We start from the raw sequence: 230,686 nt of genomic DNA on the forward strand, positions 1-230,686 counted from the left end.
ATAGCCTGTCGGGTCGCGCTCGGCCAGTTGCTTTGCCAGTACCGTGGCCGCCGCCTCGTCGCCGCGCGCATCGGCCACGCGCACCGCGCTGGCCAGGGCAATGCCGCTGACCTCATCGTCTTCGCTGGCACTGACCAGCAGCCGCTCGGCGCGCTGCCATTGGCCATGATCGGCAGCGCGCAGGCCTTCGATCAAACGCGCACGGCCCTTGTTGCGGCGGTACTTGCCCCACACGCGGAACGGCAGGCTGATCAACGTCCAGAGCAGCCACAGCACCAGCAATGCGATCAGCAGGATCAGCAGCGCCTGCGGCATCGCGGCGTGATAGTCGTTGCCCCCCACACTGACAACGACGTTGCCCAGGTCGTAACTGTTCTGATGCGACAGCCACTGTGCGCCAAGCACGCCCAGCGCCACGGCAATCAGCAGGATCAAGACGGTACGCAACACTTTCATTGGGTGGATCTCCCTTCACGCATGGCCTGCAGTTGCAGCAGGGTGGTGCCCAGTTCCGGCAGGCGCGGACGCAGTGGCGCTTGTTGCAGGCTGCGCAAGCGTGCACGCAGCTGACGACGTTGCGGCGAATCCGGCCAGAGCCGGGTGGTCCAGGTCTCCACGCGGCGCAGCGATTGCGCAAAACCGGCGGCATCGCCACGTTCCGCGGCGGCGCGGGCCAGGCTGATTTCGATCTGCACTGCATCGCGCGCAGCACGCCGGTCGCCGCCGGTCAGCAAGGCGTCGCCGCGGCTGGGGCGGATGTCCACCAGCGGCGCCAGCGCTTTTTGCCACCACGGTTGCGCCGCGGCGCTGGCCTGTGCGGTCTGTTCCGGCAGGCGCTGCAACTCGGCGGCCAAGGTGTCCAGATTCTTGCCCGCCTCCGCCTGCGGGCCGGCCCCCAGACGCTCCAGCGCATCGCGTTCCTGCACCAATGCCTGACGCAGATTGAGGTAACCGGGGTCGTCGATGCCGTTGAGTGCGCCGTTGGCCAGCGCATAGGCGCGCCGCGCGCCATCGGCATCGCCGGCGATACTCAGGCGCTGCTGGCCAAGCCGCAGCAGCAGCTCCACTTCATCCAGGCGCAGCGCCTGTGCGCCATGACGATTGGGGTCGGCCAGCTTTTGCACGGTGTCTTCGAGCAACGCGCTGCGCTGACTCAAGCCCAGCATCTCGTCGCGCAGGACGCGGTTGGTGGCCGCCGCGTCCTGCAGACGCTCGTTGGCCAGGCGCTGATCGCGGCGCAGCGTCTCCAGCATCTGCTGGGTGCCGTCCCAGCGTTGCTGCTGCGCCTGCGCGGCCTGCAGCTGCGTTGCCTGATAGTTCTGCCACGCGCGCCAGCCCAGGAACAGCGCCACGCCCACGGCCGCCACGGCGACGACAAGCAGCAGCCATGCCAAGGGAAAGCGTCGCGCAGGAGCGGGAATTTCGGTCATTCGGACATCCTCGGGCAGTCACGACCGGCGCAGGCGCCGCAGCCATCGCACACAGCATGGCGTGCAGCGCCGGACGGCGGCAAGCTGTGCTTGAGTTCGCAGTTCAGCAAGGTCGTGGTGGTGTCATGATCGCCGCCGCCGCCGCCGCCGCCGCCGCCGCCGCCTCAGCAGCAGCAGCGGCGAGCTGCTGCGGCAACGGGCCTGCTGCGCGCATGCCATGCACGAAACCGGCTGCATGTGCGGCGTCGAGCATGCGATCGCTGGATGCCACTACCGGACGCTGTTGCCACGCAGCGATCAGTTCGGCAGGCAGCTGTTGCAGAACCAGCGTCAGCGCTTCGGCGCTACTGAGCGCCAGCACGCTGCGCGGCAGTGCAAGCGACAACGCCTGGATGGACAAGGCGCGCAAGCGCAGCGGGACGCGTCGATAGACATCGGCACGCACGATGCGTGCACCGCGCTGCTGCAACGTTGGCGCCAGCATGCCGCGCCCGCCGGGGGCAGTGATCAGCCCGACGGCCTGTAGCGGTGCCTGCAGCAGCGGCAGCGCAAGCAGGCCTTCGCTGTCCATGCGCGCCGGCCGCACCACGCTGTCGATGCCGCAGGCGTGCAATGCGCGCGCAGTGCCTTCGCCCACGCTGACCCAGTGCGCCTGCGCCGGGCGCTGCAGCGGCGCCAGACGATGCGCTGCCTGCACCGCGGCCGGGCTGGTGAAAATCGCAATCGGCGCTGCCAGCGCCTGCCGCAGCGCGTCTCGTGCCTGTGCGGTGTCATGGGTCTGCAGGCGCCATGGCGACAGCGCAAGTACCCGTCCGCCATGCCGCGCAACTGCCCGCCGCAACGGCGCATGTTCACCGCTGGGGCGCAGCGAGATCAGGGTCCAGGCAGCATCGGGATGGGCAAGGCCGGTCATGAGGCGATTATGCGAGAGCGTGGGCCACCTGCGGCCCACTGTCGCCGCATCCGGGGATGCCAGTACGAATCGATGGCGCAATGCCGGCAGCCGGAGCGATGATTCGGCTGCCTGACTGGCGCCCTTCGACTCGATCCGGAACCTATTGCAACCGCCGGGAATCCGGTCACGATCCTGGCCGACAACCGTGCTGGAGCGGCGAAGTGATCAAGTCCTACCTTATCAACATGCAGCGCAGCGGCGACCGGTTGCAGGCCATGTCGGCGCGCTTCGACGCGCTGGGCCTGCCGTTCGAGCGCATTGCTGCCATCGATGGCGCCACGTTGACGGACGAGCAGATCGCCGACTTCGTACGCGAGCGCCCTTTGGAAGGATCGGGCGATGCCTTCAGCACCGGCCCGCGCAAGTGGACGGCGTCCAACATCGGCTGCTTTCTCAGTCACCAGGCAGCGTGGCGCATTGCGGCCGCTTCCGACGACGCCTACACGGCGATTTTCGAAGACGACATGCATCTGTCCGATGCGCTGCCGGCGTTGCTGGGCAGCACCGATTGGCTACCGGGTGGCCGCAGCATCGTGCGGCTGGAGCCGTCCTACAACCGCATCAAACTCGATGCCAAGGTGGCGGATGTCGCCGGGCGCCAACTGCGCCTGGTGCGGCCATCGACGTATCAGCATTGCTGGCCGGTATGCGCCGGCGCGCTGATCATCAGCAGGGATGCGGCGCGATTGCTGCTGGCTGCGAAGGCGCGCTGGCACACCATGGCCGATATCTTTTTGTTCGGCTGGAACGAGTCGCCGGTGGCGCACCAGTTGTCCACCTATCAGCTCTCGCCGGCTGCGTGCATCCAGGACAAATTCTTCCATGCAGCTGCGGAAAACATCGTGTTTACCAGCACGATCGATGCGCCGCTGACGCACGCACAGAGGCAGCGCAGCACGCATTGGAAAGCCAAGGCCACCGCGCTGTTGCGGGTGGCGCAGGGCTATCGCAAGGTGGTCTTTGCACCTTAGCGTGGCAAACAAGCACTCGCGCGCAGGCGTCGGTCGTGCCGGGCGGTTGCGCGGTCGTTGGCGGGCGGTTTGATGCATGGCGCGCTATCTGCAACGCCACCGGCAGGCATCGTGGCGGATACCGCGTGCTGACCGAGCGCATGATCCGGGCTGGGCCAAGGTGTCGAAAAAGTTGTTGCATGCGGCCAGCGCGATGCCGGCCCACACACCGCACGTGGCGATGACTGCATTCACCATGCGGTACCGCATGTCATACAGGTGCACAAGACGCTCGCAGAACATTGCGGCATGATGCCGCCCTTCGCCGTCTTTCAGTCTTTGCCGATGACTCCTTCGTGCACGCTCGCATCCGCCCTGCAGTCGCTGCAGCAGCAGTTCATCGCCATGCCGCCAGTCCTGTCGATGGGCATTGCCGTGGACGGTCTGCACGATGGCGCGTTGCGCCTGCGGGCGCCGCTGCAGGCCAACGTCAACGACAAGGCCAATGCGTTCGGCGGCAGCCTCGCCTCGCTGATGACGCTGGCCAGCTGGGGGTGGCTGACCCTGCAGCTGCAATTGGCCGGGCACCACGCCGATGTCTACGTTGCAGACAGCCAGCTGCGCTATGTCGCGCCGGTGTACGAAGACCTGGTCGCCAATGCCGAGCCGTCCGAGCTGGGGAGCTGGGAGGCCTTTCTGGCGACGTTCCGGCAACGTGGCAAGGCGCGCATCGGCATGCGCGCGCAGATCGCGCTGGGCTCCGGTGCCGCCGCGGCCACGTTGAGCGGGCGCTTCGTGGCGTTTCCAAAACGGTAGGATGCCGGCTGGATCCGGGGGAATACGCATGCGTGCAGTCACTACAACGATCGTGCTGCTTGGGCTGGCACTGCTGAGCGGGGTGGCCAATGCCGGCAGCCGTGCCCAGGCGCGGGCGCTGGAAACCATCCAGGCCGCCTACACGGCCGCCGTGCGCTGGAACGATTTCGATGCCGCGCAGGGCTTCGTCGAGCCGGCCTATGCCCAGGCGCATCCGCTCAGCGACCTGGAACGTTCGCGCTACGAGCAGGTGCAGATTTCCGGCTACCGCGAGGTGCGCGTGGGCCAAGACCCCAATGGCGACCTGCGGCGCGAGGTCGAGTTGCGGGTGATCAACCGCAATACCCAGGCCGAACGGCTGGTGCGCAGCATCGAGATCTGGCGCTGGAATCCCGAGCAGAAGCGCTGGTGGCTGGCCAGCGGCCTGCCCGACCTGTGGAAGGGCCAGTAGCCTGGCCCCTGCGCGCCGGGCGTCGCGTGCGCCAGCTGTGCGACAATTCCCGCCCGCTCGACTGACCCTGACCCCGTGAATTTCGAAGAGCTGCAGGCCTTTGTCGGCCGCAACCCCATGTTGTCGCTGGCCCTGGTGGGCCTGACCATCGCCCTGATCGTCACCGAGGTCGCGCGCCTGTTCCGCGGCTATCGCGCGCTCAAGCCGGCCGAGCTGACCCGTCTGATCAACAGCGAAAATGCGCTGGTGATCGACCTGTCGCCCACTGCCGACTTCGAAAAAGGCCACATCGCCGGCAGCCGGAACGTGGCGCTGGCCAAGTTCGACCCGGCCGGCAAGCTATTGGCCAACGCCAAGGCCTCGCCGGTGGTGGTGGTGTGCCGCAGCGGCACCACCTCCGCCGGTGCAGCCAAGACGCTGAAGAAAGCTGGTTTCGAACAGGTGTACTGGCTCGAAGGCGGCGTCGCCGCCTGGCAGATGGCCGAGATGCCACTGATCAAGGGCCGCTGATCCGCCTTGTGCGGCAACCGGCACGCCCCCATTGCTGGCGTGAGAGACTTGCGCTTTCACGTTTGCATCACTCAACGCTGCATCCACCGAACCGTTTCTGGAGTTAGGAATGTCCGACGAAATCCTCAACGGCGCCGCTGCGCCGGCCGACGCCGCTGCTGGTCCCGCCTTCACCATCGAAAAGATTTACGTCAAGGACGTGTCCTTCGAATCTCCGAACGCACCGGCCGTCTTCAATGACGCCAACCAGCCCGAGCTGCAGCTGAACCTCAACCAGAAGGTGCAGCGCCTCAACGACAACGCCTTCGAAGTGGTGTTGGCCGTGACCCTGACCTGCACCGCCGGTGGCAAGACGGCCTATGTGGCCGAAGTGCAGCAGGCCGGTGTGTTCGGCCTGGTCGGCCTGGACCCGCAGGCGATCGACGTGCTGCTCGGCACCCAGTGCCCGAACATCCTGTTCCCGTACGTGCGCACCCTGGTCAGCGACCTGATCCAGGCCGGCGGCTTCCCGCCGTTCTACCTGCAGCCGATCAATTTCGAAGCCCTGTACGCAGAAACCCTGCGTCAGCGTCAGAACGAAGGCACTTCGCTGGCCGATTCCGAGCCGGCTGGCAACGCCTAAGCGTTGATTGCGCCGATGAGCGATTGGACCCACAAGATCGCCGTTCTCGGCGCCGGTTCCTGGGGCACGGCCCTGGCCGCGCTGCTCGCCAGGCATGGTCATCCGACCGTGCTCTGGGGGCGCGATGCGGCGATGGTGGATACCATCGACCGCACCCACGAGAATGCGCGCTATCTGCCGGGCATTGCGCTGCCCGACAGTCTGCGTGCCACCACCGACCTGCAGGCGGCGGTGGCTGACGCCACCTGGATCCTGGTGGTGGTGCCCTCGCATGCGTTCACCGAGACCATCCGGCTGATCGCACCGCTGCGTCCGGCCGGTGCCGGCGTTGCCTGGGCGACCAAGGGCTTCGAACCCGGTTCCGGGCGGTTCCTGCATGAAGTGGCACGCGACATCCTCGGCCCCAGCGTTCCGCTGGCCGTGGTGACCGGGCCCTCCTTCGCCAAGGAAGTCACGCTCGGCCTGCCGACCGCCATCACCGTGCACGGCGACGATGCGGCGTTCGCACAAGTGGTGGCCGATGCGATGCACGGCCCCACCTTCCGCGCCTACACCGGCGACGACATGGTGGGCGCCGAGCTGGGCGGGGCGATGAAGAACGTGCTGGCGGTGGCCACCGGCGTGGCCGACGGCATGCAGCTTGGTCTCAATGCACGGGCCGGTCTGATCACGCGTGGCTTGAACGAGATGCTGCGTCTGGCGGCGGTGATCGGCGCACGTCCGGAGACCCTGATGGGCCTGGCCGGATTGGGCGATCTGGTGCTTACCTGCACCGGCGATCTGTCGCGCAACCGGCGCCTGGGTCTGGCCCTGGGGCGCGGGCAGAGCTTGGACGATGCGATCCGCGAGATCGGCCAGGTTGTCGAATCGGTGCAGACGGCCGATGAGGTCATGCGTCAGGCCGAACACCACGGCATCGAACTGCCGATCTCCAATGCCGTGCGCGCGGTATTGCACGGTGAAATCACTCCGGAAGCAGGCCTGAAGGAACTGCTGGCACGCGAGCGCAAGCCAGAGTACCCGCAGACCTTGTTTACCTGAGAACAGCCGACAAACCGCTGCGCTTACTGCCAGTCGTGCGTGGGCCGGTGCTTAGAATCCTCGTGCGCCACCCTTGCATGACGGTTCCGCGCGCTGTCCACGCCACCGGATGATTGCTCGCTCCGTCTTGTTCGCCGCGCCAAGACCGGTAGCGCCTCGGCATCCAATGCGAAAATGCACAACACAACGCCCGGCGTACCGGGCGCGTTTGTTTGGCCGCTTGCCGCGCGGCGCAAGCACGGCTTTGGCGGATCGGGCGCCAGGTCGTTGGGGCACCCAACGCGAGCGCGTGGCCCACCCTCGTGACGCAGATGCATCGTTGGCGAGGTTCCCTGTGCGAAGTGACGCGCATCGTGACGTGCATGTCCAAACCGCCAACCGATCGCCCAAAAGAAAGAAGCCCGGTCGGGGGACCGGGCTTCCAGTGCAACGCGGGAGAGAGAGCGCGCTGCAGTCAAACGTGCGGCTTACCAGCTGAAGCGCGGGCCGACCGACCATTCCTTGTTGCCGTCGCCATCCATACGGATGTCGCCGTTGATGCCCCAGTTCTGGTTCAACTTCACCTGGGCGCCAAGGCGGCCGTAGAAGTTGTCGCCGATGTCGATGCCACGCTTCTTGGAGAAGTCTTCGTAGCCAGCCAGGGCATAGACTTCGAAGTGCTCGCCGAAGGCGTTACGCAGACCGGCTTCAACGCTGTAGCCGTCGAAATTGATGTTCGGGGTGTCCAGGTCCAGCTTGCGGTAGGCAACGCGCGCAACGAAGTCGGTGCTCGTGGCGATTTCGTGGTTGAAGCCCACCCCGACGCCCCACTGCTGGAAGTCCGAGTCGGTGTTCTCGAACACGTTGTTGTTGTCGTCAGCATTCTGCTTGCTGTAATCGCCGAACACGTGGAAGTTCGGAGCGATGGCGTAAGAGGCCTTCACGCCCCAGCCGTCCGCATCGCGACCTTCGGTCGGCGTGCGCACGTAGTCGCCTTCGACGAAGTTGTATGAGAGGTTTTCAGCAGCCGAAGCCGCAAACGGCAGAGCTGCGAGAAGGCCGAGGGCCAGCAAAGAAGTCTTCATGATCGGGATACCTGTACTTATTTGATTGGACCGGCGCTGAGGCGGATGCCGTTCGCTGCCGAGATGTAAATTCTCCGTTATTCGATGGAACGCGACATGAATTTTGGACTGACCCGTTGATGAATCATCGCGCCAGATTCAGCTGCGCTTTCTTGTGTCGCGTGCAGATGCGCGTACAGCACGTGCAAAACGTGATGCTCTAGCGCTTACGTGGCGCCGACGTGGGCATGTGTACACAAACACGGCAGATCGCCGGGTTTCCAACGTTTTACGCGCGCTCGCTCCACCAGCACATTGCACTGACACCGCCGCTGGGAGCATTGCACTCCTGTTGAACACACCTGTGGAGCTGCATCGTGGCGAAGAAAAAAACGTTGGCGCGTTTTCTGGCCGAGACGCTGCAGAGCGCCGGGGTCGAGCGGATCTGGGGCGTGACCGGCGACAGCCTCAACGGCTTGACCGATGCCTTGCGCGAGATGCAGACCATCGCGTGGATGCATGTGCGGCACGAAGAAGTGGCCGCGTTCGCCGCAGGTGCCGAGGCGGCGGTGACCGGCCAGCTGGCGGTGTGTGCGGGCAGTTGCGGGCCGGGCAATCTGCACCTGATCAACGGGCTGTTCGATTGCCATCGCAGCCGCCAGCCGGTACTGGCGATTGCCGCGCATATTCCGTCGTCCGAGATCGGGCTGAGCTATTTTCAGGAGACCCACCCGCAGGAGCTGTTTCGCGAGTGCAGTCACTTCGTGGAGTTGGTGACCAACCCGGCGCAATTGCCGGAAGTGCTGCATCGGGCGATGCGCTCGGCCATCCTGCAGCAAGGCGTGGCGGTGGTGGTGATTCCCGGCGATATCGCGTTGCTGGAGGTGGACAAGCATGTCTCCAGTGCGTGGCCGTCGCTGCGTCAGCCGCGGGTGCTGCCTGCCGCCGAGGACGTGCGGCAATTGGCCGAGCTGCTGCAGCAGAGCAAGGCGGTGACGCTGTTGTGCGGCAGTGGCTGTGCCGGCGCGCATGACGCAGTCGTGGCGTTGGCCGACACGTTAGGTGCGCCGGTGGTGCATGCGCTGCGCGGCAAGGAATACGTGGAGTGGGACAACCCGTTCGATGTCGGCATGACCGGCCTGATCGGTTTCAGTTCCGGTTATCACGCCATGCTTAATTGCGACACCTTGCTCATGCTGGGCACGGATTTTCCGTACCGGCAGTTCTACCCGAAGGACGCGACCATCGTGCAGGTGGATCGCGACCCGAGCGCGCTCGGTCGGCGCACGCCGTTGCAGCTGGGCATTGCCGCCGATGTGGGCGAAACCATTGCAGCATTGCTGCCACAGCTGCAGCGCCGCGAAGAACGTGGCTTTCTGGAAAAGTCGCTTGCGTACTACCGCAAGGCGCGCGAAGGGTTGGACGATCTGGCGGTACCGGCAGATCCTGGGCAGCCGCTGCACCCGCAGTTCGTGACCCGGCTGATCAGCCAGATTGCCGATCAGGATGCAGTGTTCACCTGCGATGTCGGCACGCCCACGGTGTGGGCCGCCCGCTACCTGCGCATGAACGGCAAGCGTCGCTTGCTGGGGTCGTTCAATCACGGTTCGATGGCCAACGCAATGCCGCAGGCGCTTGGTGCGCAAGCAGCATTTCCCGGTCGGCAAGTCATTTCGCTATCGGGCGATGGTGGCTTTGCGATGCTGATGGGCGATTTCATCTCGCTGGCGCAATTGAATCTGCCGGTGAAGGTGGTGGTGTTCAACAACGCTTCGCTGGGATTTGTGGCGATGGAGATGAAGGCTGCCGGTTACCTGGATACCGGTACCGAGCTGCGCAATCCGGATTTCGCGGCGATGAGCAACGCGATGGGCATCCTCGGCATCCGTGTGGACGAATCATCGCAACTGGAGCGTGCATTGCGCCAAGCCTTCGCGCATTCGGGTCCGGCGCTGGTGGATGTGCGCATCGCCACGCAGGAGCTGGCGGTGCCGCCGGCGATCAAGCTCGAACAGGCCAAGGGTATGGGCCTGTATCTGCTCAAGGCAGTGATGAGCGGGCGTGGCGATGAGGTCATCGAGTTGGTGAAGACCAACCTGCGTTAATTCAGTTGCACTCACGCACACTGGCTGTCCTCTTCAGGCCGCTTCGTCCATGCCCCGTTCGCTGCTCCGGCAACTGTTGCTGATCTGGATGGTGATCGTGGCCGCCTGTGTGGGCGTGGCCACGATGTTGTACGGCCTGTATCGGCAGACCGAGGGTGTGCGGCTGGAAGAGGCGCGCCAGCAATTGGGGGGGCAATGCGCGCGCATCGTGCAACGCTATGCCGGGGCAAGCGAGGCGGCGCGTCGCGGCGACGATGGCGCAGGCCTGGCAGCGGTGGTGGTGCAGTTGGTGCTGGCCGATGCGCCAGGCGTCGAAGGCGGTGTCTGGGACCTGCACAAGGGCTTTGTTGCCTATGCGTACCCGACCTACGACGGCAGCGATCACAAGACCGATATTCCCGCCGCGGAGTGGGCCAACATCGTCAACACGGCGCAGCAGAGCGTGACGACAAGGCAGGCGGCGCAATACCGTCGCGACGGTCGCCGCGAGGTGCTGCTGATCAGCGCCTGTCCGTTGGCATCCGGCAGCGCGGCATGGACGATGACGCGGGTGCCGGCCAGCAAGGCCGACGCATGGCGGCCGTTGGTCGTTGGCATGCTGCTGATCTTCGCGATGGTGGCGATATCGGCCATTGCGCTGGGCGTGCTGGTGCGGCGCTGGAGCCAGCGCCTGCAGCGGATCCAGCAGGCGCTGGCCGCCGACACCCAGACGCCGCACATTCCGCCGACCGGTGCGCCGGAACTGGACCGCCTGGGCGCGGCAGTCAACGACTATGCGCAGCGCAACGCGCAGGCGCTGGCGCAGACGCGCCGGCTGGCCGACGAGCTGTCGCGGCACGAACGGCTTGCCGCACTGGGGCGCATGACGGCCACGGTGGCGCATGAGATCCGCAACCCGATCGCCACGATGCGGTTGGCGCTGGAAAACGAGATCGCGCGCCGCGATGCGACGCCGGACGATGCGGCGCATGGCGAGTTGATGCTGGGGCAGATTCGTCGCCTGGATGGCGTGGTCGAGAGCCTGCTCGGCATGGTGCAGCCGATTCGTCTGCACCTGGAGACGGTGGTGGTGCAGGACTGGCTGGCGACGCTGCTGGAACACAGCCCGTTACCGCCGGGCACGCCGCCGCCCCGCCTGCTGCTGCCGGCCGCGCCGTTGCGCTGGACCCTGGATCCGCAGCAGCTGGGGCGCGCCGTGCACAACCTGCTGCGCAATGCTGCGCAGCACGCCGATCCAGGCAGCGAGGTCACGCTGCAGGCGGCAGCAGTGGAGGGCATGTTGCAGCTGCAGGTCTGCAACCGTGGCGCGCCGATCGCAGAACCGATCGCTGCGCACCTGTTCGAACCGTTCGTCAGTGGCCGCGCCGACGGCAATGGCCTGGGGCTGGCGCTGGTGCGCGAGATCGCGCGTGCGCATGACGGGCACGCGCGCTACGCACATGCCGACGGGCTGACCCATTTCATCCTGGAGTTGCCATGGCGCGCATCCTGATCATCGACGACGACGCGGCGTTTCGCACCACCTTGCAGGCCACCTTGCGCTCGCTCGGGCATACGGTGGTCGCCGCCGAGAACGGGCCGGACGGGCTGGCGCGGCTGAGCGAAGGCGGCATCGACATGGCGTTCGTGGATTTCCGCATGCCGGGCATGGATGGCATCGCGGTGCTGCGTGCGCGCCTGGACGATGCGCAGGCGCGTCAGGTGCCGCTGGTGATGCTGACCGCCCATGTGTCCAGCGGCAACACGATCGAGGCGATGACGCTGGGCGCCTTCGATCATCTGGTCAAGCCGGTCGGCCGTGCCGATATCGTGGAGGTGGTGGAGCGCGCGCTGCTCAGTCGTGCCGATGCGCAGGCTGCAGCGACAGACAGCTCGCCTGCGCCGGTCGAAGATGAGGATGCACTGGTCGGCCACAGCCCGGCGATGCGCACCGTGCACAAGCGCATCGGGCTGGCAGCGGCGTCCGATCTGCCGGTGCTGATCACCGGGGAAACCGGCACCGGCAAGGAATTGGCCGCACGCGCGCTGCATCGCGCCAGCCCGCGCGCCAATGCACCATTTGTCGCAGTCAACTGCGCGGCCATTCCGCTGGACTTGATGGAGAGCGAGCTGTTCGGCCATCGCAAGGGGGCGTTTTCCGGCGCCAGCAGCGACCGACGCGGGCTGATTCGCGAAGCCGATGGCGGCACGTTGTTTCTGGACGAAATCGGCGACATGCCATTGCCGATGCAGGCCAAGCTGCTGCGTTTCCTGCAGGAAGGCGAGGTGACGCCACTGGGTGGCAGCGGCCCGCAGAAGGTGGATGTGCGGGTGCTGGCCGCCACCCATCGCGACCTGGCGGCCTGCGTGGCCGACGGACGCTTTCGGAGCGACCTGCGTTACCGCCTCAATGTGGTGCCGATCGAACTGCCGCCATTGCGCGAGCGTGGCCAGGACATCCTGCTGCTGGCCCAGCACTTCCTGAGCGCCGATGCAGCGCGTGCGCAGAGCCTGTCGCCGGCCGCGCAGGAGCGCCTGCTCGCGCACCGCTGGCCCGGCAACGTGCGCGAATTGCGCAACGTCATGCAGCGCAGCCAGGTCTTGGTGCGTGGCGCCAGCATCGATGCGGCGGATCTGGATGAAGCGCTGGGCGAGGCGGGCGAAGTGTCGCCGCAGGAGCCATCGGTGGTGACCGGGACCCTGCCCGAGGCCGTGGCGCGGCTGGAAACGCAGATGATCCGGTCGGCGCTGGAACACAGCCGGGGCAATCGCGCCGAGGCCGCGCGCCGGCTGGGGATCCACCGGCAGCTGCTCTATCGCAAGCTGGAGGAATACGGCCTGTGACACTTGTGCGCACATCGATCGCAGGCTGCGGGACAGGTGTCCCCAAACCGGACAGGGTGGATGAAATGCAGACGTCACCGTCCGGCAGCACAGCAAACAAAGCTCTTTCAAAACAATCAGTTATTGGTTGGCACGATTGCTGCTTTGTCTCTGGTACGCGGCCCCTTCCCGCCGCGCAGGAGACATCCCCATGATGCGTCAGACTGTTCTTGCAATTGCCCTGGCCTGCACCATCGGCGCCGCCGCCGCACAGGTGGCCGCCCCGCCGCCGCCGCCGGCGCCCAACGGCCCGATCGGCGGTCCGCCAGCCCCGCCGACCCCGGTCGCCGCCACACCGGTGAGCGTGAGCGGTACCGTCGAGCGCTTCCTGCTCAACCCCAATGGCGAGGTCGACGGACTGTGGCTGCGCGACGGCACCCAGGTCGGGTTTCCACCGCATCTGTCCAGCGAGGTGAAGGCAGCCGTACGGGCCGGCGACAATGTCGTCGTCAAGGGCTTCCGCCTGGGCAATCTGCCGGTGCTGCAGGTCAGTTCGATCCGCTCCGGCCGTAGCGGCCGCGAGGTGGTCGACCGTCCGCCCACCTTCGGCGCCGCCCCGCCGCCGCCGCCGACCCCCGGCCAGCTGACCCCGTTGCAGTCCGATGGCACGATCCAGCGCCTGGTCTATGGGCCTGCCGGCGAGGTCAATGGTGCGCTGGTCAGCGATGGCACGGTGGTGCGGATGCCACCGCATCTGGCGCTGCAGTTTGCCGATCTGCTGCGCGTGGGTGAGCCGCTGAGCGCCAGCGGCTTCGGTGTGGCCACCCCGGACGGCCGTGCGATCGAGGCGACCCAGCTGGGGCGTGATCGCTCCTCGCTGCGTGCGCTGTTCACCGCGCCGCGTCCGGACGGCCCGCTGCCGCCACCGCCGCCGGGCGCGCCGGTTCCGCCGGCCGGCCGTTGAGTCGTACCGCTCCTGTTTTGTTCGTTGGTTTCCTCCGCTGGTCACGCAGCCGCGTGGCCAGCGGCTTGACCGGCAATGCCGGTCCTTTTTCGGAGTAACACCATGCATTGGGTCGACCCTGATTTCCTCCCCGCCACCCGCGGCACCCTGGCGCGTTTCCTGCTCAACCCCAAGGCCGATATCGACGGCCTGCTGCTCACCGATGGCACCGAAGTGCACACCCCGCCGCATCTGTCCGAGGCGCTGCTGAAGGCGCTCAAGCCTGGTAGCGCGCTCACCGTACGTGGCCTCAAGCCGCGCGACGTGGAGATGCTGGTGGCGCTGGCAATCGATCCGGAAGGCGGCAAGCGCATCCTCGATGAAGGCCCGCATGGGCCGCATGCCAAGCCCAAACCCAAACCGCCCGGCAAACCGCCCAAGCCGGAAGTGGCCCAGCACAGCGGCACCATCACCCGGTTGCTGCACGGTCCGCATGGGCAGGTGCATGGCGTGCTGCTGGACGATGCGGTCACGGTGCGGTTTCCGCCGCATGCCGGTGGCGACTTCGCCAAGCAGCTAGTGGTCGGCAAGCCACTGGTGGCCGAAGGCGAGACCAAGGCCACGCCGCACGGCGTGCTGATCCATGCCCATGCCTTGGGTGGCAAGGCGGCGACGCTGAAGCAGATCGAGCATCCACCGCACGGCCCTGCGCATAAACCCAAGCCCAAGCCCAAACACTAGGAGCCTAACATGCGGCCACCGCGCGCCACTGAGATGCCCGCCCCGTCGTCTGCCACGTGCGCCTTCGTGCGCGCTCGCAGCGGAGCGGTGCCATGTCGATGACCAAGGCCAGGCCCCGTGGGACACGCGCGTTGGAAGCACTGCATTTCAGCGTGGCCGATGTGCAGGACGGGCTGGGGCCGTTCCTCAGCGTGTTTTTGCAATCCAAAGGCTGGTCGGTGGCGGCGATCGGCACGGTGATGAGCGTGGGCGGCATTGCCGGCATGCTCGCCACCACACCGGCCGGCGCGCTGGTCGATGCCACCCGGCGCAAACGCGCCGTGGTGGTCATCGGTTGCCTGGCGATCCTGCTTGCCACCGCCTTGATCTGGCTGCAGCCCACCTCTTCGGGCGTGGTCGCCGCCCAGATCGCCTCGGCGTTGGCAGCGGCCGGCATTGGCCCGGCATTGACGGGCATTACGTTGGGGCTGGTGCACGCGCACGGTTTCGACCATCAGCTGGCGCGCAACCAGGTGGCCAACCATGCCGGCAACGTGCTGGCCGCGGTGCTGGCCGGCTGGTTGGGATGGCGCTATGGCTTCGCCGCCGTGTTCCTGCTGACCGCCTTTTTCGGCGCCCTGGCGCTGGTGGCGGTGCTGACGATTCCGGCTGCGGCCATCGACCACCGCGCAGCACGCGGTCTGGCAAGCAACAACGGTGGGGATGCGTTGAGCGGTTGGCGTGTGCTGCTGACCTGCCGCCCGCTGGCACTGCTGGCGGTGACGCTGGGGCTGTTCCATCTGGGCAATGCGGCGATGCTGCCGCTGTACGGCATGGCGATCGTGGCGGCGCACGCCGGCGACCCGAGTGCATTGACGGCCACCACCATCGTGGTGGCACAGGCCACGATGGTGGTGGTCGCGTTGCTGGCGATGCGCTGGATACGCGTGCATGGGCACTGGTGGGTGCTGCTGGTGGCGTTCATGGCCCTGCCGTTGCGCGCCTTGGTGGCGGCATCGGTGATTCACGGCTGGGGCGTGTTTCCGGTGCAGATCCTCGATGGGCTCGGCGCCGGCTTGCAAAGCGTGGTGGTGCCGGCACTGGTCGCGCGGTTGTTGCAAGGCACCGGGCGCGTGAATGTCGGCCAGGGCGCGGTGATGACCGTGCAGGGCGTCGGTGCGGCACTGAGTCCGGCGTTTGGTGGCTGGTTGGCGCATGCCTTCGGCTACCGCATCGCGTTTCTGACCTTGGGTGCGATCGCGCTGCTGGCAGTGGCGTTATGGGCCGGCTGTCGCGGCATGTTGCAGGCAGCGGCTTCCATGCAGGCCGAGACAGTGCTGTGACCGGTGCGCAGGGCGCGCGCAAGCGGAACGACCGATCGCTGTCCGTCGCGACTTGCGCGCTATCGATCGCACTGCGTTGGTAGGGACGAGCAAGTGCGCTCTGACCAGGGGCGTGTCCTGTCGGCCGGCAGGCCTGGCAGTCGCGCAGATGACGCGGCGCACATCATCGCCTCGTTGGTCCGGATCGATGCAGTGTCTGTCGCTGTCCAACGATAGCTACCACCACAGATGCCGCGTCCTGGTGAGAGATCAGGTGCGGTAGCCACCATCTCATCGCGCGTCCGTCGATGCGGTCTTGCCAGCAGGCACGCAGGCGCATGCCGTTGCGTACAGTCCCGGCTATCGCCTGGTTACTGGCCGCCAGCGAAATTCCATTGCCGCCAGGCTTCGAACACCATCACCGCAACGGTGTTGGACAGATTGAGGCTGCGGTTGTCCGGGCGCATCGGCAAACGGAGCCGGTGCTGCGGCGGAATTGACTCCAGCACCTCGGCCGGCAGGCCGCGGGTTTCCGGACCAAATAAAAAGGCATCGCCATCGGCGAACTGCGGTGTGTCGTAGCGCACCGTACTGCGGGTGCTCAGTGCGAAGACGCGCTTGGGCGCGATCGCGGCCAGTGCGCTGGGCAGGTCGGTGTGCACCTGCAACGGCGCGTATTCGTGGTAGTCCAGGCCGGCGCGCTTGAGCTGCTTGTCGCTGAGGTCGAAGCCGAGCGGCTCGATCAGGTGCAGGCGCGCGCCGGTATTGGCGCACAAGCGAATCACATTGCCCGTATTGGGCGGAATTTCAGGCTGAAACAGGATGACGTCGAGGACAGGTGCTGGCATGCGCGCAAGTGTAGCTGCGCGCGTGCTTAAAGGCTGATGGCGGCGTTGACCAGCGCTTCCAGTTCGGCCGGCGAGGGCTGCAGCTGCGGCGTCGGCAGGTTCACGATGACCTGGCCCATCAGTGCACCGATGGCGCCAGCTGCCTGGCTGGAGGCGCTCTGCGCGCTGGCGGCGGCGCTGCGCACCACCAGGTCAGCACGCTGTTCAGCCGAAGGGCGCACCTGCACCGCCGCCAAGGTGACGATGCGCGGGCCGGCCTGTTCGGCGGCCAGCGCGGCCACTTGCTCGGCCGAGGGACGCACTTGCACGGCGGTCAGGGTGCGAATGGCGCTGTTGCGCTCCAGTGTCTGCTGGGCGATCTGGTCGGCGGCCGGGCGAACCTGGACGGTGTCCAGGGTGGTCAGGCTCGCGGCCTGGGCAAACCCGGCCAGGGTGGCGCCAGCGAACAGGGCGGTGGAGAGGGCGATGCGCAGGGTCTGGGTCTTCATGGCGGGGTCTCTTGGTGTTGTTAATCAGTGGTGTGGTAGTAAGGTAGTACACCGTTTCGGTACGCACAAGAACTTTCGCGTGGCTTTTTGTTTTGTTCAGCGAAAAGTCAGTTTCAGCGGCTGTCGGCGGTTGCGAGATACAGGGGAGCAAACGGTGTGCCAACAAAAGGCCATTGTTTTTAAAGGGTTTTCAGCCGCGTAAGAGTGTCCGTGTCCGGACACCCGGACGCGCTGCAGGACGGCGGACACCGCGGCCAAACGGGTATGCACGCTCAAGGCACAGCGGTTCGGTGCGCTGAATGGGTGGATGGCGGGTGCCACCGCGCGCCGGATCGCCAGCAGGCAACTGCGGCACAATCCGGCTTTCCCCACAGGTGTGATGACTTATGCGCGTGCTGATGCTGTCTGTTCTGGTTGCCACCACCACTGCGGCGTGCACCTGGGTGCCGATCGAACAAAGCGGCAAAAGTGTGCGGGTGCTGCCCGCAGGCCCTGTGCCAGCGGGGTGTCAGCAGCAGGGCGAAGTGGTGGTGACGGTCAAGAGCAAGGTCGGCTTCTACAACCGCAACCCGCTGCGCGTGCAGGAAGAGCTGGAAACGCTGGCGCGCAACGAGGCCCCCGGCGCCAACGCCAATGCGGTGCAGGCGCAAGGCCAGCCGGCCGACGGCAGCCAGCGTTTCAACGCCTTCCGCTGCCCCCCGCGCTGAACCGTTGGGCTGGGGCGCAGGCGATTCAATTGTAAAGATGCGGTAAAACCAGCCAGCGGCTAGACTAGCGCCCCCTCGCCTGACGCCATGGCGCTACTTCGATGCTCTTCCAGAATGTCTCCATCGCGGGACTGGCGCATGTTGATGCGCCGCACACGCTGACTTCCAAGGAAATCAACGAACGCCTGCAACCGACCTACGACCGCCTCGGAATCAAGACCGACGTGTTGGGCGACGTTGCCGGTATCCATGCACGGCGCTTGTGGGACCAGGATGTCCAGGCATCGGACGCCGCCACCCAGGCCGCGCGCAAGGCGCTGATCGATGCCGGTATCGGCATCGAGAAGATCGGCTTGCTGGTCAACACCTCGGTGAGCCGCGATTACCTGGAGCCGTCCACGGCGTCCATCGTGTCCGGCAACCTGGGCGTGGGCGACCACTGCGTCACCTTCGACGTGGCCAACGCCTGCCTGGCCTTCATCAATGGCATGGACATCGCCGCACGCATGCTCGAGCGCGGCGAGATCGACTATGCGTTGGTGGTGGATGGCGAGACTGCCAACCTGGTGTACGAAAAGACCCTTGAGCGCATGACCTCGCCGGATGTCACCGAGGAGGAGTTCCGCAACGAACTTGCCGCGCTGACCCTGGGCTGCGGTGCAGCAGCCATGGTGATGGCGCGCACCGAGTTGGTGCCCGACGCGCCGCGCTACAAGGGCGGCGTGACCCGTTCGGCCACCGAGTGGAACAAGCTGTGCCGGGGCAACCTGGACCGCATGGTCACCGACACCCGCTTGTTGCTGATCGAAGGGATCAAGCTGGCCCAGAAGACCTTCATGGCCGCCAGGCAGGTGCTGGGCTGGGCGGTGGAGGAGCTGGACCAGTTCGTCATCCACCAGGTCAGCCGCCCGCACACCGCCGCCTTCGTGAAGTCGTTCGGCATCGACCCGGCCAAGGTCATGACCATCTTCGGCGAGCACGGCAACATCGGCCCGGCCTCGGTGCCGATCGTGCTGAGCAAGCTCAAGGAGCTGGGCCGCCTGAAGAAGGGCGACCGCATCGCGCTGCTGGGCATTGGCTCGGGCTTGAATTGCTCGATGGCGGAAGTGGTTTGGTGATGCACGGAAAGACGCGTTAAAAAAAATGGATTTTTAGAACGCGTTCTTGCATCATGTTCGTTCTCGCAACATGAGCAGGTGCCATGGATGAACCACCCGCTTTCGACCCGGGTCAACCCCACAATGCTCTCCCGCCGCTACCGCCGGCGGGAGATATAGAAACCCGCAGCCTGCTCAAGGCTTGCATCGTCGCACGCACCGCCCTGGCCGAACTGAAACAGGCCACCGCGTTGTTACCCAACCCGGCCGTGTTGATCAATACGATTCCGGTCCTGGAGGCGCAGGCCAGCTCGGAGATCGAAAACATCGTCACGACCACTGACGATTTATTTCGCTACGCAGACGACCAAGAGCGCGCCCAAAACCCCGCGACCAAAGAAGCCCTGCGTTACCGCAGTGCGCTGTACGAAGGCTTTCAATCGCTCAGACAGCGGCCGCTGTGTACCGAAACCGCAATTGTCGTGTGCAGTCGTATCAAAGCGGTGCAGATGCAGATTCGTCGCGTGCCTGGTACTGCGCTGACTAACGATCAGATCCAGCAGATCATTTATACCCCGCCAGTGGGTGAAACGCTGCTACGCGAAAAACTCGCGAACTGGGAGCGCTTTATCCACGAACACACCGATGTCGATCCATTGATCCGGATGGCGGTTGCGCATTATCAATTCGAAGCGATCCACCCATTTACCGATGGTAACGGTCGCACAGGGCGGGTGTTGAATCTGCTGATGCTGATCGAACAAGGATTACTCGATGTACCGGTGCTGTATCTGTCGCGCTACATCATTCGACATCGCAGCGACTACTACCGCTTGCTGCTGGACGTGACGCGGCATGGACACTGGGCCGAGTGGATTCATTACATGCTCGCTGCCGTCGCTGAGACTGCTGCATGGACAACAGCCAAAATCCAGGCGATTCGCGGCTTGGAGGCACAGGCGCAAGATCACGTCCGCAGCCTCGCACCGAAGGCCTACAGCCGCGAGCTTGTCGATGTGATCTTCAACCAGCCGTATTGCCGCATCCAAAATGTTGTAGAGGTGCTAGGCGTGACCAGGCAAACCGCTGCACGTCACCTCAAGGAACTGGTAGATATCGGTGTCTTGAAAGAGCAGCGTTTAGGCAAAGAAAAACTGTTCCTACATCCGGCATTTCTACAGCTGCTGTCCAGCGACGAGCATCAACTGCCGCCGTATCGGGGGCATGCCAGGCAAGCCGAGTGACGCTTGGGATCTACTCGAATCTCCGCTACGGTTGGCGTGCCTTGGCCCGGACGCATCGTGACAATCAACGTAATCTGCACTTGTGTGCGGTACAGGGCAGCACCTGCACCGCGCGAAATTACTCGAACTGAATCGGACGCGTTTTTGCATGAATTACCCCGGCTACCCCTTTACCCCCAAGCGCCTTGAAGTGCGCCCCGGCGTTGCGATGTCGTATCTGGACGAAGGCCCGCGCGATGGCGAGGTGGTTGTCATGCTGCACGGCAATCCGTCGTGGAGTTATTTGTGGCGGCATCTGGTGAGCGGCCTGTCCGATCGCTACCGCTGCATCGTGCCCGATCACATCGGCATGGGGCTGTCCGACAAGCCGGACGATGCGCCCGACGCGCAGCCGCGTTATGACTACACGCTGCAATCGCGCGTGGACGATCTGGATACGTTGTTGCGGCATCTGGGCATCACCGGGCCGGTGACGCTGGCGGTGCACGATTGGGGCGGCATGATCGGGTTCGGCTGGGCGTTGTCGCATCACGCCCAGGTCAAGCGGCTGGTCATCACCAACACCGCAGCGTTCCCGCTGCCGGCGGAAAAGCCGATGCCGTGGCAGATTGCGATGGGCCGGCACTGGCGGCTGGGCGAGTGGTTCATCCGCACGTTCAATGCGTTCTCGTCCGGCGCTTCATGGTTGGGCGTGTCGCGGCCGATGCCGTCGGATGTACGCCGTGCGTATGTGGCGCCGTACAACAACTGGCGCAATCGCATCTCCACCATCCGCTTCATGCAGGATATTCCGCTGTCGCCGGCCGACAAGGGGTGGTCGCTGCTGGAGCGCTCGGCGCAGGCGCTGCCTGCGTTCGCCGATCGTCCGGTCTTCATTGCCTGGGGCCTGCGCGACATTTGCTTCGACAAACACTTCCTGGCCGGCTTTCGCAAGGCACTGCCGCAGGCCGAAGTGACAGCATTCGACGATGCCAATCACTATGTGCTGGAAGACAAGCATGAGGTGTTGGTGCCGGCGATTCGCGCGTTTCTGGAGCGCAATCCGCTCTAGCGCATTGCGCCGGCAGCAGCGTGCGGCTACGCGTCAGCTCACTGCACGCAATGACTGGAATGACTGCATCCAAATCCGATGCAGCGCATCGGTCATCCCGGCCAGATGCCTGCCGACGCGATTGCGAGCACGACACCAGGTGCTGCGCTACGGCATTACACCGGCGGCAGCGGGTTGCGTTGTGCGTCGTCCACGCCAACCCAATCGGCATCGGTCAGTGCGTGCAGGCCGTGCGCCAAACGCGATTTATCGCATTGCGCACTGCGCTGCCCGAATTCCAGCGAGGCCGGCACGGCCGCGCAGGACGAGGGGCGGCGGTCGTGGATGCTGCAGCGGCTGTAGCGCCCGATGTCCGCGTCCAGCGCGATGCAGCGCGGCTGCGACTGCGAGGTGCCGCGCATCACCCGCTCATGCGTGCGTAGGGCGTCGGTCAGCTCGATCGGCACCCTGCCGCCCAATGCAGGATCGGCTTCGCTCCAATGGAAACTGACGCGGAAATAGGCGCAGCAGGCGCCGCAGGTAAGGCAGGGGTGTGCCATGGAATGCCGAGCCTGGCGCGGCGAAATCGCGTGGGAAGCGCGGCATTTTGACCGAACCGCGCCGCGATACAAGTAGCGTGCCGCGGTGACCGGTTAGCGATTCAGATGCGCGCCGCCATGCCTGGGTGGGCGGCGCTCCACGCGTGCCGCGCACCCAGGCATGCGCTGCGAACGCGTTGCGGCGATTGGGTCGGGTACTGTCGCGCAGCGATGCGTCATGGCGTCAGGTGATGATGAGCCGCGCTTGCGCCCGCGCCGCGCGTCGCCTTCAGGCAGCCTGCAGCGGCCGGCGTCATTGGCGCATGGGTGATAATGCGCAGATGACGACCCTCTGCAATATCGCGGCCACCCTTCCGCAACTGGCGCGCGAGCGCCCCGACCAGATCGCCATCCGTTGCCCGGGCGCTCGCGGTGCCAACGGGTTTGCCGCCTACGATCTGACCTTGAGCTATGCCGAGCTGGATGCGCGCAGCGATGCGATCGCCGCCGGGCTGGCACGCCACGGCATCGGGCGCGGCGCGCGTGCGGTGGTGATGGTGCGGCCGTCGCCGGAATTCTTCCTGCTGATGTTCGCCTTGTTCAAGGCTGGCGCGGTGCCGGTGCTGGTGGACCCCGGCATCGACAAACGTGCGCTCAAGCAGTGCCTGGACGAAGCGCAGCCGCAGGCATTTATCGGCATTGCGCTGGCGCAGCTGGCGCGCCGTTTGCTGCGCTGGGCGCGCTCTGCCAAACAGATCGTTACCGTCGGCGGACGTTATGGCTGGGGCGGGGTGACGCTGGCGCGCGTGGAGCGCGATGGTGCCGGCGCAGGCAGCCAGCTGGCCCACACCGGGCCGGACGATGTGGCGGCGATCCTGTTCACCAGCGGCTCGACCGGCGTGCCTAAGGGCGTGGTGTATCGCCACCGGCACTTTGTTGGGCAGATCGAATTGCTGCGCAATGCGTTCGGCATGCAGCCGGGCGGGGTGGATCTGCCGACGTTTCCGCCGTTCGCCTTGTTCGATCCGGCGCTGGGGCTGACCTCGGTGATTCCGGACATGGATCCGACCCGCCCGGGCAGTGCCGACCCGCGCAAGTTGCATGATGCGATCGCGCGCTTCGGTATCACCCAGTTGTTCGGTTCGCCGGCCCTGATGCGCGTGCTGGCCGACTATGGGCAGCCGCTTCCCAACGTGCGCCTGGCCACGTCGGCCGGTGCACCGGTGCCACCGGATGTGGTGGCGAAGATCCGCGCGCTGCTGCCGGCCGATGCACAGTTCTGGACCCCGTACGGCGCCACCGAATGCCTGCCGGTGGCCGCGATCGAAGGGCGCACCCTGGATGCCACGCGCGCCGCCACCGAGGCTGGTGCCGGCACCTGTGTGGGCCAGGTGGTCGCGCCGAATGAGGTGCGCATTATTGCGATTGACGATGCGGCCATTGCCGATTGGAGTGGCGTGCGCGTGCTGGCGACCGGTGAGGTCGGCGAGATCACCGTTGCCGGCCCTACCGCCACCGACACCTATTTCAACCGCGATGCGGCCACGCGCATCGCCAAGATCCGCGAACGCCGCAGCGATGGCAGCGAGCGCGTCGTGCACCGCATGGGCGATGTCGGATATTTCGACGCCGAAGGACGCTTGTGGTTCTGTGGGCGCAAGACCCAGCGCGTGGAAACCGCCAGCGGCCCGCTGTACACCGAACAGGTGGAGCCGGTGTTCAACGTGCATCCGCAGGTGCGGCGCACCGCGCTGGTGGGCGTGGGTGCGCCCGGACAGCAGCAACCGGTGCTGTGCGTGGAGTTGCAGCCGGGGGTGTCTGCGACGGCGTTCGCACAGGTGGAAAGCGACCTACGCGCGCTGGGCGCTGCCCGCCCGCACACCGCAGGTATCGCGCGTTTCCTGCGCCACTCCGGTTTTCCGGTCGACATCCGCCACAACGCCAAGATCGGCCGCGAAACGCTGGCGGTGTGGGCAGCGCAGCAGCTGCATAAGAACGGATGACAACAGGCAGCGCCTAGTAGTCAGGCGGGTATGGATGGCGCACTCGTAAATTGCAGCGCGCAAGCGGTCGATTCCGATCACCGCACCCACCCGCCCGCCAGGGATTAGGCGCAGTGTCTGTTGGTCGCTGCGGCCCTCGACGGCAGCCTGCACGGCCGCGCGTCGACGCAAGATCGCCAAGTCGGGTGTGGCCGGCTATGGTGTCGTCCCTCAGAGGCGAGGTGTGGTGCGATGAAGGTATTGGTGACCGGTGGTGGCGGCTTTCTTGGCCAGGCGTTGTGCCGCGGCCTGCGCGCGCGTGGGCACGAGGTGGTGAGCTTCCAGCGCGGCGATTACCCGGTGCTGCAACGCCTGGGCGTGGGCCAGATCCGCGGCGACCTGGCCGACCCGCAGGCGGTGCGGCATGCCTTCGCCGGTATCGATGCGGTGTTCCACAATGCCGCCAAGGCCGGCGCATGGGGCAGTTACGACAGCTATCACCAGGCCAATGTGGTGGGCACGCAGAACGTGATCGAGGCCTGTCGCGCCAACGGCGTGCCGCGGTTGATCTATACCTCCACGCCCAGCGTCACCCATCGCGCCACCAATCCGGTGGAAGGACTCGGTGCCGATGAAGTGCCGTATGGCGAGAATCTGCGCGCCGCCTACGCGGCGACCAAGGCCATTGCCGAGCGTGCAGTGCTGGCGGCCAATGATGCCCAGTTGGCGACAGTGGCGCTGCGACCGCGCCTGATCTGGGGGCCGGGCGACAATCACTTGTTGCCGCGCCTGGCCGCGCGTGCGCGTGCCGGGCGGCTGCGCATGGTCGGCGATGGCAGCAACCTGGTCGACAGCACGTACATCGACAACGCCGCGCAGGCGCATTTCGATGCGTTCGAGCACCTTGCCGTGGGCGCTGCCTGCGCAGGCAAGGCGTACTTCATTTCCAATGGCGAACCGCTGCCGATGCGCGAGTTGCTCAATCGTTTGCTGGCTGCGGTGGATGCGCCGGCAGTCACGCGCTCGCTGTCGTTCAACACCGCCTACCGCATCGGCGCCGTGTGCGAAACGCTATGGCCACTGTTGCGTCTGCCAGGCGAGGTGCCGTTGACGCGTTTTCTGGTGGAACAGCTGTGTACGCCGCATTGGTACAGCATGGAGCCGGCACGTCGCGACTTCGGCTATGTACCGCGCATCAGCATCGAAGAAGGCCTGCAACGGCTGCGATCCTCATCTTCCAACGACATCGCCATCACCGGATAAAGACCGGCATATCCACAAGATACGTCTGCGCCGATTCGGCACGACAACTTCTGGATACCTTGCCATGCTGCATTACGCCATCATCTTTTTCGTCATCGCCATCATCGCTGCTGTGCTGGGCTTTAGCGGTATCGCCGGTGCGGCGACCAACATCGCCTGGATCCTGTTCGTGGTGTTCCTGATCCTGGCAGTGATCTCGATGTTCCGTCGCGGCAAGGTATAACGCTTAGCTGCGATACGTCACGGCAGCGGCGCTGCCGGTTGGCGCTCACAGGGCCCGCTTCCGCAAGGATGCGGGCCCTGTGCGTTGTGGCCGGAGATGCGCGCATTTTGAATGTGCAATGGTGGTTACAAGCGCGGCGTCGTGGTCGTGGTCGCGCGCTTGTATGCGATGTAACGGCGGCAGCGCTATCAAGGCAATTGGACCGCACTGCGCAGTAATTGGTCGCCGGCATGCCGTTCTAGTGCAAGCTCGATCAACCGCGTGATCAGGCTGCGATAGTCCAGCCCGCTTGCCTGCCACAATTTCGGATACATGCTGATGCGGGTGAAGCCCGGCAGCGTGTTGACCTCGTTGATCACGATGCGTCCATCGGCGCACAGGAAGACATCCACCCGCGCCAGGCCTGCACAGTCCAGCGCCTGGTAAGCCTGCACCGCGATTTGCTGGATGCGCTGCTGGGTCCGCGCATCAATGTCGGCCGGAATCACGATCTCCGCGCCGTGTTCGCTGATGTATTTGGTCTGGTACGAATAGAACGCGTCGTGCACCACCACCTCGCCGCAGACGCTGGCCTGGGGTGTGGCATTGCCCAGCACGGCACATTCGATTTCGCGCCCGGCAATGGCCGCTTCCACCAACACCTTGTGGTCGTAGGCCAAGGCCAAGGCGAGTGCAGCGGCGAACTGATCGGCGCTGCGCACCTGGCTGACGCCGACCGACGAGCCCTGGTTGGCCGGTTTGACGAACAGCGGCAAGCCAAACTGCGCGATCAACGCCTCTACATCGGCCATCGCGGCGGTGTGGCGGTTGAAGCAGACGAACGGCGCCACCGCCAGCCCGGCATCGCGCAACACGCGCTTGGCCATGTCCTTGTCCATCGCGACCGCCGAGCCCAGTACGCCGGAGCCCACGAAGGGCAGGTTGGCCATGCGCAGCAGCCCCTGCAGCGAGCCGTCCTCGCCCAGGGTGCCGTGCACGATAGGGAACACCACATCGATCTGCGCCAGCGCCTGCTCCGGCTGGATCGGCCGCACCTGCTGCTGTTGCGCGCCCGGCAGCAGCGCTACGCCGCGCCCGCTACGATGCAGCGCAATGCGCGCCGGGTCGTCGGCATGCAGCAGGAAGCTGTCGGGGTCGTTGACGTGCCACTGGCCTTGCTTGTCGATACCGATCAGCACCGGCTCGAAGCGTTGCGGGTCTAGTGCATCCAGGATATTGCGCGCCGATTGCAACGAGACCTCGTGCTCGGCCGATTTGCCACCGAAGATGAGGCCGACCCGAATCATGCGCATTGCCTGCTCCTGCCATTGGAAGTGGACAGGATGCCTGTGGCGTATGCGCTGAAGGAAGTCGTGCTGCAGCCAACCATGGCGAACAACGCCGGCGTGCCCGATGCGCCTGACCATGCGCCGCGGTGCCCGGCAACCTGCCGTCGCAACGACCGCACGACCGCCGTACCGACAGCCGGCGCACGTGCCACACCGCCGTCGGGCAGCTGCGACATGCAGGGGCGGTAGAATGCGGGCATGCCCGGATCACTCTTCAATTCCCTCAAGCCGCTCGCCGGCCAGGCCCTGCAGGCAGCGCTCAACCGTGCGCTGGCGCTGGACCCGGATACCCGCGACGCCCTGCTGCCGCTGGAAGGCCAGCGCATCGCGCTGACCCTGGAGGCGCCCGCGCTGGCCCTGCAGATCCGCGTGCACGAGCGCCGGTTGCTGGTCGGCCCGGTCGATCAGGCACAGGAACCTGACCTGGCGGTGCGCAGCAGCCTGGCCGGCTTGCTCGGGCAACTGCCGCTGCTGGCCAACGCACGTCGCACCGGCGCGCCGGCCGGTCGGCTCAAGGTTTCCGGCGACGCCGAACTGGCGCGCCAGCTGCAGCAACTGGCCGGCCGCTTCGACCCGGATTGGCAGTTGCCGTTCGTTACGGTGTTCGGCGACATCCTGGGCGTGCAGATCGCCGGCGCGGTGCGCGCAGCGCTGCAGCAGGCACGTCGCAGTGCGGTGAATCTGGCGCAGAGCGCGGCCGAATTCGTCACCGAAGAATCGCGCGATGTGGTGCCACGCGCCGAGCTCGAGGCTTTCCATGACGACGTGGACGAGCTACGCGATGACGTCGAACGGCTGGCCGCGCGCGTGCGCCGCCTGCGTGCGAGCGGAGGCACGGCATGAAGGCGATCCTGCGGGCAAGCCGCATCGGCCGGGTGATCCTGCGCTATCGCCTGGATGCCTTGCTGGAAGGCACCCCGGCCGAGCGCTGGTTGCGTTTGGCCAAGCCCTTCGTGCCGCGTGCCAGCGCCGAAATCGCCGCGCAATCGCGCGGTGCGCGGCTGCGCCTGGCGCTACAGGAGCTGGGGCCGATCTTCGTCAAGTTCGGGCAGATTCTGTCCACCCGGCGCGATCTGATTCCGGCCGACGTGGCCGAAGAACTCACCTTGCTGCAGGACCGGGTCAAGCCGTTCGATGGCCAGGCCGCGCGCCTGATCGTCGAAGCCGCACTCGGCCTGCCGGTCAGCGTGGCGTTTGCCAGCTTCGATACCGTGCCGCTGGCCTCGGCGTCGATCGCGCAGGTGCATGCGGCCACGTTGCCGCCCGATGCCAACGGCGTGCGCCGCGAAGTGGTGGTCAAGGTGCTGCGTCCGGACATCGAACGCCAGATCGATGCCGATATCGCGTTGCTGCACTCGCTGGCCACTTTGGTCGAGCGCACCCACCCGCGTGCCGACAAGATCCGTCCGCGTGAAGTGGTGGCCGAGATCGAAGGCACGCTGGCCGCCGAACTGGACCTGCAGCGCGAAGGCGCCAACGCCAGCGTATTGCGCCGGTTCTGGGAAGGCTCGGACGATCTGTACGTGCCGGAAGTGATCTGGTCGCACACCGCCGAGCGCGCGCTCACGCTGGAGCGCGTGTACGGCATTCCATCCGACGACATCGCCAAGCTCGATGCGGCGGGCATCGATCGCAAGGCGCTCGCGGCCAAGGGCGTACGCGTGTTCTACACCCAGGTATTTCGCGACAACTTCTTCCATGCCGATGCGCACGCCGGCAACATCTGGGTCGATTCGGACCCGGAACGCCGGCTCAATCCGCGCTTCATTGCGCTGGATTTCGGCATCATGGGCCAGCTCTCGCAGGAAGATCAGTACTACCTGGCCGAGAACTTCATGGCGATCTTCCACAAGGATTACCGCCGCATGGCCGAGTTGCACGTGGAGGCCGGCTGGATGCCCAGCAACGTGCGCATCGACGAACTGGAAGCGGCCGCGCGCTCGGTATGCGAGCCGTATTTCACCCGGCCGTTGTCGGAGATTTCGCTGGCGCAGGTGCTGATCAAATTGTTCCGCGTGGCGCAGCGCTATGAGTTGACCCTGCAGCCGCAGCTGATCTTGCTGCAAAAAACGCTGCTCAATATCGAAGGCGTGGGCCGGCAGCTGGACCCCAAGCTGGATATCTGGGCGGTGGCGCGACCGGTGCTCGAACGCATCCTGCGCGAGCGTTACAGCCCGCGCCGCGTGCTGCGCGAACTGGGCAAGCGGTTGCCGGAGATCATGACCCATGCGCCGGACATGCCGCGCCTGGTGCACAGCTGGCTGAAGCAGCAGGTGGAAGGCCGCCATCAGATCGACATCCGCTCGCCCGAACTGCTCGCCCTGGACCTGAGCCTGCGCAAGCTGCAGACCCGCGTGGTGACCGCCATCACCGGCAGCGGGTTACTGGTGGTCGCGGCCGTGCTCTATGGACTGCATCCGGATGGTTGGTACCTGGGTACGGTGCCGGTGTGGAGCTGGATCAGCGGCGGCGCCGGTTCAGCCGCGCTGCTGGTCGCCTGGTTGCGGCGATAGGGGACGACGATGCCCGACGCAACCGATACCTTGGACGCAAGCACACCCGTAGCGGCGATTGCTGCGCTGGATGCGCCACCGCGCACGCAAGAATCCAGCTATCCGCCGGTGTTCGCCGCGCAGATGGGCGGCCGCCAGAAGCGTGCACTGGGCGAGGTGTTCGGGCTGCGCAACTTCGGCGTCAACCTGACCACGCTGGCGCCGGGTGCACGTTCGGCGCTGCGGCACGGGCATTCGCAACAGGACGAGTTCGTCTACATCGTCAGCGGCGCGCCCAGCCTGATCACCAACGCCGGCGAGCAGTTGCTGCAGCCGGGCATGTGCGTTGGCTTCCGCGCCGGCGACGGCGATGCGCATTGCCTGATCAATCGCAGCCAGGCGATGGTGACGTACCTGGAAGTGGGCGACCGCAGTGCCGGCGATTGCGTGACCTATCCGGACGATGACCTGATGCTGGTCCCCGTGGCGGACGGGCAGCGCGCGTACCGGCACAAGGACGGCACGCCCTACTGAGCGCGCCGGTGGTGGTCCATCTGTTGGCGTTGCACGATGGCGCAACACACCGCAATACGCGCATCCTTCTGCTGCCCTGACGCTGGCGTGGTTGGGGCAAGTGAGACGTGAAGCAACCACCCATGCAGCGGGCAGGCATCAGTTGCGTGTGGAGCGCGCAGCAGTTGCACCGTGCGAGCGGTCCAGGCCGCAGCCATTGCCGTGCGCGTGGCCTGGTGACAGAACAGTTGCGGTGTTCGCCGCTCGGCAGCGGCGATGCAGTGGCATGCGGTGTCGGCGATGCGGATAATCCGCCGGTGAGCATATCCCCCAAGCATCTGCAGATTCTCTACCAGGACGATGTCCTGGCCGTCGTCGACAAACCTGCCGGCCTGATGGTCCATGACAGCAAGCTGGCGCGTGGGGAGGACGACTTCCTGGCCGACCGTCTGCGCGAGCAGCTGGGCAAGCCGATCTTTCTGGTGCACCGGCTCGACCGCGCCACCAGCGGCTGCCTGCTGCTGGCCTTCGATCGCGACAGCGCCAGTGCGCTGGGCAAGGCCTTGATGGCGGGCGAGGTGGAGAAAGATTATCTCACCGTCTGTCGCGGCTGGCCGGCCGAGGAGCGCTTCATCGTCGACCATGACCTGGACGGCGGGCCGGGCAAGCCGGTCAAGAAGCCGGCCGTGACGCATTTCCAGCGTCTGGCCACCGGCGAGCTGGAGATTCCTTCCACCGGGTTCACCACCTCGCGCTACGCACTGCTGCGCTGTCAGCCGCAGACCGGCCGCTTCCGGCAGATTCGCCGGCATATGAAGCACCTGTCCCATCACATGATCGGCGACACCAGCCACGGCGACGGCCGCCACAACCGCAGTTTCCGCATGCTCGGCATCCACCGCATGTTGCTGCACGCCGAACGCCTGGGATTTCCGCATCCGGGCGGTGGCCGGCGCATCAGCATCACCGCGCCGCTGGATGCGGAGTTCACCAAGGCGTGTGCGTTGTTTGGTTGGGACGTGGCGCAGTTGTAGGTGGCGCCACCGCTGTCGCGCGGGAGCGCCCTGATCGTCCTACGGGGGGGAGGGGCGCCGCAGAGGCGGATGAGGGCGCGCGCTCAGCCCGCCTGGTCAACGCGCGTGCCACTCTCCGCTAACTCAAGGCCCCAGCAAAGCAAGCTCTGACGATTCCCCATTCCCCATTCCCCGCCTTTCAGGGCTTCTTGGCCGGCGCAGGTTCGTTGACGATCTTCTCCAGGTCCTTCTGCAGGTCGGCAAACAGCGGCAGCATCCTTTGCTGGATGGCGCCCATCAGGTTCTGGGTCAGGGCGGGGGTCTTGTCGAGCAGGCTCTGGCCGGCCGAGCTCTCGTAGAACTCGGCCATGGCCAGCACGTCCTCGCGCGAGAACGAGCGCTTGTAGATATCCACATACATCGGGCGCAGTTCCGACCACGACAGCGCCTTGCGCACGGTCTGGCGGGTGCGTTCCTGGATGCGTTGCAGCTGCGCCTGTTGGTCGGGGTCGAGCTGACGCTGTGCGGTGAGCTGGGCGAATTGCTGCTGCTGCAGTGCTTCGATCTGCGGCAGCATCGTATCCAGCATGGTCTGCGCGCGCGAGGCGGCCAGCAGGCGGTTGATGTCGGCATCGCTGGGCGCCTGCGCCAATGCCGCCGGGGCAGCCACGGCCAGCAGGGCCGACAGCAGCAGCCGGCACGCAAGGTGGCGCGTGGCAGTGAGCGAATGGGTAGGTGTCATCGGAGCATCCTGCAAACGGGGGACCGGCCGCAGCATACGGGAGCCGGCGTTCGCGCGCGCGTCCACGCCGCTGCCGATACAATCGGCGAACATGGCCAGCGACCCGATCCAGATCACCCCCAGCCTGACGATTCCGCCCAGCGAACTCGTCGAACGCTTCGTGCGTGCCAGCGGCGCCGGCGGGCAGAACGTCAACAAGGTCTCCACCGCGGTGGAGCTGCGTTTCGACGTGGCTGGGTCGCCGTCGCTGCCCGAGCCGCTGCGGGCGCGGCTGCTGTCGCGGCGCGACCGCCGCATGACGGCCGACGGCGTGCTGGTGATCGACGCGCAGCGCTTCCGCACCCAGGACCGCAACCGCGACGATGCGCGCGAGCGGCTGGTCGAAATCATCAGTGCGTGCCTGTCGGTGCCCAAGCGCCGGGTCGCCACCAAACCGAGTCATGGTGCCAAGCTGCGGCGGCTGGATGCCAAGCGGGAACGCAGCCAAATCAAGCGTGGACGCTCTGCGTCCCACTGGGAGTAAGCGTGAGTCAACCCGACCCGTCGTTGCCACCGGTAACACAGGCCAACATCCTGCTGCAGCCATCTCCGCCCCGGATGCCGCGTGCCCATGGCCGCTTCATCCGTTGGCTGGGCCGTACCGCCTTGCGCGTGACCGGCTGGCGCCTGCTCGGGCGGCTGCCCGACGAGCCCAAGCTGGTCATGATCGTGGCCCCGCATTCGTCCAACTGGGACGGCTTTTTGGGCTTTGCGGCCAAGTTCGCGCTGGGTTTTGAAGTGCGCGTGCTGGGCAAGGCGCAGCTGTTCTGGTGGCCGCTGGGCCCGCTGCTGCGCAAGCTCGGCGGCATTCCGCTGGACCGCAGCTCGCCACAGGGCACCATCGGCCAGGCGGTGCGGCTGATCCGTAACTCCGAGCAGATGTGGTACGTGATCACCCCCGAAGGCACGCGCAAGCGGGTGGAACAGTGGAAGGCCGGCTTCTGGAAGATCGCCTCCGATGCCAAGGTGCCGATCCTGCCGGTGTATTTCGACTACCCCAGCAAGACCGTTGGCATCGGCGAGCCGTTCTGGACCGGTAACGACATGGCCGCCGATATCGCCGCCATCCGCACCTGGTACCGGCCGTGGCGCGGCAAGCATCGCGATACGTTGTGAGTGGCGTGGCGCGCGGTTGAAGGATCGTCGGCGTTGGTTGGTGAACCGGTGCGCCTGTCGTCGAATATGCATTCCATCGAGGCACTTCATGATCGCTAGGTGCGCACGCGCGTTGTGTCTGTCGCTTTCTCTGCTGCTCATCGCCGGCCCGGCGCTCGCAGCCACGCCGATGCTGGTGATCCATGGTGGTGCGGGCGTGGAGAAATCCAGCCTTTCCAAGGACGAGCAGGCGCAGGCGCGCGAGGCGATGCAACGCGCACTGCGCGCCGGGCACGCGGTGTTGAACCGCGGTGGCAGTGCGGTGGATGCAGTGGCCGCCACCATCACCGTGCTGGAGGACGCACCGCAGTTCAATGCGGGGCGTGGTGCGGTGTTTACCCACGACGGCAGGAACGAACTGGACGCGGCCATCATGGACGGCGCCAGCGGCAAGGCCGGCGCGATTGCCGGCGTGCACACGGTCAAGAACCCGATCCAGCTGGCGCGCAGCGTGATGGACCACTCCAGGCACGTCATGCTGGTCGGCAACGGCGCCGAGCAATTCGCGCGCGAGCAAGGCGTCGCCCTGGTCGACCCCAGCTATTTCCGCACCGACAAGCGCTGGAAGCAGCTGCAGAAGGCGCTCAAGGCCGAGGCTGGCGATCGGCAGGCGCAGGCGCAGCTGGACCTGGAAACCGCCAAGCATTTCGGCACGGTCGGTGCGCTGGCGCTGGACCGCGACGGCCATCTGGCCGCTGGCACCTCCACCGGCGGCATGACCAACAAGCGCTACGGCCGCGTGGGCGATGCGCCCATCATCGGCGCCGGCACCTATGCCAACAGCCAATGCGCGGTGTCGGGCACCGGTTGGGGCGAGTTCTACATCCGCGCTGTGGCGGCCTACGACATCTGCGCGCGCATGAAATACGCCGGACAATCGCTGCAGCAGGCGGCCGAGACCGTGATCGACCAGCAGATCCCAAAGGCCGGCGGCGACGGCGGCGCCATCGCGCTGGATGCACAGGGCAACCTGGCGTTTCCCTTCAATACCGAGGGCATGTACCGCGGCTGGATCGGTGCCGACGGCACCCCGCATGTGGCGATTTTCAAGGACGAGACGCTGTAGCGCCGCCATCCCCAACCGCGTCCGTCGACCCAATCCAACGGCACATGCCAGCGGGCGCGAAACCCGCTAGCGTGGCCGGCTGCACTACCCACTCAGGAATCACACGCCATGTCGCGTACCGTCGTTCTGGCCGCTGCCATCACCTTGGCACTGGCTGCTTGTTCTGGAAAAGAGTCGTCCGGCCAGGAGTCCACCACCGTGCCCGAGAAAACCGCCCCGGCCCCGGCCGCGGATGCTGCATCCAACCCCTTGCTGACTGCCAGCACGCTGCCGTTCCAGGCGCCGCCGTTCGACAAGATCAAGGACGCCGATTACCTGCCGGCGTTCGAAGAAGGCATGCGCCAGCATCTGGCCGACATCCGCAAGATCGCCGATAACCCGGAAGCGCCCACCTTCGACAACACCATCGAAGCGATGGAGCGTGGTGGCGAAACGCTTACGCGCGTGTCGCGCATCTTCTTCGGGCTGGTGCAGGCCGATACCAGCGACGCACGCCAGAAAATCCAGGAAGAGATCGCGCCCAAGCTGGCCGCGCATCAGGACGAGATCAATCTGGACCCCAAACTCTTCGCACGCGTCAAAACCATTTACGACCAGCGCGACACGCTGAATCTGGACCCGGAGCAGAAGCGTCTGGTCGAGCGCGACTACGAAGAGCTGGTACGCGCCGGCGCGCAGTTGTCCGATGCCGACAAGGACAGCCTGCGCAAGCTCAACGTGGAAGAAACCACCCTCTCCACGCAGTTCCATACCCGCCTGGTCGCCGCCTCGGCCGCCGGCGCGGTGGTGGTGGACGACAAGGCCAAGCTCGATGGCCTGAGCGAAGGCGATATCGCCGCCGCGGCCGATGCCGCCAAGGCCCGCAAGCTCGATGGCAAGTATCTGCTCACCCTGCAGAACACCACCCAGCAGCCGGTGCTGGCCTCGCTGAAGGATCGCCAGCTGCGTGCCGAGGTGTTGAAGGCCTCTGAAACGCGCGCAGAAAAGGGCGATGCCAACGACACCCGCCAGACCATCCAGCGCCTGGCGCAGCTGCGCGCGCAAAAGGCCAAGTTGCTCGGCTTCGACAACTACGCCGCCTACAGCCTGGGCGACCAGATGGCCAAGACGCCGGATGCTGCGCTCAAGCTGCTGACCGACACCGTGCCGGCCGCCACCGCCAAGGCGCGCCGCGAAGTGGCCGAGATGCAGAAGGTGATCGACACGCAGAGTGCTGATGCAAAGACCGGCGATTTCAAGCTCGCCGCGTCCGATTGGGACTTCTACGCCGAGCAGGTGCGCAAGGCCAAGTACGACCTGGACGAGGCGCAGATCAAGCCGTATTTCGAGCTGGACAACGTGCTGCAGAACGGCGTCTTCTACGCGGCCACGCAGTTGTACGGCATCACCTTCAAGCAGCGCACCGACATCCCGACCTATCACGCGGACATGAAGGTGTATGAGGTGTTCGATGCCGACGGCACTTCCATGGCGCTGTTCTACACCGACTACTTCAAGCGCGACAGCAAGTCCGGTGGCGCGTGGATGGACGTGTTCGTCGAGCAGGACGGCCTTACCGGTGCCAAGCCGGTGGTCTACAACGTGTGCAACTTCACCAAGCCGGCCGCCGGCCAGCCGGCGTTGCTGAGCTTTGACGACGTCACCACCTTGTTCCATGAGTTCGGCCATGCGCTGCACGGCATGTTCTCCAAGGTGAAGTATCCCTCGATTGCCGGCACCAGCACCTCGCGCGACTTCGTGGAATTCCCCTCGCAGTTCAACGAGCACTGGGCCTCCGATCCGAAGGTCTTCGCCCACTACGCCAAGCACTACCAGACCGGCGCGCCGATGCCGGCCGAGCTGGTGGAAAAGATCAAGAAGGCCAAGACCTTCAACAGCGGCTACGCCACCACCGAATACCTGTCGGCGGCGCTGCTGGATCTGGCCTGGCACACCCAGCCGGCCGACGCGCCGCTGCAGGACGTGAGCAAGTTCGAAGCCGACGCCTTGAAGCGCTTCAAGGTGGATCTGGCCGAAGTGCCGCCGCGTTATCGCAGCAGCTACTTCGACCACATCTGGGGCGGCGGTTATTCGGCCGGGTACTACGCGTACTTCTGGTCGGAAGTGCTCGACGACGATGCGTTCGAATGGTTCAAGGAAAACGGCGGCCTGACCCGCAAGAACGGCGACACCTTCCGCGCCAAGATCCTCTCGCGCGGCAACACCGTCGATCTGGCCACGCTGTATCGCGATTTCCGCGGCAAGGACCCCAGCGTCAAGGCGCTGCTGGAAAACCGTGGATTGACCGAGTAAGCGTGTGCTGCGTAGGCGATGTTTGCATGCGAAGGCATGCATGCCTGGCCAGTGCTGAGCAATCAAGACGGGATGGCCACGTGCCATCCCGTTTTTTGTTTGTGCGCATGTACGCGCTACATGACGGTATTGCCGCTTTCAGGATCAGCATTCAGTTTTTAACGCACCGTGCCCGGGTACGTGCCACGTCATGCCGGTCGTATCCGCATGCCTGCCGCTGCAGTGCGAGACGCGCAGATCGAGACACGTGGCAGTGGCACTCGCGATGTCGAAGAGACCGACCTTGCCGATCTTTGCGTCACGCTGTGCACGCGGTCACCAGGGCGTCGACAAGCATCACGCGCACCATGGCGTAGCCACACCCGCCACCCACGCCGGCCCCGCAGCCGGCCATTTACGGCGTTGCCACCACTCCATCCGACGCAGTAGCCGCAGCGTCCTGCCGCCACCAACGCACGCGGTTGCCGGGGGCATTCAAGTCCACGCGCTCGCCCATGCACGGGGTGATCAGTGCGACACCAGCAGCGTCGGCCAGCGCCACGATCCGGTCCAGCGGCTCCTGCCACGCGTGCATGGCCAGGTCGAAGGTGCCGTTGTGGATCGGCAGCAGGCTACGGCCGCCGACGTCGATGAACGCCTGCAGGCTCTGCTCCGGCTGCATGTGCACGTGCGGCCACATGTGGTCGTAGGCGCCGTTTTCGATCAATGCCACATCGAACGGCCCGAGCTGCTCGCCGATGGTCTTGAAGTGCGGGCCATAGCCGCCGTCGCCGCTGAAGAACAAACGCAGGTCACCTGCCTGGATCACCCAGGAACACCACAGCGTGCGTCCATTGTCGAACAGCCCGCGGCCGGAAAAATGTTGCGACGGGGTGGCGGTGAGCTGCAGGCCGGCAACGCTGATCGACTCCCACCAATCCAGCTGCCGCACCTTGGCCGGGTCTACGCCCCAGCGCACCAGCAGGTCGCCCACGCCCAACGGGGCGACAAACACGCCGACACGGTCGGCCAGCGCACCGATGGTGGCGCGGTCGAGATGGTCGTAGTGGTCATGCGACAGGATCACCCCAGCCAGCGGCGGCAGCGCGTCCAGCGCAATCGGCGGGGCGTGGAAGCGCTTGGGTCCGGCGAACGGCACCGGCGAGGCGCGTTTGGAAAACACCGGGTCGGTCAGCCACAGCCCGCCCGCCAGCTTCATCAGCAGGGTGGAATGGCCTAGCCGGTACAGGCTGCGATCCGGTGCGGCCAGCAGTTGCGCGCGTGTCAGCGGCTGCACCGGCAAGGGCGCGGAGGGCACCGTGGTGCGGGGCTTGCCGAATACCATGGCCCACATCAGGCCGAGCTGCTCGCGCAGGGTCATGACGGTGGTCGGCAACGGCATCGCATTACGGAAGCGGCCAGCGCGAAACTGCGGCGAATCGACATACGGGGAAGGGCGTGGGGAAGCCATAGGAAGTCCGGGCAAGACGTGGGAGAGCAGAAGGACGAGCGATCAGGCAACGGCGATGCAGCAAGCACTGGGTGGACCTGGCGTCAGGATCGGCATGGACGGGCGTACAGGCAGCTTCCTACAGACCAACGGCGGCGGGGTGACAACCGCACAGCGCACCAGCACTGATTACACTACACAGTGTAGTTTTATTTTCGTGAAAGTAAACTGCCGGGTGTAAAATCGCCCCATGTCGACCGCATCTTCCCCTCCGGCCACGCCCCAGCGCCTGACCGACCGCAAGCGCAACGCCATCGTGGAGGCCGCCATTGCCCAATTCCGGCAGCACGGCTTCGAAGCGACCAGCATGGACCGCGTGGCCGCCACCGCCGGCGTTTCCAAACGCACGGTCTACAACCACTTCCCCAGCAAGGACGCCTTGTTTGGCGAGATCTTGCGCGGACTGTGGCAACGCAGCGCCGAGGCGGTGAACCTGGCCTATCGGCCCGACCAACCGCTGCACCTGCAGTTGATCGCCCTGCTGCAACAGAAACTGCGGCTGTTGGACGACCCGGCGTTCATCGATCTGTCGCGCGTGGCCATCGCCGAAGGCATCCACTCGCCGGCGCGTGCGCGCGAATTGTTGTCGCAGCTGGGCAGCAAGGAAGAGGGCACCACCACCTGGCTGCGTGCCGCACTGGCCGATGGCCGGCTGGCAGGCGTGGAGCCTGAATTCGCCGCGCAGCAGTTGCAGGCGCTGGTGAAGGGCTTTGCGTTCTGGCCGCAGATCACCATGGGCCAGCCGCCGCTGTCGCCGCAGCAACAGACGCAGGTGGCCGAATCGGCGGTGGCGATGTTCCTGGGGCTGTACGCGCGCAAATGAGCGCGGGCAGTCCGTTCATTTGCGCTCCTGGAGTAACAAAGCGTAGCGAGTATTCGTCAGGTGAGCGCAGCCGGCGCACGCACAGACGCAGCGGACGAGTGGGACGTGCCCCGATTTCGCGCACCGGCCGCGCCGCCTGGCGGCGCGCGCAGCCGTTTTGGCAGCTGCGCTTAGTCTTTCGACCACACTGCCAAGGGATAGCCGTGCGGGTCGGCAAAGTGAAAACGGCGCCCGCCCGGGAACGCGAACACCGGTTGGGTGATGCGTCCACCTGCCGCTTCGATACGCGCCTGGCTGCGCGCCAGATCATCGGAGGCGAGCACCACCAGCGCGCCACCCGGTTGCGGCGTGCCGTGGAAGAAACCGCCGCTCAGGCGGCCGTCGCGGAATTCGCAGTAGTCAGGGCCGTAGTCCTGAAATGTCCAGCCGAAGGCCTGCCCATAAAAAGCTTTGGCGACGGCGATCGAGTCGACGGCAAATTCCAGATAATCGATGCGGTGCTGCGTGGTGTCGATCATGGCGTGCTCCTGAGCGAGTGCACAGCATGCAGATGGCGCACGCCGGTGGCTTGGCGAAAACGGCCAACTCAGCGTGCATGCTGCTGCACCAGTGCGCGCGGACTCAGCCCTGTGAGTTGACGTGCATCGCGCACCAGATGCGGCGCATCGCCGTAGCCTGCATGCAGCGCGGCCTCGGTCAAGTTGCGGTGCCTTCGCACGATCCGAAGGAAGCGCTGCAGGCGCAAGACGCGCTCCAGCGTCTTGCTGCCATAGCCGAACGCGTCCTGACAGCGGCGGCGCAGCGAGCGCTCGCTGATTCCCAACGCGTCGGTCAACGCGCTTAGCCGGGTCGGCGCGCCGACGGTCAGTTGTTCGAACAGCCAAGCCATCTGCGGATCGCGCGCTGCGGCGTGCTGTTGGCACAGTGCCTGCAAGGTCTGTAACGGGTCGGCGCCGTCTTCCAGGCGATGCTGCCATGTGCGGCCCCGCTCGCCCCACAGCGTTTCCAGCGCAACGCGTTGGTCGGCAATGGCGTGTAACGGCAGCTGCAGCAGACCGGCTGCCACGCCCGCTGCCAGACGGACACCGGTCAACGTCGTGCCTGCCGCCACCGATGCGGGATTGGCAATGCGATCCGGCCCGGCGACGAATACTTCGCTGCCATTCCAGATCAGATCGACGCTGCCATCGGGCAACACCAGCACCGGTTGCGGCGCGTGACTGCCCTGGCGAAATTGCCAGCTGCACTGCAGCTGCGCGCGTAACGCAGGCGGTGCCGCGCTTTCGGCATAACACGGCTCAGCTGGGTCGGACATGACGGCACTCTGCGTGAGAGCGGATGCGGGCGTGTGCAGTGCCGCAACGTGGAGCGCGCCATGATTCAATGGCATGCACTGCACGGCAGCCCAGTTGCATGCACGGTATCGGGCCTGACGCGGCACCGCAGCACCATCGCGCCCTCATCCGTGAGGTGAATTGCTTGCGGCCAGCGCATCGGCTGCTGCGTGCCGTTTGCGCTGGAACCAGGCCACCATCGGCGAGGCCATGACCGTGGTCACCAGCGTCATGCCGAACAACAGCGTAAACAGATCCGGCCCGATCACGCCGCTATCCAGGCCGATCTTGATCACCACCAACTCCATCAGCCCGCGTGCGTTCATCAGCGAGCCCACGGTAAGACTGTCGCGCCAGTGATGGCCGCTCAGGCGCGCACCCAGCGTGCAGCCGAGCAACTTGCCGCCCACCGCCACCCCGATCACCAGCACAAGTCCGCTCAGGCCGGCGCCGGCGAATGCGCCAGGGCTGGTGGCTTGACCGGCAACCGCAAACAGCACCGGCATCAGCAGGGTGATGGCCAGCGGCTCGATACGCCCGGCCAGATGTTCCAGCAGGCGGTCATCGCGCGGCAGGCAAATGCCGAACAGGAATGCACCGAAGATCGCATGCAGCCCGATCCACTCCGCCAGCGCGGCGCACGCCAGCAGACCGATCAAGACCCATACCAGCGCGCTCGGTGCATACCGGCCGTCATGCGCGCGTGCGCGCAGCACGCGCGCATAGGCAGGCTTGAGCACACCGAACACGGCGGCGATCAAGACCAACGCACCGATGGCCGTGAACGCCACGCCGCCATGCGCGTTGTTGCCGGTCAAGGTCAGCACGATCGCCAGGAAGATCCATACCGTGGCGTCGTCGATCACGGCCGCGCCCAGCGCCAGGCGGCCGGCGGGCGTCCGCGTCATGTTGCGGTCCTTGAGGATGCGCGCCAGCACCGGAAATGCCGTTACCGACATCGCCGCGGCAATGAACAGCGCGAATGGCCAGAAGCTGACGCCTTGCGGTGCGAAGCGCGGGAACAGCCACGGCGCGGCAGCCAGTCCGAGCAGCAGCGGCAACACGATGCCGGACACGCCCACCAGGATCGAGGCGCGCACTTGCGCCTTGGTGCCTTCCGGCGCACGCAATTCGACACCGACCACGAACATGAAAAGCACCACGCCCATCGTGGCCAGGCCGGACAGCGGCGGCAGGCTTCTGGCGGCGAACAACGCCATGTGCAGGTCGGGCAGCCAGGCACCGAATGCGATCGGACCGAGCAACAACCCGGCCGCCATTTCGCCGATGACCGGCGGCTGCCCAATGCGTTGCAACAACGCACCGCACAGGCGCGCAGCGCCCAGGATCACTGCCAACTGCACCAGCAACAACGTGGTCGGATTCATCGCGTGAGCATTCCAGTGGTTGAGTCGGCTCAGCCGCGCGTCCTGCAGGGCATCGGCAAGTTCCCCCCCCAACCGACGACACGGCGATGCGCGGCATGCCGGCGCTTAGTGTATGCATGGCGACGCGCTGCGATCAGGTTGGCGATCAACGCGCGCAGGCAATGCGTCCTGACGTGAGGGATAGATGGTCCGATGTAGGTCACGGCATCTTGTCGCGTTCGCTCGCATTGCTGCATGGCACACACGTTTGGCGCGCTTGATCCAGCGTCTTCCGGCGGATGTGCGTGATGGATGGCGCGACGCGTGCTCGCATGGCCGCGATGCCAGACGATGACGCCGGGCCATCGCGAACGACTCAACGCTCCGAATCGCCGCTCTCGTCATAGCCACGCGGCGTGAACAGATCCGGCTGAATCAGCTCGATAAACGCGCGTGCTTGCGGCGACAGATACTTGCCCTTGCGCACCACCACGCCGTAGCTGCGGGTCGGGAAAAAATCCTTCAGCGAGCGCGTGGCCAGCTTGTCGCGGTCGGCATCGGTGAGGCAGATCGCGGTGACGATGGAAATACCCATGCCCATCGCCACGTATTGCTTGATCACCTCCCAGCCGCCCACCTCCAGTGCCACGGTGTAGGGCACGCGCGCCTGCTGAAAGACCAGATCGACCAGGCGGTAGGTCACCTGCCGGCGCGGCGGCAGGATCAATGGATATGGCGACAGATCCTGCAGCGAGACCTCGGCCTTGCCGGCCAATGGATGATCGGGCGGGGTGATGAGCAATTGCTCGAAACGGTAGACCGGCGCGTAGTTGAGGTCGGCCGGCACATCCAGCATCGAGCCAACCGCCAGATCCACTTCATCTTCGCGCAGCAGGTCGGTGCCATCGGCGCTGATGGCGTTGTGCAGGGTCAGCCGCACGTCCGGGTGGCGCGCGCGGAAGTTGGCCACGATGCGCGGCAGCAGGTACAGGATGGTGGAACTGTTGGCGGCGATATTGAGCTCGCCGGCATCCAGCCCGCGCACCTTTTCGCGAAAGCTCGCTTCCAGCCCATCCAGGCTTTCCACCAGCGGTTGCGCCATGTCGTACAGCAACTGGCCTTCGCGGCTGGGTGCCATGCGTCGCCCGGAGCGTTCGAACAACGGCACGCCCAGATCACGCTCCAGTGCCTGCAGCTGCAGGGTCACGGCCGGCTGGCTGACATAGAGCGCCTCAGCGGCCCGTGAGACAGAGCCCAGCCGCACTGTCTGGCAGAATGCGCGCAGAGGCTTGAGGCGATCAGATTTGTAGGAAAATCGCGGGGTTGGCGCCATGAGCGTGCGTTGCGCTGGTCTAATATAAGTCGAGCTTATTTACAGCATTGATAAAACTGCTTTGTCAAATAATTGTATCGGGCGCACGGTGCAGGTCCGGATGCACAAGGACCCCCACATGGCTGCCACCGCGTTTGCTCCCCGTCCCACCGACCACGCCACGCCCGGCATTGCGCTGACCACCCAGATCGCCGGCCAGGCAGAGCTGCTGCCGGCCGCCGCGCTGGCCCTGCTGGTTTCGCTGCACCGGGCGATCGAGCCCGGCCGCCAGCAGCGTCTGGCCCAGCGGCGCCAGCGCCAGGCCGCTTTCGATGCCGGTCAGCTGCCGGACTTCCGTACCGATACCCAGGCCATCCGTGCCGGCGATTGGCGTGTGGCTCCCCTGCCGGCGGCACTGCAGGACCGCCGTGTCGAAATCACCGGCCCGACCGACCCGAAGATGGTCATCAATGCGCTGAACTCCGGCGCCAAGGTGTTCATGGCCGACTTCGAAGATTCCACCGCGCCGACCTGGCGCAACCTGCTGGCCGGCCAGCGCACCCTGGCTGCGGCGGTGCGCGGTGACCTCAGCTTCGATGCGCCCAACGGCAAGCACTACGCCCTGCGCCCGGAGGCCGAACGTGCAGTGCTGATCGTGCGCCCGCGCGGCTGGCACCTGGACGAAAAGCACGTGTTGATCGACGGCCAGCCGTTGGCCGGCGGCCTGTTCGATGCGGCGCTGTTTGCCTTCCACAATGGCCGTGCGTTGCTGGCCAAGGACCGCGGCCCGTACCTGTACCTGCCCAAGCTGCAGAGCATGGAAGAAGCCGCACTGTGGGACACCGCGCTGGCGCATATCGAAGCGATGCTGGGCCTGCCGCATGGGCAGATCAAGGTCACCGTGCTGATCGAAACGCTGCCGGCGGTGTTCGAGATGGACGAAATTCTCCACGCGCTGCGCGAGCGCATCGTGGGCCTGAACTGCGGGCGTTGGGACTATATCTTTTCCTACCTGAAAACCTTTCGTGCGCACCGCGACCGCGTGCTGCCCGAACGCGGCCAGGTCACCATGACCCAGCCATTTTTGAAGGCCTATTCGGAGCTGTTGATCAAGACCTGCCATCGCCGCGGTGCGCATGCGATGGGCGGCATGGCCGCGCAGATTCCGATCAATCACGATGAAGCCGCCAACGAACAGGCCATGGCCCGCGTGCGTGCCGACAAGTTGCGCGAAGTGACCGCCGGCCACGATGGCACCTGGGTGGCGCATCCGGCGCTGATTCCGGTGGCGATGAAACTGTTCGACGAACACATGCCCACCGCGCATCAGCAGCATGTAGTGCGCAATGACGTGCAGGTGACGCGCGACATGTTGATCGCGCCCTCGCCGGGCAATGTCACCCGCGCCGGGTTCGAAGGCAATGTCGAAGTGTGCGTGCGCTATCTGGCGGCCTGGCTGGACGGCAATGGCTGCGTGCCGATCCACCACCTGATGGAAGACGCCGCCACGGCCGAAATCAGCCGCGCGCAGCTGTGGCAGTGGTTGCATCACGGCCAGCACCTGGATGATGGCACCGCCATCGATCAACACTTGCTGCAGGCCACCTTGCGCGCACTGCCTGCACGGCTGGGAACCGCCACCGCGCTGCCCGGCGCTGCACGGATCGATGAAGCGATCGCCTTACTCGAAGAGTTGAGCCGCGCCGACGAACTGGCGGACTTCCTTACCGTACCGGCGTACCGCCTGATCGATTGATTTCACCCTGCGGCGACGCCTGCCACCGGCGTCGCGCAGGCTCCACTTCAACGCATTCCAACGCCCGTTGCGCACGCACGCGCAACGACGGCCTTGCCATGCCGCATGCCCACCATTCCTTCCTCGTTCCATCCGTCGTACCTCTCAGGAGAACGCAAGATGAGCACCACACTGCAAAGCGCCGAACAACTGCAGCAGGACTGGTCCAACAACCCGCGCTGGAGCGGCATCACCCGCAATTACAGCGCCGCCGATGTGGTGCGCCTGCGCGGCACCGTGCATGTCGAGCACTCGCTGGCGCGGTTGGGCGCGGAAAAATTGTGGACCTCATTGCATGCCACGCCGTTCGTCAATGCGCTGGGCGCATTGACCGGCAACCAGGCCATGCAGCAGGTCAAGGCCGGCTTGAAGGCGATTTACCTGAGCGGCTGGCAGGTTGCCGCCGACGCCAATCTGGCCGGGCAGATGTATCCGGACCAATCGCTGTACCCGGCCGATTCGGTGCCGGCGGTGGTCAAGCGCATCAACAACACCTTGCTGCGCGCCGACCAGTTGCACCATGCCGAAGGCAACGATGCCATCGACTTCCTGCAGCCGATCGTGGCCGACGCCGAAGCCGGTTTCGGTGGCGTGCTCAACGCCTTCGAACTGATGAAGGCGATGATCGAAGCCGGCGCGGCTGGCGTGCATTTCGAAGACCAACTGGCCTCGGTCAAGAAGTGCGGCCACATGGGCGGCAAGGTGCTGGTGCCCACGCGTGAGGCGATCGAAAAATTGAATGCCGCGCGCCTGGCCGCCGATGTGCTGGGCGTGCCGACGGTACTGATTGCGCGCACCGACGCCGAAGCCGCCGACCTGATCACCAGCGACGTGGATGCCAACGACCAACCGTTCACCACTGGCGAGCGCACGGTCGAAGGCTTCTTCAAGACCCGCAATGGCCTTGACCAGGCGATCAGCCGCGGCTTGGCCTATGCCCCGTACGCCGACCTGATCTGGTGCGAAACCGGCAAGCCGGACCTGGAATTTGCGCGTGCGTTTGCGCAGGCCATCCATGCCAGGTTCCCCGGCAAATTGCTGGCCTACAACTGCTCGCCGAGTTTCAATTGGAAGAAGAATCTGGACGATGCCACCATCGCCAAATTCCAGACCGAACTGGCGAGCTATGGCTACAAGTTCCAGTTCATCACCCTGGCTGGCTTCCACGCCTTGAACTACGGCATGTTCCATCTGGCGCACGGCTATGCGCGCCGGCAGATGAGTGCGTTCGTCGAATTGCAGCAGGCCGAGTTCGAGGCGGCGGAGAGGGGATTTACCGCAGTCAAGCACCAGCGCGAAGTAGGCACCGGTTATTTCGATGCAGTGACGCAGGCGATCCAGCAGGGGCAATCGTCCACCACCGCCTTGCGTGGCTCCACCGAAGAAGCGCAATTCCATAGCGACAAGGCGGCCTGATGGCTGGCGGCACCTCAAACGGCAGCGGCTGTACATGAGGCAATGCAGTGCAGCGACACCTGGCGCTGAGTTGATGCAGCTGTTGCTACAGCAATAGCCGACCAAGGCAGATTCAACCGGCGCCACATTGCGCCACCCTGGGAGGGGGAAGGGCTCGGAGAACCGAGCCCTTTTTTTACGTCCGATACCCGTCAATTCGTCTCTTTCTTGGTGAGAAATAGTGTGATCTGGTGCTGAACAAGGGGGTCCTGTAGGATTTGTCCATGGGCTAATGGTGCAGGCTGGCCTAAGGGAAAACCGATGACGTGCCACAACACCGCAGGCGCACTCGAGCCGACAGGGAACGTTGCCAAAACGGTCCCCGATGGGCTGCATGCGCTGATGACTGCCGAGGAACTGGCGTTTTTCGCCCGTTTCGGCCGTTCGCGCGAGGTGTCCGCGGGCCAGTCGCTGTTCGAGCGCGGTGCGGTGGGCACGCAGATGTACATCGTTGTCAGCGGCCAGATCGACCTGGATTTCGGCGAGGACCTGATGCTCAAGCATCTGGGCCCGGGAGAATTCTTCGGCGAGCTCGGCCTGCTGATCGGCGATCACGCGCGCAGCGCCGGCGCCAGCGCCTCCACCGACAGCCGTCTGATCGAGCTGGCACACGAGGATTTCCAGCGTCTGGTCGACCAGGACCCCTCGATGGTGGCGCACTTCCTGCGCCGCTCCATCGTGCGGGTGGTCAACAACGAACAATTGCTGATCCGCCAGCTGCGCCGCCGCAACCACGATCTGGAAGCGGCGCTGGACAACCTCTACGTCACCTCGCACCAGCTCAACCACACCGAAGAACTGAGCCGGACCGACGAGCTCACCGGCCTGCACAACCGGCGCGGGCTGGCGTTGCACCTGCAGGAATGCCGGCGGGCCGGCCACGTGCCGGGTGTGGGCCTGATCCTGATCGACTGCGACCGTTTCAAGCGCATCAACGACGAGTTCGGTCACCTGGCAGGCGACCGCGTGCTGCAGAACGTGGCCCATGCCCTGCGTTCGGTGATCGCCGAAGGCGACCTGGCCTGCCGTCTCGGCGGCGACGAATTCTGCGTGCTCGTCGCACAAGGCACCAGCGAGCTGGTGCACCACATCGGCGAATGCATCGTGCGCGCGGTGGAAGCGCGGCTGTGCAACGGCCAGGGCGAACAAGGCTGCTCGGTCAGCGTAGGCTCGTGCATGATCGACGCGGACGCGGCCTGGAACGACTGGTACACGCTCGCCGACAGCGCCTTGTACCAGGCCAAGCGGCAGGGCGGCAATGTGCTGTGCATGCAGGAGACGCTGGCCCTGGATCAACCGCCTGCCACCGGTCACCGCTGAGCGATGAGCAGCCGCACCCACGCACGCAAGGACGCGTCGTCGGAAGCGATCCAGGCGCCGCGGCTGCGCACCTTGCTGTTGACCGATCTCTGCGATTCGACCGCGCTGGTCGAACGTATCGGCGATAACGCCGCAGCCGCCTTGTTCCGCGAGCACGACCGCCTGGTGGTCAAGCTGCAGCAGCACTGGCGCGGCCGCCTGATCGATCGTTCCGACGGGCTGCTGCTGCTGTTCGATCGCCCCATCGATGGCCTGGGTTTCGCGCTGGATTACGCGCGCGGGCTCAAGACGATGGGCGATGCGCATGCGCTCACGCTCTGTGCACGCCAGGGCCTGCATGTGGGCGAAGTGCTGACCTGGCGCAATAGCGACGAAGCGATCAGCATCGGCGCCAAGCCGCTGGAAGTCGAAGGGCTGGCCAAGCCCACCGCCGCACGCCTGATGTCGATGGCACGGCCGGGGCAGATCTTGCTCTCGGCGGTAGCCGAGTCGTTGACCCATCGCGCCGCACGCGAACTCGGCAACCGCGCCGACCGGTTATTGTGGAAATCGCACGGGCGCTGGCGCTTCAAAGGCATGCCCACCGCGATGGAGATCTACGAAGTCGGCGAAGTCGGCCTGACTCCCCTGCGCATGCCGAAGAACTCGGCAAAAGCCTGGCGCGATGTGCCGCTGTGGCGCAGGCCGGCCGCGTTGGTGGCTGAGGTGGGGGTGGTGCTGGGGATTGGTTTCGCAATCTGGCTCTTTGCACGGCCGCAACCAGCGCTCGCGTTTGCAGAACGCGACTGGGTGGTTGTCGGGACGGTCCGCAACCTCACCAATGACGTGATGCTGGACGGAGCACTCGATCAGGCATTTCGGATCAGCCTGGAGCAATCGCGATACGTCAACGTTCTCAGTGAAGACAGAACACTGAAACTGTTAGCACTGATGCGCAAAGATCCGACCAAAGATCCGCTGGACCGCAAGAACGCGTCGGATGTCGCATTACGCACCGGCGCGAGAGCGGTGTTACTTCCGTCCGTGGGTTACGTTGGGGGGCGCACACGTTTCGTCGTGGAAGTGGTCGACCCGAAAACTCAGCAGACTGTTGCTGTAAGTACCGCATTCGGCTCAAATCCGTCGATTCTTTCTGCTGTTGATACAGTGACGGGCGAACTGAGGACGCAGCTCGGCGAAAACCGTGACAGTATTCGACAAAACAGTCCTGCCTTGCCGGATGTCACCACATCTAGTCTCGATGCGTTGCGCGCTTATGCACTAGGACAACAACGATACTCGGAAGGGAAATACGGTGCTGCTTTGGATTTCTTCCAGAAAGCAGTCGATATCGATCCGCACTTTGCGCTGGCCTGGCTTGGTCAAGTGCGCGCCCATTTTGCCAATGTCGATTACAAGAAGGCGACCGAAACGCTCAGAGTTGCTGAGCAATTCAAGTCCAGGCTCCCCCCGCGCGAGGCGCTTTACGTAAAAAGCTGGGGCGTGCAGATTCTCGATCCAGCGCAGGCGGCCGATTCCTGGATACAGATGGCGGAGTTGTATCCCGACTATGCACCTGCCCAAGCGAACGCAGCGATGGACTTGTTCGTCGCTAATCGGTTCGCTGACGCTCTGCCGTACGCGCGTGCTTCGGCGCAGGGGAAGTACGATCTTTCCAGCGTATCGCTCGATATGTATGGGCGTATCTTGCTGGCTCTTGGTCAATACGACCAAGCCGATCAGGCAGTGAGAAAGGCGGTCGGATCAGGATGGAATGGCGCGCTGCTGCGTCAGGCTGCTGTCGCGGCTGCGAAGCGTGACTACTCGGGCGCACGCGATGCGCTTGCTCGAGTCGACAAGACGAATTTCCATGCCGACATCACGCGAACCACTATCGCTCTTGATGAAGGGGATCTGCACGCGGCGGTCGCGCATGCCCAAGTCGGACTGAGCGCAGGATTTAACAGGAGAGGAACTGATCGGATCAACTATTACGTCCCACTAGCAACTGCGTTGCTTGCCTCCGGGCAGCGACCAAAAGCCGCGAAGGTCGCCGAAGAGGGGGCAAGGTTGGCATTGCGGGATTTAGGCGCAGATGTCCCAATCGATAGGATCGACAACCTGTCCACCGCATTGGCTGCCGCGCTCATCATGGCCCGCGCCGGCGATACCCAAGGTGCCGCTAGGGTCCGGCAGCAGGTCAAGGTGGCGCCACTGGCCTACGCCAACCGCTTGGTGGTGGAACTGGGTGCGGTTGTCGATGCGGAAATTCTATTAGCCGAGCAGCGGCCAGACGATGCGTTCCGCATGCTCAGTCCCTATCTGGATTCGATGTCGCGATTTCAGACAAGGGCAACGGCAATGCGCGCTGCCCAACTTGGACAGCGTAACGCAGATGCGCGGATTCAACACGACTGGATCCGCCAGCATCGAGGTTTGGCTTACGCGGAGATCGAATGCGGATACTGTCTGCAGCCGCTCAATCTGGTGGATCTGAGAACAGCAGAAGATTCGTGGATAGCAGAGACGCAGGGGTAAACCTGCAGCGTGCCAAAAAGCTGTTCTTTATTTGAGCGTCCTATCGCCGTTGTAACCGGCATCCAGCTGAGGGACGATGTGTGAGGTCCCAGACGTCAGCATGGTGTTGATCTGCTCACGCGCACCTGCGATTACATCCTTATCTGCCAACTGGATATTGCATGCGCAATCGCGAACGAATGCCTCGATGTCGTCGCCAGGTGCGGCGATGTGCCCAACCTGTCGTAGTGCCTCTAATGTGTCTGAGACGAATAATGCACGAAAGGCATCATCGGTAGATAGTAGATCGATCAGGTTGCTTGCAACAGCAGGTTCAAGCTTCAGCATTGGCATCGCTGGCACTTCAGTGGGATGAAGTAACACATAGCGGCTCTAACGGGGCTGGCTTGAGCGGTATCAGGCATTGGCTCAAGTTAGGCAGCGGCGGGGCGTTATCCCTGGAGCAGAAATATCTGCACACGGTGTACCTCAGATCGCTGGAGAAGATGATGCTGGTCAAGCGTTGCGCAATTGTCGTGCTGGAGCCACGTGAGACCGTGTCTTACACATTGGACAGTCTTCTACGAGGCGGCAATGGGCTGGACCATTCGATGCAGTGGTTTGCGCTCGCGCCGCATCTCGATGCCCCGGTGGCCGTGTCAGAAGCTCAGCGGGCGTTGCTGGGTGAGCTTAGTCCCTCGCACTGGACGACCCGCTTGCCATACGAGAGTGAAGCGCTTGACGGCTTGATCGCGCAGGGCCTGGTGCTGGAGGAACAAACGCAAGGCAGCAGGTTTGCTAAAGCCGATTCGCGTCTGAGGGCCTCGCACTGGCATCCGCTTGCCGCGGTGCTGCACGCATTTACGCGATGGGATGGGGTAGATGCGGTCAAGAACACCCGGGATTCTGGCACCGATACAGCGGTGGCAATGCGGCGTGTCTTGGGGCCTGCGCCTCCGGAAGTGTTGCCGGCAAATGACCGTCGAACACTCATCGGCCTGCCGCCCATGGTCGCAAACGATTTCGATGACCTGCTGGGACGGCGTGTCACTTGTCGTAATTTCGATCAGAGCAGACCCGTTCCTCTACCGACGTTCGCCCACATGTTGCAGCGGGTGTTCGCTGCTCATGCCAAGGTAAAGGTGGGCGACGACCTGGTTTTTCTTAAAAAGAATGTGCCTTCCGGTGGTGGCTTGCATCCTATCGAGGCATACATTTTGGTGAGGAACGTCCAAGATCTGGAATCTGGCGTCTACCACTATCGTGCAGATAGTCACGCCTTAGAGCGTATGTCAGGTCTTGAGTGCTCCGATGACTTCGTCATGCAGGCTGTAGGACAGCAACACTGGTTCGCAGACGCGCATGTACTGGTTGCCTTGGTGCCGCGCTTTGATCGAACCTTCTGGAAATACAGGCAGCATGCCAAAGGGTATCGCGTGGTTGCGTTGGAAGCCGGGCACTTGTCGCAGACGCTGTATCTGGCGGCAACCGACCTCGGTTTGGGGGCGTTTATCACCGGTGCGGTGAACGAAAAACATCTTGAGCGCGCGCTTGGTTTGGACCCGACTTCGCAAGGCGTTCTCGCCGTATGCGGCTTTGGCTGGCGCGCCACGACCATGGTGACGGCAGAGCTGGATCCTATGGGTGCGATTTGGTCCGCAGCGACTTGAGACGTATCGGACAATCGCGTGAGGTCAGTTTGCTCGCTTTCTCGCTATGTCCGAGCGTGTGCCGTTGACGTATTGGTAGCTGCCCTTGATACACCCGGTTTACCCGCCGGTATCTGGCGCCGCTTACTGACAATCCGAGCCGCGCTCCGGTGTTTCGTAGCACCTGCGAAGGCCGACGGCAGAGTGCCGTCGGCTTTCGTTTCCCGGCTAAAGCAAGTCCCGCGCAGGCTTACTTCCGAATCGCCTGCGTATGCGTCTTCAAGGCCTCGCTCAGGCCGTTGATCTTGTCGGCGCCTTCCGGGACGGTGATGCTGGAGCCTTCCAGATCTGCACCGATCGGTTGCACGCGGCCGCCCAGGCACTGGCTCAGGAAGCTTTCGGTCACGGCGTTGAAGGCCTTGCTGTTTTCCGGGCGGCGGAAGCCGTGGCCTTCGTCGGGGAACAGCACGTAGGTGACCGGAATGTTCTTGGCCTTCATTGCGTTGACGATCTGGTCGCTTTCGGCCTGCTTGACGCGCGGGTCGTTGGCGCCCTGGCCGATCAACAGCGGCTTGCTGATCTTGTCGACATGGGTCAGCGGAGAGCGGTCGGTCAGCCACTGCTTGCCGGCTTCGGTGGCGGGGTCGCCCATGCGCCGGGTCAGCTGCTTGTAGAAGCTGGCCCAATACGGCGGCACGGTGCCGAGCAAGGTGTTGAGATTGGCCGGGCCCACGATATCCACGCCGCATTTGAAGGCGTCCGGGGTAAACGTCATGCCGACCAGCGTGGCATAGCCGCCGTAGCTGCCCCCCATGATGGCGACCTCGTCCGGTTTGGTGACGCCTTGCTTGACCGCCCATTGCACCGCGTCGAGCAGGTCCTCGTGCATCTTGCCGGCCCACTCGCCATTGCCGGCGTTGGTGAATGCCTTGCCGAAGCCGGTGGAGCCACGGAAGTTCACCGACAACACCGCATAGCCGCGGTTGGCCAACCATTGCTCGTACGGCCCGTAGCCGTAGCTGTCGCGCGCCCACGGGCCGCCGTGCACGAACAGCACCAACGGCACCGGCTTGTCGGCCTTGCCGTCGTGGTTGGCATCGGCTTCGGCCGGCAGGGTGAGGTAGCTGATCAGCTTGAGGCCGTCGCGTGCGGTCAGCTCCTGTGGCCACATCGGCACCAGTGGCTTGCCCTCCAGCGCGGGTCGTGCGGAGAACAGTTTGGTCAGCTTGCCGCCATCGGCGCGATCGTAGCGGTAGTACGTGAGCGGGGTTTCTGCCGCGGAATAGCCCACGATCCAAATGCGGTCGTCGAGCGTGCGCGCGGCCACGCTGGCATCGCCGCCGCCAAGGGATTTGAGTTTCTGCAGATCCGCGGCAATGCCGTTGTCCAGCGGCTTCCATTCTTCGCGCAGGTAGTCGGTGGACACCGCCTGCACCGCCCCGGTCTTGGGGTCGTTCAAGGTGGTGCCGACGTCGGCGTGCGGGTTTTCGAACAGCAGCGTGCGTGTGTTGCTGGCCGTGTCGATGGCATACAGCGCTGCGGTGTCGCGGTTGCGCGAATCCTGCATGTACAGCGTCTTGCCATCCTCGGTCAGGCCCTCCGGCGCGGTATTGGTGACGTCCTCGAACGGAATGCGGTCCACGCTCTTCCAGCGGTTGCCATCGGGCACCAGCAACTCCCTGCCGGCATCGTCTGTCGCGCGCGTGGCGTAGCGCAGCTGGTAGTCGCCATCGAGCAGGTACGCATCCAGGCTGTCGGTGTTCTTCTGCACCAGCGTGCGCTTGCCGGAGGCAAGGTCCACGCGGTACAGGTCGTGCCACTTGGCATCGCGGTCGTTCATGCCGACCATGATCGATTCGGGATGTTGTGCGCTGACCCGATACACCTCGGCATTGGTCTTCTTGAACGGAGTGAGATCCTTGCTGCTGCCGTCAGCCAAATTGACCGAAAACAGGTGGAAATCTTCATCGCCGCCGTTGTCGCGCAGATACAGCAAGGTATTGGGTTGATAGGTCCAGAAGTAATTGCGAATGCCGCGTGCGGTGTCCTTGGTGATCGCACGCGCCTGGTCGGGCGCATCCACCGGCGCCACCCAGACATTGAGCACACCCTCCAGCGGCGCCACCCAGCTGAGGTACTTGCCGTCCGGACTGATGCTGACATTGGCCCGCTCGGGATTGCCGAACAGCGCATCGCGGGTGATTAACGCAGGCGGCGCTGCGGGCGCTGCTGCCGCCGGTGCAGGTGCTGCCGCTTTCTCGGGAGCGGGCGCAGGTTTGTCGCTGCACGCAGACAGCGCGAGCAGCATGCTGGAAACAAGAAGCAGGCGTTGCATGGGAACTCCGGTGGCAAGGCGGCCGGGCCGGCCGATTTGCCACGCTAGCGGCAGCGTGCGTGCAGGCGAACGTGCCGTTGGTCACCCTGCCATGCGCCGCTACGCAGACGCGGACACAAATTCCACCAGCGCCGCACCGTCGTTCACCAGGTCGCCTTCGGCCACCAGGTACGCCTGCACGGTGCCATCGCTGGGCGCGTGCAGGGTGTGCTCCATTTTCATCGCTTCCAGCACCACCAGTGCCTGCCCACGGGCGACCGGCTGGCCCACTGCTGCGGGCAGGGACACGATGCGGCCGGGCATCGGTGCGGTCAGTCCGCCGGTGTCCTGGGTGGGCTGGTCGGCTTCTGCCAGTGCATCGTGGTGACGGAAGGCGGCCCGCTGCGTGGCCCCGATCAGGATCAGCGTGGCGCCGTCGCGCAACACCTGTGCACGCCATTGCCGGCCGTCCATCTCCACCCGCACGCCCGTCTCGTGCGGGTGGTAGCGCACGGCATGCGTCTGGCCTGCGTCGGTGACTTGCCAGCCATCGGCATCCGGGCGCACAGCGAGTTGGCGGCGCTCGCCGTTTGCTTCCAGGACGATGCGCTGCGCTGCATGCGCACCGATGCGCCAGCCGTCCGCGTGCTGCCACGGCGAATGCGGATCGGCCGGATCAACGGCCGCTGGCGGCAATGCATCGGCAATCAACACCGCTGCCAAGCACCACCAGGCGTTGTCGGGGCTGCGCGCCTCTGGAAACAGCACGGCGTGTTCGCGCTCGATCAAGGCGGTGTCCAGATTCGCCGATGCGAACGAATCGGTCGCGATCAGGCGCGACAGAAATGCACTGTTGGTGGTGACCCCTACTGCGTGGAATTGCGCCAATGCCGCGCGCATGCGGGCCAATGCAGCCGTGCGATCGGTATCCCAGACGATCAGCTTGGCGATCATCGGGTCGTAGTACGGGCTGATGGTGTCGCCTTGCTCCACGCCTGCATCGACGCGCACATGCGCGCTGGCAGCAGGCATTTGCAACTGACGCAGCGTGCCGGTGGACGGCAGGAAACCGCGCTCGGCATCTTCGGCGTACAGGCGCGCTTCCAGTGCATGCCCGTGGATGCGCAGCTCGTGCTGCCTGCGCGGCAAGCGCGCGCCAGCGGCAACCCGCAATTGCCACTCGACCAGGTCGGTGCCGGTGATCAATTCGGTCACCGGGTGCTCCACCTGCAGACGGGTATTCATTTCCATGAAATAGAAATCGCCGTCCGGGCCGGCGATGAATTCCACCGTGCCGGCACCGACGTAGCCCACCGCCTGTGCCGCATCTACCGCCGCCTTGCCCATCGCCGCGCGCCTGGCCTCGCTCATGCCCGGTGCGGGCGCTTCTTCCAGCACCTTCTGGTGGCGGCGCTGCACCGAGCAGTCGCGTTCGAACAGGTACACCACCTCGCCACGCGTATCGCCGAACACCTGGATTTCGATATGCCGCGGCCGCTGGACATATTTCTCCACCAGCACGTGCGCATTGCCGAATGCCGACTGCGCTTCACGCTGGCAGCTCGCCAACGCGTCTTCGAACGCCGCGCTGGTATCCACCCGACGCATGCCCTTGCCGCCGCCGCCGGCACTGGCCTTGATCAACACCGGGTAGCCGATGGCGTCGGCTTGCGCACGCAGGAATGCCGGTGCCTGCTCGTCGCCGTGGTAGCCCGGTGTCAGCGGCACGCCGGCCCGTTGCATCAGTGCCTTGGCCGCACTCTTGTCGCCCATCGCGCGGATCGCCGCCGCCGGTGGGCCGATGAAGACGATGCCAGCGTGTGCGCAAGCCTCGGCAAATGCCGCGTTTTCCGACAGGAACCCATAACCGGGATGGATCGCCTGCGCACCGGTGGCGCGTGCCGCTTGCAGAATTGCTTCGCCCCGCAGATAGCTCTGCTGCGCGGGCGCGGCGCCGATGTGCACCGCCTCGTCCGCCATGCGCACATGCCGTGCATTGCGGTCTGCATCCGAATACACCGCCACCGTCGCAATGCCCAGGGTGCGGCAGGTGGCGATGACCCGGCAGGCAATCTCGCCGCGATTGGCGATCAGGATCTTGTCGAAGGGCGCTTGCGTTGCTGCGGCGATAGGGTCGCGCTGGGTCATCGGATCAGTCTCTGCACGTCGCCGTAGCGGCGGGTCGTCTTACGAAGATAAACGGCTTGCCTGTTGCACACCGGCATCGAGCGCAAGCAGGTTTGTTGTCACACGGCGCTGTGTTGCTGCAAGCCACCTGCGCAAACGCCGACGATTGCCGGCACGCATACACACAACCTCACTCCCAGCCTGCACACCAGCATCGGGTGCCGCAGCACGCAGAACCGCGGCTGCAATGCTCCCCCTCACTCACATACGAAATACGCCAAAGCGCGTGGGTTCGATCGGCGCGTTCAAGGCCGCCGACAATCCCAGGCCCAGCACGCGGCGCGTATCGGCCGGATCGATGATGCCATCGTCCCAGAGCCGAGCACTGGCGTAATACGGATGGCCTTGCTGCTCGAACTGGGCGCGGATCGGCGCCTTGAACGCATCCTCGTCTTCGCCCGACCATGCACCGCCCTTGGCCTCGATACCGTCGCGACGCACCGTGGCCAGCACGCTGGCCGCCTGCTCGCCACCCATCACGCCGATGCGCGCATTCGGCCACATCCACAGGAAGTTCGGCGAATACGCGCGCCCACACATGCCATAGTTGCCCGCACCGAACGAGCCGCCGATCACCACGGTGAACTTGGGCACCTTGGCGCAGGCCACCGCCATCACCAGCTTGGCGCCGTCCTTGGCGATGCCGCCATGTTCGTATTTGCGCCCGACCATGAAGCCGGTGATGTTCTGCAGGAAGACCAGCGGAATGCCGCGCTGCGTGCACAGCTCGATGAAGTGCGCGCCCTTGAGCGCGGACTCGGAAAACAGGATGCCGTTGTTGGCAATGATGCCGACCGGGTAGCCATGCAGATGCGCAAACCCTGTCACCAGCGTGCTGCCATAGCGCGGTTTGAATTCATCCAGGCGCGAATCGTCGACGATGCGCGCGATCACTTCGCGCACATCGAACGGCTTGCGGGTATCTGCAGGAATCACGCCATATAGTTCGTCGGCGGCATAGCGTGGCGGCAACGGTGCCTGCAGCGCCAGCGATGCGGCAGGTTTGCGCCAGTTGAGCTGCGCGATGATGGCGCGCACGCGCGCCAGCGCCTGCAGATCGTTGTCGGCAAAGTGATCGGCCACGCCGGAGATGCGCGTATGCACATCGGCGCCGCCCAGGTCTTCGGCACTGACTTCTTCGCCGGTGGCGGCCTTCACCAGCGGCGGGCCACCCAGGAAGATGGTGCCTTGCTCGCGCACGATCACCGTTTCATCGCTCATTGCCGGCACATAGGCGCCGCCAGCGGTGCACGAGCCCATTACGCAGGCAATCTGCGGGATGCCGTTGGCCGACAGGTTGGCCTGGTTGTAGAAGATGCGCCCGAAGTGGTCGCGGTCCGGAAACACTTCGTCCTGCAACGGCAGGAATGCGCCGCCGGAATCGACCAGATAGATGCACGGCAACCGGTTTTGCTGCGCGATCTCCTGCGCACGCAAGTGCTTTTTCACCGTCATCGGGTAATAGGTGCCGCCCTTGACGGTGGCGTCGTTGGCCACGATCACGCATTCCACGCCGGACACGCGGCCAATGCCGGCCACCACGCCCGCGCACGGGACCTGGTCGTCGTACATGCCATGGGCGGCCAGGGGGGCGAGTTCCAGCAATGGGCTGCCCGGATCCAGCAAGGCATCGATGCGCTCGCGCGCCAGCAGCTTGCCGCGTGCGGTGTGCTTGGCGCGTGCGGCGTCGCTGCCGCCACGCGCGGTCCGGGCGAGGGTGTGGCGCAGGTCGTCGATCACCGCGCGCATCGCGGCGGCGTTGTGTTGGAAACTCTCGCCGCTGACCTGCAGCTGGCTATCGATCACGCTCATGGTGGCTCCGTCAGGCGGTGCGTTCGAACAACTCGCGGCCGATCAGCATGCGCCGGATTTCCGAGGTGCCCGCGCCAATCTCGTACAACTTGGCATCGCGCCACAGGCGTCCGGTGGGGTACTCGTTGATATAGCCATTGCCACCCAGCACCTGGATGGCCTGGCCGGTCAGCCAGGTTGCCTTCTCGGCGGCATACAGGATGGCGCCGGCTGCGTCCTGGCGGGTGGTACGCCCGGCATCGCAGGCGCGCGCCACTGCATACACATACGCGCGGCAGGCATTGAGCCCCACGTACATGTCGGCCAGCTTGGCCTGCATCAACTGGAAGGTGCCGATCGGCTCGCCGAACTGCTTGCGCTCGTGCACGTACGGCAGCACCACGTCCATTGCTGCGGCCATCAGCCCGAGCGGCCCGCCGGCCAGCACCACGCGTTCGTAATCCAGCCCGGACATCAGCACACGCACGCCGCCGTTGAGCGTGCCCAGCACGTTTTCCGCCGGTACTTCGCAATCGGTGAACACCAGCTCGCAGGTGTTGGAGCCGCGCATGCCCAGCTTGTCGAGCTTCTGCGCCGTGGAAAAGCCCGGCATGCCCTTCTCCACGATAAAGGCGGTGATGCCGCGCGCGCCGGCGTCCGGGTCGGTCTTGGCGTACACCACCAGCACGTCGGCATCCGGGCCGTTGGTGATCCACATCTTGCTGCCGTTGAGCACAAAGCGGTCGCCGCGCGCATCGGCGCGCAGCTTCATCGACACCACGTCCGAACCGGAGCCGGCTTCGCTCATCGCCAGCGCGCCCACATGCTCGCCACTGCACAGCTTGGGCAGGTAGCGTTGCTTCTGCTCGTGGCTGGCGTTCTTGCGCAGCTGGTTCAGGCACAGATTGGAATGCGCGCCATACGACAGCCCGATCGCACCGCCAGCGCGGGAGATTTCTTCCATCGCCACCACATGCGCCAGATAGCCCATGCCGCTGCCGCCGTACGCGTCTTCTACGGTCAGACCGAGCAGCCCTTGTTCGCCGAGCAGGCGCCATAGCTGGGCGGGGAACACGTTATCGTGGTCGGCTGCCGCGGCCAGCGGAGCGATATGGTGGCTGGCGAAGGCGGCCACGCTTTCGCGCAGCAGGTCGATCTCTTCGCCAAGCTCGAAGTTCAAGGACGGCACATGCATGCAACAACTCCACAGGGATCGGGATGTGCCGGGTGGGAGCGGGCGGACCGCGCGGCGGATGCGGCCAGACTAGCGGTCCGCAACAAAAAAGTGAACTAAAATTCAACTATTGAACCAAGAATCACACCATGGCTTATCGACGCTCCGCCCTGATGGAAGAACGCCTGGCCGGCAATCGCGAACGGATCCTGCACGCCGCCCGTGTCCTGATCGCCGAAGGCGGTTACCGCAATGCACCGGTCACCGCGGTGGCCGCGGCGGCGGGCGTATCGACCGGGCAGATTTATCGACATTTCCCGTCGAAAGCTGAACTTTTCGTAGAAGTTCTAAACGAAGCGGTACAGCGCGAGATGGCCATCCTGCGTGCCATTGCGGCCACCCAGGCCAGCGCAGCCGAGCGCCTGCGTAGCGCGATCGCAACCTTCGTACGGCGGGCGCTGGCCGGCCCGGCATTGGCGTACGCCTTCATCGCCGAGCCGGTGGAGAGCGAGGTCGACGCCGAGCGCATCCGCGGCCGCCGCCTGTTCGGCGAGGTGTTTCGCCAGCTGCTTGCCGAAGGCGTGGCGGCCGGGGAGTTTCCGCAGCAGTCGCTGGATGCCGCGGCTGCCTGCATCGTTGGCGCGTTTACCGAGGCCCTGGTGGGGCCAATCGCCCCCAGCCGTGGCGACCCGCAACAGGGCGAGCAACTGGTCGAAGCGATCTGCGGCTTCTGTCTGCGCGCGGTGGGGGCAGCGCAAGCGCGCAGCTGACAGTGCACTGACCGAGCGCATGGATGTGCCTCCCAGATGCAGCTGACTGTGCATATACTGTGCACCTACCTTGCCGGAGCCGTGCGATGGTCGCCGTTCTCAATCCCCTGGCCTTGACCGAACGCCTGCGCGTGCCGGACCGAACCATTCTGTCGCCGTCGGCCATGGCCGGTCTGCTGGATCTTTCGCAACAGGAACTGGCCGACCTGGCCGGCGTGCATCGCAACAGCCTGCGCGTGCACCCGGAAAGCCCGCGCGTGCAGGACTTGCTGCGCAATCTGTCGCGGCTGCTGGTGGCGATGGCGCAGGTGCAACCGGACGAGCGCCAGGTGGTGTTCCACCTCAAGAACACGCCGATCCCCGCGTTCGAGTTCGCCACCTTGCTGGAAGTGGTCAAGCAGGGACGCACCGACGATGCGCTGACCTATCTGCGCACGGTCGCCGTAGGGGCCGCCGGTTGAAGCTGAGCGCCCCGGCGCACTGCACGCTCTATCGCGCCTTTACCCCGCGCTGGGCCGCCGAACCGCTGAGCGGTGCCGGTGCGGCGCGCTCGGGTGGGCGTTTCAATCGCTTCGGCCAGCCGGCGCTCTATCTGTCGCTGCAACTGGAAACCGCCGCGGCCGAATATGCCCAGGCCGCCCCGTTCCTGCCACCGTTGACGCTGGTCAGCTACGCCGCCGATCTTCCGGCGCTGGCCGATCTGCGTCTGCTCGATGCCAGCTGGGATGCGGTGTGGGCCGACTGGGCCGACGACTGGCGCAAGGCGCTGGTCAACAAGATCGAACCGGTGAGCTGGGTGCTCGGCGACCTGTTGCGCGAAGCAGAGATTCCCGGCGCGATCTTCCCCAGCATGGCGCGGCCGGAAGGCGTCAACGTGGTGCTGTTTCTGGACATGCTGCAGCCCGAGCGCGTGCTGCAGGTGCTTGACGATGGCCGCCTGCCGCGCGATGGCCGCAGTTGGGGCGACCCGCCGACAGTTTAGCTCGGCGATTCCGTCGGCCGGTCACGCGTGTGCTTCATGCTGCTCGTTGCCGCCGCGTCGGCATGCAAACGCACGCAGTAGACCTCTGATCAGCCGCGAACCACCTTCAACCACTCAGCACCTGCACCACACCCGCCAGCACCGGTGCAGCCACTGCGGCCGGCACGATCGCGCCGCGCCGGTACGGCAGCAGCCACAGCGACAACACCGCCGCACTGGCGGTCAACGTGCCCAGCCACAGCACTGCGCCGATGCCCCAGCCCTGCGCATGCACCGCCAACGCGAAGGTGACACACAGCAGCAACCAACCCAGCACACGCAGTTGGCGCGACCGTGCAGTGCCCAGCAGGCGGCCGCGAAGTTCCAGTTGATGCTTGTCCATCGCCAGGCATAGCGCAGCAAAGCCGGAAAAATTCAGCGCCAGCAACAGCAACACGCTCATGCGCTTTCCTGGATCGGCGCGGTGTGCGGCACGGGCGTTGCGGCAGCCGCAGCGCGCGCGCGTCGTGCCGAAGCCGGCTGCGGCGCTTTCCAACGCTGCAGGCGAAAGGCGGCAATGCCTAGGCTAAGGCCCAGGAACAGGCACACCAGATCCACACCGGCCAGTGCCCATTGCCCGGCCGGCAGCGTCACGCCCAGATGCGCATCGGTGGTGATCGCGTTGAGCACCGGCACCAGCGCGAACAACGCCGCGCCCAGATAGAGCTGCCAGCTCCACATCGCACGCCGCGGCCACACGAATGCGGCCAGCAATGCCGTGGCCCACGCAGCAAAAAACACATTGGCCTCCATCGCTGCACGCGCATCCAGGCCGACCGGCAACACGCGGTTGGCCCAGAAGAAGCTGGCAAAGGCGATCGGCAAACCGGCCACGGTGCCGATATTGAGTGCATCCACCAGGCGCAGTCCGAAACCGATTCGCCCGGCTTTCAGATGCTTGGGGCGTTCTTTCACTGCCCACATCACCACGCCGCTGGCCACCATCAGGCAGCCCAGCAGGCCGGAGCCGAAAAACAGCGCGCGCAGCCATGGCCCGGCGAAATGGGCCAGATGCAGGCCCACCATCACCCCGCGCGTCTGGCTGGCACCGCCCGGCGGCCCGCTGCGTTGCAGGCGCTCGCCGCTCACTGCATCGAACAGGATGGAGGGCACGTCGGTGGAAAGGTTGTCGGCCAACTGGCTCACCCCGACGGCAGCGTGCGCATCGTTGGGCAGTGACACCGCCACATTGCTCACCTGGCCACCACGCCAGTCGCTGCGCGCACGTGCCACGAACTGCTCCAGCGGCAGCATGTGCGCCGGTACACCGGCGGCCTTGCGCGTATCGGCCACCCGGTTGGCCGCCTCGTCGTAGAAGCGCATCTCATCGCCGGCATAGCGCGCCTTGATGCCCCACGGCAGGTACATGAACATCAAGGTCACGATGCCGGTGTAGGTAATCATCGCGTGGTACGGCAGCGCGGTCACCGCGCTGACGTTGTGGAAATCCAGCCACGACCGTAGCCCCTTGCCGGGGCGGAAGGTGAAGAAATCCTTGAAGATTTTCTTATGCGTGATCACCCCGCTGATGATCGCCACCAGCATGAACATCGCGCAGAATCCCACGATGTAGCGCGCCCACATCACCGGTACGTAATGCAGGTCGAAATGCAGCCGGTAGAAGAACTCGCCGCCCAGCGTGTCGCGTGCGGCGATGTCCTTGCCGGTGGCCGGGTCGATGATGGCGGTGCCGTACATCTGCCGGCGCTCTGCCGGTTTGCCGTCGGCGGGCGCGGGATTCTGCCAGTACATGCTCACCACCGGAGTGCGCGGATCCGGCAAGGTGATGTTCCAGCTCACTGCATCGGCTGCGTGTGTCTGCAGATACTGCTCGGCACTGCGCAGCGCGGTGGCGGTGCTCACGGTGGTGGTGGGCAGTTCCGGGCGCATCCAGCGGCTGATTTCGTCGCGGTAATAACTGGCCGTGCCGCCCATGAAGATCAGCAGCAAGACCCAGCCGACCAGCAGCCCGGTCCAGGTGTGCAGCCACGCCATCGATTGGCGAAAGCCCTGCTTCATGCCGCGCTCCGTTGCAGCCACGTGGCCAACGCAAACATCAACGCCGCCGGCACCGCGATGCCGGCCCAGGCACGCCACACGCTGGCGGTGGCGAAGGCCCACAACGGCGCACACGCGCACACCACGATTCCGATCAGCATGCTGGTCAATACCGCTTCACTGCGCGGCATCGGCAGCACCAGCGCCAGCAACAGATTGGTGGCGCTGGCCAGCGCGTAGCCACCGAAGATGGCTGCCAGCGTGCGCGCAAGCACGCCCAGCCAGGGGCGCCTGAACCAGGCAAGCGGCAGGGGCGAGGCGCTGGACATCACGCCACCGCGCGCGATGGACGTGGGGCAACCGCCATACCGCAACGCAACGTTGCCCAGCCGGGTGGGCCGGCAACCGCAAGTGGTTCCCGCGTGTGGCATCGGACGCGCAAGCCCGGCGTCGCCACCGCGCAGCGGCAGCGCCCGTTCCATGAGTGCGCGGGAGATGTGCCGACCACGCTTACTCGGCCAGGAACGTCAGCGTGCTGATGTGATGCACCATCGACACCTGCTTGCCGGCGATCTCGCGCTTCACCGGTTCCTTGTGGGTGGCCACCAGGATGTGACGGCCGGCGCGCAGCGTGGGCAGCGTCACCTGGCCCTTGGCATCGGAGGTCAGCGTCTTCTGCCACTTTTGCGGGTCGATCACCGTCACTTCCACCTTGGGCAGCGGCTTGTTGCGATAAAGCACGGTCAGCGTATTGCGATTGGCAGCGGTGGGAACCAGCTCGAAATCGAGCTTTGCAGCCGGTGTGGCACGGCCGGCGCGTGCGTAATAGCTCACCGTCTCGAAGCCGCCGGCTTCCCCCTTCCACGGCTCGAACACGCTGTCGTCGCTCAACCACGCATCGCCGCTGCCGGCCAGCGGCGCGGTCAGGAACTCGGTCCCGCGCTGCAGCGGGCCGGCCTTGCCGGCAGTGCCGAACACGTTCGGCTTGACCACGCGCTTGATCTCGTCTTCGCCGTGGTCCAGCGCGTCCTGCGCCGGTTCGCCGAAGAAGATGCGCACCGGGCCGCTGCCGTCGCGCTCGATCCAGATTTCGTGGGCCTGGGCAGACAGGCTGATGCTGGCCAAGGCCAGGCAGGACAGCAGGAAGGATTTCATCGCGGCGACTCCTCAAGGACGGGACCGGCGAGGCGAGAACCGCGCCACCGTGGTTGTTGGGAATGATACGCAATTCCCACAACGGAGACCAATGCGCGGCATGCGGCGCTGCGGCAATTGGCCAGCCGGGGCGAGCGTGCCCGTGGACAGAAGCATCCGCCCACCGGGCGCGCAGCGCCCATCGCTGCGAAAACTGTCATACAGGCTGGTCAGACTGGCGCAAAGTGTGCTCTATACTCCGGCGCTAGCAGAGGTCTTCGACCAACAGCCAGGGGTGAGCGCGTGCGGAATTACGACCTCGAGTTCCTGAAAAAATTCTCGATGGTGATCGGTTTACTCGTGGTGATCACCCTGGGCCTGATCGCCCTGGCAGCGTATTTGCAACGCGCTATCCCCGACGAAGTCTCGCCCACCGCCGCAAAACGTGTGCAGCAACGCATTGCGCCTGCCGGTGCGGTGTATGCCGGCGCCACGGGCGCGTCCGCGCAGGCCGCAGCCCAGGCCGCGGCGCTGGCCAAGGCCGCCTCGCAGTCTGCTTACGGCGGTACGACCGACGGCAAGACCATCTTCAACAACCTGTGCACCGCCTGCCACACCACCGGTGTCGGCAAGGCGCCCACGCTGGACCATTCGCATTGGGATGCACGCATCGCACAGGGCAAGGACACCTTGTACAAGCACGCGATCGAGGGCTACACCGGTCCGGATGGCGGCATCATGCCTCCCAAGGGCGGCAACCCGGCGCTGACCGAAGAGCAGGTGCGCGCCACTGTCGATTGGATGCTGGGCAACCTCAAGTAAGGGCTCGGCAAGTCGGCGGAGGAGGATGGGTCTGCGATTCCCTCCTGGTACCGCGCATTGGCTGTGTTGCGCGCCCGATCGAACGCCTCGCGTGCAGAGGTGACCTAGGCGCTGCAGCACTGCATCAGTGCACGCGTTAGCCGCATCACGGTTGCGCAGCGTCCGTGCCTGGCGGTCATTGACCATCGTTTGCTAGCCTGTTTCCGCGCTTTTTCGTTATCACGCGCCGCCTTTCCGGGCGGCGTTTGCGTTTGATCCACTCACTGGAGTCGTTCGATGTCGCCTCGCCCGCTGGTTGTGCTCGGTTTGGTTGGTCTGTTGGCCCCGTTGCTGTGCAGCGCCGCCGATGGTGCCGCGCAGCGGCTCTCGATTGCCGACGTGCAGGGCGAAGACAGCCGCAGCCCGTACGACGGTCGCGTGGTGGAGGTGGAAGCAATCGTCACCGCCGATACGCGCGCGGGGCTGGCCGGCCTGTTCGTGCAGCAGCCCGGGTTCGAACCGCGGCGCTCGCATGGCCTGTTCGTCACCGGGGCCGGCAATGCCGAGCTGGCGGTGGGCGACCGCGTGCGCATCGTCGGCACCGTGCGCGAGGTTTCGGCAGGTGGCGAGGCGAGCCTGACCACCGTGGACGCCAGCAGCATCGAGCGGCTTGCCAGTGGCCAGCCGGTGCCGGTGCGCATGCTCAGCGGCCCGCCGGCCAACTGGGAAGCGCTTGAAGGCGAGCACGTGCGCATCGCCTCGCTCACGCTCAATGGCAGCGACCGCCTGGATACGTACGGCGAGCTGGTCGCCGCGTTCGGCGGACGCCTGTGGCAGCCGAGCGAGGTCGCCGCTGCCGGCACGCCGGCGTTCGCGCAGGTGCAGGCCGATAACGCACGTCGTCGCGTGTTGCTGGACGATGCGCGCAACGGCCGCAGCCCCAAGACGGTGTCGTATCTGCCGGCCGATCCGGTGTTGCGCAGCGGCAGCCTGCTCAAATCGGTCGATGGCATCGTCGATCAACGCTACGACGGCAACTATCGCATCCAGGTGCTGAGCCCACTGACCTTGCCGGCGATGCCCACAGCCGTTGCGCCGCAGGTGGGCGGCGATCTGCGTATTGCCTCGTTCAACCTGGAGAATTTCTTCAACGGCAATGGCCGTGGCGGTGGCTTCCCGACCAAGCGTGGCGCACGCACGCACGAACAGTTCCAGGCGCAGCTGGCCAAGCTGGTCGCCACCATCGTGCCATTGGACGCCGACGTGGCTGCGTTGATGGAAGTGGAAAACGACGGCAACGGCGCCGATGCGGCGGTATCGCAATTGGTGGCCGCGCTCAACGCTGCCGGCAAGGACAAGGATTGGCAGTTCGTCGATACCGGCAGCGGCCCGGGCGACGATGCGATCCGGGTCGGCATCCTCTATCGCAGCTCGCAGGTCACCCCGGTCGGCGAGCCGGCCACGCTGACCGGCGGGCCGTTCGAGAACCACAGTCGCGTGCCGCTGGCGCAGGCGTTTCGCAGTGCGCGCGGAGCCACCTTCGTGGTGGTCGCCAATCACTTCAAGTCCAAAGGCTGCGGCAACGCCAGCGGTGCCGACGCCGATCAGCAGGACGGCCAGGCCTGCTGGAATGCCACCCGGACCGAATCGGCCAAGCGGTTGCACCAGTGGTTGCAGACCGACCCCACTGGCGCGCAGACCAAGCTCGCCGTGCTGCTGGGCGACTTCAATGCCTATGCGATGGAAATGCCGATGCGCAGCCTGCGCGCCAGCGGCTGGCAGGACGCGTTTGCAGTGGCCGGTGTGAAGCAGCCCTACAGCTACGTTTACGACGGCCTGAGCGGGCGCCTGGACCATGCGTTGCTCAGCCCGGCGATGGCCAAGCAGCTGCGTGGCGCGGCCGAATGGCATATCAATGCCGATGTCATGGACGACGCCGGCTACGCCAAGCGCAACCTGCCCGGGCCGTGGCGCAGCTCCGATCACGACCCGGTGTTGCTGGGTTTTTCGTTGTAGCGCTGCCGATCGTGGCTGTGCACGCTGCACGCGTGCCAAGGCGAATTGGGTACGCGCGTGCTGCTGCAAACCGGGCGGTCATCGAGGATTGCGTAGGCCGTCGTCAAGCCAAGCGGACGCGGCGGACGATGACGCGAAGGTGATCACGGCGGCAGCACTGACGCCGACGCCGACGCGCGGCATGCGTTGAGGTGGTCGAGCCCAGCAGGGCGCGCATCGACCACCGATGCGTGCCCCACCTCCCTTCCCGCCTGGCGACCGCTCTGGCGATGGTGCCGTACGCCGATCGGTCGCTAGTTCGCGCATGTCCCATGTCGGCGACGCAGCCGCAGATTGAGCAGATGCGTGCTGGCCAGCAGCAGGCTGCCGGCGACCGTGACCGGTGTTTCCAGCGCATCGCCGACCAGACCGCTCGCTCCAATCACCAGCCCGGCCAGTCCGCACAGCGCCAGCACCCAGACCGGCGCCGGCAGGGCGTGCCGGCGATGCGTGCTCCACAGCGCGTAGCCGCTCAGCGGCACCGCCGCCGTGGCGAACATCACATGTATCCACTCGGCCCGGCTCCAGGCGCCCAGTAGCGGGAGCGTGGCGGCCAGCAGCGGCAGGGCGAGGCAATGCAACAGGCATAACCCGGACAAGGCGATGGCCGAGCTGTCCAGCAGGGAGGCGGTGGCGCGCATCAGAAGCATCCGGTCCAGTAAGTGTTATATAGTAACACTTCTTTCCCGCCAGGTTCTCAGGATGTCTCTGTCCCCCCAGCGCGATGCGCGCCTTCCCGTCACCGTGTTGTCCGGCTTTCTGGGTGCGGGCAAGACCACCTTGCTCAACCGCATCCTGCACAACCGCGACGGCTTGCGGGTGGCGGTCATCGTCAACGACATGAGCGAGGTCAACATCGACGCGCAGCTGGTTCGCGAGGGCGGCGCGGCGTTGCGGCGCACCGAAGAGACGCTGGTGGAATTCAGTAACGGCTGCATCTGCTGCACGCTGCGCGACGATCTGCTGCAGGAAGTGCGGCGGCTGGCCGAGCAGGGTCGCTACGACTATCTGCTGATCGAATCGACCGGTATTGCTGAGCCGATGCCGGTGGCAGCCACCTTCGCGGTGCGCGATGCCGATGGTTTCAGCCTCTCGGACATCGCCCGGCTGGACACCATGGTGACGGTGGTGGACGGCAGCCATTTCCTGGAAGACTTCGGCTCGGCTGCCACGCTGGCCGACCTGGGCCAGCAAGCCGGCCCGGACGACACGCGCGGGCTGGTGCAGTTGCTGGGCGAACAGGTGGAGTTCGCCGATGTGCTGGTGATCAGCAAGTGCGACCGCATCGACGCGCAGCAGCTGCAACGCCTTCGCGCCGTGTTGCGCGCGCTCAACCGCGACGCGGCAATTGTGGATGCCGCGCACGGCGAAGTGCCGCTGCAGCAGCTGCTGGACACCGGGCGTTTCGATTTCACCCGTGCGCAGCTGGCGCCGGGCTGGATGCAGGAGCTGCGCGGCCAGCACACGCCCGAGACCGAGGAATACGGCATCAGCAGCTTCGTGTACCGCGCACGCCGGCCATTCCATCCGCAGCGCTTCGCGCGCATGGTGCACAGCGGCTTGCCGCAGGTGATCCGCAGCAAGGGCTTCTTCTGGCTGGCCAGTCGCATGGATTGGGTGGGCGAACTGTCCAGCGTGGGCGGTGCCACCCAGACCAGCGCGGCCGGGTTCTGGTTCGCTGCGCGCCACCGTGTGGATGCGCAGTCGGTCGGCCAGCCGCTGCAGACCAGCGTCACGCCACTGCCATACACCGATATCGGCTGGCAGCGGCAACAGACGCAGTGCTGGACCGCGCCACTGCCGCAACCGCACGAGGTGGGCGATGCCAACGAATACGCCGCGATGCAGCGGTTGTGGCATCCGCTCTGGGGCGACCGCCGCCAGGAGCTGGCGGTGATCGGCGTGGACATGGATGCACCGCGCACACGCGCCGCGCTGGACGCGTGCCTGCTCAGCGACCAGGAACTACGGCAGGGGCCGGCGCAATGGCAACTGCTGGACGACCCATTTCCGCACTGGGCGCGTTGAAGGCAGCACTGCTGCCGCCCGACAGGCGAGCCGCGGACATCGCCAGTCCCATTGCACTGGCGAGATCGCAGTTTTGGTCAACGGCACGCTGTGTCGTGGCTGACGCCAGGGCGTGCGTGGGCGCTGGCGGTCCGCGGACGCTTTGCGCGCAACGACGACGCGCTCAATAGCCGTTGTTGATCGCCTCCTGATGGTCGTCGCGTTCGTTCTGCTCGGACAGCGCACGCTCCTGCGGCGTGGTGGGGATGCTGTCCATCAAGCGTGGCGCACCCATCCGATGCAACTGGTCGTCGGTGCGCTTGACCATGTCTTCCAGCGCCAGCACGTTGGTATAGCCCTGCATCATGCGTTCCAGGCGTCGGATCTTGTCGGGCGGAGCATCGCTCTCCTTCAAGGATTGCAGGCGCCGCTGCGCGCGCGTGTAATACCGTGCCATCTTGGTCATGTCGATATTTTCGCGGACCGCAAGCAACGCACGGCGATTGGACTGCATCACGTCATATTGGACCATGGCCAGCCGACTGCTGGTGGTCCTCGGCGCAGCGATCTTCTCCAATGGCGCCAGCGCCGCCAACATCCCATCGAGCTGCCGATCGCGCACGGCGTCGCGCTCGGCGATCAGGGCCGCGCGCATCTCGAACACCGACCTTTCCTGCGGGCTAGGCGCCCGGCGCTCCTTGTAGAGGCGCCGGCCGATGTGATGGCACTGCTCGTTGAGCGCGGCCAATTCCAGATTCATGTTGCGCACCGGGCGTAGCCGCCTGGACGGCGAGGGCGGAGCCGGTGTCGCCGCTTTCGGGGAAGCAGCCGGTGCTGGCCGCACGGGGAACGTCGGCTGCTGCGGCGGCCGTAGCGGTTCGCGCCTGGCCACGTTTGGAACCTGCTGCTGCCGCTGTTGCTCGGGAGCGCGTTGACGTTGCTGAAAGCGTTCTGACGCGCGTGGCGGCGACGGCGGTTGCTGCGGTGGCGCTGCTGTGTATATCGGCGCACGATTGCGCGGCTGAGGCATCGCCTCGGGCGCCTTCCATCGCGCATCGACGCCAGCCTGCAGTGCCGGTGGACGCGGGTGCGTGCCTTGCCTGGCAGCGTTCGGTGCCGATGTGGCCAGCGTAGGCTGGCTCTGCGCCGTTTTCGTGGCTGGCGCTCCCATGCACATCGACGGCAGCTGTTTGCGTAGCATGGCCAGCGACTTGCGTGCCGAAGCCAGCATGCCTTGCCGCGATTTGGCCGCGCCCTGCGCGGTGCCGGCCTTGGGCGCGTGAGACAGCAGGTGCGGCGACGGCGTCGCACCTGCTGTCGCTGCCGTATCGGTGGCTGCCGGATTGAACGGCTCCGGGGCAACCGGATGAGTGCTGCGAAAGAACGAAGTCAGGCGCATCACAAACTCCCGCGGGAATGCACGCTCATGCTAGCGACCGCCAACCGGCGCGGAAGGCGGATGGCGAACCGACGTCGCGCAGGCCGAAAGCGGGCGTCAACCCAGACGTATTCCCCAGGCGATCGCCGCGATGGCCGGTGCGGCCAGTGCCAGCCCCAACCAGCCGCGCAGGCCCAGGCGTTCGGCAAATCCCAATGTGCCCACCAGTGCCCCCAGCACGACCACACCCAGATTCATGCTGGCAAACACGGTCGCCGGGCTGTGCGGCAGCAGCTGGTGGGCACGTACGTAACACAGGATGTTGCCGAAATTGAGCGCACCCAACAGCACGCCGGCAAGCATGCTGCGGGTGCTCAGGCGTGCGCCACGTGCCCAACGCACGCTCTGCACGCCAAGCATCAGCAAGAAGGCCAGCGCAAAGCACAAGGTCAACGAGGTCAGCGATGGTGTCCCGGCCTGCGCGATGTGCTTGAGCAGCAGGTCGATGAGCGCAAAGCCCATCCAGACGCCAATCAGCCAGGGCAGGCCGGTTGTGCTCGGCAGCGGATCGGTCGCTAGGTGCTGACGGGGGCGTCGCACGATGCACACGATGGCCGCCATGCCCAGCGCAAGCCCTGCCAGTTTCCAGCCATTGACCGGTTCGCCGAAAACGGTGAAGGCGGCGGCCAACGAGAGCACCAGCGACAAGCGTTGCGCGACATCGGTGCGCACGACGCCGGCCACCGCGACCGACCGCGCCAGCACCAGGAAGATGGAGGGCAGCGCCACGGCCAACAGCAGCAACGCCAACCAGGGAGTGGTCGTGGCGCTTAGCGTGTCCAGCGCCGGATGCAGGATCAGCCAGGCCAGGAGTGCAGCGGTGGCGTAGTTCCAGGTAATGGCCTGAAACACGTCGATCCGGTGGCGTGGCGCAAGCTTCAACAGCACCGACACCAGGACACTGCAGACAACGGCAAACAGCAGAAAATGCATGGGCAACGCAACGAAGTGTGCAGGCAGGGCGATGAACGCGGCCGGCGGGGCGGCTATTATGCAGGCATGTCCAATCCCTCATTCCCCACCGAATCGGCTGCGTTGACCTTGGACGGGCCGGTCGGCCCGCTGGATGTCGCAGTCGATCTGCCCGAGCCGGATGTTGCCGCACACGCGGTCACCGCCATCTTCTGTCATCCGCTCTCCACCGAGGGCGGCAGCATGCACAACAAGGTCGTCACCATGGCCGCGCGCGCGCTGCGCGAGCTGGGCATCACCGTGGTGCGCTTCAATTTCCGCAGCGTCGGCAATTCGGCCGGCGCGTTCGACCATGGCGATGGCGAGCAGGACGACCTGCGTGCGGTTGCCGAGTGGGTGCGTGCGCAGCGGCCAGGCCACACGTTGTGGTTGGGCGGTTTCAGCTTCGGCGCGTATGTCTCGTTGCGCGCCGCCGGCTCGCTCGAACCGCAGGTGCTGATCTCGATCGCGCCGCCGGCCGGGCGCTGGGATTTCAGCGACATCCAGCCGCCGGCGCAATGGTTGGTGATCCAGGGCGATGCCGACGAGATCGTCGACCCGCAGGCGGTCTACGACTGGTTGGAAACGCTGGAGCAGCAACCCGAGCTGGTGCGCATGCCCGACACCAGCCATTTCTTCCACCGCAAATTGATCGACCTGCGCGGTGCGATCCAGCATGGTGTCCGGCGCTGGTTGCCGGCCGCAGCCTGACCGCGGCACGGCCCACGCGTATCGCCAGGCGATGCGCTGTTGAGCGGTCCGCGCAACAGCCGGCGGCCCGCGGAGAATGCAATGAGTGAGATGACCCCGTCGCAGCGCTACGCCGCCGGCGTACAACGCGGCGACTGGCGCGCCGACCCTGCGCAGCAGGCGGCCTTGGCCGAGCTGGACCGCATCCACGAGGCGCTGGTGGACAGCGCGCAAGATGGTTGGCTGGACCGGCTGTCGGCGTTCTGGAAAAAGCCCGAGCCGGTACGCGGCTTGTACTTCTGGGGCGGTGTCGGGCGCGGCAAGACCTTTCTGGTCGATCTGTTCTACGACGGCCTGCCGATCAAGCAGAAATACCGCACCCACTTCCACCGCTTCATGCGCGGCGTGCACGAGCAGTTGCGCGAGCACGCCGGGCAAAGCGATCCGCTGGCACGCATCGCCCAGCAGTGGCGCGAGAACCTGCGCGTGCTGGTGCTGGACGAATTCTTCGTTACCGATATCGGCGATGCGATGCTGCTGGCACGTTTGCTCGAACGCCTGTTCGCCGAAGGCGTGACGCTGGTGACCACGTCCAACACCGCGCCGGAAAACCTCTATGCCAACGGCTTGCAGCGCGACAGTTTCATGCCGGCGATCGGGTTGCTGCAGAAGTTCTGCGTGGAGCTCTACGCCGAAGGCACCGAGGATTACCGCATGCGCGCGCTGACGCGTTCGCCGGTGTATCGCGCGCCGTTGGATGCGCAGGCCGACGATTGGCTTGCGCAGCGGTGGGCCGAGTTGAGCGGCAACGCCGAGGCGCGTGCCGGCAATATCGAAATCGAGGCGCGCAAGATTCCGGTGCGCGCACGCGGCAAGAGCATCGCCTGGTTCGATTTTGCTGCGCTGTGCGAAGGCCCGCGCGGACCCAGCGACTACATCGAGATTGCGCGCGAGTTCACCACCGTGTTGCTGGGCGGTATTCCGCACTTCGACCGCATGAACGAAGACGCCGCGCGCCGCTTCGTCAACCTGATCGACGAGCTGTACGACCGCCATGTCAATCTGGTCTGTACCGCGCAAGACGCACCGCCGGCCCTATACAGCGGCCAGCGCCTGGCCGGTGCATTCGAGCGCACCGCTTCGCGCCTGATCGAAATGCAGAGCGCGGAGTATCTGGCAACGGCGCATCGCGCGTGAGTCGGTCATCGGATAGGCGATGACCTGTGCGATTGCCACTGCCGTGCATGTGCGGTGGTGGCACTGCACTGCCGGCAGCGTGACCGCTCAACTGCGGTTGACGACGATAGTCGGGTTGTTGCTGGTACGTCCTTCAATTCCTTCGTGGAGCCGATGAGGCGCCCCAGGTGATGCCGTGCGCATCCGGCGATCGTGATACGTGCCGCCGCCATGTCACGCGCGGCTGTGGCATCCCTGCCACAGCGCCTGATCCTGCAGCGCTACTGCGAAGGCCCCAGCTCCCAGCCAGCGTCCGAAGTTCTGGTCGCAATGGCCGATGGTCCCCTACGGAGCCAAGCCGCAGAGAACATCCCAAAAAATCGCTTGCAATTAGATCGTACACTATGTAAATTGCGCCCCATGGACACCGCCACGGCCACCACTGCCCGCACCGATGCGCTGCTGCAGCTCGACAACCAGCTGTGCTTTGCGTTGTATTCGGCCAACCTGGCGATGCACAAGCTCTACCGCGGCTTGCTGAAGGCGCTGGACCTGACCTACCCGCAGTACCTGGTCATGCTGGTGCTGTGGGAGACCGACGAACGCAGCGTGTCGGAGATCGGCGAGCGCCTGTACCTGGATTCGGCCACGCTGACGCCGTTGCTCAAGCGCCTGCAGGCGGCCGGGTTGGTGACCCGCACGCGTGCGGCCAACGACGAGCGCCAGGTCATCATCGCGTTGACCGAGACCGGCCGTGCGTTGCGCAGCAAGGCGGGCGCGGTACCGGAGCAGGTGTTTTGTGCGTCGGCCTGTTCGTTGGACGAACTGCGTCAACTCAAGCAGGAACTGGAGAAGCTACGCTCCAGCCTTGGCGCCGGGTGAGCTTCCGGCATGTGCACTGTTTTGCAACGCGTCGTACACGATTCAATCGTCAACTATTGAACCTATTGAACCCTCATGCGCCCCTCGCGCTCACCCTGGAGAACCACCATGGCCTCACCTGAAAAAGTCCTCTACACCGCCCACGCCACTGCCACCGGCGGCCGCGAAGGCCGTGCCGTGTCCTCGGACAAGGCGCTGGACGCCAAGTTGTCCACCCCGCGCGAGCTCGGCGGCGCCGGCGGCGACGGTACCAATCCTGAGCAGCTGTTCGCAGCCGGTTACGCTGCCTGTTTCATCGGTGCGATGAAGGCCGTGGCCGCACAGGACAAGCTCAAGCTGCCGGGCGAAGTGAGCATCGACAGCAGCGTGGGCATCGGCCAGATCCCGGGCGGCTTCGGCATCGTCGTGGAACTGCGTATCGCCGTGCCGGGCATGGACAAGGCCGAACTGCAGACGCTGGTCGACAAGGCCCATCAGGTCTGCCCGTACTCCAATGCGACCCGCGGCAATATCGACGTCACCCTGACCCTGGCGTAATGCAGGCCAGGCCGCGATGCGCAGTGCGTGTCACGGTTTCAACGACGGCCCGGCGCATGCGTCGGGCCGTTGTGCGTTGTGGCTTGAGAAGATTGCAGGTTCGCGCACGCGTTGCCCGGCGATGACGCGCCAGCGGGCACTTCGGCGTCGCCTGTCATGGCATGCGCCGCGCGGCGTACGCACCGTGACGCACGGCAAGCGCATCGAGCAGACGTGCGCAAGGCGATACGCTGCTTAGCGCCTCGCCGCAGCCGCCACGCCAGTGGAGGCCACGACATCCGCCGGCTGCGGGTGCGCGTTGAGTTCCAGCATCTGCAGGCGCTCGCCGTTGAAGCGGTACTCCAGCGCTTGCTGCACGGCGTAGAGCGCTTGCGCCCGCACGCACAGGGTGCGGGCCTGCGCTTGGAGCGCGTCGCTGCGGCCCTGCATCTGCCGCTGCATCTGAGCATCCAATTGCTCGCCGCGGCGCTCCAACTGCGCAGCGCGTCCGCTCATCACCGTCCACATCATGCTGCGGGTGAGGCTGCCGGCCAGCGCTTCGGCCGCATGTTCGACCTTGGCCTCGAAGCGCTCGTCGAATATGGCTTGCTCCCATCGTCCGCGTCCGAGGGTGTCCGCCACCTGCGCCCGTGCTGCCGTGCGCAATTGCTCGACCTTGCGCTGCTGGCGCGCGCTGCCGGACAGCACGTGCACCACGCCATTGAGCGCATCGAACGTGATGTCAACCACCGACTGGGCAACCGACGCCACCGCCGGCATCAACGCGCGCGTGCCTTGCTCCAGCTCGCGCAGGCGTTGCGCGTCGGCGGCGCTGACCGGCTGTGGTTGGCGGTCCACGTTGAGCTCGCCACCGTGGAAAAAGATCTCGCGCGGCAGGCCCTGTTTGCGGCGCAGCCAGATACCGCCGGTACCTGCGAGCACGTCGTAGGAGGTGCTGACCGTGCATTGCTGCGAGGACAGCCGCGGCGCTGCGGTCTGGGCCTGTGCGGCGCAGGCCACCAGCAGCCACAACGGTGCGAAAAACACGGTGCTGCGCATGCGGTGACCTTGGAATCGGGCCTTCAGCATTGCGCACGGTGCAGGGCGCCGCCATGGGAAGGAAGTCAGGGTGCCGCCGGTGCGCGTCGACAGGCGGTTGCAGCGAAGCGTGAACCCGGTCGAGCATCGGCGCACTGACGGCATTCAAACGACGCGCTCACTTGATTCTCACGGCTGATGGTGTGAATTATGTTGCACAGCAGCATCGGAGCCACGCAATGCTCGACCCACGCATCGAAAAGGTAGACCTGGCGCTTACCGAGATTGCCCAGGACCCGTCGGAAAAGGTGGCGCTGTGGCAATGGGCATGCCGCGAAATGCTGCACGAGACGCTGATCGGCATGCACCAGCTTTCGCATCTGGCCGGCATCGCCCGGCAGGTGGCCAACGACTGGCGCGAGCCGGTGGATGTCATCGCTCCCGCAAAGCCCTACCTGGCCGCGTCGGCGCTTGCCGACCGCCGTCTGCCGCAGGTGCTCGACGGCCTGGGCAGCACGCGCGACGACAACGACCGCGCCACCCTGTGGCGATTGCGTTACGCGAGCCTGATCGCCTCGACCCTGCAAGGCATGCAGGCGCTTGCCGAAAAGCACCGCATCGACCGCCAGGCGATGGCAATCGGGCCGTTGAACTAGCGGCGATCGGGCCGCACCTCGCGGTTATGTGTCGTGCACGTGGCTAACAGCTGACGCTTGCGCGTCCGTTCAAAGGCGCATCTCACCCGGCAGCATTACCGGATCATCTTCAACCCGAGGTTTCTGCACGGGCCGTGCATCACGACACGGTCTTGCGCACAGGCTGCCGGTGCCGCGCAGCTGAATTCCACCGTCTACCAACAACGTATTGCGCAGCAAAGGTGTTCGGCGGGCCGCCATCAGCCCATCAGGCCGATGACGGGGTACCGCTGAACGATCAGGCAGCTGTTCGCCTGATCGAAGGGGCGTTCATCTCGCCACCGTGACAGGCGGGCGCCACCCGCGTCGATACCAGAAAGCCTGCCTTGCATTGGTTCGGGCATTGGTGACAAAACGCTTCAGCCGTGTGTGAGAAGTTGGCGCCCAACTCAAGGGCGGGCGACCCAAGGCATCCAGGCGCGCTGCATCTTTCAGGATCGCTGTCGTCGTGCGCGGCGAGATGGGCTGTGCGTCATCCAGTCCGTAGGCTTGCCGCGCCGCATCGGCGGCCAGCGCCTTACGCGTCCGCGGCGATAACTCTTGCAGCCTCTGGCGCGTACTTTGGACCAGGTCGGGGGCGATGACCGGAGTTGAGGCATAGATCTTGCGAGGTACGGGCGGGGTGCGAACGACGCTCTCTACGCCGCGCAGATGTGCATGGAACTCGGTTTGCGGATCCTCGATTTCGGCTTGCAATGCGCGGGTCCTGGCCAGCGCATCGATTGCACCCGGCTTGTCGAAGCGCTCAATCGGATAGGTGGATGTGCGGTGGTATGTGCCGGCCCAGCGCGAATCCCTGAGTAGAACCGCCGGACCATCGGACCACGAGTCGAGAACGACGGCCGAGTCTTGGGCCTCTGCCGAGCCTGGAGGCTGGTACAGCGCGTACATGTGGGCGCACGCTTCGTCACAGACGTTGGTTATCTGCCCGCCACCCTCCATGCGGGCCGCATGCCGGCGTGTGTTGATCGCTGCGTTTTGGTCACAATTGCCTGCGCTGACAGCCAGCGCGCAACCTGCCATCAAATTGATGTCATGTTTCCCGGGCCAGTAAGACAGGAAACTGTAAGACAGGTAATTACAGGTGGAGCTGCGCCCATTGCTGAGCCGAAAATCGCTCTCGATATTGCCTCGTCCATGATGCAAGGCCAGCCGTGTCTCGTGCACCGTTGCCGTCGCGTCGGCCAGGCGTTGACGGTCGCGAACGTCTTCAATGGGCCTGCCGCTGAGGCGCATTCCGAGTTGGTAGGCGGCCTGCTGGACTTCGTGCGGCTGCAGGGTCGGTTTCCCGGAGCGCCTCCGCCTCGCACGGGCAGCACCGAGTCTCGCCAAGCCCTGCAGGCTAGGCGGCACCGATGGCTCGGGTAAAGGCGCGGGGGCGGTGACCTGCTCTGAGGCAGGGCTTTCGGGATGCTCAGGTGACGCTGCCACGCTCGACCCAGACATCGCCGGCTTTGAAATGCATAGTCCCATGTCGCTCTCCGATCATGAACCCCGCACCCAGTGTGGCAAGGTGCTCGGCGAACGTTGCTGGTTCGCCGAAGTCGTGTGTGGGATCACGAATGATTGGCGCTGGCGCCGCCGCGCATTGGGTTGCTTGGGAATGGAAAACCGCAAGCGCGAAGGGTGTAGAGAGGCACGACGAATGCCGTTAGTCCAGAGCGACCACGGCCTTGCCGAAGTTCTTGCCGCGCAACACGTCGATCAGGCCCTGCGGGGCGCTGTCCAGGCCGTGCAGCACGTGCTCGCGGTACTGAATTTTGTCTTCGCGCAGCCACTGGCCCATTTCGCGCAGGAAGGCAGGCATCAGGCGGATGAAATCGTGCTGGATGAAGCCGCGCACCGTCAGGCGTTTGCGCAGCACCTGGCCCATGAAGTCGGGCAGGCGATCCGGGCCGGGGTGGGCTTGCCCGCGGCTGTTGTAGGTCGCGATCACGCCGCAGACCGGGATGCGTGCAAAGTCGTTGAGCTGCGGCAGCACCGCATCGAACACCTTGCCGCCAACGTTTTCGAAATAGATGTCGATGCCGTCCGGCGTTGCGGCGCGCAACTGCTCTGCAAAGTCGTCGGCGCGGTGGTCCAGCGCCACCTCCACCTGCAGCGTGTCACGCAGGTAACGTACTTTTTCTTCGCCACCGGCAATGGCGACCACGCGCAGGCCCTGCAGGCGTGCCAGCTGCGCCACCGTGGCGCCGACCGGGCCGCTGGCGGCAGCGACCACCAGCGTTTCGCCGGGCTGTGGCTTGCCGATTTCATGCAGGCCCGCATACGCGGTAAACCCGGGCATGCCATAGACGCCGAGCGCGGTGCTCAGTGGCAGGCTGTCGTCCTTGGGCAGCTTGCGCAGGGGTGTCGTGGGGGTCAACAGGCTATGCGTCTGCCAGCCGCCGGGCAGCACCAGCAGATCGCCAGGCTGATAGTCGGCGTGATTGGACGCAATGACTTCGCCGACGGTGCCGCCTTCCATCACGGCATCGATGGCCACTGGCGCGGCGTAAGAGGGACCTTCGTCCATGCGGCCACGCATATACGGGTCCAGCGACAGGAAGCGATTGCGGACCAGAATCTGGTCGTGCCCGGTCGGTGCGACGGCGACCTCTTCGATGCGGAAATTGTCGGCGCTGGGTTCTCCGTGCGGGCGCGATGCCAGCACGATGCGGCGGTTGATGATGGACGTCATGGGAATGGCTTGTAGGCAGTCCGCGCGTGCGCGGTCGGATGAGCACAGCCGCTGTGCGGCTGCGCGGGAGAGTGCTGTCACAGGCGCAGCAGGGTGCATGGTCGGCACACAACGCGACATGCCCCCTGATGCACTAGCGCGGTGCCGATGACTCCGGCGCGCTGGCGCTGTCCAGTTGCGCGATCTGATCGGCGCTGAGCGCCACGCGTGCGGCTGCCAGCACATCGTGCAACTGGGTCACGCTGGTGGCGCTGACGATCGGCGCGGTCAGGCCGGGGCGTGCGATCAGCCAGGCCAGCGCAATCTGCGCAGGCGTTGCATTGTGCGTCACGGCCAGATCGTCCAGCGCCTGCAGGATGCGCAGGCCACGCGGGTTGACGTACTGCTTGACCACCGATGCACCGCGTGCGCTGCTCTTGCCGGCGTCGTCGGCGCTGCGATATTTGCCGGTGAGAAAGCCGCTGGCCAGCGAGTAATAGCTGATCACGCCCAGCCCGCGTTCGCGCACGAGGGGCTCCAGTTCGGCTTCGTAACCGGCGCGGTCGTACAGGTTGTATTCCGGCTGCAGGCTTTCGTAGCGCGGCAGTTTGTACTGCTCGGAAATATCCAGCGCATCGCGCAGGCGCGCAGCGCTGTAGTTGGACGCGCCGATCGCACGCACCTTGCCTTGCTCGATCAGTCGGCCGAATGCTGCCAGCGTGGCTTCCAGCGGAATCGATTCGTCGTCTTCGTGCGCCTGGTACAGATCGATCACATCGGTCTGCAGACGCGTCAGCGAATCTTCCACTGCTGCTGCGATGTTGTCCGGCGACAGGCCGGGATGCTCGCTCCACTTGGCGACCTTGGTGGCGATCAGCACCTTGTCGCGCTTGCCGCTGCGCGCAAGCCAGCGCCCGATGATGGTTTCCGATTCGCCGCCGCGATTGCCCGGTACTCAGCCGGAGTAAGCATCGGCCGTATCGATGAGATTGAAGCCGGCATCCACGAATGCATCGAGCAAGGCGAACGAGGTCGCCTCGTCCGCGCTCCAGCCGAACACATTGCCGCCGAAGACGATCGGTTGAACCTGCAGGCCGGAGCGGCCGAGTGCGCGGGGTTGGGTCATCGTGGATGCTCCTGATTCGAACTGGCAACAGGATAGTCACGCACACCGATGTTGCGTGTGACATCTGCGTGGATTCAGCGTTCCGCCGATCGTCCTCAGCAGCTCACGGGATCTGAACATGTCGGCGACGGGGGACGCGGCAACAGGCCTTGTGCGAATGCACGACGGGCACATGGCAGGCCCTGGAGCGCATGCTAGGCTCGCGCTACTTTTTCCCGGATGAGGGTGCTGCGATGATCGGCAACAAGCTGGCCTGTGCATGTGTGATGGGTGTGGTGGTGGCGATGAGCGCGCCGCTGGCGATGGCGGTGAAGCCTGCCGATAGCGCGAGCTTGCCCGCGCCCGACGCCGCATTGCAGGCAGCCATCAACGGCAACTGGCGCGACCGCGTGTACGTGCAGCGCGATCAGTATCGCCATCCCGGTCAGACGTTGGCGTTCTTCGGCATCAAGCCGACCCAGACCGTCATCGAAATTACTCCCGGCGGCGGCTGGTATTCGGAAATCCTGGCGCCGTACCTGCGCGAAAAGGGCAAGTACGTGGCTGCGGTGGTCGACCCGGCGTCGGCACCGGAAGGCCGCAGCCGCGATTACGCGCAGCGTGCGCGCGACGAGCTGGAGAAGAAGTTCCATGCCAAGCCGGAGGTGTATGGCAAGCCCTCGCTCGTGTCGTATGTGCCCAAGTCGCCGTCCTTTGGCGTGGACAACTCCGCCGACCTGGTGCTGACCTTTCGCAACGTGCACAACTGGCGCATGGCCGGCACTGCCGAGGCGATGTTCGCCGGCTTCTACAAGGTGCTCAAGCCCGGCGGCGTGCTTGGCGTGGTCGAACATCGCGCCAAGGCCGATGTGCCGGCCGACGACAAGAGCGGCTACGTTGGCCAGGCACAGGTGATTGCAATGGCCGAAGCCGCCGGTTTCACCCTGGTTGGCAAGAGCGAGGTCAACGCCAACCCGCGCGACACCAAGGACTACCCGGGCGGTGTGTGGACGCTGCCGCCCAGCAACAGCCATGACAAGGCCGACGATGCCAAGTACCAGGCCATCGGCGAGAGCGACCGCATGACCTTGAAGTTCGTCAAGCGCTGACGCCCGGCTGCATGCCGGCGCGTTGCGCGTGTCGGCATGCAGATGTTTGACGTCATCAGGGCATGTGCAGCGCGTCGCGCAACAGGATTGGCAATGTTGGTGTTGTTGAACAAACCCTACGGTGTGCTCTCGCAATTTAGCGACCGCTCGCAGCCGCCCAAGCGCACGCTGGCCGAGTTCGGCTTGCCGCCCGATGTGTATGCCGCAGGCCGTCTGGACCATGACAGCGAAGGCTTGCTGTTGCTGACCGATGACGGTGCATTGGCGCATCGGCTGACCGACCCGCGCCACAAACAGCCCAAGACGTACTGGGTCCAGGTGGAGGGCGCGCCGCAGCCCGAACAACTCCAGGCGTTGCGCGACGGGGTGGTGCTCAACGATGGACCCACCCGGCCGGCACAGGTGCGCATGCTCGACCAGGCACCGCAGCTGTGGCCGCGCGATCCTCCGGTGCGCGTGCGCAAGACCGTGCCCGATGCCTGGCTGGAGCTGCAGATCACCGAAGGCCGCAACCGTCAGGTGCGGCGCATGACCGCGGCGGTGGGCTTGCCGACCTTGCGCCTGGTGCGCGTGGCGATCGGCGATTGGCGGCTGGACGCGCTTGCACCTGGGCAGTGGCGCGCTGAAGACACTGCCAGCGCGCGCCCGAGCCGGAGCCGGCGCTGAGGTGTGGCGTCTGTGACGGGCGCGGTACGCGTGGCAGGGCGGCAAGGCGTTTAGCCGCTGACAAGACGTTCGCGTCGCCGGCGGGCGCAATGACCGGAGCGTGTGAGCGGGGAGATCCTGTTCTTGTCTCCCGCTTCGCCTGAGCCACGCATGGCCGACCGTTATTCGATGGGTTCGATGGTCGTCCCATCATCTGACGCAGACGGCACGCAGCGTGGGCCCCTCAATCGCTGACATCGATGCATTGCGCTGCACGCAGACATGCATGCCACAAACGAAAACGCTACGGCTTGGTGCCGTGGCGTTTTTGCATGACTTCGCGCGTTGGCTTATTCGATGCCGTCGCTCGGGGTCACTGCACCGCGGCGCTGGTAGGCCGCACGGCGTGCGTTGGCATTGCTGGCATGTTCGCGATCCAGACGATGCACATTGCCGCCGAGCACCTGCTGGTCACGCTGACGCTTGCGGTACACCGCATAGCCGATCAGGCCCAGGCCTGCGACCGCGGCGGCAACCGTCACGGCCGGGTTGCGCTTGACCAGTTTGCTGGCGGCCTTGCTGCCGGTGCGCACTGCGCCGAGCGCGGCGCCGGTCTTGAGCCATTCGCTTGCGCTCGGTCCGAAATGACGCAGGCTGCTGCCGGCGTGGCGTGCCTGATCGCCCGCATTGGACGCGGCATGACGCAGCTGGTCGCCCGCAGTGCCGGCCAGTTCCAGGGCACGCTCCAGGGCGCGTTCGGTGATCACAGTCAGCTTGCTCATCGGAGGCGTTTCCTTTCTGAGTACGTGATCTGCAGTCTGTGCGCTGATGCGTATAGGCGGCGTTAGCGGGACCGGGTGCCGTTTGGCTTACGGTTAGGTAGTGCGCCGCGGTGGATTCCGAGCGCCCGTCTGTTTCACCGCCGCCGCGGGTCCGTGCGTTTCAGGTGCCGCGTGGCTTTGCTCTGTGGGTTGCTGCAGCTGTCCGCGCCGCAGGAGATTGCGAGCGCCTGTCTGTTTCACCGCCGCCGCGGGTCCGTGCGTTTCAGGTGCCGCGTGGCTTTGCTCTGTGGGTTGCTGCAGCTGTCCGCGCCGCAGGAGATTGCGAGCGCCTGTCTGTTTCACCGCCGCCGCGGGTCCATGCGTTTCAGGTGCCGCGTGGCTTTGCTCTGTGGGTTGCGGCGGCTGTCCGCGCCGCAGGAGATTCCGAGCGCCCGTCTGTTTCACCGCCGCCGCGGGTCCGTGCGTTTCAGGTGCCGCGTGGCTTTGCTCTGTGGGTTGCTGCAGCTGTCCGCGCCGCAGGAGATTGCGAGCGCCTGTCTGTTTCACCGCCGCCGCGGGTCCATGCGTTTCAGGTGCCGCGTGGCTTTGCTCTGTGGGTTGCTGCAGCTGTCCAGGGATCATCCGGCCACGGATGCCTCGGATACCGCCCCTTCATCTCTTTTTTAACGTCCGGATACGTATTCGCCCAGAAACTCTTCAAGTCCTGGGTCACCTGCAACGGCCGCCCGCCGGGCGAGAGCAGGTGCAAGGTCAACGGGATGCGGCCGTCGGCGATGCGTGGGGTTTCGGCCAGGCCGAACAGTTCCTGCAGTTTGACCGCCAGCACCGGCGGTAGCGGTTGGCCGGCGGGGTCGAGGGCATAGCTGATGGGGCGCTCCATGCCGGAAGGCACGCTGATGCGGGTGGGCGCATGGCGGTCGATCCACTGGCGGCGCTCCCAGGGCAGCGCGCTCTTCAGTGCTTCGCCCAGGCTGGCCTCATCCAGCGCGTCCAGGCGGGTCTTGCCGGCGAAGGCCGGGCGTAGCCAGGTGTCCAGCGTCTCCAGCAGTGCGGCATCGGAGAGATCGGGCAGCGCCAGCTCTGGCATCCATCTGTGCAGCGACTGCACGCGGGCGCGCCACTGCTGCAGGCTTTCTGTCCACGGCAGGGCGTCCAGGCCGAGTTGACGCACTGCGTCGGTGAGCGCGGCTGCGGCGTGTGCCGGGTCGACGCGGCCGGCCGGGCGGCTGTCGAGCACGATGCGGTCGAAGCTGGATTGGCGGCGGGCGACCAGGGCCCGTTTGTCCGCGTCCCACTGCACCACGTCCTGCTGCACGAAGCGCTCGGGCAGGCTGCGACGCAGGTAGGCTTCATCCACCGGCGCGGCGCGCAGCAACAGCGCATCCTTGGCTTCATAGCGCAGTTCGCTGGCCACCAGCCACGGTTCGCCGCGCAGATCGCTATGGTCGAACAGGCGCGCGCTGCGGCCGTTGGCGAGCAGGTAGCGCAGCGGGTCGGCCGGATGGCGTGCGGCGATGCGATCGGGAAATGCGTGCGACAGCAGGTCGCCGAGCGCGTGCGCCTCCACGCTGGATGGCGGGGCGCTGTCGCAGCGCAGCCGGCGCCGCCATTGTTTGGCAGCGCTGTCGATGGCAGCCAGGCCGCCACGATCGGCGTCGGCCGCGCTGCGGCCCTGACGAAATGCCGCCAGCGCCCGCCAACGCGCGGCCAGCCCATCGCCACCCTGGCGCAGTGGGTCGCGCGCTTCCAGCAGCGCGGCCAGGTCGCAGGCCAGCGCCACACGCGGCGCATCGCCGGCCTGCGCCAGCATCGCCGCCAGGCGTGGATGCGTGCCCAGCGCGAGCATGCGCCGGCCGAGCGTGGTGATGCCGCCGCTTGCGGTGAGCGCGCCCAGCCGCTGCAGCAGCTCGCGCGCGGCGGCCAGTGCGCCACTGGGCGGCGCATCGACAAAGCGCAGTGCGCTGCTGCCCCAGGCGGCCAGTTCCAGCGCCAGGCCGGCCAGTTCCACCTGGGTGATCTCGGCACGGCGCTGCGGTTCCAGCCGTTGCGACTGCGGCCACAGCCGGTAGGCCCAGCCGCTGGCGACACGCCCGGCGCGGCCGGCGCGCTGGTCGGCCGAAGCCTGCGCAATGGCGGCCACGTCCAGCCGCGAAAACCCGCTGTTGGGGTCGTAATGCGGCTCGCGCGCCAGCCCGCTGTCGATCACCACGCGCACGCCGGGCAAGGTGACCGAAGATTCGGCCACGTTGGTGGCCAGCACCACGCGGCGGCGGCCTTGCGGGTCGGGCTGCAGTACCTGGCTTTGCGCCTCCACCGACAGCTCGCCGTGCAGCGGCAGCACCTGCACCGCCGGATCCAGCGCCTCCTGCAGTGCGCGATGCACCCGCGCGATCTCGCGCTGGCCGGGCAAAAACACCAGCACGTCGCCGGGATGCGTGGACAACGCGTGCTCCACCGCGCGCCGCGTCTGCGGCTCCAGCGCTTCGTCGCGGCGCGCCGGAAAGTGCGCAATCTCCACCGGGAAACTGCGCCCGGCACTGCTCAGCCGCGGCGCTTCCAGAAAGCCGGCCAGGCGTTCGCCATCCAGCGTGGCCGACATCGCCACGATGCGCAGGTCATCGCGCACCTGCGCCTGCACATCCAGCGCCAGCGCCAGACCCAGGTCGCCGGCCAGATGGCGTTCGTGGAATTCGTCGAACAGCAGCGCGCCGACGCTTTCCAGCATGGGGTCGTCCTGGATCAGCCGGGTCAGGATGCCTTCGGTGACGACTTCGATGCGGGTGCGCGCGGAGGTCTTGTTCTCGAAGCGGATGCGGTACCCCACCGTTTCGCCGACCGGCTCGCCGAGCTGGCGCGCCATGAACTGCGCCGCGCTGCGGGCCGCCACGCGGCGCGGTTCGAGCATCACGATTCTGCGGCCGGCCAGCCACGGCGCGTCCAGCAACGCCAGCGGCACCTGGGTGGTCTTGCCGGCGCCGGGCGGGGCTTCCAGCACCAGCCGCGGATGCGCAGCGAGACTGTCGCGAATTTGCGGCAACAACGGGGAGATCGGAAAAGCAGGGTCGGTCATGCGCGGGAAGGATACGTTTCTGCTGCATAGAGTGCGACAGAGACCTGTGCGCAACTGCCGGCAGCCCGCTGCGTTCCGGCTCACCACAATACAGCGCACGAAACGCTCCACGCTGCAGCGAAACATTGGGTGCGAGAGACGTAATCGCAGCGCTAAATCGGAAATCCCCGTATCCCACTTGGTCAAGGTCTTTCCACAATCGGCAGGCCACTCCGCCAATCCAGAGACGCTATGAACGACTACGGTTCTTATCGCTACCTGCCTGCCGATGGTTGGTACGCTACCTATCCCCAAGTGACCGATACCGACCAGGTGCGCGTCTTCCAACGTGTGGCGCTATGGCGGGTTGCCCCGCACGGTACCATCGTGGGTCTGATCTCCTCGCCCGACGGCGACCAGGAGGACATCGAGTCGCAGCTTCTCAGTGCCCCGCGCGGACAAGGCGTCCACTACATCCACATGGATGATATGACCGAACAAGAACGCGAGCAGATCCGCAACAGACGTTTCAGCTGATCGCACCTGCTGCGTTTTGGGCGCCGTCACGCGTGATCTGACGACGACGGTACGGATGGCGCATGGTCATTCGTACCGTGGTGGCGATTTAGAGCGTGCGTGCGGTTCTCATGCTCTTGCGCCGACAAAGGGCATCCGCTGGACAAGCGCCAGCGGCCAAGCGCGTGCGCTGAAGATCATCCCGCTTCGCGCATCCGGGCGGTCAGGCCCTTGAGGAAGGCGCGCAGCAGCTGGTCGCCGCAGGGGCGGAAATTCTTGTGGCCGGGTTGGCGAAACAGTGCGGAGAGTTCCGGCTTGGACAGCGGGAAACCGGCGCTGGCGAAGATGGCGTGCATGTCGACGTCCTTCAATTCGAAGGCCACGCGCAGCTTCTTCAACACCAGATTGTTGCCGACGCGGGTTTCCAGCGGGCGTGGCGGCTGGCTCTCGTCGCGGCCGCGGAAGCGCAGCACCAGGCCGTCGAGAAAACGCGCCAGCATCGCATCGGTGCAGGGCTCAAAGCCCGGCTCGTCTTCCTTCTTCAGCCAGGCCTGTACCTGCGGCTTGTCGAGCGCGAACTCGGGGTCGGCCAGGTGGGTGATGTCCACCACCTTGTCGTCGCTGAGGTCGAGCATGTAGCGGATGCTGCGCAGTACATCGTTGTGGATCATGACCGTTCCGGTGCCCCGGCCTGTCGCCGGAAAGCGGCCATTCTACGGGGCTTGAGTGAAACCGGTCTGACACTGTGCGCAGGCGGTCATGCGCACCGGCAGCGATGGAAGCGCAGACCGTCGTGCAGACGGACCCGAACTGCCTGCACTGCGGCACGACGCAGCGCTCAGCTGCCGCGATAGGTGGAGTACCCGTACGGGGACAGCAGCAGCGGGACATGGTAGTGGCCGTCGTCGGCGATGCCGAAGGCGATCGGGATGCAGTCAAGGAACGGTGGATCGGCCAGCGCCATGCCGGTTGCCTGCCAATAGCGGGCAAGGTCGAATTCCAGCCGGTAGCGGCCGGGTTGCAGCGCGAGCGCGGCCAGGTCCGGGCAGCGGCCGTCGGGATTGGTCATGCCCTCGAAGTGCAGCGTCTCGCCGGCGAACAGCCGCAGCGGCACGCCCGCGGCGGGGCGGCCGCTGGCGGTGTCCAGCACGTGCGTGGACAGCGTGCTCATGCCACCGCCTGGGTGGGCTGCGGCCATTGGCCGACGAATTCGGGTTGGTCGTAGGCCAAGTACTGGTCGACGACGGCCTGGCGGTCGTCCAGGAACAACTGGTCGGCCACTGCGCGGGCCAGCCGCGGCAGTGCTACCTTCAGCCCGGACAGCGCGGCGGCCGATGGGCCGTGATTGATCAGCGCCGAATAGTTGAAGGCGAACAGCCCATGCAGCAGCGCGGCATCGTCAGGCGTGCGTGGCAGCAGTTCGAAACCGGGGCCCAGATAGGGGTGTGCGTCCAGCACCGGATTGGCCTGGCCCGGCGGTGGCCGATAGCGGTCGCCCCAGCAGGCGATGCGCCCGGACAGCGCAGCCAGTTCCGGACGCAGCTGCGGATCGGTGACCAGGCCGGTGGCGATGGCAAGGAAATCAAAGCGGTGTTCGCGCTGCGGCGTGCGCACGACGATCTCGCCATCGCGTTCGGCCACGTCCAGCCACGGCGCGCCAAGATGCAGCGCGAAGCCGGCATGCGCACAGGCGCGCTGGAAGGTGTCGTTGGTGGGCGGTTGGTTGTGCGCGAAGAAGCTGGCCATCATCCGATACTTGTCTGCATCCGGCAGCGCCAGAAAACGCGGAATGATGCCGGCCTGTTCCATGTGCCGGAACGGATTGATGCGCGGCAATTCGCTACGCCGCACGAACACCTCGGCACTGGCGAGGCCTTGTTCGAGCGCAAAGCAGGCATTGTCGAAGGCCGAGGCGCCGCCGCCCAGAATGCCCACACGCTTGCCGGCCAGTGCGGCGAAATCGATCTGGCCGGACGTGTGCGCGTAGCGGTGCGCGGGCAGGGCGCGGCTGATCCACTCGGGCACCACCCACTGGCCCCCGCCCTGGATGCCGGTGGCCAGAATCAGTTTGCGCGTGAGCAGGGGGGCGCCCATCGCCAGATGCAGGCGATGGATACCCGGTGCGAAGTCCGGCTCCACGCGGACCAGGCAGGTGGCGTTGCGCACCGGCAAGCGCAGCGTTGTGCGATACCAGCGCAGATAATCCATCCAGCGCGCGCGCGGAATCTTGTCCAGCGCATCCCATGCGGCGCTGCCGTACTGCGCCTCCCACCACGCGCGGAAGGTGAGCGATGGCACGCCCAGATCGATCGAGGTGATGTGCTTGGGCGTGCGCAAGGTCTGCATGCGCGCGTAGGTCACCCACGGACCTTCCTGGCCCGCCGGGTTTTCGTCGATCACCAGCACGTTGTGCACACGCTCGCGTTGCAGCGCGAACGCCGCGCCCAGGCCGCTCTGGCCGGCGCCGACGATGATCACGTCGTAGACGTGCCCGCTCGGATGCACGCGCGGTTGCACCCAGGCATCGCCGCCGTGGGCCAGGCATTGCAGGTCGTGGGCGAGGGTACGTTCGAGGTGGGCCAGGCTCATGGCAGTGCCTCCAGGCGCAGGTGAACGATCTTGCCGATTTCGGCGATGGCGGTGGCGATCTCTGCATTGCGCGCGGCCTCCAGCCGCTGCGCCAGCGCGGCCAGAATGCCGGCCTTGTCGTGCAGCCGCACGCAGATCACGAACGGAAATCCGAAACGGTGGCGATAGGCCTGATTGAGCGCGTGGAAGCGCTTGAATTCGTCCTCGCTGAGCCGGTCCAGCCCGGCCGAAGCCTGCTCCGCGGCCGATGCTTCGGTGAGCGTGCGGTCGATCGCGGCCTTGCCGGCCAGCTCTGGGTGGGCGCGGATCAGTGCGACCTGATCTTGCGGCGATGCGTCGTAGACGACCTGCATCAGGCCGTGATGCACATCGGCCAACGGCCGCCGCCGCAGCGCACGTTCAACCACCCACGGCGAGTGCTCGAACAGGTCGCGGTAGCGCGCCAGGAAGGCGGCATCGTCCAGCGCGGGGTCGTCGACCACGCTCATGCGTGCGTGCCTTGCAACGAGACATGCGCAGCCACCACTTTCCAGCCGTCGGCAAAGCGCACCCAGCTCTGGCTTTGCCGCCCGCGTGCGCTGCTGCCCTCGCGAATGAACTCTGCGTGCGTAGTGGCAAAGTCATGCCCGAAGCCGTGTACCTGCACATGTGCGAGCTGGCGTTGCGGCGAACCACCGCGGCCGCTGCGAAATGCGCGGATCGCATCGATGCCGTACAACACTTCGCCCACGCCATAGCGCACCGTGCTGGGCGCTGCATGAAACAGCGCATCCATCGCCGCGATGTCGTCGCGCATCAGCGCGGTTTCGTAGGCATGGAAGGCGGCCGTCACTTGCGCGATCACCTCGGGCAGATCGATCCGGGAGGCGGCAATGCTCATGCCGGGTGCACCTGCAGCCAATGGCGCGCAATATCGATGCGGCGCGCAATCCAGGCATCGCCGCTGGCCAGTACATGATCGACAAAGCGCGCCAGCGCCGCCGCGCGTGCCGGCTTGCCCACGATGCGCCCGTGCAGGCCGATCGAAAGCATGCGCCCGCCTTCGCTGCGCAATTGTTCGAAGCTGTCGCGCAGATAGCGGAAGAACGGCTCGCCATCGGCAAAGCCGTTATAGGCGACGAATTTCATATCGTTGGCATCCAGCGTGTACGGCACGATCAACTGCGCACGGCCGTGGCGGTGGTCGTAGTACGGCACATCGTCGGCGTAGCTGTCGGCGTCGTAGACAAAGCCACCTTCTTCGGCGATCAGGCGCGCGGTGTTGGGGCTGGTGCGCCCCTGATACCAACCCAGCGGGCGGCTGCCGGTGACGCGCGTGTGCACGGCGATGGCCTGCGCGATATGCGCGCGTTCGGTGGCCTCGTCCACGTGTTGATAATCGATCCAGCGCAGACCGTGACTGGCGATTTCCCACTGGGCCGCCTGCATCGCGGCCACCGCGTCCGGATTGGATGCCAAGGCCTGCGCCACCCCGAACACCGTCACCGGCACGTTGCGTGCAGTGAACAAGCGATGCAGCCGCCAGAAGCCGGCGCGGCTGCCGTATTCGTACAGGCTTTCCATGGCCATGGCGCGTGCGCCGGGGTGCGCGTGCGCACCGACCATTTCGGACAGGAACGCTTCGGACCCGGCATCGCCATTGAGCACGCAGTTTTCCGCGCCTTCTTCGTAATTGATCACGAACTGCACTGCGATGCGCGCGCCGCCCGGCCATTGCGCCGCGGGCGGCGTTGCGCCATAGCCGAGTAGGTCGCGCGCAGCGTTCATGCCTGCGCTTCCGCGTGCCAGGCGGCCAGTGCCGCTTCCACCGCCAGGCCGTGCGTGCAGGCATCACCTTCGGCGCGCAGTACCGCTTCCAGTGCGGCCAGGGTGATCAGCACCTTGTGCTTCATGGCGTTGTAGCCCATCGCGCCGATGCGCCAGATCTTGCCCTGCAGCGGCCCGAACGCGGTGCCGATCTCGATCTCGAAATCCTCGCGCATGCGGCGGCGCACCGCCTCGCCGTCGATGCCAGGCGGAATCACCACGCCGGTGACGTTGCGCATGCGATGCGCATCGTCGCCGAACACTTCCAGCCCCAACGCGCGGATACCTGCACTGACCGCGCGCCCGGCCGCCGCGTGGCGCGCGAAGCGTGCATCCAGGCCTTCCTGCAGGGCCACGCGTGCGCATTCGCGGGCGCCGTACAGCATGGTGGTGGCTTCGGTGTGGTGATTGAGGCGCTTGTCCGACCAGTAATCCATGATCATCGCCAGGTCGAAATAGTTCGAGGCGATGCGCGGGCCGCTGCCGTTGGCGATGTCGGCGCGCACGATGCCGCGTTCGACATGGCGACGCGCGAAGATGGCCTCGGCCGCGCGCTCGGACACGGTGATCGGCGCCGAGCCGGATGGCCCGCCCAGGCATTTCTGCAAACCGCCGGTGACCACGTCCACCTCCCAGCGGTCGCTGGCGACGGGCATGCCGCCGATGGTGGCGGTGGCGTCCACATAACTCAGCGCGCCAGCTGCGCGGCACAGCGCGCCGAGGCCATCGAGCGGCTGGGCCATGGTGGTGGAGGTGTCGCCGTGCACGGTGGCCACCAGCTTGGGCGCCACGCGCTCGATCGCCTCGGCAATCGCGCCCAGCGGCAGCACCTGGCCCCATGGCGCATCCACCGTGTGGACCTCGGCGCCGAGGCGGCCCAGGATTTCGGTGAGCAACAGGCCGAAGCGGCCGAAGTTGAGCACCAGCACGCGCTCGCCCGGGCTGACCAGCGACACCAGCGCCGCTTCGATACCGGCGCGCGCGGTGCCATCGACCAGGAACGTCCAGCGGTTCTCGGTGCCGAACAACGGCCGATAGAGCGCCATCACCTCGTTCATGTAGGCGGTCATTTCCGGATCAAACTGCCCCAGCAGATCGGCGGCCATCGCACGCAGCACGCGCGGATGCGCATTGACCGGGCCCGGGCCCATCAACAGGCGCTGCGGGGGATCGAGTTCGCCAAAGGTGTGCAGCTGACGCAGATCAGGTGACAAGGGGTTCTCCCAGGTGTTCGATGAAATGGCGCATGACCGCCAGTGCAATCTCGGCATCGGCCGGATCGACATGCTCGTCCGGATGATGGCTGATCCCGCCGGCGCAGCGCACGAACAGCATCGCCGTAGGACACAGCGCTGCCATCACCATGGCATCGTGGCCCGCACCGGAGACCAGCTGGCGCGGTGCGATGCCTTGCGCGGCAACCGCATGTTCCAGCCGCGTGATCAGTGCCGGCGCGCAGGGGCTGGCAGCCAGTGTCTGCAACGGTTCGATGGCGATGGCGATACCGCGGTGGGTGGCGATCTGCGCAAGCGCCTGTTCGATCTGATGCACGGCCGCATCGCGGGTAGCGTCGCGGCCAGCGCGCACGTCCAGCGTGCAGTCCACATGCCCCGGCACCACGTTGGTGGCGCCGGGCGCCACCTGTAGCGTGCCGACGGTGGCAACCAGATCGCTGCTGCCTACGCGCGCGATGCGCTCGATGGCCAGCAGCGCTTCGGCGGCGGCGCTCAACGCGTCGCGGCGCAGTGCCATGCTGGTGGTGCCGGCATGCCCGGCGCGGCCCTCGAAGCGCAGCGCGAAGCGCCGCTGGGCGGCGATGGCGCTGACGATGCCGAGCGGCAATCCTTCGGCTTCCAGTACCGGGCCTTGTTCGATATGCGTTTCCAGATACGCCAGCACGCTGCCCGGCGCGCGGGCGGCGCGCTGCACGTGGGCGATGTCCAGGTTCCACGCGGCCAGGGCGCTGGCCACCGTGACGCCGGCGGCGTCGGTGACCGCCAGCCTGGCGGGGTCGAGCGTGCCGGCCACCGCGCGGCTGCAGAACATGGACGCGGGAAAGCGCGAGCCTTCCTCGTCGCCGAAGGCGATGACCTCGATGGCGAACGGTAGCCTGCGCCCCTGTGCATGCAGCGCAGCGACGCATTCGATCCCGAGCAGGATGCCGAGCGGGCCGTCGTAGCGCCCGGCATCGCGCACGCTGTCCAGGTGGCTGCCGATCAGCAGCGCCGGCGTGTCTGGCCGCGTGCCGGCGTACCGGCCCACCAATGTGCCGAGGGGATCGATGCGCACCTGCATGCCGGCCGCCTTCATCCAGGTGCCCACCTGTTCCACCGTGGCGCGGTGGGCAGGACCAAGCCAGCCACGGAATAGCCCGGTATCGCTATCGCTGTAGGGCGCAACGCCCAGCGCGTCGCAGCGTGCCACCGCACGCGCACCGCCAGGAGCGGTGAGGTCGGCGGTCGCTTGGCGGGACGGCAGGGCAGCGGGCATCGACAGGACCAACGGGGCTCGCGGAGCCTTCAACAGCGGTCCAGGAGCAGGCGGGAGAGGTGACGCTTGGACTATAGGGAGGCAGTCCTGTCGCCATCAAAGAGTTTTTTCGCGGGCTTGTGCTGCAAAAAATGCAACGCGGTACCGGGGCCCGCTGGCCTGGTGCTGCCGGCGGCAGGCATGCCGTTGCGACGACCTCATCCAGCGAACGTGCGCGTGCCAGCGGCACCTTAGTCACGGTCCTGCCCGCATCGGTTGGCGGCAACGCCGCGGACGCACCCAACGCCGTGGGTGCTGCGTCACGCGCAGCCCATGCGCCACACGCCGCGCGAAGGAGAACCTCGGAACGTGCTCATGGGGCGGGGGCGGCTGTTCATACAGTTCGGGAGGATCGCGCTGCAACTGCATCGGCCGATCGACTGCATGGCGCTGCTGCGGTCAGGCGCGCCTTCGCGCGCGTGCGGCAGCCAACGGCATGGCGGGGCTGCCTGGCGCCGCTCAACCGCCGTCCGCACATCCAAGGTCGTGCCGTAACGCAGCCACGCACTCGTCCACGAAGGTGCGCACCTTCGACGAGCCGCGGCGGCCTTCGACATGGACCACGTGCACCGGTTCGGGCGCGATTTCGAAGGCATCCAGCACGCTGACCAGCGTTCCGTTTTGCAGGTGTTGGCGGACCTGGTAGGACGGCACTTGCGTGAGGCCCCACCCATCCACTGCGGCAACGATGGCGGCGTTGAATGCGCTGACGCTCAGGCGCGAGGCAACGTCCACCTCATGCGCACGGCCATCCAGACGAAACGCCCACTTGGGCGCGCGTTCGGCCGCGGAGGTGGAAATCGTTGCATGCTGCGGCAGCCTGTCCGGGTGCTGCGGTATGCCGTGTTCTGCAAGATAGCCGGGCGAGGCACAGACCATGCGACGGACGCTGCCGACCGGGATGGCAGTCAGCGACGAATCGGGCAACGTGCCGATCCGGATCGCCACATCGATGCCTTCCTCCAGCAGCGGCACGACGCGGTCCACCAGCAGTGTCCGTGCGCGCATCGCCGGGTAGCGGCTGAGGAAGTGCGCCACGACAGGTGTGACATGCAGTGCACCGAACATCTGCGGGGCAGTCACGGTGAGCAAGCCGCTGGGGAGCGTATGCAGGCCAGCGGCGCGGCTTTCGACATCCTCCAACTCGGCCAACAGGCGCCGGCAGTCGCTTGCATACTGCTGGCCTGCTGCGGTGAACCGCATGGTGCGTGTGCTGCGCACCACCAGCAGCACGCCCAGCCGCGCTTCCAGCTGCGCGATGGTGCGCGTGACCGTGGCGGTGGAAATGCCGAGATGGCGTGCGACACCCGCAAAGCTGGTGTGCTCGGCCAGCGCGGCAAACAGCGTCATTTCCTGGATGCGGTCCACCTGCGCCTCGACTTCGACAATCACCTTCGACCGGGCACGCAGCCTAGCAGCCCGATGTGAGCAACCCCTGGATGCCGCATGCGCCATGCAGCGCATGCAAACGCAACAGTGGCCGCGGCATTGCGTGCGATGCAATGCTCAATTGAATCCCAGGGTGGTTCTCGTGCTGGACCGGCGCACCTAGCATGGCCGCCTTTCCACACGCTTTGCCGCACCAGCATGCACGCCGACCCACGCATCAATTCCCACCGGCAACATGCGCCGGCGTTACACGGGCGCCGCTCCATCCTGCGCCTGGGGTGGATTGGCACGGCACTGGCCCTGGGGGCCGGCAGATTGCGTGCAGCCGACACTTCCGGCGCATACACCCCACCACTTGACGGAGGCAGCATGTCCCACGACTCCACCCAGCGCATCAGGTATCGCACCCAGCAGGTTGGCGATGTCCAGGTGTTCTATCGCGAGGCAGGGCGCAAGGACGCACCGGTCCTGTTGCTGTTGCATGGGTTTCCCAGTGCCAGCCACATGTTCCGCGACCTGATGCCGCTGCTGGCAAGCCAATACCGTCTGATCGCCCCGGATCTCCCCGGCTTCGGCATGACCAAGGCACCGCCGCGTGGGCAGTTCGATTACACCTTCGAGGCGCTCTACAAGGTGATCGAAGGCTTTACCGACGCCTTGGGGCTGACGCGTTATGGCCTGTACCTGTTCGACTACGGTGCACCGGTCGGCTTCCGCCTTGCGGCCGCGCATCCGGAACGGGTGAGCGCCATCATCAGCCAGAACGGCAATGCCTACCTGGAGGGCTTCAGCGACCAATGGGACGCCTGGCAAGCCTACTGGCGTGAGCCAAGCGCCGCCAATCGCGAGGCCTGCCGTGCATCGTTGTCGCCGCAGACCATTCGTGAGTGGCAGTACGGTACCGGTGTCGCGCCCGGGGCACTGTCGCCGGACGGCTACATGCTGGATATCGCCTACATGGCGCGCCCGGGCGCCGAAGAGATCCAGCTCGACCTGATCCTGGATTACCGCAGCAACGTGGCAGCGTACCCGGCATTCCAAGCGTATTTTCGTACCCATCAGCCGCCATTGCTGGCCGTGTGGGGCAAGCACGACCCAGCCTTTATCCCCGCCGGCGCACAGGCCTACCGCAAGGATCTGCCAAAGGCCGAAGTGCACCTGCTGGACACGGGGCACTTTGCACTGGAGACGCATGCGGTGGAGATTGCGCACTCCATCAGTGAGTTCTTGTCGCGTACGCTCGCGCCGTCTGTATGACGCGTGGCCGTGTTGATGCCACTGCATCGCCAACGTGCGCTGAGGTCCAACGGCGCTGCCTGACACAGGATCGCCAAATGCTGCCGTTCTGGAGCGGCCTTGCACTGCTTCGAGATGTGGTTGGTAGTCCAGTGTGAGATGGCGCGCACTCACACTGGAGCAGACGGTACGGGGCTTGAAGCACCTAACAAAAACGACTGCGCCGCCGTCAGGCGGGCGCGGCCTGTGCCCGGAATCGGCATGTACCACACGTACACTGCGGTTCTGAGCGCGCCTTCCGCGCCCACCTGACGGCGGCGCGCGACGTGCTGTTGGCCGCGCTCAGTCTGCCGACAGCGACCCAAGGGTGAAGCCGGAAACCGCATTGACCTTGCCACGCCACAACACGCCACGGTTGCTTGGCAGCGGCTGGCCGCCCGGTGAGAAGCAACGCGCATCGATCAGGTGGATGAACTGCGGCGGCGTGCTGCTCTGCTGCGCATCGTCTTCGGAATCGTAGATGCTGGCGTGGCTGGCAAACGCGCGACGGATATCTTCTTTTTCATCGGCCGCGCCGGGGTAGGCCGCAGAGAACTCCTGCGCAAATGCCTCGAAATACCGCTTGCCGCTGACCAACTGGCCGGAAATGACGATGCCTTCGACAAACAGCGTGACGCCGAACTGCACGTCCGAGGTGTTGGCAATGCCGACCAGCTTCTGCAGATACCAATCCACGCTCTGGCCATCGAACGCCAGCTTGACGTCTTCCAGCGACGGTTGATGTTGATCTTGGTCTGTCATGTTGCTCTCCTTGAGTGGATTGGACGACGCGTTAGCCGTAACGCAGATGTGGATGGCGCGCCGTTGGCGTGCCTAAGCATGGCACACGGATCGCCAAGGTTGCCGTGGTTGGGTTCGCTACGAAGGCTCCGGCACGATGGTCTTGCGACACATGGACACTTTCACCCGGTGCATGCCCATGGCGCGCATGGGGCGGGCGACCGCTGTGCTCACCACCCCGCCACCACCCCATCGGAGCGCGGATCACTGGCGCCGCTGATCACGCCATCGACCTCACGCACCAAGGCACCGGCATGCCCCATCACCGCGCTGTACGCCGGCAGCAGTTCCACCGCATGCCCGGCGTTGCGCAGGGCTTGCACGACGGCCGGGTCGAAGCGGTCTTCCAGCTTCAACGCCGTGCTGTCTTCGCCCCAGGTGCGGCCGAGCAGCCAGCGCGGTGCGCTGACCGCCTGCTGCAGCGGCATGCCGAAGCGGGCGTAGCGGGAGAACACGGCGGCCTGGGTTTGCGGTTGGCCTTCGCCGCCCATGGTGCCGTAGGCCATCACGCGGCCATCGTCGAAGGTGGCCAGTGCCGGGTTGAGGGTGTGGAAGGGTTTGCGGCCTGGGGCAAGGGCGTTCCAGCCATCGGGGGCGAGGCGAAAGCTGCAGCCTCGGTTCTGCCAGGTGATGCCGGTGCGCGGCAGCACCAGGCCGGAGCCGAATTCGAAGTAGGTGGACTGGATGCAGCTGACCGCGCGGCCGTGCGCGTCGATGGCGCCGAACCAGACGGTGTCGCCTGCTTGCGAGGACTGTGGCCACGGCAGTGCGGCGCTCATGTCGATGCGTGCGGCGAGCGCATCGAGTGCGGTGCTGTCGTCGAGCAGGGCTTGCGCGTTGAGCGTCATCCAGGCGGGGTCGCCCAGGTGTGCGTCGCGGATCAGGAACGCCTGCTTGCTGGCTTCGATCAGCCCGTGCAGGTGTGCGTAGCTGTCTGCGTCTTCCACCTTCAGGCGATCGAAGAGCGCCAGGATCAACAGCGAGGCGAGCCCCTGCGTGGGGGGCGCGTGGTTGTAGAGGCGCGCGCCCTGGATGACAACCGATAACGGCACGCTGACGTCGGCGCGATGGATCGCCAGGTCGTGTGCGCTGAGCGGGCTGTCCAATGCCTGCAGGTCTGCGGCGATATCGTGTGCGATCGCGCCACGATAGAAACTCTCCAGCCCTTCATCGGCGAGCCGCTGCAGGGTGCGCGCGAGCTGCGCCTGGTGCAGCAGCGCGCCTTCGCCCAGCGGGACGCCGTGCGGCTCGAAGATCTCGGCATAGGCGCCGGGTTGCAGACGCAGTTCTGCGCCCTTGCTGGCGGCGATCTGCGCCCCGCCCAGCGTGACCGGCACGCCGGCGCTGGCGTGATGGATCGCATCGCTCAACAGGCGTTGCAGCGACACGCTGCCGTTTGCCTGCTGCAGGGCCAGCGCCCAGCCGGAGACGGTGCCGGCCACGGTATTGGCCGCGCCTGGCCCGCGCCACGGAACGTGGGCGTGGCCGCGATAGAAATCCAGTGTTGCCGCCTGCGCCGCGCGGCCGCAGGCATCGATGGCATGCACGCGGCCATCGGGTTCGTGGATGAGCCAGAAGCCATCGCCGCCGATGCCGGTCATGTGCGGGTAGACCACCGCCAGGCAGGCGGCGGTGGCCACGACCGCTTCGACGGCATTGCCGCCGTCGCGCAAGACATCGCGCCCGGCCTGTGCGGCCAAGTGGTGCGGTGCGACCACCATGCCGCGGCGCGCGCGCAGGGTATGCACCATCAGCGTGACTCCGGCGGCGGGCTGAAGGCGAGCAGGCCGTCGCGTTCGAGTTGCGCGGCCAGCGCAAACAGGCGGTCTTCACGGCCGGGCGCGGCGATCAGTTGCACGCCCAGTGGCAGGCGCCCGGGACGCGGCAACGGTGCGGCCAGCACCGGGCAGGCGGCCAGGCCGAGTGGCTGGGTAAAAATGCCCAGGTTCGCGCGTGCGGAGACGGGCAAACCGTCGATCTGGATGGTGTCCTGGTCGATGCGTGGCGCCACGCACGGGGTGGCCGGCGCGATGAGCACCTCCACCTGGTCCCACAGCGCGTGCATGGCATCGGCAAACCATTGTGCGAAGCGGTGCGCATCGGCCACCGCGCTGGCGGGCAGCTGCAAGCCGGCGAGCAGGCGGTCGCGGGTGGCCGGGTCGAACTGCGCGCCGTGCGCGGTGAGTGCGCTGCGGTGACGATGCCCGCCTTCGGCAGCGGTCAGGACGAAGGCAGCGGCGCGTGCGCGTTCGGCCTCCGGCAGGTCGATCGACGAAAGGCTGTTGCAGGCGGTGAGCAGGGCCTGCAGCCCGGCCTCCAGATCCGGATCCAGATTGCGTTCAAACCAGCCGCCCAACCGCGCGACACGCAGGTTGCCGGCATGGCACGAAGGCAGCGGCTGCCCGCGCAGTACCTCATGGATGCGGCGCAGGTCGGCCACCGAGGTGGCGAATGGGCCGGCCACGTCCAGTGCGTCGACAAACGGGAACACGCCATCCAGGGGCACGGCGCCGTGCGTGGGGCGCAGGCCGTAGATGCCGCACAGCGCGGCCGGCACGCGGATGGAACCATTGGTGTCCGAGCCAAGCGCGAACGGCACCAGCCCGGCCGCCACCGCAGCCGCCGAGCCGCCCGACGAGCCGCCCGCCAGGTGCTGGAGATCGTGTGGATTGGCGGTGGTGCCGTAATGCGCGTTGACGGTGGCAAAACCGTACGCGAATTCGTCCATGTTGGCGGTACCCACCAGCACGGCCCCGGCGTCGCTGAGCCGTTGCACCACCGCCGCATCGCGGCTGGCCGGCGGGCAGTGCGCACGCACCGCGGCGCCGGCGGTGGTGACCTGCCCGGCGACGTCGAACAGGTCCTTGACCACGAATGGCACGCCGGCCAACGCGCCCCCGTCGCTGCCCCCGGCAAGCGCGGCCTGCACGCGCGCGGCATCAGCCGCGGCACGCGCCGGCAGCAGGCGGGTGATGGCGCACAGGCGGTCGTTGGCCTGGTTGATGCGCGTCAGCGTCTGGGTGGCCAGTCGCGCGGCCAGCGTGGGCTGGCTGCGCGTGGTGCTGACGATGGAGGCAATCTGGCCGCGCGCACCGCCGCCCTCGTGTGCCGTTGCAGGCGGCGCATGGAAGCTGGCCAGCAGCTGCGCGTGCCCACGCAGCACTTCGGTATTGCGATCGACGCCTGCCTGCCATTGCGCGGGGAGTTGCATGGATCACCTGTTGGAAAGCGGGGATTGGGGAGTTGAGATTCGCTTGTCTGCTTGTCTGCTTGTCTGCTTGTCTGCTTGGCGTGCGGGTCGTGCAAACGTGCTGGCTGATGCGTTGAGAGCCGACACGAGGCTGTCGGGATTGCGCGTCACCGTTACCGCGGTCGTTGTGACCGCAAAGACCGCAGACGTGCAGCTTCCGGCGTTGGATCTAATCATGCAGCAGCGTCATCGCGGGTCGTGCTGTCTCACGTCCTGATCGAGCGGCTCTCTCGCGGAGCGAGAAGGCAAGGTTTGCGCGCCACCGGTGCGCGTGCATGGGAGCGTTCGCATCGCAAACGCGGGCTGGGGCGCTGGCGGCGTTGGGCGAGGCTGTCACGGCAGTTGGAGATGTGCCAGGCATTTGTTTCCACGTAAATGACTGCCTACTCAACCGGCATCGCAGGGCTACCGGCGATCGCACCCTCATCCGCCCTGCGGTCCTCTTCTCCCCAGACAGGGGACCGACGTCCCGATGGGGAAAAGGGAAGTGGTAACCCCACTGCCGGTGGTTGCGGCGCGGTGAGGCGGTCGACCAGCAGCTGTTCGAATGCCGGCACGTCCACCGCATGCACCACCGTCTGCGCCTGCTCGCCCAGCCCGGGCTGATACCCCGGCGCCCACGACAAGATATCGCCGTACCCGGCATCGAAGGCGGTGTTGGTGTCGACGTACAGCGTTTCGGTGCGTGTGGCCAAGTCGGGGCGCAGCCACACGGCAGTGGCCAGTTCGTCCCACATCGGAAAGCCCGGCTCGCGGCGGCGCAGTGCGTGGCCAATCGTGGTGTCGGCCGCACTCATGCGCGCCAGCAACTCGGCGGTGAGTTCGGTGGCGGTGGAGGGGTCGACCGGCACCATGGTGATCTGCCGCCACGGCGCGCGCATGACGATGCTGGCCGCTTCCGGGTCCCAGCGGATATTGAATTCGCGTCGCGGCGAATTGACGAACTCGCGTGCGAATTGCTGCGCACTCACGCTATTGCGTTGCTGCCGTGGATTGAGGCTGCCACCCATGTAGACCAGCTCGCGCGCCAACGTGGCAAAGGACGGGTCCAGCGATTGCGCCAGTGCCAGATTGGTCAACGGGCCGGTTGCGATGATGCTCACCTCGCCCGGGTATTGACGCACCATGCGCAGCATGAACAACGCGGCCGGCTCGTCTGCGGGGCGCACCACGCTGGGATTGCCCAACGCCAGCTCGGGCACCACATCGTGGGCGTGATAGCGCGGCGCGCTTTGCACGGTGTCGCCGTCCACCCAGTGCCTGGTCCATGCGCCTTTCCAGACGAGTTTTCCGTACAGCGCTTCCCAGCGCTCGGTGGCCAACTCGCTATTGAGCAGCGGATGCACCGGGCCGGGAAGCACTGGAATCTGCGGATGGCCAGCCAGTTCCAGCAGGCGGCAGGTATGCGCCAGCGCCTCATCGCGCCAGATATTGCCGCTGACGGCACTGATGCCAAGCACCTGCACGTCGGGCGATTGCAACAGCAGCAGCTGTGCGGGCGTGAAGCCGTCGATGTCGTCTTCGAGAATGACGCGGCGTCTGGATGAGGGGCGGTGCGGATCGGTCATTGCGTTCTTGTCGTGGAAGGTTGAAGGCGTTGCAACGGCGATGGAGAGAGGCATTTGTGGGAGCGTGCCTGCGCGCGATGGTGCGTACCGGTAAAGTGCGTTCGTGCTCGGGCGCGCTCCTACGCTGCGTGTGTCATGTGTGTTGCAGCAATAGCGTGCGCTCGTACTGGGCCAGGTCGGTTTCCAGCTGCCATTGCAACCGCGCCTTTTCGCTGCTCTGGCGGAATGCGCGACAGGCAGCGTCATCGGTTTCGCGCTGCAACGCCGTGGCGCAGGCCTGCGCAACTTTACCGTCGGCATCCCACAGGCTGGTGCCCGGCAGGAAGCTGTAGGTGAGGCCATTGCGGGCCAGCTGTTTGAGCGTGGGGTAGTCGAGGCCTTGTTCCTGCATCGCGCGTTGGTACTCGTGGGTCATGTCCGCACGCGAGACGCCGGCATCGTCGGTGGACAACACCACCGGCACGCCGGCACGCAGATACAGCGCCAGCGGATGCGCCATGCCCTTGACGCCCAGGATCACATCGTTGCTGGTGAGGTTGATCTCCACCGCAACCTGTTCGCGTCGCATGCGTTGCAGCAGTGCTTCGGCATCGTCCTCGTAGGGCAGGTCCACGCCATGACCGATGCGGCGTGCACCGGCATCCACCGCCTGCCGAATATGCGAGCGCAGCTGCGCCGGCGGCACCAGCCCCAGCGCCAGCTCGCCGGCATGCAGCGACAGCGGCACACCGGGATAACGCGTTGCGAAGAAGCGGAACATCGCCATGTGCCGCGCGTAATCGGCCAGCGCCACTGGATTGTCTTCCGGCGCGACGATGTTCAGCGCCACCGCGCGGCTGCCGCCGGCCGCGATCAGCGCATGCGCCAGCGCCATCTGCCCGAACACCATCGGCTGCGGTAGCACGCGCAGCACATACGGAACATAGCGGTACTCGACCGTGCAGCCGGGGCGTGCATCGGCCTGGTCGCAACGCAGTACGCGCCGGACCTGCGCGTCGATGTCGGTAAGATCGCGTTGCGCGGCCTGCACCAGCGGCGCCAGGTCGGGCTGCAACGCACGCAGGTTGGCTGCGTCGTCCTCGCCCTTCCACGGCAGTAACTGCATGCGCTTGGCAGCCTGATCCATCTGCGGCGGGTTGGCGATGATTTCCACATACGGCACGCGGTCGCGTGCGGCCTGCTCCAGCACTGCGGCGACGGTGTCGGCAACGCGGGTGCGGACCACCGCATCGAACTTGCCGAAGGTGCTGAAGAACTGATCGTGGCCGCTGGGGTGCGTTGGGCCTGGCAGGAAGTTGCGCATCGACAGCGAATTCACCATCCGCCCGTACAGCGCGGCATTGCGGGTCGCCAGGCCGCCCGCCGGCTCCTGGCCGGCCCCGCAGGGCGGCGCGCGCAGGCTCAGGTCGTCCAGTTGCACGCAGGCGCCATCGTCGCTGGCCCACTGCAGATAGTCTTCCGCATACACCGAACCGGAGAGGTGGTTATGCAGGTCGCCACCTTTCGGCATGGCCTGCAGCCAGGTACGTAGCTGTGCCGGCTGCGCGGCCGCCTCACGGAACAACTGCGCCACCTGCAGTTGGCGTTGTTGCGCAGGCGCAGGTGCTGGTGTTGGCCGTGCGTGCACGGCAACGGGCAAGCACGCCCACACGCTCAGGATCAGACAGCGGCGAACAAATGGCATGCAGGAGACTCGTTTGGAGAGACGGTGGCGTGCGACGGCCGGCGGCCCCATAGCTTGCCCACCAGCGCGATCCGAAGCCACCCACGTACGCGCCGGCAAGCAGGCCTGGAACACGTGGAGGCACGCATCATTCCAGCGCATAGCGCAGCACGAACAAGCCCGCGATGGCCCAGGTGGCCGGGTGCACACCACGCCAGCGGCCGCTGCCGAGCCTGAGCGCGGCATAGGTGACGAAGCCGAACGCAAGCCCCGTCGCAATGGAATAGGTCAGCGGCATGGCGAGCATGCAGATGGCGGCCGGCAAGGCGTCGCCCACATCGTCCCACTGGATCTGCGTGCATTCGCGCAGCATCACCGAGGCCAGGTAGATCAGCGCGGGTGCGGTGGCGTAGGCCGGCACCATCGCGGCCAGCGGAGAGAACAGCAGGGCAAGCAAGAACAAGGCGGCAACCACCAGCGCGGTGAGGCCGGTGCGCCCGCCCACCTGCACGCCGGCGGCGCTTTCCACATAGGCAGTGGTGCTGGAGGTGCCGAGCAGCGAGCCGGCCAGGATGGCGGTACTGTCGGCAAGCAGCGCGCGGTCGAACTGGCGGCGCTGCGCGGGCGTGTGCAGCAGGCCGGCGCGTTGCGCCACACCCATCAGCGTGCCGGTGGCGTCGAACATTTCCACCAGCACGAACACCAGCACCACATGCAGCACCGCAGCGAGCGCACCGCCGCCGCCATGGCCGTGCAAGGCGCCGACGATATCCAGCTGCAGCAAGGTGGGCGCCAGGCTTGGCGGCAGCGCCAGGACGCCTTGGTAGCGCACCAGCCCCAACGCCAGCGCCGCGCCGGTCACCGCAAGAATGCCCAGCAACATGGCACCCCGCACGCGGCGCACTTCCAGCACGCCGATCAGCAGCAACCCGGCCAGCGCAAGCAGCGGTTCGGGCCGGTGCAGATCGCCCAAGGTCAGCAAGGTCTGCGGATGCGCCACCACCAGTCCGGCCTTCTGCAGCCCGATCAGGGCCAGGAACAAGCCAATGCCCGCCGCAATGGCGCTGCGCAAGGTGGGCGGGATGCCATCCACCAACCAGCGCCGCGCGCCAGTGACGGTGAGCAGCAGAAAGAGGCAGCCGGAAACGAACACCAGCCCTAACGTCTGCTGCCAGCTATAGCCCAGCGTGCCGACCACGCTGAAGGCGAAGAACGCGTTCAAGCCCATGCCCGGCGCCATGCCGATGGGATAGTTGGCCAGCATGCCCATCAACAGCGAGCCGAGTGCGGCGGCCAGGCAGGTGGCGACGAACACCGCGCCGTGATCCATGCCGGTGGTGGCCAGGATGTCGGGATTGACGAAGACGATGTACGCCATCGTCAGGAAGGTGGTGGCACCGGCCAGCAGTTCGGTGCGCACGCTGCTGCCGTTGGCGGCAAGCGCAAAACCGGGCCAGCGCATCAGCATGCGCTCGGGGCGTACAGCCGGTTGACGGCAGGACAAACGAACATCGGCAGAGATCTCATCGATACGGGGCGGGGTGCGTGGCAGGGCACGCACGCGGGCGGCCCATCTTGCCCTGTTGCGCTGCGCTTGCCACGGGCATCGGGCACGGATTGCGCTGCAGGAGCGTTTGCACACAGGTGCGCGGAAGCGTCACGCGGCATCGCGCATCGTTGCGGCGCATGCCGCGCCGCCGCTGCACGCATGGCAGCGCACGTGCCGTGGGCGATGGCGCGCTGTGTCGCCTGCCATCGTGAAGGGCAAGCGAGGCGTCAGGCTGCGCGAGGTGAATGACAACCGCAATGGCGCCGCGACGACCGAGCTCAAAGATCCAGCACCAACTGTGGCGAGCGGCTGCGCGAACAGCACACGGTGATCTGCCGGTTGGCGGCGCGTTCGGCGTCGCTGAGCACGCTGTCGCGGTGATCTGGCGTGCCAGCCAGCACGCCGGTCAGACAGGCGCCGCACATGCCTTGTTCGCACGACAGCGGCACCTCGATACCGGCATCGCGCAGGGCGCTGGCGATGCTGCAATCGGCCGGCACCTGCACCACGCGGCCGCTGGCAGCCAGTTCCACCTCGAACGCGCTGTCGGCATCGTGGGCGAGGCTGGGCGCGGCGGCGAAGTGTTCGCGATGCAGTTGCGCCGCCGTCCAGCCATGCGCCTTTGCCAGCACGGTGAAGTGGTCCATGAACGCCGCCGGCCCGCACAGATACAGCTGGTCGCGCGCACGTGCCTGGCGCAGTTCCTCGGGCACATGCACGCGTGGACTCTGCCCGCCATCGCTCAGGTGCAGGTACACCTGCCCATGCGTAAAGCCTTGTTGCAGCCGCTGCGAAAACGCCACGTCCGCATGCCGGCGTGCGTAGTAGTGCAGCACGAAGGGCTCGCCGCGCGCTTCCAGTGCTTGGGCCATCGACAGCAGCGGGGTGATGCCGATGCCGGCCGCCAGCAGCACATGGCGCTCGCCGGGGTGCAGCGGAAACAGATTGCGCGGTGTGGAGATGCGCAGGCGGTCGCCGGGTGCGAGCTGTTCGCACAGATGCCGCGAGCCGCCACGCGAGGCGTCGGCCAGCTTGACGCACAGCAGATAGTGGTCGCGCACATGCGGCGCGCTGGCGATCGAATATTGGCGAACCAAGCCATCCGGCAGATGCAGGTCCACATGCGCGCCGGCCTCGAAGGCCGGCAATTGCGCGCCCACCGGTTCCAGCCGGATCGCGCGCTGGCGGTGACCCTGATCGACGACCTCGGCAACGCGCACTTCATGCAGGCTCATGCGGGTGTCCTCGGCCGTCAGCGCAGGAAGAAGTCGCTATAGCCCTGGCTGCGCAGCCCGCGGCGATAGGCGATGGAACTGCGATCGGCGGGAATGTGCACTTCCAGCAGCGGGTCCAGCGGCAAATACTCCGGCCGCTGCGCTTCCACCATGGCGCGGTCTTCTTCGAACACGCGCAGGTTGAAGGCGTGCACGTCTTCCACCGGCAGATGGGTGTCGAAATTGCGCGCGATCGGCACCAGCAGCCGGGTGGTGTGCTTGGACACCGGGCTGGCGGCATTCATGATCACCAACCGCTTGCCCGGTACCGGGAAGTGGATGGTGAGCGTGGCGGTGAAGGGCAGATGCACCTCGAAATGACGTAGCCACTGGAAGTCCGGCGCCACGTCGGGCAGCGGCATGTCCACCGAATAGTTGGCCACGGTGCTCAGGTAATCGGCGTTGAAGCCGGTCGGCGTTTCGGTGGTGGTGTAGGCCGGCACCTCGCGTTTGTCCGGCTGGGCGAAGGTGGCGGTGTGCACGAAGGCGAAATGCGCCACGTCGATGAAGCCTTCCAGCTGGCGCGCGGCGCTGCCGCCGATGTCGAAGGCCGGGCAGACGATCTGCTGAAAGCCTTCCTCGTCCCAGCCCGGCATCGGTGGAATCTGGATGTCCGCATCGCTCACCCCGGCCGGCTTGGCCAGGCACACCCAGATCAGCCCGTAGCGTTCGGCCACCGCATAGGTGTGCAGACGCATCCTGGCCGGGATGTTCTGGCTGGGGCTGGCCGGGATCTGGTTGCAGCGCCCGCCCGCGCCGAAGCGCAGCCCGTGGTAGGCGCACACCACGCCGCCGCCATCGGCCGTGCCCATGCTAAGCGGCACCCCGCGGTGCGGGCAGACGTCGCGCGCGGCCACCAACTCGCTGCCCAGCCGGTACAACACCAGCGGCTCGTCCAGCAGGGTGGCCTTGAACGGCGCTTCGCTCACCTCGCTGCTCAGCGCCACCGCATGCCAGTGCCGGGCCAGGCGCTGCCAATCGGCGGCCTCGAAGGTGCAGTGCAGCGGCAGGGCGGGGACGGCGACATCCATGGGCGGTCTCTGGCGTGGGGCGGGAGCGGTGCCGGATTGACTCTAGGAAGCCGGGGGTGTGTGATCAAACATCGTTTTTCCGCCAAGCCATTGCAAAAAATGCAACGCCAACCGAGCCCCGCCGCATGCTGACCTTTTCGCGCTTTACCCGGTATTTCATCGAAGTGGCCCGCTGCGGCAGCATCCGCAAGGCCTCCGAGGTGTTGCACGTGTCGGCGTCGGCGATCGACCGGCAGATCCTCAAGGCCGAGGAAGAACTGGGCGCCCAGCTGTTCGAGCGCCTGCCCGGCCGGTTGCGGCTCACCGCCGCCGGCGAGCTGTTGCTGGTGGACGTGCGCGGCTGGGAGAAGGCCTACGCACGCACCCTGGAGCGCTTCGACGAGCTCAAGGGCCTGCGCCGGGGGCATGTGGAGATCGCCATGATCGACGCGCTCAGCGAAGGCGTGGTGCCCGCGGCGGTGGCCGCGCTGGTGCAGGAGTACCCGGGCATCACCTTCAACCTGTCCACCGCGCGCAACCAGCGGGTGATGGAAATGGTGACCTCGGCCGATGTGGATATCGGCCTGCTGCTGGACCCGGTCAGCAGCGTGGACCTGGAGGTGCGCGCGTTTGCGGACATTCCGCTCGGCATTGCGATGCCGGTGGGGCACCCGTTGAGCACCCGTACCGAACTGCAGCTGAGCGAGACGTTGGAGCACCGTCTGTTGCTGCCGGCCGCGCCGTTGATCGTCGGCGAGCACGCCAAGGTGCTGTACCAGCGCCAGCACATCGACGTGAAGCGGCTCACCCATTGCAACGACGTGCGCACGCTGCGTGGGTTGGTGCGTGCCGGCGCCGGCGTGGGGCTGATGTCGTGGCTGGACGCCGCCCCGGACGTGGCCGACGGGCGCCTGGCTTTCGTGCCGTTCCGCCAGCACCTGACCAAACCGATGACGCTGGCGCTGTGCGTGGCCCCGCAGCGGCAGCTCTCGCGCTCGGCGCAGCTGGCGATCCAGGCGCTGGCGGCAAAGATCGATGCGATGGCGGTGCCGGCGGTGGGGTGAGTGTGTCGCGCAGGCGGCCCTCATCCCTGCCCCTCTCCCGCAGGGGAAAGGCCGTGCGTTCGTGCAGGCTCGTGGCTGCAGGCACCGCTGACCGCATGCAGATCCCGTTACGGATGTTCTTTCCCCCGCCTGCCGGAGCAGGTGCCCGCAGGGCGGATGAGCAACCTCACCCAGTACAATCACCCCTGTTCTTTCAGGCGATACCGCAGCATGCAATTGATCGATATCGGCGCCAACCTCACCCATGACGCGTTCGATCGCGATCGCGATGCGGTGCTGCAACGCGCACGCGATGCCGGGGTGGCGCAGCTGGTGATTACCGGCGCCAGCCGCGAGCATTCGCCGCTGGCCCTGCAACTGGCGCAGCAACACCCCGGATTTCTCTACGCCACCGCCGGCGTGCATCCGCATCACGCAGTGGAATTCACTGCCGAATGCGAAGCGGAAATGCGCACCCTGCAGGCGCATCCGCAGGTGGTGGCAGTGGGCGAGTGTGGGCTGGATTACTTCCGCGATTTTGCGCCGCGCCCTGCGCAGCACAAGGCCTTCGAACGCCAGCTGCAGTTGGCCGCCGACAACGGCAAGCCGCTGTTCCTGCACCAGCGCGATGCGCATGAGGATTTCATCGCCATCATGCGCAGCTTCGAAGGCCGCCTGGGTGCGGCGGTGGTGCACTGCTTCACCGGCACGCGCGAAGAACTGTTCGCGTATCTGGACCGCGACTACTACATCGGCATCACCGGATGGCTGTGCGATGAGCGCCGCGGTGCGCACCTGCGCGAGCTGGTGCGCAACATTCCGGCCAACCGGTTGATGATCGAAACCGATGCGCCGTACCTGCTGCCGCGCACGCTAAAGCCGATGCCCAAGGACCGCCGCAACGAGCCGATGTTCCTGTCGCACATCGTCCAAGAGCTGGCGCGCGATCGTGGTGAAGATGTCGCGGTGACCGCCGCCAACAGCACGGCCGCGGCGCGTGCGTTCTTCCGCTTGCCGGAGCCTGCCAGCGCCACGAGCGGCTGACAGCATTTCGCAATCGTGCTGCAATCGCGCGCTGTTACCGCAGTGCACACGTGCCGCACCGAGCCGGCCGTATCTGCCGGCGGTGAGCGCAGTGCTGCTGTGCGCGGCGCTGAGTGGATCGAGCTGCGCGCGGAAGTTTACGCGGCCAGCAATTCCCACCCCTGCGCATCGCGCAGGCGCAGGCCGGGTTCTGGCGCGTCCACGCTGATGCGCAGGCCGTCGGCCCAGGGCAGTTGCCGTTGTTGCGGAAACCACCGCCGGCGCTGGTCGACCACGATCAACAGGCCGTGGTCATCGCCCAAGGCCGCAAAGCCCTCCAGCGGCGGGGCGAAGGGTTGCAGGCCGAAGTGATGCGCCAGGCTGCGCGTCACCACCTCGACATTGCTGCTAGGCAGGCCGATTTCGCTCAGGCACCGCAGTTCTTCGCCGCCGAACTGGCCTTCACCGACCGGTGCATCCTGCAAGGCATTGCGCGCGATCAACTCCAGCACTGCGCCATCGGGCCCGGCGAAGTACACCGAGTGCGACTGCCACACGCCGTCCAGGGCGAAATGCTCGCGACCGTGTGCATCGCTCAGCAAGGTGGCGCGTGCGCCAATCCACTGCGCAGCGGCTTGGAAGCGCGACGGGGCCACGTTGAAGGCCAGATGCACGCTGCCCACCGGCCGCTGCGCCTGCACGCATTCCAGTGTGCTCCAGCCGATGCGCACCGCGTTGCCATGGATGGGCAACTGCAGTACATCGCGGTAGAAGCGCAGGGTCAGGTCGGGGTCCAGGCAGGGCAGTACCAGATGACGCAGATGCATGGCGGCAATGTCGTTGGAAAACCGGCATTGAACGACCTCAAGCGCAGTTGAGGTCAAGCGTTTCACTCTGCGCGTCGTAACCGGTGGTGAGTAAGTGCCGGCCTGCGGGCTGACCTGGCTGAGTTTTGCCTGCAATTGCTGGCATCGATCAATTTCAATGTTCACAGCCACTCGTTAGTTGCCCGACAGTTCGCTGCTTCGCAGGCCGGGCCTTCGCATACGCAAGCGGGATTTCCATCGGCGTGGACGCGGCGTGCGCATCATTGCCTATGCTTTAGAAAAGCATGGGAGATGTACAAATGGGAAACTGCCTACGCATACCCTCTGCAAACATGGCGCCCGCGTTGCCGGAGCATGGCACCGCCGAAGCGTCCACCAGCAACCCCATGCCGCATGCAGGAAACATGACGGCTGGGCCGCAGGAGCACACTGCCGTCGAGGGTTGCCCCGGACGCCAGATTGCCGATATGTGGCTGTCATCCCTGGAGCGACCGGCCCGCAGACCCTCCGGGAGTAGGAGCCAACCCACCGCCCAGTCGCGCCCCCAATCGAAGTTGGAAAAGTTGACCGAGCAACGCCAATCGATGCTACAGCGCGCGATCATTCTGGAAGACCAGTGGCGGAGTCTTCAGGAACGCTGCGCGAGAACAGGTGTTGGCGGCCGGCAAGCATTCAATCTCGATATTCTCAAGGGAATCATTGACCGGGACAAACAGGCGTTGGAGCGCATGGGCGGTGAAGATAGCTATATCGCTGAGCGCCACCTTCACCGAATCGAACGCACACTGCTGGATTTTGAGAAAAAAATCAGCAATCAAAAAAACTGGAATCGCATCTTGCAAAAGCGAACGATTTCCTGGCCCGGCTGAAGCTGCTGAAAGACGAGCTCTCAAGCCGAGGCGAAAACAAGGATATCTTGAATGATATCGATTTAAATATAAAAGATTTGGAAGGCATCTTGAATGAACTGACGAGGATTGATGCCAATGGTGCCGGCATCGAATACGACGGCTGCCGTGGAGGTGCCATCGCGTACTTCGATAGTGTCACTATATCGCTTGAAGCGATGCTTCGAAGTCAGGATTCGGGCTATTCTGATTATCTGCGGCCTGCGCTGGCCAATGTCCTACAGGATGGTTACTCACCAAGCAGGCGGAAGGCGGTAAGCGATGCTGGGATGCGCGGTGGCGCCAGCCATGGCATTTCTTGAAGAGCGAGCCCGCAGAGTCTCAATGGTCTCCATAGGACGGCGATTGGTCTTCCAAAGCGCAGCCACGTAACGTCTGCCTCGGTGTTCCCTGCGCGAGTAACAACCTGGCACTGCCCAGACGTCGATGATCTGGGAAACGATGGGTTGCTACTCGAACGATGTCTGCAGTGAGCGCCGGCCCCTCGCGGTCGGTGCATGCTCTCGTCAATGATCAGGGCCCAGGGTCAACATCGTTCCAACGGCATCAAGCAGGAACGTCGCTGTATCGTAGGTCGTGTGGCCAGCGCTAGATCAACTTGGCCAGCGCCCACAAATGCCGCACCAACGGTGTGGTTTCCAGTCCACCCGGCGCGGCGGCCAGGGCCAGTCGCGCCAGCGGCATATGGCCTTCGATATCCAGATAGCGCACGCCGGGCCGCTGCAGCTGCGCGGTGGAGGCGGGCACCACCGAAACGCCCAGCTCGGCGGCCACCAGATTGATGATGGACGACATCTGTGGCGCTTCCTGGGTGATGCGCAAGGTCACGCCGGAGTCGCGGCAGGCGGCGAGGATTTCGTCGTACAGGCTCGAGCCGAAACTGCGCGGAAACAGAATGAAAGGTTCCCCGGCCAGTGCGGCCAACGGCGCGCTGTTGCGCGTGGCCAGGGGGTGCGCGGCGGGGACGGCGATCTTCATCGGCTCGTCGGCAAAGCGCAGCAATTGCAGATCCGGTGGCGTGCTCAGCCCATAGCGCACGAACGCCGCATCCAGACGGCCATCGGCCAGCCCGACCAGCAGGCTGGCGGTATTGGTTTCTTCCAGCAGCAACTCCACCTGCGGCCACTTGCGGCGGAAGTCGCGAATCAGGCGCGGCACCACCGGGCTGAAGGCGGCAGAGGCGGTGAAGCCCAGGCGCAACCGTCCGGATTCGCCACGCGCCACCCGGCGTGCGGTTTCGGCGGCGCGTTCCACATCGGCAAGCACGCGCCGCACCTCGCCCACAAACGCCTCGCCAGCCGGAGTGAGCTCGGCGCCGCTGTGGGTGCGCCGAAACAACAGTGTGCCCAGCTCGCGTTCCAGGGTCTGGATCTGCTGGCTGAGCGGCGGTTGGCCAATGCCCACGCGCGCGGCGGCGCGGGTGAAGTTGCCTTCTTCGGCAACCGCGAGGAAATAGCGCAGGTGACGCAGCTCCATCCATCTGTTCCAGATATGGCAACTGCCAGCATCATATATTGGACAGGGGGGGCGGCAGGCGAATACTCCCCTTCCCACGTCACACGTGCACTGCCGTGTCTTCCTCCGATCATCGCCCGGGTTTGCTGCCTGACCCACCCACCCGTTCCAACCCAGACACCGACGCACCTGCAGCGGTACGCATTCGCCTGGCGCTGTTTCTGGCCGGCTTTGCGACCTTTTCGCTGCTGTACAGCGTGCAGCCGCTGTTGCCGGAATTTGCGCGTGCCTTCAAGGTGGACCCAGCGACCGCCTCGCTGCCGTTGTCGCTGGCGACCGGTGCGCTGGCGCTGGCGATTTTTGGTGCTGGCGCAGTGTCGGAAAACCTGGGCCGGCGCGGATTGATGTTCGTGTCGATCGCATTGGCGGCAGGACTCAATCTGATTGCTGCGTTCCTGCCGCACTGGGGCGCGCTGGTGGTGGTGCGTACCTTGTCCGGCATCGCGCTGGGCGGGGTGCCGGCGGTGGCGATGGTGTACCTGGGCGAAGAATTGCCGGCCAACAAGATGGGGGCGGCCACCGGCCTGTACGTGGCCGGCAATGCCTTTGGCGGCATGAGCGGGCGCATCGTGATGAGCGTGCTGACCGACTACACCGATTGGCGCACCGCATTGGCGGTGTTGAGCGTGTTCGACCTGCTGTGCGCGCTGGCGTTCTTCTGGCTGCTGCCGCCGTCGCGCAATTTCGTGCGCCGGCACGGCATCAACCTGCGCTTCCATCTGCGCGCCTGGGCCGGGCACCTGCGCGATCGCAATCTGCCGTTTCTGTTCGCGCTGCCGTTCCTGTTGATGGGTGTGTTTGTGTGCCTGTACAACTACGCCGGCTTTCGCCTGGGCGGGCCGGAATTCGGCTTGAGCCAGAGCCAGATCGGCATGATCTTCAGCGCCTATGTGTTCGGCATCGTCAGTTCCTCGGTGGCCGGTGCGGCATCGGACCGGTTCGGGCGCGGGCCAGTGGTCACGATCGGCATCGTGCTGTGCGGGCTCGGCGTGGCGCTGACTCTGGCGCACGTGCTGGCGTTGGTGGTGGCCGGCATCGTGGTGGTGACGATCGGGTTCTTCATCGCGCATTCGGCCGCCAGCGCATGGGTGAGCCGGCTCGGTGGTGCGCATCGCAGCCATGCCGCGTCGCTGTATCTGCTGGCGTATTACGCCGGCTCCAGCGTGATCGGCGCGCTCGGCGGCTGGTTCTGGCAACACGGCGGCTGGGCCGCGTTGGTCGGCATGTGCCTGACGTTGTTGATGCTGGCGCTTGCGTCGGCATACGTGCTGCGCCAACGTGCCGACGATGCACGCCCCTATGGCCGGTTTGCCCCGCATCCTGCGCGGGGCGAATGATGCAGCGCGCCCGACGCTTCTAGCGCGCCCGCTGGCGCCGTATGGCTTGCGCGGCTGAAGACGTGGCGGCCGTTGCATCCCCGGCTGCCTGCGCCAAGGTTGCCAACAGATGCGCACGCCGCCGCTCCAGATCGGCCAGCTGGCGCTCGATCAGTTGCAGGCGCGCGCGATGCGCCTGCGCGGTTTCCGGGCACATCTGCGCGCCTTCCACCAGGCGCATGCACTCAGGAAAGCCGACAATCTCATCCAGGTTGAAACCTGTTGCAATCAGGCGCTGTATCTGGCGCACCTGTGCAATGCATGCGTGAGGAAAGACCCGGTAGCCGTTGGCGCTGCGCGAGGATGTCAGCAACCCGTGCGCATCGTAATGACGGATCGAACGCACGCTGGCGCCGGTCTGTTGCGCCAGCGCACCAATGCGCAGCAAGGGTTCGGAGCAAGCGGCCATGCGCCAAGCATACGCTGCGCGCACGGCTTGACCCTCACATTGGTGTGAGGCTGCACGATCACGGCTCTTATTCGTCTGGAGCTCACCCGATGTCCGTTCGCCTGTTGCCCGGCAGCCGCATGCTGCCGCTGCGCTACCTGTTGGCGTGTGTGATGTTGATATGTTCGATGTGGGCGACAGCCAGCCCGAGCGACATTGCGACCGCACGCAGCTATACCGTCACCGCACCCGATGGCGTGCGCCTGGCGGTGCAGGAGCACGGCGCCACCGATGGCACGGCCATCGTCTTCGTGCATGGCCTGCTCGGGAGTCGCATCAATTGGGATGCACAACTGGCCGATGTGCGCCTGCAGCGGTATCGGCTGATTACGTACGATTTGCGCGGGCATGGCGCTTCCGGCAGGCCGGCTGCCGCATCGGCGTATCAAGACGGCATGCGTTGGGCTGACGACCTGGCTGCCGTGTTGAAGGCCGCAAACGCGCGCCAGGCGGTCCTGGTGGGCTGGTCCCTGGGCGGCGCGGTGATCAGCAACTACCTGAGCCGATATGGCGATACCGGGCTTGCCGGCGTGGTGTACGTCGACGGTGTGATCGAACTGCGCGCAGAGCAGTTGGGCGCGCATCCGGCGGTCTATCGCGATCTGGTTTCGCCCGATCTGCGTACGCATCTGCAGGCGGTGCGGGATTTCCTGCGGCTGTGCTTCGCCACCCAACCGCCGGTGCCGGTGTTCGAGACCTTGCTGGCCAACGCATCGCTGGCCTCGTGGGATATGCAGCGTGCCGTGCAAGGCATGTCGATCGATGTCGGCGGCCTGCAGCGCACGCGCCTGCCGGTCCTGCTGATGTACGGCGCGCGCGATGCCCTGGTCGCCACCGAGCCGACCGTGGCGCGTGCGCGCCAGCTGCAGCCGCGCGCGCAGACCGTGCTGTATCCGGATGCCGGGCATGCGCCGTTCCTGGAGGACAGTGCGCGTTTCAATCAGGATCTGCTGCGCTTTGTCGAACACTGAACGCGCCGCGCATTGAGCGCCGGCAGCCACAACATGCCCCACCGCGAACGGCTCGATACCACCTGCGCGGCCATGGCGTGATGCTGTACCGTCTGCGTGCCTGCATCCAGGGCGGCGCGTTGCGCGTATCCGGTGTACATCTTCACTTGTCGACGACGGTGTGATGTGCACAGCTATGCGCGAACAAGCGCGCCGGTCTGGCGGCCGACACGGCGCCGCGGCGGGCCGGGCACGTGGCGCTGGCGCAACGTGCTCCCATGGCTTTCCGGAACTACCACATGACCGTTGTCCCCGCCCACGACGACCACCCGCTGCAGGACTTCATCGCGCGCCATCGGCGCCTGTTCGTGCTCACCGGTGCCGGCTGCAGCACCGATTCGGGCATTCCCGATTACCGGGACCTGCAAGGCGGCTGGAAGCGTCCACAGCCGGTGACGTTCCAGGCGTTCATGGGCGAGCTGTCCACGCGGCAGCGCTATTGGGCGCGTAGCCTGGTCGGCTGGCCGCGCTTCGGCCTGGCACAACCCAATGCCACCCATCACGCGCTCGCTGCGCTGGAAGCGCGCGGCCAGTTGGAAGTGCTGCTCACCCAGAACGTGGACCGCCTGCATCAGGCCGCTGGCAGCCAGGCGGTGATCGATCTGCATGGCCGGCTCGATGTGGTGCGCTGCATGGGCTGCGAGCGCCGCATGCCACGCAGCGAATTTCAACTGTTGCTTGAGCAGGCCAATCCGGGCTGGGCAGTGCTTGAGGCCGCGCAGGCGCCCGATGGCGACGCCGATCTGGACGATGTGGCCTTCGAGCATTTCGTGGTGCCGCCGTGCCCGGTGTGCGGTGGCGTGCTCAAGCCGGATGTGGTGTTCTTCGGCGAGAACGTGCCGCGCGAGCGGGTGGAGCGCGCCTTTGCGCATCTGCACGCTGCCGATGCAGTGCTGGTGGTGGGTTCGTCGTTGATGGTGTACTCGGGCTTTCGCTTCGTGCAGACCGCCGCGCGCAACGGCTTGCCGATCGCCGCGCTCAACTTCGGGCGCACGCGTGCGGACGCGCTGCTGACGTTGAAGGTGGAGCAGTCGTGTGCGCAGGCGCTGGCGTTCCTGCACGGGCCGACGGACCTGCCGCGTGCACGTAGCGTCAACGACGCCGGTGCGCGCTCTGCATGACGCAGTGATCCATCGCAGCGGTTGTGCCGGCGCGCGCGGCGCAGTGCAATAAGCACCCCATGTCAGCTGTGGATGCCGCCTTGAGCCAGTTGTTCTCCCCCATCACCTTCGGTCCGCTCGCGCTCGCCAACCGGATTGTCATTGCGCCGATGTGCCAGTACTCGGCACAGGACGGCCGCGCCAGCGATTGGCATCGCATCCACCTGGGCACCTTGTCGCAATCGGGCGCCGGCTTGCTGATTCTCGAAGCGGCGGCGGTGGTGCCGGAAGGGCGCATCAGTTACGCCGATCTTGGTTTGTACGACGATGCGACCGAGCAGGCCCTGGCCGAGGTGTTGCACTCGGTACGACGCTGGTCGCCGATGCCGATCGGCATCCAGCTGGCGCACGCCGGCCGCAAGGCGTCGACCGATCTGCCATGGAAAGGCGGCGAGGCCATCGCACCCGATCATGCGCATGGCTGGCAGACCGTGTCTGCATCGGCGCTGCCGTTCCGGCAGGGACAGCCGGTGCCGCAGGCATTGGACGAGGCGGGGATCGATGCCGTGGTGGACGCCTTTGTCGCATCGGCAAAACGTGCCGAACGGCTGGGCCTGGAGTTGATCGAACTGCACGCCGCACATGGTTATCTGATGCATCAGTTCCTGTCGCCGCTGAGCAACCAGCGCAGCGATGCGTATGGCGGGTCGCTGGAAAACCGCATGCGGCTGACGCTACGCATCTTCGATGCGGTGCGTGCGGCAGTGTCCGAAAAAATCGCCGTTGGCGTGCGCATCTCGGCCACCGATTGGGTCCAAGGCGGTTGGGATGTGCAGCAGAGCATCGCCTTGTCGCAGGCGCTGGATGCACGCGGCGCGCATTACATCCACGTCTCCAGCGGCGGGCTTGATCCACGCCAGCAGATTCCGTTGCAGGCGGGCTATCAGATTCCGTTCGCGCAGGAGATTCGCGCGCAGGTGAACACGCCGGTGATTGGCGTAGGCTTGATCACCGAGCCGGCGCAGGCCGAGGCAATTTTGCAGGAAGGCCAGGCCGACGCGATCGCGCTGGCGCGTGGCATCCTGTACGACCCACGCTGGCCGTGGCATGCCGCCGCGGCACTGGGCGCATCGGTCACGCCGGCACCGCAATACCTGCGTTGCGAACCGCGCGATGCGCGGGGCGTGTTCGCCAACTGACTGCACCTGACGTCATACCAAACAAGGACACCGCATGCCGATAGGATTTCTGGGCTTGGGCACGATGGGCCTGCCGATGGCGCACAACCTGCTGCGTGGCGGGTTCGCGTTGAGCGTGTGGAACCGTTCGCCCGAACGCGCCCAGCCGCTGCACGACGCTGGCGCCACGGTGGTGGAGCGACCGCACGATGCCGCGCATGGCCCGCTGCTGTTTTCGATGCTGGCCGACGACAATGCAGTGCGCCAGACCGTGCTGGAGCGTGGCGTACTGGACGCGCTGCCGGCGGGCAGCGTGCACGTCAACATGGCCACCATTTCGGTGGCGCTGGCACACGAGTTGACCGCGCTGCATGCCGAACGTGGCGTGGCCTACGTGGCCGCGCCGGTGCTTGGGCGTGTGGATGTAGCCGAAGCCGGCAAGCTCAATATCCTGGCCGCCGGCGATGAAGCGGCCGTGGCTCGGGTGCAGCCGATGTTCGATGCGCTGGGGCAGAAGACCTGGTACATCGGTCGCGCACCGGAGCAGGCCAATGCAGTGAAGCTGGCCGCCAACTTCTGCCTGGCCAGCGCCATCGGCGCCATGGCCGAAGCCAGTGCGCTGGCACGCGGTCACGGTGTGGATGCCACGCAATTTTTGGGCATGCTCACCAGCACCTTGTTCGCCGCGCCCGCCTACCAGGGCTATGGCCGGCTGATCATGCAGCGCCAATACCTGCCGGCGGGTTTCACCGCCACGCTGGGCCGCAAGGATGTGGACCTGGCCATCCAGGCCGGCGCCGACAAGCAGGTGCCGATGCCGTTGGGCGAACTGCTGCGCGCAGGGCTGGACGAGGCCATTGCGCATGGCGACGGCAACGCAGACTGGGCGGTTCTGGCGGACGTCTCGGCGCGGCGGGCAGGGCAGGTGGCCTGATCACCCTGCGCAACGCGGATTGAGCCCTGCGCAAGGCACTTGGCTTCATGCCACGACGGCCCACCGCTTGCTCACCCAAACATGCAGCGGACCTTCTAAAATGCCGGCTCGTTACAGCCGCCGCTCCAGGGAGGATGCGATGCGACACCTGCAGATCACGCTCGGCTTGCCCGTGCGCGCGCCGAGCGCACGGGCTTGCGCCGGTGGCACGCGATGACCGACGCACCGGTCATCCACCAGGGCCCGGTGGGCCCCGACCATCCCGAGCACCCGGACCACTACCTGTTCGCACAGATCCGCGAAGCGGTCAGCGTGCTGGACGCCGAGTTAGGCAAGCCCGTGGACCAGGCAAGCGAACGCATGGCCGCGCGCCTGCTGCCGCTGGCCAAGCAGCATGGCTTCGACCAGGTGGACTACGTGGTGCTCAGCCGCCATCTGGGCGAAGTCGGCGAGAACGTGTTCCTGGTGCGTGGCGAGCTGTCCGACCCCGCGCATCTGCGTGCACACATCACCACGCAGGAAGCCATGGAAACATCGGTGGACGCATCGCTTGCGCAGCTGGAGGAGATCAACCGGCGGCTGATGCTGCGTTTGCCGCCGCGCTGAGTGCCGATGCCGGACGTGCGTGGCGGTGCCGCGCATCCGCATCGGTGCATGCATGGCCCTGCCGGGCGACACGTGATGTTGGCTGCACGTCATCTTGCAGTACGAGCGCAACGCCGCCACGGTCAGAGCGTCAAACATCGGCTGGACGGCACGCCGGTTTTTGCACCCGTTCGCACTGCAAAAGTTACCGACGCAAGCACTGCGTCGGTGATGTCGCGCATTGGCTATCATTGCGCCGATGCGCTCCGACTACATCCTCACCCTGTCCTGTCCCGACCGCACCGGTATCGTCTATCGCGTGACCGGGCTGCTGTTCGACCTGGCCTGCAACATCCTCGACGCACAGCAATTCGGCGACGACGAAAGCGGGCGATTCTTTCTGCGCGTGCATTTCCACAAACCGGCAAAGACCGACATTGCCGCGCTGGAGCAGCGCTTTGCCGTGCTCGCTGGCGAATTTCAGATGACATGGCAACTGCATGACGCACGCCGCCGCGCGCGCCTGCTGGTGCTGGTGAGCAAGCAGGGCCATTGCCTCAACGACCTGTTGTTCCGCATGCACAGCCGGCAATTGCCGGTGGACATCGCTGCGGTGGTCTCCAACCACACCGACTTCGCGCCGTTGGCAGCCTCCTACGGCATCGCCTTCCACCATCTGCCCGTGAGCGCCGACACGCGCGCCGCGCAGGAAGCGCAGCTGCTCGCCCTGGTCGATGATCTGCAGATCGATCTGGTGGTGCTGGCGCGCTACATGCAGATCCTGTCGCCGCAGCTGTGCCGGGCACTGGCCGGGCGCGCGATCAATATCCATCACAGTTTCCTGCCCAGTTTCAAGGGCGCGCAGCCGTATCACCAGGCGCACGCGCGCGGGGTCAAGATCATCGGCGCCACCGCGCACTACGTCACCGAAGATCTGGACGAAGGCCCGATCATCGAGCAGGACGTCGCCCGCGTGGACCACGCCATGACCCCGCGCGACCTGATCCGCCTGGGCAGCGACACCGAATCGCTGGTGCTGGCGCGCGCAGTACGCCGCCACGTCGAACACCGCATCGTGCTCAATGGACATCGCACGGTGGTGTTTCGTTGAGGCGGGGAGTCGGGATTCGGGATTGGGGATTCGCGAAAGCGGCTTGACCGATTGCGTTTCAGCCATGGCGCTACCGCTCTTGCCAATCCCGAATCCCGAATCCCCAATCCCGAATCACGGCTCGAAGCGATACCCCGCGCCATAGACCGAGCGGACCCAGTCCTCGCCGCCGGCGTCGGCGAGCTTGCGGCGTAGATTCTTGACGTGGCTGTCGACAGTGCGGTCGGTGACGATGCGGTGGTCGGCGTAGAGCCGGCCCATCAGTTGCTCGCGCGAGTACACCCGCCCCGGGGCGGCGGCGAGGGTGCGCAGCAGGCGGAACTCGACCTGGGTCAGGTCCAGGGCGCGGCCGTCCACGCTGGCGCGACAGGCATCCTCGTCGATATGCAGGCCCGGTGCCGGTGCGCCGTGGGGGTCGTGGCGATGACGGCGCAACACTGCCTGGACACGCGCCACCACTTCGCGCGGGCTGAACGGCTTGCAGATGTAGTCGTCCGCGCCGATCTCCAGGCCCAGCAGGCGGTCGATTTCCTCCACGCGTGCGGTGACCATGATGACCGGCACCGCGCTTTCCTTGCGCAGGTCGCGGCAGATGTCCAGGCCGCCACGGTTGGGCAGCATCAGGTCCAGCAACACCAGGTCCGGCTGCTGCGCGCGGAATGCGCCCAACGCTTGCGCGCCATCGGCGATCCAGTCGTGCGAATAGCCGGCCGCGTGCAGGTACTCGCCCAACACCGCGGCCAGGCGCGGTTCGTCCTCGACGATCAGCACATGCCCGATCGGGGACGCGCTGCTCATGCGGCCAGCGCCGGCAAGCGCAGCACCATGCGCAGCCCGCCCAGTGCGGAAGCCTCGGCGTGGATCGAGCCGCCGTGTGCCTCGGCGATGTTGCGGCAGATCGCCAGGCCCAGGCCGCTGCCGCCGCTGGCACGATTGCGCGAAGCCTCGGTGCGGTAGAAGCGTTCGAACAACCGCGCGCGCTTGTCTGCATCCACGCCTGGCGCGCTGTCTTCGACCACCAGCTCCAGCACCGCGCCGCGGCGCACGCAGCGCACCTGCACCGTGCCACCGGCGTCGGTGTAGCGCAGCGTGTTTTCCAGCAGGTTGCCCAGCAGTTGCTGCAGACGGCGCTCGTCGCCGTCCAGCTGCAGCGGGCCGGCATCGATCTGCGCCTGCACCTGCAGCTGCGCGGCGGCAAAGCGCGCGCGCAAGCCGTCCAGCACGGTTGCCAGGATGACCGCCAGATCGACGGGAGCGCGCCGATACGCCAGCGCACCGACATCGGTCAGCGACACGTCGTACAGGTCCTCGATCAGCTTGCCCAACTGGCCGACCTGCTGGTGCAGCGACCCCAGCGAGGTGGGTGTCATCGGCCGGATGCCGTCCTGCAGTGCTTCTAGTTCGGCGCGCAGGACCGCCAGCGGCGTGCGCAGCTCGTGCGAGATGTCGGCCATGAAGTCGCGCCGCGCGCGTTCGTTGTGCTCCAACGCTTGCGCCAGCAGGTTGAAATCGCGCGCCAGCTGGCCCAGTTCGTCGCGCGCCGCGGCGTCGATGCGGGTGGCGTAGTCGCCCGCAGCGAGCAGGTGGGTGGCCTGGGTCAGGCCACGCAGGCGCCGCAGCAAGGTGCGCGACAACAGCCAGCCGAGCAGCGCGGCGACCAGCAAGCAGGCGCCGCCGATCGCCCACCACGCGCGTTGCTGGGCGGCGTAGAAGCGCGCATCCGCCGCTGCCAGCGCCTTCTGGAACGGCAGCATCGCCATCCAGCCGACGGTGCGGCTGCCAACCACCACCGGGCGCAGGATGTCGTGGCGGCCGACATCCGGATTGCCGATCACCGGCGTGTAGTCCTGGTCGAGCAGCGCGAAGCGAAACACCGCGCCGGTCTGGTCGGAAATCGGCGGTGCCTCGCGCGGCGGGCCGGGGCCACGCTCCGGGCGCATCAGGACGAACCAGGCATCGGGATTGTCGCGCACGAACTCCCAGCTGCCGTGCCGCGCGTATTCGGCCCTGACCCGCGGCAAGGTCTCTTGCATGCGCTCCACGCCCTGTTCGTTGAGGTAGTCCAGGAACTGGCGTTTGACGAAGGCCTGCACCGCGATGCCGTTGATCAGCAGCACTGCCACGCACGCGGCGAGGATGGCGAGAAACAGCTTGGCGGTGATACCCAGTTTCATCGAAGAGGTGATGCGAAGCGCGGTAACCGCAGCTGCTGCGTATTAGCCGGGTCGGGCCAGGGGAAATCAAGCGAATCGACGCCGCGGCCGGCAATCTCCAAATTTGCTGCACATTCGCGCCGTAGCGTGGCCACATTCGGATAAACCGTGAGTTCGTCCCATGTTGCCCGTCGCTACCCATCGTTTTCGCACTGCGTCCGTGCGCTTGCTGCTGCTCGCCGCCGCGACCACGCTCATGGCCGCGTGTTCTTCCAGGCAGCCGCCGCAGATGCCGCAGACGCAGGTCGGCGTGCAGACCTTGAAGGTGCAGCGGCTGGCCGTGGACCAGACCTTGTCCGGTCGCACCGTGGCCTACGTCACCTCGGACGTGCGCCCGCAGGTCGGCGGCATTTTGCGCAAGCGGCTGTTCACCGAAGGCCAGGACGTCCAGGCCGGGCAGGTGCTGTATGAAATCGATCCGGCCAGTTACCAGGCCGCGTACGACACGGCCAAGGGCGATCTGGCGCAAGCCGAGGCGGCGGTGTTGTCGGCCAGGCCCAAGGCGCAGCGCTACCAGACCCTGGTCGGGCTGGATGCGGTCAGCAAGCAGGACGGCGACGATGCGTTGGCCACGCTGCGCTCGAACCAGGCGGCGGTGGTCGCGGCCAAGGCGTCGTTGCAGACCGCGCGCATCAATCTCGACTACACCCGCATCACCGCGCCGGTGTCCGGCCGCATCGGCACCTCCAGCTACACGCCGGGCGCGCTGGTCAGTGCCGGCCAGAGCGAGGTGCTGGCCACCATCAACCAACTCGACCCGATCTATGTGGACGTGACCCAGTCCAGCGCCCAGCTGCTGCAGTTGCGCCGCCAGCTCGACGCCGGCCAGCTCAAGGCAGTGGATGGCAAGGCCGAGGTGACGCTGCAACTGGAGGACGGCAGCACCTACGCACATAGCGGCACGTTGGAGGTGGTGGATGCCGCGGTCGATACCGCCACCGGCACGGTGAAGCTGCGCGCGGTGGTGCCCAATCCCGAGCGCGTGTTGCTGCCGGGCATGTATGTCACCGCGAAGCTCTCGATGGCGGTGGACGAGCAGGCCATCCTGGTGCCGCAGCAGGCGATCAGCCGCAACAGCAAGGGCCAGGCGGTGGCGATGGTGGTCGGCAGCGACAACAAGGTCGCGCAGCGGGTGCTGACCACCGACGATGCGATCGGCGACAAGTGGGTGGTGCGCCAGGGATTGAAGGCTGGCGACAAGGTCATCGTGCAGGGCCTGCAGAAGGCGTCGGTCGGCGCCGAGGTCAGGGCCGTGGAAGTGAGCCAGACCGCTGCGGCCGACTCGGCCGCCAACGCGTCGCCATCCACGCAGGGCACCGCCGCGGCGGCGCCCAAGGCCGACTGAGGAACCGCCATGGCCCGCTTCTTCATCGACCGTCCCATCTTCGCCTGGGTCATCGCCATCGTGATCACCCTGGCCGGCGCGCTCTCGATCCTGTCATTGCCGCTGGAGCAGTATCCCAACATCGCCCCGCCGACGATCAACGTCAGCGCCACCTACACCGGTGCCTCGGCGCAGACCGTGCAAAACTCGGTCACGCAGCTCCTCGAGCAGCAGATGACCGGGTTGGACCACCTGCTGTACATGTCTTCCAGCAGCAGTTCCGCCGGCACCGCCTCGATCACCCTGACCTTCGATTCCGGCACCGACCCGGACACCGCCCAGGTGCAGGTGCAGAACAAGGTGTCGCAAGGCGAGGCGATGCTGCCGGAGGCGGTGCAGAGCAATGGCGTGACCGTCACCAAGTCCACCGGCAGCAGCATGTTCATGGTGCTGGCCTTCACCTCCGAAGACGGCAGCATGGACAGCACCGACATCGGCGACTACATGGTGTCCACGCTGCAGGACCCGATCAGCCGGCTCAACGGTGTCGGCGGGGTCAACGTGTTCGGCTCCGAATACTCGATGCGGGTGTGGCTGGATCCGGACAAGCTGCGCACCTATGCGCTGATGCCCGCGGACGTGAGCAACGCGATTTCGGCGCAGAACGCCGACGTCTCCTCCGGCGCGCTGGGCGCGTTGCCGGCGGTGCAGGGTCAGCAGCTCAACGCCACGGTCACCTCGCGCAGCAAGCTCAAGACCCCGGCGCAATTCGAAGCGATCGTGCTGAAGTCGCAGCCCGACGGCGCCACCGTGTATCTGCGCGACGTGGCGCGAGTGGAGCTGGGTTCCAAGTCGTATGCATCCAGTTCCAAGTACAACGGCAAGTCAGCCTCGGGCATGGGACTGGAGCTGGCGACCGGCGCCAATGCGCTGAACGCGGCCAAGGCGGTGGAAGACAAGCTGGAACAGCTCAAGCCGTACTTCCCCACCGGGCTGAAGTACGAGATCGCCTACGACACCACGCCGTTCGTGCGCATTTCCATCGAGGAAGTGGTCAAGACCCTGCTCGAGGCGATCGCGCTGGTGGTGCTGGTGATGTACCTGTTCCTGCAGAACTGGCGCGCCACGCTGGTGCCGGTGATCGCGGTGCCGGTGGTGCTGCTGGGCACCTTCGGCGTGCTCGCCTTGCTCGGCTATTCGATCAATACGCTGACCATGTTCGCGATGGTGCTGGCGATCGGCCTGCTGGTCGATGACGCCATCGTGGTGGTGGAGAATGTCGAGCGCCTGATGAGCGAGGAAGGCATGTCGCCGCGGCAGGCCACCTACACCTCGATGGGGCAGATCTCCGGCGCGCTGGTGGGCATCGCCCTGGTGCTGACCGCGGTGTTCCTGCCGATGGCGTTCTTCGGCGGCGCCACTGGCGAGATCTACCGCCAGTTCTCGGTGACCATCGCCGCGGCGATGCTGCTGTCGCTGCTGGTGGCGCTGACCCTGAGCCCGGCATTGTGCGCCAGCCTGCTCAAGCCGATCGCGCGCGGCGGACACGTCTCGCGCCAGGGCATGCTCGGGCGCTTCTTCGGCTGGTTCAACGCCCGCTTCGACCGCAGCGCCGAGGGTTACGGCCGCGGCGTGGGCACGTTGATCGGCCATCGCAAACTCGGCGGGCTGGTCTACCTGGCGCTGCTGGTGGTGATGGCGCTGTTGTTCTGGCGCCTGCCCAGTTCGTTCCTGCCCGACGAAGACCAGGGCATGCTGATGGTGATGTTCACCACACCAGCCGGTGCGACGCAGCAGCGCACGCAGCAGTCGATCGATCGGGCCACCGACTTCATCCTCAAGCAACCGGAAGTGGCGGGGATGATGACCATCTCCGGCTTCAGCTTTGCCGGCAGCAGCCAGAACTCGGGCATGGGTTTCATCAAGCTCAAGGATTGGGCGCAGCGCGATGCGCCTGCGCAGGAGATCGCCAACCGCATCACCGGCGCGATGATGGGCGCGCTGCCCGATGCGCAGGTGTTCGCACTGTCGCCGCCGGCGATCAACGGCCTGGGTACCAGTTCCGGTTTCACCCTGCAGTTGCAGGACGTGGCCGGCAAGGGCCACGACGCGCTGATCACTGCCAGGCAGCAACTGCTGCAACTGGCCAACGCCGACAAGGACCTGACCGCCGTGCGCTTCAACGGCCTGGAGGATGCGCCCACCTACCGCGTGCAGATCGACGACGCCAAGGCTGGCGCGCTCGGCCTGGATGCGGCGGACATCAACACCACGCTGGCTACGGTGATGGGCGGCAGCTACGTCAACGATTTCCTCAACAACAACCGGGTCAAGCGCGTCTACGTGCAGGGCGAGCCGAGCGCGCGCATGCTGCCTGCCGACATCGGCCGCTGGTACGTGCGCAACAGCAGTTCGGAGATGGTGCCGTTCTCGGCGTTCTCCAGCAGCGCGTGGGCGTATGCGCCGCAGGTGCTGAGCCGCTTCAACGGCGTAGAGTCGATGGAGATCACCGGCAGCGCTGCCAGTGGCATCAGTTCCGGCGAAGCGATGAACGGCATCGCCGTGCTGGTGGGCAAGATCGGCAAGGACGTGGGTTACGCCTGGTCGGGCATGTCCTACCAGGAGCAGGCTGCCGGCGCGCAGACCTGGATGCTGTACGCGGTGTCGCTGGTGTTCGTGTTCCTGTGCCTGGCCGCGCTGTACGAGAGCTGGTCGATCCCGATCTCGGTGATGCTGGCGGTGCCGGTGGGCATCGTCGGCGCACTGCTGGCAACGTGGCTGCGCGGGCTCTCCAACGACATCTATTTCCAGGTCGGCCTGCTGGCGACGATGGGCCTGGCCGCCAAGAACGGCATCCTGATCGTGGAGTTCGCCAAGGAACTGGAAGAAAAGGGCCAGCCGCTGATCGAAGCGACCTTGCATGCCGCGCGCATGCGCTTGCGCCCGATCGTGATGACCTCGCTGGCGTTCCTGCTCGGCGTGCTGCCGATGGTGGTCAGCAGCGGCGCCGGCTCCGGTGGACGCCATTCGCTGGGCACCGGCGTGCTCGGTGGCACCCTGGTCTCTACGCTGCTGGGCATCTTCTTCGTGCCGTTGTTCTACGTGATGGTGCGCAGCGTGTTTCCGGGCAAGGCGTCTGATCACGCGACAGCCGCTGAGACGTCCGAGGTGGCCCCGTGATGCGCTTTAGCTTTGCAAGTGTGGCAGCGGCCTGCGCCATCGCCTTGAGTGGTTGCGTCAGCATGGCACCGCATTACGCGCGCCCGGATGCGCCGGTGCCCGGGGTGATCGGCGACACCGGCAGCACCGGCAACGCAGGCACCGGCATGCCGAATGCAGCCGCTGTGGATTGGCGGCAGGTGGTGACCGATGCGCGTCTGCAGCAGGTGGTCGCGCTGGCGTTGGACAACAACCGCGACCTGCGCGTGGCAGTGCTCAATATCGAGCAGGCACGCGCGCAGTACCGCATCCAACGTGCGAGCCTGTTTCCCGCCGTCGATGCCACCGTCTCGCATACCGCGCAGCGCGCTGCGGCAGCGACCAGTTTCACCGGCGCCCCGCAGATCATCCGCAGCGCCAGCGGTGAGGTGGGCATCAGCAGCTGGGAGCTTGACCTGTTCGGCCGCATCCGCAGCCTCAAGAACCAGGCCCTGGAAACCTATCTTGCCAGCGAGCAAACCCAGCGCAGCACGCGTCTGAGTCTGGTCGCTGAAGTGGCCAACGACTGGTTGACCGTTGCCGCCGATCAGCAGCGCCTGGCGCTCGCGCAGCAGACCCTGGACAGCCAACGCAAGACCTTGCGTCTGACCGAGCTGCAGCACGACAACGGCATCGTCTCCGGTCTGGATCTGGCGCAGATCCAGACCAGCGTGGAAAGCGCGCGCGCTGATGTAGCCAACTACATCACTCAGCTGGCGCAGTCGCGCAATGCCTTGAATCTGGTCGTGGGCACGCCGGTGCCGGCTGCGTTGTTGCCTGCCAGCGATGCGATCGAGACGGGCGTGGCGCTGGCGCCGTTGCCTGCCCAGCTGGAATCGCGGGTGTTGTTGCAGCGCCCTGACGTGCTGTCGGCCGAGCACACGCTCAAGGCCGCCAATGCAGATATCGGCGCGGCACGTGCGGCCTTCTTCCCCACCATCTCGTTGACCGCCAATGCCGGGCGCGGCAGCGATGCGTTATCCAGCCTGTTCGATGGCGACCATACATGGTCGTTCTCGCCCAGCGTGAGCTTGCCGATCTTCCGTGCCGGCGCGTTGAAGACCGAACTGGATGTGGCCACGCTGGAAAAGGACATCACCATTGCGCAGTACGAATTGGCGATCCAGACCGCCTTCAGTGAAGTGGCCGATGCACTGGCCGAACGCACGCAGCTCGAAGAACGCATGCATGCGCAGCAGGCGATGGTGGACGCCGCACAACGCAGCTTCAGCCTGTCGGATGCGCGCTATCGCCATGGCGTGGACAGTTACCTGGTGACGCTGGATGCGCAGCGCACGCTCTACAGCGCGCAACAGACATTGATCAGCTTGCGGCTGACCGAGGCGAGCAATCGGGTGACCTTGTACAAGGTACTCGGCGGTGGCGCCGATGCGCAGAGCGGCGCGTCTGTGGCGGGTGCGGCGCGTTAGCGTATTGCCCGCACGCTCGTAGGAGCGGCGCAGCCGCGACAGACATTGTCGGTCATGCCTGTCGCGGCTGAAGCCGCTCCTACAACAAACATATTCCGATCAAACTGCACCAGCGTCAGCTTAGGCACCTGGTCAAATCGGCGCTGCACCGGGGACGTGCCCGGGACAGCGCCTTGCCCAATCCCTGATCCCGATTCCCTGGCTTTTCAGTAGCCGAATGGCTGATCATCCCGGCCCTCAACGCGCCGCATTCGCATTCATCACCGCGTTGCGATTGGCATCCAGATACTGCGCCGGATCGCGCATGCCGGTGGTGTGGCATTGGCCGGTGGTGTGGCCGCGATTCACGCCACCCGGCAGCTGCGCATTGACCTGCTCCACCGTGCCGTCTTCCGGGTCGTTCAATACCAGGTCCGAGGCAGCGTTGCAGTAGTCGTTGGTGTACCAGTTGGTCTTGGCGAACGAGGTGGTGTAGTAGTTGACCTTGGCGCGTGCATCGGCCGGGATGCCGGCCAGCCAGGCCTTGGCGCCGTCGTAGGTCATGTCGCTATTGGTGCCGCAGCCCACGCCGAACCACGAACCCACCGCGGCCAGCACCCCAGACAGATTGGTGCCTTGATACGGCGTGCCCACCGATTGCATCACTCGCCCACCGGTGGCGTTATCCAGCCCGCTCCAGTAGTAGGTATACAGGTGCAGCGCCGCCATGCCGCCCTGGCTGTGCGCGACCGTGGAGAACGACGACCATTGGCTGGCGAACTGCGCGATTCGCTGCGCGAACTGATCGTTGCTGCGGTTCTGCTTGGCATCCAGGAAGGTCGAGGCGTTGGTGAATTGCGCCTGTGGCCATACGCCGTTGGAGCAATAGCCGTGCACCAGCACCAACTGCGAACCGGCGGCCTGAGGCTGTGCCGTTGTCATCGCAGACGCCAACGCAGTCGGGCGCGGGCCCATGCGCATGCTTTCATCGATTGCCGTGCTGGCGCGCGCGATGCTGGCGCGTCGCAACGCGGGCACCTGCAACGGTAGCGTGGCGGCCTGCACCAGCGGGATGTAATGGTCCGGGTCTTCGATGCGCAGGCTGCGCAGCGTAAACGGCGCACGCGCACCGGCGCGCGCAATCCAGCGTTCGTCCAGGCTTAGCGGGAGCTGGCCTTGTTGCGGCGTCAGCATGCCGCCGATCCAGGCCACCGGGATGTCCTTGCCCTTGGCATCGGTGCCCCAGACCTGGCCGAACACGCGGTAATGCGACGGCGCGTTGCCTCGCGCAGCCACTGGCAGCGCGATCGTCAGCCGCGTGCCGGCTGCAGCGCGTGCGCCCAGGGCATTGCCGAGCAGACGCAGCGACGTATCCACCACCGGCACCACATGCTCGCTGGTCCGCACGAACGGCTGGCCGGCCTGGTCATGCCCGTGCACGACGACCTGGGCAATCCAGGTACCCTCGCTGGTCGGTTGGAATGTGCCGCCGTACACGCCATCGCCAGCGGCGCCATCGTCGTGCTTGCCGTCGTCGGCCATCGGCATGCTGCGCACACCGCCTTGCGGATCGATCACACGCATGCTTGCTTCGTCGATCGTGCCGGCTTGTGCCGTCAGCAGCGTGGCGCCGCGTACATCGTTGCCGCTCAGCAACGCGTTGAGCGTGAGCGACTGGCCAACCTGCTGCTGACGCGTGCGCAGGTACGAAGCAAGCTGCGTGCGCGCATCGCCTTCCATCAGCACGTAGCCACGCTGCGCCACCGGCGAGGACGACTGCAGCGTCAATGACCAGGCGCCGTTGCGCGCCGACTCCACGGCGTAGCGCACGCCGCTGGTGCCGTGCTCGGCGGTGCCCAGCAGCGTGCGCTGCGCTTGCAGCGGCGTCGCCACGGCGGCGGTGCGCGCGCCGGCAAGCTGAGGTGCAGCCACTGCCGCCTCCCAGGCCTGATCGCCGGACAGCACCATGAAGCGCAGGTGCCCGTTTTCCACCGGCAAGCTGCCTTGCCAGCGCGCGGATTGTCCGGCCGGTGCCAGTTCCACCGGCAGCAATGCACTCTTGGACAGGATCGCCGACTCGGCCGGATCTGGCGCACGCATCTGCGCGAACTCTTCCGGTGGGCCAGCCAATTGTTTGGGCTGCAACTCGGCTGCCGCAAGCGGCGCGCAGAGCAATGAGAGGGAGCACAACAGCGACAACGGCGACGGCTTCGGCATGGCAGATCTCTCCGTGAGCATTGCAGAAGCGATGCCATCGCGCACGGCGACGACATCGGATGCAGCGCCCCCTCGCCGCGATTCGTCGACGGTTATACCGCGCTCTTGTGACAGGTCTGCTGTGCGCTGCAACACTCGCGGTGCCGCGCGCAAGTCGTTAGAAATCAGGCAATGCTGATGGTGATCGGGGTCGCGGACGCGGTGTTGTTTAGAGAAACGCGTGCAGCGCAGGAACACGCAATTCTCTCTTCAACCTCTTGCGATTTAGCTGGAGCTGCCAGATGGCCTTGACCCATGACACATACGGCGCATTCAGCTGTTCTCATCCTCGTCGGCCTTGCCACGGATGGATAGCCAGATCAGCAGCGGTGTGACCGTCTCAAGCCCGCGCCGATTGGCACACGGACAGGTTGCTGTCAGGCCTGATCCGCGCGCACGGAACGCATGCGATCTTGCTGCGAAGCACGCGAGCGATAGTGCGCAACCCACTCCACAGACTGGGCGATGCCGCCGAACGGAAACAGGTGCAGGCGGACATCTCCATGGGCTTCTGTCAGGCGGCTGGCGAGGCGATCGACAAAGCGATCCGGTCCCGCGTTGCCGAATAACTTGCCAATGGAAATGCCATAGTTTGAGAGCACCGACGCGCAGGCGCCGACACCGCAGCTTGCCGCATAGCGTGCGAGAACGGCGACACTGGCAGGACCAGGCACGCCCACCCGCACCGGATGCGTCATGCCACGCGCGCGCAACGCTTCCAGCCATGTCACCACGATGTCGGCGTCGAACCCGAACTGCGTCACGATCAGGGGCGCCATGCCACGCTCCTGGATGCTGCGACACTTGCGTTCCAGCACGTCCCATTGTTCTGTCGTGCGCAGGATCGGATGCCCCTCCGGGTGACCCGCCACGGCGATGGTGCGGATGCCTGAGCGTTCAAACACACCCGTCTCGATCAGCGACACGCTGTCGGGAAACGGTCCCTTCGGAGTGGAGGGATCGCCCGCAATCACCAGGCAGCGTGTGACGCCGGCCTCATCGACCAGGCGCGCGATACATGCCTGCAGTTCCCCGAGCGAGCCGATGCGACGCGCGGAAAGATGGGGCACAGGTTCGAAACCAAGGCGACGCACCATCTGTGCTGCGGCCAGCCGCACCGCCTGGTTTTGGCCTGGCAGGTAGGGGATGAACATGGCGCAGCCAGGCAGGATGCGTGGGGCCGCATTGGTCAGCGCGCCGACGTCCTTGGCGCTGACCTCCAGCGAATAGGCCTCGGTCACGGTGCTCGCGAAGTTCGGCGTGTCGGTAGAAATCACGGGTCTTGCCGTCTTGTCATGATGATCGGGTGGCATCGCCACGACGCACTGATCCAGCGGAAAGGAGCCAAAATCCCCATGTGGTCTCCGCTGGACTGGCGAAAGGCTCAGTCTTCCGGCGCGTCATCGCCGTAGAACTTCACACCGAGTTGAATGCGCTTGCGGCCGCTGTCCACACGATGCCGATTGGTGTCGCGCAGGGAATAGACGCAGCCGCAGTATTCCTGTTGATAGAAGTTCTCGCGCTTGCTGATCTGAATCATGCGCGAGGCGCCACCGCCCTTGCGCCAGTTGTACTCCCAATACATCAAGCCGGGATACCTGGACGCGGCGCGAATGCCGCAGTCGTTGATCTGCTGCATGTTTTTCCAGCGCGAGATGCCCAGCGAACTGGTGATCACCGGAAAGCCGTGCTCGTGGGCATACAGCGCGGTGCGTTCGAAGCGCATGTCAAAGCACATGGTGCAACGCACGCCGCGCTCGGGTTCGTTTTCCATCCCGCGCGCCCGCTCGAACCAGTTGTCCCGATCGTAGTCGGCATCGATGAAGGGCACGCCGAATTGTTCGGCAAAACGCACATTCTCATCCTTGCGCAGCTCGTATTCCTTGCGCGGATGAATGTTGGGGTTGTAGAAAAAGATGGTGTAGTCGATGCCGGAGGCCAACATCGCCTCCATGACCTCGCCAGAGCACGGCGCGCAGCACGAATGCAGCAAGACCTTGGTATGGCCATCAGGCAGCGGAAGTGGCATGCGTCGGGCAGTGGAATCCATCAGTGGGGTCCTTGCGTGTAGGCAGTGGCATTGGCGGGCGCGCGCGCCAGTTCGATGAAGGCGCGCAGGTAATCGATCGCGATGTCCGCCTCGCGCGCGCCCAGATAGATCTGCTTGGGGATGCCGCGCGCACCCAGCCGCACCGGCACCACGTCCATCCTGGCCGCATATTCCTCCACCAGCCAGCGCGGCATGGCGGCCACGCCGCGGCCGCTGGCCACCATCTGCATCATGATGTCGGTGGTTTCGATGGCCTTGTGGCGCCGCGGCGTGACGCCGGCCGGCAACAGGAACTGGCTGTAGATATCCAGGCGCTCAAGATCCACCGGGTAGCTGATCAGCACTTCGCGTGTGAGCTGCTGTGGCTTGACGTAGGCCGCCGACGCCAGCGCATGGCGCTTGGCCACGACCAGTACCTGCTCGTAGTCGAACACCGGCTCGAACCTGAGCCCTGGCTTGAACAGCGGGTCGGGCGTGACCAGCAGATCGATCTCGTAGCCGAACAACGCGCCGATGCCGCCGAACTGGAACTTCTGCTTCACATCCACATCCACATCCGGCCACGTGGCCAGATACGGCGCCACCAGCTTGAGCAGCCACTGGTAGCAGGGATGGCATTCCATGCCGATGCGTAGCGCACCGCGCTCGCCCTGGGCAAACTGCCCCAGCCGCTCTTCGGCCAGATCCAGTTGCGGCAGCACCCGGTTCGCCACCGCCAGCAGGTACTGGCCGGCCTGGGTCAGCCGCAGGCTGCGCCCCTCGCGCAACCAGATGTCGGTGCCCAGCTGCTGTTCCAGCTTCTTCATGCTGTGGCTCAGCGCCGACTGGGTCAGATTCAGCACGCCTGCGGCGGCAGTCAGCGAGCCTTGCTGCTCGACCTGCTGGACGATGGTGAGATGGATGCGCTCGAGCATTCAATGATCCGAATTCATGGATTGTTGAAATAACACCATTTTACTTCATCGAATGCGAGCCCTAGCATCGGGACTCGTCGTTCAGCCGCTGCCGTGCGAACGGGTTCGGACCAAGGCGCGGCCGATGGGTCGGGCCGCAAGCGTCCTGGCGCACTGCACGACGTCCCCACTGCGTAAGGTTGCCCAGCATGACTGTCAAACACCCACTCCGCGTCGTTGCGGTCTCCGGCGGGATGCAACGCCCCTCCAAGGCCGTCGCCCTGGCAGAACACCTGCTGGAGTTAATCGCCGATCAGGTGCCGTGCGAGCGCCATTTGGTCGAACTTGGAGCGTTGGCGCCGCACTTCGCGGGCGCGCTCTGGCGTACCCAAGTGCCCGACACGGTGGAGCAGGCGCTCTGCCTGGTGGAGCAGGCCGACGTGCTGGTGGTGGCAACACCGGTCTACCGCGGCTCCTTCACCGGACTGTTCAAGCATTTCTTTGATTTCATCGATCAGGATGCCTTGATCGACACGCCCGTGCTGCTCGCCGCAACCGGGGGCAGCGACCGCCATGCGTTGGTGATCGACCATCAGCTACGCCCGCTTTTCAGTTTCTTCCAGGCACGCACCCTGCCGCTGGGCGTCTACGCAACCGACCGCGACTTTCTGGACTACCGCGTGCACAACGACGCGCTGGCCGAACGGGCCAGGCTGGCGGTGCAGCGGGCATTGCCGTTGATCGAGCTGACCGGGCATGCACGGTCCATCGCCGCGCCGGGCGTGGCTGCGGCCTGATGGCCCAGCTCGTGGTAGCCAGGGAACCGGATCGGTCGGCAAGCGCGCGCTGATCCACTTCCCGGCCTGCATGCCGCCGGCATGACCCGTTACACAGCGCATGCGCGCGTTCCCATCTTAGAAACAAGGCATCGGTTCGCAATGACTCACGCATTGAATTTCACCATCAAGAGCCTGCGCTTCGATGAGGACTACCGTCCCTCGGCCACGACGCGCAACACGACCAATTTCGCCAACCTGGCCAGGGGTCAGCGACGTCAGGAAAACCTGCGTAACACGCTGGCGATGATCGACAACCGCTGCAACGAGCTGGCGCACTGGGATAACCCCGACCGCGACCGTTATGCGGTGGAACTGGACATCATCTCCGTCGAGATGCACATCGGCGAACGCGCGCTGGACGATGCGTTTCCGTTGATCGAGATATTGAAGCCCACCATCGTCGATCGCCACACCGGCGCGCGTATCGACGGCATTGCCGGCAATAATTTCTCTTCCTACGTGCGCGACTACGATTTCAGCGTGCTGCTGCCCGCGCACAACCAGGATGCGTCCGGCTTCAACGTCCCGGACGATTTTGGCGAGCTGCACGGCAAACTGTTCAAGCACTTCGTGCATTCGCCCGCGTACTGCGCGCACTTCCGGAAGCCGCCGGTCATCTGCATCAGCGTCTCCACCAGCAGAACCTATCACCGCACCGGAAACCGGCACCCCATCCTGGGCATCGAATACCGCCAGGACGCGTTTTCGTTGACCGACCAGTATTTCGAAAAGATGGGCCTGCAGGTGCGCTATTTCATGCCGCCCAACAGCGTTGCGCCCTTGGCGTTCTACTTCTTCGGCGACCTGCTCGGCGACTACACCAACCTGGAGCTGATCGGCACCATCGCCACGATGGAAACGTTCCAGAAGATCTACCGGCCAGAGATCTACAACGCCAACGCTGCAGCAGGGCCGACCTATCGGCCGAGCCTGAAGCATCAGGACTATTCGTCCACCCAGATCGTCTACGACCGCCAAGAGCGCAGCCAGCTCGCCGTGACGCAGGGAAAGTTCACCGAAGAGCACTTCATCCGGCCCTACGGCAACCTTCTTGCCCAGTGGGCATCCAGCCACGCTTCCTAATCAACCAGAACCCATCCCATTGCTCATCATGACAAAGCTGCTTCCCACCTCAACCGCCGGTAGCCTGCCCAAGCCGTCCTGGCTTGCCCAGCCCGAAACGCTCTGGTCGCCCTGGAAATTGCAGGGCGCCGAATTGATCGAAGGCAAGCAGGACGCGCTGCGTTTGTCGCTGCAGGAACAGCAGCACGCCGGCATCGATATCGTCAGCGACGGCGAACAGACCCGTCAGCATTTCGTCACCACGTTTATCGAACATCTCAGCGGTGTCGATTTCGAAAAGCGGCAGACGGTCAGGATTCGCGACCGCTACGACGCCAGCGTGCCGACCGTCGTCGGCGCGGTCAGCCGCCCAAAGTCGGTGTTCGTGGACGACGCCAGGTTCCTGCGCCAGCAGACCCGCCAGCCGATCAAGTGGGCGCTGCCTGGCCCGATGACGATGATCGACACCCTCTTCGATGCGCACTACAAAAGCCGCGAAAAACTGGCGTGGGAGTTTGCCAAGATCCTCAATCAGGAAGCCAGGGAACTCGAAGCCGCCGGCGTGGACATCATCCAGTTCGACGAACCGGCCTTCAATGTCTTCTTCGACGAGGTCAACGACTGGGGCGTTGCCACCCTGGAGCGCGCGGTGGAAGGGCTGAAGTGCGAGACCGCCGTCCACATCTGCTATGGCTACGGGATCAAGGCCAATACCGACTGGAAGCAGACGCTGGGCTCGGAGTGGCGCCAGTACGAAGAGTCGTTTCCCAAGCTGCAAACATCCTCGCTCGACATCATTTCGCTGGAATGCCACAACTCGCACGTGCCGATCGATCTGATCGAACTCGTTCGCGGCAAGAAGGTGATGGTCGGTGCCATCGACGTGGCAAGCACCACCATCGAAACACCGCAGGAAGTGGCCGAGACGCTGCGAAAGGCGCTGCGCTTCGTCGATGCCGACAAGCTCTATCCCTCCACCAACTGCGGCATGGCGCCGCTCGCCCGGCACGTGGCGCGCGGCAAACTCGGTGCGCTCAGTGCAGGCGCGCAGATCGTGCGTGACGAGCTGTCGGCTTAGGGCAACTAACAACACTCCTACGCAGCCGTCAGGCGGTCGCGGTCGGTGCTCGGAATTCTCATGTGCCGCTTGTACATTGCGGTTCTGAGCGCGCCGTCCGCGCCCACCTCACGGCCGCTCGCTACGTTTTGTCAGCCGCTTCTAGTCCCATTGCCACAGCAGTGTGCCCCGTGCCGTCGGGCGGGCCCGGGGTGCGCGCAAACGCGGCAGATGCCGATTCGTGGACATCGTCCATATCATCGCCAGCGGCTGCGCACGGGCGTCGCCGGCGCCTGATCGCGCCGGCGCCATGCATGGCGCAACGCGCATGGCCCACGCATCCCATCGCAGGCCGCATGACACCGGCCCCGCTCTCAGCCGCTGCGTGCACCGCCACGGCGTGCATACAAGGCCGTCAGCAACGGCACCAGCAACGAGGTGACGATGACCGCGCTGGCCACCAGCGCCGTCGCGGCCGGCGCGGCAGGTGCGAACTGCGGTGCCATGCCGGCGATCAGCGCCGGAGTGGCCACGGCGGCACCGGCGGTGCTGGAGGCCGCCACCCCGGCCGTGCCGTTGCCGCCGCCGATCCAACGGTCGGCCAGCAGCAGGGGTAGCCCGGTGATCACGATGACTGCCACGCCCAGCAGCACCCCGCTTGCGCCGGTGTGGGCGATGGTGGACAGATCCAGCGTGTTGCCGAGCGCGAAGCCGAAGAAGGGCACCAGCGTCGTGGTCGCCTGCGCGAAGAACTGCCGCAATTGCGCATCGAGGTTGCCGAGCGCAAAGCCCAGCAACAGCGGCAGCACCGCACCGACGAACAGCAGTGGGTCGAAGCTGGCCAGGCCGCTGGCACCCAGGATCAGCATGGAGATCAGCGGGCCCGATTCCAGCGACATCAGCACCACCGCCCCTGCGTCTTCGCTGCTGCCGTATTGCTGCATCAACGCGGCGTACAGCCCGCCGTTGGTCATGTCCATCGCAGCCACCAGCGCCAGGACCGACATCCCGGCCAGCGGCCCGTTCGGCACGCCGCCGATGGGAAGCAGCGGTGCGCACAGGACTGCCACCAGCCAGGCCACGGCGATCTTGGTCAGCACCAAGCTGCCCGAACGGCGCAGCACCCGTCCGGAGGCGCGCAGCTGGATGGTTGCCCCCATGCAGAAGAACCACACCGCCAGGATCGGAACGGTGCCGCTGATCAGCCCGTTGCTGAAAGATCCCAAGGTGCTGCCGGCCTGCGGCCAGAGCGTGTGGCAAACCGCCCCAAGCAACAGGGGGACCAGCATCATCCCGCCGGGAAGTCGCTCCACCGTGGCCTTGATGTGCATCTGCGTTCCAGTGAGCGCGTCACCACGCGCGGGGCTGGCAGCATCGCGCAGGCACCTGCGTGCATGAAGATCCCGGCGCGAACGTGCGCAGCCGCACACGAATGCGCCGGCCATGACCGGCGCTGCCGACCTTGCTCAGTAATTGACCTGCAACTGCAGGCGCAGCAAATCGCCTTCCACCACCGGATACGGCGCGGTGCTGACGTCGGTGCGCTTCATCTTCGAATAGGCGAACACCAGTTCCAGCGCATCCATCGGCTGCCATTCGACACCGGCTTCCACTTCGTCCAGACGCATGCGCGGGGCATTGGTGTCGAACTTGGAGCCGCCGCGGTAGGTCTGCCATTTCAGGTAGGGCAGCAAGGTGCCGTAGGTGAAGTCGTGCTTGAACATGGCCTGCACGTAGCCGCCGCTCAACGAGCGGGTGCGGATGCGGCGTTGGGCCACATCCAGTTCCGGGCCACGGCCCACCGTCCACTCCGCCTGCAGTCCGAACGGCTGCGGGTAGTAGATGATGTGCGCGGCCACGCGCTGGTCGGTATAGCCATTGGGCTCGGTGATGGCCGGGGTAAAGCTGCGGCCGCCGATATTCACTGCCGCCGCAGTCGGCACGAAGCGGCCGGCGTAGGCGTCGGCGCCCACTTCCAGGTACTGGCCGTTGGCGAACTTGAACGGGTAGGTGGCGTGCACCACCGCGTGCATGCTGTCGTTGCGCTCGGCGCGGTTGGCGCCCTGGCCGTTGTACACACCGGCACCGATCACGCCGTAATCGCCGGACCCCTTCAACCCCGACTTGACCAGGTCCTGGAAGCGGCCCTTGGCCACGGTGGGGCTGTAATAGAACACCGCACCGATATCGCGTTCGTCGCGCAGGCCGGAGTTGAGTGCATCGGCACGATCCAGCGAGAGCCGGTTCTGGCTGGACTGCAGATTTTCCCAGCCGTACGGCATTTTCGACTGACCCACACGCACGCGGTATTCGCGCTTCTTGTCGAAGAAGATATCGGCGTAGGCATCGCGCAGCTGCGCAAAGTTGGAGGTGGTGGAGCCGGTGGGCGTGCTGGCGAAATCCGGCTGGAAATACAGCGACACGTGCTCGTTGAGATCGCCGCTCAGCACCAGGCGCGCACGGCGGATGCCCAGGCTCTGGTCGTTGCCGATAAAGCGGTCGCCCGGCGCGCGCAGGTCCTGCGCATCGCCGCCGATGCCCTGGTTGTAGCGGATCTGCGTGTAGCCGCGCAGGCTCAGTTTGTCGTACCACTTCTTGCCGGCGTCGCCGGACTTGGCCGGCGCTGGCGTTGCAGCCGGCGCCGGCGCAGGCGCGGCCTGGGCAACGGCAGTGTCGGCGGGCGTGGCGGCGCCCGGCGCGGGCGGGAGCGGTTGCGCAGGCCTTGCCGGCATTGCCGACGCCGGCAGCTTGCCGTTTTCGTCCACCTGCACGAAGGTGCCCAGCTTGTCGCGCCCTGGCGCCGGCTCGGCGAAGATCTGCTTGGTCTTGCGGTCGACGTACAGCTCCAGCTCGGCGGCCAGCGTGCTGCCGCTGGCGGTCGCGCTGAGGGCGCACAGAACAGTGGCGAAATTGCGTTTTTTCATTGGTCCGGCTCGTGCAAGGGAAACGGGTCGGCGGCTGCGTCGATCCGGTGCTGCCAAGAAGGCGGCTGCACGGCGTGGAAGCGCCTGCCAGGCGCCGGTCGTCCTGACGTAGCGGCAATGGCAGCAGTTATATTTAGATTTGATGTCAGTTTGGTGACACTGGCGGACCTCGCTACCGTGGCCCTTGTGTCACGGTCGTGTCGGGGCGATGGCAGTTATGCGACCAACGTGAGGCGGGCCCAGCTGCGCACGATGGTGTGCAGACGATCGACAGAACTGGATTCGGAAGGTGTGGTCGTGGGCATGGCGGAGATTGCGCACGGGCCGTCCAAGCTTTCGACGTGGCCCATCGCCGATGGCTGCGCGGCGTGCTCTGCTGGACTCGCCAGCGTGGACAGCGTCTGCGCCACCACTGGGTATCGGCAGGCACGTGTCACCGGCGGCGACATCGGCCCGGTCACGCGGCCGTCTGCTGCGCGGGGGGATATGTCGCGCAGCGCCAGGCTGTGCAGGTCTCCAGCGCTGGCAGCGACCCAGTGCCGCATCGGCGCGCTCACCGCGCCACGCGTTGACCAACCGAGACGCGCACGGCGGCTGATCGGCCGTTCAGAGCAGCGCCACACCCGATCGCCTGAACCAGTGCCACTGGTCCAACGCACTGGAGATCATCCCGACACACGCAGCCACGCCGACCAGCCAGCCACCGCCGCTGGTTGCATGCGGTGAAGCGCCACGAAGTTCGCCGGGTTCCAAGGGGCCACGTCGCACTTGCTCAACGCTGCGCGAACCACTGCGTGCCGAACGCTGGGCAGCGCAGTGGTCGCGCCGTGACTCAGCGCGCCGCGAGTGCCGCCGCCACCGCGTCGCGCAACGGCGTGGTGGGGCGGCCGATCAACCGGCCCAGCGTCTGGCTCTCATCGAACAGGGCGCCGTCGCGCGAGGCGGCCGAGCACTGCGCCAGCACCTGCGCAAAGCCGGCCGGCAGGCCGATCTGCACCAGCGCTGCCGCGTAATCGGCTTCCGGCAGGTCGTGATAGGCCACCGGCTTGCCCGACTGCTGCGCTACTTCGGCGGCGTACTCGGCCATCGTGAAAGCGGCATCGCCTGCCAGCTCGTACACCTGGCCGGCCTGTGGGACATCCGATGCCAGCACTGCAGCTGCCGCCGCAGCATAGTCGGCGCGCGTGGCGGCGCTGATTTTGCCGTCGCCCGCACTGCCGATCACCGCGCCGTGGGCGACTTCTGCGGCGATCGAGCCGGTGTAGTTCTCGGTGTACCAGCCATTGCGCAACAACGCGTGCGGCACGCCGCTCTCGCGCAGCAGCGCCTCGGTGGCCACATGCTCGGCGGCCAGCGACAGCGTGCTGGTATCGGCATGCAGGATGCTCGTATACGCCAGCAGCTCCACCCCGGCGCGCTTTGCAGCCTCGATCACGTTGCGGTGTTGCGGCACGCGCTGGCCGACCGCATTGGACGAGACCAGCAACACGCGGCCCACGCCGGCGAAGGCGGTGTCCAGGCTTTGCGGGTTCGCATAGTCGGCCTGACGTACCGCGATGTCGCGTTTTGCGAACTCGGCAAGTGACGCGGTATCCCGGGCCGTTGCTACGATGCGGTTGGCAGGCAGATGGCCAAGCAGCGCTTGGACAACCAGCGCACCCAACTGCCCGCTGGCGCCGGTGACAAGAATCAGGGGGGATGTAGATGTCATGACGGGCTCCGGTAGGTTTGCATAAGAGATTTGGTCTACTATCTAGACCTCATTGGTCGCCCGCATAGTGTCAGCCCCGCCCCGGCCTCCGCAAGGAGGCAGTTTCGCTCCCCCTGGTTACCGTGAGATACCCCACGTGAATGCGATTGCCCTGTTCCCGCTGCCGCCGTCCCTGGAAGGACCCTTCGACGCCACCAAGTGCCCGGTGCGCGATGTACTCGACCAGATCGGCGACAAGTGGACCCTGCTGATCTTGCTGACGCTGATCCCCGGCCCATCCCGCTTCAGTGCCATCCAGCGCGCCGTGCCGGACATCTCCAAGCGCATGCTGACCCAGACGCTGCGCAATCTTGAGCGCAACGGCATGATCACCCGCAAGGTCTACGCCACCAAGCCGCCGAGCGTGGAATACGCGCTCTCCAAGCTGGGAATTTCCCTCCTCGGCCCGGTCTCGCAACTGCTCACGTGGGCGGGCGAAAACCACGGCAGCATCCGCGCCGCGCGTGAGCGATTCGATCGCGCGCAGCAGGCGGCAGTGGCGTTGGATCCCGACGAAGCGATGGCATAGGCGCAGTGCTGCGTCACCGCGATTCAAGCCAATGCGCTGAGGTGGTGCAGCGGCGCTCCCGCGTGCGCATCGGCTGGGCTGTCGGCCGTGACTGCAGAAGGCACTCGTGGTGTCCCTGCTCGCATCTCTCTCATGTGCGGTCTGATGCGTGAGTCAGTCCGCGCTGTGAAGTGCTGTCGGATGGAATGAAGTGTCAGGGCGCCAACCGGCGACGACACAGCGTCAGTGCAGCCCAGCCAACCCCGCCGCCAGCGATGCCACCCCAAATGATGCCATCGGTGAAGCGATAGCCAGTAAGGTGTGCCACACCGGCACCGATGACGAAGCCGGAAAGCGAGAACCAGCCAACCATCCGACGGCCCGCCACGGCCCGATCTTTCGCGGCACGCCTGCGACGAATCTTTTCTCGTGCTTCCAGATCCGGCTGAAGTATGGCCTGCGCGATTGCGTCTGCTTGTGACTTATCCATGCACCGATTCCTGAAGAGCGCCAGCGCTTGAATTACGCTGCCGCCTGCCCGCGAGACGGGCTTGGCTTGAAAGAGTTGTTAGGCCGCATTCTGCGCCGTCACACGCGACCGGAACAGTAGAAACTCCAGGCGGTGATTGCAGTTGGCGCAGTATAGGTCCCGCCCGATGCCGGGGCGCTCAACCTTGCCAACAAGATGCAGCGGGTAATCTGGCAGTGGCCGCTCCGGCAGGCCCCAGTAATCCGGAAAGTACGACCCAAAATCTGCATCACAGAAGTCGCAGAGGACAATCTCTTGGCCCCAAATTTCAAAGGCGTGGTACTCGTGTTTCTCTGCCAATGCACTCGTATAGCTCGCCAGGCACATGCCCGCAGTCGAAGCACGGGGCGACATCAATCTCTTGCAGTTGAAGTGAGCAAATGGGGCAGCTGGTCATACGGCCTGACGCTTGAGGTACGCCGAGCCGCAAAGCGGGTTCGGCTTGAATGAATGGTTACGACGCATCGCCGAACTCGCGCAGATGCGGCACATACGCTGAGAGCACAGACACACAGAGGCACTCGGAGACTATGAGCCACTCTTGCATCGAGTCTAACGATGCGGTGACGTGCAGGAAGTGACCTGCGGTGCGATCCCGCCAGCCGCCGGAAATGACCTTGTAGAGGACGTGGCCTGTAGTGAGCGGGCTTTCCCAGTACTCAAGCATGTCCCCTTCGTCCATCGCCTGGAATGCCCGAACGAAAGGAAAGTGGATCTCAAGGTGGCGGTCGACTCCCGCCGGCGCCGCCACAACAATGCGCAGGCCAGAGCTGGTGCTGATGATCTCGGTAACGTCTGCGCCTTCATGCCATTGGACCTCGGAGCCGACAGGTTCTAGAAACGTCTGCATGCGGCCCACTGCCTCAATGAATTGTTAGACGGCAACACTAACTGCAAGCAGCACGAGTTGCCAGATGAGCAGGAGCACAGTGGGATAGAAGGTCAGCGCGAACCCCAGCGCTCTGGCGCCAGCACCGCCACTGTAGGTCGCAAAAAACGTCAGCCGTCCAAGCAAGAACGCACAAGCGCATGCTGGAACTGCGGCTTGGATGCCGCGGTGCGGGTTCATGAGGGCGGCGACGTAGACCGGCAGCGCAAACGCTAGCTGCTCTGTCGTATTTTGAAGCAAAGATTGCAACGTTTTAGCACGAACGGTCCCATCACTCATCGCGCTGCCGTCAATGTCTGCAGGCGTAACGAAGCGATGTTTGGCCATGCGTGCGATAGCGACAAACATCGCCGTGGCCGGCAACAGCAAGCTGATAACTGCCCGCTCTGGTGTGTCCCAGCGCAAGAACGCTCGTGATAGCAGGAATACAACGAGTAGAGAAGCAAAAAGGCCAGATGCCATACCGAGGACCACGCCTCGCTGCTTTCTGTCTAAATACACCGTGGATCCCTCTGCCGGCGAACGTTCGAGGACACCTTGGCGTAGGTTTCAGGCATTGATGCGCCTCAAGCGGTAGGTCATTTCTTCCGCGATTTCCGGGTCACTGCATTTCGCAAACTCTTCAATGACCGCAATGGACTCGGGTGTATCGATATCAGCGAGCGCATGGCTAAACCATTTCGCGATGACGCCTGGCTCAGAACACGTGTACTCGAACATCTGAAACCCGTTCGCAAGTACCTGTCGAATGTACGTAACGCTGGATGGGCGACGAAGCAACTGGATTTCCCACGTGATCTCTTGATGGAGCTCATGGCCGGGCATCACCAACAGCCTGTTGAAAACCTCAGCCCTCTGCTCCTGATCCGCAATGCTTTGAGCAAGGCAAAAGAGATCGTATGTGGCCTGCCAATCATTGTTGGCGATGGCTGCGGCCATCCCGTGCAGGACTTTTTCTTTGATCGTGGCCGATGGTTGGCTCATGCCGGATGACCTACGCCTAAGCTAAGCGGGCTGCGCGGTCTGGGTGGTGACCGAGCGGGCAGCTTACTCCACGCAGATTTGTATGAGCGCATGGTTAGGATCTACGGCGCTGCGCCGAAGGGACTTGGCTTCTTGTAGCAGCCCAAGAGCGTATGCTCGAACTGAACAATGGACACGGTCTTGTGATCGATCGTCTGGATTCGTGAGGCGGCCAGCGTTACCAGTGATTGTTCTGCACCGACAAGCCGCTCCTTGACTCCGAGGCTGAGCTGAAGCAGAGGAAAGACATGCTTTGAGTCTGCGATCCGGATGAAGTCGTGTAGAGGTGCACCGCTCTCGCATTCGTACACGCTGAACCAGTGAGGGCGAAAGTCGCCAATCTCTCTCAGCTCCGAGCCACACTCGCTGCAGAATTTTGGCATGAAACTAACCCTGAGTTGAGCCACATTGGGGGCAACGCCGGCTTGTACGAAGTGCTAGGCACTTCCGCCGCGCCCCTCGGACCACGCCTGCCAATAAGTGGAGCTTGACTGATCGAGGGACGCAGTTGCCAGTGGTTGGCCGGTGTCGAGCGCGAGCTCCATTGCCCGATAGGCAAGTGTGAGCGTGCCTAGCGTTGTGTATATGGTCAGAGGTGCCTCACTCACGATCGAGAGCAGCTCAGGTGAGCGCTCAGCGATTTCGCCTGGATCTGCAAGCACCGCGCCATCATGATCTTCGAGCTGAAACAGAGTGCAGCCTCTCAGCAGAAGCACAAACCCGACGCCCCCCCGATTTTGAGTAGCACCTCAGTTTGGAGTCCAATTCCCTAACTCGAGGAGATTGGACGTGAAGAAGCGTTTTTCTGAAGAACAGATCATCGGCTTCCTGCGCGAAGCTGATGCCGGTGTGGCGATCAAGGACCTGTGCCGGCGGCATGGCTTCAGCGAGGCTTCCTATTATCTGTGGCGCAGCAAGTTCGGCGGGATGAGCGTGCCCGATGCCAAGCGGCTCAAGGACCTTGAGTCCGAGAACGCGCGGCTGAAGAAGTTGCTGGCCGAGCAGCTGTTCGAGAACGACCTGATCAAGGATGCACTGCGAAAAAAGTGGTGAGCGCACCGGCGCGTCGCATGCTGGTGCGCGAGTGGATCGGGCGTGGTGCCAGCGAGCGTCGTGCGTTGGCAGTGATCGGCATGAGCGCCAGTGCGCTGCGATATTGCCCGAGCGAAGATCGCAACGTCGAACTGCGCGAACGCATCTGTGCGTTGGCGCATCGCCATCGCCGTTATGGTGTGGGGATGATCTATCTCAAATTACGACAGGAAGGACGCATCGTGAACTACAAGCGTGTGGAGCGGTTGTACCGCGAGCAGCAGCTGCAGGTCCGGCGCCGCAAGCGCAAAAAGGTGCTGATAGGAGAGCGTCAGCCGCTGCTGCGGCCATCGCAGGCCAATCAGGTGTGGTCGATGGATTTCGTGTTCGACCGCAGCGCCGAAGGCCGAGTGATCAAGTGTCTGGTGATCGTGGACGATGCAACCCACGAAGCGATCGCCATCGAGGTGGAGCGCGCAATCTCGGGCCATGGCGTGACACGCGTGCTGGATCGGCTGGCGCACAGTCGCGGCTTGCCACAGGTGATCCGCACAGATAACGGCAAGGAGTTTTGCGGCAAAGCGATGGTGGCCTGGGCACATGCGCGTGGCGTGCAGTTACGGCTGATCCAGCCTGGCAAGCCAAACCAGAACGCCTACGTCGAATCGTTCAATGGCCGGCTGCGCGACGAATGCCTCAACGAGCACTGGTTCCCAACCCTGCTGCATGCGCGTACCGAGATCGAACGCTGGCGACGCGAATACAACGAGGAGCGACCCAAGAAGGCCATTGGCGGCATGACGCCATCTGCGTATGCCCAACAGCTGGCCAACACCGATATCATCAACTCCGGACTCTAAACCCGGCCGCTACTCAGAGCGGGGGGACGTCGAAGGCACGGCAAGGAAGATCGATGCAAGGACGTGAAGGGGCTTTTTCCAAATGGTGCGAGTTGCTGATCGTGGTGACGATCGCCTTCGGTCTGCTGATCTGGTCCAGCCTTTCGGCGGTGGCGCGCGATGCCATAGAGCCGGTCTTCTCCGACGCTAGCCTGTGGGGCATGGTGTTCTACGAACTGCTCGTTCTGGCGATCCTGCTGCCAGTGCTGTGGTTCCGCGGATGGAGGCCGCAGTCGCTGGGGCTGCAGTGGCAACTACGCGACTTGGCGGCGGGACTCGGCTTGCTGGCGGTGTGTCTGTTGCTCACCTATCCACTGACGCTGTTGAACTGGAGCTCGGGGAGCAACACGAATCCATTCGATGCGATGGTCGCCGGGCGGCTGTCGATCGCGGCTGTGCTGGCGATCTCGCTGATCAATCCGATCTTCGAGGAAGTATTTGTGTGCGGTTACGTGATCCGCGCGCTGGAGCCGCGCTATGGCCCTGCAGTTGCGGTGAATGTCAGCGTGGCGGTCCGCGCCTCGTATCACCTATATCAGGGTCCGATTGGTGCCATCAATATCTTGATGTTCGGGTTGATCCTGGGCTGGTGGGTGGCCCGACGCGGGCGGCTGTGGCCGGCGATCCTGGCGCATGGCGCGCTGGATTTGCTGGGCTTGATGGCCTACACCTGAGTGGCCTGGCGTAGCCGCGATGCCGCACACTTGCCGCTTAACCGAACACAGGACGAAGCAATGGCACGGCGATATGGATGGAGCGGGATGCTGGTGTGGCTGGCGGCGTTCGGCGCGATGGCGGCCGGCCCGACGCCCGGCGAATACGGCACCAAGCAAGGTTGGGGCAGCCTGCAGGTCAGCGACAAGGGTGGGGCGCGCCACTTCGAGATTCTCGCCGTGGGCGCCAACGGCCACACCTGTTCGCTGGAGGGCACGCTGCAAGGCGACAAGGCGGAAGTGCGCGATGCCAGCGACACGCCTTGCAAGCTCGCGTTCAAGCCGGTGGCCGGTGGCTTCAGCATCGCCGCACTGACGCAAGACAGCTGCCGCGACTACTGCGGCATGCGCGCCAGCTTCGAAGGCGACTATCTGAAGTTGCCTGCCGGCTGCACCTCCGCGGCCAGCAGCCGACGACGTGAGGCGTACCTGCGCGACTATCGCGGCAAGCGCTATGCCGAAGCACTCGCCGGCATGCAGGCGTTCACGGGCGAGTGCGGCGAGTTTTTCAACTGGCTCGATCGCGACCGCTTCGCCAACGACCGCGCGCTCACCCTGCTGCGCCTGAACCGTCCGCAGGAGTGCCTGAAGGCGCTTGATCAGACCATGGCCGGTCGCAGCCGCGACGAGGCCTCGTTCCAGGCGGAGATGGACAAGGACAGCACGATGCTACCGCCAAGCGACTGGGATGCGTACCTGCCCATCGCCAAGTCCACCTGGTTCAATCGCAAGCTCTGCGAGGCGGCCAAGCGTTGAATGGGAGATGGCTTGCCTTGCTGCACGCAGGGAAGCCCTTGCGCGCGGCGTCGCACGGAGCGTCGCTCGTGGTTGATCAACGTGATGTGCAAGAGAGTGGGCGCTTGCAGCCGCGCGCGCTGGTACTCATAACAGTATCGCCACTTCAGCCCGCGAAGGATGGACAATCGAGTTCATCGTTGGATTCTTGCCAATACGCAGTCATGCCGTTCCCGATCGTCCATCGCCGCAATGCTGCGGCTGATCGCACTAGAGCGTCTTGCCTAGCGTGATGACCTGGAGCCCGCTGCAGACAGAACCACCATTCTCGATCTTCGCAACCGGCTGAAACCCGTTACCTTGCCGCGTAACTACTGCCGAGCGTCAGCGCGGATCTGTCCCGAAAGCGCCGGCATCTGCGGTGCTGTTTGATCTTGGATGTGGCGCCGGAACTGCACGAAGTTGAAAGCCCGTGCACGCATGGAGTACGGGATTTTAGGCGGTACGCAATTGCGGAGCGTTGCAGAAGTACGCCATCGCGCGCTGCGAGGATGCCGGCCGAAGCCTCGTCGTGATTGCCGCAGACAAGAAAAGCGGCGCCAGACCGACGCCGCTCCGTTGCAGCGGTACAACCGTTCGCTCAATTCTTCCGGTAAATCACCCCAAGCTTGTCGATGGCATCGCCGGCGCGGCCGGTGAAGCCGGCGATATGCCAGCCGGTGGGAGCAGTGAGGGTGTAGCGCTCGCTGGTCGGGGTGCCGGCGGCGATGCTGCGGCCCTGGTTGGTGGTCAGGCTGAGCGAGAACAGCCGGGTGCGGCCGTTGTACTGACCGAGCGTGACGGTGGCCGCGGTCAGCGTTTCGCCGCTGCGCAGGGCCAGGGTGGTGGCGGTGCCGCCGCTGCCGCCGTGAGCGAGCGTGGCGCCGTTGTCCAGGCTGGCGGCCACTGCATCCAGGCGTTCGGCACCGCGCAGGGTGACACTGCGCAGCTGGCGCTGGTGCGCGCCGCCGGCCACGTCGTTGAACGGTACGCCATGCGGTCCGCCGAAGCTGTCGCTGGTGCGCACGTCGGTGCCCACCGCCCAGCCGAACTGCGTGTACAGCGGATAATGATCCGACAGCGGCTTGCCGGCGCTGTCGTAGAAGTTGCCTGGGTCGAGCTGGTAGCGATTGGCTGCCAGGGTCAGCTGCGGCGCTGCGCGGTACAGGATCTTGTCCACCACCTCGCAGGTATTGGTCGGCGGCGTGCCGCACAGCAGTGGCGCGGCGCCGGCGGCCGGGGCGGTGCCCTTGATCAGTTCCACCCACGGATCGATCAGGTTGTTGCTGGCGATCAGCTCGCGGATGTTGTCTTCGCTGCGGGTGTAGCGGGTGTTGGAGTCCATCATCACCAACACCGCGTTGCCGGCCGACCAGGTGCCGATGAATTGCGACAACTGGCTGATGTTGGCGCGGCGGGCGGCCAGGTCGGCAGTTTCGGTACCGGCATTTGGATGGGCGTTGTAGACGTCCAGCAGCACGCCGTTGTCCAGCCGCAGCTGCATATAGCTGAAGCCCTTCGGCGTGAGGCAGTCGGTGCCGTTGCACTTGTCCCATGTGACCCGGGTGAAGTCGTTGAAGGGATAGTTGCTCAGCGTGTTGAGGCCATCGCCGATGGCGGCGCCGCCACTGGTGGGCGTGCGGTAGGGATGGTTGTCGCCGGCATAGAGCGCCGCGTGGTAGTTGAAGTCTTCCTGCACGTGAACCAGCGCATACGGCGCCAGTTTCGGTGCCAGCAGCGGCGTATTGGTGGCGGGGTTGCTGCTGGAGATGCCCTCCGGCAGGCCAGCGACGTTGTAGGTGAGCACGTCGAGGACGCCGACGCTGGATTGGGCGTGGGCGACACCGGCGCAGGCCAGGGTCACACCGATTCCGACGCTGAGCAGAGAACGCAGATGCTGAAGCATGATGACCTCGTGCGGTTGGGTAACAGCGGATGGACGCGACGCGTTGGGCCCAGCGCGCCGCGTGGAGGGGATCAGTGGTCCATGGCGAGCGGGTCGAGTGCGGCCTGGACGATGCTGGCGAACTGCGGCAATGGGCAGTCGTACGCCGGCGTAGCAGTGCTGCAGCCGGGAATGAAGATGGCCGCGCTCGGCGGCGGTGCCTGCAGCGTCAATGGCACGCGTTCGCGCAGCTGCGTCAGGCTCTGCGCGGTGTAGCGCAGGCGGATGACGCGCTCACCGTCGGCACGCCGCCAGCGCTCGAACACCAGCGCGCCACCGGGCACGGTTTGGTCCGGTTGGTAACCGGGCAACTGCCAGTGCAGATCGAACATGCCGGCCAGCAGGGTCAGGGTGCCGTCGTGGCCGGACACCACCACCAGACGCGCATCGCCGCCGATGGCGTCGGCCGCGGCGTGTGCATCGCTACCTTGCTGCAGCGTCGCCAGCAGGCGTGCGGCTAATGGCGTGCTGGCCAGACGCGCGACGGTCGGCGCACGCAGACGCAGCGCGAACTCGGCCTGATGCGGGGCGAACACGCGCAGCAGCGTTGCTTCGTCCAGGCCTTGCCAACCGAGTGCAGCGAAGTCCTGTCCATCGGCCCAGCCCATCAGCAGGCTTTCGGTGATGCCTGAAGCGGCGGCAGCCGGGCCATCGATACCGGGAATCGACGGTCCGGCATCGTCCAGCCCGGCCGGTACCGTGGTCAGGCGCAGCTTGCCGGGCGCGGCCTGGGCGGGGCAGGGGCGTTGCGCGCATTGCAGTAGCAGCTGTTCGAGCGTGTCGATCGCATCGGCCTGTGCGGCGTTCCAGGCGTGGGCGTCGCCGCCGATGCGGCCGGCGATGGCGGCCTGCATGCGCGCACGCGCTTCGGGCTGACGCAGCGCAGCGGTGCCATCGAACAGCACATCGGAAGTGCCGGTCGGCACGTGATGGACGGGGTTGGCGCAGCCGGGCGTCAACGTGCTGGCCAGCGCTTGCGCCGAGGCAATGGTGCGTTGGGTGCGGTTTGCCCAGTAATAAGCCTGGCTGCAGCCGTCGCCGATCAACAGACCAAGCGCGGTGTAGCGGGCGTGGTAGTAGTCGCCGAACAGGCGCTCCAGATGCGCACCGTTGGCGGTGAGGTGACCGGCCGGCACGGCAAAATGCGGCCATGGATGCAGCGAATAGCGGCCCAGCTGTTCGGGGCTGGACATCGCCGCACGCACGCCATGGCGTTTGAGGATCACCACCTTTTCCAGCGTGTCGGGCGCCGCATCGGTGGCGTGTGCAGGGCAGAGCGGTACGAGCGCGAGTCCGAGCAGGGCGGTGGCGCGGCGGCAAAAACGCAGAAGCATCGGCAAATCCAGTGCGAATGAAACGGTGGGGCGAAAAGAACGGCGCAGCACAGTGACGGCCGCGCGCGAGGGCGACGACCGTCAGCCGCGCATGCAGGCGCGCTTAGAACCGCGCGCGCAGACCCAGCGACCAGGTCCGGCCGTAGTCGGTGTAGCCGCCGAACAGGTGATCGCCGACGTATTGCCGCTGCACCTGACCGGTGAGATTGATGGCGTTGACGAACACCGACAGGGTGTCGTTGACCTTCCAGGCCACGTTCGCGTCCAGGCTGCCGAAGGCATCGCTGTTGAGCGTGGCGACATTGGCCGTGCCCACCGCGTTGACGATGTTGTCGCTCCAGCTGTAGCTGGCGCGCGCCATCAGCGGGCCCTTCTCGTAGAACAGCACGGCGTTGTAGGTGTTCCTGGCCACGCCTTCCAGGCTGTCGGTGAAGCGGCGCGTGCCGTCGCGGTAGGTCGCCTGGCTGTCGGTGAAGGTGTAGTTGAGCTGCATGCCCAGGCCGTCCAGCGGCGCCGGCAGGCCGGTGAACACCTGCTGGTAGGCCAGCTCCACGCCCTTGACGCTGGCCTGGCTGCCGTTGGTCTTGGACGAGAGCAGATAGGTCTGGCCCTGGTAGTCCAGGTAGGACAGCTGGGTCTGGATGAAGCTGGAGATGTCCTTGTAGAACACACCGCCAGTCAGCGCCGAGGTGCCGTCGATGTACCACTCGAAGGTCAGGTCGTACTGCCAGGCCTCGAACGGCCGTAGCGCCGGGTTGCCGCCGCTGGCGGTCAGCACTTCGCCACTGGAGTTGAAGGTCAGCTTGGACGAGAGGTCGGTGAGATCCGGGCGAGTGATCACCTTGGCCGCGGAGGTCCGCAGCACCATGTCCTCGCGCACGTCCCAGGCGGCGTTGAACGAGGGCAACGCGTTGGTATAGCTGCGCTCGAAATGCACCGGCTGGGCGGCACCGTCGAGATCGGCATGGCCATCGGTGGTCTGCTCGGTGCGCACCAAGCGCACGCCCAGGTTGCCGCGCAGATCGCGCCCGGCCAGCGCGCCGCCGAAGTCGGTCATCGCATATGCCGAGCCGATCTTCTCGCGCACCTCGTAGGAATTCTGCAGGTCGGCACTATTGGGCGTGCCGCTGAGGTCGGTGGCGGTGGGCCAGTCGCCCCAGAACGGCGCCTCGATCGGCGCCAGCCACTGCCGCGGCAGTGTGCCCTTGCCGTCGACCAGCATGTCGCTCACCGGCAGCGCGGTGAAATAGCTGCCCGGAAAACGTACGCCGGCGATGCGGTTGAGCAGCAGGTCGGCACGGTCGTAAGTGCGCGAGCGCTCGCGGTACTTGGCGCCGAACTTGATGTCGCGCAGCCAGCCATCGCCGAGCGTGCGCTTGGCGTCCAGCTGCAGTGCGTCTTCCTTGTCGCGCGCATCGATCTCGCGCCATTCCAGCCGGCGCCCGCTGACGCTGGCCGGGTTGGTCGGATCGAAGCCATTGGTGAAGCTCCAGTTGGGCACGTTGTCGTCGTCGGCCTGCGGCATCTCCACGCGCATCGACAGGTTGCTGGCGCTGCGCAGGCGCGTGCGGCGGATCGGGTCGGAGTCGTAGCTGTGTGCCTGCGAATGGAATGCCACCGCACCGAGTGTCCACAGATCGCCATTCCAGGTGCTGGACAGGCGCGCGCTGCGGTTGTCGTCGGTGATGCCGGAGGTTTCGCGCGACACCTGCACCTGGCCATTGCGATAGTCGAAGCCGGTCACGCCGCCGTGGTCCACTTGCAGGTTGCTCATCTTGGCAACGCCGTCGAAGCCCACGCCCAGGCTGTATTCGTCGTAGTGCACCGTCTGCTTGGCATACAGCAGGTCCAGATTGGTTTCCCAGGCGGCGCTGGGGCGCCATTGCAGCGAGGCGGCCACGCCGGTGCGCTCGCGCTGTTCCAGTTCCAGCGTCGGGCGCAGGCCGGTGGGCAGGTAGGACGCACCCGGCGCACCCGGCACGCCGTTGGGGTAGTAATCCCAGCTCACTTCGTTGACGCGGTCCTGGCGCAGGCTGCGCTGGGCATACGCACCGGACACCAGCATGCCGAAGGTGCCCTCGGTATTGACCCAGTTGAACAGGCCGGACACGCGCGGGTCGTTGGCATGCGTGCGTTGCGCCTGGCTGGATTCCAGCGAGGTGTTGAGCAAGGTCTTGCCCAATTCCAGCGGGCGGAAGGTGCGCACATTGACGATGCCGCCGATGGCGCCTTCATCCAGATCGGCGGTGGGGCTCTTGATCACGTCCAGGCCGGAGACCAGTTCCGCCGGCAAGGTGTCGTAGCGAAACTGGCGGCCGGTCTGGCCGGAAGTGCGCACGTTCTCGTTGACCGCCATGGTCTGGCCGTTGAGCGTGGTCACCTGGAAGTTGGGGCCCAGGCCGCGCACGCGCACGTAGACACCTTCGCCGCGGTCGCGCACGATCGACACACCGGGCACGCGCTGCAAGGCTTCGGCCACGTTCTGCGCCGGCAGCTTGCCGATGTCTTCGGCGGCGATCACGTCCACCACGCTGTCGGCATAGCGCTTCTCGCGCAGCGCGGCACTGAGACTGCCGGCATAGCTGCCCAGCACCTGGATGCTGTCCAGTTCGCGCACCGGTGCGCCGGCGGCGGCCGGGGTGGCGGTGGTGGCTGCGGCAGGCGGCGTTGCCGCGGGCGCATCGCTCACCGTCTCGGCCGGCTCGATGGTCACCGTGGTCGGCGTCAGATAGCGATAGCGCAATCCGGTGCCTTGCAGCAGTTGCTGCAAGGCCTGCTCGGGCGCGGCGCCGGCGGTTGTGCCGCGACTCTGCTGCGTGCCGCCGACGCTGGCCGCATAGACGAACTGCAGGCCGGTCTGGCGCGACAGCGTATTGAGCGCGCGCGCCAGCGGTTGTGCGGGAATGGCGTCGACTGCGACGGGTGGCGTCTGGGCGCCGGCAGCGCCGGCATGCAGGGCGAGGGCAACGGACAGGAACAGGCAGCAGCGCATCATCACTTCCAGGCAGAGGGAGAGGGGCGTCGCACCGATCCACGCGGATCGCTGCGGCGACTACCCCCTCTACGAGGGGCGACGAGCCGAGTCGGGCACCGTTTTTCGATGAATTTTCTGTGACACGTGCAAGGGCGATGGCGTGCGCGTGCCGTGGCTACGCGCAGAGCGGTGGTGCGCGGGAAAAAGCACGTTGCCCCTCCGATCGCCGATCGCGTCGATCGTTGCGTTACGCGGCACCATGCAGCGCAACGCGTGCGCCTAGATCGAATGCGCCGATCCGGATGCCAGCCATTCGCTGCGCAGATGCGTCGGCGCAAACACCCGATGCAAACAGGCATGGCCGTGCGACACCGCGGCGTGCCGGCCAATGGCAAGCACACGTCGGGCAATGCCGTGGTGCCTGCCGTGCGATTTCTGCGCGCACGTCAGCGCCAGCGGGTCGGTCGCGTCGGCCGCGTGCGCTACCGGTCGGTGGTCGCCGGTGGTGCACCGCCGACGATGTGCAGCGCATCGGCGTGTTGTTCGAGCCGCAGACCGGGCTGCCGTGCGAGAAACGCGCGCAGGCCGGCGAGGTCGTCGCTACGCAGATTGCCGGTCAGGCGCATTGCGCCGGCGCGCGCATCGTCGATGTGCAGCTGGATGCGATTGAGGCGATTGAAGTCTTCGGCCACGTTGCGCAACGGTTCGTCGCGGAACACGATGCGCTGCTGCTGCCATGCATGCATGGTGGCGACATCTTCATTGCTCAATGCGACCTGGCCGGCCTCGTCGATGCGCGCGCTTTGTCCTGCGCCAAGATTGGCCAGCATCGGCTGCGCCGGGCGGTCGGCGCGCCAGACATGCACGCGACCGGCAGACACGTCGATGCGTGCCTGCTGCCCATGCAGCGCAATGTCGAACGCGGTGCCGATGTCTTCCACGCGCAGGTCCAGCGCCCGGACCTGCAGCGGGCGCCGGTCCGCTGCGACAGCGAAGCTGGCCTGGCCCTGCAGCAACTGCAGGCGGCGCGACCACGGCGTCATGGTGGCCTGGATGCGCGTGTCCGCATTGAGGAACACCACGCTGCGGTCGGCCAGTTGCACGCGGCGTTGTTCGCCATGCGCCGTCGCATAGGTCGAGGTGCGCGGCCAGGCCCAGCTGCCGAGCACCGTCAGCAGACCGAGCATGGTGGCCAGACCGACATGCCAGTGCGGCCGGCGTGCCGCCGACTGCGAGCGAGCGGTTCCCCTTGCAGCGACGGGATGCCGTGGCGGCAACGGCAGTGCGATCACGTTGCGCGCCATCCCGGTGTCGTGTCGGCGGTCGGCCTGCAGCAGCGCGTCGACATCCAGCGCCATCGCATCCAACGCCTCACCGAGCGCACCGGCCACCTGCGTCACTGCCAGGTATTCGCGCACATGCGCCGGCGAGGCGGTCAGCCAATCCATGAAACGCGCCTGCTGGTCGGCATCCAGCGGCTGCATGCGTTGCAGCGCATGCCAGTGCGCCGCTTCCTCGGTCAGGCGGCGCGCCGCCAGCGACGCGACGCTCACCACCATTGCGCTCCCTCGTCGGCCAAGGCCTGTCGACAGGCCGACAGGCCACGCACCACGTATTTCTTGACCATGTGCGAAGACACACCCAGGCGTTCGGCGATCTGTTTGTAGCTGAGGCCATCGCGATACTGCATCACCAGCACCGCGCGCACGCGTTCGGGCAGCCCGGCCAGCACGGTCTGCAGGCGTTGCTGGCGCTGTTGCCGCTGGGCGCTGTCTTCGACATCGTCACCGGCCACCAGCCGTTGCGCGAACTGTTCCATGTCCTCGATACGCAGCGGCGCCTGCTTGCGCCGCACCGCCTGCTCGCGCGCCAGATTGACCGCCACCGTGTACAGATACGCTTCCGGGTTGGCGATGGCCTGGCCCGGCTGCTGATGCGCACGCAGCAGGCGCAGATAGGTTTCCTGGACCAGGTCTTCGGCGTCCTCGTTCGCCCCGCGGCGCACGAAGAAGCCGCGCAGCACCGGGCCATGCTCGGTGAACAGACGTGCCCAGGCGCGCTTTGGATGTGCCGACACCCCGACCTCCGGCCGATTGCAGGGGCGCAGGCTAGCGGCGTCGTATGACGTGGCGGTGACGCGTTGGCTGCCGATGACGTGGCGGCGGGGCACGCACGGCCGGCCCCAGGCCCGTGCCTGCCCATGCAGCCGCCGCGACCCGAGACCGCCGCGTCCTGGGGCCGCGCCCTGCCGGCGACAGGCTGGGCGTACCTGAGGCGGACCCGGCTGCCGGCGCACCCTCGCTACCTGCCTGGGCTGCTCCGCGCTGTCGGGCACGGTGATCGGGGGTCTGAATGATTACCGGCGGCGTGTTCCGCGTCGGTGCCAATGCGGGATACTGCGTGTCCACGCAGGCGAGATGGGCTTGGATGTCCGAGCTGCCGATCACCGAGTTGTTGCAGGCCTGGCAGCGCGACGAACCCGGCGCGGGCGACGCCTTGGCGCGTCAGGTCTATGACGTGCTGCGCGCCACCGCCATGCGCGAGCTGCGTCGCGACGGGCGCGCTGGCTTGCAGGCGACCGAGCTGGTGCACGAGGCGTGGATGCGGCTGGAACAGGGCCAGCAGGGTTTTCGTTCGCGGGCGCACTTCTATTCGGTGGCTGCGCTGCAGATGCGCCACCTGTTGGTGGACCTGGCGCGCCAGCAGGCCAGCGCCAAGCGGTTGGGGCAGGCGGTGACGCTGACCCTCAGCCTGTCCGACGGCGCCGCACGGCCGGAGGCATTGATGCTGGTGGCCGATGCCTTCGACAAGCTGGCCCAGGTGGACGAGCGCAAGGCCCGTGCATTCGCATTGACCGAGCTGGTGGGCTTCAGCGTGGCCGAGGCCGCCGAACAGCTGGAGGTGTCGGTGCCGACGCTGGAGCGCGATCTGCGCTTTGCCAGGGTGTGGCTGGCGGCGCAGCTGTGAACCTGGCCGCCACCGCGTGGCAACGTCTGGAAGCCTTGTTTCATCAGGCCTGCCAGTTGCCTGCCGCCGAGCGCGAGGCATTTGCGCGCGCGCAGGCCGGCGACGACGCCAGCGTGCGCGACCAATTGCTGGCGATGCTGGCAGTGGAATCGCAGGCCACCTTGCGCGTGCGGGCGCCGTTGAAACAGGCCGCCGCCGCATTGCGTGCGCCGTTACCGGAACTGCCCGCCGGCACGCGCTTCGGTGCCTGGGCGATCGATCGCCTGATCGGCGCCGGCGGCATGGGCCAGGTATATCTGGGCCACCGTGCCGATGGCGCGTACGAGCGCGAGGTGGCGATCAAGCTGGTGGCCGCCGATGCGCTGGATGCGCAGGGCCGTGCACTGTTCGAATTCGAGTGCCGGCTGCTGGCGCAGATGGTGCACCCGGCGATCGCGCAGATCCACGACGTGGGCACCGATGCCCACGGCCAGCCGTACCTGGTGATGGAATACCTGCGCGGCGAGCCGATCACCTGGTGGTGCGACCAACACCGCCTGTCGCTGCATGCGCGCGTGTTGCTGATGCTGCGTGTCAGCGAGGCGGTCCAGCACGCGCATCAGAAGGGCGTGATCCATCGCGACCTCAAACCCAGCAACGTACTGGTCAGCGAGATCGACGGGCGGCCGATGCCAGGGGTGATCGACTTCGGCATCGCCATCGATGCGACCAACCCGGGGATGACCTACGCGCACGATCGCGGCACGCCGGGTTACATGAGCCCGGAGCAGGCACGCGGCGCGCCGGATGTGGATGCACGCAGCGATATCTATGCCTTGGGAGCGATGTTCTACGAATTGAGTTGCGGGCTGGCGCCGGTGGCCGGGCGCGACGGGGTGCCGCAGCCGCCGTCGCAGCGGCTGGCAACAGTGCCGGCCGATGCGCGTGCACGCATCTGCGCGGCGCGCGCGACCACCTACCAGAAACTACACGAGCACCTGCGCGACGGGCTGGATGCGATCGTGCTGCGCGCGCTGGAACCGCAACCAGGTGCGCGCTACGCATCGGTGTCTGCATTGCTGGACGATCTGCATCGCTGGCTGGACGGCTACCCGCCGCGCGCCCTGCAGGCGAGCCGCTGGCTGCGGCTGCGTAAGTTCACCCAGCGTCATCGCAGCGGCGTCGCCGCCGCCGGCCTCGCTGCGATTGCCGTGGTCGCCGGGCTGGGGGCCACGCTGTGGTCGCTGCAGCAGGCCGCGCGCGATGCGCAACGTGCGCAGGTCACCGGCGATTTCATGAGTTCGGTGTTGTCCAGCGTGGACCCTGGCGTGGCGCGCGACCTGGACAAGACCCTGATGCTGCGCGTGCTGCAGCAGGCCTCGCAGCGTGCGGCGCGCGAACTGGCCGACCAGCCCGATGCGCGCACCCAGGTGGAACTGACGCTGGGCCGCACGCTCATTGCGCTGGCCAATTTTGCGCAGGCCGTGGAGCATCTGCGCATCGCACAGACCCTGGCGCAGCAGACTGCCGGTGCGGGCAGCCTGCCGGCCTTGAAGGCCACGTCCATGCTGGGCCAGGCGCTCACTGGCGACGGCAAACCAGGCGACGCCGAGCGCGTCTTGCGCCAGGGCATTGCGCAGGCAGCACGCGGCGATGCGCAACAGCAGGCCATGGGCAACGAGCTGCGTGCCTGGTTGGCGTGGGCCCTGCGCGAACAGGGCCGCATGCGCGATGCGTTGGCAGAGAGCCGGCATGCCTATGTCGCCGCGCTGGCCAATGCCTCCAGCAGCGCGGACCAGCGTATCGACGCCGGCAACAGCTACGCCGCCATGCTGGCCGATAACGGCCAGCTGGTACCGGCGATCGCCTTGCAGCGCAGCCTGTTGCGCGAGCGCATGGCCATGCATGGGCCCGAGCATCCATTGGTGGTGTCGATGCGCAACAGCCTGGCAGTGTTCCTGCTGATGCAGCGCGACTTTGCCGGTGCCGAAGCCGAACTCGTCCCGCTGCTGCAGGTCGCACGCGCGTTGTATGGCGAGAGTGCCGCCGACACCTTGATGGTCGAAGGCAACCTGGCCGGCGCGTTGCGCCAGCAGGGCAAGCTGGCCGAAGCCGGGCCGTACTATCGCAGGACGCTGGAGCGCGCACGCGCGGCCTTCGGCAACGATGCACCGGCCACCATCGCCTATCGCAGCAACCATGCGTTCTGGCTGCTGGACGACGGCCAGGTGGAAGCATCGCTGGCCGAACAGCGCGCCGCGCTTGCTGCCTCGGAGCGTGTGCTGGGGCGCGCGCATCCGCAAACGGCCGAGATCCTGCGCGGCATGTCCGAAGCCGAGCGCAGGCTGGGCCAGACCGTGGCGGCGCGCGACCACGCGCAGCAGGCCCTGCAGATTCTTACCGGCATTTTCGGCAATGCAGACCAGCCCCTGCGCGCGGCGCGCCAGACCCTGGCGTTGGCGACGCCGCCGGTGGATACCAGCGAGGCACAGACCACCACCTCGGTGGCGCAGCGCTGAGACGAATTGTCGGGTGACCGCTGCGGCCTGGCGGGATAGTGCCGTGCATGGCCACGACCGAAGCGTGCCGATGCAACCTGCCGCGCGCCTGACCGATTTGCATGTCTGCCCCATGGTGACCGGGGTGGTGCCGCATGTGGGCGGGCCGATCGTCAGCCCCGGCGCGCCAACGGTATTGATCGGCGGCCTGCCGGCGGCGCGGCTGGGCGACATGGCCGTATGCGTCGGCCCGCCGGACAGCATCGTGGCCGGCGCACCGACCGTGTTGATCGCAGGCCAGCCGGCCGCGCGACTGGGCGACAGCACCGCGCATGGCGGGGTGATCACCCTGGGCTGCTTCACCGTGCTGATCGGGTGAGTACTGCGTGGCGGCTGGTGGCCGGTGGCAGGCCGCCGCCAGTTGTCTGCCCATGGCGCGCATGCGCCGGTACTCGAGCCTGCCGGCGCCCGCGGCGATGCCAGGCGGTGGCCGCCCGGGCGCATCGGCACCACGGTCGGGGTGTTGGCGGCTCGTTGCAGACATGACGCCCTGCCCCTGCGCGCTCACATTCGTACCCGCACCACCGGTTGCCGTGTTTTTGGAGAAGCTCATGCAAACTGCGCCACAGCCACATACCGAGCCACTGCAGCAGGCGATCGCCGCGCACCGCAGTGGCCAACTCGAACATGCCGCGCAGCTGTACACGCAGCTGCTGGACGATCAGCCCGCGCATGCCGACGCGCTGCATTACCAGGGCATCCTGTTGCATCAGCGCGGCAACAGCGCCGCAGCAGTGGCCTCCATCAACCAGGCGTTGACGCTGGCGCCCGCGCAACCGGATGCCTGCAACAACCTGGGCAACGTGCACCGCGAATGCGGCCGCCTACGCGATGCCGAACACTGCTATCGCCGCGCACTGGCGCTGGCGCCTGCACATGCTGATGCACTGGCGAATCTGGCAGCGGTGCTGGAAGCGCAGCGGCGCAGCGAAGAAGCCTTCGTCACCTACGCGGCGCTGTTGCACACCTATCCGCAGTCCGCGCATGCGCATTACCTGCTCGGCCTGTTCCTGCGCAACAACGCGCAGGCCGCCGAGCATCTGCAGCAATCGGTGCAGTGCCTGCAGCAGGCCTGCACGCTGGCACCGGACCACCTGCACGCCCGCGAGGCGCTGGGTACCGGGCTCTACCTGTTGGGCGAGCATGCGCAGGCACAAGCGGTGTATCGCGACTGGCTCACGCTTGAGCCGGGCAACCCGGTGGCAACGCATATGCTGGCGGCCTGTGGCGGCGCCGAACCGCCGCCGCGTGCCGGCGATACCTATGTGCGTGAACTGTTCGATGGCTTTGCCGACAGTTTCGACGAACAGTTGCTGCATCACCTGGAGTACCGCGCGCCGCAACGGCTGACCGAGGCACTGGCGGCCTGCCTTGCGCCGCCGCATGCGGGCCTGCGCATGCTCGATGCCGGCTGCGGGACCGGGCTGTGTGCGCCGCTGTGGCGCCCGTATGCACATCAACTGGTGGGCGTGGACCTGTCGCCTGGCATGGTCGCCAAGGCACGCCAACGCGGTGGCTACGATCGGCTGGAGGTCGCCGAACTCACCGCATACCTGCACGCGCAGCACGCGCAGTGGGATGTGATCGGCTCGGCCGACACCTTGGTGTACTTCGGTGCGCTGCAGCCGGTGCTCGCTGCCGCTGCCGGCGCGCTCACGCCAGGGGGCGTGCTGGGTTTCACGGTCGAAGCGCTGGACGAGCCGGACGACCGGGTCGAACTCGATGCCAGCGGGCGCTATCGGCACAGCCATGCGCACGTGCGCGCCGCATTGCAAGGCGCCGGTTTGCAGCCGATTGGGTTGGAACTGGACGTGCTGCGCAGCGAACGCGGCCAGCCGGTGCATGGCTGGGTCGTGACCGCGCGCACGCCTGGGCCAGCCTGAGACGAAATGTCGGCTTTGCTGCACGCACGCATGTGAGCATGCGCGTGACAGTTGCCGTGCCTTTAGCCGCCTGACGTTGCACGCGCGGGCGCAACGCGGCGCCGTCGGTCAGCGCAACGTGCGTTGCCCCATCACCTGTGGATACTTCGATGCCGCGCACCATCACGCTGCACTCCGACCTTGGCGAGCGCCTGCTGCTGCATCGCATGCAGGCCAGCGAGGCGTTGGGGCAGCTGTTCGACTACCGCATCGATGCGTTGTGCACCGAACTGCAGCCCAACCTGCGTGATCTGCTTGGCACGCCAGTGGCGGTGCAGCTGGCCGATGGCGAGGGCGAACAGCGCTGGTATCACGGCATGGTGGCCAGTTGCGCGCACAACGGCTACGCCGTGGTCGATGCGCTCGATTACGCCGTGCTTGAACTGCAGGTGGTGCCCAAACCCTGGCTGCTGACTCAGCGCCGCGATTGCCGCATCTATCAGGACATGAGCGTGCCGGAGATCGTCACCAGCGTGCTGGGCGAGATCGGCTACGGCGATGTGCAGCAGCAGTTGAGCGCGCAGTACGCCAAGCGCACCTACTGCGTGCAATACCGCGAGGACGATTTCAGCTTCATCAGCCGGCTGCTGGAACGCGAAGGCATCTACTACTACTTCACCCATACCCGCAGTGCGCATACGTTGGTGCTGGCCGATGCGCTGGGTGCGCATGCAACGAAGAACGGCGTGGACAGCCTGCCCTATGTGCCGCCGGGAACCGATGACCGGCGCCTGATGCGCTCGGTGGTGAGCCATTGGCGCAGTGCGCGCGGCGTGCATTCCAGCCAGCATGGCAGCACCGACTACGACCCGCTGCAGCCGCGTGCATCGCTGGCCGCCGATGCCGATGCCGGCGGCGAACAGTTGCACACCGTCGATGGTCTGATTGCCTTCGACTACCCCGGCGCGCATACCGTGCAGGCCGACGGTCGTCGCTACATGCAGGTGCGCACCGAGGCGCACAACGTGCAGCGCGCCAGCCATGCAGCCACCACCAATGCCTGCGGCCTGATGGTCGGTGCCTTGTTTCACTTGCGCGGGTTTCCGCGCGCCGAACTCAATCAGGAATATCTGGTGCTGTCGGCGCACACCATGCTGGCCGCGCCCGAACACGGCAGCGGCGAGCCGCCGTTTTCCAGCAGCGTGCAGGTGATGGAAAGCCGGCTGCCGTTCCGTAGCCTGCAACGCACCGCAACGCCGACCATTGCCGGCCTGCAGACGGCGGTGGTGACCGGCGACACCGACGAGGACATTGCGGTGGATGCGCATGGCCGCGTGCAGGTGACCTTTCACTGGGCCACTGCGGCACGCCCGCATGCCGCGCCGTCGTGCTGGGTGCGTGTGGCTTCGATGTGGGCGGGCAAGGGCTGGGGCGCAATGAGCCTGCCGCGCGTGGGGCAGGAAGTGGTGGTGAGCTTTCTGGAAGGCGACCCGGACCGCCCGTTGATCGTGGGCAGCGTCTACAACGGCGACCATGCGCCGCCGTTTTCCTTGCCCGATAACAAGACCCAAAGCGGCGTGCGCAGCCGCAGCCTGCTGGGCGGCGCTGCCGATTTCAACGAGTTGCGTTTCGACGACAAGGCCGGCGCGGAAGAACTCTACCTGCGCGCGCAGCGCGATTTGCGCGAAGAGGTGCAGCACGACCACACCAGTACCATCGACAACGATCGGGTCTTGGCGGTCAAGCACGACCGTCGTGCGCGGATCGACAACAACGACAGCGTGGAGGTCGGCAAGAAGCTGCTGCTGAAAGCCGGCGAAGAGATCGAGTTGGTGACCGGCAGCGCGCGGCTGGTGATGAAACACAACGGCGAGATCGTGTTGAGCGGCATCAAGATCCTGGTCGATGCCAGCTCGGAGGCCAAGATCACCTCCACCGCCATCAAGCTGTTGGCCAATGCACGGCTGCAGGCCAAATCGCCGGCCACCGAGGTGGCTGGCGATGCCACGCTCAAACTGACCTCCGGCGGCATGCTCAGCGCCGAAGCCGGTGCCTCGGCCACGCTCAAGGGCCCGCTGGTCAGCATCAAGGCCGACGCCTTGGTGCAGGTCGGCGGCGGCCTGATCATGATCGGATGAGCGCGCCCACGCTCTCGCTGGCGCAGGCCTGTGTGCAGATGCAGCTGTCTGCGCCGGCCTGCGCACAGCTCAGTACGCCGATCACGCCGCAGGCGGCGGTCAGCGCGCTGCTGGCCAGCGGTCATGGCGAAGATGCCATCAAGCTGCTCGCGCGCCTGCTGCCCAAGCGCTACGCGGTGGCCTGGCTGTGCCAATGCGTGCGCGGCGAAACCCTGGACGAGGAAGACCGCGCCGGCGCGGCACTGGCCGAGAAGTGGGTGCGCGAGCCCAGCGAGGCGCATCGTCGCGCCGCGCAGGCATTTGCGCATGCCGGCGATTATGTCTCGCTGGGCGCGTGGCTGGCTGCGGCAGTGGCCTGGTCCGGCGGCAGCCTGGCGCCGCCGCAACAGACCACGCCGGTGCCGCCGGCCGACCATCTCACGGCGCGCGCGGTGGCCGCGGCCATCACCTTGCTGGCCGCGCGCGAGCCGGCGCAGCTGGAGGCGCGGCGCAGCGGCTATGCAGCGCATGCCATGGAGTTGCTGACCAGTGTGGGGGCGCCATGAAGCCACCTGATCGTCGGAGTGGCGATCCGCGCGCGGCACATCGTGGGCGCGGCATCGGCGCCAACTGCGCGAGACGCAGCTGGTGTTCCAAAGCATGGTTGGATGCGGCGCACACGCCAAGCTGCAGCACCAGGAGAAGCCTTGGTGCCGAACCGACAGCGCGGGGGCGCACGGCGATCAGCATTTGCGACTGTGCTCCAGCGCAGGCGATATCCGTTTGCCGCATGCCCTCCACCGGCAATGACGCACGCAGCGTTTTCTGCCGACATACACGCATGCCAGTTGCACCTTCCGATCACCGTATGCAGGAGTCCATGGCGTGTCCAGTCCGCAGTTGATTCTCACCGTCAGCGGCGCGCAGGCCGCGCAGTTCGGTGCCAGCGCGCAGAAGCGCTTTGCCGGCACCGGCGGCAGCATCGGCCGCTCCGACGAAAGCGATTGGGTCCTGGCCGCGCCCGGTGTCTCGCGCACGCATGCGGTGGTGCGCTTCCTCAACGGGATGTATTTCATCGAAGACCGCAGCACCAACGGCATGTCGCTCAACGGCACTGCGCTGACGCGTGCGGACCCGTCCGCGCTCAGCGATGGCGACCGCCTGCAGCTGGACAGCTTCGAGATCCAGGTGCAGGTGCAGGCGTTGGCTGCAGCATCGCCGGCAACACCGGTGTTCGACCCGCTGCCAGATGCGATGGACGACCGCACCCAGGTTGCGCCACCGCCGTCGACGCTGCGTGCCCCCTCCGCCACAGCGGGCTTCGATCTGCTGGAGTTCGGCACGCCGCCTGCGGCGCGGCCTGCGGTGGACGCAGTGTTGGACGATCTGCTGCTGAGCGGCGCACCCCGCGAGCTGGATCCGTTGCGCCTGCTCGACCCGTTGCCTGCGCCGGCGCGCGATGCCAGCCCCAGCGCGTGGAATCAGAGCAACGCCCGCCACGACCATTTCCGTCCGCCGGCCAGTCCCGATGCGCGTGCCACCTTGCCGGAAAACTGGGACATGACGCTTGGCGATTTTGCGCCAACCGCGCCATTGCCTGCGGTATCGCCCATGGCCGCGCCGGTGGTTTCGCCATTCACGTCGCCGGCGGCGCCGGTTGCAGCCGCAGCATCGGCGGCAACGACGGTGCCGCCGGAGCTGGATCGCATCTTCGCCATCGTGGTCGACGGCGTCATGGACGTGCTGCGTGCACGCGCGGAGATCAAGAACACCTTCCGGCTGCCGGTCACGGTGATCCAGCGCTCGGAGAACAATCCGCTCAAGTTCGCCGCCACCGCCGAAGATGCGCTGCAGAAGTTGCTCGCACCGCCAAGCGCGTCGTTTCTGTCCGGCGTGCCAGCGTTCGAAGATGCCTTCGACGATATCCGCTGCCATCAGATGGCGATGCTGGCCGGCATGCGCGCAGCCTTCGACGCCATGCTGTTCCACTTCAGCCCGGACCGCCTGGAGCAGGAAGCCGACGCCGGCGGCAAGCGCCTGAGTTTCGGTGGCAAGGGGCGTTACTGGGAGCGTTACCGCGACAACTTCGAGCAGCTACGCAGCGACCCGGACGAATGCTTCCGTCGCCTGTTCGGCGATGAGTTCGCGCGTGCCTACGAAGCGCAACTGGCGCGCCTGAAATCGGCACGGCGGCAGCCGGCGGGGCGCGGGATCTAGAACGCTTCATCCAATCGCGTGCCGTCTGCACGGGCACACCGGCGGCGTTGCCAGCGCGCTAGTCAGGCAGAGTCTTGACGAACTCGATGAAGGCGCGCAGCGCCGGCGGTGTGAGGGTGCGATTGGGGTAGTACAGGTACGGGCCCTGGAATGGCTGCCACCACGGGCGCAGGATGGGTTCAAGCGCACCTGCGTCGAACTGCGGCTGCAGCCATTGTTCGAACAGATGCAGAATGCCGCTTCCGGCGATCGCCGCCTGGATCGCCAGCTCGATCCCGCCGCCGATCTCCACCAGCAATTGCCCCTGCGGAACGATGGTGACCACTTCACCGTCGCGCTCGAACTCCCACTCTGCAATGACGCCGCTTGGGAAGCGCCCGCGGATGCAGTCGTGGGCAACGAGTTCCCGCGGGTGGGTGGGGCGTCCGCGCCGGTCCAGGTAGCCTGGCGCAGCCGCCGTTGCGATGCGTTGCACGCGCGGGCCGATCGGGATGGCCACCATGTCCTGCTGCAGCCGTTCGCCATAGCGGATGCCGGCGTCGCAGCGTGCGGCGATCACGTCGACAAAACTTTCTTCGGTCAGGATCTCCAGCGTGATGTCCGGGTACGCCGCCATAAACGCCGGCAGGATCCTCGGCAGCACCAGGCGCGCGGCACTGACCGGCACGTTCAGCCGCAGCGTGCCGGTCGGCGTATCACGAAAGGCGCTGACCACCTCCCTGGCGTTCTCCAGTTCCAGCAAGGCGGGCGCGATGCGTGCCAACAACGCATTGCCTGCATCGGTGAGCACCACGCTGCGTGTGGTGCGGTTGAACAGCCGCACGCCGAGCGATGCCTCCATGCGCTTGATCGCATCGCTATAGGTCGATGCGCTCACGCCCGCGCTCTTGGCGGCTTCTCGAAACCCTCCCGCGCGCGCCACGCGCACGAAGGCCTCCATGTCTGCCAGGTGACCGCTCATTGTTCGGCAATCCGTACGGCCCGTCCGCTTTGTGCCGGATTGTCGCACAAGGGTGGCCTACGTACAGTTCCCTTGCGCCGCGGCAGCGGCCACGTAGTCGCCGCAGCGCACGTCCCGCGTTGCTTCTTGCTTCTTCAAGCCACGCGAAAGATCCCGTCGCAATCTCGGCGTGTCCCAACACACGCGGCGGTTTGGCACATCACCCGGATACACACCAAAAGGATTCCCATGAACAGCGGCAAGCCCCTTGGCGGCACATTGACCCTGCCCGGCACCACCCTTGCCATCAATCGGATGGGTTACGGAACCATGCAGTTACCCGGACCGCATGTCTGGGGACCGCCGCGCGACAAGGCATCGGCCTTGTCGGTGTTGCGCGAAGCAATCGCCCTGGGCGCCAACCACATCGATACCGCGCAGTTCTACGGACCCGATGTGTCCAACGCACTCATCCGCGAAGCACTGCATCCCTATCGCAGCGATCTGGTCATCGTGACCAAGATCGGTTTCAGCCGTGGCCCCGATGCTTCGTGGAATATCGATGTGTCGCCTGCAAGCCTGAGGCGGCAGGTGCATGAAAACCTGCAGAGCCTCGGCCTGGAGACACTGGACGTGGTCAACGTGAGGCTGGGCACGGCAATGGACACCGACGAGCGTTCGATCGCCGAACCGGTCGCGTGCCTGGCCGAGCTGCAACGCGAGGGCCTCGTACGCCACATCGGCTTGAGCAACGTCACTGCGCGACAGTTCGAACAAGCGCAAACACTGGCCAGCATCGTCTGCGTTCAAAACCAGTACAACCTGGTCAAGCGCGACGACGACGCCTTCATCGAGATGCTCGCGCAACAGGGTGTGGCCTATGTTCCGTTCTTTCCGCTCGGCGGCTTTTCGCCCCTGCAGTCGGAGCTGCTGTCGGGCGTTGCCAGGCAGGTAGGCGCGACGCCGAAGCAGGTTGCACTTGCATGGCTGCTGCAGCGCTCGCCCAACATCCTGGTCATCGCGGGAACATCGTCGGTGACGCACCTGCGCGAGAACTTCGCATCCGCCGAGCTGAGCCTGTCGGCCGAGCAGGTCGCAACGCTCGATGGCATCGCTGCCGAGGCCAGTGGCGCTCAATAGGAAGGTGGGCGGCAACATGCCGATGGAGATCGGCCAACCCGTCTCCGCGCAATCGCCAGGCGGGTGCCTACGCACCATCCAGGCCGCCCAGACGACTCGCGAGGTCTTGTTGGCCGCTCCACGATGCGCCTGCCGCATCGACACCGCAGGCCTGCTCTCACGGCCAGCGCCCCACAGCCCAACGTCTCGCCCAATGACCGCAACGTGACCGGCTGACGGCAGCGGCGCATGCGTTGGCGCCTGTCCGACAGGGCACGGCGCCTGAGACGTTTTGACGGGTGACCACCTTGGGTGCGCCGCAGAATCGCTCCACCGACACGCATCGGCGGTGCGGCGCTTGCGTCGGCAATGACCGCCGGGCGTGCCGCGTGCAACGCAGCTCAATGCACCCGACAACGCAGCGCGCAGGCGTTCCTGCAGGCATGCCTGGCAGTCGCATGCAACGCGGTGTGGACGCCTGTGCGCTGCATCGGTGGCCGACCTTTTTCTCAGCGGGTGGATCATGCAGAACAACAAGGTCGTGTGGAGCGAAGGGCTGTTCCTGCGCCCGCAGCATCTGCAGCAGCAGGAACGCTACCTGGAGCGCTACGTCGACCTGCGTGCGGCGCGGTTGCGGCCGCATGCCTGGGGCGTGAGCGAGCTGGAATGGGAGACCGATCTGCTGGCGGTCGGCAAGCTGGGCCTGCGTCGTGCGCGTGGCGTGTTTGCCGATGGCACGCCCTTCGCCATGCCGGGCGACGACCCGCTGCCGGTGGCGCTGGAGGTCGAGCCCACTTGCCGCGACCAGATCGTCTATCTCACCGTGCCGCTGCGGGTGCCGGCACAACCCGAACTGGGGCGCCCGGAATCGCCGGCCGATCAGCTGTTTCGCTACCGCGTGCGCGAGACCGAGAGCAACGACGCCTCCGGTAGCACCAGCGAAGCGGTGTTGATGGAAGTCGGCGGGTTGAGCACGCGATTGTTGCCGCACTCGCAGCCGTTGGAAGGGCTGGACCGCATCGCGGTGGCGCGCATCATCGAGACGCGCGCCGACCGCCAGGTGGTGCTGGACCCGCATTTCATTCCCAGCGCGATGGTGTGCCAGGCGGCGCCGCGCTTGACCACGTTTCTCACCGAATTGCTCGGCCTGTTGCATCAGCGCGGTGAAGCGCTGGCATCGCGCGTGACGCTGACCGATCGCGGCGGTGCTGCCGATATCGCAGACTTTCTGCTGCTGCAGCTGGTCAACCGTTGGCAGCCGCAGATGGCGCATTGGGCCGCCGCGCCATTGGCGCATCCGGAAGAGCTGTTCCGTGCCCTGGTGGCGCTGGCCGGCGAATTGAGCACGTTCACCGCTGCCGGCAAGCGCCCCCCTGCATGGCCCGCCTATCGGCACGAATCGCAGCAGGACAGTTTCGAGCCGGTGATCGGCGCCCTGCGCAGCAGCCTGAGCGCAGTGCTGGAACAGACCGCCACGCCGCTGCCGATCCAGGCGCGCAAGTTCGGCGTGTGGGTGGCGATGGTGCCGGACCCGGGCCTGCTCGACAGCGCAGCGTTCGTGCTCGCGGCCAAGGCCGACATGCCCAGCGAAGAGTTGCGCCGGCAATTGCCCGCGCACGCCAAGATCGGGCCGGTGGAGCAGATTCGCGATCTGGTCAATCTGCAGTTGCCCGGCATCGTGGCCACGCCCATGCCGGTGGCGCCGCGACAGATTCCGTATCACGCCGGCTATCTGTATTTCGAATTCGACAAGAGCGCAGCGTTGTGGCGAACGCTGAAGACCTCCGGCGGCATCGCATTCCACTTCGGCAGCGAATTCGCCGGGCTGGACCTGCAACTGTGGGCGATCCGGAGCTGAGCATGAGCCGACCTGTTGCCGATCTGGCGCCTGCCTACGCCGCACCGCTGCCGGCCGCAGAGGGCGGCGTGCCCAGCGAAGATACCGACATCAGCGAACTGCTGGGCCGCAGCGTCAACCCGTTGGTGCAGGCCGCCACGCCGCTGCTGCTGTTGGCGGTGCAGTTGCGCCACAGCGCGCAATCGCCCGATGTGGCCCGCCTGCGCGAGCAGGTGATGGCGCAGGTGCGCCGCTTCGAACAACGTGCACGCGATGGCGGCGCGCCGGTGGAGGCGGTCACCGCCGCGCGCTACGTGTTGTGCGCGCTGCTGGACGAAGCGGTGCTCAATGCGCCGTGGGGCGAGCGCAGCGGCTGGTCGCAGAAGACCTTGCTGGTGACTTTCCACAGCGAATCGTACGGCGGCGCCAAGTTCTTCCAGATCCTGGAGCGCTTGTGCGCCGATGTGCCACGGCATCTGGACTTGATCGAGCTGATGTACCTCTGCCTGGCGCTGGGGTTCGTCGGCCGCTACCAGATCGAGTCCGGCGGCATGGTGACGCTGGCGGCCATCCAGGACGATGTCTATCGCCGCATCCGTGCGGCGCGCGGCCCGGCGCCGGACAGCCTGGCCCCGCGTTGGCGCGGGGTGGAAGACCGCCGCCGGCTGGGCCGCTATCTGCCGGTGTGGGCGGCTGCGTTGCTGGGGGTGAGCGTGGTGGTGGTGGCGTTCGTGTGGTTGCAGGCGCGTTTGAACAGCCTGTCCGCACCGATCAGTGCGCAGGCTGCCCAATGGGGCATTGCGCCGGCCACGCCGCCGGACGCTGCGCCTGTGCCGCCGCCGCCGGTGCGGCTCAAGCAGTTGCTCTCCGCGCAGGAACGCGCCGGCCTGCTGCGCGTGGACGAACAGGCCGACGGGCAGACGCGCGTGCGCCTGAGCAGCGCGGCGATGTTCGCCTCCGGCGGGGTGGAGGTGGAGCCGCAGCAGCGCGGCTTGATCGCGCAGATTGCAGCGGCCATCGAGCAATTGCCGGGGCGGGTGATCGTGGTCGGGCACACCGACGACGTGCCGGTGCGCTCGCTGCGCTTCCAGGACAACTACGCCTTGTCGGCCGCACGTGCGCAGGCGCTTGCGCAGGTGTTGCAGGCGCAGCTGAGTACGCCGGGGCGGGTGGACGCCATCGGCGCTGGCGATTCGCAACCGATCGCACGGCCAGTGCAATTGCCGGCCAACCGCGCGCGCAATCGCCGCGTGGAGATCCTGTTCCAGCCTGGGGAATGACGATGAAGACGCTGTTGTCCAAGCTGAGCGCAACGGTGGTGGTTGGCCTGCTGGCGCTGTGCCTGCTGTCGGTGCTGCTGTGGGTGGGTGGGCCGTATGTGGCGCTGGCCGGCTGGAGCCCGCTGAGCAGCGTGGCGGCGCGGCTGCTGGCGATCGTGTTGCTGGTGGTGGTGTGGGTGGGCGTGCTGGCGCTGCGCCGCTGGCGCACGCAGGCACGTGCGGCGACCTTGTCCAGCGCGCTGGCGGCGCCGGGCCGCGACGACGACCGCGAGCTGCGCAGCGGGCAGGAACGCGCGCAGCTGCAGGCGCGCTTCCAGCAGGCGATCCAGTTGCTACGCAAGCGGCGCGGCGGCGCCGATCTGTACACGCTGCCGTGGTATGCGCTGATCGGCCCGCCCGGTTCGGGCAAGAGCACCTTGCTGCAACATTCGGGCCTGCAGTTTCCGCTGGCTGCGCGCATGGGCGATGCGGCGTTGCGCGGCGTCGGCGGTACTCGCGATTGCGAATGGTGGTTCACCGACGAAGCGGTGTTGCTGGACACCGCCGGGCGCTATACCACGCAGGATTCGGACCAGGCGGTGGATGCCGGCGCGTGGCGCGATTTCCTGCGCCTGCTGCGACGCTATCGCCCACGCCGCCCGCTCAACGGCGTGTTGGTGACGATGAGCATGTCGGACCTGTTGCTGCTCGACGATGCCGAGCGCGACACCCACATGCAGGCGATCCGCCGCCGCCTGGACGAACTGGCCGAGCAGTTGCAGGCCAGCGTGCCGGTGTATCTGATCTTCACCAAGTGCGATCTGATCGGCGGCTTTGGCGAGTTCTTCGACGATCTGACACCGGCGCAGCGCAACCAGGTGTGGGGCATGACGTTTGCGCTGGCGCAGACCCTGGACGGGCAGGCGGCGCGCAGGTTCGCCGACGAGTTCGGCGTGCTGCAGCAGCAGCTGAGCGCGCGCCTGTTCGAACGCCTGCACCTGGAACGCGACCGTCTGCGGCGTGCGGCGATCCTGTCGTTTCCGCAACAGGTTGCCGCACTCGGCGAGCGTGCGCGGCAATTCGTCGAGGGCACCTTCGCCGGCAATGCGTATGGCCCGGCACCGTTGCTGCGCGGGGTGTACTTCACCTCCGGCACGCAGGACGGCACGCCGATCGACCGCATGATGGGCGCGGTGGCGCGCACCTTCGGCCTGGAAGAAGCGCGCGTGCAGGCGCCGGGCGCGCAACGGCGCACCTTTTTCGTCGAGCGGCTGCTGCGCGAGGTGGTGCTGCGCGAATCCGGCCTGGCCAATACCCCGACCACCCGGCAGCGCCGCAGGGCGTGGCTGCAGGCCGCCGCGTACGCGGGTGTGGCGCTGCTGACCGGCGCAGTGCTGGCCGGGCTGGGGCTCAGCTACGTGGGCAACCGTGCGTATCTGCATCAGGTACGCGCTGCGCTGGACGCGCGGCCGGCAGTGCCCGATCCCAATGCCGCCACCGGCATGCCCGAGTACGTCGCGCGCACCCTGCAGCAAGCCGATGCGACGCAGGCGGTGGTGAAGGTGGCGCAGCAGTATCACGCCGGCGCGCCGTGGTCGTTGCGCATGGGGTTGTTCCAGGGCCAGGCGGTGGGCGAGCAAGTGCAGGCCGGCTACCTGCGTCAGCTCAACGCCACCTTGTTGCCGGCCTTGGCGGTGCGCCTGCGCACCGGTCTGGTCGATAACGCACAGGCACCGCAGGCGCTGTACTACACGCTCAAGGGCTATCTGATGCTGGGCCAGCCGCAGCATCTGGACCCGGCGCAACTCAGCGCGCTGGCCGCCATCGAAGCGGCAAAATTGTTCCCGCGCGAGCCGGCATTGCAGCAGGCGCTGGGTGCGCATCTGCAGGCCGTGCTCGATTCGCCCACGCGCGTGCGTGCGCTGTCGCTGGACAATCAGCGCATCGCCCAGGCGCGCGCCAGCCTGCGCGCCGCCGACCTATCGACACTGATCTACGGCAACCTGTTGCTGACCCCGCCGGACGGCACGCCGTTGCGGCTGGATAAAGCGCTGGGCCTGCTGGCCGACACCTTCGTGCGCCGCAGTGGCACGGCGTTGTCCACCCCGGTGCCGGCGCTGTACACCCAGCCGGTATTCGCCGCGTTGCAACGCGATGGCATCGGCCAGGCGGTGGAACGCTTCGGCCGCGACGATTGGGTCTTCGGCGGTGCGGCGCTGGATGCGTCCGCCAAGGCCACGCTGGTGCGCGAAGTGGGGCAGCGCTACACGGCCGATTACATCCATTACTGGGATGCGTTGCTGGCCGATCTGCAACTGCGCCCGTCGGCCGATCTGGCCGGTGCCAGCGCCACGGCCGCCAAGCTGGCCGGGCCCAGTTCGCCACTGCGGCTGCTGCTGGGCGTGGTCGGCGAGCACACCCAGGCAATGGACCGCGCACCACCGGCAGACCCCGCGCAGCGCGCGCTGGCCGCTGCCGCCAACTCGGCAGGCACCAAGGTGACTGCCGCCGCGGCCAAACTCCCCGGCGGGGCGGCGATGAGCGCCGCGCTGGCCACGCCCGCCGAGGGTGGCGCAGCTGCAGTGCCAACACCGGGTGCGGCGATCAGCGAGCATTTTCTGGCGCTCAACGCCTTGGTCGCCGGCGCGCCTGGCAGCACGCCGCTGGACCATCTGCTGAGCGTGCTCGATCAGCTCGGCAGGCAATTGCTGGTGATTTCCCAGGGCGGCGGCGATGCCGCGGCGGCCAACGCGCAACTGGCATTGGCCCGGCAGGAAATGGCGCAACTGCCACCGCCGGTGACCGACTGGCTGCAGAGCCTGGCCGGCAGCAGCGCCACCTTGATGACCCAGGGCGCACGCGCCGCGCTGGATGCGCAGGTCAGGCAATCGGTGGGCGAGGTGTGCACGGATTTCGTGCGCGGCCGCTACCCGTTCGATCCGCAGGCGCAGGTGGAGATCCCGCTGCAGAATTTCGGCGAGTTGTTCGGTAGCGGCGGCCGTCTGGATGCGCTGTATACCGGCACCGTCAAACCGCTGCTGGACACCCAGTCCCCGCAATGGCGCTGGAAGGATGGCCCGGACGCGGTCACCGGCGCGCCCGGTCTGCCGGTGCAACTGCAACTGGCGCAGCGGATCCGGCAGAAATATTTTCGCGGCGGGCCCACGCCGCAGATCGGCTTTACGGTGCTGGCGCCCACGCTGGGCGAAGGCGTGACCCGGCTGACGCTGGATATCGAAGGCCAGCGCTACGACTACCAGCCCGGCGCGGCGCAAAGCATGCCGATGATCTGGCCCGGCCCGGTGCCGGGGCATGTGTCCATCGCCGCCTTCGGCGCCGATGGCGTGGCGCTGGGTACGCTGGACTACCAGGGCGATTGGGCGCTGTTCCGCGCGCTGCAGGCCGGGCACCTGGAAAACCCGTCGGACCTGCGCTTTGTCGCCCGCTTCGCGCTTGGCGGCCACGACGTGCAGGTGCCGCTGCGTGCCGGCAACCTGCGCCACCCGTTTCTGGACAGCGACGTCCAGCACTTCGCGTGCGGCGGATGAGCATGCTGGCGCACGAACCACTCGGTTTCCACGGCAAGTTGCCCGGCGTGGGCGACTTCGTGCAGCGGCGCCTGCCGGCCAGCTTCGTGCAGCCGTGGGACCTGCAGTTCGCCAACTGCCTGGACACGGCGCGCCAGCAACTCGGGCAGCACTGGCCTGGCGCGTATCGCAACAGCGGCCTGCGCGCGTTTGCGTTGGGGCCGGGCGTGTGCGGCGCGCAGGCCTGGGCCGGCCTGCTCGGCCCGGGCGAAGACCGCGTGGGGCGCTGTTTTCCGCTGACCGTGGCAATGCCGTTGCCGCACCTGCGCCTGCCGTCGGCGGCATGGTTCGGCGCGGTGGCTGCGTGCCTGGGCCGCAGCTTGCGCGCACGCACCGATGCGGCCGGATTCGATGCCGCGCTGCGCGCGCTCGGCGTGCCGGCCGCGCCTTCCAGCACGCATGTACCGGCGCCCGGCCAATCGCTGTGGTGGCGGTTGGGCGCGGCCGCGCAATCGATCGACGGGCTGCCCACCGCCCAGATGTATCTGGAGTGGTTGCTGGCCGAGCAGGACATCACCGAGGTGACCCGATGAGCGCGCCCTACCAATCGGCCGGGCACACCGAGACCGGCAAGGTGCGCCGGCTCAACGAAGATGCCTTGCTGCTGCGCGAAGACGCCGGCCTCTGGGTGGTGGCCGATGGCCTGGGTGGCCACAGCGCCGGCGATTACGCCAGCCAGCTGCTGGTGCAGCGGCTGAGCGCATTGGTGCGCCCGGCCGACCTGTGCGATTTCCTGGACGCCATCGACGACACCCTGGCGCAGATCAATCGCGAGCTGCTGCAGGTTGCGCGCGAGCGCCGCGTGGACATGATCGCCACCACCGTGGTGGTGCTGGTGCACGACCCGGATTTCATGCTGTGCGGCTGGGTCGGCGACAGCCGCATCTACGCGCAGCATGGCGGCCCGCTGCGCCAGCTCACCCGCGACCACGTGCACGGCGTGCGCGACGATGTCACCCAGTTCGGCAGCGCACACGCCAGCGCCGCGGCGGCCGGCGTGCTCACGCGCGCGGTGGGTGCGCAAGAGCCGCTGTTCGTCGATTGGGTGCTGACGCCGAGCCTGCCGGGCACGCAGTTTCTGCTGTGCAGCGACGGCATCAACAAGGAAATCCCGGACCCGGAGCTGGATGCCGAATGCCATCGCTTCGGCGATCCACGCGCGCTGCTGGCGCGTCTGTTCGAATTGGCGATGGGGAGGGCGGCACGCGACAACGTCACCGCCGTCGTCGTCCGCCTGCAGGAGTAAGTGCATGCACGAAGACACCGCCACCGTGACCGAACTGGTCACCGCCATGCGCCGCGGCGCGCTCGACCTCAATGCCGTCCTGGCCGCGCTGGGCAAGCGCGCCGCGGTACCGGAGGCCGAATACCGTGCCGGGGTGGAAACGCTGTGGACGCTGCAACGCCAGCACCTGCTCGACGATGCCACCGTGACCACGCTGGTGAGCCGGCTGGATGCGTTGCGCGATCGTGCGATTGCGCCTGCGCCTGCGCCTGCGCCAACGCAGCAGCCAATATCCACGCCAACGATGGTCGACGACGATGCCACCGTGGTGATGCCACGACCCGGCCCGGCGCGCGTGGTCGAAGACGACATCACCCGCGTGCAACCGGCGCAGCCCCTGCCCGGCGATGCGCCCAGCCTCACCAGCCTGGGGCTGGGCACGCCCACCCACCTCGGCACGCAGACCGGCACGGGCACCGGCACCGGCACGGCCGGTACCGCCAGCCTGTCCAGCTGGCAGCACCTGGCCGAAGCTACCGGTGGCGATCATGCCGGTGTTGGCAGCCTGCTCAAGGGCCGCTTCCAGCTCGAACGCGAACTCGGCCGCGGCGGCATGGGGGTGGTGTATCTGGCCCGCGACGAACGCAAGGTGGAAGCACGCGACCGCGACCCGTGGCTGGCGGTCAAAGTGCTCAGCGACGAATTCCGCCGCCATCCCGACGCACTGGTCGCCCTGCAGCGCGAAGCGCGCCGCTCGCAGAAGCTGGCCCACGACAACATCGTGCGCGTGTACGACTTCGACAAGGATCGCACCCTGGTCTTCATGACCATGGAATACATCGACGGTTGCGACCTGAAAACGCTGATCCGCGAACAGGCCTACAACGGCATGCCGCTCAAGCAGGCCTGGCCGCTGATCGAGGGCATGGGCCGGGCGCTGATGCGCGCGCACGCGGCCGGCATCGTGCATTCGGATTTCAAGCCCGGCAACGTCATGGTCACCCGCGATGGCGTGGCCAAGGTGTTCGATTTCGGCATCGCACGCGCCGGCAAGCATGCGGCGGATGTCGCCGGCGAACAGACCGTGTTCGATGCGGCCACCCTGGGTGCATTGACACCGGCCTATGCCAGCCTGGAAATGATCCGCGGACAGGCGCCCACCCCGGCCGACGATCTGTACGCGCTGGGATGCGTGTGTTTCGAATTGCTGAACGGCAAGCACCCATTCGACAAACTCAGTGCCGAAGTGGCGCTACGCGAAGGCCGCCGCCCGCCGCCGGTGCCGGGCCTGACCCGTCGCCAGTACGCCACGTTGTGCGCGGCCGTGGCATTCCCGGTTGCGCAACGGCTCACGCGCGTGGACCAACTGCTCGACGGCCTGCGCCAGGTGCCGCTGCGCGAGCGCGCGCTGCCGTTGATCGGCTATGGCGCCACCGCGCTCGCGCTGGTCGGCGTGGGCGGGTGGGGCGCATCGCGTTATCTGCATCAGCGCCATCTGGATGAGGTCATCGCACGCTTCGGTGCGCAGGACCCGCAGCAGTACCGCGACGAAACCCAGGTCATGCAGGCGCTGTCCAGCCTGAGCGCAGACGACCGCCGGCGCGTGCTGATGGACCGCAGCGACCTCATCGAAGATTTCCTGCTGCGTCGCCTGGACGCGCTGTGGAATCCGGCCAACGGCCGCGACGATTACCGCGGCGCGTTGCAGGTGTTCGCCTTGCGCGACCGGTTGCGGCTGTATTCGCCCGCGCTGGATGCGCGTCGCCAGGCCATCGAGCGCGAAAAGAACCAACGCCTCAACGCGCTCGACACCACGCTCAATCGCCAGCTCGATGCCGGGCTGTTGTTCCGCACCCGGCCCGACAACGCACTGGCCACGCTCGACCAGGTGCGCCGCATCGATCCGGGCAGCAGCCTGCTGCGCCATTCCGCACTGGAAGTACGCCTGGACGCGGCCATCGCGCAGGCGGTGGCGGCCGGGCAACTCACCACCGCGCGGACCGAAGTAGAACAGGCGCGCGCAGCGTTTCCGGACTCGTTGCGCCTGCAATTGCGCAGCGCCGAGGTCGGCGTAGCCGAGCAGCAAGCCAAACGCACGCCGGTTGCCGCCGCGCCGCGCGATGCCGACAGCGCGCGCAAGGCACTGGCTGCCGATCTGGCCAACCCCAGCACCGACCCGGCCTGGCGCGCGCGTATCGACGCCGCACTGGCCGCACTGCCGGCGGCCGAGCGCAGCAGCCAGGGCAGCGCGCTGGCCGAGGCCATCAGCACGGCGGTTGCCGCACAAAGCGACCCCGCACAGCTGGCTGGCGCGCAGGCGCTGGTGGATGTCGGCCTGGGCGTGGCCCCGCAATCGGCCGGCCTGCTGGCCCAGCGCACACGCCTGCAGACGCTGGAGCACCAGCTCGAACAAGCGTTGGCACGCGAAAGCGCCGAGTCCGAACTGGCCGCGCGGATCGAGTCGCTGCGCCGCGCCGCCGCCGCCAACGATCTGGGCAAGACCCGCGATGCGCTGGCGCGCATCCGCACCCTGCAACCGGACCATCCGTTGTTGCGTAGCGAAGGCCCGCAACTGCTCTCGCAGGTGTATCGCAATACCGCCGGCGATGCGTTCGCACACGGGCGATACGCCCAGGCGGCCGACCTGCTGAGGCAAGGGCTGCAGACACTCGGCCAGCGCGACGAACTGCGCAGCGCGCAAACCCGTTATGCGGTGGCCGCCGCAGTGATGACCGCGGGCACGCTGGCGCCCGGCGAACGCCAGCAACTCGCCGTGCGCCTGCAAACGCTCTATCGCACCGACGCCACCGCGCTGGCGCAATTGGAGGCGCAGATGAAGGCGGCCGGCCAATTGCCGGAAGGCTCGTTGTCGGCCCGTCTGCAACGCGCGCCCGCCGCCGATGCGCCGGCCGACGCCAGCGTGCCGCCGGGCGGCGCCACCGAGACAGCTGCGCCGGCCGCCGGCGCAAGACCGGCGCGCGGCAAATCCGCTGCCAAGCCCGCCGCCACCCCAACGACTGCGCGCGACCCCGCCGCTGCGGCATTGCCCGCCAACGCGGACGATACCGACAGCCTGCCGCCGGTGCCCACCGGCCCGGATCCCTGCGCCGGCCTGGCCGGGCGTGCCGCGGCGTGCTTCGACACACTCGGGCAGACCCGCGGGCCGATGCTGGTGGTGATCCCGGCCATCGCTGGCGGCAAGCCGTACGCGTTGTCGCGCGGCGAAGTGGCGGTGGCCGATTTCAACCTGTTCTGCCAGGCCACCGGCCGCTGTACCGCCCAGGCCGCCGCCACCCCGGAGCTGGCGCGCGCGCCGGTGCGCAATATCAGCCTGACCCTGGCGCGCGCCTATCTGCGCTGGCTCACCATCGGCAGCGGCGGCTGGCGGTACCGGCTGCCCAGCGATGCCGAGTGGCTGCATGCCGCGCAGGCGGCCAGCAACTGGCGGCAGGCCGAAGACAGCAATTGCGTGCCGCCCAACGCCAGTGCCGGCGATGCCGCGCGCGCACCGGTGTCGGCACGCGGGCGCGATGCCAATCCCTGGGGCCTGATCAATCTCACCGGCAATGTCTGGGAATGGGTATCGACCGGAACAGGCGTGCAGGCGCGCGGCGGAAGTTTTTCCAGCTACTGGTCCGATTGCACGGTGCAGGCCAGCCGTGCCGACAACGGCTCGGCGCAACCGGACGTGGGCCTGCGCGTGCTGCGGGAGCTGCCGTGAGCGCCGCCCCGCCGTCGCCCACCGCTGCCGCTGCGCACCCGGCCAATGCGCAGCTGCAGGCGCTGGCGTTGGCGCATCAGCAGGGCCAACTCGACCGCGAGCAATACCGCGCACGCCGTCGGCGCGTACTGGACGCCGCCCGCCAGACCCAGGGGGTGACCCTGCGCAACGCCTTGCCGAGTTCGCCTGATGCCCGGCCGGGCCCGCTGTCGGGGCATCCGGTCGCACGCAAACTGCGCAGTCAGGTGGCAGCGGTCTTCATAATCGTGATGCTCATCGCAATAATCTTGCTAACATTGCATAAATGTACGTCGGGGTTTGATCGACGTTCAGCAAGGGGCGAGGTCAGACACGCCGATCGCCGTGCAGTCGCCGCCGTGGCGCCTGCGTGTGCAGCGGGACACGTCGGCCATGCGCAACACCGGATGGTCTCAGGGGAAATGGACGTATGCGTATGACGTGTCTGGCCGCGGCGGTGTCCGCGTGCCTACTGCTGGCCGCACCTGGGTGGGCGCAGTCGCCGACCGATGCCACGGCTGCTGCGCAGTCGGCAGCGGCGGTGCCGGCCATGAGGGACCGGACCGAGGCGGTCACCGTGCAGGTGCGCGGCTTTCGCGTGCGCGATGTGGGCCACTACCCGGAAGCCGGCATCGACCCGGCCCGCATGCAGGCCGTGGCCGACGCTGCCTTCGCCGAGCTGGCCCAGGGCCAGCCGGTGGTGGCATTGCGCTTCGATCAATTGCAGGCAGTCGCCGATGCGGTCACCCGCGCCTACCGGCAGGCCGGCTTCATCGTCAGCACGGCCTATCTGCCGGCGCAGACGCCAGGGCCCGACCAACTGATCGAAATCCGCGTGCTGGAAGGGCGCATCGGCCAGATCAGCGTGCAGGGCGCCGCACGCTACCGCGGCAATGCGTTGTCGGCGCCGCTGCGCCAGCTGCAGGGCCGCCCGCTACGCAAGCAGGACGTGGACACCGCGCTGTTGTATGCGCGCGATCTGCCGGGCGTGTCGGTGTCGTCGGTGCTGCAGCCAGGCCAGAAGGAAGGCGAGACCGACGTGGTGCTGGTCGCCAGCGAGGCCGCCCGCCCGTACGTGATCACCCTGGGCGGCAACAACTACGGCACCGAGCTGACCGGCCGTTATCGCGCCCAGGCCGGCATCACCTGGAATAGCCCGCTTGGCCTGGGCGATGTGTTCGCCGCCAACTACGCCTATTCGCTGGCGCCGCGGCAGAGCCAGATCGGCGCGCTGTCCTATGGCCTGCCGATCGGCAGCGTGTCCGGCCTGAGCGCGGTGATCGGCGCCAGCCGCAGCGAACTGGAAGTGCGCAACGGCGTGTTCGCCCGGCTTGGCCTGAAGGGGCCGACCTCCATCGTCTACACCGGCGCCGACTGGAAATTCATCAACACCGAAACGCTGCAGCTGCAGGGCTCGGCGCGCTATCTGCGCGAGCAATCCAAGCTCAGCGCGCTGGGCATGCAGTTGTCCGACCAGCAGTTCGATGTCGCCGAACTGGGTCTGTCGTTGCGGCGCACCGACCTGCGCTGGCGCGGTGTGGATCTGCTGCAGGGGAGCGTGCGGCAATCCTTGCGCGACCGCTCGGCGCCGGTGGACCAGATCAGCCCCGGTCGCGACAGCTATTTCACCATCGCGCGGCTGGCCTACACGCGCCTGCAATACCTCACCCGCACGCAGCGGCTGTACTTCAAGTTCAACGGCCAATACAGCGACGACACGCTGACCCCGATGGAGCAGTTCGCTGTCGGTGGGCCCGACAGCGTGCGCGCCTATCCGGTCTCCGATGCATTGGGCGACCGCGGGTATTACACCGCGCTCGAATACCACATCGATGCCCCCGGTTTTGCCGATGCCGCATCGCCGTTCAATGGCCGGCCCTGGCGCGAGCTGCTGGAGCTGGATGTCTTCGCCGACCACGCCCGCGTGTTCGCCGCCAATGGCCGCCTGGCGCCGGCCAGTTTCGATGCCGCCGGCGTGGGCCTGACCTTCCGCTTGCCGCAGTACGCCAATTTCGAGTGGCGCATCAGCGCCGCGCTTCCGACCGGTGCGCGCGATGCCTCCGACGGACGCGACGACGCCCGCATCTACACGCGTTTCGGCTTCACTTTCTGAGGGATCTGCGCATGCACGCCACCATCCATACCGCGACCTCGCCGCGCACGCTCCCGTTGCGTCACTGCCCGCTGGCCGTTGCGCTGGCAGCTGCCCTGATGGCCATGCCGGTCAGCGGCCTGGCCCAGGTGGCGGCCAACCAGCTGCCGACCGGCGGCAGCATCGCCGGCGGCACCGGCACCATCAATGCCGTCAACGGCAGCAGCCGGACCGTCGACCAGACCTCCTCGCGCATGGCGCTGACCTGGTCGGCGTTCGACATCGGCTCGTCGGCGACGATGATCTTCAACCAGCCCAGCGCCAGTTCGGTGGTGCTCAACCTGGTGCAGAGCGGCAACCCGACGCAGATCTACGGCAACATCAACGCCAATGGGCAGGTGTTCCTGCTCAACAGCAACGGCGTATTGATCGGCAACACCGCCAACATCAATGTCGGCGGCCTGGTGGTCAGTACGCTGGGCACCACCGTGTCCAAGTTCATGAGCGGCGACTACAGCCTGGATGCCGGCGGCACGACCGTGGCGCAGGTCATCAACAGCGGCACCATCAACGCCGCTGCCGGGTCGGCCGTGCTGATCGGCGGCCGGGCGTCCAACAGCGGCACCATCACCGCCACCGCCGGCAACATCACGCTCGCCGGTGCCGACGCAGCCACGCTGACGTTCGAAAGCGGCGGCTTCGGCGTGCTGATCGACAAGCCGCTGCAGCTGAGTCTGGCGACCGAAGCGGTGGACAATTCCGGCACCCTGAGCGCGCCAGGCGGCGCGATCCAGCTGCAGGCGCGCGCGGCGCAAGGCATCTTCGATCGACTCATCAACAACAGCGGCACCATTCGTGCGGCGTCGCTGTCCAATGGCCCCGACGGCAGCGTGTCGCTCATCGCCTCCGGCGGTGGCAGCTTCGACGTCGCCGGCGGCGGCAGCATCGATGCCGGCACCGGGGCGATCACCCTGAGCACCGGTCGCGGCGTGCAACAGACCGGCATCTACACCGCCGGCAGCCTGGGTGGCTTTATCGGTGGCAGTGCCACCTTCAGCGGCGCCAACAAGATCAGCGGCCTCGGCAACCTGGATGTAGGCGGCAACCTCAGCCTGACCAACACGGTCGCGTTGTCCCAATCCGGTGCGCTGGCGGTGACGGGCACCAGCCAATTCCTGCAGTCCGGCAGTGCGCTTTCGCTGACCAACGGCGGCAACACCTTCGGTGGCCTGTTCAGCGCCAGCGGCAACGGCATTGCCGTGAACGCGGCAGGCAATCTCTCGATCGGCACGTTGAACCTCGACAGCAACAGTGCGCTGTCGTTGAGTGCCACCGGCGCATTGACCTTGCCGACAACGGCGATCAACACCGGCAGCGCCAACCTCACCCTGTCCAGCGGCGGCAGCCTCAGCACGCGCGCCACGCTGACCGGGACGAACGTGGACCTCACCGGTCGCGGCGGCATCGCGCTGGCGCATGACGTCACGGCAAGCGGCACGCTGAAGTTGACCGCCACCAACAACGCGGTCACCCAGACCGCCGGCAGCGTGGCCACCACCGGCACCAGCACCATCAATGCCGGAACCGGTGCCATCACGCTGGACGGCGCAGGCAACGACTTCCAGGGCGTGGTGGCGCTGACCGGCGGCAACACGCGCATCAGCGACAGCGGCGCGCTGACACTGGGTGCGGTGAACGTCAACGATCTCACCGCCATCAGCAACGGCGCGTTGAACCTGGGCAGCGGCCGGGTGGGCGGTGCCTTGCTCGCCACCAGCAACAACGGCGCGATCACCCAGTCGGCCGGTAACTTCCTGACCATCGTCGGCACCAGCAACCTCACTGCCGGCACCGGTGCGATCACCCTGAACAACAGCGGCAACGCCTTTGGCGATCTGGTCAGCGCCACCGGTCGCGGTATCTCGTTGAACGCTGCCGGCAATCTGGCCATCGGCACCCTGAATCTTGGCAACAACAGCGCGCTGTCGCTGCGTGCCAGCGGTGCATTGACCTTGCCGGCAACGGCGATCAACACCGGCAGCGCCAACCTCACCCTGTCCAGCGGCGGCAGCCTCAGCACGCGCGCCGCGTTGGCCGGCACGAACGTGGACCTCACCGGCACTGCCGGCATGACTCTGGGGCATGACGTCACAGCAAGCGGCACGCTGGCACTGACCACCACCAACAGCGCGATCACCCAGACCGCCGGCAGCGTGACCGCCACCGGCACCAGCACCGTCAATGCCGGAACCGGCGCCATCGAACTGGATGAAGCGACCAACGATTTCCAGGGCGTGGTGACGCTGACCGGCGGCGACACACGCATCGCCGACACTGGCGCGCTGACGCTGGGTACGCTGAATACCGGCAGCCTCACCGCCACCGGCAATGGTGCGTTGAACCTGGGCAGCGGCAGCGTCCGCGGCACCCTGAATGCAACCAGTGGCAATGGCGCCATCAGCCAGAGCGCCGGACTGATCGTCGATGGCAGCGCCACCCTCAACGCCGGCAACGGCGCCATCGCGCTGACCGACGGCAGCAACGATTTCCGCAGCAGCGTCAGCCTCACCGGCACCGGCATCAGCGTGGTCGATCGCGACGATCTAAGCGTCGCCTCGATCAGCAACGGCACCAATGGCGCCATCGCCCTGACAGCCGGCGGCGCGCTCACGCTGCCCACGCAGAATCTTTCCACCGGCACCGGCGCACTCAGCCTGGTCGCCAATGGCGGTGCCTTGAGTACGCTCGGCACCTTGAGCGGCGGCAACGTCAGCCTGAGCGCGCGCGATGGCGTGGCGCTCAATCACACCGTCACCGCCGGCGGTATCCTGGGCCTGACTGCCACCAACGCCGCAATCACTCAGAACGCGGGCGTGCTCGACGTTGGCGGGCTGGCCACCGTCAATGCCGGCAACGGCGCCGTTTCGCTCACAGGCGATAACGACTTCAAGAACGGCATTGCATTGACCGGCCGCAATATCGCAGTGGCCGATGCGAACGACCTCAGCGTGGTCTCGCTCAACAACGGTGGCGCCGGCGCCATCGCACTCACGGCAGGCAACTCGCTCACGCTGCCTGCCAGCGGATTGACCAGCACCGACAACCTGACGCTGCGCGCAGACAGCGGCACCCTCACATTGGGCGGCAATCTGGTCGGCAATGCGGTGTCACTGTTCAGCGCCAACGCACTGACGCTGGCGACCAGCATCGACAGCAGCACCTTGTCAGTGTCCACCAACAACGGCGCGATCAACCAGACCGCAGGCGCCTTGCGCATCGGTTCGACCTCCAGCTTCAACGCCGGCACCGGTGCGCTGGCACTGGGCAGCGCCGGCAATCACTTCGGCGGCGCAGTGAGCCTGACCGGCAACGGCGTGTCGATCAGCGACAGCGGTGCGCTGACGCTGGGCACGCTCAACACCGGCAACCTCACTGCCACCAGCAACGGCGGATTGAACCTGGGCAGCGGCCGCGTTGCCGGCACCCTGGCTGCGAGCAGCGGCAATGGCGCCATCGGCCAGGCCGGCGGACTGATCGTCGATGCCGCCACCACCCTCAATGCCGGCAGCGGCGCCATCGCGCTGACCGACGGCAGCAACGATTTCCGCAGCGGCGTCAGCCTCACCGGTACCGGCATCAGCGTGGTCGATCGTGACGATCTGCGCATCTCCTCGATCAGCAACGGCACCAATGGCGCCATCGCCCTGACAGCCGGCGGCGCGCTCACGCTGCCCACGCAAAACCTCAGCACCGGCACCGGCGCGCTCAGCCTGATCGCCAATGGCGGCGTAGTGAGCACGAACGGCAGCTTGAATGGCGGCAATGTGAGCCTAAGCGGCCGCGATGGCATCGTGCTCAATCACAACGTCACCGCCAGTGGCAGCCTGGGCCTGACTGCTACCACCAACGCGATCTTCCAGAATGCAGGGGTGCTCGACGTCGGCGGCCTTGCCACCGTCGATGCCGGCAACGGCGCCATTTCGCTCGCACGCGATAACGACTTCAGGAACGGCCTTGCACTGACCGGCCGCAATATCGCGGTGGTCGATGCGAACGATCTCAGCGTGGTCTCGCTCAACAACGGTGGCGCCGGCACCATCGCGCTCACCGCACGCAACTCGCTCACGTTGCCCGGCAGCGGATTGACCAGCAGCGATGACCTGACGCTGCGCGCAGAAAACGGCACGCTGACATTGGGCGGCGATCTCGCCGGCAATGCGGTCTCGCTGTTCAGCGCCAACGCACTGACGTTGGCGACCAGCATCGACAGCAGCACCTTGGTGGTGTCCACCAGCAACGGTGCGATCAATCAGACCGCAGGCGCCTTGCGCATCGGTTCGACCTCCAGCTTCAACACCGGCTCCGGCGCGATCGCGTTGGGCAGTGCCGGCAATCACTTCGGCGGTGCAGTGAGCCTGACCGGCAACGAGGTGTCGATCCGCGACAGCAGCACGTTGACGCTGGGCAAGCTCAACACCGCCAACCTCACCGCCACCAGCAACGGCGCATTGAACCTGGGCAGCGGCCGCGTTGCCGGCACCCTTGCTGCGAGCAGCGGCAATGGCGCCATCGGCCAGGCCGGCGGACTCATCGTCGATGCCGCCACCACCCTCAATGCCGGCAGCGGCGCCATCGCGCTGATCGACAGCAGCAACGACTTCCAGGGCAGCATGAGCCTGACCGGCGCCGGCATCGCGGTGCGCGACAGCAACGATCTCACGCTCTCGGCGTTGACCAGCAACAACGGCGGCACGATCGCGCTGACCGCCGGCGGCAATCTGATCCTGCCAGGCACGACGTTGAACAACGGCAGCGGCGATATCAACCTGATCGCCAACAGCCTGAGCCTGTCTGCCGCACTGCTTGGCGATGAAGTGAGCCTGCGCGCCAACAGCGGCTTGGCCTTGGGCCAGAACATCACCGCGCGCACGTTGTCGCTTGCCAGCAGCAATGCCGCCATCACGCAAAGCGGCGGCGCACTGCTGGTCAGCGGCGCCACCACGGTCGATGCGGGCACCGGTGCGATCTCGTTGCTGCAAGCCGGCAATAACTTCAACAGCGTCAGCCTGACCGGCAACGGCATTGGCGTGACCGACAGCGACAACCTCAGTCTTGCCGCATTGACCAGCACCGGCAACGGCAGTGTTGCAGTGACCGCCGGCGGTACCTTGAGCCTGCCGTCGCAGGCTATCGCGGTCGGCAACAGCAACCTGACCCTGGCATCGAACGGCGGCGCACTGAGCACGGCCGCAGCCCTGGGTGGCAACAACGTGACGCTGTTCGGACGCGACGGCCTGACCCTGGGCCACACCGTCACCGCCAACACGCTCGCCCTGCGCAGCACCAACGCCGCCATCGTGCAGAACGCCGGCGCACTCGACGTGGTGGGCACCAGCACCGTCGATGCCGGTAGCGCCAGCATCGCGCTCAACAACGGCAGCAACCGCTTTGGCGCCGGCATCAGTCTCACCGGCACCGGCATCACGGTGGCCGATCGCGGCGACCTCACCATCAATGCCTTGAACGCCGCTGCCAACGGCACCATCGCGTTGACCGCCGGCGGCGCACTGAACCTCTCCGCGCAGAACCTGGACACCGGCACCGCCGATCTTGCCCTGATCGCCAATGGCGGCAGCATGAGCACCGGCGGCGACTTGCGCGGCCGCAACGTCACCCTGTCCGCACGCGACGGTCTCACCATCGGCCACACCATCACCACCACAGGCGCGCTGTCGCTGAGCAGCAACAACACCGCGATCACGCAGACCGCCGCGGCACTCGACGTTGGCACCACCACCGTCAATGCAGGCAGTGGCAACGTCACGCTCAATACCGCGGGCAACACCTTCAACGGCGTGGTCAATCTCACGGCAGGCGACGTGCAGATCGCCGGCAACGCGCTCAGTTTCGGCACGCTGTCCACCAATGCACTCACCGCCAACAGCAGTGGCGCATTGAATCTCGGTAACGGGGTGGTGCGTGGCGCGTTGAACGGCACCAGCGGCAATGCAGCGATCACCCAGAGCGGCGGTTTGTCGGTCGGCGGTGCATCCAGCTTGAATGCCGGCAGTGGCGACATCGCCTTGACCGATGCCAACAACGACTTCGTCGGCGCGGTTGCGCTCACCGGCAATGCCATCGCCGTGCAGGATCGCAACGACCTCAGCATCGCTGCGGTGCGCAGCGGTGCCAACGCGGCGATCTCGCTGGTCGCCGGCGGTGACTTGAACATGCCGGCCAGCCAGATCGACACCGGCACCGGCGCGCTGACGCTGACAGCCAACGGCGGCACCTTGCGCACCGCCGGCGCCTTGCGCGGTGGCACGGTGCAACTGACCGGCGCCAATGGCATCGCGCTGAGCAACACGCTCACGGCAGGCAACGCGCTGCGCTTGAACAGCACCAATGCCGCCATCACCCAGACCGGTGGCGCGTTGCTCGTCGCAGGCGACACCACGGTCGATGCCGGCAGCGGCGCCATCACCCTGGAGGCGGCGGGTAACGACTTCCAGGGCCTGCTCACCCTGAGCGGCGGGGCCAGCAGCGTGCGCGATGCCAATGCCTTGACCCTGGGCACGCTCAACACCGGCGACCTGCAGGTCCGTAACAGCGGCGCGCTGAATCTGGGCGTTGGCCTGGTCGATGGCGATCTGGATGCGGCCAGCAGTGGCGGCGCCGTCACCCAGAGCGGCGCGTTGACCGTCACTGGCATTACCCGCATCAACAGCAGTGGCGCTGCCATTGCATTGACCGATGCCGACAACGATTTCCAGGCGGCGGTGAGCCTGAGCGGCGACGCGGCCAGCGTGCGCGATCGCAATGCGCTGGTCTTGGGCAATCTGGAGGTCGATGCACTGGATGTCGCCAGCGGCGCCGGCCTGGATCTGGGCCAGGGGCGCGTCGGCGGTGCGCTGGTGGCACGCAGCGGGAGTGCAGCAACGGCCCAGGCCAACACGATCGTTGCCCAGGCGATCGCCGTGCCTGCGGCCACCGCTGCCGGCATTACCCAGCAAGGTGCGCTGACCGTGGCGGGCAGCAGCGTGCTCGATGCCGGCACCGGTGCGATCGTGCTGGATGCGGCCGGTAACGATTTCCAGGGCACGGTGCAGGCGCGCGGCAGCAGCATCGCCATCGTCGATCGCAACGACCTGGCGGCGACTGCGCAAGCCAGCGATGCCCTGCGTCTGCAGGCCGGTGGCCAGCTCACCACCGCTGGCGCGCTCAGTGCCAACGCCATCGCCCTGCGCGGCGGCACCGGCGTGGTACTCGGTCACGACGTTGAAGGCGCCAGCGTGGCCTTGAGCAGCGGCGGGGCGATCACCCAGAACGCCGGCAACCTGCGCGCCGGTCAGCTCGGCGGCAATGCCGCCGGGGCGGTCACGCTCACCGGCAGCGGCAACGCCATCGACGCGCTCGGCGACTTCAGCGCGCAAGGCCTGAATCTGGTCAGCAATCGCTCGCTGCTGGTCAGCGGCCGCGTCGACGGCGGCCCCTCGCTGCGCCTGCGCAGCGGCGGCGAGCTGCAGCTGAGCGGCCAGCTCAGCGGCGCCACCAGCTGGTTGCAGGCCGCTGCCGGCATCCGCCAGCGCGCCGGCAGTTCGATCACCGCCGGCCTGCTCAGCGGTAGCGCAGGCGGCGCGGTGGTGCTGGGCGATGCGGCCGGTTTCGTCGACAACCGTGTCGTACGCCTGGGCGACTTCGTCGCCAGCAATGGGTTCAGCTTCACCAACGGCGGCGACCTGCTGCTGGTGCTGGCCAATGGCAGCAGCTACAGCGTGGATGCCGGCAACAGCGCGATGTTCCTGTCGGTCCGCGGCAATCTGTTCCAGGACGGCCGCGCGCCGCTGCGCAACGGCACCGGCACCTTTGCCGCCACCGGCCAGATCGGTACGCAGCAGAACCCGATCTATGTGATCGGCACCGGCACCCAGACCGTAGCGGCGATCGGCGCGCCGCCGGCGTATTTCAACGCCACGACGGTCGACGGCAGCCTGCTCGATCTGGCCGGCGGCTCCGGCTTCAATGTGCCGGCCTCGGCGTTTGCCGGCCGTGCGCAGAGTTCGGCCAGCCGCACCGTGGCCTTCGTGGACCTGTCGGCCAGCGGTACCCCGTACCGCGCCTTCGGCCTGGTCCGCCCCGGCCTGCGGTTGCCCGACGACCAGCAGCCGGCCTGCGACGCCGGCGACCCGGATGCCGTCTGCAATCCCGAGTGACCTGCCTGCCGCCGCTCACCGCGGCGGCTTCCCAGATGGAGGCCGTGCCATGCAAGACGACAGTTCCCTGGAGACCCTGCTGGCGCCGCTCGGCGACGACGCCCCGGCCGGACCGGATCTGGAATACGACCCGGAGTTCCTGCGCCTGGAGCGCGAATCGGCGGTCCGCGCCGAGCGCTCGCTGGGCGAGAGCGTCATCGCCGCCGAAGAACCGGACTGGGACAAGGTGCAGGCGCTGGCGCTGGAACTGAGCCGGCGCAGCCGCGACCTGCGCGTGGCCGGCAAGCTCGGCGCCGCCTGGCTGCGCCTGCGCGGTCTGCCGGGCTGGGCCGATGCGCTGGCGTTGATCCACGGCCTGCTCGAGCGTCATTGGGACAGCGTGCATCCGCAGCTGGATGCCGACGACGACAACGACCCCACCTCGCGCATCAATGCGCTGGTCGGCCTCAGCGACCCGATGGGCCTGCTCGGTGCGCTGCGCACCACCGCGTTCGTGCAGTCGCCGCGGCTGGGCCGCTTCAGCCTGCGCGATCTGCGCGTGGCCAACGGCAGCATCAAGCTGCCCGACGGCCAGAGCGGCCCCAGCCTGGCCGAAATCGAAGCCTGCTGCCAGGACTGCGCGCCGGAAACGCTGGCCACCTCCGCCCAGGCCATTGCCGAGGCGCTGCGGCAGGCGCGCGCGATCGATGCGCTGCTGAGCGAGCGCGTCGGCACCGCTGCGCCGGACCTGCGGCCGCTGCTGACCGACCTGCGCGATCTGGAGCGCTTCGTACTGCCGCATTGGCAAGCGCGGCAGGGCGTCCTTGCGGTCACTGAAGACGGTGAGCAGGCTGCCGGCGAGGGCCACGCCGCCGCCACGGCAACCAGTGCCACCCGCCGCAACGACGAGATCGCCGGCCCCGAGGATGTGAAGCGGCGGCTGGAAGAGATCTGCGCCTATTACGCCCGGCACGAACCATCCAGCCCGGTGCCGATGCTGCTGCGCCGCGCCCAACGCCTGGTCGGCTGCGATTTCCTGGCGCTGATGAAGGAGCTGGCCCCGGCCGGCATCGACGAACTGCAACGCGTCACCGGCCCGCTGGAAGAAACCTGAGCCGCATCGCCAGGCAAGAAACCCGAGCACCTGGTGTCCCGCCGGGCAGGGAACGCCGAGCAGCGGTTGCGCTGGACAGGCAGGGCACGCTGAGCGGTGCGCCCAGCAATCGTGAACACGGTTGAGTAGCGCCCAATCGTGTGAAAGAGCACCGGGCACCGCTGCATGCCGGCAGCCCATCGTCAGCGCTACCGCAAGCGCACCACGCGGGTGTGCGGCGCGCTGTGCGCAAGGGGACATCTCCGGGCACGGCGGCAATTCGGCCAAGGCAATGAACCGCAGATCAAAAATGCAACGCCACCGGGCGTTTCAACGCCCGACGCATGCCCCACGAATCCCGAATCGCAACTCCCAATCACCAGCTGTAGAGCTGCCAATACACCTTGTTGACCTTGTCCTTTTCCGCGTCGGTATGCCCGTCATGGTCGCGGTCGTACAGGAAGTAGGGCGCCCCGCGCGCCGGCGTCACCCGCACCATCTCCAGCTGACCGTTGACGCGGTATTCGTCGACCTTGTCGCCGTTGCCCATGGTCTTGCTGGTGACATCGGCGCCAGCCGGGATATCGCCACCGGCGCGGTCGCCGCCGCCGGTGGCACAGCCGCCGAGCAGCAGTAACGGCAGCAGCAAAAGACGTGCTTTGTTCATTGTCGTTATCCGTGTTGATCGCCAGCCAGTATGCGCTGGCGCGGTGTGCCCTGGGCGTGCAGCGTAGAATCGGGCCATGAGCAGATTAGTCCTGATCGACGGGTCCAGTTACCTGTATCGCGCGTTCCACGCGCTTCCGCCGCTGACCAATGCCCAGGGCGAGCCCACCGGTGCGTTGTTCGGCGTGGTCAACATGCTGCGCGCCACCTTGAAGGAGCGCCCGGCCTATGTCGCGTTCGTGGTGGACGCGCCTGGCAAGACATTTCGCGATGACTTGTATGCCGACTACAAGGCCAACCGCCCCCCGATGCCCGAGGACCTGCGCGCGCAGGTGCAGCCGATGTGCGACATCGTGCATGCGTTGGGCATCGACATCCTGCGCATCGATGGCGTGGAAGCGGACGATGTGATCGGCACGCTGGCGCTGCAGGGCGCCGCCGATGGCTTGCAGGTCACCATCTCCACCGGCGACAAGGACTTCGCCCAGCTGGTGCGTCCGGGCATCGAACTGGTCAACACCATGAGCGGCAGCCGCATGGATTCGGACGCGGCGGTGATCGCCAAGTTCGGCGTGCGGCCCGATCAGATCGTCGACCTGCTGGCGTTGATGGGCGACACCGTCGACAACGTGCCCGGCGTGGAAAAGTGCGGCCCCAAGACCGCCGCCAAATGGCTGGCCGAATACGACTCGCTCGATGGCGTCATCGCCAACGCCGACAAGATCAAGGGCAAGATCGGCGACAACCTGCGCGCCGCATTGCCACGCCTGCCGCTCAACCGTGAGCTGGTGACCATCAAGACCGATGTCACCCTGGCCAGCGGCCCGCGCGCGCTGGACCTGCGCGAGCCCAACGCCGAGGCGCTGGCGGTGCTGTACGCCCGCTACGGCTTCACCCAGGCGCTGCGCGAACTCGGTGGTGCGGCCGCCCAGGCGGGCCTGCTGGCCGAGCCGGTGGCGCTGGGCGCTGCTGCTGCCACTGCGCGCACCGAACCGGGCCGCGCGCGCGGCACCGGCTTCGTCTCCGGCCCCGTCAACGCCGCGGTGGATCTCGATCCGTCGCTGTCGGCGCCCGGCCAGTACGAGACCATCCTGACCCAGGAGCAGCTCGACAGCTGGATCGCGCGGCTGCGTGCCGCCGGGCAGTTCGCCTTCGATACCGAAACCGACAGCCTGGACCCGCTGCAAGCCGATTTGATCGGCCTGAGCGTGGCGGCCGAGCCCGGCCAGGCGGCGTACCTGCCGTTCGGTCATCACTTCCCCGGTGCGCCGGCCCAACTCGACCGCACCCAGGCATTGGCGCAACTGGCGCCACTGCTCACCGACCCGGCCGTGCGCAAGCTCGGCCAGCACGGCAAGTACGACCTGCACGTGATGCGCCGGCATGGCGTGGCGCTGGCCGGCTATGCCGACGACACCCTGCTGGAGAGCTTCGTGCTCAATTCCGGCAGTGCCCGCCACGACATGGACAGCCTGGCCAAGCGCTATCTCGGCTACGACACCGTCAAGTACGAAGACGTCTGCGGCAAGGGCGCCAAGCAGATCCCGTTCGCCCAGATCAGCCTGGAAGACGCCACCCGCTACGCCGCCGAGGACGCCGACATCACCTTGCGCCTGCATCGCGTGCTCGGCCCCCGGCTGGCCAGCGAACCGGGCCTGGAGCGCGTCTACCGCGACATCGAAATGCCGCTGGTGGACGTGCTGGCCCGCATCGAAGCCAACGGTGTGTGCGTGGATGCGGCCGAACTGCGCCGCCAGAGTGCGGACCTGTCCAAGCGCATGCTCGCTGCCCAGCAGAAAGCCACCGAGCTTGCCGGGCGCAGCTTCAACCTGGATTCGCCCAAGCAGCTGCAGGCTTTGCTGTTCGACGAGCTCAAGCTCCCCGCCGTGGTCAAGACGCCCAAGGGCCAGCCCTCGACCAACGAAGAAGCACTGGAAGCCATCGCCGACCAGCACGAGCTGCCGCGGGTCATCCTGGAATACCGTGGCCTGGCCAAGCTGCGCAGCACCTACACCGACAAGCTGCCGGAGATGATCCACCCGCAGTCCGGGCGCGTGCACACCAGCTACCACCAGGCCGGCGCCGCCACCGGGCGGCTGTCCTCGTCCGATCCGAACCTGCAGAACATCCCGATCCGCACCGAAGACGGTCGTCGCATCCGCCGCGCGTTCGTCGCCCCGGCCGGACGCAAGCTGATCGCCTGCGACTATTCGCAGATCGAGCTGCGCATCATGGCGCACCTGTCCGGCGACCCCGGACTGGTGGGCGCGTTCGAATCCGGCGCCGACGTCCACCGCGCCACCGCCGCCGAAGTGTTCGGCCGCACCATCGACACCGTCAGCGGCGATGAGCGCCGCGCCGCCAAGGCCATCAACTTCGGCCTGATGTACGGCATGAGCGCCTTCGGCCTGGCCCGTCAGCTCGGTATCGGCCGCGGCGAGGCGCAGGACTACATCGCGCTGTACTTCAGCCGTTACCCGGGCGTGCGCGACTTCATGGAAACCACCCGCCAGCAGGCGCGCGACAAGGGCTACGTGGAAACGGTGTTCGGGCGCCGGCTGTATCTGGACTTCATCAATGCCGGCAGCCAGGGCCAGCGTGCCGGTGCCGAGCGCGCCGCCATCAACGCGCCGATGCAGGGCACCGCCGCAGATATCATCAAGCGCGCCATGGTCAACGTGGACGGCTGGATCGCCAACCACGCGCAACGCGCGAAGATGATCTTGCAGGTGCACGACGAACTGGTGTTCGAAGCCGATATCGATTTCGTCGATACGCTACTGAGCGAGGTCACCACGCGCATGGCGGGCGCAGCTGAATTACGCGTGCCGTTGGTGGTGGATTCGGGCGTTGGCGATAATTGGGACCAAGCGCATTGATGCGGTGAATGGCTGCGATATGCTGAATACGCAGATCAGCAATAATCCGTTCCAAACATAATGTGAATTCAGCTGAGTTAATGGAATGAATACCCCCTAAATTCTACATTTTTTTAACAGTTATCTTCACGATCCATCAATGTAGAAAATGTTGTTATATCCCTCGACGGGCGCAACGCCTGTCGGTAGATCTCTCCCATCCCCTGGAGCAGATCTCGGAGCGGAAACTCCTCCCCAAGTTTCCGTTCCCTGGCCCCGCCGACCTCCCCCTGGTCTGCGGGGCTTTTTATTTGTGTCCTTCCACTATGCGCAAGCGCTGCAGCGTTAACAGCGATGCTGCAGGTGCCTTCGGTGTGCGCAGGGCGCGTGCGTGTAGCGACACCACTCCAAGACCCCGCGCAGGCAACGCGTTCGCTTTGCGCCAAGCCCCAGTGCATGCCGCGTTGCAGCGTAAATGCCCGCTCAATCGTCGGGTGCGGCGATGCAGAGGGGGTGCTGCGACGGCGGTACGAGGCCATGCTGCTCATTCAGTTTATGGGCGGGCCGCGCGCGTATTCATCTATCGATTCACTATTGTCGCGTTTGCGCTCGCTTGCCATGCGCGCCGCCGAGCCGGCGCTGGTGGGCGAGTTTCATTCTGCCAAGGACCAGGGCGCCGTCGCGTCGCGCAATCCGCACCTGTGCGGCCGCTGTCTCCAGGCAGCCTGGCGCACCGGTGATGCACAGTGGATCGAGCCGTCAGCAGGCAACGCACTTGATCGCGACGCGCTGTAACGTGCCCGCCAATGCCACCGCCTGCGTGGACGTCCGCCAGCACGCCACGCCTTACGGCGGCGTTTCGATCAACCGAGCCAGTCGCGTGGAATCAGGTAATCGGCCAGCCGCGCTTCGGCGCTGCCCGGCTCCGGCGTGAAGCCGTACTCCCAGCGCACCCGCGGCGGCAAACTCATCAGGATGCTCTCGGCGCGCCCACCGCTCTGCAATCCAAAGAGGGTGCCGCGGTCGTAGACCAGATTGAATTCCACGTAGCGCCCACGACGGTACAACTGAAACTCGCGTTCGCGCTCGCCGTAGGGTGTGTCCTTGCGCCGCTGCACGATTGGTATGTACGCATCCAGAAAGCCATCGCCCACTGCGCGCTGGTAGGCGAAGTCGCGCTCGAAATCCTGACCCAGATCGTCGAAGAACAGCCCGCCCACGCCACGCGTTTCATTGCGGTGGCGCAGGAAAAAGTATTCGTCGCACCAACGCTTGTGCGTGGCATAGCGCTCTTGGCCAAACGGCTCGCACAGCGCCTGTGCAACGCGGTGCCAGTGTTGCACATCCTCATCGAAGGGATAGAACGGAGTCAGGTCGAAGCCACCGCCAAACCAGGCGGCCACCACCTCGCCATCGCGCTCGGCGCGGAAGTAGCGCACGTTCATGTGCGTGGTCGGGATATACGGGTTGTGCGGATGAAACACCAACGAGACGCCGCATGCACGCCAGGTCGCACCGGCAAGCTCGGGCCGGTGCGCACTGGCCGACGGCGGCAGGCGCGTACCGGACACATCCGAAAAACCGATGCCGGCCTGCTCGAACACCGCGCCGTCGCGGAGGATGCGGGTACGGCCACCGCCGCCTTCCTCGCGCTTCCAAAGGTCCTCGGCGAAGCGTGCCTTACCGTCGGCAGCTTCCACAGCGGCGCAGATGCGGTCCTGCAGGTCGGTCAGATAATCGCGTACACGGTCGAATTCATTCATGTCCCAATTCTAAGCCGTGCGCTCCGCGCGGTGCATCCCGCGCAAGCGCGCCCGTTTGTCGCAGTGCGATGCGGGATGACGGCGCAGTGATCACCGCTGGGCAATGACCAGTCGAGATGGTCGTATGCCAGTGCTACCGACCGGCGAGATTCGCTTGTTCTACAGCGCCGTTTCCGTATCAGGAGCTACTTCATAAACTGCCGACCAACGTGTGGTGCAGTGTCCTTGCCGCAAGGATGGGTTCACGGCGTGTGCCGCGAGCGATGCGGGCGCCGTGCATTCGAGCTGGGCTTGAAGACAGCCGGGCAACCGCACACGCAAGCTCTCAGTTTTCGATGCGCAACTGGCGAGCGAGGCGTATTTCGTTGCAAGGCAGCTGAACTGCTGCAGGCTGCAGCGTCCTTACCGGCTATCAAGTCGCTCAGCTTGCGAAAACTCCGCGCGGACAGCGGGCGTGCACAGCCGCCATGCCAATGCTGCGTGGACGCAGCCGATCGCCAGCGCACCCAGGCCGGTGAGGACCAGTGCCATTTGCTGGGTGGCCTGCAAACGTGCCTGCATCTGCGGCCACTCCGGGCTTTGCAGCACATCGGCGGGCAGCAGCGTCTGCACGCCGTCGAACAAGGGCCCGATCAACGCCAGTCCGCCGAAATTGAGCAGCCCGGTCACCAGCAACACCGCCACGAAGCCACGCCTTGCCCACTCGCGCCGCTGCAGCAGCGCCCAACTCAACCAGCAGAACGCAGCCGAGAGCACCACGCCGGCGACCGATAACGACAGCGCGTGATCGATCAGCCATTGCCAGGAGGGGGGCAGGGTGATGCCTTCGGGCAGCCCTAGCGATGCCGCACCTGGCGCCAGTGCGATCAGTGCGATCTGCATCAGATTGGCCAGCACGCTGACCGCCCCCAGCAACAGGGAAACCCACGCCAGCGGAGTGACGAAGCCACCGCGCTGGCGCGCCGATGCTGGCCGGACGGCGCTCATCGTAGTGATGCGATGTGGGCAGCCACCATCGCCTGCCCGGGCGGATCCAGCGCAGGTTGCAGGCGCGCGTACCACTCGGGCACTGCGTCGGCTGGCAGGCATTGGCGCAACAGCGGCGTGCTGCGCTCAAGAAATGCTTCGAGAAACGGCAGCCCGCGCACGTACAGGAAATGGCTGTCGGTAATGGACATGCCAGCATATGCCTCGCGCAGCCATTCCAGGTGCGGCAGCGCGTGCGCCCCGTGGCCGGCGCGGGTGAGCGCGGTGAGGAAGCTGGTACGCGCGGTCGCCGGCGAGGTGGACCGCTCCTGTGCATTGAGATCGTCGAAGGTCAGCAACCACTGCTCGCCCTGGGCGATCTCGTTGCACATCACCGAGTTGGTTGCCAGCTGCAGTGCGTTGTGTGCCGTGGGCTCCAGCGCATACAGCGCCAGCCAGTACGGGTAGGCCTCGCGATAGCGGTCCAGCGCGCTCAACGACAGCGCGCACAGGCGCTGCGCATCGGCACCAAGGTGGCGCTGCGTCTGCGCAGCGTTGTAGGCAGCCACATGGTCGCCGCGCTGAAACGCGCTCAGCGCCGGTTGCAGTGCGGGATCGATCTCGGCCACCGCCTCCGACACGTCTGCGGCAGCGACAGGCGCAGCCGTCGGTGCCGTGCGCGGCGTGTTTGCCGCAGTGCTCTTGCGTCCAAACAAACGGTCCCACAGGCCCATCGCGTCTCCCTTCCCTGCGCCCGTGGTGAGTGGAAGCGCCGTCATGCCGGCGGCGCACCGGTCATGCGGCGGACCGGTGCAGCAGCACGCGTGCAGCGATGGCGCGTTACCGGTCCAGCGCCAAGCTTAGAGCCACTGGCGTAGCAACAGGTGAGCGGGAAGCAACCCAGACGCCGGTGTTGGTTTGCCCGCGCACGTGCCGCGTCGTTGATCCTGATCGCAGCGTCGTCGCTGCAGTTGGCCGGATCGGCTACGTTCTGCGCGGTTGGTCAGGGCGCATCGTGACTGCGAGATGGCCTGACCCCGGCATCTGCGTGCAGGACGCGCGGCGCCCGCCCCGTGCCGCTGGCGGCCGACCCGTGGGCAAGGCGCACGCCCTGTCTCGACGCGCCACAGGACGCTTCGCCCTCACCTCGAAGTACCTGGCATGCTCTAAGGCTTCACCTGCTCATTGAACAGCTCGAGGATGCGCTTGTACTCGTCCAGCCACGAATCGGCGCGCGTAAAGCCGTGGCGCTCCAGCGGGTACGGCGCCACCTGCCAGTTGTCCTTGTGCAGCTCGATCAACTTCTGCGTCATGTCCACCGAATCCTTGAAGAACACGTTGTCGTCGATCATGCCGTGGGCGATCAGCAGGTGGTCGCGCAAGCCCTCGGCGTAATTGATCGGCGAGGAGATCTTGTAGGCCTCCGGATCGAGCTCGGGCGTGTTGAGGATGTTGGAGGTGTACTCGTGGTTGTACTGCATCCAGTCGCCGACCGGGCGCAGCGCCGCCCCGGCCTTGAACGTGCCAGGGCTGCGGAACAGCGCCATGTAGGTCATGAAGCCGCCGTACGAGCCGCCGTAGATGCCGGCGCGTGTGCGATCGCCCTGCTTGGTGGCGACCAGCCAGTCCAGGCCATCCAGATAATCTTCCAGCTCGGGGTGGCCCATGTTGCGATAGATCGCCGTGCGCCAATCGCGGCCGTAGCCTTCGGAGGCGCGATAGTCCAAGTCCAGCACGATGTAGCCCTGCTGCACCAGCAGGTTGTGGAACATCTGCTCGCGGAAATACGGGGTGTAGCGTTCGGAGACGTTCTGCAGATACCCGGCGCCGTGCACGAACATCACGATCGGATACTGCTTGCCCGGCTCGGGCGTCTTGGGGCCGTAATACTTGCCCCAGACCGTGCCGGCACCGTGTTTGGACGGGATTTGCACGTACTGCGGCGCAATCCACGGCTGCGCCTTGAAGGCTGCCGTGCGGGTGTCGGTGAGCACGGTGGCCTGACCGCCTGTGGCCGGTACCACGGCCAGTTGGGTCGGCAGATAGCTGCCGGAGTAACGCACCAGCAACTGCTGCCCGTTGGGCGAGAGGCTGAAACCTTCCACACCGTTCAACGCCGTGATCTCGGTGAGCTGATCGTTGCGCAGATCGAGCTTGCAGACTTCGTAATCGCCCGGCCATTTCTGGTTGCACAGGAAGAACATGCCGCCGCCGTCGGCGCTGGGCACCGGCATCGACACTTCCCACTTGCCGCGCGTGCGTTGGCGCGGTTTGCCGTTGCCTTCCACGGTGTACAGCTGCGAATAGCCGGATTCTTCCGACAGCAGCCACAGCGTACGGTTGTCGGGCAGCCAGCCGAAATCGTTGAAGTCCCAGTTGATCCACGCGCTATCGCTCAAACGGTGACGCGGCTGCAGCCTGGCGTTGTCCAGGTCCACGCTGGCGATCCAGCGGTCCTTGTTGTCCACCGCGCGAATTTCCACCGCCACGTTGCGGCCGTCATCGCTCCAGTGCACGGCCGGCCCGCTGCCGTCGCCATCGCTTTCCACGCGCACCGCGCGGTTGCCCTTCAGGGGGTCGCGCTTGGCGGCTTTGCGCAAGGCCGCCAGCGGATCGGTGGCGATGCCGGGGAGTGGGTCGAACGACAGCGATCTGGCCGTGCCCGCGCCAACATCCACCAGCCACAGCGCATGCGCTGCCGGGGCGTTGCGGCCGACACGGGTGCGCACTTCCTGGAATTCTTCGTAACCGGATTCGGTCACGTATCTGGGCATCTTGCCGGCCTGACCTTCGTCGGCGTTCTTGGCCTGTGTGACCACCAACAGATGGCGGCCGTCCGGCGACAACGCGCTGTCGACGATCTCCACCTCATCGCCCAGATACACCGGCGCCGCCGCACGCGTGGCATCGGCGCGGCGCCAGGCGTCTTCCTGCGTGCGCAGCGCGTCGCGTTGCTCCTTGTCGCGGCGCAAGGTGGCCAGCGTCGCCAGTTGCTGCTCGCGCAGCACATCGGCCTTGGGAGCGGCGTTGGGGTCGCGCTCGGCCTTGACCACCGCCACCTGCGCAGTGCCGCCGTCGGCGCGCCAGTGGTACCAATTGTTGCCCGCGCGCCAGATCGCACCGCCGTCGCTGGCGAACTGCGGACGCGATTCGGTCTCGTTGCTGCGGGTCAGCTGGGTCAGCGCACCTGTGCGCAGATCGCGCAGGAAGATGTCGCCGTTACGTGCGAACAGCATGCGCTGGCGGGTGGCATCGTAACTGGGGTTTGCCGCATCCAGGCCGGCGCGCGCGGTATCGGCCACACGCTCGGCGGTGCCGCCGCCGGTGCCCTGGCGATAGGTGTCGCGCACCGGGCTGCCATCGCGCTTGAGCAGGTATTGCACCTGTTTGCCGTCCCATTGCCACCAGGCCTGGTCCACCGCCGGCCCGATCCAGTCCGGGTCGGCCATCGCCTGTTCGATGGTGAGCGGGGCGGCAGACTGCGCATGCGCAGTGGTGGCCAGCAGCAGAAGGGTCAACGGCAACAATCTAGGCATCGGACACGGCTGGACGCAAAGGAGAGCGCGCAAGCCTAGCAGTTCGCCTTCGCAGCAGGCTTGGGCCACAGGTCATGCGTGCGTGGCTGCATGCAGCGCCCGGTAGCACCTGTAAGCGCGCAATGAGCGGGCGCGACCATGGGCCGGCGCTGCGCAAGCATGCAGTCGCAGATGAGAGCGGTGCGCGGCATCGGCGCTGCACGACACGACAGCGCAAATGAATCCTTCAACGCCACGGCACTGGTAACGCCACGCGCTCAACTGGCACACGCGCCGACGAACGCAACGAAAATCTCGTATGGAAGCGCACCTGCGCAGAGGCGCCGCACGAGTGCCCTGCACACCTGCAGCCCGTCGGCGTATCGCACTGCCCAGCGCAACCACGCACTGGTGAAGACTTGCCGCGTGCAGCGACGATGATGTGCCATGCCGCACAAGGCGCGCGTCTCACACCAACTGGCCTGGCCACCCGCATGCCACACCCTGGCGGCGATCCACTTCGCGCGTCGCAGAGGAAAACCCCTGACTTGCCAGCGGCGCAGGTGGCGGCCAAGCTAGCGCGCTTTTGCGACCGTCGGTTTCCATGTCCAGCCTGCCTGCCCCCGCTATTTCCCATCCGATGGCTGTTGGTGCGCCCGACCGGCCGCTGGCCTGGCGCGCGGGGCAGTCGGTCGATCTGGCGACCTTCATCGCGCACGTGCACGGCCTGGCGCAGCAGCTGCCCGCGGGCCGCCATGCGGTGAATCTGTGCGAGGACCGCTATCGTTTCATGGTGGCGTTCTATGCATGTGCGCTGCGCGGGCAGGTCTCGCTGCTGCCGTCCTCGCGCGCGCCGGCAGTCGTGGGCGAAGTGCAGGCGCGTTACGTCGATACGTATTGTCTGGGCGACCTGGCGCTGGAGCTGGTGCCGCCGCGGTACTGGCAGCTGCCGGCCGAGTTGCCGCAGGCCCAGGGCCCGATTCCGCAGCTGGCCGACGATGCGCTGGTGGCGATCGGTTTCACCTCCGGCAGCACGGGCAGCCCGCAACCCAATCCCAAGACATGGGGCAGTTTTTTGACCAGCACGCGCCAGGATCTGGTCGCGCTGCAAAGTCTGTGGACGCACACCGATGCCGTCCCGCACGTGGTCGCCACCGTGCCGCCGCAGCACATGTACGGCATGGAGTTGTCGGTGCTGCTGCCAATGGTGACCACGCTGGCGGTGCACGCAGGGCGCCCGTTCTTTCCGGACGACGTGGCACGTGCACTGGCCGATATTCCCGCGCCGCGTGTCTTGGTGACCACACCGGTGCATCTGCGTGCGTTGGTCGAATCCGGCGTGGCGTTGCCGCCGCTGGCCGGCATCGTGTCGGCCACCGCGCCGCTGGCGCCGGAGATCGCCGCTGCCGCCGAAGCGCGTTTCGGCGGTGAGGTGCGCGAGATGTTCGGCTCCACCGAAACCTGCGTGTTCGCCGTGCGCCGTACGGCGCTGGAAGCGGCGTGGACGCCCTTACCCGGCGTGCGCCTTGAAACGCAGGCTGCAGGCACCCTGGTGCATGCGCCGCATCTGGCCACGCCGGTGCTGCTGGCCGACATGATGGACGTGGCCGACGACGGCCGCTTCCAGGTGCGCGGCCGCCAGGCCGACCTGCTGGAAATCGCCGGAAAGCGCGCATCGCTGGCCGATCTGACACGGCGCTTGCTCGCCATTCCCGGCGTCATCGACGGGACCATCGTGCAGCTCGCGCCCGACCCCGGCCAGGCGGTCGGCCGCATCGCCGCGCTGGTGGTCGCCCCCACCCTCGACGAAGCCCAGGTGCTGGCCGCGCTCCGCGTCAGCGTGGACCCGGTCTTCCTGCCGCGCCGCCTGCGCAAGGTCGCCGCCCTGCCACGCAACGAAACCGGCAAGCTGCCGCGCGATGTGGTGCTGGGATTGCTCAACGGCTGAGCGTGGCCTGCCACGTGTGCGCAACGGCAGGCGTCATAGACGCGACAGTCAGCGTGGCGATGAATGGTCGCAGACACAGCGCGAAGAACGCGCGGGCAGGCATGGTCGACGCAGGCCACAGAGCGTTGCCGCCCTGCTGATCGTCATCTGCGCAGCGGTGTTGTCGGCGTTCATCGGCACCTGTGTGGCGCCTTCGATGCGGGGTCAGGGATACGCGGCACGAATGCCCGCATCAGGTCAGCCCGCATCGCGCCATCCGTGGGCGCTGCTCGATCGATCGCCGCAGATGGCCTCCGCGGCACGTGGCATCACCCATGCACCCCATCGATCTCCACCGCCAGCTCATCGCGGCAGATCACGGCGTGCAGCAGCAGGCGCGGGACCGCATCGCCGAAGCGGGCATCCAGTGCCTGCGCAACCCGGGGCAGGTCGTCGCGCTCGCGCACATAGACTTTCAGGCGGGTGCCGGCGCCGAACTGCGCCGGTAACGCCGGTGCATGCTGACGCGCGGCGCCAAGCAGGGCGTCGAAGTTGGCGAAGGTTTCTTCCAGCTGCGCCAGCAATTGGCCGGTGTGCATCGAGGCGTGGCCCACCACCGCAGCGGTGCCTGACAGCAGCAGCGGCATGTCGCTGCCGGCCGGTGGCAGCATGGCACGGGCGAAACTGGGCGGCTGCGGGCCGTACTGGCGCGGGTAATGGTAGGCACTGACCTGGCGCGGGTTTTCCAGCGGCGTGCCGGCATTGGTGGCGGCCAGCCAGTAGATCTGGATGATGCGCTCGGCATCGCAACGGCCCACTGCGGTGGCCGCCGGCAACTGCGCGGTGTCGAATGCGCCCAACCCGCGTGCACGGCCCACGCAGAACTGCCGGTAACGTTCGCGATCGCCGCTGCCCAGGGTGATGGCGTCGAGGTAATTCCAGATCCGCAGCAACCGCGGCGTCTGGCCGTTGCTGACGAAGGCGGTGATTTCCGCATATGCCCTGGCAGCGGCTTCTTCGATATCGACATCCTGCTCGTCGATCTCGATCACGCCGAACTGCAGGTGCCCATCGCTGGACCAGGCGATGTTGCCATCGCGGCCGCTGCGCACCGGCGCATCGGTACGCCAGACTTCCAGCACGCTGGCCTGGTACGGCTGCAGCGGCACGCGCAGATAGCGCGGGTCGTGCAGGCGCGGCGCCGCATCGCCGAAGCCGAACACGGCCAGCACCTGCGGGTCGGTCAGCAGCACGGCAGGGTCGGTCTGGTCGACATAGTCGACCTGCAGCCGGGGATGGCGCACGGCGTGCGTTGTCTGGGCCTGGGAAGCGGTCATTGAGCGTCTCGTTGTTGCGTGTCGCATTGCAAGGTGTCGCCGTCGAAGCCGAGCTTGGCCTGACGCCGGCGATGGCGCCACGACTGCCAGGCGCGCGGCATCATCGACAAGGTGGTGAGTGCGTACAGGGCGCGAAAGGCGCGCAGGCGGATGCGGACTTTGGGGGCGTCGAAGACATCGCCGGCCAGCATTGCCACCACCGCCTGTTCCACCTGCCAGGTGTTTTGCGGGTGCGCGAACAAGGCGCGCATGGTGGGCGAAGTGAAGCGGTAGATGAACCACTTGAATTCATCCACACCGCGCGTCAGTTCGCGCTGCAGGGCACGCTGCAGTTTCGCCTCCGACTGCGGTGCGCGCAGTGCCGCATCCACCATCGCCGCGCCACGTTCGGCGCTGTGCATGGCCAGGAACACGCCAGAGGAAAACATCGGGTCGACGAAAGTGTAGGCATCGCCCAGCATCAACCAGCGCGGCCCGGCCATGCGCGTGCATTCGTAGGCGTAATTGCCGGTGGCATGCACCGGCGCCACGCGCTCGGCGCCGAGCATGCGCGCGTTGAGCTCGGCATTGAGCGCCAGCGTGCGCATCAAGAAGCCCTCGCTGTCGCCCTTGCGGGTCTTCATGTACTCCGGGTAGCAGACCGCGCCCACGCTCATGATGTCGTCCGGCAGCGGAATCAGCCACATCCAGCCGTGCGCATGCCGGTAGATGCTGATGTTGCCGGCATCCTCGCCCGGGCGTCGCGTCACGCCGCGGAAATGGCTGAACACCGCGGCCGACTGATGCGTTGCATTGGCGCGTTTGAGCTTGAGGCGGTTGCCCAGAAAGGTGTCGCGGCCGCTGGCATCGAGCAGATAGCGCGGGCGGAACTGCTGCACGCCACCGTCTGCCGTGCGTGCCTGCAGCACCGGTTGTTCGCCGTCGAATGCGACCTGCTCCACGCAGACCTGCTCGCGTGCATCCACGCCCACCGCACGCGCACGCTGGAACAGCACGTGGTCGAATTGCGCACGTGGCACCTGGAAGGCGAAATCGGCCTTGGCATCGAGCGCGTGGGAGAAACGGAACGTGTTGTAGCCGCCGCTGTCGTTGGGAAAATCCGCCCCACGCTTCAGCACGCCGATGGCGCGCACGTCTTGCAGCACGCCAAGGCGTTCAAGAATCGGCATGTTCATCGGCAGCAAGGACTCGCCGATATGAAAGCGCGGGTGCTGCGCCTTCTCGAGCAGGGTCACGGACCAACCGAACTCGGCAAGTGCGATGGCCGCGGTGCAGCCAGCCGGGCCGCCGCCGACGATCAGAACATCCGGACACTCCGGTCCGGGAGCCGGCCCGGCTGCCGGCATGGCGGTCGGGGTAAGGCGAACAGCGGTGGAAGTCATCCTGGAACGAACCTGCGGCGGGCGAGCGTCATGCAGTCATGATAGCCTGACCGGCGGCCCGGCCAGCTTGCGGCCCGCCGATTCATATGTGAAGAACGACCGGCAGCACGTGCAGGCACCGGCCAGCCGCGCGGCAGATGCTCGGATTGGCAGCGGCGGCAACGTACACTACGGCCCGGCGCGACGCTCATGCATGCCGATGCTCGTCCGCGCTGCTCCTGCTTGTTCTCACTCTTGTTGCCCGACCCTGACCTGTGGAAATCCTGGATGTCCTCGCAAACCGCTGCCGAACGTGAACTGGCCGAACTCCTGGTCGAAAGTCTGAACCTGGAAGACGTCCAACCCGCCGACATCGATCCGGAGGCGCCGCTGTTCAATACCGGGCTGGGGCTGGACTCGATCGACGCCCTGGAACTGGCGCTGGCGATCAGCAAGCGCTACGGCTTCCAGCTGCGCTCTGACAACGACGAAAACCGTCGCATCTTCGCGTCGCTGCGCGCACTGTCGGCGCATGTCCAAGCCAACAAGACCGTCTGATCTGCCAACTGCGCCATCCCCCGACGCACCCGCGTGGGTGCTGGGGCTGGGCGTTCTGCTGGCGGTGGCGTATTCGCCGTTGGCGCATTGGGCCAATGCCAGTCACCGCCCGGAATTGGCCGTCATCGCCGGTGGTTTGCTGGTGCTGATGGTGTTGATCGAACCGATGGTTGCGCGCCGGCCCTGGGCCTGGGCGTTGGCGCTGTTGCTGCTTGCCGGGCTGGGCGCGCTGTGGCATTCGCCGTATGCGATGTTGGTGCTGGCGGCGCCGCCGGTGGTATTTACCGGTTGGGTGGCCTGGTTTTTCGGGCGCAGCCTGCGGGCCGGACGCACGCCGCTGATCACGCGCATCGTCGAGGGCCTGTACGGCCAGGCCGGCATGCTGATCACGCCCGAACAACGCCGCTATACGCGCCGCCTCACGCTGGCCTGGGCAGTGCTGCTGTGCGGTCTGACCCTGGCCAATCTGGTGCTGGGTCTGTGCGCCGAGCCCAGCGGCGTGCTCGCGCAGCTGGGTCATGCCTCGCCGCTGCCGATCAGCGACGCGCGCGCCTCGTTGTTCGCCAACCTGCTCGCCTATGGGGTGATTGGCGGCTTCTTCGTTGGGGAATATCTATTGCGTGGCCGCTGGTTTCCACAGCGCCCCTATCGTAATCTGCCAGACTTCTTGCGTCAGATGGCGCGGCTTGGGCCGGATTTCTGGCGCGATCTGCTGCGCTGAGTGCGTGGCCTGGGGCAGCGACGGACGTGCATATTTTCGGGGACAAGACAAAAATGCCGTTGGCAAGGATGCCGTCGCGCTTGGCGTGGGCTGTGTTCAACCTGTTGCAATTGGCGTTCACGCTGGCCTTTACCGCTGGCGGCATCGTCTACGCATTGGCATCGCTGGCGATCACGCGCGACGCCGACCGCCTGCTGCGCATGGGCAGCTGGATGTGGGCGCCGGTGCTGTTCCGCGGTGCGGGCGCCACCGTCATCGTGGAAGGGCGCGAGCGGGTGGATTGGTCCAAGAACTATCTGTTCGTGAGCAACCACCAGTCGATCATCGACATTTGCGCGCTGTTCCATGCCTTGCCGGTGCCGCTGCGCTTTTTACTCAAGGAAGAAATGCGCAAGGTGCCCTTCGTGAACTGGTATGCGCGCGCCGCCGGCATGCTGTTTCTGGACCGCGACAGCCGCAGGGCAGGGGCGTTGGTGCGGCGCCAGGCGGCCGCATTGCTGCGCGAGGGCAAACAGTTGTGTCTGTTTCCCGAAGGCACCCGCAGCCGTACCGGCGCATTATTGCCATTCAAGGCCGGGCTACTGCAGGCCGCTATCGATGCTGGCGTGCAGGTGGTGCCGGTGGCGCTGGATGGCTGCGGCAAGGTCTTGCCGGTCGATGGCCTGTTCAGGGTGAGGCCGGGCATCATCCGCGTGCGGATCGGTGCGCCGATCGCGGTGACCGGGCCGGATGCGCCTGATCGCCAACAATTGACCGAGCAGGCACACAAGGCCGTGGCTGCAATGCTTCAACCCAGGATCTGAGTTCTGCGCTTATGGATTTCGTTGTGCCGCATGATCATCCCTGCCTGCCCGGACATTTCCCGGGCCGTCCCGTGGTGCCTGGCGTAGTCGTGCTCGACCATGTGCTGCAGGCGGTGGAAGCCCTGCATGGTCCGCGCGCGGCCATGCGCCTGCCGCAGGTGAAATTCGTGCAGCCCTTGCTGCCCGGCCAGACCGCCTCGATCACGCTGGAAGGCGATGGCCCGCGCTGGCGCTTCCGCGTGCAGCGCGCCGAGGCGTTGCTGGTCAGCGGCGAACTGGTGGCCGAGGCGGCGGCATGAGCAAGCACTGGAAACAGCGTCCGGAAGGTGGCGGGCGCTTTGCGTTGTGGCTGATCCGCGGCATTGCACGGCACGCCGGACGTGCGGTGGGGCGTGCGCTGCTGTATCCGATCACGCTGTACTTCCTGCTGGTGCGTGGCCCCGAGCGCGCCGCCTCGCGTGCCTACCTGGCGCGGGTGCTGGGCCGCCCGGCCACGCTGCGCGATGTGGCGCGGCACATCCATACCTTCGCCTCGACCATCCTGGACCGGGTGTACATGCTGTGCGGGCAGATGCAGCGTTTCCGCGTGGACATCACCGGCCTGGATCAACTGCACACGCAAATGGACCGCGGCCGCGGCGTGCTGATCTTCGGCTCGCACCTGGGCAGCTTCGATGCGCTGCGCGTGCTGGCCACCGAGCGCCCGGACGTGCAGGTCAAGGTGGTGCTGGACAAGGCGCACAACCGCGCCATGACCGACCTGCTGGGGGCGCTCAACCCGCAGCTGGCCGCCAACATCATCGACGCCGGCATGGATGCGACCTCGATCGTCATGGCGATCAAGGAAGCCACCGATGCCGGTGCGCTGGTGGCGCTGCTGATCGATCGTCCGCGCGAAGGCGACCCGGCGCTGCCGGCGATGTTCCTGGGTCGCAATGCGATGTTCCCGACCTCGCCGTGGTTGATCGCCGCGGCGCTCAAGGTGCCGGTGGTGCTGGCGTTCGGCCTGTATCACGGCGGCAATCACTACGAGCTGGCGTTCGAAACCTTCAGCGAGGGCCTGGACGTGCCGCGTCGTCAGCGCGCCCCGGTGCTTGCGGTACTCATGCGCGATTACGCTGCCAGGCTGGAACATTACACCTGCTACGCGCCGTACAACTGGTTCAACTTCTACGATTTCTGGAACACCCACCATGCCGATGTGCCGCACCCTGCCGTGGATGCTGATACTGCTGTTCAGCGCCGCACCGCTATGCGCCGCACCGCCTGAGACGCTGGACGTCGGGCAGGTGCTGCAGCGCCTGGCGCGCCCCGCACCGGTCAACACCGAATTCGTCGAATTGCGCGGCTCGGCCTTGCTGAAGACGCCGTTGCGCGTGGAAGGACACTACCGTCGCCCGGACGCGCAGACGCTGGTGCGCGAGGTCAGTGCGCCGTACCACGAAACCACCACGCTGACCGGCGACGAAGGCGTGCTGGAACGCGAAGGCAAATCGCCACGCCGTTTCTCGTTGAGCCGCGTGCCCGAGCTGGCCGGTTTGAAGTCCGGCTTCGGCGCGTTGCTGTCCGGCGACCGCGCGCTGCTGGAGCAGCACTACCGCGTCAGTGGGCAGGGCCAGCCGCAGGCCTGGCAGCTGACGCTGCAGCCCAAGGACGCTGCCGTGGCCAAGCAGGTGCACGAATTGCGCCTGTACGGAGGCAACGACGAACTGCGGTGTATCGAAAGCGTGCCCGCCAAGGGCGACATGCAGCGCACCCTGCTGGCCGGTGCCGCGCGCGCGGCCGCCGGCGTGACCGGTGCCGCCGCGCTGACCGCGCTCTGCCACGGTTCGGGCGCGTGACCGCGCGCGGGATGGTTGCACCGGTCGTCTCTAAACACATCACACCCTTCGCAGCTGAAACCCGCACGTTGCCAATAACGACCGATGCCGCGCGTGCGGCCGGCGGGCGTTCGGCCGCTGCAGCAGGATATGCATGCCATGGCGCTTGAATTGAACGCGAACCGCCGCATCGGCCTGGCGCTGTTTTGGCTGGCCCTGCTGGCGGTGGCCGGATTCTGGTTGAGCGAGACGCTCAAGGTCACTGGCGATCTGCGCAAGTTCATGCCCGCCCTCAGGAAAAACAACGCGTCGTTGCAGCCCGATGCCGCGCGCGCGGCCGGCGGGCGTTCGGCCGCTGCAGCAGGATATGCATGCCATGGCGCTTGAATTGAACGCAAACCGCCGCATCGGCCTTGCGCTGTTTTGGCTGGCCCTGCTGGCGGTGGCTGGCTTCTGGTTGAGCGAGACGCTCAAGGTCACTGGGGACTTGCGCAAGTTCATGCCCGCCCTCAGGAAAAACAACGCGTCGTTGCAGCCCGATGCCGCGCGCGCGGCCGGCGGGCGTTCGGCCGCTGCAGCAGGATATGCATGCCATGGCGCTTGAATTGAACGCAAACCGCCGCATCGGCCTTGCGCTGTTTTGGCTGGCCTTGCTGGCAGTGGCTGGCTTCTGGTTGAGCGAGACGCTCAAGGTCACTGGGGACTTGCGCAAGTTCATGCCCGCCCCGCGCACGCCGGCGCAAAAACTGCTGATCGAAGAACTCGGCGAAGGCCCTGGATCGCGGTTGCTGCTGATGGCGTTGTCCAACAACGATCCGGTCACCTTGGCCGAGCAGTCGCAGCAACTGCACCAGGCGCTGTCCGCGCAGCCGGAGCTGTTCGAACTGGTCAGCAACGGCGGCAATGCCGGGTTGGAGGCGATTCCCAAGCGCTTGCTGCCGTACCGCTATCTGCTCAGCGACAGCTTCGACAAGACCCCGCTCGACGCGCCGACGCTGGAAGCGGCGTTGCAGGCGCGCGTGCAGGATCTGGGCTCGCCGGCGGCGGCCATGGTGGAGCCATTGCTGCCGCGCGACCCCACGATGGAAATCCTGCATCTGGCCGAAACCCTGCAGCCGGCAGCGATGCCGCGCACGCGCAATGACGTGTGGTTCGATCGCGCCGGCACTTCGGCGCTGTTGATCGTGCAGACCCGCGCGGCAGGCTTCGACCCCACCGGCCAGCAACTGGCCTACGACGCCGTGCAGGCGGCGTTCGCGAAGGTCAGCAAGGGCACCGCCACCCGGCTGACGCTGACCGGGCCGGGCGCATTCGCGGTGGAAATCACCGCGCGCACGCAGGGCGAGGCGCAGTGGATCGGCACGCTGGATACGGTGGGCCTGGTGCTGTTGCTGCTGGTGGCCTACCGCAGCTGGAAGATTCCGGTGCTTGGCGTGCTGCCGCTGGCCAGCGCCGGTCTGGCCGGCCTGGGTGCGGTGGCACTGCTGTTCGACGGCGTGCACGGCATCACCGTGGCATTCGGCTTCACGCTGATCGGCGTGGTGCAGGATTACCCGATCCACCTGTTCAGTCATCAGCGCCCCGGTCTGGATCCGCGCGAGAACGCACGGCACCTGTGGCCGACGTTGGCCACCGGCGTGGTCTCCACCTGCATTGCCTATGTGACCTTCCTGTTTTCCGGCGTGGACGGCCTGCGGCAGTTGGCGGTGTTCACCATCGCCGGACTTGCCACCGCCGCGGTCACCACGCGCTGGCTGTTGCCGGCCTTGATCGATCCGGCCCCGCGCGACTACGCGGACTCGCGCCTGCTGGCGGTGCTGTGGCGTGGCATTGCGCGCCTGCCGCGGCCACGCATCAGCCTGGCGGTGATGGCCGTGATCGGCATTGCGGTGATCGTGTTCGCGCCCGGGCAATTCTGGCAGAACGATCTGTCGAAGCTGACCCCGGTGCCACCCAAGGCCTTGGCGCAGGACACCCATCTGCGTCAGGAGCTGGGCGCGCCGGATGTGCGTTACGTGCTGGCGCTGCCGGCAGCCAGCGATGAAGCGGCGTTGCAGGCCAGCGAGCAGTTGCGCCCGCGTCTGGATGCGCTGGTGCGCGATGGTGCGTTGCTCGGTTACGACATGGCGGCACGCTATCTGCCCAGTGCCAAGACCCAGCGTGCGCGACAGGCCGCGTTGCCCGATGCTGCCCAGGCGCGCGCGCTGACCGAGCGCGCCGTGGCCACCACGCCATTCCGCAGCGATGCGTTTGCGCCGTTCCTGCAGGATCTGGACGCCGCCAAGCGCGCCGCACCGCTGCTGCCGAAGGATCTGAGCGGCTCGCCGCTGGCCACGTCGGTCGGTGGCCTGCTGCTCGGCCGTGGCGATCGCAGCACCGCATTGGTGTCGTTGACCGGCCTGCGCGATCCGGCGGTGTTGGCGGCCGCCGTGCAGGGCAGCGGCGCGCAATTGCTGGATCTGAAGGACGCCTCCGAATCGCTGGTGGCCGCCTACCGCGGACGCGTGCTCGGTGCGCTGGTCCTTGCCGCATTGCTGCTGGCGGTGACCGTGGCGATTGCATTGCGCAGCCCGCGCCGCATCGTGCGGGTGCTGCTACCGATGGCGCTGACCACGGTGCTGATCCTGGCGATCCTGCGCGGCACCGGGGTGGAGCTCAATCTGTTCCATCTGATCGCGCTGATCCTGGCCGCCGGTCTGGGCCTGGATTACGCGCTGTTCTTCGATCATGCCGGCGACGATCACGCCGACCAGCTGCGCACGCTGCACGCGTTGATCGTCTGCAGCCTGATGACACTGCTGGTGTTTGCGCTGTTGGCCGCTTCCAGTATCCCGGTCTTGCGTGCCATCGGCAGCACGGTGGCGCTGGGCGTGTTGTTCAATTTCATTCTGGCCTTGCTGGTGTCGCGCGAACCGGCGCTGGAACGCACCGCGAACGGAGAGCCGCATGCAGGGACGTGACGCAATCGCTGCGCTGATTCCGCACCAGGGCAGCATGTGCCTGTGGGAAGAAGTGATTGAGTGGGATGCACAGCGCATTGTGCTGCGCAGTCACGCACACCGCAGCGATACGCATCCGCTGCGGTGCAACGGGCGTTTGCGCGCGCTGCATCTGTGCGAGTACGGCGCGCAGGCCATGGCCGTGCATGGCGGATTGCTGGGTCGCCAATCCGGCATGCCGGTACGCCCGGGCATGCTGGTCGCGCTGCGTAGCGTGGAATTGCACGTGGTGTATCTGGACACCTTGCCGGACGCGATCCACTGCCAGGCGCAGGTGTTGATGCAGGGCGACGACAGCCAGCAATACAGTTTTCGGCTGACCCATGGCGAGCAATTGCTTGCCGAAGGCCGCGCCACGGTCATGCTGGGCGCCGCCTGAGGCCTGCGCTCAGGGATTGACGGGTGTCTTCGCCGCGATGAGCGCGCTCAGATTGCCGACGCCGGGCAGGCGGTGCGCATACAGCCGCGCGATGTCACTGCCGCTGTGCAGATGCTCGAAATGCTCCAGACCGATCGACAGGAATTCCGCACTGCCATCGTGCGGCGTCTTGATCTCGCCGACTTCGAGTGCCTTCAAGGCGCTGATCCAATGGAAGGACTGGCCAGCGTCTTCGCGATTGAAATAGGCGTACCAGACCGGAATGCGGAACAGCCGCTCAAACGCCACCGCGCGTCTGAGTTCATCCTCATAGGGCAGGCTGTAACAGGTTCTCTTGTACCTGTTGCGGTTCTTGACGTCGATGGCGATCAAGCCGATCGACTCCAGCAACAGCAGGAAATCCGGCCGTTTGACCGCTGTGCCGAACAACGGCGCGAAGGTGTCCGGCGCTTGGCAAATGGCCACATAGCTGAAGCCATGGAGCTGCAGCCATGCATTCATCGCGTCCTCGCCTTGCTTACCAAGGCCCGCCAAGTTCACTGCATTCATCTCGTTTCGTTCATCGCCGCCCGTGTTCGAAAGCTACCAGCCGGATTCGAAAGCGCTCAAGCGGCAGCGATCGGATCTGCGGCATGGTCAGGCAAATACGCGAGAAGTACCAAGAGTCCGTCCTTCAACGGGCAGCTTGATCTACGATAACGCTCCTTCTCTGCTCATATGGTTCGTGGCTTATGAACTCAGCTGCAAGACGCGCACTTGTTACCGGCGGCAGCGGCGATCTTGGCGGTGCGATCTGCCGCCACCTGGCTGCGCAGGGCCTGCATGTCATCGTGCACGCCAATCGCAATCTGGCGCGTGCGGACGAGGTGGTTGCCGCGATCGTGGCCGATGGCGGCAGCGCACAGGCAGTGGCCTTCGATGTGGCCGACGCGCAGGCAAGTTCGGCGGCGCTGGAGAGCTTGCTGGACGCTGGCCCGATCCAGATCGTGGTCAACAACGCGGGCATCCATGACGACGCGCCGATGGCAGGCATGAATGCCGAGCAGTGGCACCGCGTCATCGACGTGTCGCTGCACGGTTTTTTCAATGTCACCCAGCCGTTGCTGCTGCCGATGGCGCGCACGCGTTGGGGCCGCATCGTCAGCGTGTCGTCGGTGGCGGCCGTGCTGGGTAACCGCGGGCAGACCAACTACGCCGCCGCCAAGGCGGCGTTGCACGGCGCCAGCAAGTCGCTCTCGCGCGAAATGGCCAGCCGCGGTATCGCAGTGAATGTGGTCGCGCCGGGCGTGATCGATAGCGACATGGTCGGCGACAGTTTCGCGCCGGAGGTGATCAAGCAATTGGTGCCGGCCGGCCGCGTCGGCAAGCCCGATGAAGTGGCCGCGCTGGTCGCCTTTTTGTGCTCGGACGCGGCCGGTTACATCAATGGCCAGGTGATCGGCGTCAATGGTGGGATGGGCTGAGGGCGACCAACAAAACGAGTGCGTAGTGCCAGTCGGGCGCGGCCTGCTTTGGGGTCGCTATCAGTACACGGCTAGGCTGGCAGTTGAGAACACCATGTAGTCGAAGCTTTGAGTTGCTGCAGGGTCCTTGCCCGCTCACCATCGCGGGACACGCTGCAAGTACGTCCTTGTAAGCTCTTTGGCGGCATCCATGCCGCCAAAGGTCCCGCGACGGCGAGCGGGCAAGGACCAGTTGGGATGGTTGGTGCGCGCAGGTTTCAACAAGCGAGCATCGAACCGCGCGACGCGGTGTCCTCGCTCTTCAACAAAACCACCAGCCAATTGTTGGTGCGGTGTCCTTGCCGATTGCGGGACCGTTGGCGGCATGGATGCCGCCAACGAGCCCCCATGGACGGGTTTACGGCGTGTCCCGCGAGCGGTGAGGGCACCGCGCGCTCGACGCCGTGCGTTTGCTGCTGGTTCTTGCTTGCCCATCATGGCGGGACAGGCTGCCACTATGTCCCTGTAGCTCTCCCGTGGTGTCGATGCCGCGTCAGGTCGCGCTGCGTGGGCCGGCGAGGACCAGTCGAAAGTGTCGGTATGCAGGACTGCGAGCAAGGCATGCCGGCTTGGCCGCCGGACTCTTCTTCTCTTCATGATCAGAGCGCGCCTGCGTGAAGTACGTGCCGCTCGAGAACATGCGTTTCTAGGGAAAAGCGCCAGGGTTGGCGCGTTCCACAGCCTCACGCCGCGTCGGCATACCACGGCGCCGTAAGAATCGCCTCGCCGCTGGCATCGGCCGTGAGCGCATCCAGGCCGTGATCGGGCAGGTCGGGGTAGCGTTGACGTGCCTGTTGCAGGATCTCGCGCGCCAGGACCGCCATCTGCGCGACATTGCCGTGGATGCGTGCGACAAACGCATCATCGTCGAGTGTGTCGTTCAAGGCGCCATTGAGTTCGTTGAACCAGCCGATCAGGTATTGGTCCAGCAGCCGTCCGCTACCGGCGGCGATGCCCTGGGCGGTATTGCGCACGCCCCATGCATGCAGCACCTGCTGCATTGCCAGGTTCATGTCGCGCGCGTGCAGGAAGTCGTTCTTCATGCGCGAGAGCAGGCTGAGATGGGCGACGCGACCGCTGCAGAACAGCGGTGCCAGCAACGACCAGTAATAGGTGTAATCCCAGATCACCTTGACCGGCATGACCTGCTCGTCGCCGAACAGCGCGTACTGATCCTGATACAGCGTCAGCGTGTTTTCGTAGAACGAGAAATACAGCTGCTGGTACAGCTCCACGTACGGGCTGAGCGACTTGCCGGCGCGGTCGCGGCCGATCAATTCGCAGATGTAGGTGTTGGAGATGGCGATGAAGTCGCTGCCCGGCGAATAGAACGGGTCCAGGAATACGCCCGCTTCGCCGGTCAGTGCCCAGCGCTGCGACGAGAACACCTGCTTGCAGCCATACGAGAAGTTGCGCAGGAACAGAAAGTCCTGCAGCCGGTAATCGGCCTGGTCGAGCGTGGCGGCCACCTGCGGCTGATGCGTGCGCAGCCAGGTCATCGCCTTCTCGTGGGTGTTCATGCTCTCCAACGGATGCAGGTCTGCATCGCAGACGATGCCCAGCGAATGCGCACCCGACGACAGTGGGATCAGCCAGAACCAGTAGCCCGGCCCGCACATGTGATTGGTCGAACGCCAGCGGTCCGGCGGCGTGCAGCGTTGTAGCCAGCTGCTGTCCTGCGACCAGCCGTTGGGGTCGATCAGGCCTTCCACGCGCCACCACACTGCATTGGCGTTGTGCGCGTTGTCCTGCGCCAGGCCGAGCTTGCGCTTGAGCAGGCCGGCACGTCCGCTGGCATCCACCACCCAGCGCGCACCCAGCGTGCCTGGCGTGCCGTCGCGTTCGAAGCGCACGGCGTGGTCGCTGTCGTCTTCGGACAGGTCCACGCCCTTGACGCTGCAGCTGTCGATGAAGGCAATGCCCTGGGCACGCGCGCGTTCGCCCAGAAAATTTTCGAAGCGGCCGCGGTCGATCTGCCACGACGGCGTGGGCAGGATCTTGCTCACGCCCAGTTCGGTGCAGCGGTCGATGTCGTGGCGTTGGTCGGAGAAGAAGAACCGGAAACCGAACTTGCGGATCTGCTCGGTCTCCAGATGCTCGCGCAGGCCCAGTACGTCGGCAAAATAATGCGCGCCGATTTCCACCGTGGATTCGCCGACCTTGAACGCGGCCTCGCGGACCGGATGCGCGCGCCGTTCCAGCACGGTGATGGCAAGCTGCGGATCGCGCTGCTTCAGTTGCAGGGCCAGGCTCAGGCCAGCCAGGCCGCCCCCGGTGATCACGACATCGGCGCGCTGTGCATTCATGAGGAGTGATTGCTCTTGGTGACCGCGGGGACAGTAGCAAATTCGCCATCGGGATCGTCAACGATCACCGGGTTGGCGCGCACGCGGCGATATTCGCGCCACACATGGCCGTATGCCCACACCTGTTTGACCACGTGCGAGGTGATATTCCACAGGTCGCGCACCAGCCGGAAATGGCTCTTGCGGAAGGTGCCCGGCGAGGTACCGGCGTAGCGGGTCTCGATCGGCACGGCGACCACGCGCGCGCCAGCCTGGCGTGCGGCCGAAATCAGCAGCTGCGCTTCGAACACGAAGCCCTCGCCGGGCACGTTGGGCAGGGTGAACACCGAGGCCGGATACAAGCGTTGGCCGCTTTGGCTGTCGATCAGGCCGAAGCCGCACCCCCAGGCAATGCCCCAGTCGCCGAAATCATTGCCGATGCGGCGGATGGTGGGCTGGGCGGCGCGCTTGCGCATGCGCGCACCGATGATCACGCAGCCTGGGTGGCGGTTGGCGGCGGCCAGCAGGCGCGGGAAATCGGCCGCCTTGTGCTGGCCATCGCCGTCCATGGTCATCACCGCGCGCATGCCAAGCCGCTGTGCTTCGGCAAAGCCACTGCGCAGTGCCGCGCCCTTGCCCATGCGCTGCGGGTGACGGATCAGCGTGACCGGCATGCCGGCGATGCACTCGGCGGTGCCGTCGTCGGAGCCGTCGTCGATCACGATGACGTGCGCGCAATAGGTCAGCGCGTCGGTGACCACTTCGCGGATGCGCAGCGCCTCGTTCAAGGCCGGCACCAGGGTGGCGGTGTCCTCGCGGCTCAGCGGTTGCCGGCTCATTGCCGGACCTCCACGCGCAGCACCCGGCCCGGCGTGGCATACAGCGCCACGCTGCCGCCATTGCCGGCCAACAGGTCCAGCAGCGGCAGCATCGGCGCCATTGCATTGCCGGCGATGTGGCGCGCCAGCGCGCCATCGCCGGGCGAGGGCGCGCCGTCGTCCAGATGTGCGTGCAGCTGCGGCTTGCCGGCCTGGCCGGGGGCGCCCAGCACCAGCGCGCTACCCAGCAGCCCCTGGCTGGGGGCGACGCGCCCGAGCGGCCCGACCGAGCGGGCGTCGTAGCTGGCCAGCAGCACGGCCTGGGCGCCGGCAGCGCGTTGCACCAGCGCTTCCAGCAGGCCCTGCGCAAAGCTGCCCAGGCTGGCGCTCATCGCCGTGGCCGGGGTCATCGCACCGGCGCCGATGGTCCAGTAGCCGGCGGCGGCGTTGTGCACCGAGTTGTGGAACTTGGTTGGCGAAATCGCCAACGGATCGCTGGCCAGCGTGGTGCACATGTAGTCGGAGATGGCCAGGTCGCCGTAGGTCGAGGTAAAGATCGACGGCAGGCTGGCCGGGTCGCGGCCTGCGGCGTTACAGGCGGCCAGCGCGGCTTCCAGCGACACGGCCACCGTATCCGGCGCACGCCGGCGTTCGTTGGCGGCCAGCAGCTGCGGCGCCGGGCGGGCGGGAGTTTCCTGCAGCGCGCCGCCGCGCGCGAAGGCGCTGGCAGCGTCCCAGTTGGGCAGACCCTGGGTCCAGAAGCCGATTCCTTCGATGGTCGCGGTCAGCATCAGCACGCCCGCCCGAACAGCAGCGAACAGTTGTTGCCGCCAAAGCCGAAGGAGTTGTTCATGGCGTAATCGATGCGGGCATGGGCGTTGTCGAAGCGGATTTGCGGGCCACAGGCCGGGTCGGGGATGTCGCTGTTGAGCGTGCCGGGCAGCACCTCGTCGCGCAGCGCGAGCAGTGCGATCACCGATTCGACGATGCCGGCCGCGCCCAGGGTGTGGCCGGTCCAGGCCTTGGTCGAACTGGCGTGCAAGGTGCCGGGGAAGATCGCTGCCACTGCGGCGGCTTCCACGCTGTCGTTGGCCGGCGTGGCGGTGCCGTGCAGATTCAGATAGCCCACTGCGGCCGGCTCCAGACCGGCGCGGTCGAGCGCACCGCGCATCGCCAGCTGCGCGCCCAGCCCTTGCGGATGCGGCGCCGACATATGGTGCGCGTCGCTGGATTCGCCGTAGCCGTACAGCCACAGCGCGGCATCCGGTGTGGCGGCCGGGCGTTCGAGCAGCGCAAAGCCGCCGGCCTCGCCCAGGCTCAGGCCGACCCGGCGCGCGTCGAACGGCTGGCACATCTCCGGCGCCACCACCTGCAACGAGTTGAAGCCGAACAGCACGCTGCCGCACAAGGTGTCCACGCCGCCGACCAGCGCCGCGTCGATCACGCCGGCCTCCATCAGCCGCGCCGCCTGGGCGAACACCTTGGCGCTGGACGAACAGGCCGTGGCCACGGTCACGCACGGGCCACGCAGGCCGGTGGCGTGCTGCACGAAGTCGCCCAGCGAATGCGGGGTGTGCACGATCGGGCGATTCAGATCCTCGGGGAAGCGCGCGCCGTCGGCGTCGTCGACCAGCCGCGTATACGCTTCTTCGCTGGCGCCGATGCTGGAGGTGGAGGTGCCGATGATCACCGCTACCCGCTCGGCGCCGTAGCGCTGCGCGGCGGCCTGCACGGCCTGCGCCATCCCGTCCTGCTGCAGTGCCAGCCAGGCCAGGCGGTTGTTGCGGCAATCCCACGCGTGCAGAGAATCGGGCAGCACAACCTCTTCAACGCCATCGACGCGCCCGACCCAGCAGGGCAGCAGCGGTTGCGGCCCGAAATCGTTGCGACGCAGGCCGCTGCGTCGGGCGGTCAACGCGGCGGCCTGGGCGGCAAGCCCGGCACCGAGTGCGGTGGTGGAAGTGAACGCGGTGACGGCAACCGGGGCTATCTGGGACGAATGCTGCGCTTGGCTCACGATGGTCTGGCTGGCAAAAAGTGCGGTCAGTATATCGATGGCGCGCGTGGGTCCCGTGGACGGCGCAACTGAACGTCACCGTCATGTCGCTGACGCGGCTGGGATTTTTCGCACAGGCCGCGCTTTCGCCGTCGCCGCAATTGCGACACAATCGGCGCGACACATCTCTCTTCCGAGCGCGACCACGCGCGCATGCACGCCTACGTCTATAAAAGCCAACGCAAGCAGGACACCTTCGTCTATCTCGCCACACGTGACGATTTCTCCGGTCTTCCTGCCGCCGTGCAGGCGCAGCTGGCGCCGTTGACGTTCGTGCTGGATGTGGCGTTGACGCCGGAGCGCCGGCTGGCGCAGGCCGACGCGGCCACGGTGCGCGAGGCGCTGGGCAAGCACGGCTTCTATCTGCAATTGCCCAAGACCATCGTGCTCGCAGGCGAGTGCGACCATGACTGAGCCTGTGCGTGGCGCACGGATGCGCGCCGCAACGCTGGCCGGTGCGGCTGGCGTGGTGCTCTGCCTGCTCGGTGGCATTGGCGGCGTGGTTGCTGCGCTGAGCTTGTGGCTGGCGCAGCCGGCGTTCGCGCTGGCGGTGTCGTGGGCACGTGGGACGCGCGCAGTGCCGGGCCAGCCGCGCGCGGTCGCGCAGGCGCTGCCGCCGTTGCTGGCCATCTGGGGCGTGGGCCTGCTGGCGCTGGCTGCGCTGATCAGCTGGCCGCTGACCGCCCTGCGCGACAGCGGCAGCCTGGCTGCCGCGCTGGCGCTGAGCGTCGCAGTCAGCGCGGCCTTGCTGGGGCTGTGGCGGACCTGGCCGTTGTGGGGCGAAGTGGAACGCGACGGCGGCGCGCTGGCGCCACGCTGGCAGGCGCTGGCCGCGCAGGAATTGCATGCCTGGCGCGGCCTGCTGGCGGCTGCACTGGTGCTGGCAGTGTGCACCCTGGCCGTGGTGCTGGCCTGGCCGGGCTGGTTGTCCGGCGGCCTGCGCTGGGGCTTGGCGGTGGCTGCCGGTGTGCTGCTGCCGGTGGCCCATCTGCTGCTGCAACGCACCGCCGCACCCATGCGCAGCGATGCGCCGCATACGCGCCAGGCCGCCGATTTCTTCTCCGAAGCCGCCGCCGAACCGCGCCCGCTGGAACCGGTGGCCCGGCATCAGCTGGTGCCCGAACTTTTCGAGGCCGCGCGCAGTGGCCGGGTGGACCGCGCGCTGCAATTGCTCGAGGCCGGTGCCGACCCGCAGGCGTTGCCGCTGCCGGAATGGCGCGATCAACGCAGCCTGCCGGCGCTGGCGGCCGTACTGCCGGATCTGCGCCTGCTGCGTGAGTTGATCGTGCGCCGCGTCGACGTCAATCAACCGCATCGCGGCATGACCCCCTTGCTGGCCGCCACCCGCGACAGCTGGCACGGCCGCCCGGATGCGGTGATGACCTTGCTGGCCAATGGCGCCGACCCGCGCGCCAGCGACAACGACGGCAATACCCCCTTGCATCACGCCGTGCGCAGTTCCGACCCGGGCGTGGCCGCGCTGTTGCGCGATGCCGCCGCCGAGCTCGACGCGCTCAACAACGAAGGCCATTCGCCGTTGGCGATGGCCTGCCAGGTCGGCAACTGGCGGCTGGCCAAATTCCTGCTGGAGCGCGGCGCGCAGTCCGAACCGGAGGGCGGCGCCCCGGTGCTGCTGGCGGCAGCCGGTACCGAAGAAGACGACCCGGCCGGCGTGCAGTTGCTGCTCAAGCACAAGGCGCGTGTGGATGCGCGCGATCGCCAGCGTCGCAGTGCGCTGCACGAAGCCGCGCTGGCCGGCCACGGCGACATCGTCGAGGCACTGTTGTCGGCCGGAGCAAATCTGGAAGCGCGCGATCTGCTGGGCCGCACGCCGTGGCTGGATGCCGCGCGCCAGGCACGCAGCGCCGTGCTCGAACGCCTGGTCGCGCGCAAGGCCGATGTGCTGGCCATCGATGGCGACGGCCGCAACGCGTTGATGCTGGCCTGCGCCGCCGACAATGTGTCGCCGGCGCTGATCCGCCGCCTGCTGGACCTGCAGGTACCTGCCGACAGCGTGGATGCGCACGGTCGCCGCGCGGTGGATGTGGCCGCCGAGGCCGGACGTTGGGCGATCGTGCAGCTGCTCGATCCCGCTTACCCGTTGCCGGCCGCGGTCAGCGACGCGCAGGGCGAGGCGCCTGGCGTTGCCGTGCTGCCCGATCGCCCGCCGCTGGTGCTGCTGCGCGAAGGCCTGCAGCTCGGGCAGCGCGACGGTCTGGTCGCGCTGGCGCGGCTATGCGCCCCGGAAGAACTAGGCGGCCTGCTGCACGATGCGCATCTGGCCTTGAACGCCGAGGCGGTCGACTGGCTGCTGCGCCATGGCGCCGATGCCGAAGTGCGCGACGCCTGCGGCGATGTCCCGATGTTTGCGCTGCTCTCGCGCGGCGTGGAGGCGGTACCGGCGCTGCAGGCGTTGCTGCGGCATGGCGTCTCGCCGGCAGGCGCCGGTGGCCTGACCCGGCTGCTGAGTGCCTGCGTGCAGCACGATGCGGCATCGCGCGGGCTGGAACAGTTCGCGCTGGAACTGCTCGAACGTGGCGCCGACCCCTTCGCTCCGTCGGCTGCCGGCGATCCGCCGTTGTCGCTGGCGGTGCGGCTGGGCTGGCTGCGCCTGCAGCAGTGGTTGCTGGAACATGGCGTGGACCGCGAAGCGCGCGACAGCCACGGCATGACCGCGCTGCATCTGGCCACCGCGCTGGGCCGCGATGCCTCGCTGAAACTGCTGGTCAAGCAGGGCGCCTCGCCGGAAGCGCGCGCTGCCGACGGGCAGACCCCGCTGGGCGTGGCGCTGTCGATCGGCCGCCGCGATCTGGCCGACTGGCTGGACTGGCGCATCTGGTCGCTGCCGCGCCGCACGCTGCGCGAAGCGGATGTGCCGGCCGCCGCGATGACCGGCGATACCGATGCGGTGCGTCGCCTGATCGATCTCGGCCTCGCCGTCGACGCCGTCGACGCGCAAGGCTGCACCGCACTGCTGCGTGCTGCCGGTGGTGGCCATCTTGGCGTGGTGACGCATCTGCTCGGCCGCGGCGCCGATCCGCAGCGCGCGGCCAACAGCGGCGCCACGCCGTTGTCGGCGGCCGTGAGCATGCGCCAGACCGAGATCGTGGCCGCCTTGCTGCAGGCCGGTGCGCAGATCGAACACCGCCTGCCGGGCGGGGTGACCGTGCTGATGCTGGCCTGCGCGTTGGGCCTGCCGGACATCGTGGCGCGCCTGCTCACCGCCGCGGCCGACGTGCACGCCACCGACAATCAGGGGCTGGCGCCGCTGCATTGCGCGGCGTTGTACGGCTTCACCGCGCGCGACAAGAACCGCCTGTTGGCCCTGCTGGATACCTTGCTGCTGGCCGGTGCCGACCCGGACTACCTGGCCGGTGGCCGTGTCAGCCCGTTGCTGCTGTTGCTGGGCGCGCGTGCCGAACCGGGTACCTCCTGCGACGAGCAGGTGGTGCTGGCCGGCGTCGAACGCCTGCTCGACGAAGATGTCTCGCTGGATGTGGCCGACCAGCGCGGCTTCGGCCCGCTGCATCTGGCTGCACTGCACGGCCTGCCGCTGCTGGTGCAGCGCCTGCTGCGGGCCGGTGCCGATGCCGACCGCCGCGATGCGCTCAACCGTACCCCGCGGGAAATCGCCATCATGCGCGGCTTCATCGACGTGGCCGGCCAGTTCGAACCGGCGCTGCCGGGCGTCTCTTCGATGGCGCGCTTCCTGCGCGAAGGCCGCTGAACCAGCGCGTCGGGTAACCGCTGCGGGTGCCGTTCGTGTGCAGCCGCACCCGCCTGCGCAGCCTCACCGCCGAGCGCGTCTTCGCCGCTCGCCCGGCGTGCAGGCGCAATCGGCCGGCTGGCGGCCGATGCGCAAGTGCAGGTCATCCCGGAGTTGCTGCAGGACGCAGGTGGTGCTGGTCATGGAGCGTCGCCGCGCACCTACGCCACCGCCGGGTGATCTGCCTGCAGCGTCCCGACGAGGATGCGTTTATGCACCCGGCACTGGTACGCCGCCTGGAACACACGGTGCCACCGCTGCTGGGTTTACCGGCGCAGTCGTAACCTGATCCCGACACGGCCCATGCAAGACTGCGCGTTCTTTCGCCGGAAGGAAGCGCCCAACCAATGAGCGTGCGTATCGAGGACCACGCAATGCTGGGCAACTGCCACAGCGCGGCCCTGGTCGACCATCGCGGCACCATCGACTGGCTGTGCCTGCCACGCTTCGATTCCGATGCAGTGTTCGCTGCCTTGCTGGGCGAGGAACAACACGGGCAATGGGCGTTGTCGCCGGCTGCCGACTTCCGCAGCGAGCGCGCCTACCAGGACGATAGTCTGGTGCTGTGCACGCGCATGATTACCGACAGCGGCACGGTGGAACTGATCGACTTCATGGTCGCCAGCGAAAACGGCGAAGTCCATCAGCATCTGGTGCGTATCGTGCGCTGCGTGCAGGGTAGCGTGCCGATGCACATGCGCCTGACCTTCCGCTTCAACTACGGCCGCACGGTGCCATGGGTGACGCGCATCGTCGATGGCATCCGCGCCATCGCCGGCCCCGATCAGCTTGCATTGCGTTCGCCGCAAACACTGCGCGGCCAGGACATGGGCACCGAAACCGACTTCACCCTGCGTGAGGGCGAAAGCACCTGGTTTCTGCTCAGCCACGGCGCCTCGCATCAAGCCACGCCGCCCTTGATCGACGCCGAACAGGCACTGCAACGCACCACCGCGTTCTGGCACGGCTGGGCGCGCCGCTGTACCGATGTCGGGCCGTGGACCGAGCAGGTGCGCCGCTCGCTGGTGGTGTTGAAGGGGCTGAGTTATCTGCCCACCGGCGGCATTGTCGCCGCGCCCACTGCCTCGTTGCCGGAGCATCTGGGCGGCACGCGCAACTGGGATTACCGTTACTGTTGGCTGCGCGATTCGGTGTTCACGCTGATCGCGTTGTTGCAGGCCGGGTACCGCGATGAAGCGGCAGCCTTCCGCGATTGGGTCCAACGCACCATTGCCGGTTCGCCGGATCAATTGCAGGCGCTGTATGGCATTGCTGGCGAGCGCCGCTTGCAGGAATGGGAAGCGCACTGGCTGCCCGGCTATGAACATTCCGGCCCGGTGCGCATCGGCAACGGCGCGGTGGATCAGTTCCAGCTCGATGTGTATGGCGAGTTGATCGGCGCGTTCCATTACGCCCGCGAAAAGGGCGTGGGCCTGCCGTCCGACGACGACGGATCGTCTGCGTCGCTGCTGGAAAAGATTCTGGAAACGCTGGAAACCCTGTGGCGCGAACCCGATGAGGGCATCTGGGAAATCCGCGACGAGCGCCGCCACTTCGTGCATTCCAAGGTGATGGCCTGGCTGGCCTTCGACTGCGGCGCGCGCGATGGCATCACCAATGCAGACGCAGAAAAACGCGCGCACTGGGGCCGCATTGCCGAAGAGATTCGAGCCGAAGTCCTGGAAAAAGGCGTGCATCCGGACGGTCACTTCGTGCAGAGCTATGGCTCGGACCGGCTGGACGCTTCGCTGCTGCTGATCCCCATTGTGGGTTTTCTGCCGCCGGACGATCCGCGCATCGCCGCCACCGCCGATGCGATCGCACGCGATCTGACCATCGACGGGTTGGTCGAGCGCTATCGCGCCGACGACAGCGCCGACGGTTTGCCGGCCGGCGAAGGCACCTTCCTGGCCTGCAGTTTCTGGCTGGTGGAAAACTACGCATTGCTCGGCCGCACCGACCAGGCGCGTGCGCTGCTCGAACGCCTGCTCGGGCTCTGCAACGACGTCGGTTTGCTCGCCGAAGAATACGACCCGCGCAGCAAACGCATGCTCGGCAACTTCCCGCAAGGGTATTCCCACGTGGCCCTGGTCAATGCGGCATTGCGCCTGCATGGACGCATGGGCGAAAAGGAAACGCATCCATGAGTGAGCAAGCAACCACACCGCCGTGCATCATCGTGGTGTTCGGCGCACGCGGCGATCTGACCAAGCGCCTGGTCATGCCGGCGCTGTACAACCTGCGCCGTTCCGGTGCGCTGGGCGATGATTTCGCCATTGTCGGCATGGACCATGGCGACATCAGCGAGCGCGCCTGGCGGACCAACATGGGGCAGTCGATGACGCAGCTGCTCAGCAGCCGCGATGCCGAATTCCAGACCGACGAATTCGACACCGCCACCTGGGACTGGCTGCGCGAACGCATGCATTACCTGCGCGGGGACTTCACCGATCAGGGAGCCTATCGATCGCTGGGCGGCGTGCTGGACAAGCTGCACAAGCGCTACGGCACGCAGGGCAATGTGCTGTTCTATCTGGCCACCGCCGCGCGCTTCTTCGAGCCGGTATTGCTCAACCTGGGCGAGGCTGGCCTGGTCAAGCAGCGCGAAGGCGAAGGCTGGCGCCGGGTGATCGTGGAAAAACCCTTCGGCCATGATCTGCCCAGCGCCCAGCACCTCAATGCCACGGTCGCCAAGGTGCTGCACGAGGATCAGGTGTTCCGCATCGATCATTTCCTGGGCAAGGAAACCGTGCAGAACATTCTCGCGTTCCGCTTCGCCAATGGCTTGTTCGAGCCGGTGTGGAACCGCGACCGCATCGACCATGTGCAGATCACCGCGGCCGAAACCATCGGAGTGGAAGGGCGCGGACGGTTCTACGACCCCACCGGCTGCCTGCGCGACATGGTGCCGAACCATCTGTTCCAGCTGCTGGCGATGATTGCGATGGAGCCGCCAGCGGCCTTCACCACCGAGGCGATGCATCGCCGTCGCGCCGAAGTGATCGAAGCGGTGCGCCCGATCAAACCCGAAGACGTGGTGCGCGGGCAATACGCCTCCGGTGCGGTCAATCGCAATGCGGTGCCGGGTTATCGCGAAGAAGACACCGTGCCCGACGATTCGGACACCGAAACCTATGTGGCGATGAAGCTACAGGTGGACACCTGGCGCTGGGCCGGCGTGCCGTTCTACCTGCGCACCGGTAAGCGCCTGCGCGAACGCACGACCGAGATCGCCATTCGCTTCAAGCCGGCACCGCTGGCGCCGTTCCGCAGCACCGAGGTGGGCGGCTACGGCCCCGACTGGCTGGTGCTGCATATCCAGCCGGACGAGGGCATCTCGCTGCAGTTCGACGTCAAGCGCCCGGGCGCGCAGGTGGCACTGGCACCGGTGCGCATGGACTTCCGTTACCGCGACTGGTTCCCCAAGGAATACACGGTGGGCTACGAGCGCCTGCTGCAGGACTGCATGAACGGCGAAGCCGGCTTGTTCCAGGATGCGGCCATGGTGGAAGGCGCATGGCGCATCGTGCAACCGATCCTGGATGCATGGAAACAACCCCCAAGCGACTTCCCCAATTACGCCGCCGGCAGCGCCGGCCCTTCGGCTGCCGATGCACTACTGGCAATGAATGGCGGACACGCCTGGCGCGCACTCACCCCAGGGCGCAAGCCGCCACCGCGCCGGCCGCCGGAAGCGCGTGCTGGGGCTGCGACGCCGGTGAAGAAAGCCACCAGGAAGACGGCAAGCAAGGTCGGCAAGGCACCAGCCAAGAAAGTCACCAGGGCGTCCGCCAGACGCGCGTCCGCCGCTACAGCGAAGTCCTCGCAGGATGCGGCGACGTCGTCTGGCAGCGCGGCCAAGAAAGCGGTGCGCAAACGCGCCACCAGCAAGGTCGCAAAAACCGCCGCCAAGACGGTGAGCAAGACCGCGGCGGGCAACGGTGCAGCGAAGAAATCGGTGAGCAGAACCGCAGCGCGTACGCCACGCCGCTGAGGACGCGAGCGGCATGCACTCGCTGCAAATGTAGGAGCATGCCCGCGCGCGGCGGGCTTTCCGTTAACGCCTGTTCGCGCGCGGGCGCGTTTCTTCGGAAGAGCTCAGCGGTCCTGCGTGGTGGGTGCAGGTTCCCCATCCACATCCGCCTTGACGTCGGCTTCGAACAGGTTCATCAGGTCGGCACGTGCATCGCGCGAGGTCTGGATGACCTTGGCTTCGTCGTCGTAGACCAGGTGCTGGCGGCGTAGCAGGTCTTCGTCGTGCTGGCGGAAGCGTTTGACGTGATCGTGTGCGAGGGCTTCGCCCAGGCCGAGCGAGGTGAGGACGCGTTCGCTCAGCTCCAGGCTGGAGGCGAAGACCTCGCGGAACGGTTCTGCGCCCAGGTCCATCAGTTTCCAGGCATGTTGGCGGTTGCGCGCACGCGCCAGCACGGTGGCTTGCGGGTACAGGCGACGGATCAGCCGCACCGTCTTGATGTTGGTGTCCGGGTCGTCCACCGCGATCACGAACACCTTGATGCGCTCGGCACCGGCAGCGCGCAGCAGCTCGGGGCGGGTGGGGTCGCCGTAATACAGCTGGCTGCCGAACCGACGCAGGTCTTCCACCGTGTCCGGGTTGTGTTCCAGCGCGACGAACGGCACATGCCGTGCGGTGAGCAGGCGCGCGACCACCTGGCCGAAGCGGCCCATGCCGGCGACCAGCACCTTGGGGGTCTGTGCATCGATGGTGTCGTACGGGCGATCAGGCTTGGGAGCGCGCACGCGCAGCGGCCCGTTGAGGATGCGCTGCATGCCGAGCAGCAACAGCGGGGTCAGTGCCATCGACACGCCCACGATGGCCACCAGCCGGTCGTGATTGGCCGGCTCCAGCAGGCCCACGCGGTCGGCTTCGTTGAACACCACGAAGGCGAATTCGCCGCCCAGCCACAGCACGCTGCCCAGCATCAGGCTGCTGCGCAGCGGTAGCTTGGCCACGCTGCCGATACCCACCAGCAGCGAGAACTTCACCACCAGCAACATCGCCACGCCTGCTGCGATCAACCACGGCTCGGCCGCCACGCGCTGGAGATCGATCCCCATGCCCACCGAGATGAAGAACAGGCCCAGCAGCAAGCCTTCGAACGGTTCGATCTGCGATTCCAGTTCGTGGCGGAATTCCGAATCGGCCAGCAACACGCCGGCGATGAAGGCGCCCAGGCTGGCGCTCAATCCGGCCTCCTGCATGATCCAGGCGGTGCCCAGCACCACCAGCAAGGCGCTGGCGGTGAACACCTCCGGCATGCGCGTACGCGCCACCACGTTGAACAGGTGACGCAACACAAAGCGCCCGCACACGACCACCAGCGCCAGGGCCGCCATCGCCTTGGCCACGTCCTGCCATTGAAGCGTTGCATTCTTGCTGCCGCCGAGCAGCGGGATGGCCGCCAGCAACGGGATCGCAATCAGATCCTGGAACAGCAAGATGGCAAACGCCAGCCGCCCGTAGTCGCTGCTCAGCGCCTTGCGTTCGGCCAGCAATTGCAGCCCCACCGCGGTGGAGGAGAGCGCCAGCGCCACGCCGACGATCAACGCGCTCTTCCAGCCCAGCTGGGCTGCCATCAACAAACCGCCCAGGATCACCGCCGTCACCAGCACCTGGGTGGCGCCAGCGCCGAACACCGAATGGCGCATCACCTTCAGGCGCGCCGGCGACAGTTCCAGCCCGATCACGAACAGCAACATCACCACGCCGATCTCGGCCGCGCCGCTGATGCGTTCGGCATCCTGCACCACGCCCACGCCATCGGGCCCGAGCACCACGCCGGCGACCAGGTAGGCCAACACCGCACCCAGGCCGAAGCGCTTGAACACCGGCACTGCCACGATGGCGGCCAGCATCAGCACCAAGGCCAGTTCCAGACCACCGCTATGCATGCGTACTCTCCATTGAGGCACGCATTATGACGCGCAGTTCCGTTGGCCTGCGCGCACGCGTGTGCCATCTGCACGGCGACGACGCGCGGCTGCGCGATGCGGCCCGGCACCTATCTGCGGATGCGCGCGCGGATCAGTCCGGCACCGCCTGCGCCTGCACGGTCAGTGCGCATGCAGTGCATGGCACCGCACACGGTCGACACTCCGTGCGAGCAATCAGCGGCTTTTAAGCAGAAAACGCCGATCCAGCGGCTGCAGCGGGCGCGCATTGAACGGGTACACGCGTTCGAACGCGTTGATCTGTGCCTCCGACACCTGCACCGGCTGGCTGAGCACCACCCAGTCCACCGTTTCGCTGCACGGCGGCGTGGTCAGCGAGCCTTCGTAGCGATAGAAGCTGCGTTGATTGCTCGGCGGAAGAAACGCCTCGGCACTCACCGTTGCGTTGGCGACCTGCCGGGTCTGGTCCTTGTCCTTGGGCATGGCGTCGAGCACCCGCTGGAACGCCGGGTTGGCCTTGCCGGTTTCGAAGAAGATCGCCAGCACGCCCAGCGTGCCGTCCGGGCCCTGGTGCACCAGATGCGCCTCCATCGGGAAACGCCGGCCGTTCAACAGGTGCTCGCTGGGGTGATGGAAGTGCAGTTGCAACGCTTGATACTGCTTGCCGCCGGTCGCCATGGTGCCGCCGTCGTGCAGATCCAGCTGGATGGAATGGCCGGTGTTGCGCACGACCAGCGGCACGGCGCTGTAGCTCAACAGCAGCGTGCCCAGGTTGGCGTCGATGGCGCCTTTCAGATCGATGGGGCTGTTCTGCTGGCCATTGCCGCACAGCGCATTTTCCTTGGCCAGCTCGGCCCAATGCTCGGCACCTTCCGGGCCGGTATAGCCCCATTCGTGCCCGCTGTGCGGCGCGGTCTCGTGCGCCTGCACCGGAGTGCTCTCGGGCAGTGCGGTTTGCGCCATGCCCACCGCGCCCCATCCGGCGGCGATGCACAGGCACAGCGGGCTGATGCGACGTAACAGAAGCGACCTTGAAACGGGCATGCACAAACTCCGGAAGGAAAACGCACTGCGTGGATGCGATGGCCGATGCCATCGCGTAAGAGCAACGCATCGGGCGCTGCGGGAAGCGGACTGTAGCAATGAACTGTGACGTTCAGCACGGCGCGGCGACAGGCGGTTGCGCGGCGCCATCTCGGCGGCGCATCGGCACCTGGCAACCCGCCTGCCCGGCACGCATTGGCGTATCGCCGCGCGAGCGTCCCAGCCTTTCCGCAACGCTGCGCAACCCCCCTGCGCCGGCACGCCACAGGGCGCTTCCCGGAGGGTTGGCCGCCAGCGGCACGCAGCGGGCGCCGTGCCGCTGGCCTTGGCGGCAGTCAAGCCGGCCACGCAGCACCCGCTCCGCACCGCTGCCCGCCAACGCATCTCGTCTCAACGTGCATAACGCGCTTTAAGCGGCCTGCGCGCAGGGCATTGACCAAGCCGACTCAGGCGCGCAGACTGCGCCGCGCCATCGCCCGGATCACCGGTCGGTACGCACCTTTGGAGCCCTTACCCATGTCCAGCGACAGTCACCCTAGACCCGGGTCGATGACCCAGCTGGCGCGCGCCTGAGGCCCAGGTTCGCCGGCTGTCATCGACGACGGTCGTCACCAGGCGAACCACCATGTACGACCAAACCCTGCGCCTTGCCGAAGGCGTCGATGCACTGACCGCACCCCTGGCCGAACTCAACACGGCCGACGCGGTGGAATATCTCAACACCCTCGACCGCGACGAAGCGGCGCAGGTGCTGGCCGCATTGCCTTTGCTGCGTGCGGTGAAATTGCTCGAACAGCCGGAGTTGCGCGATGCCAGCACGCTGGTGGCGTCGCTGCCGGCCGAGCAGGCCGCCACGCTGCTTGGCCAGATGGCCGACGACCGCGCCACCGATATCTTCCATGGCCTGGATGCCGAGCAGCGCCAGCCGCTGCTGTGGCTGCTCAGTGCCGAGGCGCGGTTGTCGATTCAGGCGCTGATGCGCTACCCGCCCAACACCGCCGGCGCGCTGATGACCACCGAGTTCGTGGCCGTGCCGTCGGACTGGACGGTGGGCCGCACCCTGCAGCACATCCGCGAAGTGGAGCGCAGCCGCGAGACCGTCTACGCGATTTATCTGCTCGACCCGCACACCCGCGTGCTGCAGCAGGTGGTGACCATGCGCCGCCTGATCACCGGCGCGTCGGAGGCGCCGATCCTGGACGTGGCGCAGGTCAATCCCCCGGTCACCGTGGACCCGGCACTGGACCAGGAAGAAGTGGCACGGCTGATCCGTCGCCACGACCTGCTGGCGATCCCGGTGGTGGATGCGCGCGGCCACGTGCTCGGCATCGTCACCGTGGACGATGTGCTCGATGCGCTCATCGCCGAATCCACCGAAGACGTGCACAAGTTCGGCGGCATGGAAGCGCTGGACAAGCCCTACATGCAGATTGGCTTCGGCCAGATGATCAAGAAACGCGCCGGCTGGCTGAGCGTGCTGTTTCTGGGCGAAATGCTCACCGCCAGCGCGATGCAGCACTTCGAGGACGAGCTGTCCAAGGCGGTGGTGCTGACCTTGTTCATCCCGCTGATCATGAGCTCGGGCGGCAATTCCGGCTCGCAGGCCACCTCGCTGCTGATCCGCTCGCTGGCGCTGCGCGAAATCCGCCTGCGCGACTGGTGGAAAGTGGCGCTGCGCGAACTGCCCACCGGCCTGACCCTGGGCGCGATCCTGGGCGTGCTGGCGATCGTGCGCATCACCATCTGGCAGACCGCCGGCCTGTACGACTACGGCCCGCACTGGCAGATGGTGGCGCTGACCATCGGCGCGGCGCTGATCGGCATCGTCACCTTCGGTTCGCTGTCCGGCTCGATGCTGCCGTTCGTGTTGCAACGCTTCGGCTTCGACCCGGCCAGCGCCTCGGCGCCCTTCGTCGCCACGCTGGTGGATGTCACTGGCCTGGTGATCTATTTCAGCATCGCCGCGCTGATCTTGAGCGGCACGCTGTTGTAGAGGCCTCGCGCTCGGGTAATCACGGATGCATGCACGTGCGCATGCATCCGTCACCCCATGCCCTGAAACGCCAGTGCGTGTACCGTAGCGCGATGGCATTCGCGTCCCCCGTCCGATGAGTACGTACCACCTGCAGCAGGTCTTTCGTCCCAGCACCGTCGCGGTGGTGGGCGGCAGCCCGCGCGA

192 protein-coding genes, 3 other RNA genes and 4 pseudogenes (2 of these 199 running past the window's edge) are annotated in these 230,686 nt (G+C 66.3%); 112 read left to right on the top strand and 87 right to left on the bottom strand.

The genetic code is table 11. The features are described from left to right. The 3 genes from AC1POX_RS00965 to AC1POX_RS00975 form a co-directional block, all read right to left on the bottom strand. Nucleotides 1–456: the 5' portion of a heme biosynthesis protein HemY gene (locus AC1POX_RS00965; protein ID WP_372356641.1), read on the bottom strand. 810 nt of this gene lie to the left of the window's left edge; only the first 456 of its 1,266 coding nucleotides appear in the window; the start codon lies at nt 454–456; the stop codon falls past the left edge of the window. Next, nucleotides 453–1,430, bottom strand: a complete 978-nt coding sequence (locus AC1POX_RS00970; protein WP_372356642.1) for a uroporphyrinogen-III C-methyltransferase — start codon at nt 1,428–1,430, stop codon at nt 453–455. Before AC1POX_RS00970 ends, AC1POX_RS00965 begins: the two co-directional genes overlap by 4 nt. A gap of 103 nt (nt 1,431–1,533) precedes the next feature. Beyond that, nucleotides 1,534–2,343, bottom strand: a complete 810-nt coding sequence (locus tag AC1POX_RS00975) for a uroporphyrinogen-III synthase (protein WP_372356643.1) — start codon at nt 2,341–2,343, stop codon at nt 1,534–1,536. A 203-nt stretch (nt 2,344–2,546) separates the two neighbouring features. On the opposite strand from AC1POX_RS00975, the gene AC1POX_RS00980 reads away from it, so the two are divergent. The 7 genes from AC1POX_RS00980 to AC1POX_RS01010 all read left to right on the top strand — a co-directional run bounded on the left by AC1POX_RS00980 (nt 2,547) and on the right by AC1POX_RS01010 (nt 6,911). Beyond that, entirely contained in the window at nt 2,547–3,356 is an 810-nt protein-coding gene (locus AC1POX_RS00980; RefSeq protein WP_372356644.1) for a glycosyltransferase family 25 protein, read from the top strand. 324 nt (nt 3,357–3,680) lie between these two features. Next, nucleotides 3,681–4,151: a YiiD C-terminal domain-containing protein gene (locus AC1POX_RS00985; RefSeq protein WP_017156408.1), complete on the top strand. Its 471-nt coding sequence runs from the start codon at nt 3,681–3,683 to the stop codon at nt 4,149–4,151. A 28-nt stretch (nt 4,152–4,179) separates the two neighbouring features. Next, complete coding sequence (locus tag AC1POX_RS00990; RefSeq protein WP_071117612.1) at nt 4,180–4,602, top strand: hypothetical protein; 423 nt, start codon at nt 4,180–4,182, stop codon at nt 4,600–4,602. Nucleotides 4,603–4,677: 75 nt separating this feature from the next. Next, nucleotides 4,678–5,112, top strand: coding sequence for a rhodanese-like domain-containing protein (locus AC1POX_RS00995; protein WP_372356645.1), 435 nt, complete (start codon nt 4,678–4,680; stop codon nt 5,110–5,112). Between the two features lie 109 nt (nt 5,113–5,221). After that, nucleotides 5,222–5,734: a protein-export chaperone SecB gene (secB, locus tag AC1POX_RS01000; protein WP_003488515.1), complete on the top strand. Its 513-nt coding sequence runs from the start codon at nt 5,222–5,224 to the stop codon at nt 5,732–5,734. 15 nt (nt 5,735–5,749) lie between these two features. After that, nucleotides 5,750–6,775, top strand: a complete 1,026-nt coding sequence (locus AC1POX_RS01005; RefSeq protein WP_008572015.1) for an NAD(P)H-dependent glycerol-3-phosphate dehydrogenase — start codon at nt 5,750–5,752, stop codon at nt 6,773–6,775. A gap of 62 nt (nt 6,776–6,837) precedes the next feature. After that, nucleotides 6,838–6,911, top strand: a non-coding RNA gene (locus tag AC1POX_RS01010) — sX9 sRNA. A 331-nt stretch (nt 6,912–7,242) separates the two neighbouring features. Here AC1POX_RS01010 and AC1POX_RS01015 read toward each other — a convergent pair. Beyond that, nucleotides 7,243–7,839, bottom strand: a complete 597-nt coding sequence (locus AC1POX_RS01015; protein ID WP_003488520.1) for an OmpO family porin — start codon at nt 7,837–7,839, stop codon at nt 7,243–7,245. 374 nt (nt 7,840–8,213) lie between these two features. Between AC1POX_RS01015 and poxB the strand changes: the two genes are divergently transcribed. The 6 genes from poxB to AC1POX_RS01045 all read left to right on the top strand — a co-directional run bounded on the left by poxB (nt 8,214) and on the right by AC1POX_RS01045 (nt 15,731). Further along, entirely contained in the window at nt 8,214–9,923 is a 1,710-nt protein-coding gene (gene poxB / locus AC1POX_RS01020; protein ID WP_218558753.1) for a ubiquinone-dependent pyruvate dehydrogenase, read from the top strand. 49 nt (nt 9,924–9,972) lie between these two features. Further along, nucleotides 9,973–11,415: a sensor histidine kinase gene (locus AC1POX_RS01025; RefSeq protein ID WP_372356646.1), complete on the top strand. Its 1,443-nt coding sequence runs from the start codon at nt 9,973–9,975 to the stop codon at nt 11,413–11,415. Then, a complete protein-coding gene (locus AC1POX_RS01030) occupies nt 11,400–12,746 on the top strand; it encodes a sigma-54-dependent transcriptional regulator (RefSeq protein WP_338334721.1) in 1,347 nt (448 codons plus the stop codon). The genes AC1POX_RS01025 and AC1POX_RS01030 overlap by 16 nt, the downstream gene beginning before the upstream one ends. A gap of 190 nt (nt 12,747–12,936) precedes the next feature. Beyond that, nucleotides 12,937–13,689, top strand: a complete 753-nt coding sequence (locus tag AC1POX_RS01035; protein ID WP_014089009.1) for a hypothetical protein — start codon at nt 12,937–12,939, stop codon at nt 13,687–13,689. Between the two features lie 102 nt (nt 13,690–13,791). Continuing rightward, entirely contained in the window at nt 13,792–14,409 is a 618-nt protein-coding gene (locus AC1POX_RS01040) for a hypothetical protein (RefSeq protein WP_003488352.1), read from the top strand. A 92-nt stretch (nt 14,410–14,501) separates the two neighbouring features. Beyond that, the gene (locus AC1POX_RS01045) at nt 14,502–15,731 is read left to right on the top strand and encodes an MFS transporter (protein WP_136733401.1); all 1,230 of its coding nucleotides are present in this window, start codon (nt 14,502–14,504) and stop codon (nt 15,729–15,731) included. 350 nt (nt 15,732–16,081) lie between these two features. Here AC1POX_RS01045 and AC1POX_RS01050 read toward each other — a convergent pair whose 3' ends face one another. Together AC1POX_RS01050 and AC1POX_RS01055 are read right to left on the bottom strand one after the other, a co-directional pair. Then, nucleotides 16,082–16,558, bottom strand: coding sequence for a tRNA (cytidine(34)-2'-O)-methyltransferase (locus tag AC1POX_RS01050; protein ID WP_008572190.1), 477 nt, complete (start codon nt 16,556–16,558; stop codon nt 16,082–16,084). 26 nt (nt 16,559–16,584) lie between these two features. Beyond that, on the bottom strand, nt 16,585–17,046 hold the full coding sequence (locus AC1POX_RS01055; RefSeq protein WP_008572191.1) for an XAC0231 family protein: 462 nt from the start codon (nt 17,044–17,046) through the stop codon (nt 16,585–16,587). Between the two features lie 386 nt (nt 17,047–17,432). Between AC1POX_RS01055 and AC1POX_RS01060 the strand changes: the two genes are divergently transcribed. The 4 genes from AC1POX_RS01060 (at nt 17,433) to AC1POX_RS01075 (ending at nt 21,145) form a co-directional block, all read left to right on the top strand. Beyond that, nucleotides 17,433–17,753: a DUF4156 domain-containing protein gene (locus AC1POX_RS01060; RefSeq protein WP_008572192.1), complete on the top strand. Its 321-nt coding sequence runs from the start codon at nt 17,433–17,435 to the stop codon at nt 17,751–17,753. 101 nt (nt 17,754–17,854) lie between these two features. Continuing rightward, nucleotides 17,855–18,871, top strand: a complete 1,017-nt coding sequence (locus tag AC1POX_RS01065; protein ID WP_008572193.1) for a 3-oxoacyl-ACP synthase III — start codon at nt 17,855–17,857, stop codon at nt 18,869–18,871. A gap of 83 nt (nt 18,872–18,954) precedes the next feature. Next, nucleotides 18,955–20,094: a protein adenylyltransferase Fic gene (gene fic / locus AC1POX_RS01070; protein WP_372356647.1), complete on the top strand. Its 1,140-nt coding sequence runs from the start codon at nt 18,955–18,957 to the stop codon at nt 20,092–20,094. A gap of 148 nt (nt 20,095–20,242) precedes the next feature. Continuing rightward, the gene (locus AC1POX_RS01075; RefSeq protein ID WP_014089013.1) at nt 20,243–21,145 is read left to right on the top strand and encodes an alpha/beta fold hydrolase; all 903 of its coding nucleotides are present in this window, start codon (nt 20,243–20,245) and stop codon (nt 21,143–21,145) included. Between the two features lie 155 nt (nt 21,146–21,300). On the opposite strand, the gene AC1POX_RS01080 is transcribed toward AC1POX_RS01075, so the two are convergent. Then, a complete protein-coding gene (locus AC1POX_RS01080) occupies nt 21,301–21,684 on the bottom strand; it encodes a YkgJ family cysteine cluster protein (protein WP_008572198.1) in 384 nt (127 codons plus the stop codon). Between the two features lie 320 nt (nt 21,685–22,004). On the opposite strand from AC1POX_RS01080, the gene oleC reads away from it, so the two are divergent. The 3 genes from oleC (at nt 22,005) to AC1POX_RS01095 (ending at nt 25,131) form a co-directional block, all read left to right on the top strand. Next, nucleotides 22,005–23,666 (top strand): olefin beta-lactone synthetase, encoded by a 1,662-nt coding sequence (gene oleC, locus AC1POX_RS01085; protein ID WP_372356648.1) that lies wholly within the window; start codon nt 22,005–22,007, stop codon nt 23,664–23,666. Nucleotides 23,667–23,897: 231 nt separating this feature from the next. Further along, nucleotides 23,898–24,908 (top strand): 2-alkyl-3-oxoalkanoate reductase, encoded by a 1,011-nt coding sequence (oleD, locus tag AC1POX_RS01090; RefSeq protein ID WP_008572201.1) that lies wholly within the window; start codon nt 23,898–23,900, stop codon nt 24,906–24,908. Between the two features lie 64 nt (nt 24,909–24,972). Next, a complete protein-coding gene (locus AC1POX_RS01095; protein ID WP_003468167.1) occupies nt 24,973–25,131 on the top strand; it encodes a DUF1328 domain-containing protein in 159 nt (52 codons plus the stop codon). Between the two features lie 188 nt (nt 25,132–25,319). Here the strand turns inward: AC1POX_RS01095 and ddlA are convergent, their stop codons facing one another. Then, on the bottom strand, nt 25,320–26,423 hold the full coding sequence (ddlA, locus tag AC1POX_RS01100) for a D-alanine--D-alanine ligase (RefSeq protein WP_109290521.1): 1,104 nt from the start codon (nt 26,421–26,423) through the stop codon (nt 25,320–25,322). A gap of 234 nt (nt 26,424–26,657) precedes the next feature. Between ddlA and AC1POX_RS01105 the strand changes: the two genes are divergently transcribed. From AC1POX_RS01105 to AC1POX_RS01120, 4 genes are all read left to right on the top strand, one after another. Next, nucleotides 26,658–27,302, top strand: a complete 645-nt coding sequence (locus AC1POX_RS01105) for a ubiquinone biosynthesis accessory factor UbiJ (RefSeq protein WP_014089017.1) — start codon at nt 26,658–26,660, stop codon at nt 27,300–27,302. Then, nucleotides 27,299–28,972 (top strand): ubiquinone biosynthesis regulatory protein kinase UbiB, encoded by a 1,674-nt coding sequence (gene ubiB / locus AC1POX_RS01110; protein WP_008572222.1) that lies wholly within the window; start codon nt 27,299–27,301, stop codon nt 28,970–28,972. Before AC1POX_RS01105 ends, ubiB begins: the two co-directional genes overlap by 4 nt. 9 nt (nt 28,973–28,981) lie before the next feature. Further along, complete coding sequence (locus AC1POX_RS01115) at nt 28,982–29,485, top strand: cupin domain-containing protein (RefSeq protein WP_372356649.1); 504 nt, start codon at nt 28,982–28,984, stop codon at nt 29,483–29,485. Between the two features lie 260 nt (nt 29,486–29,745). Continuing rightward, a complete protein-coding gene (locus AC1POX_RS01120) occupies nt 29,746–30,498 on the top strand; it encodes a pseudouridine synthase (RefSeq protein ID WP_031420679.1) in 753 nt (250 codons plus the stop codon). 178 nt (nt 30,499–30,676) lie between these two features. On the opposite strand, the gene AC1POX_RS01125 is transcribed toward AC1POX_RS01120, so the two are convergent. Further along, nucleotides 30,677–31,255 (bottom strand): DUF2059 domain-containing protein, encoded by a 579-nt coding sequence (locus AC1POX_RS01125; RefSeq protein ID WP_057681362.1) that lies wholly within the window; start codon nt 31,253–31,255, stop codon nt 30,677–30,679. Nucleotides 31,256–31,310: 55 nt separating this feature from the next. On the opposite strand from AC1POX_RS01125, the gene arfB reads away from it, so the two are divergent. From arfB to dcp, 4 genes are all read left to right on the top strand, one after another. Continuing rightward, the gene (gene arfB / locus AC1POX_RS01130) at nt 31,311–31,742 is read left to right on the top strand and encodes an alternative ribosome rescue aminoacyl-tRNA hydrolase ArfB (RefSeq protein ID WP_005912264.1); all 432 of its coding nucleotides are present in this window, start codon (nt 31,311–31,313) and stop codon (nt 31,740–31,742) included. Between the two features lie 2 nt (nt 31,743–31,744). Then, nucleotides 31,745–32,374 carry a lysophosphatidylcholine acyltransferase gene (locus AC1POX_RS01135; protein ID WP_031420683.1) on the top strand — a complete coding sequence of 210 codons (630 nt, stop codon included), beginning with the start codon at nt 31,745–31,747 and terminating at the stop codon, nt 32,372–32,374. Between the two features lie 88 nt (nt 32,375–32,462). Then, nucleotides 32,463–33,479, top strand: a complete 1,017-nt coding sequence (locus tag AC1POX_RS01140; RefSeq protein WP_372356650.1) for an isoaspartyl peptidase/L-asparaginase family protein — start codon at nt 32,463–32,465, stop codon at nt 33,477–33,479. Nucleotides 33,480–33,587: 108 nt separating this feature from the next. Then, entirely contained in the window at nt 33,588–35,771 is a 2,184-nt protein-coding gene (dcp, locus tag AC1POX_RS01145) for a peptidyl-dipeptidase Dcp (RefSeq protein ID WP_372356651.1), read from the top strand. Nucleotides 35,772–36,165: 394 nt separating this feature from the next. On the opposite strand, the gene AC1POX_RS01150 is transcribed toward dcp, so the two are convergent. Then, the gene (locus AC1POX_RS01150) at nt 36,166–37,221 is read right to left on the bottom strand and encodes an MBL fold metallo-hydrolase (RefSeq protein ID WP_127166917.1); all 1,056 of its coding nucleotides are present in this window, start codon (nt 37,219–37,221) and stop codon (nt 36,166–36,168) included. Between AC1POX_RS01150 and AC1POX_RS01155 the strand changes: the two genes are divergently transcribed. Both AC1POX_RS01155 and AC1POX_RS01160 read left to right on the top strand, forming a co-directional pair. Beyond that, entirely contained in the window at nt 37,220–37,441 is a 222-nt protein-coding gene (locus AC1POX_RS01155) for a hypothetical protein (RefSeq protein WP_041469969.1), read from the top strand. The two genes, AC1POX_RS01150 and AC1POX_RS01155, sit on opposite strands and share 2 nt — an antisense overlap. Before the next feature lie 9 nt (nt 37,442–37,450). Beyond that, complete coding sequence (locus AC1POX_RS01160; RefSeq protein WP_014089023.1) at nt 37,451–38,083, top strand: TetR/AcrR family transcriptional regulator; 633 nt, start codon at nt 37,451–37,453, stop codon at nt 38,081–38,083. A gap of 170 nt (nt 38,084–38,253) precedes the next feature. On the opposite strand, the gene AC1POX_RS01165 is transcribed toward AC1POX_RS01160, so the two are convergent. The 4 genes from AC1POX_RS01165 to AC1POX_RS01180 all read right to left on the bottom strand — a co-directional run bounded on the left by AC1POX_RS01165 (nt 38,254) and on the right by AC1POX_RS01180 (nt 42,117). After that, nucleotides 38,254–38,601: a VOC family protein gene (locus tag AC1POX_RS01165; protein ID WP_014089024.1), complete on the bottom strand. Its 348-nt coding sequence runs from the start codon at nt 38,599–38,601 to the stop codon at nt 38,254–38,256. Between the two features lie 68 nt (nt 38,602–38,669). Next, entirely contained in the window at nt 38,670–39,398 is a 729-nt protein-coding gene (locus AC1POX_RS01170) for a helix-turn-helix domain-containing protein (protein WP_029818289.1), read from the bottom strand. A 144-nt stretch (nt 39,399–39,542) separates the two neighbouring features. Next, nucleotides 39,543–40,805 (bottom strand): cation:proton antiporter, encoded by a 1,263-nt coding sequence (locus AC1POX_RS01175; protein ID WP_011345972.1) that lies wholly within the window; start codon nt 40,803–40,805, stop codon nt 39,543–39,545. A gap of 355 nt (nt 40,806–41,160) precedes the next feature. Continuing rightward, nucleotides 41,161–42,117: a LysR family transcriptional regulator gene (locus AC1POX_RS01180; RefSeq protein ID WP_008572246.1), complete on the bottom strand. Its 957-nt coding sequence runs from the start codon at nt 42,115–42,117 to the stop codon at nt 41,161–41,163. A 118-nt stretch (nt 42,118–42,235) separates the two neighbouring features. Here AC1POX_RS01180 and aceB point away from each other — a divergent pair, with 118 nt between their 5' ends. The 4 genes from aceB (at nt 42,236) to AC1POX_RS01200 (ending at nt 49,183) form a co-directional block, all read left to right on the top strand. After that, the gene (gene aceB, locus AC1POX_RS01185) at nt 42,236–43,852 is read left to right on the top strand and encodes a malate synthase A (protein ID WP_008572247.1); all 1,617 of its coding nucleotides are present in this window, start codon (nt 42,236–42,238) and stop codon (nt 43,850–43,852) included. A gap of 159 nt (nt 43,853–44,011) precedes the next feature. Further along, nucleotides 44,012–45,307 (top strand): isocitrate lyase, encoded by a 1,296-nt coding sequence (gene aceA, locus AC1POX_RS01190; RefSeq protein ID WP_218496825.1) that lies wholly within the window; start codon nt 44,012–44,014, stop codon nt 45,305–45,307. A gap of 300 nt (nt 45,308–45,607) precedes the next feature. After that, nucleotides 45,608–46,666, top strand: a complete 1,059-nt coding sequence (locus AC1POX_RS01195) for a GGDEF domain-containing protein (protein WP_218502411.1) — start codon at nt 45,608–45,610, stop codon at nt 46,664–46,666. Nucleotides 46,667–46,669: 3 nt separating this feature from the next. Further along, nucleotides 46,670–49,183, top strand: a complete 2,514-nt coding sequence (locus tag AC1POX_RS01200; protein ID WP_372356652.1) for a putative peptide modification system cyclase — start codon at nt 46,670–46,672, stop codon at nt 49,181–49,183. A 27-nt stretch (nt 49,184–49,210) separates the two neighbouring features. On the opposite strand, the gene AC1POX_RS01205 is transcribed toward AC1POX_RS01200, so the two are convergent. Then, nucleotides 49,211–49,510, bottom strand: a complete 300-nt coding sequence (locus AC1POX_RS01205) for an NHLP-related RiPP peptide (protein WP_008572251.1) — start codon at nt 49,508–49,510, stop codon at nt 49,211–49,213. A 161-nt stretch (nt 49,511–49,671) separates the two neighbouring features. Between AC1POX_RS01205 and AC1POX_RS01210 the strand changes: the two genes are divergently transcribed. After that, nucleotides 49,672–50,832: a putative peptide maturation dehydrogenase gene (locus AC1POX_RS01210; protein WP_039417208.1), complete on the top strand. Its 1,161-nt coding sequence runs from the start codon at nt 49,672–49,674 to the stop codon at nt 50,830–50,832. 229 nt (nt 50,833–51,061) lie between these two features. On the opposite strand, the gene AC1POX_RS01215 is transcribed toward AC1POX_RS01210, so the two are convergent. The 4 genes from AC1POX_RS01215 to AC1POX_RS01230 form a co-directional block, all read right to left on the bottom strand. Continuing rightward, complete coding sequence (locus AC1POX_RS01215; RefSeq protein WP_277574411.1) at nt 51,062–53,146, bottom strand: S9 family peptidase; 2,085 nt, start codon at nt 53,144–53,146, stop codon at nt 51,062–51,064. Nucleotides 53,147–53,245: 99 nt separating this feature from the next. Next, on the bottom strand, nt 53,246–55,273 hold the full coding sequence (locus AC1POX_RS01220; protein WP_372356653.1) for an acetyl/propionyl/methylcrotonyl-CoA carboxylase subunit alpha: 2,028 nt from the start codon (nt 55,271–55,273) through the stop codon (nt 53,246–53,248). Nucleotides 55,274–55,513: 240 nt separating this feature from the next. Continuing rightward, on the bottom strand, nt 55,514–57,124 hold the full coding sequence (locus AC1POX_RS01225; RefSeq protein WP_029818300.1) for a carboxyl transferase domain-containing protein: 1,611 nt from the start codon (nt 57,122–57,124) through the stop codon (nt 55,514–55,516). A gap of 10 nt (nt 57,125–57,134) precedes the next feature. Continuing rightward, nucleotides 57,135–58,298 (bottom strand): isovaleryl-CoA dehydrogenase, encoded by a 1,164-nt coding sequence (locus AC1POX_RS01230; RefSeq protein WP_033837229.1) that lies wholly within the window; start codon nt 58,296–58,298, stop codon nt 57,135–57,137. A gap of 128 nt (nt 58,299–58,426) precedes the next feature. Between AC1POX_RS01230 and AC1POX_RS01235 the strand changes: the two genes are divergently transcribed. The 3 genes from AC1POX_RS01235 (at nt 58,427) to AC1POX_RS01245 (ending at nt 60,029) form a co-directional block, all read left to right on the top strand. Beyond that, complete coding sequence (locus AC1POX_RS01235; protein ID WP_014089035.1) at nt 58,427–59,047, top strand: TetR/AcrR family transcriptional regulator; 621 nt, start codon at nt 58,427–58,429, stop codon at nt 59,045–59,047. Between the two features lie 86 nt (nt 59,048–59,133). Further along, nucleotides 59,134–59,508, top strand: a complete 375-nt coding sequence (locus AC1POX_RS01240; protein ID WP_372356654.1) for a DNA-binding protein — start codon at nt 59,134–59,136, stop codon at nt 59,506–59,508. Then, the gene (locus AC1POX_RS01245; protein ID WP_008572268.1) at nt 59,505–60,029 is read left to right on the top strand and encodes an RES family NAD+ phosphorylase; all 525 of its coding nucleotides are present in this window, start codon (nt 59,505–59,507) and stop codon (nt 60,027–60,029) included. Before AC1POX_RS01240 ends, AC1POX_RS01245 begins: the two co-directional genes overlap by 4 nt. 106 nt (nt 60,030–60,135) lie before the next feature. On the opposite strand, the gene AC1POX_RS01250 is transcribed toward AC1POX_RS01245, so the two are convergent. The 4 genes from AC1POX_RS01250 to AC1POX_RS01265 form a co-directional block, all read right to left on the bottom strand. Further along, complete coding sequence (locus tag AC1POX_RS01250; protein WP_014089036.1) at nt 60,136–60,471, bottom strand: DUF3325 domain-containing protein; 336 nt, start codon at nt 60,469–60,471, stop codon at nt 60,136–60,138. Then, nucleotides 60,468–62,087, bottom strand: a complete 1,620-nt coding sequence (locus AC1POX_RS01255) for a PepSY-associated TM helix domain-containing protein (RefSeq protein ID WP_008572272.1) — start codon at nt 62,085–62,087, stop codon at nt 60,468–60,470. The genes AC1POX_RS01250 and AC1POX_RS01255 overlap by 4 nt, the downstream gene beginning before the upstream one ends. Next, the gene (locus AC1POX_RS01260) at nt 62,084–62,395 is read right to left on the bottom strand and encodes a DUF3649 domain-containing protein (RefSeq protein ID WP_008572273.1); all 312 of its coding nucleotides are present in this window, start codon (nt 62,393–62,395) and stop codon (nt 62,084–62,086) included. Before AC1POX_RS01260 ends, AC1POX_RS01255 begins: the two co-directional genes overlap by 4 nt. Nucleotides 62,396–62,576: 181 nt before the next feature. Further along, the gene (locus tag AC1POX_RS01265; RefSeq protein ID WP_008572279.1) at nt 62,577–63,221 is read right to left on the bottom strand and encodes a DUF4198 domain-containing protein; all 645 of its coding nucleotides are present in this window, start codon (nt 63,219–63,221) and stop codon (nt 62,577–62,579) included. A 282-nt stretch (nt 63,222–63,503) separates the two neighbouring features. On the opposite strand from AC1POX_RS01265, the gene AC1POX_RS01270 reads away from it, so the two are divergent. Both AC1POX_RS01270 and AC1POX_RS01275 read left to right on the top strand, forming a co-directional pair. Then, on the top strand, nt 63,504–64,022 hold the full coding sequence (locus AC1POX_RS01270; RefSeq protein WP_008572280.1) for a c-type cytochrome: 519 nt from the start codon (nt 63,504–63,506) through the stop codon (nt 64,020–64,022). 276 nt (nt 64,023–64,298) lie between these two features. Continuing rightward, nucleotides 64,299–66,017, top strand: a complete 1,719-nt coding sequence (locus AC1POX_RS01275) for an ExeM/NucH family extracellular endonuclease (RefSeq protein ID WP_071117906.1) — start codon at nt 64,299–64,301, stop codon at nt 66,015–66,017. A 293-nt stretch (nt 66,018–66,310) separates the two neighbouring features. Here the strand turns inward: AC1POX_RS01275 and AC1POX_RS01280 are convergent, their stop codons facing one another. Then, entirely contained in the window at nt 66,311–66,706 is a 396-nt protein-coding gene (locus AC1POX_RS01280) for a MerC family mercury resistance protein (RefSeq protein ID WP_014089041.1), read from the bottom strand. A gap of 52 nt (nt 66,707–66,758) precedes the next feature. Here AC1POX_RS01280 and AC1POX_RS01285 point away from each other — a divergent pair, with 52 nt between their 5' ends. Beyond that, nucleotides 66,759–68,084, top strand: a complete 1,326-nt coding sequence (locus AC1POX_RS01285; protein WP_008572284.1) for a GTP-binding protein — start codon at nt 66,759–66,761, stop codon at nt 68,082–68,084. 163 nt (nt 68,085–68,247) lie between these two features. Here AC1POX_RS01285 and xopR read toward each other — a convergent pair whose 3' ends face one another. Both xopR and AC1POX_RS01295 read right to left on the bottom strand, forming a co-directional pair. Further along, on the bottom strand, nt 68,248–69,462 hold the full coding sequence (gene xopR / locus AC1POX_RS01290) for a type III secretion system effector protein XopR (protein WP_074053275.1): 1,215 nt from the start codon (nt 69,460–69,462) through the stop codon (nt 68,248–68,250). A 96-nt stretch (nt 69,463–69,558) separates the two neighbouring features. After that, nucleotides 69,559–70,434, bottom strand: coding sequence for an EamA family transporter (locus AC1POX_RS01295; protein WP_008572304.1), 876 nt, complete (start codon nt 70,432–70,434; stop codon nt 69,559–69,561). A 66-nt stretch (nt 70,435–70,500) separates the two neighbouring features. Here AC1POX_RS01295 and AC1POX_RS01300 point away from each other — a divergent pair, with 66 nt between their 5' ends. From AC1POX_RS01300 to AC1POX_RS01315, 4 genes are all read left to right on the top strand, one after another. Then, nucleotides 70,501–71,163 carry an alpha/beta hydrolase gene (locus AC1POX_RS01300; protein ID WP_014089045.1) on the top strand — a complete coding sequence of 221 codons (663 nt, stop codon included), beginning with the start codon at nt 70,501–70,503 and terminating at the stop codon, nt 71,161–71,163. Nucleotides 71,164–71,244: 81 nt separating this feature from the next. After that, the gene (zapE, locus tag AC1POX_RS01305) at nt 71,245–72,339 is read left to right on the top strand and encodes a cell division protein ZapE (protein ID WP_011345994.1); all 1,095 of its coding nucleotides are present in this window, start codon (nt 71,245–71,247) and stop codon (nt 72,337–72,339) included. A 399-nt stretch (nt 72,340–72,738) separates the two neighbouring features. Beyond that, nucleotides 72,739–73,200 (top strand): MarR family winged helix-turn-helix transcriptional regulator, encoded by a 462-nt coding sequence (locus AC1POX_RS01310; protein WP_005912321.1) that lies wholly within the window; start codon nt 72,739–72,741, stop codon nt 73,198–73,200. Between the two features lie 108 nt (nt 73,201–73,308). Beyond that, on the top strand, nt 73,309–73,737 hold the full coding sequence (locus AC1POX_RS01315; protein WP_003488682.1) for an organic hydroperoxide resistance protein: 429 nt from the start codon (nt 73,309–73,311) through the stop codon (nt 73,735–73,737). 234 nt (nt 73,738–73,971) lie between these two features. On the opposite strand, the gene AC1POX_RS01320 is transcribed toward AC1POX_RS01315, so the two are convergent. Further along, entirely contained in the window at nt 73,972–74,775 is an 804-nt protein-coding gene (locus tag AC1POX_RS01320; protein ID WP_372356655.1) for a DUF2884 family protein, read from the bottom strand. 218 nt (nt 74,776–74,993) lie between these two features. On the opposite strand from AC1POX_RS01320, the gene AC1POX_RS01325 reads away from it, so the two are divergent. Next, complete coding sequence (locus AC1POX_RS01325) at nt 74,994–75,410, top strand: hypothetical protein (protein ID WP_014089047.1); 417 nt, start codon at nt 74,994–74,996, stop codon at nt 75,408–75,410. 309 nt (nt 75,411–75,719) lie between these two features. On the opposite strand, the gene xopE is transcribed toward AC1POX_RS01325, so the two are convergent. From xopE to AC1POX_RS01340, 3 genes and pseudogenes are all read right to left on the bottom strand, one after another. Then, nucleotides 75,720–76,922: a XopE/AvrPphe family type III secretion system effector gene (gene xopE, locus AC1POX_RS01330; protein WP_372356656.1), complete on the bottom strand. Its 1,203-nt coding sequence runs from the start codon at nt 76,920–76,922 to the stop codon at nt 75,720–75,722. Between the two features lie 178 nt (nt 76,923–77,100). Next, entirely contained in the window at nt 77,101–78,129 is a 1,029-nt protein-coding gene (locus AC1POX_RS01335) for an NADP-dependent oxidoreductase (protein ID WP_122273426.1), read from the bottom strand. A 133-nt stretch (nt 78,130–78,262) separates the two neighbouring features. Beyond that, nucleotides 78,263–79,234: pseudogene (locus tag AC1POX_RS01340) on the bottom strand (aldo/keto reductase). A gap of 233 nt (nt 79,235–79,467) precedes the next feature. On the opposite strand from AC1POX_RS01340, the gene AC1POX_RS01345 reads away from it, so the two are divergent. After that, nucleotides 79,468–80,322, top strand: a complete 855-nt coding sequence (locus AC1POX_RS01345) for a class I SAM-dependent methyltransferase (protein ID WP_011346001.1) — start codon at nt 79,468–79,470, stop codon at nt 80,320–80,322. 93 nt (nt 80,323–80,415) lie between these two features. Then, nucleotides 80,416–80,988, top strand: a complete 573-nt coding sequence (locus tag AC1POX_RS01350) for a pseudouridine synthase (protein ID WP_029818317.1) — start codon at nt 80,416–80,418, stop codon at nt 80,986–80,988. Between the two features lie 329 nt (nt 80,989–81,317). Here AC1POX_RS01350 and AC1POX_RS01355 read toward each other — a convergent pair whose 3' ends face one another. Further along, nucleotides 81,318–81,749 carry a hypothetical protein gene (locus AC1POX_RS01355; protein WP_372356657.1) on the bottom strand — a complete coding sequence of 144 codons (432 nt, stop codon included), beginning with the start codon at nt 81,747–81,749 and terminating at the stop codon, nt 81,318–81,320. Between the two features lie 568 nt (nt 81,750–82,317). Beyond that, entirely contained in the window at nt 82,318–84,819 is a 2,502-nt protein-coding gene (gene hrpB, locus AC1POX_RS01360; protein WP_372356658.1) for an ATP-dependent helicase HrpB, read from the bottom strand. 231 nt (nt 84,820–85,050) lie between these two features. Between hrpB and AC1POX_RS01365 the strand changes: the two genes are divergently transcribed. Next, nucleotides 85,051–85,335, top strand: a complete 285-nt coding sequence (locus tag AC1POX_RS01365) for a hypothetical protein (RefSeq protein ID WP_008572328.1) — start codon at nt 85,051–85,053, stop codon at nt 85,333–85,335. 176 nt (nt 85,336–85,511) lie between these two features. Here the strand turns inward: AC1POX_RS01365 and AC1POX_RS01370 are convergent, their stop codons facing one another. The 9 genes from AC1POX_RS01370 to AC1POX_RS01410 all read right to left on the bottom strand — a co-directional run bounded on the left by AC1POX_RS01370 (nt 85,512) and on the right by AC1POX_RS01410 (nt 93,630). Beyond that, nucleotides 85,512–85,985, bottom strand: a complete 474-nt coding sequence (locus AC1POX_RS01370; RefSeq protein WP_003489391.1) for a YehS family protein — start codon at nt 85,983–85,985, stop codon at nt 85,512–85,514. A gap of 167 nt (nt 85,986–86,152) precedes the next feature. Beyond that, a complete protein-coding gene (uraH, locus tag AC1POX_RS01375; protein WP_372356659.1) occupies nt 86,153–86,512 on the bottom strand; it encodes a hydroxyisourate hydrolase in 360 nt (119 codons plus the stop codon). Beyond that, a complete protein-coding gene (gene hpyO, locus AC1POX_RS01380) occupies nt 86,482–87,903 on the bottom strand; it encodes an FAD-dependent urate hydroxylase HpyO (protein ID WP_372356660.1) in 1,422 nt (473 codons plus the stop codon). Before hpyO ends, uraH begins: the two co-directional genes overlap by 31 nt. Continuing rightward, entirely contained in the window at nt 87,900–88,391 is a 492-nt protein-coding gene (gene uraD / locus AC1POX_RS01385; protein ID WP_011346006.1) for a 2-oxo-4-hydroxy-4-carboxy-5-ureidoimidazoline decarboxylase, read from the bottom strand. The genes hpyO and uraD overlap by 4 nt, the downstream gene beginning before the upstream one ends. Beyond that, on the bottom strand, nt 88,388–88,783 hold the full coding sequence (gene hpxZ / locus AC1POX_RS01390; protein WP_014089057.1) for an oxalurate catabolism protein HpxZ: 396 nt from the start codon (nt 88,781–88,783) through the stop codon (nt 88,388–88,390). Before hpxZ ends, uraD begins: the two co-directional genes overlap by 4 nt. Beyond that, the gene (gene puuE / locus AC1POX_RS01395; protein WP_122273422.1) at nt 88,780–89,670 is read right to left on the bottom strand and encodes an allantoinase PuuE; all 891 of its coding nucleotides are present in this window, start codon (nt 89,668–89,670) and stop codon (nt 88,780–88,782) included. Before puuE ends, hpxZ begins: the two co-directional genes overlap by 4 nt. Continuing rightward, nucleotides 89,667–90,923 (bottom strand): pyridoxal-phosphate-dependent aminotransferase family protein, encoded by a 1,257-nt coding sequence (locus AC1POX_RS01400; protein ID WP_014089059.1) that lies wholly within the window; start codon nt 90,921–90,923, stop codon nt 89,667–89,669. Before AC1POX_RS01400 ends, puuE begins: the two co-directional genes overlap by 4 nt. Then, complete coding sequence (locus tag AC1POX_RS01405) at nt 90,913–92,133, bottom strand: allantoate amidohydrolase (protein WP_372357129.1); 1,221 nt, start codon at nt 92,131–92,133, stop codon at nt 90,913–90,915. The genes AC1POX_RS01400 and AC1POX_RS01405 overlap by 11 nt, the downstream gene beginning before the upstream one ends. A 564-nt stretch (nt 92,134–92,697) precedes the next feature. Then, nucleotides 92,698–93,630 carry a LysR family transcriptional regulator gene (locus tag AC1POX_RS01410; protein ID WP_008572345.1) on the bottom strand — a complete coding sequence of 311 codons (933 nt, stop codon included), beginning with the start codon at nt 93,628–93,630 and terminating at the stop codon, nt 92,698–92,700. Between the two features lie 366 nt (nt 93,631–93,996). Between AC1POX_RS01410 and AC1POX_RS01415 the strand changes: the two genes are divergently transcribed. Together AC1POX_RS01415 and AC1POX_RS01420 are read left to right on the top strand one after the other, a co-directional pair. Beyond that, entirely contained in the window at nt 93,997–94,884 is an 888-nt protein-coding gene (locus AC1POX_RS01415; RefSeq protein ID WP_011346013.1) for an alpha/beta fold hydrolase, read from the top strand. A gap of 240 nt (nt 94,885–95,124) precedes the next feature. Then, nucleotides 95,125–95,201: non-coding RNA, sX9 sRNA (locus AC1POX_RS01420), on the top strand. 4 nt (nt 95,202–95,205) lie between these two features. Here AC1POX_RS01420 and gvpU read toward each other — a convergent pair. From gvpU to AC1POX_RS01460, 8 genes are all read right to left on the bottom strand, one after another. Further along, on the bottom strand, nt 95,206–95,664 hold the full coding sequence (gene gvpU / locus AC1POX_RS01425) for a gas vesicle accessory protein GvpU (protein WP_008572349.1): 459 nt from the start codon (nt 95,662–95,664) through the stop codon (nt 95,206–95,208). Nucleotides 95,665–95,873: 209 nt separating this feature from the next. Further along, on the bottom strand, nt 95,874–97,454 hold the full coding sequence (locus AC1POX_RS01430; protein WP_303400148.1) for a gamma-glutamyltransferase family protein: 1,581 nt from the start codon (nt 97,452–97,454) through the stop codon (nt 95,874–95,876). Continuing rightward, a complete protein-coding gene (locus AC1POX_RS01435) occupies nt 97,454–98,914 on the bottom strand; it encodes an AtzE family amidohydrolase (RefSeq protein WP_011346014.1) in 1,461 nt (486 codons plus the stop codon). Before AC1POX_RS01435 ends, AC1POX_RS01430 begins: the two co-directional genes overlap by 1 nt. 422 nt (nt 98,915–99,336) lie before the next feature. Beyond that, nucleotides 99,337–100,521 carry a nucleoside hydrolase gene (locus AC1POX_RS01440; RefSeq protein WP_184422548.1) on the bottom strand — a complete coding sequence of 395 codons (1,185 nt, stop codon included), beginning with the start codon at nt 100,519–100,521 and terminating at the stop codon, nt 99,337–99,339. Nucleotides 100,522–100,654: 133 nt separating this feature from the next. Next, nucleotides 100,655–102,205 (bottom strand): adenosine deaminase family protein, encoded by a 1,551-nt coding sequence (locus AC1POX_RS01445; protein WP_372356661.1) that lies wholly within the window; start codon nt 102,203–102,205, stop codon nt 100,655–100,657. Nucleotides 102,206–102,332: 127 nt separating this feature from the next. Beyond that, complete coding sequence (locus tag AC1POX_RS01450; RefSeq protein WP_039417668.1) at nt 102,333–103,646, bottom strand: NCS2 family permease; 1,314 nt, start codon at nt 103,644–103,646, stop codon at nt 102,333–102,335. 365 nt (nt 103,647–104,011) lie between these two features. Next, nucleotides 104,012–104,968 (bottom strand): PDR/VanB family oxidoreductase, encoded by a 957-nt coding sequence (locus AC1POX_RS01455; protein WP_164738821.1) that lies wholly within the window; start codon nt 104,966–104,968, stop codon nt 104,012–104,014. Nucleotides 104,969–104,985: 17 nt separating this feature from the next. Then, entirely contained in the window at nt 104,986–106,038 is a 1,053-nt protein-coding gene (locus AC1POX_RS01460) for a Rieske 2Fe-2S domain-containing protein (RefSeq protein WP_372356662.1), read from the bottom strand. A gap of 125 nt (nt 106,039–106,163) precedes the next feature. Here AC1POX_RS01460 and AC1POX_RS01465 point away from each other — a divergent pair, with 125 nt between their 5' ends. Both AC1POX_RS01465 and AC1POX_RS01470 read left to right on the top strand, forming a co-directional pair. After that, the gene (locus AC1POX_RS01465) at nt 106,164–107,081 is read left to right on the top strand and encodes a LysR family transcriptional regulator (RefSeq protein ID WP_008575625.1); all 918 of its coding nucleotides are present in this window, start codon (nt 106,164–106,166) and stop codon (nt 107,079–107,081) included. Nucleotides 107,082–107,291: 210 nt separating this feature from the next. Then, a complete protein-coding gene (locus tag AC1POX_RS01470; RefSeq protein ID WP_031420743.1) occupies nt 107,292–108,104 on the top strand; it encodes a TatD family hydrolase in 813 nt (270 codons plus the stop codon). Nucleotides 108,105–108,241: 137 nt separating this feature from the next. On the opposite strand, the gene AC1POX_RS01475 is transcribed toward AC1POX_RS01470, so the two are convergent. Further along, on the bottom strand, nt 108,242–108,910 hold the full coding sequence (locus AC1POX_RS01475; RefSeq protein WP_372356663.1) for a VOC family protein: 669 nt from the start codon (nt 108,908–108,910) through the stop codon (nt 108,242–108,244). A 332-nt stretch (nt 108,911–109,242) separates the two neighbouring features. Here AC1POX_RS01475 and AC1POX_RS01480 point away from each other — a divergent pair. Continuing rightward, nucleotides 109,243–110,120 (top strand): annotated as a pseudogene (locus AC1POX_RS01480) (hypothetical protein). Between the two features lie 286 nt (nt 110,121–110,406). Here AC1POX_RS01480 and AC1POX_RS01485 read toward each other — a convergent pair. Next, complete coding sequence (locus tag AC1POX_RS01485) at nt 110,407–111,294, bottom strand: LysR family transcriptional regulator (protein WP_338339380.1); 888 nt, start codon at nt 111,292–111,294, stop codon at nt 110,407–110,409. 95 nt (nt 111,295–111,389) lie between these two features. Here AC1POX_RS01485 and AC1POX_RS01490 point away from each other — a divergent pair, with 95 nt between their 5' ends. After that, on the top strand, nt 111,390–112,670 hold the full coding sequence (locus tag AC1POX_RS01490; RefSeq protein WP_218489582.1) for an MFS transporter: 1,281 nt from the start codon (nt 111,390–111,392) through the stop codon (nt 112,668–112,670). A 19-nt stretch (nt 112,671–112,689) separates the two neighbouring features. Here the strand turns inward: AC1POX_RS01490 and AC1POX_RS01495 are convergent, their stop codons facing one another. Then, on the bottom strand, nt 112,690–113,118 hold the full coding sequence (locus AC1POX_RS01495; RefSeq protein ID WP_372356664.1) for a MerR family transcriptional regulator: 429 nt from the start codon (nt 113,116–113,118) through the stop codon (nt 112,690–112,692). Between the two features lie 89 nt (nt 113,119–113,207). On the opposite strand from AC1POX_RS01495, the gene AC1POX_RS01500 reads away from it, so the two are divergent. From AC1POX_RS01500 to purU, 6 genes are all read left to right on the top strand, one after another. Continuing rightward, complete coding sequence (locus AC1POX_RS01500; protein ID WP_014089073.1) at nt 113,208–114,128, top strand: alpha/beta fold hydrolase; 921 nt, start codon at nt 113,208–113,210, stop codon at nt 114,126–114,128. Between the two features lie 278 nt (nt 114,129–114,406). Then, nucleotides 114,407–115,288: an NAD-dependent protein deacetylase gene (locus AC1POX_RS01505; protein WP_029818342.1), complete on the top strand. Its 882-nt coding sequence runs from the start codon at nt 114,407–114,409 to the stop codon at nt 115,286–115,288. A gap of 59 nt (nt 115,289–115,347) precedes the next feature. Further along, nucleotides 115,348–116,466: an NADH:flavin oxidoreductase/NADH oxidase gene (locus tag AC1POX_RS01510; RefSeq protein WP_164738819.1), complete on the top strand. Its 1,119-nt coding sequence runs from the start codon at nt 115,348–115,350 to the stop codon at nt 116,464–116,466. A 34-nt stretch (nt 116,467–116,500) separates the two neighbouring features. Further along, nucleotides 116,501–117,379 carry an NAD(P)-dependent oxidoreductase gene (locus AC1POX_RS01515; RefSeq protein ID WP_057681340.1) on the top strand — a complete coding sequence of 293 codons (879 nt, stop codon included), beginning with the start codon at nt 116,501–116,503 and terminating at the stop codon, nt 117,377–117,379. A 213-nt stretch (nt 117,380–117,592) separates the two neighbouring features. Next, nucleotides 117,593–117,985 carry an XVIPCD domain-containing protein gene (locus tag AC1POX_RS01520; protein ID WP_008574877.1) on the top strand — a complete coding sequence of 131 codons (393 nt, stop codon included), beginning with the start codon at nt 117,593–117,595 and terminating at the stop codon, nt 117,983–117,985. A gap of 238 nt (nt 117,986–118,223) precedes the next feature. Further along, nucleotides 118,224–119,075 carry a formyltetrahydrofolate deformylase gene (purU, locus tag AC1POX_RS01525; RefSeq protein ID WP_014089076.1) on the top strand — a complete coding sequence of 284 codons (852 nt, stop codon included), beginning with the start codon at nt 118,224–118,226 and terminating at the stop codon, nt 119,073–119,075. A 114-nt stretch (nt 119,076–119,189) separates the two neighbouring features. Here purU and AC1POX_RS01530 read toward each other — a convergent pair whose 3' ends face one another. Both AC1POX_RS01530 and baeS read right to left on the bottom strand, forming a co-directional pair. Beyond that, nucleotides 119,190–119,873, bottom strand: a complete 684-nt coding sequence (locus AC1POX_RS01530) for a response regulator (RefSeq protein ID WP_008574880.1) — start codon at nt 119,871–119,873, stop codon at nt 119,190–119,192. Then, complete coding sequence (baeS, locus tag AC1POX_RS01535) at nt 119,870–121,249, bottom strand: sensor histidine kinase efflux regulator BaeS (protein ID WP_372356665.1); 1,380 nt, start codon at nt 121,247–121,249, stop codon at nt 119,870–119,872. Before baeS ends, AC1POX_RS01530 begins: the two co-directional genes overlap by 4 nt. Before the next feature lie 160 nt (nt 121,250–121,409). On the opposite strand from baeS, the gene AC1POX_RS01540 reads away from it, so the two are divergent. The 3 genes from AC1POX_RS01540 to AC1POX_RS01550 are packed head-to-tail and all read left to right on the top strand — an operon-like array spanning nt 121,410 to nt 127,240. Further along, entirely contained in the window at nt 121,410–122,633 is a 1,224-nt protein-coding gene (locus tag AC1POX_RS01540) for an efflux RND transporter periplasmic adaptor subunit (protein ID WP_372356666.1), read from the top strand. Between the two features lie 9 nt (nt 122,634–122,642). After that, a complete protein-coding gene (locus AC1POX_RS01545; RefSeq protein ID WP_372356667.1) occupies nt 122,643–125,792 on the top strand; it encodes an efflux RND transporter permease subunit in 3,150 nt (1,049 codons plus the stop codon). Further along, on the top strand, nt 125,792–127,240 hold the full coding sequence (locus AC1POX_RS01550; RefSeq protein WP_372356668.1) for an efflux transporter outer membrane subunit: 1,449 nt from the start codon (nt 125,792–125,794) through the stop codon (nt 127,238–127,240). The genes AC1POX_RS01545 and AC1POX_RS01550 overlap by 1 nt, the downstream gene beginning before the upstream one ends. Before the next feature lie 237 nt (nt 127,241–127,477). Here AC1POX_RS01550 and AC1POX_RS01555 read toward each other — a convergent pair whose 3' ends face one another. The 4 genes from AC1POX_RS01555 to AC1POX_RS01570 form a co-directional block, all read right to left on the bottom strand. After that, a complete protein-coding gene (locus tag AC1POX_RS01555) occupies nt 127,478–129,436 on the bottom strand; it encodes a choice-of-anchor X domain-containing protein (RefSeq protein ID WP_372356669.1) in 1,959 nt (652 codons plus the stop codon). Nucleotides 129,437–129,852: 416 nt separating this feature from the next. Next, entirely contained in the window at nt 129,853–130,752 is a 900-nt protein-coding gene (locus tag AC1POX_RS01560; protein ID WP_372357130.1) for a methylenetetrahydrofolate reductase, read from the bottom strand. 107 nt (nt 130,753–130,859) lie between these two features. Continuing rightward, nucleotides 130,860–131,525, bottom strand: coding sequence for an epoxyqueuosine reductase QueH (locus tag AC1POX_RS01565; protein ID WP_372356670.1), 666 nt, complete (start codon nt 131,523–131,525; stop codon nt 130,860–130,862). Continuing rightward, nucleotides 131,525–132,439: a LysR family transcriptional regulator gene (locus AC1POX_RS01570; protein ID WP_008574897.1), complete on the bottom strand. Its 915-nt coding sequence runs from the start codon at nt 132,437–132,439 to the stop codon at nt 131,525–131,527. The genes AC1POX_RS01565 and AC1POX_RS01570 overlap by 1 nt, the downstream gene beginning before the upstream one ends. Nucleotides 132,440–132,627: 188 nt before the next feature. Between AC1POX_RS01570 and msuE the strand changes: the two genes are divergently transcribed. The 4 genes from msuE (at nt 132,628) to AC1POX_RS01590 (ending at nt 135,534) form a co-directional block, all read left to right on the top strand. Continuing rightward, a complete protein-coding gene (msuE, locus tag AC1POX_RS01575; protein WP_008574899.1) occupies nt 132,628–133,215 on the top strand; it encodes an FMN reductase in 588 nt (195 codons plus the stop codon). A gap of 141 nt (nt 133,216–133,356) precedes the next feature. After that, nucleotides 133,357–134,340, top strand: a complete 984-nt coding sequence (locus tag AC1POX_RS01580; RefSeq protein ID WP_008574901.1) for a DUF1852 domain-containing protein — start codon at nt 133,357–133,359, stop codon at nt 134,338–134,340. Nucleotides 134,341–134,368: 28 nt separating this feature from the next. Beyond that, nucleotides 134,369–135,397: a methionine synthase gene (locus AC1POX_RS01585; protein WP_033478903.1), complete on the top strand. Its 1,029-nt coding sequence runs from the start codon at nt 134,369–134,371 to the stop codon at nt 135,395–135,397. Nucleotides 135,398–135,457: 60 nt separating this feature from the next. Next, nucleotides 135,458–135,534, top strand: a non-coding RNA gene (locus AC1POX_RS01590) — sX9 sRNA. Nucleotides 135,535–135,750: 216 nt separating this feature from the next. On the opposite strand, the gene kdgT is transcribed toward AC1POX_RS01590, so the two are convergent. The 3 genes from kdgT to AC1POX_RS01605 all read right to left on the bottom strand — a co-directional run bounded on the left by kdgT (nt 135,751) and on the right by AC1POX_RS01605 (nt 140,011). After that, entirely contained in the window at nt 135,751–136,707 is a 957-nt protein-coding gene (kdgT, locus tag AC1POX_RS01595; protein ID WP_057681370.1) for a 2-keto-3-deoxygluconate transporter, read from the bottom strand. 135 nt (nt 136,708–136,842) lie between these two features. After that, entirely contained in the window at nt 136,843–138,300 is a 1,458-nt protein-coding gene (locus tag AC1POX_RS01600; protein ID WP_372356671.1) for an OprO/OprP family phosphate-selective porin, read from the bottom strand. Nucleotides 138,301–139,132: 832 nt separating this feature from the next. Further along, entirely contained in the window at nt 139,133–140,011 is an 879-nt protein-coding gene (locus AC1POX_RS01605; protein ID WP_372356672.1) for an SDR family oxidoreductase, read from the bottom strand. Nucleotides 140,012–140,147: 136 nt separating this feature from the next. On the opposite strand from AC1POX_RS01605, the gene AC1POX_RS01610 reads away from it, so the two are divergent. After that, on the top strand, nt 140,148–140,579 hold the full coding sequence (locus AC1POX_RS01610; protein WP_008576183.1) for a winged helix-turn-helix transcriptional regulator: 432 nt from the start codon (nt 140,148–140,150) through the stop codon (nt 140,577–140,579). Between the two features lie 193 nt (nt 140,580–140,772). Here the strand turns inward: AC1POX_RS01610 and AC1POX_RS01615 are convergent, their stop codons facing one another. The 6 genes from AC1POX_RS01615 to AC1POX_RS01640 form a co-directional block, all read right to left on the bottom strand. Continuing rightward, nucleotides 140,773–141,048 carry a hypothetical protein gene (locus AC1POX_RS01615; RefSeq protein ID WP_057681352.1) on the bottom strand — a complete coding sequence of 92 codons (276 nt, stop codon included), beginning with the start codon at nt 141,046–141,048 and terminating at the stop codon, nt 140,773–140,775. 78 nt (nt 141,049–141,126) lie between these two features. After that, nucleotides 141,127–141,441, bottom strand: coding sequence for a hypothetical protein (locus AC1POX_RS01620; RefSeq protein ID WP_481108594.1), 315 nt, complete (start codon nt 141,439–141,441; stop codon nt 141,127–141,129). Nucleotides 141,442–141,541: 100 nt separating this feature from the next. Continuing rightward, entirely contained in the window at nt 141,542–141,937 is a 396-nt protein-coding gene (locus AC1POX_RS01625; protein ID WP_029818361.1) for a hypothetical protein, read from the bottom strand. A 24-nt stretch (nt 141,938–141,961) separates the two neighbouring features. Continuing rightward, entirely contained in the window at nt 141,962–142,324 is a 363-nt protein-coding gene (locus AC1POX_RS01630; protein ID WP_057681371.1) for an MAPEG family protein, read from the bottom strand. Nucleotides 142,325–142,525: 201 nt separating this feature from the next. Further along, nucleotides 142,526–142,960 (bottom strand): hypothetical protein, encoded by a 435-nt coding sequence (locus tag AC1POX_RS01635; RefSeq protein ID WP_372356673.1) that lies wholly within the window; start codon nt 142,958–142,960, stop codon nt 142,526–142,528. Between the two features lie 101 nt (nt 142,961–143,061). Next, complete coding sequence (locus tag AC1POX_RS01640; RefSeq protein WP_057681354.1) at nt 143,062–143,406, bottom strand: hypothetical protein; 345 nt, start codon at nt 143,404–143,406, stop codon at nt 143,062–143,064. 382 nt (nt 143,407–143,788) lie between these two features. Here AC1POX_RS01640 and AC1POX_RS01645 point away from each other — a divergent pair. The 3 genes from AC1POX_RS01645 to AC1POX_RS01655 all read left to right on the top strand — a co-directional run bounded on the left by AC1POX_RS01645 (nt 143,789) and on the right by AC1POX_RS01655 (nt 146,399). Further along, nucleotides 143,789–144,891 (top strand): IS3 family transposase gene (locus AC1POX_RS01645; RefSeq protein ID WP_372356259.1). Its coding sequence is split into 2 segments (ribosomal slippage): nt 143,789–144,047 and nt 144,047–144,891, totalling 1,104 coding nucleotides; the frame shifts between segments, so codons are not numbered across the junction. A 53-nt stretch (nt 144,892–144,944) separates the two neighbouring features. After that, nucleotides 144,945–145,604, top strand: a complete 660-nt coding sequence (locus AC1POX_RS01650; RefSeq protein WP_008573281.1) for a CPBP family intramembrane glutamic endopeptidase — start codon at nt 144,945–144,947, stop codon at nt 145,602–145,604. Between the two features lie 60 nt (nt 145,605–145,664). After that, entirely contained in the window at nt 145,665–146,399 is a 735-nt protein-coding gene (locus tag AC1POX_RS01655) for a hypothetical protein (protein WP_372356674.1), read from the top strand. A 619-nt stretch (nt 146,400–147,018) separates the two neighbouring features. Here the strand turns inward: AC1POX_RS01655 and AC1POX_RS01660 are convergent. The 5 genes from AC1POX_RS01660 to AC1POX_RS01680 form a co-directional block, all read right to left on the bottom strand. Further along, nucleotides 147,019–148,323 (bottom strand): jacalin-like lectin, encoded by a 1,305-nt coding sequence (locus AC1POX_RS01660; RefSeq protein WP_008573286.1) that lies wholly within the window; start codon nt 148,321–148,323, stop codon nt 147,019–147,021. A 71-nt stretch (nt 148,324–148,394) separates the two neighbouring features. Beyond that, entirely contained in the window at nt 148,395–149,696 is a 1,302-nt protein-coding gene (locus tag AC1POX_RS01665; protein ID WP_372356675.1) for a histidine-type phosphatase, read from the bottom strand. Between the two features lie 103 nt (nt 149,697–149,799). Then, nucleotides 149,800–152,691, bottom strand: a complete 2,892-nt coding sequence (locus AC1POX_RS01670; RefSeq protein ID WP_338334870.1) for a TonB-dependent receptor — start codon at nt 152,689–152,691, stop codon at nt 149,800–149,802. Between the two features lie 461 nt (nt 152,692–153,152). Continuing rightward, complete coding sequence (locus AC1POX_RS01675; protein WP_372356676.1) at nt 153,153–154,229, bottom strand: FecR family protein; 1,077 nt, start codon at nt 154,227–154,229, stop codon at nt 153,153–153,155. Beyond that, nucleotides 154,220–154,747 (bottom strand): RNA polymerase sigma factor, encoded by a 528-nt coding sequence (locus AC1POX_RS01680; protein ID WP_014091409.1) that lies wholly within the window; start codon nt 154,745–154,747, stop codon nt 154,220–154,222. The genes AC1POX_RS01675 and AC1POX_RS01680 overlap by 10 nt, the downstream gene beginning before the upstream one ends. A 350-nt stretch (nt 154,748–155,097) precedes the next feature. Between AC1POX_RS01680 and ecfK the strand changes: the two genes are divergently transcribed. The 7 genes from ecfK (at nt 155,098) to tagH (ending at nt 164,370) form a co-directional block, all read left to right on the top strand. Further along, nucleotides 155,098–155,637 carry an ECF-type sigma factor EcfK gene (ecfK, locus tag AC1POX_RS01685; RefSeq protein ID WP_039419276.1) on the top strand — a complete coding sequence of 180 codons (540 nt, stop codon included), beginning with the start codon at nt 155,098–155,100 and terminating at the stop codon, nt 155,635–155,637. Next, nucleotides 155,616–158,135 carry a serine/threonine-protein kinase gene (locus AC1POX_RS01690; RefSeq protein ID WP_122272158.1) on the top strand — a complete coding sequence of 840 codons (2,520 nt, stop codon included), beginning with the start codon at nt 155,616–155,618 and terminating at the stop codon, nt 158,133–158,135. The genes ecfK and AC1POX_RS01690 overlap by 22 nt, the downstream gene beginning before the upstream one ends. Nucleotides 158,136–158,178: 43 nt before the next feature. Continuing rightward, nucleotides 158,179–158,493 (top strand): PAAR domain-containing protein, encoded by a 315-nt coding sequence (locus AC1POX_RS01695; RefSeq protein ID WP_014091406.1) that lies wholly within the window; start codon nt 158,179–158,181, stop codon nt 158,491–158,493. 232 nt (nt 158,494–158,725) lie between these two features. After that, nucleotides 158,726–160,057: a tetratricopeptide repeat protein gene (locus tag AC1POX_RS01700; RefSeq protein WP_372356677.1), complete on the top strand. Its 1,332-nt coding sequence runs from the start codon at nt 158,726–158,728 to the stop codon at nt 160,055–160,057. A gap of 149 nt (nt 160,058–160,206) precedes the next feature. After that, nucleotides 160,207–162,174: a type VI secretion system Vgr family protein gene (locus AC1POX_RS01705; protein WP_372356678.1), complete on the top strand. Its 1,968-nt coding sequence runs from the start codon at nt 160,207–160,209 to the stop codon at nt 162,172–162,174. Beyond that, the gene (locus AC1POX_RS01710; RefSeq protein WP_029820706.1) at nt 162,171–162,719 is read left to right on the top strand and encodes a DUF6931 family protein; all 549 of its coding nucleotides are present in this window, start codon (nt 162,171–162,173) and stop codon (nt 162,717–162,719) included. Before AC1POX_RS01705 ends, AC1POX_RS01710 begins: the two co-directional genes overlap by 4 nt. Nucleotides 162,720–163,038: 319 nt before the next feature. Further along, entirely contained in the window at nt 163,039–164,370 is a 1,332-nt protein-coding gene (gene tagH / locus AC1POX_RS01715) for a type VI secretion system-associated FHA domain protein TagH (RefSeq protein WP_109290455.1), read from the top strand. 58 nt (nt 164,371–164,428) lie between these two features. Here tagH and AC1POX_RS01720 read toward each other — a convergent pair whose 3' ends face one another. Then, nucleotides 164,429–165,310, bottom strand: a complete 882-nt coding sequence (locus tag AC1POX_RS01720; RefSeq protein ID WP_039417629.1) for a LysR family transcriptional regulator — start codon at nt 165,308–165,310, stop codon at nt 164,429–164,431. Nucleotides 165,311–165,559: 249 nt separating this feature from the next. Here AC1POX_RS01720 and AC1POX_RS01725 point away from each other — a divergent pair, with 249 nt between their 5' ends. The 12 genes and pseudogenes from AC1POX_RS01725 to tssA all read left to right on the top strand — a co-directional run bounded on the left by AC1POX_RS01725 (nt 165,560) and on the right by tssA (nt 189,474). Further along, nucleotides 165,560–166,450, top strand: a complete 891-nt coding sequence (locus tag AC1POX_RS01725; protein WP_029820703.1) for an aldo/keto reductase family oxidoreductase — start codon at nt 165,560–165,562, stop codon at nt 166,448–166,450. A gap of 502 nt (nt 166,451–166,952) precedes the next feature. Continuing rightward, complete coding sequence (tssK, locus tag AC1POX_RS01730; protein WP_109290504.1) at nt 166,953–168,287, top strand: type VI secretion system baseplate subunit TssK; 1,335 nt, start codon at nt 166,953–166,955, stop codon at nt 168,285–168,287. Beyond that, nucleotides 168,269–169,546, top strand: coding sequence for a type IVB secretion system protein IcmH/DotU (gene icmH, locus AC1POX_RS01735; protein WP_008571954.1), 1,278 nt, complete (start codon nt 168,269–168,271; stop codon nt 169,544–169,546). The genes tssK and icmH overlap by 19 nt, the downstream gene beginning before the upstream one ends. Beyond that, nucleotides 169,543–173,073: a type VI secretion system membrane subunit TssM gene (gene tssM / locus AC1POX_RS01740; RefSeq protein WP_372356679.1), complete on the top strand. Its 3,531-nt coding sequence runs from the start codon at nt 169,543–169,545 to the stop codon at nt 173,071–173,073. The genes icmH and tssM overlap by 4 nt, the downstream gene beginning before the upstream one ends. Further along, nucleotides 173,070–173,645 carry a type VI secretion system-associated protein TagF gene (gene tagF / locus AC1POX_RS01745; RefSeq protein ID WP_372356680.1) on the top strand — a complete coding sequence of 192 codons (576 nt, stop codon included), beginning with the start codon at nt 173,070–173,072 and terminating at the stop codon, nt 173,643–173,645. The genes tssM and tagF overlap by 4 nt, the downstream gene beginning before the upstream one ends. Next, nucleotides 173,642–174,358, top strand: coding sequence for a PP2C family protein-serine/threonine phosphatase (locus AC1POX_RS01750; protein ID WP_011348989.1), 717 nt, complete (start codon nt 173,642–173,644; stop codon nt 174,356–174,358). Before tagF ends, AC1POX_RS01750 begins: the two co-directional genes overlap by 4 nt. 4 nt (nt 174,359–174,362) lie before the next feature. Continuing rightward, nucleotides 174,363–178,058, top strand: a complete 3,696-nt coding sequence (locus AC1POX_RS01755; protein WP_372356681.1) for a protein kinase domain-containing protein — start codon at nt 174,363–174,365, stop codon at nt 178,056–178,058. Further along, the gene (locus AC1POX_RS01760) at nt 178,055–178,516 is read left to right on the top strand and encodes a hypothetical protein (RefSeq protein WP_071118119.1); all 462 of its coding nucleotides are present in this window, start codon (nt 178,055–178,057) and stop codon (nt 178,514–178,516) included. The genes AC1POX_RS01755 and AC1POX_RS01760 overlap by 4 nt, the downstream gene beginning before the upstream one ends. Next, nucleotides 178,513–180,189: a ShlB/FhaC/HecB family hemolysin secretion/activation protein gene (locus AC1POX_RS01765; protein WP_029820696.1), complete on the top strand. Its 1,677-nt coding sequence runs from the start codon at nt 178,513–178,515 to the stop codon at nt 180,187–180,189. The genes AC1POX_RS01760 and AC1POX_RS01765 overlap by 4 nt, the downstream gene beginning before the upstream one ends. Then, nucleotides 180,093–183,167: pseudogene (locus tag AC1POX_RS01770) on the top strand (beta strand repeat-containing protein); the annotation flags it as partial. The gene AC1POX_RS01765 and the pseudogene AC1POX_RS01770, both read left to right, overlap by 97 nt. Nucleotides 183,168–183,332: 165 nt before the next feature. Then, nucleotides 183,333–188,381 (top strand): beta strand repeat-containing protein, encoded by a 5,049-nt coding sequence (locus tag AC1POX_RS01775; RefSeq protein WP_481108604.1) that lies wholly within the window; start codon nt 183,333–183,335, stop codon nt 188,379–188,381. 49 nt (nt 188,382–188,430) lie between these two features. Beyond that, nucleotides 188,431–189,474, top strand: coding sequence for a type VI secretion system protein TssA (gene tssA, locus AC1POX_RS01780; RefSeq protein ID WP_127167698.1), 1,044 nt, complete (start codon nt 188,431–188,433; stop codon nt 189,472–189,474). 355 nt (nt 189,475–189,829) lie between these two features. On the opposite strand, the gene AC1POX_RS01785 is transcribed toward tssA, so the two are convergent. Further along, complete coding sequence (locus AC1POX_RS01785) at nt 189,830–190,120, bottom strand: DUF2782 domain-containing protein (protein WP_008571145.1); 291 nt, start codon at nt 190,118–190,120, stop codon at nt 189,830–189,832. 76 nt (nt 190,121–190,196) lie between these two features. On the opposite strand from AC1POX_RS01785, the gene polA reads away from it, so the two are divergent. Continuing rightward, complete coding sequence (polA, locus tag AC1POX_RS01790; RefSeq protein ID WP_136732964.1) at nt 190,197–192,998, top strand: DNA polymerase I; 2,802 nt, start codon at nt 190,197–190,199, stop codon at nt 192,996–192,998. Nucleotides 192,999–193,514: 516 nt separating this feature from the next. Beyond that, the gene (locus AC1POX_RS01795; RefSeq protein ID WP_372168291.1) at nt 193,515–193,772 is read left to right on the top strand and encodes a hypothetical protein; all 258 of its coding nucleotides are present in this window, start codon (nt 193,515–193,517) and stop codon (nt 193,770–193,772) included. A gap of 68 nt (nt 193,773–193,840) precedes the next feature. Here the strand turns inward: AC1POX_RS01795 and hemF are convergent, their stop codons facing one another. The 4 genes from hemF to AC1POX_RS01815 all read right to left on the bottom strand — a co-directional run bounded on the left by hemF (nt 193,841) and on the right by AC1POX_RS01815 (nt 199,233). Further along, complete coding sequence (gene hemF, locus AC1POX_RS01800) at nt 193,841–194,740, bottom strand: oxygen-dependent coproporphyrinogen oxidase (RefSeq protein WP_184421420.1); 900 nt, start codon at nt 194,738–194,740, stop codon at nt 193,841–193,843. A gap of 402 nt (nt 194,741–195,142) precedes the next feature. Next, on the bottom strand, nt 195,143–195,727 hold the full coding sequence (locus tag AC1POX_RS01805; RefSeq protein WP_372356683.1) for a hypothetical protein: 585 nt from the start codon (nt 195,725–195,727) through the stop codon (nt 195,143–195,145). Next, the gene (locus AC1POX_RS01810; protein ID WP_372356684.1) at nt 195,724–196,440 is read right to left on the bottom strand and encodes an SH3 domain-containing protein; all 717 of its coding nucleotides are present in this window, start codon (nt 196,438–196,440) and stop codon (nt 195,724–195,726) included. The genes AC1POX_RS01805 and AC1POX_RS01810 overlap by 4 nt, the downstream gene beginning before the upstream one ends. Nucleotides 196,441–196,872: 432 nt before the next feature. Continuing rightward, complete coding sequence (locus AC1POX_RS01815) at nt 196,873–199,233, bottom strand: S9 family peptidase (protein WP_122272170.1); 2,361 nt, start codon at nt 199,231–199,233, stop codon at nt 196,873–196,875. Between the two features lie 592 nt (nt 199,234–199,825). Here AC1POX_RS01815 and AC1POX_RS01820 point away from each other — a divergent pair. Beyond that, nucleotides 199,826–201,169: an AMP-binding protein gene (locus AC1POX_RS01820; RefSeq protein ID WP_218503353.1), complete on the top strand. Its 1,344-nt coding sequence runs from the start codon at nt 199,826–199,828 to the stop codon at nt 201,167–201,169. A 308-nt stretch (nt 201,170–201,477) separates the two neighbouring features. On the opposite strand, the gene AC1POX_RS01825 is transcribed toward AC1POX_RS01820, so the two are convergent. Together AC1POX_RS01825 and AC1POX_RS01830 are read right to left on the bottom strand one after the other, a co-directional pair. After that, complete coding sequence (locus AC1POX_RS01825) at nt 201,478–202,485, bottom strand: chorismate transformation FkbO/Hyg5 family protein (protein ID WP_057681222.1); 1,008 nt, start codon at nt 202,483–202,485, stop codon at nt 201,478–201,480. Continuing rightward, the gene (locus AC1POX_RS01830; RefSeq protein WP_031424775.1) at nt 202,482–203,831 is read right to left on the bottom strand and encodes an NAD(P)/FAD-dependent oxidoreductase; all 1,350 of its coding nucleotides are present in this window, start codon (nt 203,829–203,831) and stop codon (nt 202,482–202,484) included. Before AC1POX_RS01830 ends, AC1POX_RS01825 begins: the two co-directional genes overlap by 4 nt. A 303-nt stretch (nt 203,832–204,134) precedes the next feature. On the opposite strand from AC1POX_RS01830, the gene xanC reads away from it, so the two are divergent. The 10 genes from xanC to AC1POX_RS01880 all read left to right on the top strand — a co-directional run bounded on the left by xanC (nt 204,135) and on the right by AC1POX_RS01880 (nt 211,126). Then, a complete protein-coding gene (gene xanC, locus AC1POX_RS01835) occupies nt 204,135–204,404 on the top strand; it encodes a xanthomonadin biosynthesis acyl carrier protein XanC (protein WP_005914783.1) in 270 nt (89 codons plus the stop codon). A gap of 37 nt (nt 204,405–204,441) precedes the next feature. After that, nucleotides 204,442–205,125 carry a COG4648 family protein gene (locus tag AC1POX_RS01840; RefSeq protein WP_008571156.1) on the top strand — a complete coding sequence of 228 codons (684 nt, stop codon included), beginning with the start codon at nt 204,442–204,444 and terminating at the stop codon, nt 205,123–205,125. A gap of 53 nt (nt 205,126–205,178) precedes the next feature. After that, nucleotides 205,179–205,928, top strand: coding sequence for a lysophospholipid acyltransferase family protein (locus AC1POX_RS01845; RefSeq protein WP_008571158.1), 750 nt, complete (start codon nt 205,179–205,181; stop codon nt 205,926–205,928). An 11-nt stretch (nt 205,929–205,939) separates the two neighbouring features. Next, nucleotides 205,940–206,227 (top strand): ApeI family dehydratase, encoded by a 288-nt coding sequence (locus AC1POX_RS01850; RefSeq protein WP_057681223.1) that lies wholly within the window; start codon nt 205,940–205,942, stop codon nt 206,225–206,227. Further along, nucleotides 206,224–207,198, top strand: a complete 975-nt coding sequence (locus AC1POX_RS01855; RefSeq protein ID WP_008571161.1) for an LpxL/LpxP family acyltransferase — start codon at nt 206,224–206,226, stop codon at nt 207,196–207,198. The genes AC1POX_RS01850 and AC1POX_RS01855 overlap by 4 nt, the downstream gene beginning before the upstream one ends. Beyond that, the gene (locus AC1POX_RS01860; protein WP_109290505.1) at nt 207,122–207,769 is read left to right on the top strand and encodes a LolA-related protein; all 648 of its coding nucleotides are present in this window, start codon (nt 207,122–207,124) and stop codon (nt 207,767–207,769) included. The genes AC1POX_RS01855 and AC1POX_RS01860 overlap by 77 nt, the downstream gene beginning before the upstream one ends. Before the next feature lie 138 nt (nt 207,770–207,907). Beyond that, complete coding sequence (locus tag AC1POX_RS01865; protein ID WP_011348969.1) at nt 207,908–208,135, top strand: hypothetical protein; 228 nt, start codon at nt 207,908–207,910, stop codon at nt 208,133–208,135. Next, complete coding sequence (locus tag AC1POX_RS01870) at nt 208,071–208,352, top strand: hypothetical protein (RefSeq protein ID WP_041469883.1); 282 nt, start codon at nt 208,071–208,073, stop codon at nt 208,350–208,352. The genes AC1POX_RS01865 and AC1POX_RS01870 overlap by 65 nt, the downstream gene beginning before the upstream one ends. Next, complete coding sequence (locus AC1POX_RS01875; protein ID WP_014091386.1) at nt 208,342–210,708, top strand: MMPL family transporter; 2,367 nt, start codon at nt 208,342–208,344, stop codon at nt 210,706–210,708. The genes AC1POX_RS01870 and AC1POX_RS01875 overlap by 11 nt, the downstream gene beginning before the upstream one ends. Next, nucleotides 210,695–211,126: a hotdog family protein gene (locus tag AC1POX_RS01880; protein ID WP_029820681.1), complete on the top strand. Its 432-nt coding sequence runs from the start codon at nt 210,695–210,697 to the stop codon at nt 211,124–211,126. The genes AC1POX_RS01875 and AC1POX_RS01880 overlap by 14 nt, the downstream gene beginning before the upstream one ends. Before the next feature lie 9 nt (nt 211,127–211,135). Here the strand turns inward: AC1POX_RS01880 and AC1POX_RS01885 are convergent, their stop codons facing one another. Then, the gene (locus AC1POX_RS01885) at nt 211,136–211,675 is read right to left on the bottom strand and encodes a hypothetical protein (protein ID WP_303400456.1); all 540 of its coding nucleotides are present in this window, start codon (nt 211,673–211,675) and stop codon (nt 211,136–211,138) included. Nucleotides 211,676–211,857: 182 nt separating this feature from the next. Between AC1POX_RS01885 and fabG the strand changes: the two genes are divergently transcribed. Further along, nucleotides 211,858–212,589 carry a 3-oxoacyl-ACP reductase FabG gene (gene fabG, locus AC1POX_RS01890; protein WP_011348965.1) on the top strand — a complete coding sequence of 244 codons (732 nt, stop codon included), beginning with the start codon at nt 211,858–211,860 and terminating at the stop codon, nt 212,587–212,589. A 722-nt stretch (nt 212,590–213,311) separates the two neighbouring features. Here the strand turns inward: fabG and AC1POX_RS01895 are convergent. The 4 genes from AC1POX_RS01895 to AC1POX_RS01910 are packed head-to-tail and all read right to left on the bottom strand — an operon-like array spanning nt 213,312 to nt 217,721. Continuing rightward, a complete protein-coding gene (locus tag AC1POX_RS01895) occupies nt 213,312–214,934 on the bottom strand; it encodes an NAD(P)/FAD-dependent oxidoreductase (protein ID WP_372356685.1) in 1,623 nt (540 codons plus the stop codon). Further along, on the bottom strand, nt 214,931–215,752 hold the full coding sequence (locus AC1POX_RS01900) for a glycosyltransferase family 2 protein (RefSeq protein WP_372356686.1): 822 nt from the start codon (nt 215,750–215,752) through the stop codon (nt 214,931–214,933). The genes AC1POX_RS01895 and AC1POX_RS01900 overlap by 4 nt, the downstream gene beginning before the upstream one ends. Then, entirely contained in the window at nt 215,749–216,522 is a 774-nt protein-coding gene (locus AC1POX_RS01905) for a beta-ketoacyl synthase chain length factor (protein WP_014091382.1), read from the bottom strand. The genes AC1POX_RS01900 and AC1POX_RS01905 overlap by 4 nt, the downstream gene beginning before the upstream one ends. Further along, nucleotides 216,522–217,721 (bottom strand): beta-ketoacyl-[acyl-carrier-protein] synthase family protein, encoded by a 1,200-nt coding sequence (locus tag AC1POX_RS01910; protein WP_372357131.1) that lies wholly within the window; start codon nt 217,719–217,721, stop codon nt 216,522–216,524. The genes AC1POX_RS01905 and AC1POX_RS01910 overlap by 1 nt, the downstream gene beginning before the upstream one ends. Nucleotides 217,722–217,940: 219 nt before the next feature. Between AC1POX_RS01910 and AC1POX_RS01915 the strand changes: the two genes are divergently transcribed. From AC1POX_RS01915 to zwf, 5 genes and pseudogenes are all read left to right on the top strand, one after another. After that, nucleotides 217,941–218,201, top strand: coding sequence for a YcgL domain-containing protein (locus tag AC1POX_RS01915; RefSeq protein ID WP_005914803.1), 261 nt, complete (start codon nt 217,941–217,943; stop codon nt 218,199–218,201). Beyond that, nucleotides 218,194–221,514 carry an ankyrin repeat domain-containing protein gene (locus tag AC1POX_RS01920; RefSeq protein WP_014091380.1) on the top strand — a complete coding sequence of 1,107 codons (3,321 nt, stop codon included), beginning with the start codon at nt 218,194–218,196 and terminating at the stop codon, nt 221,512–221,514. The genes AC1POX_RS01915 and AC1POX_RS01920 overlap by 8 nt, the downstream gene beginning before the upstream one ends. A gap of 26 nt (nt 221,515–221,540) precedes the next feature. Then, nucleotides 221,541–221,837: pseudogene (locus tag AC1POX_RS01925) on the top strand (phosphotyrosine protein phosphatase). A 63-nt stretch (nt 221,838–221,900) separates the two neighbouring features. After that, on the top strand, nt 221,901–223,700 hold the full coding sequence (locus tag AC1POX_RS01930) for a glycoside hydrolase family 15 protein (protein ID WP_127172444.1): 1,800 nt from the start codon (nt 221,901–221,903) through the stop codon (nt 223,698–223,700). Further along, nucleotides 223,697–225,547: a glucose-6-phosphate dehydrogenase gene (zwf, locus tag AC1POX_RS01935; protein WP_372164604.1), complete on the top strand. Its 1,851-nt coding sequence runs from the start codon at nt 223,697–223,699 to the stop codon at nt 225,545–225,547. Before AC1POX_RS01930 ends, zwf begins: the two co-directional genes overlap by 4 nt. Nucleotides 225,548–225,651: 104 nt before the next feature. On the opposite strand, the gene AC1POX_RS01940 is transcribed toward zwf, so the two are convergent. Then, a complete protein-coding gene (locus tag AC1POX_RS01940; protein WP_136732953.1) occupies nt 225,652–227,463 on the bottom strand; it encodes a monovalent cation:proton antiporter-2 (CPA2) family protein in 1,812 nt (603 codons plus the stop codon). A gap of 216 nt (nt 227,464–227,679) precedes the next feature. After that, nucleotides 227,680–228,507: a carbonic anhydrase gene (locus AC1POX_RS01945; protein ID WP_014091373.1), complete on the bottom strand. Its 828-nt coding sequence runs from the start codon at nt 228,505–228,507 to the stop codon at nt 227,680–227,682. Between the two features lie 625 nt (nt 228,508–229,132). Here AC1POX_RS01945 and mgtE point away from each other — a divergent pair. Together mgtE and AC1POX_RS01955 are read left to right on the top strand one after the other, a co-directional pair. Continuing rightward, on the top strand, nt 229,133–230,500 hold the full coding sequence (gene mgtE, locus AC1POX_RS01950; RefSeq protein ID WP_057681227.1) for a magnesium transporter: 1,368 nt from the start codon (nt 229,133–229,135) through the stop codon (nt 230,498–230,500). 115 nt (nt 230,501–230,615) lie between these two features. Beyond that, on the top strand, nt 230,616–230,686 hold the 5' end (the start) of the coding sequence (locus AC1POX_RS01955) for a bifunctional acetate--CoA ligase family protein/GNAT family N-acetyltransferase (RefSeq protein WP_372356687.1). Its footprint extends 2,638 nt past the window's final position; only the first 71 of its 2,709 coding nucleotides appear in the window; its start codon is at nt 230,616–230,618; its stop codon lies off the right edge, out of view.

The organism is Xanthomonas sp. NCPPB 3442, from assembly GCF_056725145.1.

Bases quoted from the DNA above. Each gene is read 5' to 3' on its own strand.
- AC1POX_RS01370 (WP_003489391.1), bottom strand. From the start codon at position 85,985: ATGATCCACAACGATGTACTGCGCAGCATCCGCTACATGCTCGACCTC.
- AC1POX_RS01055 (WP_008572191.1), bottom strand. From the start codon at position 17,046: ATGAAGACCCAGACCCTGCGCATCGCCCTCTCCACCGCCCTGTTCGCT.
- AC1POX_RS01045 (WP_136733401.1), top strand. From the start codon at position 14,502: ATGTCGATGACCAAGGCCAGGCCCCGTGGGACACGCGCGTTGGAAGCA.
- AC1POX_RS01630 (WP_057681371.1), bottom strand. From the start codon at position 142,324: ATGTTTGTCGCTATCGCACGCATGGCCAAACATCGCTTCGTTACGCCT.
- zwf (WP_372164604.1), top strand. From the start codon at position 223,697: ATGAGTGAGCAAGCAACCACACCGCCGTGCATCATCGTGGTGTTCGGC.
- polA (WP_136732964.1), top strand. From the start codon at position 190,197: ATGAGCAGATTAGTCCTGATCGACGGGTCCAGTTACCTGTATCGCGCG.
- AC1POX_RS01615 (WP_057681352.1), bottom strand. From the start codon at position 141,048: ATGGATAAGTCACAAGCAGACGCAATCGCGCAGGCCATACTTCAGCCG.
- tssK (WP_109290504.1), top strand. From the start codon at position 166,953: ATGCAGAACAACAAGGTCGTGTGGAGCGAAGGGCTGTTCCTGCGCCCG.
- AC1POX_RS01275 (WP_071117906.1), top strand. From the start codon at position 64,299: ATGTCGCCTCGCCCGCTGGTTGTGCTCGGTTTGGTTGGTCTGTTGGCC.
- AC1POX_RS01210 (WP_039417208.1), top strand. From the start codon at position 49,672: ATGCTGGTCAAGCGTTGCGCAATTGTCGTGCTGGAGCCACGTGAGACC.
- AC1POX_RS01600 (WP_372356671.1), bottom strand. From the start codon at position 138,300: ATGAAAAAACGCAATTTCGCCACTGTTCTGTGCGCCCTCAGCGCGACC.
- AC1POX_RS01920 (WP_014091380.1), top strand. From the start codon at position 218,194: ATGACTGAGCCTGTGCGTGGCGCACGGATGCGCGCCGCAACGCTGGCC.
- hemF (WP_184421420.1), bottom strand. From the start codon at position 194,740: ATGAATGAATTCGACCGTGTACGCGATTATCTGACCGACCTGCAGGAC.
- AC1POX_RS01235 (WP_014089035.1), top strand. From the start codon at position 58,427: ATGGCTTATCGACGCTCCGCCCTGATGGAAGAACGCCTGGCCGGCAAT.
- AC1POX_RS01805 (WP_372356683.1), bottom strand. From the start codon at position 195,727: ATGAGCGCCGTCCGGCCAGCATCGGCGCGCCAGCGCGGTGGCTTCGTC.
- AC1POX_RS01160 (WP_014089023.1), top strand. From the start codon at position 37,451: ATGTCGACCGCATCTTCCCCTCCGGCCACGCCCCAGCGCCTGACCGAC.
- AC1POX_RS01500 (WP_014089073.1), top strand. From the start codon at position 113,208: ATGTCCGTTCGCCTGTTGCCCGGCAGCCGCATGCTGCCGCTGCGCTAC.
- AC1POX_RS01585 (WP_033478903.1), top strand. From the start codon at position 134,369: ATGACAAAGCTGCTTCCCACCTCAACCGCCGGTAGCCTGCCCAAGCCG.
- AC1POX_RS01080 (WP_008572198.1), bottom strand. From the start codon at position 21,684: ATGGCACACCCCTGCCTTACCTGCGGCGCCTGCTGCGCCTATTTCCGC.
- fic (WP_372356647.1), top strand. From the start codon at position 18,955: ATGGATGAACCACCCGCTTTCGACCCGGGTCAACCCCACAATGCTCTC.
- AC1POX_RS01765 (WP_029820696.1), top strand. From the start codon at position 178,513: ATGACGTGTCTGGCCGCGGCGGTGTCCGCGTGCCTACTGCTGGCCGCA.
- kdgT (WP_057681370.1), bottom strand. From the start codon at position 136,707: ATGCACATCAAGGCCACGGTGGAGCGACTTCCCGGCGGGATGATGCTG.
- AC1POX_RS01495 (WP_372356664.1), bottom strand. From the start codon at position 113,118: ATGGCCGCTTGCTCCGAACCCTTGCTGCGCATTGGTGCGCTGGCGCAA.
- AC1POX_RS01350 (WP_029818317.1), top strand. From the start codon at position 80,416: ATGTTGGTGTTGTTGAACAAACCCTACGGTGTGCTCTCGCAATTTAGC.
- AC1POX_RS01250 (WP_014089036.1), bottom strand. From the start codon at position 60,471: ATGAGCGTGTTGCTGTTGCTGGCGCTGAATTTTTCCGGCTTTGCTGCG.
- AC1POX_RS01755 (WP_372356681.1), top strand. From the start codon at position 174,363: ATGCACGAAGACACCGCCACCGTGACCGAACTGGTCACCGCCATGCGC.
- gvpU (WP_008572349.1), bottom strand. From the start codon at position 95,664: ATGACAGACCAAGATCAACATCAACCGTCGCTGGAAGACGTCAAGCTG.
- tagF (WP_372356680.1), top strand. From the start codon at position 173,070: ATGAGCATGCTGGCGCACGAACCACTCGGTTTCCACGGCAAGTTGCCC.
- AC1POX_RS01025 (WP_372356646.1), top strand. From the start codon at position 9,973: ATGCCCCGTTCGCTGCTCCGGCAACTGTTGCTGATCTGGATGGTGATC.
- AC1POX_RS01285 (WP_008572284.1), top strand. From the start codon at position 66,759: ATGTCTCTGTCCCCCCAGCGCGATGCGCGCCTTCCCGTCACCGTGTTG.
- AC1POX_RS01255 (WP_008572272.1), bottom strand. From the start codon at position 62,087: ATGAAGCAGGGCTTTCGCCAATCGATGGCGTGGCTGCACACCTGGACC.
- AC1POX_RS01030 (WP_338334721.1), top strand. From the start codon at position 11,400: ATGGCGCGCATCCTGATCATCGACGACGACGCGGCGTTTCGCACCACC.
- AC1POX_RS01065 (WP_008572193.1), top strand. From the start codon at position 17,855: ATGCTCTTCCAGAATGTCTCCATCGCGGGACTGGCGCATGTTGATGCG.
- AC1POX_RS01865 (WP_011348969.1), top strand. From the start codon at position 207,908: ATGGCGCTTGAATTGAACGCGAACCGCCGCATCGGCCTGGCGCTGTTT.
- AC1POX_RS01540 (WP_372356666.1), top strand. From the start codon at position 121,410: ATGTTGCCCGTCGCTACCCATCGTTTTCGCACTGCGTCCGTGCGCTTG.
- ubiB (WP_008572222.1), top strand. From the start codon at position 27,299: ATGAAGGCGATCCTGCGGGCAAGCCGCATCGGCCGGGTGATCCTGCGC.
- AC1POX_RS01830 (WP_031424775.1), bottom strand. From the start codon at position 203,831: ATGCCGGCAGCCGGGCCGGCTCCCGGACCGGAGTGTCCGGATGTTCTG.
- AC1POX_RS01335 (WP_122273426.1), bottom strand. From the start codon at position 78,129: ATGACGTCCATCATCAACCGCCGCATCGTGCTGGCATCGCGCCCGCAC.
- AC1POX_RS01115 (WP_372356649.1), top strand. From the start codon at position 28,982: ATGCCCGACGCAACCGATACCTTGGACGCAAGCACACCCGTAGCGGCG.
- xanC (WP_005914783.1), top strand. From the start codon at position 204,135: ATGTCCTCGCAAACCGCTGCCGAACGTGAACTGGCCGAACTCCTGGTC.
- AC1POX_RS01565 (WP_372356670.1), bottom strand. From the start codon at position 131,525: ATGGATTCCACTGCCCGACGCATGCCACTTCCGCTGCCTGATGGCCAT.
- AC1POX_RS01635 (WP_372356673.1), bottom strand. From the start codon at position 142,960: ATGAGCCAACCATCGGCCACGATCAAAGAAAAAGTCCTGCACGGGATG.
- AC1POX_RS01150 (WP_127166917.1), bottom strand. From the start codon at position 37,221: ATGGCTTCCCCACGCCCTTCCCCGTATGTCGATTCGCCGCAGTTTCGC.
- AC1POX_RS01870 (WP_041469883.1), top strand. From the start codon at position 208,071: ATGCCGCGCGCGCGGCCGGCGGGCGTTCGGCCGCTGCAGCAGGATATG.
- hrpB (WP_372356658.1), bottom strand. From the start codon at position 84,819: ATGACCGACCCTGCTTTTCCGATCTCCCCGTTGTTGCCGCAAATTCGC.
- zapE (WP_011345994.1), top strand. From the start codon at position 71,245: ATGAGTGAGATGACCCCGTCGCAGCGCTACGCCGCCGGCGTACAACGC.
- AC1POX_RS00985 (WP_017156408.1), top strand. From the start codon at position 3,681: ATGACTCCTTCGTGCACGCTCGCATCCGCCCTGCAGTCGCTGCAGCAG.
- ecfK (WP_039419276.1), top strand. From the start codon at position 155,098: ATGTCCGAGCTGCCGATCACCGAGTTGTTGCAGGCCTGGCAGCGCGAC.
- AC1POX_RS01915 (WP_005914803.1), top strand. From the start codon at position 217,941: ATGCACGCCTACGTCTATAAAAGCCAACGCAAGCAGGACACCTTCGTC.
- AC1POX_RS01720 (WP_039417629.1), bottom strand. From the start codon at position 165,310: ATGGAGGCCTTCGTGCGCGTGGCGCGCGCGGGAGGGTTTCGAGAAGCC.
- AC1POX_RS01200 (WP_372356652.1), top strand. From the start codon at position 46,670: ATGAGCAGCCGCACCCACGCACGCAAGGACGCGTCGTCGGAAGCGATC.
- AC1POX_RS01440 (WP_184422548.1), bottom strand. From the start codon at position 100,521: ATGACCGATCCGCACCGCCCCTCATCCAGACGCCGCGTCATTCTCGAA.
- AC1POX_RS01435 (WP_011346014.1), bottom strand. From the start codon at position 98,914: ATGCAACTCCCCGCGCAATGGCAGGCAGGCGTCGATCGCAATACCGAA.
- AC1POX_RS01365 (WP_008572328.1), top strand. From the start codon at position 85,051: ATGAACGACTACGGTTCTTATCGCTACCTGCCTGCCGATGGTTGGTAC.
- AC1POX_RS01510 (WP_164738819.1), top strand. From the start codon at position 115,348: ATGTCAGCTGTGGATGCCGCCTTGAGCCAGTTGTTCTCCCCCATCACC.
- AC1POX_RS01900 (WP_372356686.1), bottom strand. From the start codon at position 215,752: ATGAGCCGGCAACCGCTGAGCCGCGAGGACACCGCCACCCTGGTGCCG.
- msuE (WP_008574899.1), top strand. From the start codon at position 132,628: ATGACTGTCAAACACCCACTCCGCGTCGTTGCGGTCTCCGGCGGGATG.
- AC1POX_RS01050 (WP_008572190.1), bottom strand. From the start codon at position 16,558: ATGCCAGCACCTGTCCTCGACGTCATCCTGTTTCAGCCTGAAATTCCG.
- AC1POX_RS01945 (WP_014091373.1), bottom strand. From the start codon at position 228,507: ATGCCCGTTTCAAGGTCGCTTCTGTTACGTCGCATCAGCCCGCTGTGC.
- AC1POX_RS01295 (WP_008572304.1), bottom strand. From the start codon at position 70,434: ATGCATTTTCTGCTGTTTGCCGTTGTCTGCAGTGTCCTGGTGTCGGTG.
- AC1POX_RS01140 (WP_372356650.1), top strand. From the start codon at position 32,463: ATGATCGCTAGGTGCGCACGCGCGTTGTGTCTGTCGCTTTCTCTGCTG.
- AC1POX_RS01785 (WP_008571145.1), bottom strand. From the start codon at position 190,120: ATGAACAAAGCACGTCTTTTGCTGCTGCCGTTACTGCTGCTCGGCGGC.
- AC1POX_RS01175 (WP_011345972.1), bottom strand. From the start codon at position 40,805: ATGAATCCGACCACGTTGTTGCTGGTGCAGTTGGCAGTGATCCTGGGC.
- AC1POX_RS01940 (WP_136732953.1), bottom strand. From the start codon at position 227,463: ATGCATAGCGGTGGTCTGGAACTGGCCTTGGTGCTGATGCTGGCCGCC.
- AC1POX_RS01795 (WP_372168291.1), top strand. From the start codon at position 193,515: ATGCTGCTCATTCAGTTTATGGGCGGGCCGCGCGCGTATTCATCTATC.
- AC1POX_RS01205 (WP_008572251.1), bottom strand. From the start codon at position 49,510: ATGCTGAAGCTTGAACCTGCTGTTGCAAGCAACCTGATCGATCTACTA.
- AC1POX_RS01265 (WP_008572279.1), bottom strand. From the start codon at position 63,221: ATGAAATCCTTCCTGCTGTCCTGCCTGGCCTTGGCCAGCATCAGCCTG.
- baeS (WP_372356665.1), bottom strand. From the start codon at position 121,249: ATGAAACTGGGTATCACCGCCAAGCTGTTTCTCGCCATCCTCGCCGCG.
- AC1POX_RS01545 (WP_372356667.1), top strand. From the start codon at position 122,643: ATGGCCCGCTTCTTCATCGACCGTCCCATCTTCGCCTGGGTCATCGCC.
- AC1POX_RS01530 (WP_008574880.1), bottom strand. From the start codon at position 119,873: ATGAGCAGCGCGTCCCCGATCGGGCATGTGCTGATCGTCGAGGACGAA.
- AC1POX_RS01230 (WP_033837229.1), bottom strand. From the start codon at position 58,298: ATGCATGTGCCGTCCTTGAACTTCGAGCTTGGCGAAGAGATCGACCTG.
- AC1POX_RS01470 (WP_031420743.1), top strand. From the start codon at position 107,292: ATGCAATTGATCGATATCGGCGCCAACCTCACCCATGACGCGTTCGAT.
- hpyO (WP_372356660.1), bottom strand. From the start codon at position 87,903: ATGAGCCTGGCCCACCTCGAACGTACCCTCGCCCACGACCTGCAATGC.
- AC1POX_RS01280 (WP_014089041.1), bottom strand. From the start codon at position 66,706: ATGCTTCTGATGCGCGCCACCGCCTCCCTGCTGGACAGCTCGGCCATC.
- uraD (WP_011346006.1), bottom strand. From the start codon at position 88,391: ATGAGCGTGGTCGACGACCCCGCGCTGGACGATGCCGCCTTCCTGGCG.
- purU (WP_014089076.1), top strand. From the start codon at position 118,224: ATGCGCTCCGACTACATCCTCACCCTGTCCTGTCCCGACCGCACCGGT.
- AC1POX_RS01820 (WP_218503353.1), top strand. From the start codon at position 199,826: ATGTCCAGCCTGCCTGCCCCCGCTATTTCCCATCCGATGGCTGTTGGT.
- AC1POX_RS01705 (WP_372356678.1), top strand. From the start codon at position 160,207: ATGCCGCGCACCATCACGCTGCACTCCGACCTTGGCGAGCGCCTGCTG.
- AC1POX_RS01460 (WP_372356662.1), bottom strand. From the start codon at position 106,038: ATGGATGTCGCCGTCCCCGCCCTGCCGCTGCACTGCACCTTCGAGGCC.
- aceA (WP_218496825.1), top strand. From the start codon at position 44,012: ATGAGCACCACACTGCAAAGCGCCGAACAACTGCAGCAGGACTGGTCC.
- AC1POX_RS01855 (WP_008571161.1), top strand. From the start codon at position 206,224: ATGAGCAAGCACTGGAAACAGCGTCCGGAAGGTGGCGGGCGCTTTGCG.
- AC1POX_RS01580 (WP_008574901.1), top strand. From the start codon at position 133,357: ATGACTCACGCATTGAATTTCACCATCAAGAGCCTGCGCTTCGATGAG.
- tssA (WP_127167698.1), top strand. From the start codon at position 188,431: ATGCAAGACGACAGTTCCCTGGAGACCCTGCTGGCGCCGCTCGGCGAC.
- uraH (WP_372356659.1), bottom strand. From the start codon at position 86,512: ATGGCCGCAGCCCACCCAGGCGGTGGCATGAGCACGCTGTCCACGCAC.
- aceB (WP_008572247.1), top strand. From the start codon at position 42,236: ATGGCTGCCACCGCGTTTGCTCCCCGTCCCACCGACCACGCCACGCCC.
- AC1POX_RS01215 (WP_277574411.1), bottom strand. From the start codon at position 53,146: ATGCAACGCCTGCTTCTTGTTTCCAGCATGCTGCTCGCGCTGTCTGCG.
- AC1POX_RS01195 (WP_218502411.1), top strand. From the start codon at position 45,608: ATGACGTGCCACAACACCGCAGGCGCACTCGAGCCGACAGGGAACGTT.
- AC1POX_RS01880 (WP_029820681.1), top strand. From the start codon at position 210,695: ATGCAGGGACGTGACGCAATCGCTGCGCTGATTCCGCACCAGGGCAGC.
- ddlA (WP_109290521.1), bottom strand. From the start codon at position 26,423: ATGCGCATGATTCGGGTCGGCCTCATCTTCGGTGGCAAATCGGCCGAG.
- AC1POX_RS01320 (WP_372356655.1), bottom strand. From the start codon at position 74,775: ATGCGCAGCACCGTGTTTTTCGCACCGTTGTGGCTGCTGGTGGCCTGC.
- AC1POX_RS01655 (WP_372356674.1), top strand. From the start codon at position 145,665: ATGGCACGGCGATATGGATGGAGCGGGATGCTGGTGTGGCTGGCGGCG.
- AC1POX_RS01660 (WP_008573286.1), bottom strand. From the start codon at position 148,323: ATGCTTCAGCATCTGCGTTCTCTGCTCAGCGTCGGAATCGGTGTGACC.
- AC1POX_RS01300 (WP_014089045.1), top strand. From the start codon at position 70,501: ATGTCCAATCCCTCATTCCCCACCGAATCGGCTGCGTTGACCTTGGAC.
- AC1POX_RS01475 (WP_372356663.1), bottom strand. From the start codon at position 108,910: ATGCATCTGCGTCATCTGGTACTGCCCTGCCTGGACCCCGACCTGACC.
- mgtE (WP_057681227.1), top strand. From the start codon at position 229,133: ATGTACGACCAAACCCTGCGCCTTGCCGAAGGCGTCGATGCACTGACC.
- secB (WP_003488515.1), top strand. From the start codon at position 5,222: ATGTCCGACGAAATCCTCAACGGCGCCGCTGCGCCGGCCGACGCCGCT.
- AC1POX_RS01485 (WP_338339380.1), bottom strand. From the start codon at position 111,294: ATGGAGCTGCGTCACCTGCGCTATTTCCTCGCGGTTGCCGAAGAAGGC.
- AC1POX_RS01505 (WP_029818342.1), top strand. From the start codon at position 114,407: ATGACCGTTGTCCCCGCCCACGACGACCACCCGCTGCAGGACTTCATC.
- AC1POX_RS01515 (WP_057681340.1), top strand. From the start codon at position 116,501: ATGCCGATAGGATTTCTGGGCTTGGGCACGATGGGCCTGCCGATGGCG.
- AC1POX_RS01170 (WP_029818289.1), bottom strand. From the start codon at position 39,398: ATGTCCGACCCAGCTGAGCCGTGTTATGCCGAAAGCGCGGCACCGCCT.
- oleD (WP_008572201.1), top strand. From the start codon at position 23,898: ATGAAGGTATTGGTGACCGGTGGTGGCGGCTTTCTTGGCCAGGCGTTG.
- AC1POX_RS01665 (WP_372356675.1), bottom strand. From the start codon at position 149,696: ATGCTTCTGCGTTTTTGCCGCCGCGCCACCGCCCTGCTCGGACTCGCG.
- AC1POX_RS01040 (WP_003488352.1), top strand. From the start codon at position 13,792: ATGCATTGGGTCGACCCTGATTTCCTCCCCGCCACCCGCGGCACCCTG.
- AC1POX_RS01465 (WP_008575625.1), top strand. From the start codon at position 106,164: ATGCTGACCTTTTCGCGCTTTACCCGGTATTTCATCGAAGTGGCCCGC.
- AC1POX_RS01015 (WP_003488520.1), bottom strand. From the start codon at position 7,839: ATGAAGACTTCTTTGCTGGCCCTCGGCCTTCTCGCAGCTCTGCCGTTT.
- AC1POX_RS01550 (WP_372356668.1), top strand. From the start codon at position 125,792: ATGCGCTTTAGCTTTGCAAGTGTGGCAGCGGCCTGCGCCATCGCCTTG.
- AC1POX_RS01240 (WP_372356654.1), top strand. From the start codon at position 59,134: ATGGTCGCCGTTCTCAATCCCCTGGCCTTGACCGAACGCCTGCGCGTG.
- AC1POX_RS01850 (WP_057681223.1), top strand. From the start codon at position 205,940: ATGGATTTCGTTGTGCCGCATGATCATCCCTGCCTGCCCGGACATTTC.
- AC1POX_RS01430 (WP_303400148.1), bottom strand. From the start codon at position 97,454: ATGGTGCATACCCTGCGCGCGCGCCGCGGCATGGTGGTCGCACCGCAC.
- puuE (WP_122273422.1), bottom strand. From the start codon at position 89,670: ATGAACGCTGCGCGCGACCTACTCGGCTATGGCGCAACGCCGCCCGCG.
- xopR (WP_074053275.1), bottom strand. From the start codon at position 69,462: ATGCGCCTGACTTCGTTCTTTCGCAGCACTCATCCGGTTGCCCCGGAG.
- AC1POX_RS01750 (WP_011348989.1), top strand. From the start codon at position 173,642: ATGAGCGCGCCCTACCAATCGGCCGGGCACACCGAGACCGGCAAGGTG.
- AC1POX_RS01125 (WP_057681362.1), bottom strand. From the start codon at position 31,255: ATGCTGCGGCCGGTCCCCCGTTTGCAGGATGCTCCGATGACACCTACC.
- AC1POX_RS01905 (WP_014091382.1), bottom strand. From the start codon at position 216,522: ATGCTGACCGCGACCATCGAAGGAATCGGCTTCTGGACCCAGGGTCTG.
- AC1POX_RS01415 (WP_011346013.1), top strand. From the start codon at position 93,997: ATGTCCCACGACTCCACCCAGCGCATCAGGTATCGCACCCAGCAGGTT.
- AC1POX_RS00975 (WP_372356643.1), bottom strand. From the start codon at position 2,343: ATGACCGGCCTTGCCCATCCCGATGCTGCCTGGACCCTGATCTCGCTG.
- AC1POX_RS01555 (WP_372356669.1), bottom strand. From the start codon at position 129,436: ATGCCGAAGCCGTCGCCGTTGTCGCTGTTGTGCTCCCTCTCATTGCTC.
- AC1POX_RS01225 (WP_029818300.1), bottom strand. From the start codon at position 57,124: ATGAGCGTGATCGATAGCCAGCTGCAGGTCAGCGGCGAGAGTTTCCAA.
- AC1POX_RS01165 (WP_014089024.1), bottom strand. From the start codon at position 38,601: ATGATCGACACCACGCAGCACCGCATCGATTATCTGGAATTTGCCGTC.
- AC1POX_RS01675 (WP_372356676.1), bottom strand. From the start codon at position 154,229: ATGGTGGTGAGCGTCGCGTCGCTGGCGGCGCGCCGCCTGACCGAGGAA.
- AC1POX_RS01810 (WP_372356684.1), bottom strand. From the start codon at position 196,440: ATGGGCCTGTGGGACCGTTTGTTTGGACGCAAGAGCACTGCGGCAAAC.
- AC1POX_RS01325 (WP_014089047.1), top strand. From the start codon at position 74,994: ATGCTCGACCCACGCATCGAAAAGGTAGACCTGGCGCTTACCGAGATT.
- AC1POX_RS01345 (WP_011346001.1), top strand. From the start codon at position 79,468: ATGATCGGCAACAAGCTGGCCTGTGCATGTGTGATGGGTGTGGTGGTG.
- AC1POX_RS01060 (WP_008572192.1), top strand. From the start codon at position 17,433: ATGCGCGTGCTGATGCTGTCTGTTCTGGTTGCCACCACCACTGCGGCG.
- AC1POX_RS01885 (WP_303400456.1), bottom strand. From the start codon at position 211,675: ATGAATGCAGTGAACTTGGCGGGCCTTGGTAAGCAAGGCGAGGACGCG.
- AC1POX_RS01520 (WP_008574877.1), top strand. From the start codon at position 117,593: ATGACCGACGCACCGGTCATCCACCAGGGCCCGGTGGGCCCCGACCAT.
- AC1POX_RS01825 (WP_057681222.1), bottom strand. From the start codon at position 202,485: ATGACCGCTTCCCAGGCCCAGACAACGCACGCCGTGCGCCATCCCCGG.
- hpxZ (WP_014089057.1), bottom strand. From the start codon at position 88,783: ATGAGCATTGCCGCCTCCCGGATCGATCTGCCCGAGGTGATCGCGCAA.
- AC1POX_RS01895 (WP_372356685.1), bottom strand. From the start codon at position 214,934: ATGAATGCACAGCGCGCCGATGTCGTGATCACCGGGGGCGGCCTGGCT.
- AC1POX_RS01310 (WP_005912321.1), top strand. From the start codon at position 72,739: ATGGACACCGCCACGGCCACCACTGCCCGCACCGATGCGCTGCTGCAG.
- AC1POX_RS01605 (WP_372356672.1), bottom strand. From the start codon at position 140,011: ATGACATCTACATCCCCCCTGATTCTTGTCACCGGCGCCAGCGGGCAG.
- AC1POX_RS01450 (WP_039417668.1), bottom strand. From the start codon at position 103,646: ATGCGCTGGCCCGGTTTTGCGCTTGCCGCCAACGGCAGCAGCGTGCGC.
- AC1POX_RS01710 (WP_029820706.1), top strand. From the start codon at position 162,171: ATGAGCGCGCCCACGCTCTCGCTGGCGCAGGCCTGTGTGCAGATGCAG.
- dcp (WP_372356651.1), top strand. From the start codon at position 33,588: ATGTCGCGTACCGTCGTTCTGGCCGCTGCCATCACCTTGGCACTGGCT.
- AC1POX_RS01035 (WP_014089009.1), top strand. From the start codon at position 12,937: ATGATGCGTCAGACTGTTCTTGCAATTGCCCTGGCCTGCACCATCGGC.
- AC1POX_RS01355 (WP_372356657.1), bottom strand. From the start codon at position 81,749: ATGAGCAAGCTGACTGTGATCACCGAACGCGCCCTGGAGCGTGCCCTG.
- tssM (WP_372356679.1), top strand. From the start codon at position 169,543: ATGACGATGAAGACGCTGTTGTCCAAGCTGAGCGCAACGGTGGTGGTT.
- AC1POX_RS01570 (WP_008574897.1), bottom strand. From the start codon at position 132,439: ATGCTCGAGCGCATCCATCTCACCATCGTCCAGCAGGTCGAGCAGCAA.
- AC1POX_RS01875 (WP_014091386.1), top strand. From the start codon at position 208,342: ATGGCGCTTGAATTGAACGCAAACCGCCGCATCGGCCTTGCGCTGTTT.
- AC1POX_RS01455 (WP_164738821.1), bottom strand. From the start codon at position 104,968: ATGAGCCTGCATGAAGTGCGCGTTGCCGAGGTCGTCGATCAGGGTCAC.
- AC1POX_RS01650 (WP_008573281.1), top strand. From the start codon at position 144,945: ATGCAAGGACGTGAAGGGGCTTTTTCCAAATGGTGCGAGTTGCTGATC.
- AC1POX_RS00970 (WP_372356642.1), bottom strand. From the start codon at position 1,430: ATGACCGAAATTCCCGCTCCTGCGCGACGCTTTCCCTTGGCATGGCTG.
- AC1POX_RS01005 (WP_008572015.1), top strand. From the start codon at position 5,750: ATGAGCGATTGGACCCACAAGATCGCCGTTCTCGGCGCCGGTTCCTGG.
- AC1POX_RS00990 (WP_071117612.1), top strand. From the start codon at position 4,180: ATGCGTGCAGTCACTACAACGATCGTGCTGCTTGGGCTGGCACTGCTG.
- arfB (WP_005912264.1), top strand. From the start codon at position 31,311: ATGGCCAGCGACCCGATCCAGATCACCCCCAGCCTGACGATTCCGCCC.
- AC1POX_RS01670 (WP_338334870.1), bottom strand. From the start codon at position 152,691: ATGATGCGCTGCTGCCTGTTCCTGTCCGTTGCCCTCGCCCTGCATGCC.
- xopE (WP_372356656.1), bottom strand. From the start codon at position 76,922: ATGGGACTATGCATTTCAAAGCCGGCGATGTCTGGGTCGAGCGTGGCA.
- oleC (WP_372356648.1), top strand. From the start codon at position 22,005: ATGACGACCCTCTGCAATATCGCGGCCACCCTTCCGCAACTGGCGCGC.
- AC1POX_RS01860 (WP_109290505.1), top strand. From the start codon at position 207,122: ATGCCGATGTGCCGCACCCTGCCGTGGATGCTGATACTGCTGTTCAGC.
- AC1POX_RS01930 (WP_127172444.1), top strand. From the start codon at position 221,901: ATGAGCGTGCGTATCGAGGACCACGCAATGCTGGGCAACTGCCACAGC.
- AC1POX_RS01315 (WP_003488682.1), top strand. From the start codon at position 73,309: ATGGCCTCACCTGAAAAAGTCCTCTACACCGCCCACGCCACTGCCACC.
- fabG (WP_011348965.1), top strand. From the start codon at position 211,858: ATGAACTCAGCTGCAAGACGCGCACTTGTTACCGGCGGCAGCGGCGAT.
- AC1POX_RS01725 (WP_029820703.1), top strand. From the start codon at position 165,560: ATGAACAGCGGCAAGCCCCTTGGCGGCACATTGACCCTGCCCGGCACC.
- AC1POX_RS01220 (WP_372356653.1), bottom strand. From the start codon at position 55,273: ATGACCCAGCGCGACCCTATCGCCGCAGCAACGCAAGCGCCCTTCGAC.
- AC1POX_RS01445 (WP_372356661.1), bottom strand. From the start codon at position 102,205: ATGCCATTTGTTCGCCGCTGTCTGATCCTGAGCGTGTGGGCGTGCTTG.
- AC1POX_RS01075 (WP_014089013.1), top strand. From the start codon at position 20,243: ATGAATTACCCCGGCTACCCCTTTACCCCCAAGCGCCTTGAAGTGCGC.
- AC1POX_RS01260 (WP_008572273.1), bottom strand. From the start codon at position 62,395: ATGTCCAGCGCCTCGCCCCTGCCGCTTGCCTGGTTCAGGCGCCCCTGG.
- AC1POX_RS01180 (WP_008572246.1), bottom strand. From the start codon at position 42,117: ATGGCGCCAACCCCGCGATTTTCCTACAAATCTGATCGCCTCAAGCCT.
- AC1POX_RS01620 (WP_481108594.1), bottom strand. From the start codon at position 141,441: ATGTCGCCCCGTGCTTCGACTGCGGGCATGTGCCTGGCGAGCTATACG.
- AC1POX_RS01845 (WP_008571158.1), top strand. From the start codon at position 205,179: ATGCCGTTGGCAAGGATGCCGTCGCGCTTGGCGTGGGCTGTGTTCAAC.
- AC1POX_RS01105 (WP_014089017.1), top strand. From the start codon at position 26,658: ATGCCCGGATCACTCTTCAATTCCCTCAAGCCGCTCGCCGGCCAGGCC.
- AC1POX_RS01625 (WP_029818361.1), bottom strand. From the start codon at position 141,937: ATGCAGACGTTTCTAGAACCTGTCGGCTCCGAGGTCCAATGGCATGAA.
- AC1POX_RS01095 (WP_003468167.1), top strand. From the start codon at position 24,973: ATGCTGCATTACGCCATCATCTTTTTCGTCATCGCCATCATCGCTGCT.
- AC1POX_RS01700 (WP_372356677.1), top strand. From the start codon at position 158,726: ATGCAAACTGCGCCACAGCCACATACCGAGCCACTGCAGCAGGCGATC.